Source organism: Shigella sonnei, from assembly GCF_002950395.1.
In the GTDB taxonomy this organism is placed as follows: Bacteria; Pseudomonadota; Gammaproteobacteria; order Enterobacterales; family Enterobacteriaceae; genus ECMA0423.
In genome coordinates, this window is record NZ_CP026802.1 from 4667172 (window position 1) to 4897857 (window position 230686).

The 230686-nt window shown below is 51.1% G+C and carries 194 protein-coding genes, 4 tRNA genes, 1 other RNA gene and 24 pseudogenes (2 of these 223 only partly in view); 130 read left to right on the forward strand and 93 right to left on the reverse strand.

The genetic code is table 11. The annotated features are described in order from the left end of the window. Both C1P89_RS24095 and srsR read left to right on the forward strand, forming a co-directional pair. Positions 1-212 (forward strand): IS1-like element IS1A family transposase gene (locus C1P89_RS24095; protein WP_094096600.1); it begins 486 nt to the left of the window's first position. Within the gene, positions 1-212 belong to an annotated coding region that runs on past the window's edge; the region does not span the whole gene. Between the two features lie 16 nt (positions 213-228). After that, positions 229-846, forward strand: a pseudogene (gene srsR / locus C1P89_RS24100) (LysR family transcriptional regulator SrsR); the annotation flags it as partial. Here srsR and scpC read toward each other — a convergent pair. The 5 genes from scpC to argP all read right to left on the reverse strand — a co-directional run bounded on the left by scpC (position 843) and on the right by argP (position 7369). Next, entirely contained in the window at positions 843-2321 is a 1479-nt protein-coding gene (scpC, locus tag C1P89_RS24105; protein ID WP_000449941.1) for a propionyl-CoA:succinate CoA transferase, read from the reverse strand. The pseudogene srsR and the gene scpC overlap by 4 nt on opposite strands. Positions 2322-2344: 23 nt before the next feature. Then, the gene (gene scpB, locus C1P89_RS24110; RefSeq protein ID WP_000122060.1) at positions 2345-3130 is read right to left on the reverse strand and encodes a methylmalonyl-CoA decarboxylase; all 786 of its coding nucleotides are present in this window, start codon (positions 3128-3130) and stop codon (positions 2345-2347) included. A 10-nt stretch (positions 3131-3140) separates the two neighbouring features. Continuing rightward, a complete protein-coding gene (gene meaB, locus C1P89_RS24115) occupies positions 3141-4136 on the reverse strand; it encodes a methylmalonyl Co-A mutase-associated GTPase MeaB (RefSeq protein WP_000606508.1) in 996 nt (331 codons plus the stop codon). Further along, positions 4129-6273, reverse strand: coding sequence for a methylmalonyl-CoA mutase (gene scpA, locus C1P89_RS24120; protein WP_000064255.1), 2145 nt, complete (start codon positions 6271-6273; stop codon positions 4129-4131). The genes meaB and scpA overlap by 8 nt, the downstream gene beginning before the upstream one ends. Before the next feature lie 202 nt (positions 6274-6475). Next, positions 6476-7369, reverse strand: a complete 894-nt coding sequence (argP, locus tag C1P89_RS24125; protein ID WP_000828351.1) for a DNA-binding transcriptional regulator ArgP — start codon at positions 7367-7369, stop codon at positions 6476-6478. A 141-nt stretch (positions 7370-7510) separates the two neighbouring features. On the opposite strand from argP, the pseudogene C1P89_RS26535 reads away from it, so the two are divergent. The 5 genes and pseudogenes from C1P89_RS26535 (at position 7511) to C1P89_RS24150 (ending at position 10625) form a co-directional block, all read left to right on the forward strand. Then, positions 7511-7743: pseudogene (locus C1P89_RS26535) on the forward strand (LysR substrate-binding domain-containing protein). A 55-nt stretch (positions 7744-7798) separates the two neighbouring features. Continuing rightward, entirely contained in the window at positions 7799-8458 is a 660-nt protein-coding gene (rpiA, locus tag C1P89_RS24135) for a ribose-5-phosphate isomerase RpiA (RefSeq protein ID WP_000189743.1), read from the forward strand. A gap of 255 nt (positions 8459-8713) precedes the next feature. Continuing rightward, the gene (gene serA / locus C1P89_RS24140) at positions 8714-9946 is read left to right on the forward strand and encodes a phosphoglycerate dehydrogenase (protein ID WP_001151604.1); all 1233 of its coding nucleotides are present in this window, start codon (positions 8714-8716) and stop codon (positions 9944-9946) included. A gap of 228 nt (positions 9947-10174) precedes the next feature. Then, positions 10175-10234 carry a type I toxin-antitoxin system toxin IbsC gene (gene ibsC / locus C1P89_RS24145; protein ID WP_071524576.1) on the forward strand — a complete coding sequence of 20 codons (60 nt, stop codon included), beginning with the start codon at positions 10175-10177 and terminating at the stop codon, positions 10232-10234. 331 nt (positions 10235-10565) lie between these two features. Beyond that, a complete protein-coding gene (locus C1P89_RS24150; RefSeq protein WP_001387035.1) occupies positions 10566-10625 on the forward strand; it encodes a type I toxin-antitoxin system Ibs family toxin in 60 nt (19 codons plus the stop codon). Between the two features lie 100 nt (positions 10626-10725). Here the strand turns inward: C1P89_RS24150 and C1P89_RS24155 are convergent, their stop codons facing one another. From C1P89_RS24155 to zapA, 3 genes are all read right to left on the reverse strand, one after another. Then, entirely contained in the window at positions 10726-11328 is a 603-nt protein-coding gene (locus C1P89_RS24155; protein ID WP_000192748.1) for a 5-formyltetrahydrofolate cyclo-ligase, read from the reverse strand. 20 nt (positions 11329-11348) lie between these two features. Beyond that, positions 11349-11532, reverse strand: a non-coding RNA gene (gene ssrS / locus C1P89_RS24160) — 6S RNA. Positions 11533-11573: 41 nt separating this feature from the next. Then, positions 11574-11903, reverse strand: a complete 330-nt coding sequence (zapA, locus tag C1P89_RS24165) for a cell division protein ZapA (RefSeq protein WP_001276008.1) — start codon at positions 11901-11903, stop codon at positions 11574-11576. Positions 11904-12070: 167 nt separating this feature from the next. Between zapA and ygfB the strand changes: the two genes are divergently transcribed. The 4 genes from ygfB to ubiI are packed head-to-tail and all read left to right on the forward strand — an operon-like array spanning position 12071 to position 16400. Continuing rightward, positions 12071-12649: a UPF0149 family protein YgfB gene (ygfB, locus tag C1P89_RS24170; protein WP_001295378.1), complete on the forward strand. Its 579-nt coding sequence runs from the start codon at positions 12071-12073 to the stop codon at positions 12647-12649. Positions 12650-12674: 25 nt separating this feature from the next. Then, a complete protein-coding gene (gene pepP / locus C1P89_RS24175; RefSeq protein ID WP_001290150.1) occupies positions 12675-14000 on the forward strand; it encodes a Xaa-Pro aminopeptidase in 1326 nt (441 codons plus the stop codon). After that, a complete protein-coding gene (ubiH, locus tag C1P89_RS24180) occupies positions 13997-15175 on the forward strand; it encodes a 2-octaprenyl-6-methoxyphenyl hydroxylase (protein WP_000111225.1) in 1179 nt (392 codons plus the stop codon). Before pepP ends, ubiH begins: the two co-directional genes overlap by 4 nt. A gap of 22 nt (positions 15176-15197) precedes the next feature. Beyond that, positions 15198-16400, forward strand: coding sequence for an FAD-dependent 2-octaprenylphenol hydroxylase (gene ubiI / locus C1P89_RS24185; RefSeq protein ID WP_001192185.1), 1203 nt, complete (start codon positions 15198-15200; stop codon positions 16398-16400). 73 nt (positions 16401-16473) lie between these two features. On the opposite strand, the gene C1P89_RS24190 is transcribed toward ubiI, so the two are convergent. After that, positions 16474-16557, reverse strand: coding sequence for a hypothetical protein (locus tag C1P89_RS24190; RefSeq protein ID WP_122056850.1), 84 nt, complete (start codon positions 16555-16557; stop codon positions 16474-16476). Positions 16558-16846: 289 nt separating this feature from the next. On the opposite strand from C1P89_RS24190, the gene gcvT reads away from it, so the two are divergent. The 4 genes and pseudogenes from gcvT to C1P89_RS24210 all read left to right on the forward strand — a co-directional run bounded on the left by gcvT (position 16847) and on the right by C1P89_RS24210 (position 22354). After that, a complete protein-coding gene (gcvT, locus tag C1P89_RS24195) occupies positions 16847-17941 on the forward strand; it encodes a glycine cleavage system aminomethyltransferase GcvT (protein ID WP_005155176.1) in 1095 nt (364 codons plus the stop codon). A 23-nt stretch (positions 17942-17964) separates the two neighbouring features. Continuing rightward, positions 17965-18354, forward strand: coding sequence for a glycine cleavage system protein GcvH (gene gcvH, locus C1P89_RS24200; RefSeq protein WP_001295377.1), 390 nt, complete (start codon positions 17965-17967; stop codon positions 18352-18354). Between the two features lie 118 nt (positions 18355-18472). After that, positions 18473-21345 (forward strand): annotated as a pseudogene (gcvP, locus tag C1P89_RS24205) (aminomethyl-transferring glycine dehydrogenase). Between the two features lie 265 nt (positions 21346-21610). After that, entirely contained in the window at positions 21611-22354 is a 744-nt protein-coding gene (locus C1P89_RS24210; RefSeq protein WP_000951938.1) for an SDR family oxidoreductase, read from the forward strand. Positions 22355-22410: 56 nt separating this feature from the next. Here the strand turns inward: C1P89_RS24210 and bglA are convergent, their stop codons facing one another. After that, positions 22411-23844 (reverse strand): 6-phospho-beta-glucosidase BglA, encoded by a 1434-nt coding sequence (gene bglA / locus C1P89_RS24215; protein WP_005137189.1) that lies wholly within the window; start codon positions 23842-23844, stop codon positions 22411-22413. A 44-nt stretch (positions 23845-23888) separates the two neighbouring features. Between bglA and yqfB the strand changes: the two genes are divergently transcribed. Both yqfB and trhA read left to right on the forward strand, forming a co-directional pair. Beyond that, positions 23889-24200, forward strand: a complete 312-nt coding sequence (gene yqfB / locus C1P89_RS24220; protein WP_001182954.1) for a N(4)-acetylcytidine aminohydrolase — start codon at positions 23889-23891, stop codon at positions 24198-24200. Between the two features lie 163 nt (positions 24201-24363). Further along, the gene (gene trhA, locus C1P89_RS24225; protein WP_000250274.1) at positions 24364-25023 is read left to right on the forward strand and encodes a PAQR family membrane homeostasis protein TrhA; all 660 of its coding nucleotides are present in this window, start codon (positions 24364-24366) and stop codon (positions 25021-25023) included. A 195-nt stretch (positions 25024-25218) separates the two neighbouring features. Here the strand turns inward: trhA and ygfZ are convergent, their stop codons facing one another. Beyond that, positions 25219-26199 carry a tRNA-modifying protein YgfZ gene (ygfZ, locus tag C1P89_RS24230; protein WP_000886060.1) on the reverse strand — a complete coding sequence of 327 codons (981 nt, stop codon included), beginning with the start codon at positions 26197-26199 and terminating at the stop codon, positions 25219-25221. 242 nt (positions 26200-26441) lie between these two features. On the opposite strand from ygfZ, the gene sdhE reads away from it, so the two are divergent. Together sdhE and C1P89_RS24240 are read left to right on the forward strand one after the other, a co-directional pair. Further along, positions 26442-26708, forward strand: a complete 267-nt coding sequence (gene sdhE / locus C1P89_RS24235; RefSeq protein WP_000354046.1) for an FAD assembly factor SdhE — start codon at positions 26442-26444, stop codon at positions 26706-26708. Further along, positions 26689-27096 carry a protein YgfX gene (locus C1P89_RS24240; protein WP_000244777.1) on the forward strand — a complete coding sequence of 136 codons (408 nt, stop codon included), beginning with the start codon at positions 26689-26691 and terminating at the stop codon, positions 27094-27096. The genes sdhE and C1P89_RS24240 overlap by 20 nt, the downstream gene beginning before the upstream one ends. Before the next feature lie 39 nt (positions 27097-27135). On the opposite strand, the gene fldB is transcribed toward C1P89_RS24240, so the two are convergent. Next, positions 27136-27657, reverse strand: a complete 522-nt coding sequence (fldB, locus tag C1P89_RS24245) for a flavodoxin FldB (protein WP_001055874.1) — start codon at positions 27655-27657, stop codon at positions 27136-27138. A 111-nt stretch (positions 27658-27768) separates the two neighbouring features. On the opposite strand from fldB, the gene xerD reads away from it, so the two are divergent. The 5 genes from xerD to lysS all read left to right on the forward strand — a co-directional run bounded on the left by xerD (position 27769) and on the right by lysS (position 33855). Continuing rightward, complete coding sequence (gene xerD, locus C1P89_RS24250) at positions 27769-28665, forward strand: site-specific tyrosine recombinase XerD (RefSeq protein ID WP_000806638.1); 897 nt, start codon at positions 27769-27771, stop codon at positions 28663-28665. Positions 28666-28689: 24 nt separating this feature from the next. After that, positions 28690-29400 carry a bifunctional protein-disulfide isomerase/oxidoreductase DsbC gene (gene dsbC, locus C1P89_RS24255; protein WP_000715206.1) on the forward strand — a complete coding sequence of 237 codons (711 nt, stop codon included), beginning with the start codon at positions 28690-28692 and terminating at the stop codon, positions 29398-29400. A 5-nt stretch (positions 29401-29405) separates the two neighbouring features. Continuing rightward, complete coding sequence (gene recJ, locus C1P89_RS24260) at positions 29406-31139, forward strand: single-stranded-DNA-specific exonuclease RecJ (RefSeq protein ID WP_000813167.1); 1734 nt, start codon at positions 29406-29408, stop codon at positions 31137-31139. Positions 31140-31229: 90 nt separating this feature from the next. Beyond that, a protein-coding gene (prfB, locus tag C1P89_RS24265; RefSeq protein WP_001701073.1) for a peptide chain release factor 2 occupies positions 31230-32328 on the forward strand; the annotation gives its coding sequence in 2 pieces (ribosomal slippage) (positions 31230-31304 and positions 31306-32328; 1098 coding nt in all). A 9-nt stretch (positions 32329-32337) separates the two neighbouring features. Beyond that, positions 32338-33855 carry a lysine--tRNA ligase gene (lysS, locus tag C1P89_RS24270; protein WP_000003068.1) on the forward strand — a complete coding sequence of 506 codons (1518 nt, stop codon included), beginning with the start codon at positions 32338-32340 and terminating at the stop codon, positions 33853-33855. Between the two features lie 42 nt (positions 33856-33897). Here the strand turns inward: lysS and idi are convergent, their stop codons facing one another. After that, positions 33898-34446, reverse strand: coding sequence for an isopentenyl-diphosphate Delta-isomerase (idi, locus tag C1P89_RS24275; RefSeq protein ID WP_001192814.1), 549 nt, complete (start codon positions 34444-34446; stop codon positions 33898-33900). Between the two features lie 54 nt (positions 34447-34500). On the opposite strand from idi, the gene C1P89_RS24280 reads away from it, so the two are divergent. After that, complete coding sequence (locus tag C1P89_RS24280; RefSeq protein ID WP_120795390.1) at positions 34501-34572, forward strand: protein YqfH; 72 nt, start codon at positions 34501-34503, stop codon at positions 34570-34572. On the opposite strand, the gene yqfG is transcribed toward C1P89_RS24280, so the two are convergent. Both yqfG and C1P89_RS24290 read right to left on the reverse strand, forming a co-directional pair. Continuing rightward, entirely contained in the window at positions 34569-34694 is a 126-nt protein-coding gene (yqfG, locus tag C1P89_RS24285) for a protein YqfG (RefSeq protein ID WP_001010157.1), read from the reverse strand. The genes C1P89_RS24280 and yqfG overlap by 4 nt on opposite strands. Before the next feature lies 1 nt (position 34695). Further along, positions 34696-35774, reverse strand: a pseudogene (locus C1P89_RS24290) (solute carrier family 23 protein). Positions 35775-36209: 435 nt separating this feature from the next. Between C1P89_RS24290 and ygfT the strand changes: the two are divergent. After that, complete coding sequence (gene ygfT / locus C1P89_RS24295) at positions 36210-38129, forward strand: formate-dependent uric acid utilization protein YgfT (RefSeq protein ID WP_005143509.1); 1920 nt, start codon at positions 36210-36212, stop codon at positions 38127-38129. Further along, positions 38129-38617, forward strand: a complete 489-nt coding sequence (locus C1P89_RS24300) for a 4Fe-4S dicluster domain-containing protein (protein WP_000838428.1) — start codon at positions 38129-38131, stop codon at positions 38615-38617. Before ygfT ends, C1P89_RS24300 begins: the two co-directional genes overlap by 1 nt. Before the next feature lie 47 nt (positions 38618-38664). Here the strand turns inward: C1P89_RS24300 and C1P89_RS24305 are convergent. The 7 genes and pseudogenes from C1P89_RS24305 to mocA all read right to left on the reverse strand — a co-directional run. After that, a pseudogene (locus tag C1P89_RS24305) lies at positions 38665-39036 on the reverse strand (solute carrier family 23 protein); the annotation flags it as partial. A gap of 35 nt (positions 39037-39071) precedes the next feature. Further along, complete coding sequence (locus C1P89_RS24310; protein WP_000942197.1) at positions 39072-39386, reverse strand: amidohydrolase family protein; 315 nt, start codon at positions 39384-39386, stop codon at positions 39072-39074. Further along, positions 39319-42258, reverse strand: a complete 2940-nt coding sequence (locus tag C1P89_RS24315; protein WP_000583599.1) for a molybdopterin-dependent oxidoreductase Mo/Fe-S-binding subunit — start codon at positions 42256-42258, stop codon at positions 39319-39321. Before C1P89_RS24315 ends, C1P89_RS24310 begins: the two co-directional genes overlap by 68 nt. Further along, a pseudogene (gene ygfM / locus C1P89_RS24320) lies at positions 42255-43033 on the reverse strand (molybdopterin-dependent oxidoreductase FAD-binding subunit). Before ygfM ends, C1P89_RS24315 begins: the two are co-directional and overlap by 4 nt. A gap of 50 nt (positions 43034-43083) precedes the next feature. Then, positions 43084-44412 carry a putative aminohydrolase SsnA gene (ssnA, locus tag C1P89_RS24325; RefSeq protein ID WP_000906260.1) on the reverse strand — a complete coding sequence of 443 codons (1329 nt, stop codon included), beginning with the start codon at positions 44410-44412 and terminating at the stop codon, positions 43084-43086. A gap of 2 nt (positions 44413-44414) precedes the next feature. Continuing rightward, complete coding sequence (gene ygfK / locus C1P89_RS24330; protein WP_000502450.1) at positions 44415-47513, reverse strand: putative selenate reductase subunit YgfK; 3099 nt, start codon at positions 47511-47513, stop codon at positions 44415-44417. A 321-nt stretch (positions 47514-47834) separates the two neighbouring features. After that, positions 47835-48413, reverse strand: a complete 579-nt coding sequence (gene mocA, locus C1P89_RS24335; RefSeq protein ID WP_001272825.1) for a molybdenum cofactor cytidylyltransferase — start codon at positions 48411-48413, stop codon at positions 47835-47837. A 102-nt stretch (positions 48414-48515) separates the two neighbouring features. Here mocA and yqeC point away from each other — a divergent pair, with 102 nt between their 5' ends. Both yqeC and yqeB read left to right on the forward strand, forming a co-directional pair. After that, a complete protein-coding gene (yqeC, locus tag C1P89_RS24340; RefSeq protein ID WP_001298920.1) occupies positions 48516-49286 on the forward strand; it encodes a selenium cofactor biosynthesis protein YqeC in 771 nt (256 codons plus the stop codon). Positions 49287-49333: 47 nt separating this feature from the next. Next, positions 49334-50959 (forward strand): selenium-dependent molybdenum cofactor biosynthesis protein YqeB, encoded by a 1626-nt coding sequence (gene yqeB, locus C1P89_RS24345; RefSeq protein WP_001020409.1) that lies wholly within the window; start codon positions 49334-49336, stop codon positions 50957-50959. A 40-nt stretch (positions 50960-50999) separates the two neighbouring features. On the opposite strand, the gene arcC is transcribed toward yqeB, so the two are convergent. The 5 genes from arcC to ygeW are packed head-to-tail and all read right to left on the reverse strand — an operon-like array spanning position 51000 to position 57128. Then, positions 51000-51932 (reverse strand): carbamate kinase, encoded by a 933-nt coding sequence (gene arcC / locus C1P89_RS24350; protein ID WP_000037988.1) that lies wholly within the window; start codon positions 51930-51932, stop codon positions 51000-51002. A 47-nt stretch (positions 51933-51979) separates the two neighbouring features. Next, complete coding sequence (gene hyuA / locus C1P89_RS24355; RefSeq protein WP_001264452.1) at positions 51980-53365, reverse strand: D-phenylhydantoinase; 1386 nt, start codon at positions 53363-53365, stop codon at positions 51980-51982. Positions 53366-53417: 52 nt separating this feature from the next. Beyond that, on the reverse strand, positions 53418-54629 hold the full coding sequence (locus C1P89_RS24360) for a YgeY family selenium metabolism-linked hydrolase (protein ID WP_001107117.1): 1212 nt from the start codon (positions 54627-54629) through the stop codon (positions 53418-53420). Positions 54630-54686: 57 nt separating this feature from the next. Next, positions 54687-55883 carry a diaminopropionate ammonia-lyase gene (dpaL, locus tag C1P89_RS24365; RefSeq protein ID WP_000110491.1) on the reverse strand — a complete coding sequence of 399 codons (1197 nt, stop codon included), beginning with the start codon at positions 55881-55883 and terminating at the stop codon, positions 54687-54689. A 57-nt stretch (positions 55884-55940) separates the two neighbouring features. Continuing rightward, on the reverse strand, positions 55941-57128 hold the full coding sequence (ygeW, locus tag C1P89_RS24370; protein WP_000859787.1) for a knotted carbamoyltransferase YgeW: 1188 nt from the start codon (positions 57126-57128) through the stop codon (positions 55941-55943). Between the two features lie 478 nt (positions 57129-57606). On the opposite strand from ygeW, the gene C1P89_RS24375 reads away from it, so the two are divergent. Continuing rightward, complete coding sequence (locus C1P89_RS24375) at positions 57607-59385, forward strand: sigma-54 interaction domain-containing protein (protein WP_000417769.1); 1779 nt, start codon at positions 57607-57609, stop codon at positions 59383-59385. 39 nt (positions 59386-59424) lie between these two features. Here C1P89_RS24375 and xdhC read toward each other — a convergent pair whose 3' ends face one another. From xdhC to xdhA, 3 genes are read right to left on the reverse strand one after another with little or no spacing between them, the layout of a single operon-like run. Continuing rightward, on the reverse strand, positions 59425-59904 hold the full coding sequence (gene xdhC, locus C1P89_RS24380; protein WP_001016605.1) for a xanthine dehydrogenase iron sulfur-binding subunit XdhC: 480 nt from the start codon (positions 59902-59904) through the stop codon (positions 59425-59427). Beyond that, positions 59901-60779, reverse strand: a complete 879-nt coding sequence (xdhB, locus tag C1P89_RS24385; protein ID WP_000459161.1) for a xanthine dehydrogenase FAD-binding subunit XdhB — start codon at positions 60777-60779, stop codon at positions 59901-59903. Before xdhB ends, xdhC begins: the two co-directional genes overlap by 4 nt. 10 nt (positions 60780-60789) lie before the next feature. Next, positions 60790-63087, reverse strand: coding sequence for a xanthine dehydrogenase molybdenum-binding subunit XdhA (gene xdhA / locus C1P89_RS24390; protein ID WP_000388157.1), 2298 nt, complete (start codon positions 63085-63087; stop codon positions 60790-60792). A 414-nt stretch (positions 63088-63501) separates the two neighbouring features. Here xdhA and actS point away from each other — a divergent pair, with 414 nt between their 5' ends. The 3 genes and pseudogenes from actS to C1P89_RS24405 all read left to right on the forward strand — a co-directional run. Continuing rightward, on the forward strand, positions 63502-64257 hold the full coding sequence (actS, locus tag C1P89_RS24395; protein WP_001272558.1) for an amidase activator ActS: 756 nt from the start codon (positions 63502-63504) through the stop codon (positions 64255-64257). A 78-nt stretch (positions 64258-64335) separates the two neighbouring features. Continuing rightward, positions 64336-64405: transfer RNA gene (locus C1P89_RS24400), tRNA-Gly, on the forward strand. A 204-nt stretch (positions 64406-64609) separates the two neighbouring features. Further along, positions 64610-65885: pseudogene (locus C1P89_RS24405) on the forward strand (glycoside hydrolase family 15 protein); the annotation flags it as partial. Positions 65886-65888: 3 nt separating this feature from the next. Here the strand turns inward: C1P89_RS24405 and C1P89_RS24410 are convergent. From C1P89_RS24410 to C1P89_RS24425, 4 genes and pseudogenes are all read right to left on the reverse strand, one after another. After that, a protein-coding gene (locus C1P89_RS24410; protein WP_094096715.1) for an IS3-like element IS2 family transposase occupies positions 65889-67117 on the reverse strand; the annotation gives its coding sequence in 2 pieces (ribosomal slippage) (positions 65889-66802 and positions 66802-67117; 1230 coding nt in all). Between the two features lie 91 nt (positions 67118-67208). Next, positions 67209-67664, reverse strand: a pseudogene (gene ygeH, locus C1P89_RS24415) (HilA family transcriptional regulator YgeH); the annotation flags it as partial. Between the two features lie 334 nt (positions 67665-67998). Next, positions 67999-68490 carry a tetratricopeptide repeat protein gene (locus C1P89_RS24420; protein WP_000102786.1) on the reverse strand — a complete coding sequence of 164 codons (492 nt, stop codon included), beginning with the start codon at positions 68488-68490 and terminating at the stop codon, positions 67999-68001. Positions 68491-68714: 224 nt separating this feature from the next. Next, a pseudogene (locus C1P89_RS24425) lies at positions 68715-69205 on the reverse strand (hypothetical protein). A 429-nt stretch (positions 69206-69634) separates the two neighbouring features. Between C1P89_RS24425 and yqeK the strand changes: the two are divergent. Then, positions 69635-70059, forward strand: a pseudogene (gene yqeK, locus C1P89_RS24435) (protein YqeK). 35 nt (positions 70060-70094) lie between these two features. Further along, on the forward strand, positions 70095-70175 hold the full coding sequence (locus C1P89_RS24440) for a hypothetical protein (RefSeq protein ID WP_000655821.1): 81 nt from the start codon (positions 70095-70097) through the stop codon (positions 70173-70175). A gap of 33 nt (positions 70176-70208) precedes the next feature. Here C1P89_RS24440 and C1P89_RS24445 read toward each other — a convergent pair whose 3' ends face one another. Together C1P89_RS24445 and C1P89_RS24450 are read right to left on the reverse strand one after the other, a co-directional pair. After that, complete coding sequence (locus C1P89_RS24445) at positions 70209-70691, reverse strand: YqeJ family protein (protein ID WP_000568339.1); 483 nt, start codon at positions 70689-70691, stop codon at positions 70209-70211. Continuing rightward, a pseudogene (locus C1P89_RS24450) lies at positions 70684-71193 on the reverse strand (hypothetical protein); the annotation flags it as partial. The pseudogene C1P89_RS24450 and the gene C1P89_RS24445, both read right to left, overlap by 8 nt. Positions 71194-71248: 55 nt before the next feature. On the opposite strand from C1P89_RS24450, the gene C1P89_RS24455 reads away from it, so the two are divergent. Then, positions 71249-71946, forward strand: a protein-coding gene (locus C1P89_RS24455; RefSeq protein ID WP_094096600.1) for an IS1-like element IS1A family transposase whose coding sequence is annotated in 2 segments (ribosomal slippage) — positions 71249-71498 and positions 71498-71946 — 699 coding nt in all. Because the reading frame shifts where the segments join, the coding sequence is not laid out codon by codon here. Here C1P89_RS24455 and C1P89_RS24460 read toward each other — a convergent pair. From C1P89_RS24460 to C1P89_RS24475, 3 genes and pseudogenes are all read right to left on the reverse strand, one after another. Continuing rightward, a pseudogene (locus C1P89_RS24460) lies at positions 71944-72269 on the reverse strand (winged helix-turn-helix domain-containing protein); the annotation flags it as partial. The gene C1P89_RS24455 and the pseudogene C1P89_RS24460 sit on opposite strands and share 3 nt — an antisense overlap. Before the next feature lie 333 nt (positions 72270-72602). Beyond that, a complete protein-coding gene (locus tag C1P89_RS24470; RefSeq protein ID WP_001446126.1) occupies positions 72603-73235 on the reverse strand; it encodes a helix-turn-helix transcriptional regulator in 633 nt (210 codons plus the stop codon). 459 nt (positions 73236-73694) lie between these two features. Beyond that, positions 73695-74924, reverse strand: a complete 1230-nt coding sequence (locus C1P89_RS24475; RefSeq protein WP_000065938.1) for an amino acid permease — start codon at positions 74922-74924, stop codon at positions 73695-73697. A gap of 254 nt (positions 74925-75178) precedes the next feature. On the opposite strand from C1P89_RS24475, the gene C1P89_RS24480 reads away from it, so the two are divergent. From C1P89_RS24480 to ygeA, 5 genes are all read left to right on the forward strand, one after another. Then, positions 75179-76360, forward strand: coding sequence for an acetyl-CoA C-acetyltransferase (locus C1P89_RS24480; protein WP_000656022.1), 1182 nt, complete (start codon positions 75179-75181; stop codon positions 76358-76360). 286 nt (positions 76361-76646) lie between these two features. Further along, positions 76647-77483: a 5-dehydro-4-deoxy-D-glucuronate isomerase gene (gene kduI / locus C1P89_RS24485; protein ID WP_000383210.1), complete on the forward strand. Its 837-nt coding sequence runs from the start codon at positions 76647-76649 to the stop codon at positions 77481-77483. A gap of 64 nt (positions 77484-77547) precedes the next feature. After that, positions 77548-78309, forward strand: coding sequence for a 2-dehydro-3-deoxy-D-gluconate 5-dehydrogenase KduD (gene kduD / locus C1P89_RS24490; protein WP_000603523.1), 762 nt, complete (start codon positions 77548-77550; stop codon positions 78307-78309). Positions 78310-78623: 314 nt separating this feature from the next. After that, positions 78624-80042, forward strand: a complete 1419-nt coding sequence (araE, locus tag C1P89_RS24495; protein WP_000256438.1) for an arabinose-proton symporter AraE — start codon at positions 78624-78626, stop codon at positions 80040-80042. Positions 80043-80172: 130 nt separating this feature from the next. After that, positions 80173-80865 carry an amino acid racemase gene (gene ygeA, locus C1P89_RS24500; RefSeq protein WP_000848664.1) on the forward strand — a complete coding sequence of 231 codons (693 nt, stop codon included), beginning with the start codon at positions 80173-80175 and terminating at the stop codon, positions 80863-80865. Here ygeA and lysR read toward each other — a convergent pair. Continuing rightward, on the reverse strand, positions 80852-81787 hold the full coding sequence (gene lysR, locus C1P89_RS24505; protein WP_000741827.1) for a DNA-binding transcriptional regulator LysR: 936 nt from the start codon (positions 81785-81787) through the stop codon (positions 80852-80854). The two genes, ygeA and lysR, sit on opposite strands and share 14 nt — an antisense overlap. Before the next feature lie 121 nt (positions 81788-81908). On the opposite strand from lysR, the gene lysA reads away from it, so the two are divergent. Next, on the forward strand, positions 81909-83171 hold the full coding sequence (lysA, locus tag C1P89_RS24510) for a diaminopimelate decarboxylase (protein WP_001120706.1): 1263 nt from the start codon (positions 81909-81911) through the stop codon (positions 83169-83171). Positions 83172-83177: 6 nt separating this feature from the next. Here the strand turns inward: lysA and galR are convergent, their stop codons facing one another. Further along, positions 83178-84209, reverse strand: a complete 1032-nt coding sequence (gene galR / locus C1P89_RS24515) for an HTH-type transcriptional regulator GalR (RefSeq protein ID WP_000201063.1) — start codon at positions 84207-84209, stop codon at positions 83178-83180. A 585-nt stretch (positions 84210-84794) separates the two neighbouring features. Between galR and aas the strand changes: the two genes are divergently transcribed. Both aas and lplT read left to right on the forward strand, forming a co-directional pair. Next, complete coding sequence (gene aas, locus C1P89_RS24525) at positions 84795-86954, forward strand: bifunctional acyl-ACP--phospholipid O-acyltransferase/long-chain-fatty-acid--ACP ligase (RefSeq protein WP_000899069.1); 2160 nt, start codon at positions 84795-84797, stop codon at positions 86952-86954. Continuing rightward, entirely contained in the window at positions 86947-88140 is a 1194-nt protein-coding gene (gene lplT / locus C1P89_RS24530) for a lysophospholipid transporter LplT (RefSeq protein WP_000004618.1), read from the forward strand. Before aas ends, lplT begins: the two co-directional genes overlap by 8 nt. Before the next feature lie 31 nt (positions 88141-88171). Here the strand turns inward: lplT and C1P89_RS24535 are convergent, their stop codons facing one another. Then, positions 88172-89212, reverse strand: a complete 1041-nt coding sequence (locus C1P89_RS24535) for an NADP(H)-dependent aldo-keto reductase (RefSeq protein WP_001199284.1) — start codon at positions 89210-89212, stop codon at positions 88172-88174. 110 nt (positions 89213-89322) lie between these two features. Next, positions 89323-90669, reverse strand: a complete 1347-nt coding sequence (locus C1P89_RS24540) for an IS4-like element IS4 family transposase (protein ID WP_000483769.1) — start codon at positions 90667-90669, stop codon at positions 89323-89325. Positions 90670-90776: 107 nt separating this feature from the next. On the opposite strand from C1P89_RS24540, the gene C1P89_RS24545 reads away from it, so the two are divergent. Beyond that, positions 90777-91933 (forward strand): IS3-like element IS600 family transposase gene (locus C1P89_RS24545; protein ID WP_094096635.1). Its coding sequence is split into 2 segments (ribosomal slippage): positions 90777-91026 and positions 91026-91933, totalling 1158 coding nucleotides; the frame shifts between segments, so codons are not numbered across the junction. Between the two features lie 92 nt (positions 91934-92025). Here the strand turns inward: C1P89_RS24545 and ygdR are convergent. The 3 genes from ygdR to mutH form a co-directional block, all read right to left on the reverse strand. Further along, entirely contained in the window at positions 92026-92244 is a 219-nt protein-coding gene (gene ygdR, locus C1P89_RS24550; RefSeq protein WP_000758655.1) for a lipoprotein YgdR, read from the reverse strand. 137 nt (positions 92245-92381) lie between these two features. Further along, positions 92382-93095, reverse strand: coding sequence for a TerC family protein (locus tag C1P89_RS24555; RefSeq protein ID WP_000895624.1), 714 nt, complete (start codon positions 93093-93095; stop codon positions 92382-92384). Positions 93096-93163: 68 nt separating this feature from the next. Further along, positions 93164-93853 (reverse strand): DNA mismatch repair endonuclease MutH, encoded by a 690-nt coding sequence (gene mutH / locus C1P89_RS24560; RefSeq protein WP_000082188.1) that lies wholly within the window; start codon positions 93851-93853, stop codon positions 93164-93166. A 185-nt stretch (positions 93854-94038) separates the two neighbouring features. Here mutH and ygdT point away from each other — a divergent pair, with 185 nt between their 5' ends. The 13 genes and pseudogenes from ygdT (at position 94039) to recD (ending at position 112880) form a co-directional block, all read left to right on the forward strand. Then, on the forward strand, positions 94039-94185 hold the full coding sequence (gene ygdT / locus C1P89_RS26320; RefSeq protein ID WP_000953278.1) for a protein YgdT: 147 nt from the start codon (positions 94039-94041) through the stop codon (positions 94183-94185). A 352-nt stretch (positions 94186-94537) separates the two neighbouring features. Then, on the forward strand, positions 94538-95068 hold the full coding sequence (gene rppH, locus C1P89_RS24570) for an RNA pyrophosphohydrolase (RefSeq protein ID WP_000564490.1): 531 nt from the start codon (positions 94538-94540) through the stop codon (positions 95066-95068). Positions 95069-95080: 12 nt separating this feature from the next. Continuing rightward, the gene (ptsP, locus tag C1P89_RS24575; protein WP_000957914.1) at positions 95081-97327 is read left to right on the forward strand and encodes a phosphoenolpyruvate--protein phosphotransferase; all 2247 of its coding nucleotides are present in this window, start codon (positions 95081-95083) and stop codon (positions 97325-97327) included. A gap of 150 nt (positions 97328-97477) precedes the next feature. Further along, positions 97478-98353 carry a prolipoprotein diacylglyceryl transferase gene (lgt, locus tag C1P89_RS24580; RefSeq protein ID WP_000204658.1) on the forward strand — a complete coding sequence of 292 codons (876 nt, stop codon included), beginning with the start codon at positions 97478-97480 and terminating at the stop codon, positions 98351-98353. A 6-nt stretch (positions 98354-98359) separates the two neighbouring features. Continuing rightward, positions 98360-99154: a thymidylate synthase gene (gene thyA, locus C1P89_RS24585; RefSeq protein ID WP_000816232.1), complete on the forward strand. Its 795-nt coding sequence runs from the start codon at positions 98360-98362 to the stop codon at positions 99152-99154. 184 nt (positions 99155-99338) lie between these two features. Beyond that, positions 99339-99809: pseudogene (locus C1P89_RS24590) on the forward strand (prepilin peptidase-dependent protein). After that, positions 99800-100363, forward strand: coding sequence for a prepilin peptidase-dependent protein (locus C1P89_RS24595; protein ID WP_001144322.1), 564 nt, complete (start codon positions 99800-99802; stop codon positions 100361-100363). The pseudogene C1P89_RS24590 and the gene C1P89_RS24595 overlap by 10 nt, the downstream one beginning before the upstream one ends. Then, entirely contained in the window at positions 100360-100767 is a 408-nt protein-coding gene (locus tag C1P89_RS24600; RefSeq protein ID WP_001078375.1) for a DUF2509 family protein, read from the forward strand. Before C1P89_RS24595 ends, C1P89_RS24600 begins: the two co-directional genes overlap by 4 nt. Continuing rightward, positions 100752-101075, forward strand: coding sequence for a prepilin-type N-terminal cleavage/methylation domain-containing protein (locus C1P89_RS24605; protein WP_001276478.1), 324 nt, complete (start codon positions 100752-100754; stop codon positions 101073-101075). Before C1P89_RS24600 ends, C1P89_RS24605 begins: the two co-directional genes overlap by 16 nt. A gap of 12 nt (positions 101076-101087) precedes the next feature. Next, entirely contained in the window at positions 101088-104456 is a 3369-nt protein-coding gene (gene recC, locus C1P89_RS24610) for an exodeoxyribonuclease V subunit gamma (RefSeq protein ID WP_000946950.1), read from the forward strand. Positions 104457-104631: 175 nt separating this feature from the next. Beyond that, positions 104632-107519: pseudogene (gene ptrA / locus C1P89_RS24615) on the forward strand (pitrilysin). Next, a complete protein-coding gene (recB, locus tag C1P89_RS24620) occupies positions 107512-111054 on the forward strand; it encodes an exodeoxyribonuclease V subunit beta (protein WP_005143473.1) in 3543 nt (1180 codons plus the stop codon). The pseudogene ptrA and the gene recB overlap by 8 nt, the downstream one beginning before the upstream one ends. Beyond that, positions 111054-112880, forward strand: coding sequence for an exodeoxyribonuclease V subunit alpha (gene recD, locus C1P89_RS24625; RefSeq protein WP_000775947.1), 1827 nt, complete (start codon positions 111054-111056; stop codon positions 112878-112880). The genes recB and recD overlap by 1 nt, the downstream gene beginning before the upstream one ends. Positions 112881-112941: 61 nt before the next feature. Here recD and argA read toward each other — a convergent pair whose 3' ends face one another. Next, the gene (gene argA / locus C1P89_RS24630) at positions 112942-114273 is read right to left on the reverse strand and encodes an amino-acid N-acetyltransferase (protein WP_000237958.1); all 1332 of its coding nucleotides are present in this window, start codon (positions 114271-114273) and stop codon (positions 112942-112944) included. A 231-nt stretch (positions 114274-114504) separates the two neighbouring features. Here argA and amiC point away from each other — a divergent pair, with 231 nt between their 5' ends. Further along, positions 114505-115758 carry an N-acetylmuramoyl-L-alanine amidase AmiC gene (gene amiC, locus C1P89_RS24635; RefSeq protein ID WP_000016907.1) on the forward strand — a complete coding sequence of 418 codons (1254 nt, stop codon included), beginning with the start codon at positions 114505-114507 and terminating at the stop codon, positions 115756-115758. Positions 115759-115832: 74 nt separating this feature from the next. On the opposite strand, the gene C1P89_RS24640 is transcribed toward amiC, so the two are convergent. The 3 genes from C1P89_RS24640 to C1P89_RS24650 all read right to left on the reverse strand — a co-directional run bounded on the left by C1P89_RS24640 (position 115833) and on the right by C1P89_RS24650 (position 116129). Then, positions 115833-115909 (reverse strand) — tRNA-Met (locus tag C1P89_RS24640). A 33-nt stretch (positions 115910-115942) separates the two neighbouring features. Next, positions 115943-116019 (reverse strand) — tRNA-Met (locus C1P89_RS24645). 33 nt (positions 116020-116052) lie between these two features. After that, positions 116053-116129 (reverse strand) — tRNA-Met (locus C1P89_RS24650). A 208-nt stretch (positions 116130-116337) separates the two neighbouring features. Between C1P89_RS24650 and mltA the strand changes: the two genes are divergently transcribed. Together mltA and tcdA are read left to right on the forward strand one after the other, a co-directional pair. Then, positions 116338-117435 carry a murein transglycosylase A gene (mltA, locus tag C1P89_RS24655; RefSeq protein WP_000678646.1) on the forward strand — a complete coding sequence of 366 codons (1098 nt, stop codon included), beginning with the start codon at positions 116338-116340 and terminating at the stop codon, positions 117433-117435. 76 nt (positions 117436-117511) lie between these two features. After that, entirely contained in the window at positions 117512-118318 is an 807-nt protein-coding gene (gene tcdA, locus C1P89_RS24660) for a tRNA cyclic N6-threonylcarbamoyladenosine(37) synthase TcdA (protein ID WP_000117728.1), read from the forward strand. Between the two features lie 50 nt (positions 118319-118368). Here tcdA and csdE read toward each other — a convergent pair whose 3' ends face one another. Together csdE and csdA are read right to left on the reverse strand one after the other, a co-directional pair. Then, on the reverse strand, positions 118369-118812 hold the full coding sequence (gene csdE, locus C1P89_RS24665) for a cysteine desulfurase sulfur acceptor subunit CsdE (RefSeq protein ID WP_000184252.1): 444 nt from the start codon (positions 118810-118812) through the stop codon (positions 118369-118371). After that, on the reverse strand, positions 118812-120017 hold the full coding sequence (csdA, locus tag C1P89_RS24670; protein WP_001299106.1) for a cysteine desulfurase CsdA: 1206 nt from the start codon (positions 120015-120017) through the stop codon (positions 118812-118814). Before csdA ends, csdE begins: the two co-directional genes overlap by 1 nt. Positions 120018-120208: 191 nt before the next feature. Between csdA and C1P89_RS24675 the strand changes: the two genes are divergently transcribed. The 4 genes from C1P89_RS24675 (at position 120209) to rlmM (ending at position 123211) form a co-directional block, all read left to right on the forward strand. Next, positions 120209-120436 carry a YgdI/YgdR family lipoprotein gene (locus C1P89_RS24675; protein WP_000750398.1) on the forward strand — a complete coding sequence of 76 codons (228 nt, stop codon included), beginning with the start codon at positions 120209-120211 and terminating at the stop codon, positions 120434-120436. A gap of 350 nt (positions 120437-120786) precedes the next feature. Continuing rightward, positions 120787-121704 (forward strand): glycine cleavage system transcriptional regulator GcvA, encoded by a 918-nt coding sequence (gcvA, locus tag C1P89_RS24680; RefSeq protein WP_000044401.1) that lies wholly within the window; start codon positions 120787-120789, stop codon positions 121702-121704. An 18-nt stretch (positions 121705-121722) separates the two neighbouring features. After that, on the forward strand, positions 121723-122118 hold the full coding sequence (locus tag C1P89_RS24685) for a DUF423 domain-containing protein (RefSeq protein ID WP_000203902.1): 396 nt from the start codon (positions 121723-121725) through the stop codon (positions 122116-122118). After that, positions 122111-123211 (forward strand): 23S rRNA (cytidine(2498)-2'-O)-methyltransferase RlmM, encoded by a 1101-nt coding sequence (rlmM, locus tag C1P89_RS24690; protein ID WP_001045510.1) that lies wholly within the window; start codon positions 122111-122113, stop codon positions 123209-123211. The genes C1P89_RS24685 and rlmM overlap by 8 nt, the downstream gene beginning before the upstream one ends. A gap of 43 nt (positions 123212-123254) precedes the next feature. Here the strand turns inward: rlmM and fucR are convergent, their stop codons facing one another. From fucR to fucP, 5 genes are all read right to left on the reverse strand, one after another. After that, positions 123255-123986: an L-fucose operon activator gene (fucR, locus tag C1P89_RS24695; protein WP_000642344.1), complete on the reverse strand. Its 732-nt coding sequence runs from the start codon at positions 123984-123986 to the stop codon at positions 123255-123257. 57 nt (positions 123987-124043) lie between these two features. Further along, a complete protein-coding gene (gene fucU / locus C1P89_RS24700; protein ID WP_000920840.1) occupies positions 124044-124466 on the reverse strand; it encodes an L-fucose mutarotase in 423 nt (140 codons plus the stop codon). 1 nt (position 124467) lies between these two features. Further along, positions 124468-125886 carry an L-fuculokinase gene (gene fucK / locus C1P89_RS24705; RefSeq protein WP_000808372.1) on the reverse strand — a complete coding sequence of 473 codons (1419 nt, stop codon included), beginning with the start codon at positions 125884-125886 and terminating at the stop codon, positions 124468-124470. A gap of 108 nt (positions 125887-125994) precedes the next feature. Beyond that, the gene (gene fucI / locus C1P89_RS24710; protein ID WP_000724174.1) at positions 125995-127770 is read right to left on the reverse strand and encodes an L-fucose isomerase; all 1776 of its coding nucleotides are present in this window, start codon (positions 127768-127770) and stop codon (positions 125995-125997) included. Positions 127771-127802: 32 nt separating this feature from the next. Continuing rightward, a complete protein-coding gene (fucP, locus tag C1P89_RS24715; protein ID WP_000528599.1) occupies positions 127803-129119 on the reverse strand; it encodes an L-fucose:H+ symporter permease in 1317 nt (438 codons plus the stop codon). 546 nt (positions 129120-129665) lie between these two features. Between fucP and fucA the strand changes: the two genes are divergently transcribed. Together fucA and fucO are read left to right on the forward strand one after the other, a co-directional pair. After that, entirely contained in the window at positions 129666-130313 is a 648-nt protein-coding gene (fucA, locus tag C1P89_RS24720; RefSeq protein WP_000440777.1) for an L-fuculose-phosphate aldolase, read from the forward strand. Between the two features lie 27 nt (positions 130314-130340). After that, on the forward strand, positions 130341-131489 hold the full coding sequence (gene fucO, locus C1P89_RS24725) for a lactaldehyde reductase (RefSeq protein WP_000013588.1): 1149 nt from the start codon (positions 130341-130343) through the stop codon (positions 131487-131489). A gap of 104 nt (positions 131490-131593) precedes the next feature. Here fucO and xni read toward each other — a convergent pair whose 3' ends face one another. The 5 genes from xni to queF form a co-directional block, all read right to left on the reverse strand. Continuing rightward, positions 131594-132349: a flap endonuclease Xni gene (gene xni / locus C1P89_RS24730; protein WP_000268232.1), complete on the reverse strand. Its 756-nt coding sequence runs from the start codon at positions 132347-132349 to the stop codon at positions 131594-131596. A gap of 111 nt (positions 132350-132460) precedes the next feature. Beyond that, positions 132461-133828, reverse strand: a complete 1368-nt coding sequence (gene sdaB / locus C1P89_RS24735; RefSeq protein ID WP_000626410.1) for an L-serine ammonia-lyase II — start codon at positions 133826-133828, stop codon at positions 132461-132463. Between the two features lie 57 nt (positions 133829-133885). After that, a complete protein-coding gene (gene sdaC, locus C1P89_RS24740; RefSeq protein ID WP_000450476.1) occupies positions 133886-135175 on the reverse strand; it encodes an HAAAP family serine/threonine permease SdaC in 1290 nt (429 codons plus the stop codon). Between the two features lie 555 nt (positions 135176-135730). Further along, positions 135731-137095 carry a nucleotide 5'-monophosphate nucleosidase PpnN gene (gene ppnN / locus C1P89_RS24745; protein ID WP_000627987.1) on the reverse strand — a complete coding sequence of 455 codons (1365 nt, stop codon included), beginning with the start codon at positions 137093-137095 and terminating at the stop codon, positions 135731-135733. 111 nt (positions 137096-137206) lie between these two features. Further along, positions 137207-138055, reverse strand: coding sequence for an NADPH-dependent 7-cyano-7-deazaguanine reductase QueF (gene queF, locus C1P89_RS24750; RefSeq protein ID WP_000100420.1), 849 nt, complete (start codon positions 138053-138055; stop codon positions 137207-137209). Between the two features lie 67 nt (positions 138056-138122). Here queF and syd point away from each other — a divergent pair, with 67 nt between their 5' ends. The 4 genes from syd to C1P89_RS24770 all read left to right on the forward strand — a co-directional run bounded on the left by syd (position 138123) and on the right by C1P89_RS24770 (position 140868). Continuing rightward, a complete protein-coding gene (gene syd, locus C1P89_RS24755; protein WP_000342431.1) occupies positions 138123-138668 on the forward strand; it encodes a SecY-interacting protein in 546 nt (181 codons plus the stop codon). A 621-nt stretch (positions 138669-139289) separates the two neighbouring features. After that, a complete protein-coding gene (locus C1P89_RS24760) occupies positions 139290-139619 on the forward strand; it encodes a YqcC family protein (protein WP_000206976.1) in 330 nt (109 codons plus the stop codon). Beyond that, positions 139619-140401, forward strand: a complete 783-nt coding sequence (truC, locus tag C1P89_RS24765) for a tRNA pseudouridine(65) synthase TruC (protein WP_000890001.1) — start codon at positions 139619-139621, stop codon at positions 140399-140401. The genes C1P89_RS24760 and truC overlap by 1 nt, the downstream gene beginning before the upstream one ends. Positions 140402-140418: 17 nt before the next feature. Then, positions 140419-140868, forward strand: coding sequence for a flavodoxin (locus C1P89_RS24770; protein ID WP_000807753.1), 450 nt, complete (start codon positions 140419-140421; stop codon positions 140866-140868). A 92-nt stretch (positions 140869-140960) separates the two neighbouring features. Here the strand turns inward: C1P89_RS24770 and C1P89_RS26325 are convergent, their stop codons facing one another. Then, entirely contained in the window at positions 140961-141089 is a 129-nt protein-coding gene (locus C1P89_RS26325; protein WP_001296328.1) for a hypothetical protein, read from the reverse strand. Between the two features lie 213 nt (positions 141090-141302). Here C1P89_RS26325 and gudP point away from each other — a divergent pair, with 213 nt between their 5' ends. Genes gudP through gudD form a run of 3 tightly spaced genes read left to right on the forward strand, consistent with a single transcriptional unit; the run spans position 141303 to position 145358 of the window. After that, positions 141303-142655: a galactarate/glucarate/glycerate transporter GudP gene (gene gudP, locus C1P89_RS24775; protein ID WP_000097082.1), complete on the forward strand. Its 1353-nt coding sequence runs from the start codon at positions 141303-141305 to the stop codon at positions 142653-142655. 1 nt (position 142656) lies between these two features. After that, positions 142657-143997 carry an enolase C-terminal domain-like protein gene (locus C1P89_RS24780; RefSeq protein WP_000211757.1) on the forward strand — a complete coding sequence of 447 codons (1341 nt, stop codon included), beginning with the start codon at positions 142657-142659 and terminating at the stop codon, positions 143995-143997. Between the two features lie 20 nt (positions 143998-144017). Beyond that, positions 144018-145358 carry a glucarate dehydratase gene (gene gudD / locus C1P89_RS24785; RefSeq protein WP_000098276.1) on the forward strand — a complete coding sequence of 447 codons (1341 nt, stop codon included), beginning with the start codon at positions 144018-144020 and terminating at the stop codon, positions 145356-145358. Positions 145359-145589: 231 nt separating this feature from the next. On the opposite strand, the gene barA is transcribed toward gudD, so the two are convergent. Next, positions 145590-148352 carry a two-component sensor histidine kinase BarA gene (gene barA, locus C1P89_RS24790; protein ID WP_000186449.1) on the reverse strand — a complete coding sequence of 921 codons (2763 nt, stop codon included), beginning with the start codon at positions 148350-148352 and terminating at the stop codon, positions 145590-145592. 56 nt (positions 148353-148408) lie between these two features. Here barA and rlmD point away from each other — a divergent pair, with 56 nt between their 5' ends. From rlmD to eno, 7 genes are all read left to right on the forward strand, one after another. Beyond that, entirely contained in the window at positions 148409-149710 is a 1302-nt protein-coding gene (gene rlmD / locus C1P89_RS24795; protein ID WP_000046832.1) for a 23S rRNA (uracil(1939)-C(5))-methyltransferase RlmD, read from the forward strand. A 47-nt stretch (positions 149711-149757) separates the two neighbouring features. Beyond that, a complete protein-coding gene (relA, locus tag C1P89_RS24800; protein ID WP_000226815.1) occupies positions 149758-151992 on the forward strand; it encodes a GTP diphosphokinase in 2235 nt (744 codons plus the stop codon). Positions 151993-152069: 77 nt separating this feature from the next. After that, on the forward strand, positions 152070-152318 hold the full coding sequence (mazE, locus tag C1P89_RS24805) for a type II toxin-antitoxin system antitoxin MazE (protein WP_000581937.1): 249 nt from the start codon (positions 152070-152072) through the stop codon (positions 152316-152318). Beyond that, complete coding sequence (gene mazF / locus C1P89_RS24810; protein WP_000254738.1) at positions 152318-152653, forward strand: endoribonuclease MazF; 336 nt, start codon at positions 152318-152320, stop codon at positions 152651-152653. The genes mazE and mazF overlap by 1 nt, the downstream gene beginning before the upstream one ends. Before the next feature lie 70 nt (positions 152654-152723). Then, positions 152724-153515, forward strand: a complete 792-nt coding sequence (gene mazG / locus C1P89_RS24815) for a nucleoside triphosphate pyrophosphohydrolase (protein ID WP_001071648.1) — start codon at positions 152724-152726, stop codon at positions 153513-153515. Positions 153516-153742: 227 nt separating this feature from the next. Then, positions 153743-155380: a glutamine hydrolyzing CTP synthase gene (gene pyrG / locus C1P89_RS24820; protein WP_000210878.1), complete on the forward strand. Its 1638-nt coding sequence runs from the start codon at positions 153743-153745 to the stop codon at positions 155378-155380. A gap of 87 nt (positions 155381-155467) precedes the next feature. Continuing rightward, positions 155468-156766, forward strand: coding sequence for a phosphopyruvate hydratase (gene eno, locus C1P89_RS24825; RefSeq protein WP_000036723.1), 1299 nt, complete (start codon positions 155468-155470; stop codon positions 156764-156766). Between the two features lie 54 nt (positions 156767-156820). Here the strand turns inward: eno and C1P89_RS24830 are convergent, their stop codons facing one another. After that, on the reverse strand, positions 156821-158167 hold the full coding sequence (locus C1P89_RS24830; RefSeq protein ID WP_000483769.1) for an IS4-like element IS4 family transposase: 1347 nt from the start codon (positions 158165-158167) through the stop codon (positions 156821-156823). Between the two features lie 290 nt (positions 158168-158457). Here C1P89_RS24830 and C1P89_RS24835 point away from each other — a divergent pair. Beyond that, a protein-coding gene (locus C1P89_RS24835) for an IS1-like element IS1A family transposase (protein ID WP_094096600.1) occupies positions 158458-159155 on the forward strand; the annotation gives its coding sequence in 2 pieces (ribosomal slippage) (positions 158458-158707 and positions 158707-159155; 699 coding nt in all). A 10-nt stretch (positions 159156-159165) separates the two neighbouring features. On the opposite strand, the gene C1P89_RS24840 is transcribed toward C1P89_RS24835, so the two are convergent. The 4 genes from C1P89_RS24840 to C1P89_RS24855 form a co-directional block, all read right to left on the reverse strand. Next, the gene (locus tag C1P89_RS24840; protein WP_001268455.1) at positions 159166-159915 is read right to left on the reverse strand and encodes a TPM domain-containing protein; all 750 of its coding nucleotides are present in this window, start codon (positions 159913-159915) and stop codon (positions 159166-159168) included. Between the two features lie 109 nt (positions 159916-160024). Further along, positions 160025-161181, reverse strand: a protein-coding gene (locus C1P89_RS24845) for an IS3-like element IS600 family transposase (protein WP_094096641.1) whose coding sequence is annotated in 2 segments (ribosomal slippage) — positions 160025-160935 and positions 160935-161181 — 1158 coding nt in all. Because the reading frame shifts where the segments join, the coding sequence is not laid out codon by codon here. 82 nt (positions 161182-161263) lie between these two features. Beyond that, positions 161264-162420, reverse strand: a protein-coding gene (locus tag C1P89_RS24850; protein WP_085948186.1) for an IS3-like element IS600 family transposase whose coding sequence is annotated in 2 segments (ribosomal slippage) — positions 161264-162171 and positions 162171-162420 — 1158 coding nt in all. Because the reading frame shifts where the segments join, the coding sequence is not laid out codon by codon here. 51 nt (positions 162421-162471) lie between these two features. After that, positions 162472-162582 (reverse strand): hypothetical protein, encoded by a 111-nt coding sequence (locus tag C1P89_RS24855; protein ID WP_001288226.1) that lies wholly within the window; start codon positions 162580-162582, stop codon positions 162472-162474. A gap of 138 nt (positions 162583-162720) precedes the next feature. On the opposite strand from C1P89_RS24855, the gene queE reads away from it, so the two are divergent. Then, positions 162721-163392 (forward strand): 7-carboxy-7-deazaguanine synthase QueE, encoded by a 672-nt coding sequence (gene queE / locus C1P89_RS24860; protein WP_001199978.1) that lies wholly within the window; start codon positions 162721-162723, stop codon positions 163390-163392. 843 nt (positions 163393-164235) lie between these two features. Next, a protein-coding gene (locus tag C1P89_RS24865; RefSeq protein WP_094096600.1) for an IS1-like element IS1A family transposase occupies positions 164236-164933 on the forward strand; the annotation gives its coding sequence in 2 pieces (ribosomal slippage) (positions 164236-164485 and positions 164485-164933; 699 coding nt in all). Positions 164934-165132: 199 nt separating this feature from the next. On the opposite strand, the pseudogene C1P89_RS24870 reads toward C1P89_RS24865, so the two are convergent. Together C1P89_RS24870 and C1P89_RS24875 are read right to left on the reverse strand one after the other, a co-directional pair. Continuing rightward, positions 165133-166619, reverse strand: a pseudogene (locus tag C1P89_RS24870) (FGGY-family carbohydrate kinase). A gap of 26 nt (positions 166620-166645) precedes the next feature. Then, positions 166646-167923, reverse strand: coding sequence for an MFS transporter (locus C1P89_RS24875; protein WP_001164565.1), 1278 nt, complete (start codon positions 167921-167923; stop codon positions 166646-166648). A gap of 317 nt (positions 167924-168240) precedes the next feature. Here C1P89_RS24875 and C1P89_RS24880 point away from each other — a divergent pair. The 5 genes and pseudogenes from C1P89_RS24880 (at position 168241) to C1P89_RS24900 (ending at position 173111) form a co-directional block, all read left to right on the forward strand. Continuing rightward, positions 168241-169057, forward strand: a pseudogene (locus tag C1P89_RS24880) (SDR family oxidoreductase). A 69-nt stretch (positions 169058-169126) separates the two neighbouring features. Beyond that, positions 169127-170560: an FAD-binding oxidoreductase gene (locus C1P89_RS24885; protein WP_000059289.1), complete on the forward strand. Its 1434-nt coding sequence runs from the start codon at positions 169127-169129 to the stop codon at positions 170558-170560. Further along, positions 170547-171497, forward strand: a pseudogene (locus C1P89_RS24890) (MFS transporter); the annotation flags it as partial. The gene C1P89_RS24885 and the pseudogene C1P89_RS24890, both read left to right, overlap by 14 nt. After that, positions 171475-172254 (forward strand): adenine nucleotide alpha hydrolase family protein, encoded by a 780-nt coding sequence (locus C1P89_RS24895; protein WP_001299652.1) that lies wholly within the window; start codon positions 171475-171477, stop codon positions 172252-172254. The pseudogene C1P89_RS24890 and the gene C1P89_RS24895, both read left to right, overlap by 23 nt. Continuing rightward, the gene (locus C1P89_RS24900; protein WP_001299097.1) at positions 172251-173111 is read left to right on the forward strand and encodes an electron transfer flavoprotein subunit alpha/FixB family protein; all 861 of its coding nucleotides are present in this window, start codon (positions 172251-172253) and stop codon (positions 173109-173111) included. The genes C1P89_RS24895 and C1P89_RS24900 overlap by 4 nt, the downstream gene beginning before the upstream one ends. Positions 173112-173258: 147 nt before the next feature. Here the strand turns inward: C1P89_RS24900 and C1P89_RS24905 are convergent, their stop codons facing one another. The 4 genes from C1P89_RS24905 to queD all read right to left on the reverse strand — a co-directional run bounded on the left by C1P89_RS24905 (position 173259) and on the right by queD (position 175813). Next, the gene (locus tag C1P89_RS24905; RefSeq protein WP_001130266.1) at positions 173259-173834 is read right to left on the reverse strand and encodes a glycerol-3-phosphate responsive antiterminator; all 576 of its coding nucleotides are present in this window, start codon (positions 173832-173834) and stop codon (positions 173259-173261) included. A 16-nt stretch (positions 173835-173850) separates the two neighbouring features. After that, positions 173851-174111: a ferredoxin family protein gene (locus C1P89_RS24910; protein ID WP_000109367.1), complete on the reverse strand. Its 261-nt coding sequence runs from the start codon at positions 174109-174111 to the stop codon at positions 173851-173853. Then, entirely contained in the window at positions 174102-175373 is a 1272-nt protein-coding gene (locus C1P89_RS24915; protein WP_005137813.1) for an FAD-dependent oxidoreductase, read from the reverse strand. Before C1P89_RS24915 ends, C1P89_RS24910 begins: the two co-directional genes overlap by 10 nt. 77 nt (positions 175374-175450) lie before the next feature. Then, positions 175451-175813 carry a 6-carboxytetrahydropterin synthase QueD gene (gene queD, locus C1P89_RS24920; RefSeq protein ID WP_000108294.1) on the reverse strand — a complete coding sequence of 121 codons (363 nt, stop codon included), beginning with the start codon at positions 175811-175813 and terminating at the stop codon, positions 175451-175453. Positions 175814-176131: 318 nt separating this feature from the next. Between queD and cysJ the strand changes: the two genes are divergently transcribed. The 10 genes and pseudogenes from cysJ to cas6e (C1P89_RS24975) form a co-directional block, all read left to right on the forward strand. Beyond that, positions 176132-177931: an NADPH-dependent assimilatory sulfite reductase flavoprotein subunit gene (cysJ, locus tag C1P89_RS24925; RefSeq protein ID WP_000211909.1), complete on the forward strand. Its 1800-nt coding sequence runs from the start codon at positions 176132-176134 to the stop codon at positions 177929-177931. After that, positions 177931-179643, forward strand: a complete 1713-nt coding sequence (gene cysI / locus C1P89_RS24930; RefSeq protein ID WP_001290716.1) for an assimilatory sulfite reductase (NADPH) hemoprotein subunit — start codon at positions 177931-177933, stop codon at positions 179641-179643. The genes cysJ and cysI overlap by 1 nt, the downstream gene beginning before the upstream one ends. Before the next feature lie 74 nt (positions 179644-179717). Further along, the gene (cysH, locus tag C1P89_RS24935; protein WP_000039851.1) at positions 179718-180452 is read left to right on the forward strand and encodes a phosphoadenosine phosphosulfate reductase; all 735 of its coding nucleotides are present in this window, start codon (positions 179718-179720) and stop codon (positions 180450-180452) included. A gap of 264 nt (positions 180453-180716) precedes the next feature. Further along, the gene (locus C1P89_RS24945; protein ID WP_000956460.1) at positions 180717-180869 is read left to right on the forward strand and encodes a Hok/Gef family protein; all 153 of its coding nucleotides are present in this window, start codon (positions 180717-180719) and stop codon (positions 180867-180869) included. Positions 180870-181063: 194 nt separating this feature from the next. Then, positions 181064-183763 carry a CRISPR-associated helicase/endonuclease Cas3 gene (locus tag C1P89_RS24950; RefSeq protein ID WP_001233953.1) on the forward strand — a complete coding sequence of 900 codons (2700 nt, stop codon included), beginning with the start codon at positions 181064-181066 and terminating at the stop codon, positions 183761-183763. A 97-nt stretch (positions 183764-183860) separates the two neighbouring features. Continuing rightward, positions 183861-185423 carry a type I-E CRISPR-associated protein Cse1/CasA gene (gene casA, locus C1P89_RS24955; protein WP_001084110.1) on the forward strand — a complete coding sequence of 521 codons (1563 nt, stop codon included), beginning with the start codon at positions 183861-183863 and terminating at the stop codon, positions 185421-185423. After that, positions 185420-185956, forward strand: a complete 537-nt coding sequence (gene casB / locus C1P89_RS24960) for a type I-E CRISPR-associated protein Cse2/CasB (protein WP_000029327.1) — start codon at positions 185420-185422, stop codon at positions 185954-185956. Before casA ends, casB begins: the two co-directional genes overlap by 4 nt. Positions 185957-185967: 11 nt before the next feature. Then, positions 185968-187023, forward strand: a complete 1056-nt coding sequence (cas7e, locus tag C1P89_RS24965; RefSeq protein WP_000206463.1) for a type I-E CRISPR-associated protein Cas7/Cse4/CasC — start codon at positions 185968-185970, stop codon at positions 187021-187023. Positions 187024-187033: 10 nt separating this feature from the next. Beyond that, positions 187034-187780: a type I-E CRISPR-associated protein Cas5/CasD gene (gene cas5e / locus C1P89_RS24970; protein WP_000085068.1), complete on the forward strand. Its 747-nt coding sequence runs from the start codon at positions 187034-187036 to the stop codon at positions 187778-187780. Next, a pseudogene (cas6e, locus tag C1P89_RS24975) lies at positions 187705-187923 on the forward strand (type I-E CRISPR-associated protein Cas6/Cse3/CasE); the annotation flags it as partial. The gene cas5e and the pseudogene cas6e (C1P89_RS24975), both read left to right, overlap by 76 nt. Before the next feature lie 27 nt (positions 187924-187950). Here cas6e (C1P89_RS24975) and C1P89_RS24980 read toward each other — a convergent pair. Next, positions 187951-189147, reverse strand: coding sequence for an IS110-like element ISEc20 family transposase (locus C1P89_RS24980; RefSeq protein ID WP_005143385.1), 1197 nt, complete (start codon positions 189145-189147; stop codon positions 187951-187953). Between the two features lie 232 nt (positions 189148-189379). On the opposite strand from C1P89_RS24980, the pseudogene cas6e (C1P89_RS24985) reads away from it, so the two are divergent. From cas6e (C1P89_RS24985) to cas2e, 3 genes and pseudogenes are all read left to right on the forward strand, one after another. Then, a pseudogene (cas6e, locus tag C1P89_RS24985) lies at positions 189380-189862 on the forward strand (type I-E CRISPR-associated protein Cas6/Cse3/CasE); the annotation flags it as partial. Next, positions 189859-190782: pseudogene (gene cas1e / locus C1P89_RS24990) on the forward strand (type I-E CRISPR-associated endonuclease Cas1e). The pseudogenes cas6e (C1P89_RS24985) and cas1e, both read left to right, overlap by 4 nt. Further along, a complete protein-coding gene (gene cas2e, locus C1P89_RS24995) occupies positions 190779-191072 on the forward strand; it encodes a type I-E CRISPR-associated endoribonuclease Cas2e (RefSeq protein WP_000063173.1) in 294 nt (97 codons plus the stop codon). Before cas1e ends, cas2e begins: the two are co-directional and overlap by 4 nt. A gap of 389 nt (positions 191073-191461) precedes the next feature. On the opposite strand, the gene iap is transcribed toward cas2e, so the two are convergent. Further along, the gene (iap, locus tag C1P89_RS25000; RefSeq protein ID WP_000490426.1) at positions 191462-192499 is read right to left on the reverse strand and encodes an alkaline phosphatase isozyme conversion aminopeptidase; all 1038 of its coding nucleotides are present in this window, start codon (positions 192497-192499) and stop codon (positions 191462-191464) included. A gap of 251 nt (positions 192500-192750) precedes the next feature. On the opposite strand from iap, the gene cysD reads away from it, so the two are divergent. The 12 genes and pseudogenes from cysD to rpoS all read left to right on the forward strand — a co-directional run bounded on the left by cysD (position 192751) and on the right by rpoS (position 202520). Beyond that, positions 192751-193659: a sulfate adenylyltransferase subunit CysD gene (cysD, locus tag C1P89_RS25005; RefSeq protein ID WP_000372108.1), complete on the forward strand. Its 909-nt coding sequence runs from the start codon at positions 192751-192753 to the stop codon at positions 193657-193659. A 1-nt stretch (position 193660) separates the two neighbouring features. After that, a complete protein-coding gene (cysN, locus tag C1P89_RS25010; protein ID WP_001090361.1) occupies positions 193661-195088 on the forward strand; it encodes a sulfate adenylyltransferase subunit CysN in 1428 nt (475 codons plus the stop codon). Further along, entirely contained in the window at positions 195088-195693 is a 606-nt protein-coding gene (cysC, locus tag C1P89_RS25015; protein WP_001173673.1) for an adenylyl-sulfate kinase, read from the forward strand. The genes cysN and cysC overlap by 1 nt, the downstream gene beginning before the upstream one ends. A gap of 49 nt (positions 195694-195742) precedes the next feature. Beyond that, positions 195743-196066: a DUF3561 family protein gene (locus C1P89_RS25020; protein ID WP_001246104.1), complete on the forward strand. Its 324-nt coding sequence runs from the start codon at positions 195743-195745 to the stop codon at positions 196064-196066. A 193-nt stretch (positions 196067-196259) separates the two neighbouring features. After that, positions 196260-196571, forward strand: a complete 312-nt coding sequence (gene ftsB, locus C1P89_RS25025) for a cell division protein FtsB (protein ID WP_000517476.1) — start codon at positions 196260-196262, stop codon at positions 196569-196571. A gap of 18 nt (positions 196572-196589) precedes the next feature. Continuing rightward, entirely contained in the window at positions 196590-197300 is a 711-nt protein-coding gene (gene ispD, locus C1P89_RS25030) for a 2-C-methyl-D-erythritol 4-phosphate cytidylyltransferase (protein ID WP_000246138.1), read from the forward strand. Next, a complete protein-coding gene (gene ispF / locus C1P89_RS25035) occupies positions 197300-197779 on the forward strand; it encodes a 2-C-methyl-D-erythritol 2,4-cyclodiphosphate synthase (RefSeq protein WP_001219242.1) in 480 nt (159 codons plus the stop codon). The genes ispD and ispF overlap by 1 nt, the downstream gene beginning before the upstream one ends. Continuing rightward, entirely contained in the window at positions 197776-198825 is a 1050-nt protein-coding gene (gene truD / locus C1P89_RS25040) for a tRNA pseudouridine(13) synthase TruD (RefSeq protein WP_000568942.1), read from the forward strand. Before ispF ends, truD begins: the two co-directional genes overlap by 4 nt. Then, positions 198806-199567 (forward strand): 5'/3'-nucleotidase SurE, encoded by a 762-nt coding sequence (gene surE / locus C1P89_RS25045; protein ID WP_001295182.1) that lies wholly within the window; start codon positions 198806-198808, stop codon positions 199565-199567. Before truD ends, surE begins: the two co-directional genes overlap by 20 nt. Beyond that, positions 199561-200187, forward strand: coding sequence for a protein-L-isoaspartate O-methyltransferase (pcm, locus tag C1P89_RS25050; RefSeq protein ID WP_000254708.1), 627 nt, complete (start codon positions 199561-199563; stop codon positions 200185-200187). The genes surE and pcm overlap by 7 nt, the downstream gene beginning before the upstream one ends. 184 nt (positions 200188-200371) lie before the next feature. After that, positions 200372-201465, forward strand: a pseudogene (nlpD, locus tag C1P89_RS25055) (murein hydrolase activator NlpD). 62 nt (positions 201466-201527) lie between these two features. Further along, positions 201528-202520 carry an RNA polymerase sigma factor RpoS gene (gene rpoS, locus C1P89_RS25060; RefSeq protein ID WP_000081550.1) on the forward strand — a complete coding sequence of 331 codons (993 nt, stop codon included), beginning with the start codon at positions 201528-201530 and terminating at the stop codon, positions 202518-202520. A 93-nt stretch (positions 202521-202613) separates the two neighbouring features. Here rpoS and C1P89_RS25065 read toward each other — a convergent pair whose 3' ends face one another. From C1P89_RS25065 to ltnD, 5 genes are all read right to left on the reverse strand, one after another. Further along, a complete protein-coding gene (locus tag C1P89_RS25065; protein ID WP_000104429.1) occupies positions 202614-203978 on the reverse strand; it encodes a GntP family transporter in 1365 nt (454 codons plus the stop codon). Positions 203979-204066: 88 nt separating this feature from the next. After that, positions 204067-204843 carry an HPr family phosphocarrier protein gene (locus tag C1P89_RS25070; RefSeq protein ID WP_001136918.1) on the reverse strand — a complete coding sequence of 259 codons (777 nt, stop codon included), beginning with the start codon at positions 204841-204843 and terminating at the stop codon, positions 204067-204069. Between the two features lie 4 nt (positions 204844-204847). After that, positions 204848-205486: a 3-oxo-tetronate 4-phosphate decarboxylase gene (otnC, locus tag C1P89_RS25075; protein WP_001278994.1), complete on the reverse strand. Its 639-nt coding sequence runs from the start codon at positions 205484-205486 to the stop codon at positions 204848-204850. Further along, positions 205483-206745 carry a 3-oxo-tetronate kinase gene (gene otnK, locus C1P89_RS25080; protein ID WP_000590425.1) on the reverse strand — a complete coding sequence of 421 codons (1263 nt, stop codon included), beginning with the start codon at positions 206743-206745 and terminating at the stop codon, positions 205483-205485. The genes otnC and otnK overlap by 4 nt, the downstream gene beginning before the upstream one ends. Further along, the gene (gene ltnD, locus C1P89_RS25085; RefSeq protein WP_000847963.1) at positions 206742-207650 is read right to left on the reverse strand and encodes an L-threonate dehydrogenase; all 909 of its coding nucleotides are present in this window, start codon (positions 207648-207650) and stop codon (positions 206742-206744) included. The genes otnK and ltnD overlap by 4 nt, the downstream gene beginning before the upstream one ends. 195 nt (positions 207651-207845) lie before the next feature. Here ltnD and ygbI point away from each other — a divergent pair, with 195 nt between their 5' ends. Beyond that, positions 207846-208613: a DNA-binding transcriptional repressor YgbI gene (gene ygbI, locus C1P89_RS25090; RefSeq protein ID WP_001297141.1), complete on the forward strand. Its 768-nt coding sequence runs from the start codon at positions 207846-207848 to the stop codon at positions 208611-208613. A gap of 50 nt (positions 208614-208663) precedes the next feature. Here ygbI and C1P89_RS25095 read toward each other — a convergent pair. Then, positions 208664-208915: pseudogene (locus tag C1P89_RS25095) on the reverse strand (metallophosphoesterase family protein); the annotation flags it as partial. Between the two features lie 51 nt (positions 208916-208966). Between C1P89_RS25095 and C1P89_RS25100 the strand changes: the two are divergent. After that, a protein-coding gene (locus tag C1P89_RS25100; protein ID WP_094096600.1) for an IS1-like element IS1A family transposase occupies positions 208967-209664 on the forward strand; the annotation gives its coding sequence in 2 pieces (ribosomal slippage) (positions 208967-209216 and positions 209216-209664; 699 coding nt in all). Between the two features lie 16 nt (positions 209665-209680). Here C1P89_RS25100 and C1P89_RS25105 read toward each other — a convergent pair. Continuing rightward, positions 209681-210097, reverse strand: a pseudogene (locus tag C1P89_RS25105) (metallophosphoesterase); the annotation flags it as partial. 105 nt (positions 210098-210202) lie between these two features. Beyond that, positions 210203-212764 carry a DNA mismatch repair protein MutS gene (mutS, locus tag C1P89_RS25110; protein WP_001272924.1) on the reverse strand — a complete coding sequence of 854 codons (2562 nt, stop codon included), beginning with the start codon at positions 212762-212764 and terminating at the stop codon, positions 210203-210205. A gap of 75 nt (positions 212765-212839) precedes the next feature. On the opposite strand from mutS, the gene C1P89_RS26200 reads away from it, so the two are divergent. Together C1P89_RS26200 and C1P89_RS25115 are read left to right on the forward strand one after the other, a co-directional pair. Next, positions 212840-212974 (forward strand): hypothetical protein, encoded by a 135-nt coding sequence (locus C1P89_RS26200; protein ID WP_000611926.1) that lies wholly within the window; start codon positions 212840-212842, stop codon positions 212972-212974. A 76-nt stretch (positions 212975-213050) separates the two neighbouring features. After that, on the forward strand, positions 213051-213404 hold the full coding sequence (locus C1P89_RS25115; RefSeq protein WP_000015498.1) for a nitrous oxide-stimulated promoter family protein: 354 nt from the start codon (positions 213051-213053) through the stop codon (positions 213402-213404). A gap of 36 nt (positions 213405-213440) precedes the next feature. Here C1P89_RS25115 and flhA read toward each other — a convergent pair. From flhA to hypA, 6 genes and pseudogenes are all read right to left on the reverse strand, one after another. Continuing rightward, a pseudogene (gene flhA / locus C1P89_RS25120) lies at positions 213441-215518 on the reverse strand (formate hydrogenlyase transcriptional activator FlhA). 73 nt (positions 215519-215591) lie between these two features. Then, entirely contained in the window at positions 215592-216602 is a 1011-nt protein-coding gene (gene hypE / locus C1P89_RS25125) for a hydrogenase maturation carbamoyl dehydratase HypE (protein WP_001059914.1), read from the reverse strand. Next, positions 216599-217720: a hydrogenase formation protein HypD gene (hypD, locus tag C1P89_RS25130; RefSeq protein ID WP_001212981.1), complete on the reverse strand. Its 1122-nt coding sequence runs from the start codon at positions 217718-217720 to the stop codon at positions 216599-216601. Before hypD ends, hypE begins: the two co-directional genes overlap by 4 nt. Continuing rightward, complete coding sequence (gene hypC, locus C1P89_RS25135; RefSeq protein ID WP_000334881.1) at positions 217720-217992, reverse strand: hydrogenase 3 maturation protein HypC; 273 nt, start codon at positions 217990-217992, stop codon at positions 217720-217722. Before hypC ends, hypD begins: the two co-directional genes overlap by 1 nt. Continuing rightward, the gene (gene hypB, locus C1P89_RS25140; RefSeq protein WP_000337665.1) at positions 217983-218855 is read right to left on the reverse strand and encodes a hydrogenase nickel incorporation protein HypB; all 873 of its coding nucleotides are present in this window, start codon (positions 218853-218855) and stop codon (positions 217983-217985) included. Before hypB ends, hypC begins: the two co-directional genes overlap by 10 nt. A 3-nt stretch (positions 218856-218858) precedes the next feature. Continuing rightward, positions 218859-219209 carry a hydrogenase maturation nickel metallochaperone HypA gene (gene hypA, locus C1P89_RS25145; RefSeq protein ID WP_001299100.1) on the reverse strand — a complete coding sequence of 117 codons (351 nt, stop codon included), beginning with the start codon at positions 219207-219209 and terminating at the stop codon, positions 218859-218861. A 211-nt stretch (positions 219210-219420) separates the two neighbouring features. On the opposite strand from hypA, the gene hycA reads away from it, so the two are divergent. From hycA to C1P89_RS25210, 12 genes are all read left to right on the forward strand, one after another. Further along, a complete protein-coding gene (hycA, locus tag C1P89_RS25155) occupies positions 219421-219882 on the forward strand; it encodes a formate hydrogenlyase regulator HycA (protein WP_000158056.1) in 462 nt (153 codons plus the stop codon). Positions 219883-220006: 124 nt separating this feature from the next. Beyond that, positions 220007-220618 (forward strand): formate hydrogenlyase subunit HycB, encoded by a 612-nt coding sequence (gene hycB, locus C1P89_RS25160; protein WP_001079199.1) that lies wholly within the window; start codon positions 220007-220009, stop codon positions 220616-220618. Next, entirely contained in the window at positions 220615-222441 is a 1827-nt protein-coding gene (hycC, locus tag C1P89_RS25165; protein ID WP_001274415.1) for a formate hydrogenlyase subunit 3, read from the forward strand. Before hycB ends, hycC begins: the two co-directional genes overlap by 4 nt. Positions 222442-222443: 2 nt before the next feature. Continuing rightward, entirely contained in the window at positions 222444-223367 is a 924-nt protein-coding gene (hycD, locus tag C1P89_RS25170; RefSeq protein ID WP_000115200.1) for a formate hydrogenlyase subunit HycD, read from the forward strand. A gap of 17 nt (positions 223368-223384) precedes the next feature. Then, positions 223385-225082 (forward strand): formate hydrogenlyase subunit HycE, encoded by a 1698-nt coding sequence (gene hycE / locus C1P89_RS25175; protein ID WP_001288143.1) that lies wholly within the window; start codon positions 223385-223387, stop codon positions 225080-225082. A 9-nt stretch (positions 225083-225091) separates the two neighbouring features. Beyond that, positions 225092-225634, forward strand: a complete 543-nt coding sequence (gene hycF, locus C1P89_RS25180) for a formate hydrogenlyase subunit HycF (protein ID WP_000493785.1) — start codon at positions 225092-225094, stop codon at positions 225632-225634. Further along, positions 225634-226401 carry a formate hydrogenlyase subunit HycG gene (hycG, locus tag C1P89_RS25185; RefSeq protein ID WP_000067403.1) on the forward strand — a complete coding sequence of 256 codons (768 nt, stop codon included), beginning with the start codon at positions 225634-225636 and terminating at the stop codon, positions 226399-226401. The genes hycF and hycG overlap by 1 nt, the downstream gene beginning before the upstream one ends. Beyond that, positions 226398-226808, forward strand: a complete 411-nt coding sequence (gene hycH / locus C1P89_RS25190) for a formate hydrogenlyase assembly protein HycH (protein ID WP_001291918.1) — start codon at positions 226398-226400, stop codon at positions 226806-226808. Before hycG ends, hycH begins: the two co-directional genes overlap by 4 nt. Then, on the forward strand, positions 226801-227271 hold the full coding sequence (gene hycI, locus C1P89_RS25195) for a hydrogenase maturation peptidase HycI (RefSeq protein WP_000132961.1): 471 nt from the start codon (positions 226801-226803) through the stop codon (positions 227269-227271). The genes hycH and hycI overlap by 8 nt, the downstream gene beginning before the upstream one ends. A 24-nt stretch (positions 227272-227295) precedes the next feature. Then, a complete protein-coding gene (locus tag C1P89_RS25200) occupies positions 227296-228069 on the forward strand; it encodes a hypothetical protein (protein WP_001026444.1) in 774 nt (257 codons plus the stop codon). A gap of 161 nt (positions 228070-228230) precedes the next feature. Then, on the forward strand, positions 228231-228542 hold the full coding sequence (locus C1P89_RS25205; RefSeq protein WP_000547563.1) for a type II toxin-antitoxin system HigB family toxin: 312 nt from the start codon (positions 228231-228233) through the stop codon (positions 228540-228542). Continuing rightward, complete coding sequence (locus C1P89_RS25210) at positions 228539-228958, forward strand: helix-turn-helix domain-containing protein (RefSeq protein ID WP_000126296.1); 420 nt, start codon at positions 228539-228541, stop codon at positions 228956-228958. Before C1P89_RS25205 ends, C1P89_RS25210 begins: the two co-directional genes overlap by 4 nt. A 113-nt stretch (positions 228959-229071) precedes the next feature. Here C1P89_RS25210 and ascB read toward each other — a convergent pair whose 3' ends face one another. Further along, a complete protein-coding gene (gene ascB, locus C1P89_RS25215; protein ID WP_000110319.1) occupies positions 229072-230496 on the reverse strand; it encodes a 6-phospho-beta-glucosidase AscB in 1425 nt (474 codons plus the stop codon). An 8-nt stretch (positions 230497-230504) separates the two neighbouring features. Then, a protein-coding gene (gene ascF, locus C1P89_RS25220; protein ID WP_001107890.1) for a PTS cellobiose/arbutin/salicin transporter subunit IIBC crosses the window boundary here: on the reverse strand, positions 230505-230686 show its end. It continues 1276 nt past the right edge of the window; the window shows 182 of its 1458 coding nt (coding positions 1277-1458); its start codon lies off the right edge, out of view — the gene reads right to left on this strand; its stop codon occupies positions 230505-230507.

The window sequence follows — 230686 nt, forward strand, 5'->3', positions numbered from 1 at the left end:
GGATGACGGATGGCTGGCCGCTGTATGAATCCCGCCTGAAGGGAAAGCTGCACGTAATCAGCAAGCGATATACGCAGCGAATTGAGCGGCATAACCTGAATCTGAGGCAGCACCTGGCACGGCTGGGACGGAAGTCGCTGTCGTTCTCAAAATCGGTGGAGCTGCATGACAAAGTCATCGGGCATTATCTGAACATAAAACACTATCAATAAGTTGGAGTCATTACCAGAAATTGTGATTGGCATAGATAATACTTATCCGACAATTATTTTCGATCAGTTGATTAGTCTCGGAGATAAGTATGAAGGCGTGACCGCCCAGCCAGTTGAGTTCAGCGAAAACGGCGTTATCGATAATCTTTTTGACCGTCAGTTAGATTTTATTATCTCCCCACAGCATGTATCTGCACGAGTTCAGGAACTGGAAAACCTGACTATCAGTGAATTACCACCGCTGCGATTGGGCTTTCTCGTTTCTCGCCGTTATGAAGAGCGTCAAGAGCAAGAGCTGCTTCAGGAGCTGCCCTGGCTACAAATGCGCTTTCAAAACCGGGCTAACTTCGAAGCAATGATTGATGCGAATATGCGACCTTGTGGGATCAATCCCACCATTATTTATCGTCCCTACAGTTTTATGGCCAAAATCAGCGCCGTGGAGCGCGGACATTTTCTGACGGTGATCCCGCATTTTGCCTGGCGACTGGTGAATCCGGCAACGCTGAAATATTTTGATGCGCCGCACAGGCCGATGTATATGCAGGAATATCTTTATTCAATCAGAAATCATCGTTATACCGCCACGATGCTTCAGCATATTGCTGAAGATCGTGACGGGACAAACCATTAACCCAGCATCGAGCCGGTTGCAATTAAATTACGGTGTAAGTCGAAGACGTGGCTAAGATCGTGGTGAATATGTCCGCCGGGCGCATTTTCCAGATAGCGATGCAGATAATCCCGATACATAGGATGTGCACAATTATCAATGATAGTGCGGGCGCGTTGAAGCGGGGAAAGACCGCGTAGATCGGCGATCCCTTGTTCGGTGATGATCACTTTGACGCTGTGTTCGCTGTGATCAACATGGCTGCACATTGGCACGACGGTTGAGATCTTGCCTTCTTTAGCAATCGACGGAGCCATAAAGATCGACAGATACGCGTTGCGTTCAAAATCACCGCTGCCGCCGATGCCGTTCATCAGATCGACCCCGGCTACGTGCGTTGAATTTGCATGCCCGTAAATATCAAACTCCAGGCCGACGTTCAGAGCGATGACGCCCAGACGACGGATGATTTCCGGGTTATTGGAAATCTCCTGCGGACGCAACACAATGCGGCTGGCAAAGTAATCCATATTGTCGTAAATCTTGCGCAGGGAATCGGCCGAGATTGTCAGGCTGGAGGCGCTGGCCCCGCTGATTTTGCCGGTTTCCAGTAAATGCACCACCGATTCCTGTAGCACTTCCGAATACATCATGAACGGAGGAATTTCCGGGTTTTCCCCCAGACGCGCCATTACCGCATTATTGATATTGCCCACGCCACTTTGCAGCGGCAGAAATTCCGGCGGAATACGCCCATGCGCCATTTCCTGCAATAAGAACGTGACCACGTTATCGGCAATCTGCTGGCACATGGGATTTTGCTTATCCAGCATATTACCGGCGTCGGGCAAGTTGGTTTCCACGACGGCGACAATCTTTTTCGGATCGATTTGCACATAGCGGGTACCGACGCGATCCATTGCATGGAAGATCGACACGCTATTGCGCCGCGGTGGTGCGCCAGGAATCACAATATCCGCCAGTTCTGCAACGCGCGGATCGTGATAGTGATTAAGTTCAATGATCACTTTCTTCGCCCGCAGCAGCCATGTCGGCGCATTACCGATCCCGCTGGTTAACCAGACTCGACCATCCGGTGCCAGTGCCGATGCTTCGATGACGGCAACATCAATGTCGCCGAAGAAACCGTAATTGACCATTTGCGCCACTTCGCTCAAATGCAGGTCAACGAAACTCACCGCGCCCTGATTGATCTTTTTACGTAAACCGGACGATGTTTGATATGGCGCACGCCAGGAAACAGCATCGGCGTCAGAAAGTACATCGTCAGCGGCGGCGCTGATTGACGCCCCCGTCAGCAGGCGAATTTGATACGGCTTTTTGGCCTCATGCTGTTCGTTAGCTCTGCGGGCAATCGCGGTCGGTAAGGCTTTCGGCGAACCCGCTGGGGTAAAGCCGCTAAATGCCACCATGTCGTTATGCTGGATAATTTCTGCCGCTTCATCGGCGGTCATCCTTGTCCACTGAGTTTCCATTTTTACTCCTTCGTTCGCAGGGATTAATGACCAACGAAATTAGGTTTACGTTTTTCGAGGAAAGCGTTCATCCCTTCCTGGTAATCTTCGCTGTCATAAACCGCGCGGCGCATCCCCTGAATACGTTCAAATTCATCGGAGTTCATGGTGTGCGCTTCGCCCAGTACACGCAGCTCTTCTTTGATAACAGCAATGGCTAACGGCGCTTTCTCAGAGATGTGGTGCGCCATTTGTAAGGTGAAATCTTCCAGTTCTTCCACTTCCACAACATGGTTGAGGATGCCGACAGCCAACGCGCGCTGGGCGGTGATTGGCGAAGCGGTAAAAATCAGCTCTTTGACAATGTGGAAGCCCGCGTCGCGGGTCAGGTTGTGAATGCCGACCAGGTTATACGGGACGCCGAGGTTTACAGGCATCATTGAGAAGGTTGAGGTACTGGCGGCGATGATCAGATCGGAACTCATGATCATTTCAAATGCGCCACCCCAAACACTACCTTCCACCATCGAAATGATCGGTTTCGGGAATTTTTGGATCATGCGGGTGATTTGACGCAATGGATCATCATAGGAGAGCGGATCGCGACCGCCAGACGGCAGTTCGTGAATATCGTGACCTGCGGAGAAGACTTTGGATCCACTTGGCGCCCGCAAAATGATACAGCGAATTTCCGGCCGGTTGAGATCGCTTAACGCCTGCATAAGATCATCAATAAAGACTTTACTTAAGGCATTAAGTTTTCGTCCATAGTTAAACTCAATGACCGCCACTTTGTTGATAGTGGCAACGTTCACATACTGATAAGACATAAAAATTCCTTTAATCAAAATATTGCGTCTGGATAAATTCACTGAGCTGCCGCAGGCCGGTGCGCGGTGAGAGCGTATTGTTTTTGACCGCTAAAAGCGTCTGGCGGTAATAGCGATCGAAATCTTCATTCGCGAACAGGTGATTCAGTACTTCTTCTTCGGTCTGCTTACGCAGCCATTCCACCGATTGTTGTTGCCGCACTTGTTGTAAACGACCACTGGCAGTTAGCGCGGTTTTGAAGTCGATGATGGCGTGCCAGATCTCATCGATTCCACGTTTTTCCAGTGCGCTACAAGTCAGAACCCGTGGCTGCCATTCGTCGTATTTACGTCGCAGAATATGCAGGGCACTCTCGTACATATGCCGGGCAATGGCGACATTGGTATGGTTATCGCCATCGTCTTTGTTGATAACGAGCAGATCAGCCACTTCCATCAGCCCTTTTTTAATGCCCTGCAGATCATCGCCGCCACCGGCAATTTGCAACGAGATAAAACAGTCCACCATGCGGGCGACTTCCGTTTCCGACTGCCCGACGCCAACCGTTTCGACAATCACTACGTCATAACCCGCCGCTTCGCATAACAGCATTAATTCCCGTGCTCGCTGACTGGCACCGCCCAGATGACCGGAGGAGGGTACCGGGCGAATAAACGCCGCCTCGGCACGCGCCAGGTCATTCATGCGGGTTTTATCCCCGAGAATGCTACCGCCAGTGACCGGGCTGCTGGGATCGACCGCAATAACAGCAACCTTTAATCCCTCACGAATCAACAACATGCCAAAGGCTTCAAGAAAGGTACTTTTCCCCGCGCCGGGTGTGCCGGTAACGCCCAGTCGCAGGGCGTTACCACAGAACGGCATAATGGCGTCAAGCAGCTGTGTACTTAGCGCCTGATGACGTGGGTGACGGCTTTCCACCAGCGTCATGGCCTGGGCGAGCGTGGCACGCTCACCCTGACGTAAGCGGCGAATACTTTCTGCCAGCGTGGCTTCATTAATCATGATGCTGGCTTATCAGATTCAGTACGTCGCGCACACTGTCGAGCATAGGTGTACCTGGACCATAAATCGCCGCCACGCCGCGCTCTTGCAGGAAGGCGTAATCCTGCGGCGGAATGACGCCACCCGCGACCACGCAGATATCTTCGCGTCCCCATTTTTTCAGCGCTTCGACCAGTTCCGGGATCAGCGTTTTATGATCGGCAGCCAGTGAGGATGCGCCCACTACGTGAACGTCGTTTTCTACGGCCAGGCGGGCGATCTCTTCAGGTGTAGAGAACATCGGGCTTAAATCTACGTCGAAACCGAGATCGGAATAGGCGCTGGCGATCACTTTCGCGCCGCGATCGTGTCCATCCTGGCCCATCTTAGCGATCAGAATGCGCGGGCGACGACCATTGTCGGCAAGGAACTGCTCCGTTTGCGCAACAATGGCATCGAACTCGGAGGCCGATTTCTCAGACTGATGATAGCTTTGCGCAATCACGCCGGTAACACACTGGCTTGGCACCAGATAACGGTCGAAAGCGACTTCCAGCGCATCGGAAATTTCACCCAGGGTGGCGCGAACGCGAGCGGCATTAACAGCGGCAGCCAGCAGGTTTTCGTTATGCTGTGCGGCGTGAGTCAGGGCGTTCAACGCGGCGGTTACGGCGGCATCATCACGGGTGGCGCGAATGCGTTCCAGCGAAGCAATTTGCTCGTTACGCACCATCACGTTGTCGATCTCAAGTACATCGGTTTCGTCTTCGTGATCCAGTTTGTACTTGTTGACACCAACGATGACACGCTTGCCTTGGTCGATCAGCGACTGTTCGCGCGCTGAGGCCTCTTCGATCATTCGTTTTGGCAGACCTGCTTCGATCGCTTTCGCCATGCCACCGGCTTCGTCGATCTGTTGGATAATAGCTCTGGCTTGTTTGACGATTTGATCGGTCAGCGACTCAATGTAATAGGATCCGGCCAGTGGATCGACGGTGCGGCAGAGTTCTGATTCTTCCTGGATGATGATCTGGGTGTTGCGGGCAATGCGTGCTGAGAAATCGGTAGGCAAACCAAGCGCTTCGTCAAAGGCGTTGGTATGCAGTGACTGAGTACCGCCCAGCGTCGCAGCCAGTGCTTCAATGGTGGTGCGGATAACGTTGTTATACGGATCCTGTTCAGTCAGGCTCCAGCCTGAGGTCTGGCAGTGGGTACGCAGCGCCAGTGATTTCGGATCCTGTGCGCCAAATCCACTGACCGCTTCGCTCCATAAATAACGTGCCGCACGCAACATGGCGACGTTCATAAACAGATCCATGCCGATACCGAAGAAGAACGACAGGCGAGGAGCGAAGTCATCAATTTTCAGTCCGGCAGAGATTGCTGCTTTGATGTACTCAATCCCATCGGCGAGCGTAAATGCTACCTGCTGCACGCAGTTGGCACCCGCTTCCCCCATGTGGTAACCGCTGATACTGATGGTATTAAATCGCGGCATGTTGCCGGAACACCAGGCGATGATGTCGGCGATAATGCGCATTGACGGTTTTGGTGGGTAAATATAGGTGTTGCGGCAGAGGTACTCTTTGAGAATATCGTTTTGAATGGTGCCGGTCAGTTTATCAGGTGTAACACCTTGCTCTTCTGCGGCGACGATATAAAACGCCAGTACTGGTAGCACTGCGCCATTCATGGTCATCGAAACCGACATTTTATCCAGCGGGATCTGGTCGAACAGGACTTTCATATCTTCCACGGTGTCGATAGCGACGCCCGCTTTGCCGACGTCACCCGCCACGCGTGGGTTATCGGAGTCGTAGCCACGGTGGGTGGCAAGGTCAAACGCAACGGAAAGACCTTTTTGCCCGGCGGCCAGGTTACGGCGATAAAAAGCGTTGGACTCTTTTGCTGTTGAAAAACCAGCATACTGACGGATGGTCCACGGTTGGGCGGTATACATAGTGGCACGCGGGCCACGAACGTAGGGCGGCAAACCAGGAAGGGTACCTGTCACCTCCAGATTATCGAGATCGGCTTCGGTATACAGCTGCTTGATGGCGATCCCTTCCGCGGTTTGCTGAACCAGCGAGTCGACAGTTTTCTCCCGACGGCTCAATTCCTTGTTGGCAAGCTGTTGCCACTCCTGCTCGTTAGACATTATTTGCTCCGTAAAACGCAATCAAAATGAGGGTATTTGCGCTTACGGTGAGCTTTTTACGTGGGTTTGTCGCCAGCAAAAAAATGCATTCAGACGTCGTTTTTTGCCGCCTGAGATTTGTCTATTTTGTGATGTGATTCAAGGAATACAAAAAGAAGTGAGGATAACGCCTGATATGTGCTATCAGGCATTATTTGATGGATTAATCCTGACGAAGGACTTTGTGACCATAATCGAGCAACGCATCAGTGACTTTACGCATCATGCGGCTTTCAGGAGCAAAGCGGTGCCAGTAGAGCATCCGGCGTTGAAATAGCCCTGGCGTTAAGTCAATCAGTTCACCGCTGGCTAGTTCTTTCTCGATTTGCAGGTGCGGGATCATACAGCAGGTGGTGCCCTGGCGAGCAAGTTGCACGAACGCTTCTGAAGAATTAACGATATGGCAGGGCACGCTGCCTGGAGGCAGATCGAAGTTTTGCTGCAAAAAGGCCTGGTGCATATCGTCAAGATGGTCAAAGGCGACCACAGGTGCTTTCAGTAATGCCGAACGCGTTACGCCGTTAGGGAAATATTTTTCGGCAAAGGGTTTTGAGCTGACGAACAGATAGTCGAGCGCACCAAGTTTATCGACAAGACAACTCGGCAGCGCCTGATGTTGAATACTCACCGCGCCGACCACTTCGCCGCGGCGCAGACGTTCCTGAGTACGGGTTTCATCTTCTACCTGCAAGTTGAGGCGGATAGGCGAATCAGCCAACACAGGAGCCAGTGCCGGAAGCAACCACGTCGCCAGACTGTCGGCGTTGACCGCCAGTGAAAGCAGCAGCGGAGTCGAACCGGTTTGTTCATCGCCCAGCCACTCTTCTTCCAGCAACTCCACCTGGCGCAGCAGTGCCAGCAGTTTTTGCCCTTGTTCCGTCGGGCGCGGCGGTACGGTACGCACCAACAGCGGCTGCCCGAACATATTTTCCAGTTGCTTAATGCGCTGTGAGACGGCTGATTGTGTAATGCACAGCTTTTGTGCCGCGCGCTCAAATCCTCGTTCACGTATCACCGCATCCAGTGCCTGTAATGTTCTGTAGTCCGGGCGTTTCATTGCTGTTGTCTGCTCCTGGTAAATGCTTTTTCCTGCACTATGACACAATTTTGTGTCAGGTTGCATATACCGAAGCCGTCGGCGGGTAACATTTGTATCCGTGGTTAAACGCGCAGCTTAAAAGATCAGGGATTTGCGCTAATGCATTTCGCTCAGCGAGTTCGTGCCCTGGTTGTGTTGAATGGGGTGGCGTTATTGCCTCAATTTGCCTGTAAACAGGGGCTTGCGAACGGGGGGAACTGGTGCGCCTGTTCGCACCGTGGAGCGGCATACCCAGACCGTTGTATGCTTTATTTGCGGGGCGAAAGGGGATGCCCGCCATTGCGCGATATTTTATGGATGAGTTAACCACGCGGCTTGCCAACGGGGTCTGAATCGCTTTTTTTGTATATAATGCGTGTGAAATTTCATACCACAGGCGAAACGATCATGACGCAGGATGAATTGAAAAAAGCAGTAGGATGGGCGGCACTTCAGTATGTTCAGCCCGGCACCATTGTTGGTGTAGGTACAGGTTCCACCGCCGCACACTTTATTGACGCGCTCGGTACAATGAAAGGCCAGATTGAAGGGGCCGTTTCCAGTTCAGATGCTTCCACTGAAAAACTGAAAAGCCTCGGCATTCACGTTTTTGATCTCAACGAAGTCGACAGCCTTGGCATCTACGTTGATGGCGCAGATGAAATCAACGGCCACATGCAAATGATCAAAGGCGGCGGCGCGGCGCTGACCCGTGAAAAAATCATTGCTTCGGTTGCGGAAAAATTTATCTGTATTGCTGACGCTTCCAAGCAGGTTGATATTCTGGGCAAATTCCCGCTGCCAGTAGAAGTTATCCCGATGGCACGTAGTGCAGTGGCGCGCCAGCTGGTGAAACTGGGCGGTCGTCCGGAATACCGTCAGGGCGTGGTGACCGATAACGGCAACGTGATCCTCGACGTCCACGGCATGGAAATCCTTGACCCGATAGCGATGGAAAACGCCATAAATGCGATTCCTGGCGTGGTGACTGTTGGCTTGTTTGCTAACCGTGGCGCGGACGTTGCGCTGATTGGCACACCTGACGGTGTCAAAACCATTGTGAAATGATCTGACGGGGGAACCTCCCCCGTTAAAAAAATTCTCTTCATTAAATTTGGTGACATGTGTCACGTTTTTACTTGGCTATTGTCGATTGCTCTAAATAAATCCTCTAAACCAGCATATTCAACCAAGAAATACCTTTGCGTGATATTTCCTCAACATCGCGACGCAAACGTTCATATTGCCGCAATATTATTTTTTGATATGTTGAAAGGCGGATGCAAATCCGCACACAACATTTCAAAAGACAGGATTGGGTAAATGGCAAAGGTATCGCTGGAGAAAGACAAGATTAAGTTTCTGCTGGTAGAAGGCGTGCACCAAAAGGCGCTGGAAAGCCTTCGTGCAGCTGGTTACACCAACATCGAATTTCACAAAGGCGCGCTGGATGATGAACAATTAAAAGAATCCATCCGCGATGCCCACTTCATCGGCCTGCGATCCCGTACCCATCTGACTGAAGACGTGATCAACGCCGCAGAAAAACTGGTCGCTATTGGCTGTTTCTGTATCGGAACAAACCAGGTTGATCTGGATGCGGCGGCAAAGCGCGGGATCCCGGTATTTAACGCACCGTTCTCAAATACGCGCTCTGTTGCGGAGCTGGTGATTGGCGAACTGCTGCTGCTATTGCGCGGCGTGCCGGAAGCCAATGCTAAAGCGCACCGTGGCGTGTGGAACAAACTGGCGGCGGGTTCTTTTGAAGCGCGCGGCAAAAAGCTGGGTATCATCGGCTACGGTCATATTGGTACGCAATTGGGCATTCTGGCTGAATCGCTGGGAATGTATGTTTACTTTTATGATATTGAAAACAAACTGCCGCTGGGCAACGCCACTCAGGTACAGCATCTTTCTGACCTGCTGAATATGAGCGATGTGGTGAGTCTGCATGTACCAGAGAATCCGTCCACCAAAAATATGATGGGCGCGAAAGAGATTTCGCTAATGAAGCCCGGCTCGCTGCTGATTAATGCCTCGCGCGGTACTGTGGTGGATATTCCGGCGCTGTGTGATGCGCTGGCGAGCAAACATCTGGCGGGGGCGGCAATCGACGTATTCCCGACGGAACCGGCGACCAATAGCGATCCATTTACCTCTCCACTGTGTGAATTCGACAACGTCCTTCTGACGCCACACATTGGCGGTTCGACTCAGGAAGCGCAGGAGAATATCGGCCTGGAAGTTGCGGGTAAATTGATCAAGTATTCTGACAATGGCTCAACGCTCTCTGCGGTGAACTTCCCGGAAGTCTCGCTGCCACTGCATGGTGGTCGTCGTCTGATGCACATCCACGAAAACCGTCCGGGCGTGCTAACTGCGCTGAACAAAATCTTCGCCGAGCAGGGCGTCAACATCGCCGCGCAATATCTACAAACTTCCGCCCAGATGGGTTATGTAGTTATTGATATTGAAGCTGACGAAGACGTTGCCGAAAAAGCGCTGCAGGCAATGAAAGCTATTCCGGGTACCATTCGCGCCCGTCTGCTGTACTAATTCCCCTTCTCTGAAAATTAACGGGCAGGTCACTGACTTGCCCGTTTTTTTATCCCTTCTCCACACCGTTGCCGCGTTGCGCATTCTACTTTGCGAGTCTGCTCCAGAAAATAAATCAAACTCAGATCAATGCGTTGTGTTTATTTAATGGGGATTTACGATGGCGGGACAGCATGGGGCTGTAACGGTAAAGCCCTCACCGAAGCGAGGGCTTAAAGGAGAAGGGTTATGATGCGACTTGTCATCATACTGATTGTACTGTTACTGATAAGTTTCGGAGCTTATTAACAGTCAGTCTCAGGGGAGGAGTCATCCTCTCTTACCCTTACTCACTAAATTAGGTCAAAGAATCAACGATGTCAATCAGGGCGATGCGGGGTGCATCGCCCTGAACCGAACTTTTTGATAGCCACTTCATCGCCCACGTTTACTGCCGTAATAGATCCTTTTTCCCAAAAATTATCTCTGTTTTGCATGGGTTTTTCGAGCACGCTCGAAGAAAAGATTTAAAGGTAGATCAATGCGTTGTGGTTATTTAAAGAGAGCTTACGATAGCTGGGCAGCATGGGGCTGTAACGGTAAAGCCCTCACCGAAGCGAGGGCTTGAAGGAGAAGGGTTATGATGCGACTTGCCATCATACTGATTGTACTGTTACTCATAAGTTTCCCAGCTTATTAACAGTCAGTCACAGGGGAGGAGCAATCCTCCCTTACCCTTACTCACTAAATTAGGTTAAAGAATCAACGATGTCAATCAGGGCGATGCAGGTGTATCGCCCTTACCACTCCCAGACTTTCGACGGTGTAACCACCGCAGGAAGAGGGATATCCCACTCTTCAACGGGGAGTTTTTCCACCAACTGACAATCATGCGCATAACCCACCGGTTGCGTTTTATAGTGCTGCCAGTTTTGTAAGGTCCGATCATAAAAACCACCGCCCATTCCCAGGCGCTGACCGTACTCATCAAAGGCGACCAGCGGTGTGATCAGCACGTCTAATCGGGAAAGGGGTAGCACGTCACGCACATCCAGTTTTGGCTCATGGATCTTCAACCTGTTCATCACCAGTTCGCTTTGCGGATGGTAATTCAGGAACAGCAAATTACCGGCACTAAAGGGATGCAAAACTGGAAGATATACGCGCTTACCGGCGCGCCAGAGTTGTTCTATTAGCGGCTGGGTGTCGAGTTCACCATCAAAAGAGAGGAATACAGCGACCGTATGCGCCATCACCACCGGGGGATAAGTCATCATCCGGGTAGCGGCTTGTTGACCCATTTCCTGCTGTTGTTCCGGCGTTAACGCACGACGACGTTGCCGAATCATTTTGCGGATTTCTTGTCGGGATAATGTCAGTGGGAGTTCTGGTAGTTGCGTCATGGCTGGTGCCAGATAAGAAGGGAATCTCCGAGATGCCGCCGCAGGCTGTAACCCTTGAACCCTTGGTTCAAGGTGAATGTGTCGTCGCAGTTTTAAGGCTTCTCGGACGGACCGAGCATGCTCACCAACCGCGGAGCGCCACATTCTTGTGGTATGAAATATCGGCTCAGGGGACTGGCCCGCTTGCGAACATCTCAGAGAAATTTTGTCTTCACGGTTACTCTACCACAGTAAACCGAAAAGTGTCATTCAAAGTTTTGGTTAGTTTTTTCGGTGATGCGACCTTGTTCAAGTAACGCTTGTTCTATGGTCTGCTGCAGCATCCGAATACGCTGTTCCATACTTGCCGCGTAGTCACGAGTCTTCGCTTTTTCTTGCGCTAACTCATAGCTGATATTCAATGCGGCAATGAAGACCAACTGTTCAGTATTTGTGACTCTAGTGCGTTCTTTCAGATCTTGCAACCGTTGGTTCAGATCGTCCGCTGCCTGATTCAACGCATCCCTTTGGTCAGGCGGGCAGTTCACACGCAGTGAACGGCCAAAAATTTGGATATCGACGGGTTGTGCAGACATGCCACCTTCCTGCTGATTGACTGCGCTGCCTTCGTCTTTAGACCCATGGTCTGCGAAGGGGCGACACTATAGCTACCCTGATGAGAAGAGACAAGCCCTTTTCTGGTCCACCAGGGCCCAAAGTGGTAGCATATCATGAATATTCCTCCCTTTGACGACGAATGCTTATGTCTATACAGAACGAAATGCCTGGTTACAACGAAATGAACCAGTATCTGAACCAACAAGGGACGGGGCTGACCCCTGCCGAGATGCATGGTTTAATCAGTGGGATGATATGTGGCGGTAACGATGACAGCTCATGGCTGCCGCTACTTCACGACCTGACGAACGAAGGCATGGCTTTCGGTCATGAGCTGGCACAGGCACTGCGTAAAATGCACTCTGCCACCAGCGATGCCCTGCAGGATGACGGCTTCCTTTTTCAGCTTTATCTGCCTGATGGCGATGATGTCAGCGTTTTCGATCGGGCTGATGCATTGGCAGGTTGGGTCAATCACTTCCTGCTTGGTCTTGGCGTTACGCAACCGAAGCTGGATAAAGTGACCGGCGAAACCGGTGAAGCTATCGACGATCTGCGTAACATTGCGCAACTGGGTTACGACGAAGACGAAGATCAGGAAGAGCTTGAAATGTCGCTTGAAGAGATCATCGAATACGTTCGTGTTGCCGCGCTGTTATGCCACGACACCTTTACTCATCCGCAACCGACCGCGCCAGAAGTACAAAAACCGACTCTACACTAAAAACAAAAAACGTAAGGAGAGTGTTATGAGTGAGATATCCCGGCAAGAGTTTCAGCGTCGCCGTCAGGCCCTGGTGGAGCAAATGCAACCCGGCAGCGCCGCGCTGATTTTTGCTGCACCAGAAGTAACACGTAGCGCCGACAGCGAATACCCCTATCGTCAGAACAGTGACTTCTGGTACTTCACCGGCTTTAACGAATCGGAAGCGGTGCTGGTGCTGATTAAAAGCGATGACACTCATAACCACAGCGTTCTGTTTAACCGCGTTCGCGACCTGACGGCGGAGATCTGGTTTGGCCGTCGCTTAGGCCAGGATGCCGCGCCAGAGAAACTGGGCGTTGACCGCGCACTGGCATTCAGCGAAATCAATCAGCAACTTTATCAACTACTTAACGGCCTGGATGTGGTTTACCATGCCCAGGGCGAATATGCATATGCTGATGAAATCATGAACAGTGCGCTGGAAAAACTGCGTAAAGGTTCGCGGCAAAATCTCACCGCACCGGCAACGATGATCGACTGGCGTCCTGTTGTTCATGAAATGCGCCTGTTCAAATCGCCAGAAGAGATTGCCGTACTCCGCCGCGCGGGAGAAATCACCGCCATGGCACATACACGGGCGATGGAAAAATGCCGTCCGGGAATGTTCGAGTACCATCTGGAAGGCGAAATTCACCACGAATTTAACCGCCACGGTGCGCGCTATCCGTCCTATAACACCATTGTCGGCAGCGGTGAAAACGGCTGCATTCTGCACTACACCGAAAACGAGAGTGAACTGCGCGACGGTGACCTGGTGTTGATTGACGCGGGTTGTGAATACAAAGGTTACGCGGGCGATATTACCCGCACCTTCCCGGTCAACGGCAAATTCACCCAGGCCCAGCGTGAAATCTACGACATTGTGCTGGAGTCTCTCGAAACCAGCCTGCGCCTGTATCGTCCGGGAACTTCCATTCTGGAAGTCACTGGTGAAGTGGTGCGCATCATGGTTAGCGGCCTGGTAAAACTCGGCATCCTGAAAGGTGATGTTGATGAACTGATCGCTCAGAACGCCCATCGTCCTTTCTTTATGCATGGCCTTAGCCACTGGTTAGGACTGGATGTCCATGACGTTGGCGTTTATGGTCAGGATCGCTCGCGCATTCTGGAACCGGGGATGGTACTGACCGTAGAGCCTGGTCTGTATATCGCGCCGGATGCGGATGTGCCAGAACAATATCGCGGTATCGGCATTCGTATTGAAGACGACATTGTGATTACCGAAACCGGCAACGAAAACCTCACCGCCAGCGTGGTGAAAAAGCCGGAAGAAATCGAAGCGTTGATGGCAGCTGCGAGAAAGCAATGAGCGTAATCATCGTCGGTGGCGGCATGGCGGGCGCGACGCTGGCGCTGGCTATTTCCCGGTTAAGTCACGGGGCGCTGCCGGTACATTTGATTGAAGCGACCGCGCCAGAGTCACATGCTCATCCGGGCTTTGATGGACGAGCTATTGCGCTGGCTGCGGGGACCTGTCAGCAACTGGCGCGCATCGGCGTCTGGCAATCTCTGGCGGATTACGCAACCGCCATCACTACCGTGCATGTCAGCGATCGTGGTCACGCTGGATTTGTCACCCTCGCCGCAGAAGATTACCAACTGGCGGCGCTGGGACAGGTTGTCGAATTGCACAATGTCGGGCAACGGCTGTTTGCATTGCTGCGTAAAGCACCTGGCGTAACGCTGCATTGCCCTGATCGCGTGGCTAACGTTGCCCGTACTCAGAGTCACGTTGAAGTGACGCTGGAGAGTGGCGAGACGCTGACGGGCCGCGTGCTGGTAGCAGCTGATGGCACCCATTCAGCGTTAGCCACCGCGTGCGGCGTTGACTGGCAGCAGGAGCCTTACGAACAACTGGCCGTGATTGCCAACGTTGCGACTTCCGTTGCGCACGAAGGCCGCGCTTTTGAACGCTTCACGCAACATGGCCCGCTGGCGATGTTGCCGATGTCTGACGGACGCTGTTCGCTGGTCTGGTGTCATCCACTGGAACGGCGCGAAGAGGTGCTGTCGTGGAGCGACGAGAAGTTTTGCCGTGAACTCCAGTCGGCCTTTGGCTGGCGACTTGGAAAAATTACCCACGCCGGTAAACGCAGTGCTTATCCGCTGGCGTTAACCCGCGCCGCCAGAGCTATTACCCATCGTACCGTGCTGGTGGGCAATGCGGCGCAAACTCTGCACCCGATTGCCGGGCAAGGGTTTAACCTCGGTATGCGAGATGTCATGAGCCTTGCGGAAACCCTGACTCAGGCGCATGAGCGCGGAGAAGACATCGGTGATTACGGCATATTGTGCCGCTATCAGCAGCGTCGACAGAGCGATCGCGAAGCAACCATCGGCGTCACGGACAGCCTGGTACATCTTTTTGCCAACCGTTGGGCACCGCTGGTTGTCGGGCGCAACATCGGACTGATGACGATGGAATTATTCACCCCGGCACGCGATGTGCTGGCGCAGCGCACCCTCGGTTGGGTGGCGCGTTGAAGGCGGTTTTAAGGAATAAACAATGCAAAGTGTTGATGTAGCCATTGTTGGTGGCGGCATGGTGGGGCTGGCGGTTGCCTGCGGCTTACAGGGGAGCGGCTTACGCGTTGCCGTACTGGAGCAGCGCGTACCGGAACCTCTGGCGGCGGATGCACCACCACAACTGCGCGTTTCGGCTATCAATGCCGCCAGCGAAAAATTACTCACCCGTCTTGGCGTCTGGCAGGACATTCTCTCTCGTAGGGCCAGTTGTTATCACGGTATGGAAGTGTGGGACAAAGACAGTTTTGGTCACATTTCGTTTGACGATCAAAGCATGGGCTATAGCCATCTTGGGCATATCGTTGAAAACTCAGTGATTCACTACGCGCTGTGGAACAAAGCGCAGCAGTCGTCAGATATCACTCTGTTGGCCCCCGCAGAATTACAGCAGGTCGCCTGGGGAGAAAATGAAACTTTCCTGACGCTGAAAGATGGCAGCATGTTAACGGCGCGTCTGGTGATTGGCGCGGACGGTGCTAATTCCTGGTTGCGCAACAAAGCAGATATTCCGCTGACTTTCTGGGATTATCAGCATCACGCGCTGGTAGCGACCATTCGCACGGAAGAACCGCATGATGCGGTGGCGCGGCAGGTTTTCCATGGCGAAGGCATTCTGGCCTTTTTACCGCTTAGCGATCCGCATCTTTGCTCAATTGTCTGGTCACTGTCGCCAGAGGAAGCGCAGCGGATGCAGCAGGCAAGTGAAGATGAATTTAATCGCGCGTTAAATATCGCTTTTGATAATCGCCTGGGCTTATGCAAGGTTGAGAGCGCGCGTCAGGTGTTCCCACTGACGGGGCGTTATGCGCGCCAGTTTGCCGCGCACCGTCTGGTGCTGGTGGGCGACGCCGCGCATACCATTCACCCGCTGGCGGGGCAGGGAGTAAATCTTGGCTTTATGGATGCTGCAGAGCTGATTGCTGAACTGAAACGGTTGCATCGTCAGGGGAAAGACATCGGGCAGTACATTTACCTGCGCCGGTATGAGCGTAGCCGCAAGCACAGTGCGGCGCTGATGCTGGCTGGTATGCAGGGATTCCGCGATCTGTTTTCCGGTACCAATCCGGCGAAAAAACTGCTGCGTGATATTGGTTTGAAACTGGCCGACACGCTTCCTGGCGTTAAACCACAACTTATCCGCCAGGCAATGGGATTAAACGATTTGCCTGAATGGCTGCGTTAAAAATTTCTCTTCTGCTGTTTATTTGATACCCATCACACTTTCATCTCCCGGTTTTTTCGCCGGGAGATTTTCCTCATTTGAAATAAACTAATTTCACCTCCGTTTTCGCATTATATTTTCTAATGTCATTATTTTTTGATTTAGTGTTTTTTGACATTTTTTTAGCTCTTAATATTGCCTTATTCAAATTAGCTTTCTAATGGCATCATCTTTATATAGAAACTGGTGTGTTTTTTGGTTTTTTATTCTGTCGCGATTTTGGCGTTTTTTAACCATAAGCTAATGTGATGATCAATTTTACCTTATGGTTAACAGTCTGTTTCGGTGGTAAGTTCAGGCAAAAGAGAACGATTGCGTTGGGGACCGGGAGTGGCTCCGATGCTGGGTTTCGTGGTGATAATTTCACCATGAAAAGTTGTCAGCCCCGCTTATTCAATGAGGACAAGATGGCACAACAGACTCCTTTGTACGAACAACACACGCTTTGCGGCGCTCGCATGGTGGATTTCCACGGCTGGATGATGCCGCTGCATTACGGTTCGCAAATCGACGAACATCATGCGGTACGTACCGATGCCGGAATGTTTGATGTGTCACATATGACCATCGTCGATCTCCGCGGCAGCCGCACCCGGGAGTTTCTGCGTTATCTGCTGGCGAACGATGTGGCGAAGCTCACCAAAAGCGGCAAAGCCCTTTACTCGGGGATGTTGAATGCCTCTGGCGGTGTGATAGATGACCTCATCGTCTACTACTTTACTGAAGATTTCTTCCGCCTCGTTGTTAACTCCGCCACCCGCGAAAAAGACCTCTCCTGGATTACCCAACACGCTGAACCTTTCGGCATCGAAATTACCGTTCGTGATGACCTTTCCATGATTGCCGTGCAAGGGCCGAATGCGCAGGCAAAAGCTGCCACACTGTTTAATGACGCCCAGCGTCAGGCGGTGGAAGGGATGAAACCGTTCTTTGGCGTGCAGGCGGGCGATCTGTTTATTGCCACCACTGGTTATACCGGTGAAGCGGGCTATGAAATTGCGCTGCCCAATGAAAAAGCGGCCGATTTCTGGCGTGCGCTGGTGGAAGCGGGTGTTAAGCCATGTGGCTTGGGCGCGCGTGACACGCTGCGTCTGGAAGCGGGCATGAATCTTTATGGTCAGGAGATGGACGAAACTATTTCTCCTTTAGCCGCCAACATGGGCTGGACTATCGCCTGGGAACCGGCAGATCGTGACTTTATCGGTCGTGAAGCCCTGGAAGTGCAGCGTGAGCATGGTACAGAAAAACTGGTTGGTCTGGTGATGACCGAAAAAGGCGTGCTGCGTAATGAACTGCCGGTACGCTTTACCGATGCGCAGGGCAACCAGCATGAAGGCATTATCACCAGCGGTACTTTCTCCCCGACGCTGGGTTACAGCATTGCGCTGGCGCGCGTGCTGGAAGGTATTGGCGAAACGGCGATTGTGCAAATTCGCAACCGTGAAATGTCGGTTAAAGTGACAAAACCTGTTTTTGTGCGTAACGGCAAAGCCGTCGCGTGATTTACTTTTTTGGAGATTGATTGATGAGCAACGTACCAGCAGAACTGAAATACAGCAAAGAACACGAATGGCTGCGTAAAGAAGCCGACGGCACTTACACCGTTGGTATTACCGAACATGCTCAGGAGCTGTTAGGCGATATGGTGTTTGTTGACCTGCCGGAAGTGGGCGCAACGGTTAGCGCGGGCGATGACTGCGCGGTTGCCGAATCAGTAAAAGCGGCGTCAGACATTTATGCGCCAGTAAGCGGTGAAATCGTGGCGGTAAACGACGCACTGAGCGATTCCCCGGAACTGGTGAACAGCGAACCGTATGCAGGTGGCTGGATCTTTAAAATCAAAGCCAGCGATGAAAGCGAACTGGAATCACTGCTGGATGCGACCGCATACGAAGCATTGTTAGAAGACGAGTAACGGCTTTATTCCTCTTCTGCGGGAGAGGATCAGGGTGAGGAAAATTTATGCCTCACCCTCACTCTCTTCGTAAGGAGAGAGGTTCACAATTCACTGCACGTTTCAGGAACCATCGCTCATGACACAGACGTTAAGCCAGCTTGAAAACAGCGGCGCTTTTATTGAACGCCATATCGGACCGGACGCCGCGCAACAGCAAGAAATGCTGAATGCCGTTGGCGCACAATCGTTAAACGCGCTGACCGGCCAGATTGTACCGAAAGATATTCAGCTTGCGACCCCGCCGCAGGTTGGCGCACCGGCGACCGAATACGCCGCACTGGCAGAACTCAAGGCTATTGCCAGTCGCAATAAACGCTTCACGTCTTACATCGGCATGGGTTACACCGCCGTGCAGCTACCGCCGGTTATCCTGCGTAACATGCTGGAAAATCCGGGCTGGTATACCGCGTACACTCCGTATCAACCTGAAGTCTCCCAGGGCCGCCTTGAAGCACTGCTCAACTTCCAGCAGGTAACGCTGGATTTGACTGGACTGGATATGGCCTCTGCTTCTCTTCTGGACGAGGCCACCGCTGCCGCCGAAGCAATGGCGATGGCGAAACGCGTCAGCAAACTGAAAAATGCCAACCGCTTCTTCGTGGCTTCCGATGTGCATCCGCAAACGCTGGATGTGGTCCGTACTCGTGCCGAAACCTTTGGTTTTGAAGTGATTGTCGATGACGCGCAAAAAGTGCTCGACCATCAGGACGTCTTCGGCGTGCTGTTACAGCAGGTAGGCACTACCGGTGAAATTCACGACTACACTGCGCTTATTAGCGAACTGAAATCACGCAAAATTGTGGTCAGCGTTGCCGCCGATATTATGGCGCTGGTGCTGTTAACTGCGCCGGGTAAACAGGGCGCGGATATTGTTTTTGGTTCGGCGCAACGCTTCGGCGTGCCGATGGGCTACGGTGGCCCACACGCGGCATTCTTTGCGGCGAAAGATGAATACAAACGCTCAATGCCGGGCCGTATTATCGGTGTATCGAAAGATGCAGCTGGCAATACCGCGCTGCGCATGGCGATGCAGACTCGCGAGCAACATATTCGTCGTGAGAAAGCGAACTCCAACATTTGTACTTCCCAGGTACTGCTGGCAAACATCGCCAGCCTGTATGCCGTTTATCACGGCCCGGTTGGCCTGAAACGTATCGCTAACCGCATTCACCGTCTGACCGATATTCTGGCGGCGGGCCTGCAACAAAAAGGTCTGAAACTGCGCCATGCGCACTATTTCGACACCTTGTGTGTGGAAGTGGCCGACAAAGCGGGCGTACTGACGCGTGCCGAAGCGGCTGAAATCAACCTGCGTAGCGATATCCTGAACGCCGTGGGGATCACCCTTGATGAAACCACCACGCGTGAAAACGTAATGCAGCTTTTCAGCGTGCTGCTGGGCGATAACCACGGGCTGGAGATCGACACGCTGGACAAAGACGTGGCTCACGACAGCCGCTCTATCCAGCCTGCGATGCTGCGCGACGACGAAATCCTCACCCATCCGGTGTTTAATCGCTACCACAGCGAAACCGAAATGATGCGCTATATGCACTCGCTGGAGCGTAAAGATCTGGCGCTGAATCAGGCGATGATCCCGCTGGGTTCCTGCACCATGAAACTGAACGCCGCCGCCGAGATGATCCCAATCACCTGGCCGGAATTTGCCGAACTGCACCCGTTTTGCCCGCCGGAACAGGCTGAAGGTTATCAGCAGATGATTGCGCAGCTGGCTGACTGGCTGGTGAAACTGACCGGTTACGACGCCGTTTGTATGCAGCCGAACTCCGGCGCACAGGGCGAATACGCGGGCCTGCTGGCGATTCGTCATTATCATGAAAGCCGCAACGAAGGGCATCGCGATATCTGCCTGATCCCGGCTTCTGCGCACGGAACTAACCCCGCTTCTGCACATATGGCAGGAATGCAGGTGGTGGTTGTGGCGTGTGATAAAAACGGCAACATCGATCTGACTGATCTGCGCGCGAAAGCGGAACAGGCGGGCGATAACCTCTCCTGTATCATGGTGACTTATCCTTCTACCCACGGCGTGTATGAAGAAACGATCCGTGAAGTGTGTGAAGTCGTGCATCAGTTCGGCGGTCAGGTTTACCTTGATGGCGCGAACATGAACGCCCAGGTTGGCATCACCTCGCCGGGCTTTATTGGCGCGGACGTTTCGCACCTCAACCTGCATAAAACTTTCTGCATTCCGCACGGCGGTGGTGGTCCGGGTATGGGACCGATCGGTGTGAAAGCGCATCTGGCACCGTTTGTACCGGGTCATAGCGTGGTGCAAATCGAAGGCATGTTAACCCGTCAGGGCGCAGTTTCTGCGGCACCGTTCGGTAGCGCCTCTATCCTGCCAATCAGCTGGATGTACATCCGCATGATGGGCGCAGAAGGGCTGAAAAAAGCAAGCCAGGTGGCAATCCTCAACGCCAACTATATTGCCAGCCGCCTGCAGGATGCCTTCCCGGTGCTGTATACCGGTCGCGACGGTCGCGTGGCGCACGAATGTATTCTCGATATTCGCCCGCTGAAAGAAGAAACCGGCATCAGCGAGCTGGATATTGCCAAGCGCCTGATCGACTACGGTTTCCACGCGCCGACGATGTCGTTCCGGTGGCGGGTACGCTGATGGTTGAACCGACTGAATCTGAAAGCAAAGTGGAACTGGATCGCTTTATCGACGCGATGCTGGCTATCCGCGCAGAAATTGACCAGGTGAAAGCCGCTGTCTGGCCGCTGGAAGATAACCCGCTGGTGAACGCGCCGCACATTCAGAGCGAACTGGTCGCCGAGTGGGCGCATCCGTACAGCCGTGAAGTTGCGGTATTCCCGGCAGGCGTGGCAGACAAATACTGGCCGACGGTGAAACGTCTGGATGATGTTTACGGCGACCGTAACCTGTTCTGCTCCTGCGTACCGATTAGCGAATACCAGTAATTCACTGATTCGACTATTTTCTAAAGGCGCTTCGGCGCCTTTTTAGTCAGATGACAAAGTACAAAAGTGCTCAGACAGTCCCCTCGCCCCTTTGGGGAGAGGGTTAGGGTGAGGGGAACAGGCCGGCACTGGCGCGAATATTTACCCTCACCCCGGCCCTCTCCCTGAAAGGGCGAGGGGAAAAGCGTGCCAACATTGAAGATTGAGCCAGTTTGTTAGCAATCTCAAAGATACGTCAACGAATTAATTTTTCTCGGAAAAACAAATGGCTATAGCACTTGTGACCGATGGCAGTCGCGGCATCGGGCGGGCAACTGCATTACTGTTGGCGAAAGAAGAGTATACGGTGGCGGTTAATTATCAACAAAATCTCCATGCGGCGCAGGAAGTGGTGAACTTAATCACGCAAGCCGGTGGCAAGGCATTCGTGCTCCAGGCGGATATCAGCGACGAAAATCAGGTCATCGCAATGTTTACAGCAATCGATCAGCACGATGAACCGCTAGCAGCGCTGGTCAATAACGCCGGGATCTTGTTTACCCAGTGCACCGTTGAAAACCTTACCGCAGAGCGAATCAACCGAGTACTTTCCACCAACATGACGGGATATTTTCTCTGCTGCCGCGAGGCGGTAAAACGCATGGCGCTTAAAAATGGTGGCAGTGGCGGCGCTATCGTCAATGTCTCTTCGGTGGCCTCACGGTTGGGTTCGCCAGGGGAATATGTTGATTACGCGGCATCGAAAGGGGCGATTGATACGTTAACCACCGGACTATCGCTGGAAGTCGCCGCGCAGGGGGTCCGCGTTAACTGCGTGCGGCCAGGGTTTATTTTTACCGAAATGCACGCCAGCGGCGGCGAGCCTGGACGCGTCGATCGCGTTAAGTCGAACATCCCCATGCAGCGTGGTGGACAGGCAGAAGAGGTCGCGCAGGCCATTGTCTGGCTACTAAGTGATAAAGCCTCTTACGTCACGGGAAGTTTTATCGATTTGGCGGGCGGGAAATAAAACAGGGAAGTTGTCTGACCGGATGCAACAAGTATTGCATCCGGTACTTCATCGACTTAAAGCTTCTCGCCGTTGCTGGTAATCACCTCTTTGTACCAGTTAAAGCTCTTCTTACGTGAACGCGACATATCGCCAGTACCGTCGTCATGTTTATTCACATAGATAAAGCCGTAGCGTTTGCTGTACTGCCCGGTGGTGAACGATACGCAGTCGATGCAGCCCCACGGTGTGTAGCCCATCAGATCCACGCCATCGTAAGTCACCGCTTTTTTCATCTCTTCGATATGGGCGCGCAGGTAGTCAATGCGGTAGTCGTCGTTGATGCTGCCATCTTCTTCCACTTTGTCGTAAGCGCCAAAACCGTTTTCGACAATAAACAGCGGCCTCTGATAACGCTCATACAGTTCGCAAAGGGCATAGCGCAGACCTACTGGATCAATCTGCCAGCCCCAGTCAGACGCTTTAACATACGGGTTCGGTACGCTGCCTTCGAAACCAGAGATCGCATCGCCGGTGCCGCCTTCGGCCTTCACTGCGTTGGTCATGTAATAGCTGAAACCAAGATAATCGCAGGTGCCTTCGCGCAGTACATCGAGATCGCCGTCTTCCATTTTGATGTTAAATCCGCGACGCTCCCACTCGTTCAACACATAGGACGGGTAATAGCCGCGTAGCTGCACATCGGTAAAGACGTAGCGTTCGCGCATCGACTCCTGAGCGAACATCACATCGTCCGGGTTACAGCAGTAGGGATAGAGCGGCACCATCGCCAGCATACAGCCGACTTTCATCTCCGGGTTAATGCGACGCGCAGCTTTCACCGCCAGGGCGCTGGCGACAAACTGGTGATGCAGCACCTGATACATCGTCTCTTCCGGGTTCTCATGCTCGGTATAAACCACGCCGGAGCAGCAGTAACCGAACAGCGGTGCACGCCAGTTACGCTGGTTGTTAATTTCGTTGAAGGTCATCCAGTATTTGACTTTATGCTTATAGCGTTCAAACACCACTTCCGCGAAACGGACAAAGAAATCAACCACTTTACGGTTGGTCCAGCTACCGTATTGCTGCACCAGATGCAGCGGCATTTCAAAGTGGGAGAGGGTGATCACCGGTTCGATGTTGTATTTCAGCAGTTCATCGAACATATCATCGTAGAACTTCAGCCCTTCTTCGTTTGGCTGAGCTTCATCGCCTTTTGGAAAAATGCGCGTCCAGGCTATGGAAGTCCGAAAACATTTGAAGCCCATTTCGGCAAATAGCTTGATGTCTTCCTTGTAGTGACCATAAAAATCAACGGCTTCATGGTTTGGATAGTATTTGCCTGGCAAGACTTCTTTGGTGATTTCGCGCGGCACGCCGTGTGCGCCACCGGTCAGAACGTCACAAATGCTCGGCCCTTTGCCGCCTTTGTTCCAGCCGCCTTCGACCTGATGAGCGGCAACTGCGCCGCCCCATAAGAAATCTTTCTGTAAGGTGAGTTTTTTCACTATCATAGGCTCCAGATGAGTCAATTCTTACAGGAAATAGTACCATGCAGCCAAACGACATCACTTTTTTTCAACGTTTCCAGGATGACATTCTGGCTGGGCGTAAAACCATCACCATCCGCGACGAGTCTGAATCGCACTTCAAAACGGGTGATGTGCTTCGTGTCGGGCGTTTTGAAGATGACGGTTATTTTTGCACGATTGAAGTCACCGCAACCTCAACCGTAACGCTGGATACGCTGACGGAAAAACATGCAGAGCAGGAAAATATGACCCTGACTGAACTGATAAAGGTCATTGCCGACATCTATCCCGGTCAGACACAGTTTTATGTGATTGAATTTAAATGTCTTTAAATTGAACTCACGCCTGTTAGTTGAAATTTCGCATTTAATTTCATGATTTTTAGGAGATTAGTCTCAAATCAGAATTTATTTTAGCTAACAGGTGTTCACTGGAACTATTCTCAGTTACGCTGGAGAGGTATACATGTGCGTGTACGTTTCTCCGGAGTAAGTTATGGTTCAGAAGCCCCTCATTAAGCAGGGATATTCGCTGGCAGAGGAAATTGCCAACAGCGTCAGTCACGGCATTGGGTTGGTGTTTGGTATCGTTGGGCTGGTGTTGCTACTGGTTCAGGCGGTGGATCTCAATGCCAGCGCCACAGCGATAACCAGTTACAGCCTCTATGGCGGCAGTATGATCCTGCTGTTCCTCGCTTCGACGCTCTATCACGCCATTCCTCATCAACGGGCAAAAATGTGGCTGAAGAAATTTGACCATTGCGCTATTTACCTGTTGATTGCCGGAACCTACACGCCGTTTTTGCTGGTGGGGCTGGATTCTCCGTTAGCGCGCGGGTTGATGATTGTTATCTGGAGCCTGGCATTGCTGGGTATTCTGTTTAAACTGACCATCGCGCACCGATTCAAAATTTTATCTCTGGTGACCTATCTGGCGATGGGCTGGCTGTCGCTGGTGGTAATTTATGAAATGGCAGTTAAGCTCGCGGCGGGCAGCGTTACCTTATTGGCGGTAGGCGGCGTGGTTTATTCGCTCGGAGTGATTTTCTATGTCTGCAAACGCATTCCCTACAATCATGCCATCTGGCACGGCTTCGTGCTCGGCGGCAGTGTGTGCCACTTTCTGGCGATCTATTTGTATATTGGGCAGGCGTAATGGGTATGCCTTTGTAGGCCTGAAAAGACGCGTCAGCGTCGCATCAGGCATCGGAGCACAACTGCCGGATTCGGCGTGAACGCCTTATCCGATCTACGGGCCTCGTCCCTGTTGTGATAAAGGCATCAAATCCCAGACATGATAAGACGCGTCAGCGTCGCATCAGGCGATAAATGCCTGATGCGATAAAGAGATTTACTCTTCGAGCGAATACGGCAGCGGCTCAATATGCAATGTATTCGCATCGTCGCGTACGCGGAAGATGCTATCCGGTTCCATATCGTTATTCATGACGACCTGTACCACGACCTGACCATCTTCCAGTTTTACCGCAGCCAGCACCGTACCGGTACGACGCCAGTTCTCGCCCATTTTCAGCTCTAAGTCTTCACCAGCTTCCGGCAGTCGGCTGGCGCTACCTGCCAGCAACCAGAGCGCACGTTTATTGGCACCACGGAATTTTGCTCGCGCCACCATCTCTTGTCCGGTATAACAGCCTTTCTTAAAGCTGATACCGCCCAGCGCCTGGAGATTGGTCGCCTGTGGGATAAACTGCCCGCTGTTGGCGGCATCAATCACCGGGAAACCCGCTTCAATGTTTAATGCCAGCCACTGTTGGCTATTGTTCAGTTCCGCTTCACCGCGCAGTTTATCGGTCAGCATATTAGCAGTAGCTTCATCGGTTACGATCAGGAAACGTTCTGCCGGGTATTCAAACCATAGCAAAGTGGTCGCGCCTTCTTTAACTACCTGTTTTTCTTTCGAAGGCAGTTCACTAAAGATATTTGCCAGCGCGGCGCGCGCCTGAAAACCGGCAACACCAAGCAGCACATGCTCGTCGTCTGGCGCGATGGTCACTTTAGAGAACACCGCATATTTTTTCAGTTCAGTCAGCTGCGGTTCACGCACGCTGCGCCGTTCAATCCACGCAAAGCCATCGCCGTCGCGGAACAGACGTAAATTGCTCCACATTTTGCCTTTGGCGTCGCAATGGGCGGCGAGCAGGTGCTGATCTTCTGCCATCTGGCTGACATCTGCTGTCACCTGACCCTGCATATATTTTTCGCTGTCCGCGCCAGTAATGGTGGCAAGCGCCCAGTCATCAAGCGTCATCAGCGTCAGCGGTAAACGGGCAGAAGCCGTAGGCTGACGGGGAGGAAAAGGTGTAAAAGCCATAATAGAGTCCTGAGTTGCTTAACGGCGTATTAATGACTAATGGTAAAAGAGCTATGAGGCAATGCAAGTGCTTTCACTACGCGATCTGTGCCTTCTGCGAGGCGACTTCCAAAAAAATGAAGCCATTGAATTGTTGTGAATTAATTTCGTGATCGCGATGGTGTTTACTGATATTCCCGTAAAAGAAGGCGAAAAACACGTTACAATAGCGGGGTACTGGATTTTCGTGAGACAGGAAGAAGATGGACATTAACAACAAAGCCCGCATTCATTGGGCATGCCGCCGTGGTATGCGCGAACTCGATATTTCAATCATGCCGTTTTTCGAACATGAGTACGACAGCTTAAGCGATGACGAAAAACGCATCTTTATTCGTCTGCTGGAATGTGACGATCCGGACCTGTTTAACTGGCTGATGAATCACGGTAAACCGGCCGATGCAGAACTGGAAATGATGGTCCGACTCATCCAGACACGGAACCGGGAACGTGGTCCTGTGGCAATCTGATTTGCGCGTCTCCTGGCGCGCACAGTGGCTTTCCTTGCTGATTCATGGGCTGGTTGCCGCTGTTATTTTACTCATGCCCTGGCCACTCAGTTACACCCCGTTATGGATGGTGTTACTTTCGCTGGTGGTGTTTGATTGCGTTCGCAGCCAGCGGCGTATTAATGCTCGCCAGGGGGAAATTCGCTTGTTGATGGACGGGCGTTTGCGTTGGCAAGGGCAGGAGTGGAGCATCGTCAAAGCACCGTGGATGATTAAGAGCGGCATGATGCTGCGTTTACGTTCTGATGGCGGTAAACGGCAACATTTATGGCTGGCAGCCGACAGCATGGACGAAGCCGAATGGCGGGATTTACGGCGGATTTTGTTGCAACAAGAGACGCAAAGATAAAGATGACGGCAAAGCATATGCGCTAAGCCGTCAGTGAGATCAGGCGTAATGCTCTGCCATTTCGTTGAGGATTTGCTCGCACCAGCTCTGAATACGCTCGTCGCTAAGGTCATACTGGTTAGTTTCATCCAGCGCCAGACCCACGAACAGTTGCCCGTCAGCAATCACCGGTTTCGGGCTGGTAAATTCATATCCTTCCGTTGGCCAGTAGCCGACGAACTTCACGCCTTTGGTCGAGAGTTTGTCATGCAGCATACCGAGCGCATCGAGGAACCACTCGCCGTATCCCAGTTGATCGCCAAGCCCATACAGCGCAACAATTTTACCTTCAAGGTTCAGGTCGTCGAGCTGATCCCAGACGGCTTCCCAGTCTTCCTGGATTTCACCAAAATCCCAGGTCGGGATACCCAGAATGAGCACATCGTACTGCTCCATTAATTTCGGGGAGTCGTCCTTGAGGTTATGTAAGGTCACCAGTTCTGGGCCGATAATATCGCGGATTTTTTCTGCCGCCATTTCGGTGTAACAGGTGCTGGAACCGTAAAAAAGACCCATATTCATAACGTAAGCTTCTCGATTCTGCTGTGGCTTTTGCAGCTAGTGTATCAGAATCGCTTTAGTCACGGCACAATAAGGCATAATGGATCAAATGAGTGACCATAAGGGGCGCAAGTGAAACAGGATCTGGCACGCATCGAGCAGTTTCTTGATGCTCTGTGGCTGGAAAAAAATCTGGCTGAAAATACGTTGAACGCTTACCGTCGCGATCTGTCAATGATGGTGGAGTGGTTGCATCACCGCGGGTTGACGCTGGCGACGGCGCAAAGTGACGATTTGCAGGCATTACTGGCAGAACGGCTGGAGGGCGGGTATAAAGCCACCAGCTCAGCGCGTTTGCTGAGTGCAGTGCGCCGATTGTTCCAGTATCTTTATCGCGAAAAGTTTCGTGAAGACGATCCCAGTGCGCATCTCGCTTCACCGAAATTGCCCCAGCGTTTGCCAAAAGATTTAAGCGAAGCGCAGGTCGAACGTTTATTACAGGCGCCATTAATTGATCAGCCACTGGAGCTACGCGATAAAGCCATGCTTGAAGTGTTGTATGCTACCGGGCTGCGTGTCTCTGAACTGGTCGGGCTGACAATGAGTGATATCAGCCTGCGTCAGGGCGTAGTGCGGGTCATTGGTAAAGGCAACAAAGAGCGCCTGGTACCGTTAGGTGAAGAGGCGGTTTACTGGCTGGAAACCTATCTGGAACATGGGCGTCCGTGGCTGCTGAATGGTGTGTCAATTGACGTGTTGTTTCCCAGCCAGCGTGCGCAGCAGATGACGCGACAGACCTTCTGGCACCGCATTAAACATTATGCCGTGCTGGCGGGTATCGACAGCGAAAAGCTGTCACCGCATGTGTTGCGTCACGCTTTTGCCACTCATTTATTAAATCATGGTGCGGATTTACGCGTGGTGCAGATGCTACTGGGCCACAGCGATCTTTCCACCACGCAAATTTATACGCATGTCGCTACCGAGCGTCTGCGGCAACTTCATCAACAGCATCACCCGCGGGCGTGATGTCTGAAAAGAACGGGAAGATTTATGAAGAAAGGTTTTATGTTGTTTACTTTGTTAGCGGCGTTTTCAGGTTTTGCTCAGGCTGATGACGCGGCAATTCAACAAACGTTAGCCAAAATGGGCATCAAAAGCAGCGATATTCAGCCCGCGCCCGTAGCTGGCATGAAGACAGTTCTGACTAACAGCGGCGTGTTGTACATCACCGATGATGGTAAACATATCATTCAGGGGCCAATGTATGACGTTAGCGGCACGGCTCCGGTCAATGTCACCAATAAGATGCTGTTAAAGCAGTTGAATGCGCTTGAAAAAGAGATGATCGTTTATAAAGCGCTGCAGGAAAAACACGTCATCACCGTGTTTACTGATATTACCTGTGGTTACTGCCACAAACTGCATGAGCAAATGGCAGACTATAACGCGCTGGGGATCACCGTGCGTTATCTTGCTTTCCCGCGCCAGGGGCTGGACAGCGATGCAGAGAAAGAAATGAAAGCTATCTGGTGTGCGAAAGATAAAAACAAAGCGTTTGATGATGTGATGGCAGGTAAAAGCGTCGCACCAGCCAGCTGCGACGTGGATATTGCCGACCATTACGCACTTGGCGTCCAGCTTGGCGTTAGCGGTACTCCGGCAGTTGTGCTGAGCAATGGCACACTTGTTCCGGGTTACCAGCCGCCGAAAGAGATGAAAGAATTCCTCGACGAACACCAAAAAATGACCAGCGGTAAATAATTCGCGTGAAACAACAGATACAACTTCGTCGCCGTGCAGTCGATGAAACGGCAGACTTGCCCGCTGAATTGCCTCCCTTGCTGCGCCGTTTATACGCCAGCCGGGGCGTGCGCAGTGCGCAAGAACTGGAACGCAGTGTTAAAGGGATGCTGCCCTGGCAGCAACTGAGCGGCGTCGAAAAGGCCGTTGAGATCCTTTACAACGCCTTTCGCGAAGGAACGCGGATTATTGTGGTCGGTGATTTCGACGCCGACGGTGCCACCAGCACGGCTCTAAGCGTGCTGGCGATGCGCTCGCTTGGTTGCAGCAATATCGACTACCTGGTTCCAAACCGTTTCGAAGACGGTTACGGCTTAAGCCCGGAAGTGGTCGATCAGGCCCATGCCCGTGGTGCGCAGTTAATTGTCACGGTGGATAACGGTATTTCCTCCCATGCGGGGGTTGAACACGCTCGCTCGTTGGGCATTCCGGTTATTGTTACCGATCACCATTTGCCGGGCGAAACATTACCCGCGGCGGAAGCGATCATTAACCCTAACTTGCGCGACTGTAATTTCCCGTCGAAATCACTGGCAGGCGTGGGTGTGGCGTTTTATCTGATGCTGGCGCTGCGCACCTTTTTGCGCGATCAGGGCTGGTTTGATGAGCGCGGCATCGCAATTCCTAACCTGGCAGAACTGCTGGATCTGGTAGCGCTGGGGACAGTGGCGGACGTCGTACCGCTGGACGCTAATAATCGCATTCTGACCTGGCAGGGGATGAGTCGCATCCGTGCCGGAAAGTGCCGTCCGGGGATTAAAGCGCTGCTTGAAGTGGCAAACCGTGATGCACAAAAACTCGCCGCCAGCGATTTAGGTTTTGCGCTGGGGCCACGTCTCAATGCTGCCGGACGACTGGACGATATGTCCGTCGGTGTGGCGCTCTTGCTGTGCGACAACATCGGCGAAGCGCGCGTGCTGGCAAATGAACTCGATGCGCTAAACCAGACGCGAAAAGAGATCGAACAAGGAATGCAGGTTGAAGCCCTGACCCTGTGCGAGAAACTGGAGCGCAGCCGTGACACGCTACCCGGCGGGCTGGCAATGTATCACCCCGAATGGCATCAGGGGGTTGTCGGTATTCTGGCTTCCCGTATTAAAGAGCGTTTTCACCGTCCGGTTATCGCCTTTGCGCCCGCGGGTGATGGTACGCTGAAAGGTTCTGGTCGCTCCATTCAGGGGCTGCATATGCGTGATGCGCTGGAGCGATTAGACACACTCTACCCTGGCATGATGCTGAAGTTTGGCGGTCATGCGATGGCGGCGGGTTTGTCGCTGGAAGCGGATAAATTCGAACTCTTTCAACAACGGTTTGGCGAACTGGTTACTGAGTGGCTGGACCCTTCGCTATTGCAAGGCGAAGTGGTGTCAGACGGTCCGTTAAGCCCGGCCGAAATGACCATGGAAGTGGCGCAGCTGCTGCGCGATGCTGGCCCGTGGGGGCAGATGTTCCCGGAGCCGCTGTTTGACGGTCATTTCCGGCTGCTGCAACAGCGGCTGGTGGGCGAACGTCATTTGAAAGTCATGGTCGAACCGGTCGGCGGCGGTCCGCTGCTGGATGGTATTGCTTTTAATGTCGATACCGCCCTCTGGCCGGATAACGGCGTGCGCGAAGTGCAACTGGCTTACAAGCTCGATATCAACGAGTTTCGCGGCAACCGCAGCCTGCAAATTATCATCGACAATATCTGGCCAATTTAGCGTCATCTTCTCTATAAAAAAGAGCGTGGATTGGGTACAATCCCGCTCTTATCACCGCATTTTGACTAGCTCAATAAAAGAAATCAGACCATGTTTGAAATTAATCCGGTAAATAATCGCATTCAGGACCTCACGGAACGCTCCGACGTTCTTAGGGGGTATCTTTGACTACGACGCCAAGAAAGAGCGTCTGGAAGAAGTAAACGCCGAGCTGGAACAGCCGGATGTCTGGAATGAACCCGAACGCGCACAGGCGCTGGGTAAAGAGCGTTCCTCCCTCGAAGCCGTTGTCGACACCCTCGACCAAATGAAACAGGGGCTGGAAGATGTTTCTGGTCTGCTGGAACTGGCTGTAGAAGCTGACGACGAAGAAACCTTTAACGAAGCCGTTGCTGAACTCGACGCCCTGGAAGAAAAACTGGCGCAGCTTGAGTTCCGCCGTATGTTCTCTGGCGAATATGACAGCGCCGACTGCTACCTCGATATTCAGGCGGGGTCTGGCGGTACGGAAGCACAGGACTGGGCGAGCATGCTTGAGCGTATGTATCTGCGCTGGGCAGAATCGCGTGGTTTCAAAACTGAAATCATCGAAGAGTCGGAAGGTGAAGTGGCGGGTATTAAATCCGTGACGATCAAAATCTCCGGCGATTACGCTTACGGCTGGCTGCGTACAGAAACTGGCGTTCACCGCCTGGTGCGTAAGAGCCCGTTTGACTCCGGCGGTCGTCGCCACACGTCGTTCAGCTCTGCGTTTGTTTATCCGGAAGTTGATGATGATATTGATATCGAAATCAACCCGGCGGATCTGCGCATTGACGTTTATCGCGCGTCCGGCGCGGGCGGTCAGCACGTTAACCGTACCGAATCTGCGGTGCGTATTACCCACATCCCGACCGGGATCGTGACCCAGTGCCAGAACGACCGTTCCCAGCACAAGAACAAAGATCAGGCCATGAAGCAGATGAAAGCGAAGCTTTATGAACTGGAGATGCAGAAGAAAAATGCCGAGAAACAGGCGATGGAAGATAACAAATCTGACATCGGCTGGGGCAGCCAGATTCGTTCTTATGTCCTTGATGACTCCCGCATTAAAGATCTGCGTACCGGGGTAGAAACTCGCAACACGCAGGCCGTGCTGGACGGCAGCCTGGATCAATTTATCGAAGCAAGTTTGAAAGCAGGGTTATGAGGAACCAACATGTCTGAACAACACGCACAGGGCGCTGACGCGGTAGTCGATCTTAACAATGAACTGAAAACGCGTCGTGAGAAGCTGGCGAACCTGCGCGAGCAGGGGATTGCCTTCCCGAACGATTTCCGTCGCGATCATACCTCTGACCAATTGCACGCAGAATTCGACGGTAAAGAGAACGAAGAACTGGAAGCGCTGAACATCGAAGTCGCCGTTGCTGGCCGCATGATGACCCGCCGTATTATGGGTAAAGCGTCTTTCGTTACCCTGCAGGATGTGGGTGGCCGCATTCAGCTGTACGTTGCCCGTGACGATCTGCCGGAAGGCGTTTACAACGAGCAGTTCAAAAAATGGGACCTCGGCGACATCCTCGGCGCGAAAGGTAAACTGTTCAAAACCAAAACCGGCGAACTGTCTATCCACTGTACCGAGCTGCGTCTGCTGACCAAAGCACTGCGTCCGCTGCCGGATAAATTCCACGGCTTGCAGGATCAGGAAGCGCGCTATCGTCAGCGTTATCTGGATCTCATCTCTAACGATGAATCCCGTAACACCTTTAAAGTACGCTCGCAGATCCTCTCTGGTATTCGCCAGTTCATGGTGAACCGCGGCTTTATGGAAGTTGAAACGCCGATGATGCAGGTGATCCCAGGCGGTGCCGCTGCGCGTCCGTTTATCACCCACCATAACGCGCTGGATCTCGACATGTACCTGCGTATCGCGCCGGAACTGTACCTCAAGCGTCTGGTGGTCGGTGGCTTCGAGCGTGTATTCGAAATCAACCGTAACTTCCGTAACGAAGGTATTTCCGTACGTCATAACCCAGAGTTCACCATGATGGAACTCTACATGGCTTACGCAGATTACAAAGATCTGATCGAGCTGACCGAATCGCTGTTCCGTACTCTGGCACAGGATATTCTCGGTAAGACGGAAGTGACCTACGGCGACGTGACGCTGGACTTCGGTAAACCGTTCGAAAAACTGACCATGCGTGAAGCGATCAAGAAATATCGCCCGGAAACCGACATGGCGGATCTGGATAACTTCGACTCTGCGAAAGCGATTGCTGAATCTATCGGTATCCACGTTGAGAAGAGCTGGGGTCTGGGCCGTATCGTTACCGAGATCTTCGAAGAAGTGGCAGAAGCACATCTGATTCAGCCGACCTTCATTACTGAATATCCGGCAGAAGTTTCTCCGCTGGCGCGTCGTAACGACATTAACCCGGAAATCACAGACCGCTTTGAGTTCTTCATCGGTGGTCGTGAAATCGGTAACGGCTTTAGCGAGCTGAATGACGCGGAAGATCAGGCGCAACGCTTCCTGGATCAGGTTGCCGCGAAAGACGCAGGTGACGACGAAGCGATGTTCTACGATGAAGATTACGTTACCGCACTGGAACATGGCTTACCGCCGACAGCAGGTCTGGGGATTGGCATCGACCGTATGGTAATGCTGTTCACCAACAGCCATACCATCCGCGACGTTATTCTGTTCCCGGCGATGCGTCCGGTAAAATAAGCATTACGTTATGCTCACAACCCCGGCAAATGTCGGGGTTTTTTAATTGTGCTGCGCGAAAGCAGACAACAATTTTCTTGCTTCACTATTGGCTGCCTGCATCACCATCCACGGACTGAACGCCCACGGTGTGGCATCAATACCGTGTAATACATCTGCTAAATCACACCATTGATAATCCATCACTTCATCATCGTTGATCTGTAACGCACTGGTGGTGCGTGCGGCAAATACCGGACACACTTCATTTTCCACAATGCCATTCGGATCGGTGGCGCGATAGCGAAAGTCAGGATAGATAGATTCAGGAGGCGTAATTTCCACGCCAAGCTCATAACGGCAACGGCGGATCACCGCGTCTTCGTTGCTTTCTCCCAGTTGTGGGTGCCCACAAACCGAGTTAGTCCACACGCCAGGCCACGCTTTTTTGCTCAGTGCGCGGCGGGTAACTAATAATTGTCCTTTGGCATTAAACAGCCAACTGGAGAACGCGAGATGTAAGCGGGTGTCTGCCGTGTGTGCGGCATACTTTTCCAGCGTACCCGTGGGAACTCCCTGTGCATTCAATAAAATGACGTGTTCCGTTTGCATAATTTCTCACATGTAATTCTGATCACTCATCATTATAGATAATTGAAGAGTGAAATGATTAACCAAGTGAGCGTTTATCGACAACCGCCCGTTTTGAGCGGATGCCGACAGGTAAAAACCATTTAAAAAAGTAGCATCATATATTTGAAGCGACTTTCAATGGCCATTGCAACACAGTCAGAAATGACAGGAATAGAGAGAGTAAAAAGCAACAGCAGACTGAATATAACGCGCATTAAAAAATTCATATTATTCTCCATGCTCATTTTTCTTCAGCTTGCGCATCAGAAGCCACATACGTACTGTCCTGACTTTTAAATCTTTATCAGAGACGGATTCCTTCACCAGGTCAGCATGATGCTGGTAGCCATTAAAGAAGACATTCAGCACAACGGCGCTAAGGGTTGCGAGCATAATGCCGCTATGCAGCAACGGTTGCAGTACGGCCGGTAACTTAGAAAAGAAATCGTGAGAGAGCGTCGGAGTCATGCCAACGCCGAGACTGATCGCCACAATATAGAGGTTGTAACGGTTGGTGGTGTAGTTACAGCGCGACAGAATTCGAATCCCTGTCGCCAGTACCATGCCGAACATCACCAGCCCAGCACCGCCCAGCACAAATTGCGGAATGGAGGCGACCAGCACCGCCATTTTTGGCACCATGCCAAACAGGATTAATATAATTCCCGAAGAAATACACACCCAGCGGCTATAAATCCTTTCGCATAGCGAGTAATGAGCAAGATAAAAATTAAGACAGCAAAGGAGATACCTAAATAAACGGGATTACCATATTGCGGATTCCCTTTACCTCCGGCGGCCCAGTCAATACCCACCTGAATGATGCTAAGCCCAATAGAAGTAATAACCACACCGGTAACCAGTGGCGGGAATAAAGGCATCAAGCGACCAATAAATGGCGCTAATAATGTGGTGATAAAACCCGCGGCGATAGTGGCACCAAATATCCCCAGCAGGCCGATATCCGGGTTCATCCCAATGGCTATCATTGGTGTTACAGCAGCAAAGGTCACCGACATAATCACCGGCAGGCGGATCCCCATAAAGCGGCCGATACCGATACATTGCAATAATGTGACGATCCCGCAGCAAAAGAGATCCGAGCTAATGAGCATCGCAATAGCATCTTTTGAGAGGCCCAGTCGGTCACCAATCATAAGAGGAACAGCGACTGCACCTGCGTACATGACAAGGACGTGTTGCAGACCGAGTATGATCAGCTTTCCTGGTGATAATATGCGGTCAACCTCATCAGTTGGGCGGTCTTGCCCAGAAGATGAGGGAAGTTGGGAATCTATGGCGCTCATCAGTGTTTCTCCTTTCGCCCGCCAGAGTAAAAAGCAACCGTTTACGTTAATGAAACTGTCTAAACACATGCTCGTGGAGTGCCAGTTTTTGCGAGGAAGGGGAGTTAGAGACAGGAATTGCGGAGGCAATCACATAATCGTGCTTAAACCACGAAAATGACAAGAGAACCTGACAATGGAATTATCTGTAATTTTCTCATATTGATATTTCATTAATCATTCTGGCATGTCGCACTCTAGCATTTAATCGTTTTTATCTGGATAGCGCTCTTTTGATCGGCAATGTTGAAATAATGAAAGCGGCATAGATTGAGGGGCAATAATTTGAACTCAGTCGCAAAATTATAATTAAAACGGTCATGCTACCTAATATATGCCCGTTTATTGCATCGCGAAATTTGAGAAGACATAACTCATTAAATGAAAGGGATGCAAATGAATAAGTTTATCGCTGCTGAAGCTGCGGAATGTATAGGCTGTCATGCTTGTGAAATTGCCTGTGCGGTGGCACACAATCAAGAAAACTGGCCGCTGAGTCACAGTGACTTTCGACCGCGTATCCACGTTGTAGGGAAAGGCCAGGCTGCGAATCCGGTGGCCTGCCATCACTGCAACAATGCCCCTTGTGTTACGGCTTGTCCGGTTAATGCTCTGACTTTCCAGTCCGATAGCGTACAACTGGACGAGCAAAAATGTATTGGCTGTAAAAGATGCGCAATCGCTTGCCCCTTTGGCGTCGTTGAGATGGTCGATACGATTGCGCAGAAATGCGACCTTTGTAACCAGCGCAGTTCCGGCACGCAAGCCTGTATTGAAGTCTGCCCAACACAGGCGTTACGACTGATGGACGATAAAGGGTTACAGTGGATAAAGGTGGCTCGCCAGCGCAAAACGGCAGCAGGAAAAGCGTCATCAGACGCTCAGCCATCTCGCAGTGCAGCGTTGCTCCCCGTTAACTCGCGTAAAGGCGCAGATAAAATTTCAGCGAGTGAACGGAAAACCCACTTTGGCGAAATCTATTGCGGGCTGGATCCACTGCAAGCGACTTATGAGAGTGACCGCTGTGTTTATTGTGCCGAAAAAGCTAACTGCAACTGGCATTGCCCGCTGCATAACGCTATTCCGGATTACATCCGTCTGGTACAGGAAGGAAAGATTATTGAAGCGGCAGAACTTTGCCACCAGACCAGTTCCTTACCAGAAATCTGCGGCAGGGTATGCCCACAGGACCGTCTTTGTGAAGGCGCATGTACTTTGAAAGATCACTCTGGCGCAGTCTCTATCGGTAATCTGGAACGCTACATCACCGATACCGCGCTGGCGATGGGCTGGCGTCCCGATGTCAGCAAAGTTGTTCCCCGTATCGAAAAAGTGGCGGTGATTGGCGCTGGGCCAGCAGGGTTAGGGTGTGCTGATATTCTGGCGCGCGCGGGAGTTCAGGTTGATGTCTTTGATCGCCATCCAGAAATTGGCGGTATGCTGACTTTTGGCATTCCTCCTTTCAAACTCGATAAAACGGTATTAAGCCAGCGGCGAGAGATATTCACCGCAATGGGAATCGACTTTCATCTTAACTGTGAAATTGGCCGCGATATTACCTTTAGCGATTTAACTTCTGAATATGATGCAGTTTTCATCGGCGTGGGGACTTACGGGATGATGCGAGCAGATCTGCCGCATGAAGATGCGCCCGGTGTCATTCAGGCTCTACCGTTCCTGACTGCCCATACCCGCCAGCTCATGGGATTGCCGGAGTCTGAAGAGTATCCGCTGACGGACGTGGAAGGTAAGCGAGTCGTGGTATTGGGCGGTGGCGATACGACAATGGATTGTTTGCGGACTTCCATTCGCCTCAATGCTGCCAGCGTGACCTGCGCGTATCGTCGTGATGAAGTCAGTATGCCGGGCTCGCGCAAAGAGGTGGTTAATGCGCGCGAGGAAGGTGTCGAGTTTCAGTTCAATGTTCAACCGCAATATATCGCTTGTGACGAAGATGGGCGTTTAACTGCGGTGGGCCTGATTCGTACCGCCATGGGTGAGCCGGGGCCGGATGGTCGCCGTCGTCCTCGTCCGGTAGCGGGTTCAGAGTTTGAATTGCCCGCCGATGTTCTGATTATGGCCTTTGGTTTCCAGGCGCATGCCATGCCGTGGTTGCAGGGCAGCGGAATTAAACTCGATAAATGGGGCCTGATTCAAACCGGTGACGTCGGGTATTTACCTACCCAGACGCATCTGAAAAAAGTCTTTGCTGGTGGTGATGCAGTTCATGGCGCGGATCTGGTTGTCACTGCAATGGCCGCAGGAAGGCAGGCGGCGCGCGATATGTTAACTCTGTTTGATACGAAGGCATCGTGATGAAATCGTTAATTATCGTTAATCCGGCTGACTGTATTGGCTGCCGTACTTGTGAAGTAGCCTGTGTGGTCGCTCACCCTTCAGAACAGGAGTTGAATGCCGATGTCTTTTTACCCCGGCTGAAGGTACAGCGACTGGACAGCATCAGTGCGCCGGTGATGTGCCATCAGTGTGAAAACGCCCCTTGTGTTGGCGCTTGCCCCGTGGGGGCGCTGACGATGGGCGAGCAGGTGGTGCAGACCAATTCTGCCCGTTGTATTGGCTGTCAGAGTTGCGTCAGTGCGTGCCCGTTTGGAATGATCACCATTCAGTCGTTGCCGGGGGATACCCGACAACAAATTGTGAAATGCGATCTCTGTGAACAGCGGGAAGAGGGGCCAGCCTGTGTTGAATCTTGCCCGACACAGGCGCTGCAGTTGCTTACTGAAAGAGAACTCAGGCGAGTCCGCCAGCAGCGTATTGTTGCCAGCGGTGAGAATCCTCTGTGAAAGAAATCTCCGCGCTGAAAGGCGCGGAGAATCTATTAGATTGCCCAACCACCCGCGTAAAATGCGACCAGTGCGACAGGAACGCTAATTTGTTGCCCGAGTACCAGACTGAATGCGGTAAATGCCGTCAAGGAAATCGCACAACCAATCGCCATTGGCAAATTGGCCTACAACCCCATCAGCAACGAGCCGAAGCCCGCGACCAGACAGGTGGCAACAAACACAGCTGCGGGAGGAAAACCTGCTTTGCCCAGCATTCCCGGAACGACGATAACGGAATAAACCATGGCCAGAAAGGTCGTTAAGCCAGCCAGTACTTCCTGACGAACGGTACTGCCACGAGCGGTAATTTTAAAATAATTATCCAGCGCGCCCTGTGGCTTTGGTGCGTCCGGTGTTTGTAGGATGTCTCCAGACATAATGATGTCCTCACGAGGATGTTAAAGTTTTATTATTAGTTGCGTTCGTACACCAGACGACCATCAACGTAGGTGCGGTAGATCGAACGGTCATCGCCCAACGTCATCATCACGAACAATTTGTCGACTAAAGAAACAGAGTTGTCATAGCGCAGCTGCTGTAGCGGAGTGGCGGTGGGTTCCATCACCACGAAATCAGCCTCTTTGCCAGGTAAAAAGTTGCCAATCAAATCGTCAAGGCCCAGAGATTTCGCTCCGCCGAGCGTGGCCAGGTAAAACGCTTCATATGCCGAGAGGCGATAGCCTTGTAATTGCAACACTTTGTAGGCTTCGTTCAGCGTTTGCAGCATGTTGAAAGTTGTTCCGGCACCGATATCCGTTCCCATGCCCACTTTGACTTTCTTCTGCCCAGATGCCGCATGCATCGTGAATTGCGGTAGCAATCGCCGGAGCTGCGCCATTTACACCGATTTCCGAGATCGATTTCGCCCCGAACGGGCCGACTTTATCGTCGCTCGGCACCAGCACAGCGCGGAAATCACGCGGAATGTCACCAATTTTCGGTGCGCCGTAACTGCGTAAATCACGCGTTAACGGGTGACCTTCGGCGTCATAAATGATCTCTTCGCTCATACTGTGGCCGATAGCTCGCAGGGTAGCACCGTAGATTTGTCCCAATGCTAATTCCGGGTTGACCGGTGTACCGCAGTCCAGCAAGGCGTAGAATTTATCCAGGCGGATTTCACCCGTACGCGTGTTGACGGCAACTTCAGCGAAGTTTGCGCCATACGGGAAGGCGAAATCAGGCGTGATATAACTGCCAGTTCCCACCAGTGAACCAAAGCCGATGCCGGTTTCGCCTTTATGGGCAATATCCCCGAAACTAACTTCGCCTTTCTTGCCGCGCACGACGCCCGGCGTTGCCAGTTGAACATCTGCCACTGCCTCACCTAACATTTGCGCGCCGTGGAACAGAATTTTCTCCCGTAGATTTTCCGCTGCCAAACGCGCCGCGTTACCCGAGAAGCAAGTACCGGACGAGGCATATGCGCCTTTATCAAACAACGCATGATCGGTATCACCGGAGATAACATGCACGTCCTGCGGTGGGCAGTGCAGCACTTCTGCTGCCAGTTTCGTCACTACAGTATCCAGACCAGTACCAATATCCGCACCGCCAGAATGAACGATAAAGGTGCCGTCCGATTCCAGTTTGATCATGCAGTTAGCCTGATCGATATCCGGGATACCCGATTTCTGCATGATAATGGCGACGCCGCGACCGATGTGCCAGTCACCATTTTGCGGTTTCGGTGACGACCATTGGATCATCTCGCGACCCTGACGCAGGATCTCTTCCAGTGCACAGCTGGCGGCGGAAGGAACGGAGGTCGGCGCTTTACCTTCACCGATTGCACCGAGAATTTTCAGCTCTTGCCCTTCGTGTACCCGGTTACGTTCGATAATTTCCAGTTGGTCGATCTGTAACTGTTCAGCCAGTTCCGCTAATGCCATGGTGATAGCGAAGTTACCTTTCGGTGCGCCATAACCCTGATAAGCACCATTTGGGCAAATGTTGCTGTAGTAGGTGGTGACCTGGAAATCGACGTTATCGCACGGATATAACGGCAGCGACAGCGCCGGTCCGTTACACGGTACGGTGAGTGAGTGGTTGCCGTAAGGGCCAGTGTTGGCGCGGAAATCCATCTTCACTGCCGTCAGGCGACCATCTTTTTTCGCTCCCAGTTTGACGGTGACTTTCGCGACGTGACGAGAGGTGTTAGCAATAAACTCTTCTTCACGGGTGTAGCGGAATAGTACCGGACGCCCGGTCACGCAGGTTGCCCAGGCGCACACTTCTTCCAGCAGGATGTCCTGTTTGGAACCAAAACCGCCGCCAACTCGCTCTTTAATGACATGAACTTTATGCTGTTTCATGCCCACGAGGCGCGCGACCTGGCGGCGTAAGTGCCATGGTACCTGGGTGGAGGCGTGGATAACCAGACGATCGCCGTCCATCCGGGTAAAGCAGATATGTGTTTCAGTCGGGCACTGCTGTGCCTGCGTTGAGTTATAGGTTCGCTCAATGATCACATCGGCATCGGCAAAGCCTTTGTCCATATCGCCAATATGACCATGAATACTGGCGGCGATATTTTTGCGAGGGCGAGAACCGATCGGGAAGTTGATGATCATATGCTCGCCGCGCTGGGCTGCATGGCTGTTATCGTCTTCCAGAGTATCTGGCGCACCAGCAACATACACCACCGGTTCATCGTGCACGACAGGCGCATCTTCCGCCATTGCTTCGTCGATCGACATTACCGGCTTAAGCACTTCATATTCAACGTCGATGAGCTTCAGTGCTTCGAGCGCAATTTCTTCACTTTCTGCGACGACCGCAGCAACACGATCGCCGACGTGACGCATTTTCTTGCCGAACATACGGCGGTCAAGCGGTGACGGTTCCGGTGCGCTCTGACCCCCCGGGGTATAGTAGATATCAGGGCAATTCAGGTGAGTAATAACGTGAACGACGCCCGGTAAGGCTTCAGCTTTGCTGACATCCAGATGAGTAATCAGTGCGTGAGCGTGTGGGCTACGTAACATTTTAATGACGCAGGCGTCAGCCGTTACGCAGTCTTCAACATAGCAGGGTTTCGCCTGCACCATTTTCGCGGCATCAGTTTTAGGATAATGCTTGCCAATGACGTCAAGGTCGTCACGGAAAGTCGGAGCGATATCAATGGTGGCCTGCGGATTATTTTTACGTGCAACCGCCAGTTCAATGACCTGATAGTATTGTTGCCAGCCTGCATCGCGGCTGAACAAACCAGAAAGCGCGTCGTCGATCTCTTCGCGGGTAGGTGCGGCGATGCGATCGAGAAGATCGGTGATAATCAGAGCTGCAGCTGGATCGTTATAACCAGACTGCACCACGCCAACATCAACCATTGCCTGTTGAACCAGACTTAACTCGTTCCATTTACCCAGAGATTCTGCGGTACGAATATCTGCCTTCTCTAACTGTGCGGCAATAAGCAAGGACGCGTTAACGATATTACCGTTAAAGATTATTGCGTCAGAACCGGCAAACCCGAAGCCATCATCACTGTTGCGTACAGAGTGCATTCCCATGTTAAACAACAGCTTTTGCACGTTTTCGCCTGGATTAACGGTTAGCTCCTGAGGCGCGCCATTTAAAGTAAAGTGGATGATCATACGGCTTCCTCCCCAGCCTGTTGGCAGTCGGCATACAGGTCGGCTACCAGAACTCCCGTGATATAGCGTTTATAGGCCACGCTGCCCGCAAATCTTCCTGCGGGAAAATGGCGTTGGCGACAGCCTGTTCAAGTGCATTGCCTTCCAGATTTTGTTTTTCGACATCGTGCAGACGCAGTGCTTTACTGGCGACGCCATCCAGCGCAATTCGCATACCGTCGTGGTCTGTCATTGCAACGGCTGCCGTCACGACGGTTAAACCTGCCTGAGAACGGCTAATTTTGCGGGTCGCACAGGTGCGATACGGATCTTTAATGATAATTTCGGTTAGCAGGCGATCGCATGGGCAGGCCAGGTAGTCCTCGATTGACAGCGTTTCGCCGTTGCCAAAAACCAGTTCAGCATCCAGTGCTAGCAGGACGGGAAGCAGCACTGACTCTTCCTGCCGGGCGGCGATTTCACCACCAATGGTCGACTGATTACGAACATGGCGTGAGTAAACAAAACCGAGGGCTTCACGCAGTGCTGCAGGAATAAAGCGCGCATCACGCAGTGGCTGCAAGCGAGACATTGCACCAATCCGCAGTGCACCGTTATCCCAGTCAACCCAGTCCAGTTCCAGATCCTGTAAGGAAATGGCAATCTTTTTATCGGTACGGGTTGGTGTAGCATTGAGTTTGCTGCCCCCGGCGAACCAGACGGCTTCATCCTGGTAGCGGCGCTTCAGTTCCAGCGCCTGTTCGACAGAGTCGGGCCTGAAAAATTGTTCAATCATCTTCTTTCCTTATTTAACCCTCTTCCCTGCGGGAAGAGGGCATCTGTCATTTATGCCAGCGCATCCATCCGACGCCACATACTGGCAGCGGCTTTTCTGGCTTGTGCATAAATGGAATCGCAATCGAAGTTAAACTGACGGTCTTCATAGACCATCACACCATTGACCATCACGCTGTGAACGCTGCCTGAGCCCATACCGAAAGCGATATGCCCGGCGATATTGTCTGCCAGCAGCGGCGTCGGCGAGTTGTAATCGCAAATGGTCAAATCAGCTTTGTAACCGGCTTCCAGAAGCCCAAATTTCGCGCCAAAGTTGCGGCTCATCAGTTCGTTACCGTTAGTCAGGGCTTTGGCAAAACTGTCAGGCCACAGCGGACCACCCGCATCGCGATGTTTAAAGAAGGCAAATTTCATCTCTTCAAACATGTCCGAACCAATGCCGTCCGTTCCCAATGCCAGGTTGCGGATGTCGCTAAGGTGATGGTTGTAGCCGACATGGTTGTTCATGTTTGAACGGGCGTTATGCACCAGGAACGCATCGCGCTGATTGAGTAGGGCGATGTCATCTTTCGACAAGTACAGCCCATGAGCGACCAGCGTTTTGCTGTCGATGAGGTCGAATTGCGCCAGTCGTGCCAGCAGGTCTTTGCCGTACCAGTGGTGACTGTAGGAAACGTCGTAAAGGTCTTCCGCAGCGTGAATATGCAAACCACGGCCTGTGGCTTTCACGGCTTCACGCAGCATCTCCAGACCGGCATCCGGCACGGTAAACGGCGCGTGAGCACCGATATGTGCTTCCACCAGATACGGCTCGCTTGTCGCTTTCTTCGCCTCATCAATCAAACGGGCGAAACGGATGTTTTCTTCTACACCTTCCTGCAACTCTTTGATGCCGTTGTTACGGTCAGTAGTTTCAAAACAGGTCATCGCGCGCAGGCCAACTTTTAAAAATGCGTCGCGCAATGTGGAGAGCGACCCGCCGATATACGCCGGCGAGGCATGGTGATCGATAACCGATGTACATCCGCTCTTAATCGCTTCCAGGGAACAAATCAGTCCGCTGTAATAGAGCGACTCTTCATCAAGGGCGCGATCGAGCCGCCACCAGAGATTTTTCAGCGTTGAGATGAAATCCGGGCAAGGGGCGATGTTTGCCATAATTCCGCGGGAAAGCTCCGAGTAAAAATGGTTGTGCGAGCAGACAATTCCCGGCATCACAATCCGACCATGCATCTCTTTGTAGCTGGCATCGGGGTAGCGTTGCGTCAGGGCATCGCCGATAGCGACAATCACGTCATTTTCGATAGCGATATCAACGCCTTCCTGCACTTTCGCCGGGTGTAACTGCACTGCGGTGACATTCTTCAGAATCAACATGATTACACCTCCACGCGGCCCAGCAGATAATGATGATGCTGGTGGACATGGCTGATGATGCGGCACATATCGTTCAGCTCCGGTGGTACGTTGTTAAACTGACCTTCGCTGTCGATGTTTAACACCCAGCTTTGGTTATTCAGACGTACTCGTACCCGGCAATCTTCCACAAGGAAGCCTGGGGTGCTGCTGTTATCAAAGTCTTGCGCCAGGCTGAAGACGGTGATTTTGTCTTCGTATGGTTTACCGTTCCACGGACAGAACTGAGCGCAGTTGCCGCATTCGTTACAGTAAGCGTCGAGGTGCAGCGTCTGGAATCTATTCTGGAAGCCAGGGACTGCAATGGAGACGTTGGCGCGGTTCGGGCAGACATCCACACACTTGTTGCAAACGTAGTTACATTCGAGGCAGCGAGCGGCTTCCTGGGCGACAAACGCGTCACGATCGTCACTGTTCACCAGCGTGATAGAGATATCGCCTTTACGTTGATAGATTTCCGCTGGATTGACGTTGTTCCAGTATTTATCGTTCTGGTGGGAACGGATATTTTCCCGACTAAGGATGGCATCGGTCGCCCGACGCGCGGTTCCGACAGCAGCGACAATGGAGGATGGTCCGCGCTGTACGTCGCCGATCATAAAGACGTCAGTCAGACGAGTTTCGCCATTATGGTCGACGTCTGGCCAGCCGTTTTTGTCCAGCGGCACGCCCATCGCATTCAGGGCTTCAGTATCCTGCTGTTCACCAATGGCGGTGATCAGGCTGTCTACATGCAGTGTTACTGTTTCGTTGGTTTCAACCGGACGGCGACGACCTTTCTCATCCGGTTCGCCAAGCGACATAACGCGCAAGGTTAAGGTGCCATCAGCATCGAAACGTTCCGGATTATTCAGGAAACGGAACTCTACGCCGTCGTGCAACGCTTCTTCATACTCTTCGCGCCATGCGGGCATCTCTTGTAGTGAACGACGGTAAACGATCGTTGCTTTTTCTACGCCTGGAACGCGTAACGCCGCACGAGCGCAGTCCATTGCGGTGTTACCCGCCCCGACAACGACCACATGTTTGCCCAGCTTGAGCGCTGTACCCTTGTTGTATTCACGCAGGAAGGGGAGTGATTTCCAGACATTTTGGTTGTCGCCCGCCAGTTTCACACCGCTATTTTTATCAGTGCCGGTGGCAATCAGAACATAGTGGAAGCCCTGATTTTTTAACTGTTCAACGGTTAAATCGGGTGAGCAGCCATACTCAAATTTCACGCCGTGAGCGGCAACAAAATCGATATCGTGCTGAATTAACTCTGCAGGAATACGGAACTGAGGAATGATATTTTTCACCACGCCGCCAGCATTGGCTTCGCGTTCAAACAGCGTAACCGGATGGCCCGCTCTGGCAAGGAAGTAACCTGCTGCCAGACCCGCCGGACCTGCACCAATCACGGCAACCGGATGGCGTGAACCAGAACCGGCGGGTTTGTGCCAGCGTTGCTTATATTCATCCCAACCTTTTTCCAGCGCGACTTTTTTCAGTTCGCGGATATTCAGCGCACTGTCGTAATCCAGGCGGGTACAGTTGTATTGGCACTGGTGATCGCAAATATGACCGGTAATGGCAGGTAGGGCGTTGCGTTGGTAGATGAGTTCCAGCGCGTCGGCATAGCGGTGTTCGCCAAGCAGACGGATGTATTCCGGAATATCTTGCTTGATAGCGCAGGCAGTAACACAGGGGGCAACGTAGCAATCGGTCAGCGGCAGGTCTTCTGCCACTTCAATACGCTCTTCTGGCTTCCAGTGTTTCTGGGTGTATTCCATGGTTAACGCGTCTGCTGCCAGTCTGTTCAGTCGTTCGACGTCAACATGGTCAAGTCCCCAGGCGTCGGAGCCTTCCAGCTCGCGCATGCAGGCACTTAAGCGCAGATAGCCGCCAGGTTTCAGCAGGTCGGTTGCCATAGTAATAGGGCGAATACCTGTATCAAAAATATCGCGGATAGTCAGCTGACTGGCACCACCGGAATAAGAAATGGGCAGTTTGCCGTCAAAGGCGCGAGAGAGAACTGCTGCAACATTGATGGAGAGCGGGAACAGCGCACGGCCTGACATATACATCTCTTCACCAGGCAGTGCGCCTTTATTGTTGATGGTGCCGAGAGTGTTAGTCAGTTTTACGCCAAAGCCGAGTGATTTTTCTTTTGCCAGTACCATCAGGCGCTCCAGCATTTCCAGTGCTTGCGTCAGCTTGAGGTCGTGATCAAATGACTCTTCTTTTAAGCCTATGTAACCGAAACCGCAGACATCGAGGATCTCACGAACACGCGCGTACCCCAGTAAGGTCGGGTTAAGTTTGACAAAGGTGTTGAGCCCTTTTTCTTCCAGCATGTAGCGGCAAATGGCTTCGATTTCATGCGGAGGACAGCCGTGCATGGTGGAGAGGGTGACGCCCTGCACCATACTGGTGGGGATGCGAGCGGGTAAGGCTTGCAAGTTTTCGCGTTTTTCCTGCAATCCGTGGCGGGCTAAAAATGCGTCATCCTGGAGTAATTTATTCAGCGTATCGCGATATTGAGCGAATTTCGGATGGTCAGATGCGTCCATCATATTGTCGATGAACTGTTGCATCGGCGGTTGCTTAATACCTTCGAGGTTGTAACCGACGCTCATATTAAAGATGAACGATTTACCGGAATCAGAAGGCTGTAACATCGCTTCGAGAAGGTGCAGGGCAAACCAGGCTTTGAGGTATTCATCCCAGGCTTTAAGCAAGGTAAATTCGGTAGACCATTCGGTGTTAAAGCATTCGTCTTCGGCATCAATACAGGGCTTTTCCAGCTCCAGGCGGTCAAGAATTTGGACGGTTTTTAGTTCGATGAAGCGTCCGCCAGTCAGCCAGGAAGTGACAATATTTTGCGCGAGCTGCGTGTGCGGGCCAGCGGCAGGGCCGACGGGAGTGGCACAGGTTTCACCGAAGACGCTAACAGTTTTACCTTTTACAGGTGAGTAAAACTGTTGCTCGGGAATACCAAAGATTGAGCGTTGTTGTTGGTATTCATCAAATATGCGCGTCAAAAGTTCCTCAAACGGAATGGGACGCATAATATCCCCCATAACCCTCTCCTTAGCTTATACAGATATCATTGAGTGACCGGTGTTGAGAAATCCGGTGGTTTAGGGGGATAGAGCAACAATCGCACCACTCTTGCCAGGTTTGGCGGGAAATATAAAAAAATGTGAGGTGGCTCGAAACTTAAAGGCTTTTTGTGAATGAACTCACAGGTGCCAAATGAGAATTAAAATCACTCCTGAAAATTATTATTGTCAGCCCATTTATCACTTTTTCTCTTTTCTCAAAATCAGTGATTCCTTATCATTATGATAAAGAGTGCTGGAGAGATTAAATATTTGAACGCAATCGTTTAACTACATTTTCTAAATTTTAGTATACCTTTTTTGCGCTGTAATAAAGTCGTCCGGAGTATCAATATCTAAAATTATTTCTGCATTTTCTATTTCGACGGAATAATGATCTCCCATAAGGAGTGCCTGACGCATATTGGTGACATTGGGTCGCTGGATTGCCTGCATCAGGCATGGTTTTGACACTAAAATCGGATGGCCGGGGATGCCATTATGGAGTGGCAGTATTGCGCCATCATTTCGTAACGACCAGATTTTTCTAAAAATATCGATGGTGAGGGTTGGCATGTCACCGTGGGTGAGAAAACAATGTTCTGTTTGCACTGCGGGTACTGCGGCCTTGACGGATGTTAGTAAACCCTGCGCATAATCTGGGTTGTGAATAATAGTGATATTGCTCTGGTTCGCATAACGTTCGTGCAGTTCATTACCACGATAGCCGGTGACTAAAATAATTCGGCTACAAAACTGCAACGCATTTTTGATACTTGTATCAAGAATTGTTCCCTGTTCCCAGGGGAACATCATTTTCCATTGCCCCATTCTTGATGATAATCCGGCAGCGGTAATTATACAGTCGATGGCTGACATAGTGGTTCCATTATTTATAGGGGCTAATAACGCCTGATAATTGCGTTACTTCCTGATGGATTAAGTTGGGGATAATTTATCCCAGAGAGGTCATAAAGACTCGTGAAAAGTATAGTTGACCCATCGGCATTAGTCATTGATTTAGGTGCGCAGAAACGTCCCACTGTGATTTCTGTTGTTGGTGCTGGGGGGAAAACCAGCTTGCTTTTTTGGCTGGCAGAACTGCTCCAGGCTAGCGGCAGGCGTGTGTTAATCACGACGACGACACATATGTTTATGCCAACGTCTCACTGGCCCGTGGTTTTCTGTCGTGATCCCGCCATGCTTCCTCATGCGTCTCTTACATCCCCCATTTCATTTTGTTTTCACAGCTGGAAAGCGAACCAGGGAAAAGTGCAGGGATTTACGCCAGAAGCGATTGATGCACTGGTGCAACGACCAGAGTGTGACGTAATTCTCATTGAAGCAGATGGCTCGCGTGGAATGCCGTTAAAAGCGCCTGATGAGCACGAACCTTGCATACCCAAAAGCAGTTGCTGCGTGATTGCTGTGATGGGAGGACATACTTTGGGCGCGAAAGTGAGCACAGAAAATGTCCATCGCTGGTCGCAGTTTGCTGATATTACCGGGTTAACACCTGATGCAACCTTGCAACTGAGCGATCTCGTTGCGCTGGTTCGCCACCCTCAGGGGGCGTTTAAAAACGTACCGCAAGGTTGTCGGCGAGTCTGGTTCATTAACCGTTTTTCTCAATGTGAGAATGCGATTGCACAAAGCGAGCTCCTTCAACCGCTGCAACAACACGACGTAGAGGCAATCTGGCTGGGCGATATACAAGAACATCCTGCAATCGCGCGCAGATTTGTGAATTAGCGGCCCGGGTATTCCGGGTTACTGAAAGGATATCCATTGAGGTTGGTATGAATATTTTCACAGAGGCTGCAAAACTCGAAGAGCAAAATTGTCCGTTTGCGATGGCGCAAATTGTTGATAGCCGAGGCTCGACTCCCCGCCATTCTGCACAAATGTTAGTGCGCGCCGATGGTTCTATCGTCGGTACAATTGGTGGCGGAATGGTTGAGTGGAAGGTGATTGAAGAGTCACTTCAGGCATTGCAGGAACGTAAGCCGCGATTATTCCATGGACGTATGGCTCGTAACGGTGCGGATGCTGTCGGGTCAGATTGTGGAGGTGCAATGTCAGTATTTATCAGCGTCCATGGTATGCGTCCACGTCTGGTGTTGATTGGCGCGGGGCATGTCAACCGGGCGATAGCCCAGAGTGCGGCGCTATTAGGATTTGATATTGCCGTTGCCGATATTTATCGCGAAAGCCTCAATCCTGAACTATTCCCACCATCAACCACGCTTCTCCATGCTGAGTCGTTTGGTGCGGCAGTGGAAGAACTGGATATTCGCCCTGATAATTTTGTCCTGATTGCCACGAATAATCAGGATCGTGAAGCCCTCGACAAACTCATTGAACAGCCCATTGCATGGTTGGGGTTGCTGGCAAGTCGCCGCAAGGTTCAGCTTTTCCTGCGTCAATTGCGTGAGAAAGGCGTGGCTGAAGAACATATTGCCCGTTTACATGCGCCCGTTGGTTACAACATAGGTGCGGAAACGCCGCAGGAGATCGCCATCAGCGTGCTGGCAGAAATATTACGGGTGAAAAATAACGCGCCGGGTGGGCTGATGATGAAACCTTCTCATCCTTCCGGACACCAGCTGGTGGTGATTCGCGGTGCGGGAGATATCGCCAGTGGTGTGGCGCTACGTCTGTATCATGCGGGTTTTAAAGTGATCATGCTGGAAGTGGAAAAACCGACAGTGATTCGTTGTACCGTGGCGTTTGCCCAGGCCGTGTTCGATGGCGAAATGACGGTCGAAGGCGTCACTGCTCGCCTGGCAACCAGCTCTGCGGAAGCGATGAAACTTACCGAACGCGGATTCATCCCTGTGATGGTAGATCCCGCCTGTTCATTGCTTGATGAACTGAAACCGCTTTGCGTGGTGGACGCTATTCTGGCGAAACAGAATTTGGGAACGCGGGCAGATATGGCACCAGTAACAATCGCGCTTGGGCCGGGCTTTACTGCAGGGAAGGATTGTCATGCGGTAATTGAAACAAATCGCGGGCACTGGCTCGGTCAGGTGATTTACTCTGGTTGTGCGCAGGAGAATACCGATGTTCCTGGCAATATTATGGGGCATACCACCCGACGGGTGATCCGTGCTCCTGCTGCAGGCATTATGCGATCCAACGTGAAATTAGGCGATCTGGTGAAAGAGGGCGATGTGATTGCCTGGATTGGTGAGCATGAAATTAAAGCACCGTTGACGGGGATGGTGCGTGGCTTGTTGAACGACGGCCTGGCAGTGGTTGGTGGTTTTAAAATTGGTGATATCGATCCTCGTGGTGAAACCGCTGATTTCACCAGCGTTTCTGATAAAGCCCGGGCGATTGGCGGCGGCGTACTTGAGGCGTTAATGATGTTGATGCATCAGGGCGTGAAAGCGACAAAAGAAGTGCTGGAAGTGGCTTAAATGAAAATGGCCGGATGGTATTACCCACCCGGCCTTAAAATTACTGACAAATCACCGTTCCGGTTTTGCCTTCAATCCCTTCTTTCGCTTTGCTCAATACGGTAATCAGTGCTTCACGACCTGCGCGAGAGCGAGCAAACGAGGCGGCAGCTTCCACTTTAGGCAGCATAGAACCTTTCGCAAAATGACCTTCTTCGATAAAGCGTTCAGCATCACTTAATGACAGGCGATCGAGCCACTGTTCATTCTCTTTACCGAAGTTAATGGCCACTTTTTCTACCGCAGTCAGAATGATCAGCATATCGGCATCAATCATTTCTGCTAAACGGGCGCTGGCCCAGTCTTTATCGATAACCGCGCTGGCACCACGCAGATGGTTACCTTCACGAATAACAGGGATACCACCACCGCCAACGGCGATCACCACCTGGCCTGCATCTACCAGAGCTTTAACCGTTTCTTTTTCAATGATATCAACCGGTTTTGGCGAGGCAACAACACGGCGATAGCCGCGACCAGCATCTTCTTTCAGAGTGTAACCCTGTTTTGTCAGTTGCTCTGCTTCTTGCTCGGTAAAGAACGAACCGATCGGCTTGGTCGGGTTGAGGAATGCCGGATCGTTAGCGTCGACTTCGACCTGAGTAACCAGCGTTGCTACAGGTTTATTAATGCCCCGAGAAAGCAGTTCTTCTCTTAACGCGTTTTGTAGATCGTAACCAATATAACCCTGGCTTAAGGCAACACAGACAGACATCGGCAGCATTGGCGAGTGTGCTTCAGTTTTTGCGGCAGCTTCAAAGGCTTGGTTAATCATGCCCACCTGCGGCCCGTTACCATGAGTGACGATAACTTCATGTCCTTGGGCAATTAAATCAACAATTGCCTGAGAAGTAATTTTTACCGCTTTCATTTGTCCGGCCAGGTCATCGCCCAGCGCATTCCCGCCCAGGGCGAGAACAATTTTCTTACTCATTTTTCCTCACTCATCATTCTTGATTGTGTATAGATCCCTGACAGTGGTTAGAGCACGGGAGGGACAAACGGTTTGCGTCGCAGGAAACGACCTCGCCCGGCTTTGCCTGTAAAGGTGCCGTCACAGAAAATCGTTTCACCACGGGATAAGGTTCTGACAATCGCGCCCTGACAGGTAAAACCCTCCCATGGCGAGTAGTCGGCGTTGTCGTGGAGATGGCGATGCTGAATTTGTTGGCTCTGACGTGGGTCGATAATCACCACGTCGCCATCGGAACCGGGCGCTAATAATCCTTTTTGCGGCCACAGGCCAAACAGCCTGGCGGGCATTGCGCTGGTTAATTCAACAAAGCGTTCCGGTGTTATACGTCCCGTCATCACGCCACTGGAAAACAGTAACTGCATGCGGTTTTCCACACCGGGTAAGCCATTTGGGCAGCGACTGAAATCGCCTTTAGAAATTTGCAGGCGTTGAGCCATCGAGAAGGTGCAGTGATCGGTCGCCACCACGTCAATCGCACCATCGCTGATGCCACACCACAGTTTGTCCTGCTCGCGTACGTTACGCAGCGGTGGGCTAAGAATGAACTTCATGCCATCTTCTGTATCGTAACTGCGTTCGTCCAACAGGAGATATTGTGGGCAGGTTTCAACCCAGACTGGCTGGTGATTCGCACGGGCAAGACGCAGATAATCCAGACCTAAGCCGTTAGACAGGTGCACGATATAGAGCGGGGCGTTACCGGCAATTTGTGCCAGGTTAATCATGCGGGCGATGGCTTCCGCTTCGCATTCCAGAGGGCGACTCAAGGCATGATAGCGCGGCGCGGTTAACCCTGCGGCGATAAATTCCGCCCGCTTGCTGGCGATAGCCGCATCATTTTCCGGGTGCACGGTGGTCAGCGCGCCGGATTCATGCAAGCGGCGTAATGCCTGCAAAACCTCGTCATCGTTGAGTTTGTATTGATAGGTTAAATAGAGTTTAAAACTGCTCAGTCCTTCCTCGACCATCATCGGGATTTCGTCGAGGATTGCGTGATTAATGTGCTGGATCACACCGTGAAAGCTGTAATCGATGACCGCTTTATGGGCGGCATAACCACGATAAACCTCCAGTTGATGGCGTAACCGACAGCCGTTTGGGCCAAATCCCATATGGTCAATAATGGTTGTTGTACCGCCACACGCAGCTGCGCGGGTACCGGTAAAAAAATCATCACAACTGCGCGCGATGCCGACATCAATATTGAAATGCGTATGGACATCCACGCCGCCAGGGAAAACGTAACAGCCAGTGGCATCAATTTCTTCATACGGGAGCTGCGGCGAAATATTGTTGCCCAACTGGCGAACAATCCCGCTTTCAATCAGCAAATCCTGTTTGGCTTGTCCATCTGCGTTAACGACAGTGCCGTTTTTGATCAATACGCGCATAGCAAACTCCAAAAACCCTCCGGCGAACCGGAGGGGAATAAGTGAAGAGTAATTACTCTGTTGCCAGCCAGCTTAACGGGATTGCAGCGTACATCGCGGCACAGGTCACCAGGTGAGATTTCCAGGTTTTTTCGTTAGGTGCATGCGCTTCAGGTTCTTTACCCGGGCCAAAGCCGATCACCGGAATGCCGTGACGGCCCATGATAGATACGCCGTTAGTTGAGAAGGTCCACTTATCAACAACCGGCGCTTTGCCAAACAGCCCTTCGTAGGCATTCACCAGTGCTTTAACGGTGAAGTGATCTTCTTCCACTTTCCAGGTCGGGAAGTAGCATTCGGTTGGGTAAACCAGGCCAGTCCAGGACGGACGGTCGTAGTTGTACATAGAAACAACCGCGTTAGCTTTCTGTACTGCAGGCAGGGCGCGGATTTCGTCCAGCGCGCCTTCCCAGGTTTCGCCCCAGGTCAGACGGCGGTCAATAGAGACGGCGCAGCTATCTGCTACAGCGCAACGGCTTGGGGATGTGAAGAAGATTTCAGAAACGGTGAGGGTGCCTTTGCCGAGGAATTCGTCATAACCCAGACGTTGGGAGAGTTCTTGTAATTCGCCAAGAATCGGACCCATTTTGAAAATGGCGTTGTCACCGCGTTCTGGCGCAGAACCGTGGCAGCTAACACCCTGAACATCAATACGAATTTCCATACGACCGCGCTGACCACGGTATATCTGGCAGTCGGTTGGTTCGGTACTGACCACAAATTCCGGGCGAATGCCGGATTGTTCAATAATGTACTGCCAGCACAGACCGTCGCAGTCTTCTTCCTGCACAGTACCGGTAACCAGCAGGGTATATTCATCTTCCAGACCGAGGTCTTTAATGATTTTACCGGCATAAACCATAGATGCCATGCCGCCTTCCTGGTCGGAAGTACCGCGACCACCGATTAGCTCATCAGTTTCCATGCCTTCGTACGGATCGAAGTCCCAGTTTTTGATGTTGCCAATGCCGACGGTATCGATATGAGCGTCCATTGCCACCAGACGCGGGCCGTGGCCGATATAACCGAGAACGTTGCCCATCGGGTCGATTTCAACTTTATCGAAGCCGACTTTTTCCATCTCTTCTTTAATACGATGTACTACGCGTTTTTCGTCGCAGCTTTCACTGGGAATAGCAACCATGTCGCGCAGGAAGCGAGTCATGTCCGCCTGGTAATCTTTTGCTTTTTCAAGAATCAGTTTGAATGGAATATTCTTAGCCATTATTTTTCTCCAGATTTTTTACTCCCCGTTTTGCAGGGAGTAGTTCCAATAGGGTGATTAAGGTGCTACAGCGTGTTTGCCTTCCCAGACAACTTCGCGGTAGTGCTTCACGTCGGTGTCGCCTTCAGTGCTGATAACCAGCACTACGGCATCTTTGTCCAGCGCCAGTTTTTCCATCAGGCTTTGATGTTGCGGGTGATAATGAACCGCTGCGAGAACGCCCAAACCGACAGCGCCGGATTCACCGGAGATGATGCGCGGGTCGTTGCCGTACGGATTACCCAGCACGCGCATACCTAATGCGGCAACGCTGTCCTGGCAGGAGATGAATTGGGTGGCGCAGTTACGTAGGATTTCCCAGCCCAGCGGGTTAGGTTCGCCACAGGCCAGGCCCGCCATGATGGTGGCCATATCACCGCCAACGTTGACGATGTCGCCTTTGACGCCGGAGCGATAAATACAGTCAGCTTTGTCAGGTTCAACAATAATGCTGTGCAGATTTTGCGGGCTGTAGACGTCGACCAGATAACCCAGCACACCACCGGCCATTGCTCCGACACCGGCTTGCAGCAGAACGTGCGTCGGGGTTACGCCCATTTCACGCATTTGCTCGACGGCTTCATCTGCCAGGGTTGCGTAGCCTTGCATGATCCAGGTTGGGATTTTGGTGTAACCTTCCCATGCCGTGTCCTGTACCACTTCCCAGCCGTGCTGCTGCGCGTGTTGCATGGTCAGGCGAACGGTATCGTCATAGTTCATATCCGTGACGATGCACTCGGCACCGAGGTTCAGAATGGCGTCAACGCGTTCCTGAGCAGAACCTTTCGGCATGTAAATCACCGCATTCTGTCCGAGTTGCTGTGCTGCCCACGCCACACCGCGCCCGTGGTTGCCGTCGGTGGTGGTCGCGAAAGTCATTTTTTCGCCGATGGCATTTTTCAGGTGCTCAAATGACAGCGTTTCGATATCAAGATGATATTTTTCACACAATAATTGAGCGATGGCGTACGCACCGCCAAGCATTTTGAAGGCGTTCAGACCGAATCGTTTTGATTCGTCTTTGACGAGAATTTTCTTCACACCAAAAAGGTTTGCGAGATCGTCCAGCGCACAAAGCGGTGTTGGGCGATAACCAGCTATTTTCTGGTGGAACTGGCGCGCCAGTTTGGCCTGGCTTTGCGAAAAGAGCGGTGATGTTTCGCCGTTGAAAAATTTGTTATCGGCGATATCAATCTTCAATGAGAAAACGGACATATCCTATCCTTTTGGCCTCTGGAAATAGAGGGCCGACCAGCAGATCGGCCCGAGGGGTTATTTCACGCGTTCTTGCGCTTCTTTCAGCAGTTGCTCGAGCAGTGCACCTGGTTTGGCGTATTTACGGGACAGGATCATCGCGGCGATGATATAAGGCTTCCAGCTGGCTTCTTTGTAGGTAGCGATACGGTATTTTTCGAATACGCCTTCAGTCACTTCACCTTCTTTGCAGGATACGCCGCTGATATCAGCTGGCAGGCAGTGCATGTACAGGGCTTCGCCATCACGGGTCAGTTCCATCATCTCTTCAGTACAATGCCAGTCTTTGTGTTGCGCGTTCTGTGCCAGACACTGTTTTTCCAGTGCTTTTAAGCCTTCGTGGTCGTTCGCACGCAGCAATTCAGTACGCTCTTCCATCACTTTGTAAGGTGCCCATGACTTCGGATAAACGATGTCTGCGTCTTTGAAGGCTTCTTCCATGCTGGTGACCTGACGGAAGCTACCACCGGAGGCTTTAGCATTGTTTTTCGCCACTTCAACCACATCCGGGATCAGGTCGTAGCCTTCCGGATGGGCCAAGGTGACATCCATACCGAAGCGAGTCATCAGACCGATGATGCCTTGTGGTACAGAGAGCGGTTTGCCATAGCTTGGAGAGTAGGCCCAGGTCATGGCGATTTTTTTACCTTTCAGGTTTTCCAGTGAACCAAAGTGTTCACGTAACCACGCGAGGTCAGCCATTGACTGAGTCGGGTGGTCAATATCGCATTGCAGGTTCACTAAAGCCGGACGCTGTGGCAGTACACCCTGCTTGTAACCGTCATCAAGTGCAGCGCCAACTTCACGCATATAGGCGTTGCCTGCGCCCAGATACATATCGTCGCGAATACCAATAGCGTCGGCGCAGAAGGAGATCATATTGGCGGTTTCACGCACGGTTTCGCCGTGAGCGATTTGTGATTTGCCTTCGTCGAGATCTTGTTGTGCAAGGCCGAGCAGGTTAAGCGCGGAAGCATAAGAGAAGCGGGTACGGGTGGAGTTGTCGCGGAATACGGAAATACCTAATCCACTATTAAAGACTTTGGTTGAGATGTTTTCAGCACGCAGTGCTTTTAATGCTGCGGCAACGTCCAGTACTTGTTTCAGTTCATCTGGCGTCTGTTCCCACGTTAACAAAAAATCTTTCTCGTGAAGGTGAGAGGTCAGCGAATTGATATCCTTAATCAGCTCATTAACAGTTTTCATCATACAGTCCCGGTAGTGGAATGACAGGCAAAGTGGTTTATTTCACTGTGACTTGCCAAAGTGATTGGTGTTTTCATAGCTATACCTGGGACTAACAATAAGTGTGCCAGAATTATCCGCGCGGCTGCAAAAGACTAATTTGACGGATAATGTGTGGGGTTGTTCACAAATTGATGCCAGCTTCTGGTTGTTTGTAAAATACGAAAACGTTTGGCTTTTTTTATCGCGTTATTTATTTGCTGCTAAGTATCAGAAATAAGATAAAGGGGCAGGCTATCTCTCTTCAGTTTGATAAACTCACCGCCGTAATTCTCATATTGATATAGAAATGTGATATCTCTTCCATAATTGCATTAGAAAATGATAAAAATCTTATGTTTTTATCAAAGCCAATTTCGCCTGAGTTAATATCATCATGATCTGTGAACCATCAACGTCTTCAATGATCGACTTTTAAGTAAGTCTGGAAGGTAAAGCTATGGAGCTTGCTACTACGCAGTCAGTATTGATGCAAATTCAACCGACAATTCAGCGTTTTGCCAGAATGCTTGCCAGCGTTTTGCAGTTTGAGGTTGAGATCGTTGATGAAAACTTGTGTCGCGTCGCCGGAACGGGCGCGTATGGGAAGTTTCTTGGTCGCCAGTTGAGCGGCAACTCACGCCTGCTCCGCCACGTCCTGGAAACGAAAACTGAAAAAGTTGTGACACAGTCTCGCTTCGATCCCCTTTGCGAAGGTTGCGATAGTAAAGAAAATTGCCGCGAAAAAGCATTTCTGGGTACGCCTGTCATTTTACAGGATCGTTGTGTTGGGGTGATAAGTTTGATTGCCGTTACCCACGAGCAACAAGAGCATATCAGTGATAATTTACGCGAATTTTCTGATTATGTTCGCCATATATCCACCATTTTTGTTTCGAAACTTCTGGAGGATCAGGGGCCAGGAGATAACATCAGTAAAATATTCGCGACCATGATCGATAATATGGATCAGGGCGTATTAGTTGTTGATGATGAAAGTCGGGTTCAGTTTGTTAATCAGACTGCCTTAAAAACACTTGGTGTTGTACAAAATAATATTATTGGGAAACCTATCCGTTTCAGACCATTAACATTTGAGAGTAATTTTACTCATGGACATATGCAGCATATTGTTTCGTGGGACGATAAAAGTGAATTAATCATTGGTCAATTGCATAACATTCAGGGCCGACAATTATTTTTAATGGCATTTCACCAATCGCATACCAGTTTTTCTGTAGCAAATGCACCTGATGAACCACATATTGAACAATTGGTTGGCGAGTGCCGTGTTATGCGGCAATTAAAACGACTCATTAGCCGTATTGCACCCAGCCCATCCAGCGTTATGGTGGTTGGTGAAAGCGGCACGGGTAAAGAAGTCGTCGCCCGAGCAATCCATAAGTTGAGCGGAAGACGGAATAAACCCTTTATTGCTATCAACTGTGCCGCGATTCCGGAGCAGCTTCTGGAAAGCGAACTGTTCGGTTATGTTAAAGGCGCATTTACTAGTGCTTCTGCCAACGGTAAAACAGGGTTGATTCAGGCGGCGAATACGGGCACGCTGTTTCTCGATGAAATAGGTGATATGCCATTAATGTTGCAGGCTAAATTACTGCGCGCTATTGAGGCGCGTGAAATTCTGCCGATTGGTGCCAGTAGCCCAATACAAGTCGACATTCGCATCATTTCTGCAACTAATCAGAATTTGGCCCAGTTCATTGCCGAAGGTAAATTCCGCGAAGATCTCTTCTACCGACTTAATGTTATCCCGATAACTCTGCCACCGCTGCGTGAACGTCAGGAAGATATTGAACTATTGGTGCATTACTTTTTACATCTGCATACCCGTCGTCTGGGATCGGTTTATCCTGGCATTGCTCCCGATGTCGTCGAAATATTGCGTAAGCATCGTTGGCCCGGAAACCTGCGCGAGTTAAGCAATTTGATGGAATATCTGGTTAACGTGGTTCCTTCAGGTGAAGTTATCGACAGCACGCTATTGCCGCCAAATCTGCTGAATAATGGCACAACGGAGCAAAGTGATGTAACAGAGGTCAGTGAGGCGCACCTGTCACTCGATGATGCGGGCGGCACGGCGCTGGAGGAGATGGAAAAGCAAATGATCCGCGAGGCGCTTTCACGTCATAACAGCAAGAAGCAAGTTGCTGATGAACTGGGCATCGGCATTGCTACGCTCTATCGCAAGATTAAGAAATATGAGTTGTTAAACACATAACCTCAGTGAATCCGGCCTGAATTCAGGCCGGATATCCTTTTACTTCGTTTTCTCGCAATCCAGAACTGTATTTACAATCATCTGATACCCCGTGCAGCGACAAAGATTTCCCGCCAGTCCGCGACGAATTTCCGTAATGGTTAATGGCTTCTCGCGTGGTTTCGCCAGCATTGCCGTGGTAGCCATAATCAGGCCAGGCGTACAAAACCCGCACTGCACTGCGCCGGATTTCGCATAAGCCTGCTGAACATGAGAAAGTTTTCCGCCTTTCGCTTCACCTTCCAGCGTGCGGATCTCCTTTCCTTCAGCCCAGGCGGCAAGGTATAAGCAACTGTCTATTGCTGTGCCGTCGACCAACACCGTACAGGCACCACATTCACCCACGCAGCACCCTTGTTTGACACTTAGCAGTCCTTGTTCGCGGAGTAATTCCGAGAGCGGCGTGCCTGGTGCGGCGTGAAGCTGAAAAGGCATCCCGTTAATGGTGCATTCGATGGTAATTGTTTCGCTGTGATTCATTGCAATTTTCCCCCCGCCGCGGCGACGGCTTCGCTAATCACTTTTTTGGTCATCGTCTGGATGAGATGCAGACGAAACTCTTTACTGGCCCGCCATGAAGAACGCGGGGCGACATCTTGCAGGACAGATTCGCTGATAGCTTCCAGCGTTTGCAGGTTTAATGGCGCATTTTGTGCAGTCTGTTCGGCATGTTGGCAGCGAATCGGCGTTGGCGCGGCAACACCAAATGCCAGGCGTAATTCGCTGAAATTGCCGTTATCCAGTCGGCAATGTGCGGCGCAGCCAATCGTTGAAATATCCATTGCGTCGCGCATGGCATATTTAAAATGCGCGCTGCCCGCGTGTTCTTTCGGCTGTGGCGGAAAATGAAAGGCGACGAGGATTTCGTCATGCTCAAGAGACACTTTGCCCGGCCCGGTGTGAAAGCCATTAATCGGGACGAAACGAACACCGCGCGGGGAGTGGATCTCCAGTTTCGCGTCATAAATTAGCGTTGGCGTGGCAGAATCTGCGCTGGTGGCACCGTTGCAAATATTTCCACCGTAGGTAGCGACGTTACGGATCTGCGGTCCAGCAATGGACGTGGCCGCAGCACATAACGCCGGGAGATGACGTTGAGTTATAGGAGCTTCTATTAGCTGGGTAAATGTCGTTGCAGAGCCGATACGTAGCGAGCCATCTTCCGCCAGCGTAATTCCCCGCAGCTCCGCCAGATTATGAATATCAACAATATGGCGATAACGGTCATTGTGATGGTGGAGCTGAATCAGTACGTCAGTGCCATCGGCGAGCAGTTTGGCCTGCGGGTTGTCAGCCAGCAGGTTGATGGCATCGGCAAGGGTTGCTGCGCGATGGTAAGAAGCAAAATCAAACATGATGTTATCCTCAAATCAATCCTGCCAGATGGAACTCTTCATATAACCGTTTTGGCGTCAGCGGCAGTGTATTGATTGCAACACCGGTAGCCATCTTCACCGCGTTACGAATAGCAGCGGCAACAGGAATTATTGGTGGCTCACCCAGTGACTTATGTCCGTATGCGGATTGCGGCTCATTGATTTCGACGAACGCGCTTTCCAGTTGTGGCAGATCCGGCATGGTCGGCATTTTGTAATCCAGCAGATTGGGGTTACGGACCACGCCGCTTTTAGCATCGATGATCATCTCTTCAAATAGCGCCCAGCCAATGCCCATTCCCATTCCGCCGTGTACCTGACCTTCTGCCAGCAGTGGATTAAGAATATGCCCTGAATCATGAACGTTGAGGATGCGGTTGATGGTGACTTTGCACAGCGCAATATCGACCGTCAGATCAACAAAGGTACAGCCAAACGCCGATGGGTTAGTGGTGGTTTTGATGGAGCTTTCAGCAGAGAGCTGCCCGCCGCGTTCAGGGTGGTAGAAAGCGTCCATCGCCAAATCTTTTAACGACATTAACGGCTCTTCCGGTCGTTCAACCAGCACGATATGGCCTTTTATCAGGGTCAGATTCATCGCTGACTGATGTAGCATGACTGCGGCGTGAGCGATGATTTTCTCTTTTAATAATAGTGCCGCACTGCGCAGCGCAGGCGCGGCAACATAGCTCTGGCGTGAGGCAAATGCGCCGGGAGCGAACGGCGTAACGTCGGTATCTTGAGTTGAAATAACGCGAACGTCGCTGACCGGAACCCCCACGGTTTCTGCCACCATTTGCGAGAAGACGGTGTCGGCACCCTGACCGATTTCCGTCGCGCCGCTTTGCACGTTGATGGTTCCATCCTGATTCATCAGAAGGCGCGCGCCTGCTATTTCTACGCCGACAGGCCAGGTGTTAGAGGTATAGCTAAAACAGGCGACGCCAACGCCGCGGCGCAAATTGCCTTGCTGGTTCTGGCATTCTGCACGGCGTTTTTCCCATTCAAAGATTTTCCGGCCTTTTTCAAGACACTCCGGCAACCCTGCGCTGTAAATACGTTTGCCCGTGAGCGGATTAGCATCTCCTTCGCGGGCGGCGTTGCGTAAACGAATTTCAACAGGATCAATACCTAACGCTGTCGCGGCGTCATCAAGCATAGACTCAACGGCAAATACGACTTGTGGCGCGCCATAACCACGCATCGCACCAGCCGAGGGGAGGTTGGTATAGCAGGTCTTTGAACTGTAAGCGTAGGCACAACGAGGATAAAGGTAAGCGACTTTATTCCTCCCCGCAGAAGCGATGGAGTGCCCGTGAGATGCATAAGCGCCGGTGTTAGACAGAACATCCAGACTATAACCTTTCAATGTTCCGTCGCGGTTCACGCCCATTTGCCCGTCAATGGTAAAAGCGTGGCGGGTACGGGTTGCGAGGAAACACTCTTCACGGCTAAGGGAAACTTTCACCGGAATGCCGCCAAGCTTGCTGGTCAGGAATGCTGCCATTGGCTCTTCCAGTACATCCTGTTTATTACCAAAACCGCCACCGACAAACGGTTTGATGACTCGTACGCATGACCAGGGAATATCCAGCGCCTGACCAACCACGCGGCGAACAATGTGCGGGATCTGGGTGCTGGAAACGATGGTAATTCGCGAGTCATCCTCCATCCACGCCAGCGATGTTACGCTTTCCATGTGACAATGTTGAATAACGGGGGTCTGATAGTGCCCCTGTACCTGGTAGTCGGCGGCATCGATTGTTTGTTGGACATTACCCGTCGACATCGTGCTTTGTTTCAGTAAATTGCCACCGTTATGGATTGGTGCAGCGTCTTCTGCCAGCGCCGCTTCTGGCGTGGTGATAACGGGTAATTCTTGCCACTCAATGCTGACCAATTGCGCCGCTTTTTCTGCCGTGAGTTCATCGCGGGCCACGACGATGGCAACGGCGTCACCATGATGACGAACATGGCGAGTTAGCAGTGCGCGATCGGCGGTATCGCGCTTGTTTTCGTCAAGTGTCCAGGCATGCCCAGCTGTAGCGAATGGAATATCAGGCACATCTTCCCAGGTAAAAATCGCCAGTACGCCCGGCAAACTTCTGGCTTGTTCATCATTAATACTTACGGCATAACCATGTGCGATAGGGCTACGTACATATTTCGCATAACACATGCCCGCCATAACATAATCGTCAGTATATCGTGCCCGCCCGGTGACCTTAGCAATGGCATCGACGCGCATGCATGATTCACCCGTAGCGGTTGCTTCCCGCGCTTCCATAGAAATCCCCTCGATTTGAACATTTGGTTCTTATGGCAAAGATTTAGTCTAAGCAGGCAAGATTTACGCCAGAAACGACGATAAGCGTTAGGGGAGGTAGGAAGTGTGATGACGTTAAAAAAACACAGATATGATACGAAACAGGACTCTGAATAGGGGCAGTGATACGTATCAATATGAGTGGCGATAAAATCAATGTGATAAATTGGGATTATTACGCATCAGGATGGGAAATAGGGTAAAAAGTCAGGAAGTTCGATACCTCTACAGCGAATATTTTGCTGATGATACTTCCCTTTGCCAAATGAAATTAACCTCTTTCTCTATTACCACGTTTTTCCAGAAGCAAGAGATTGGGTATCAAGAGGCTGGCTGCTATGATAAGGCGTCTTGTTTTTTAAGCGAGGAAAGATTTTGAGTGCGGGACGCCTGAATAAAAAATCTCTGGGTATCGTGATGTTGTTATCGGTTGGACTGCTTTTGGCGGGCTGTTCGGGTAGCAAATCATCCGATACAGGAACGTATTCCGGCTCCGTTTACACCGTGAAACGGGGGGATACGCTATATCGTATTTCGCGCACCACGGGAACCAGCGTAAAAGAACTGGCGCGACTGAACGGCATTTCCCCCCCTTACACCATTGAAGTTGGTCAGAAACTAAAACTGGGTGGGGCGAAAAGTAGCAGTAGTACACGTAAATCAACCGCCAAATCAACGACCAAAACCGCATCGGTTACACCGTCATCAGCGGTACCGAAATCATCCTGGCCGCCAGTAGGGCAACGTTGTTGGTTATGGCCAACGACAGGGAAAGTTATCATGCCGTATTCGACAGCAGATGGCGGCAATAAAGGGATTGATATCTCAGCTCCACGGGGTACACCTATTTACGCCGCGGGTGCAGGAAAGGTGGTGTATGTGGGCAACCAGCTGCGTGGCTACGGTAATCTCATCATGATTAAACACAGTGAAGATTACATTACGGCTTACGCCCATAATGACACGATGCTGGTAAATAATGGGCAAAGCGTGAAGGCTGGGCAAAAAATCGCCACTATGGGGAGCACGGATGCGGCATCTGTTCGCCTGCATTTCCAGATTCGTTACCGTGCAACGGCAATTGATCCGCTACGTTACTTGCCGCCGCAGGGCAGCAAGCCAAAATGCTGATGGCGAATTAATCAGCAGTCAGCAGCGCGGCACTTGCTAAGGAGAGCGTAAGGTTTATAATGCCTTACGCATCTCGAAGCGGGCGTAGTTCAATGGTAGAACGAGAGCTTCCCAAGCTCTATACGAGGGTTCGATTCCCTTCGCCGCTTTTGCTGTATCTGATTTTCTATATTATCTTAATTCAATCGCTTCAGACTTTTCGCAATCGCCGTAATATTTCCCCATTTTGTTGTAAATAAAAAGCGTTTACGCAATGCAATCCTTTTGTAACAACCCAGGTAAAACACCTTATTTTCAAGTTGTTAAATAAGTGGTTATTTACGCTTTTAACAAACGATTGATGGAATATTTTATGAAAGGGAAATCTGCATTAACTCTTCTGCTCGCTGGTATATTTTCGTGCGGCACATGCCAGGCGACAGGGGCAGAAGTGACGAGTGAATCTGTATTTAACATTCTTAATTCCACGGGGGCAGCAACAGATAAAAGTTATTTATCGTTAAATCCAGATAAGTACCCTAATTATCGTCTTCTGATTCACTCAGCCAAATTAAAAAATGAAATAAAGAGCCACTATACCAAAGACGAAATTCAAGGGTTGTTAACATTAACAGAAAACACACGAAAGTTAACGTTGACGGAGAAACCCTGGGGAACATTTATTCTTGCTTCTACTTTCGAAGATGACAAAACAGCGGCAGAAACCCACTATGATGCTGTCTGGCTGAGGGATAGTTTATGGGGCTATATGGCATTAGTATCAGATCAGGGAAATAGTGTAGCCGCAAAAAAGGTTCTGCTCACCCTGTGGGATTATATGTCTACGCTCGACCAGATTAAGCGGATGCAGGACGTCATTAGCAACCCCAAACGACTGGATGGAGTTCCCGGGCAAATGAATGCTGTGCATATCCGATTTGACAGCAACTCCCCCGTGATGGCAGATGTGCAGGAAGAAGGCAAGCCGCAGCTGTGGAACCATAAACAAAATGATGCGTTAGGTCTTTATCTTGATCTCCTTATACAAGCAATCGACACTGGTACAATTAACGCTGAAGATTGGCAAAAAGGTGACCGATTAAAATCGGTTGCGCTGCTGATTGCTTATCTGGATAAAGCCAATTTCTATGTTATGGAAGATTCCGGAGCATGGGAAGAAGATGCCCGATTAAACACATCTTCCGTTGCACTGGTGACCTCTGGACTGGAACGTTTGTCGAACTTACTCTCGAAGAAAGACTCTGTTTTTGTCTCTGATTTACTACGCGAAGCTAAAGCCAATGAACTGGATGAACCTCTTTCAACAACGAGGTTGAACCACCTCATAGATAAAGGTTATGAAAGAATAACGTTACAGCTTGATTTAGGGGGAGAATCCCCAGGTTATCTGGAAAAAGATAAACATTACAGAGAAGCCGATGCGGCTTTACTTAATGTTATTTATCCTGCAAATCTTGCAAAGATAAACACCAGAAGAAAAGAGCAGGTTCTAAAAATAGTTAAAAAACTAGCAGGTCCGTATGGTATAAAAAGATACGAGAAGGATAATTATCAGTCGGCAAATTTTTGGTTCAATGATATTAAAACCGATACCGATCAAAATTCACATGCGAAAAGAGATGGATTTGCCCCTATATTTCCAGACATCTGTTATCACTTAACCCATTACAAGCCCGCTGCCGCAGATATTCCCGTGGCGAGCGATAACCCAGCGCACTATGCGGATGCCATTCGTTATAATGCTCGAACGCCTCTGCAAGGTTCTTTGCTGCCGTTAACCCGTCTGGTTTGGGCATGATACTGATGTAGTCACGCTTTATCGTTTTCACGAAGCTCTCTGCTATTCCGTTACTCTCCGGACTCCGCACCGCCGTGTTCTTCGGTTCAAGTCCCAACATCCGGGCGAACTGGTGTGTTTCATTAGCCCGGTAGCATGAACCATTATCCGTCAGCCACTCCACTGGAGACGACGGAAGATCGTTGCCGAAGCGGCGTTCCACCGCTCCCAGCATGACGTCCTGTACTGTTTCACTGTTGAAGCCGCCGGTAGTCACCGCCCAGTGCAGTGCCTCACGATCACAGCAGTCCAGCGCGAACGTGACACGCAGTCTCTCTCCGTTATCACAGCAGAACTCGAACCCGTCAGAGCACCATCGCTGATTGCTTTCTTTCACGGCCACTCTGCCTGTATGTGCCCGTTTCGATGGCGGTACAGCAGGTTTTCGCTCAAGCAACAGCGCATTCTGGCGCATGATCCGGTAAACACGTTTGGCATTGATCGCAGGCATACCATCAAGTTCTGCCTGTCTGCGAAGCAGCGCCCATACCCGACGATAACCATACGTGGGCAGCTCTCCGATAACATGGTGTATACGGAGAAGCACATCCGTATCATCAGTGTGACGACTGTGGCGGCCATCCATCCAGTCATCGGTTCGTCTGAGAATGACGTGCAACTGCGCACGCGACACCCGGAGACAACGGCTGACTAAGCTTACTCCCCATCCCCGGGCAATAAGGGCGCGTGCGCTATCCACTTTTTTGCCCGTCCATATTCAACGGCTTCTTTGAGGAGTTCATTTTCCATCGTTTTCTTGCCGAGCAGGCGCTGGAGTTCTTTAATCTGCTTCATGGCGGCAGCAAGTTCAGAGGCAGGAACAACCTGTTCTCCGGCGGCGACAGCAGTAAGACTTCCTTCCTGGTATTGCTTACGCCAGAGAAATAACTGGCTGGCTGCTACACCATGTTGCCGGGCAACGAGGGAGACCGTCATCCCCGGTTCAAAGCTCTGCTGAACAATTGCGATCTTTTCCTGTGTGGTACGCCGTCTGCGTTTCTCCGGTCCTAAGACATCAATCATCTGCTCTCCAATGACTAGTCTAAAAACTAGTATTAAGACTATCACTTATTTAAGTGATACTGGTTGTCTGGAGATTCAGGGGGCCAGTCTAACCATCGATTTTTTTATTTGAAATGATTTGCACTAATTCCTGATTAAGTATTAATGGATCCAGTGTATTCAATGAAGTAGTGAAAGGGAATATAGCTATGGAATAGTCTGAAGTATTATCTTCATTAATTTTAGTTTTGAAAACCTGCCCGCTGAAACGATAACCTTTCCGGTAGATTGTTTCTATGCAACGATCATAGCCAATTTTTTCAAAAATGCAGCGCAAAGAATAGATACATCTTGTCAGGGACTCGTCACTAACAATAATATTTTTCCATACTGATTCGATGATCATATCTTTCAGTACAACATGACCAGCGGATTCAAGTAATACTATTAATACACCTAACTCTTTCTGTGGAATATAAACTTGCTCATTTCCTTGAGTAAGAATTCCATCTTCCGTGAGCGTTAATCCCTCAAGAAAATGATATGAGAATTTATTTTCTAAGTCCATTAGTTAACCTCTATGAAAAAATTGGTTTCTTGCATCCTGCTTAAGCAATAGAAATTATGGCTATTCATATTTATGTGTCATTAATGCTACAGGAAAATACATTCGACATATCTATGGTTGTGTTCACTAATTTATCTTAGGAATTCAGTGATGTAATCTGAAATAGCCTTATTCAATTTTTATAAAGTAGATTGTTCTCTAACGCATTGAAAAATAATGATTTATAGTATGCTCTTAACTGTTTTAAGATGCTGATTTAAGAAAACATAAGAGGTGCTGGTTATAGTAGTTAACTGCACTATAACCAGCAAATTTAACCAAATGATTGTAATGCTTAGCCATTATCTTCTGAATTATCGTTTAAGAGTTCAATATATGCCTGCGCTTTACTCTTAACACTATCATCCTCACAATTGTTAATAATGTGATAGAAACATTGCATTGCGTTATCGATATTTTTAGCCCCAATCTGACATTGACCCATACGATAAATAACTGAATAGTCATCATACGGGGAGTAATTGTAACTTAGTTTGTAAAGGTCATATGCTTGTTGATATTTCTTTTTTGGCTGACATACTGATGCAAAATCTTTTAGATACTCATGATTTTCGAACGCATAAATGCACAAAAATTTATAATAAATTTCTGCGTCCGTTATATTACCCTTTTCATGGTAGTCGAATGCATATGCATATATTCTATCAAGGATATCAGGAGTTAAACCATGTAGTAATGCCAGATTTTCTCCTTTCGATAATGCGTGTTTTAGTTGATTTGCCCATTCATCACTATTATTGAATATTTCAATTGTTTCTGTGCTCATAATATTCCTCTGTGATGTGTCTCGTGATGCTAAATTATTATTGATTGACTCATTAATATTTTTACATTTATCTTTTTTAAATTATTAGTTTTAAGCTTGCATTGCTTATGGTATATTTTTCATTATTGGTAAAAGTACTGTTCACTACAAACTAATAACATCATTAGTTGTTTTACTAATATTCACCTTATTAGTTATCTTAATTACGACATTACATAAATGCCTTAATGTGTATGACCTGGATTCATAGTATCAATTGCCATTTTTTCAATGAAAATTAAAAAGGGGATTTTTGAGAAGGGTAGAATGTCGTTTGTTTTTTTTCTTTATTATGTCTGGTGACGAGGGGGGATAGAACGTCTGTGCATATAGTAGTGAATTTATTCAGGTCTACATTATTCTCTATTTTGGTCAGTTTTATGAGTTCATTTACAGCCATACTCATTAAATCATCTGTTATCGAAAATTTATATATGCTCATAGCAGATAATATTGCTTGCTGAATTATCTCTTCAGAAATATCCGCTATCTTTATTGACAAATCATGTGTTAGATATTTTCCTCCAAGAGATTCTTGTTCAATATAATTTAAACCAGACCCCATTGTGATTTTAACTGGATTAACGGATTTCTCTTCATTTTTCTTATTTTTGTTCTCCTGATCAGGAACTAATGGTTGCAGTGGTAGGCTATTATTAATATTTCGTGGCTTCATTTTACATTTCTCTCATTTGATTAGAGCAAAATCCGAATTCGCAGCTTCTGATAATGTCAAATATCACCTTTTCTCATGCTTTATTCTATCAAAAATCGCTCATTTTTACTTTTTTTACCATAATGTTACTCAGTAGCATCGGCAATTTACATAACTTACACGTTGTTTTTTATATCTCGAAAAAACAGATAGATAGTGTGCGCACTCGAAATGATATTGGTAACATAAATAGCTTTATTCGTGATAAACATCTCAAAAGATTTCCTTTATTATATTCGAAATTCATTTGATCAAGGTTATCACCTTATGGAGACGTTACGTAGAATGACTATATTTGTTATCGGCACATTAGGGGTATTAATTTTAGTATTGATGGAAGGTGATTATTGAACAGTAACATCGAGTCACGGTAAAAATGTGAGGTATACAATGGACATTGAGTTTTCGCAGATTCATGAAATGGTCTATATGCATGATATTGTAAATTCGGACTCGAAAAAGAAACCAAGGATTCCGTTAAAAAAATTCCTTAATGCTGAGAATGTTCTCACGCAAACAACATCATGGACATTAAATTCAAGATATGTGAATGTTAATTCTGTCAATAAAGTCAACGTAAAGAGTAAAGTTAAAAACAGTTATATCTCACGATCTGTCAATGATGAGTTTAGTTTAACAGATGATGAAATCAATTCTTTTAAAGAAACGTTAGTCCTTTCCTCTATTGATTCCTGAGTAAACTGGTTCTTAATAATCCTCTTTCTGTATTGTTTACATCGACTGTACGAAGGAATAATAATCGAGCTAAGATGAATGTCGAGTTCGACTCATGGATTTGCACCAGATGTTGTTGATACATGATATTTTACATTGCAAGGAGATGTCTAAAATGAAAGATGTTGATCAAAACTTTGATGCTTTAGACTGCCATATACTGCGAGAATATTTAATTTTATTGTTTTATGATTAACGAGGTTCCATCTTTTTTGTTATCTATTTTAGTTTACCTTGCACAATGCATTATTGCTCTGTTACCAATGCTCAAAATAAAAGCATGCTTACCTTGCTTTAGTATATTATAGCTTACACTTTTTTCTGGAAAGACATAAAAATCAGGAATAAGTTGTGCAAGTCTATCATCATCAACTTGATCCATAATCTCAAACTTATTAACTTTCTTTGATGTTAAATGGGCTGTGTCATAGTTTTCAATCCATGTGTATTCAATATTTCGCCGTATTGATTTACTTTCTCTGTTACCTTGTTGCCAGGTTCCACTCAACGCAACAGTTCCTGTTTTATTTTTTTTGTTATACATAAAGTCGATGGTAAGATTTGCTCGTCCCTGGTCATTAAAAATTACCCAATTTGCAGTGCATGTTTCGTTATATATCATTTTTTCTGCAGTGTAAGAATAGACAGTGAAGAGAATAAACCCACTGATAAAAACTAAAATAAATAATAAGTTTTTTTTATAATCAATCACGATTAACCTCACGGTAAGACAGGGTTAAACAGTCTGCCACTTCATGTTGGTTATAGTTTTTATTGCATGCCATAACAATCATCCCCGGTGAGGATTTTGCAAGAGGGAAGTATAACCACGGATATTTTTTACAGTTAATCCCCGAATCCAGTATCCGTGTTTTATATTTATCGAACTCTTTCAACCCATCAATTGTATCTTCTGTTACATTAAAATGGCAGCCATTAATTTCCGCAACAGTCTTGTAATCCTTGAAAAATGGCTTCGGTTGATTATTATTCCATAGCCAATATGCAGAATATGCGCCTATGACAAATGCGCTCAACATAATTAGATGACTTTTTATATGTTTGAGGATTTTGTTATTGAAATTCTTTGCGCCACCAATGCTCTCTTTGTATCCCGCATTAACTTTTATGGCAGGTGGGGCATTGTGTGTATGTGCGTCTGTTGACGAGTTTATTACATGATTTTGTATGTTAATGTCATTATGGATCTTGAAGGTGATGCTGCCAACTTACTGATTTAGTGTATGATGGTGTTTTTGAGGTGCTCCAGTGGCTTCTGTTTCTATCAGCTGTCCCTCCTGTTCAGCTACTGACGGGGTGGTGCGTAACGGCAAAAGCACTGCCGGACATCAGCGCTATCTCTGCTCTCACTGCCGTAAAACATGGCAACTGCAGTTCACTTACACCGCTTCTCAACCCGGTACGCACCAGAAAATCATTGATATGGCCATGAATGGCGTTGGATGCCGGGCAACTGCACGCATTATGGGCGTTGGCCTCAACACGATTTTACGTCACTTAAAAAACTCAGGCCGCAGTCGGTAACCTCGCGCATACAGCCGGGCAGTGACGTCATCGTCTGCGCGGAAATGGACGAACAGTGGGGCTATGTCGGGGCTAAATCGCGCCAGCGCTGGCTGTTTTACGCGTATGACAGTCTCCGGAAGACGGTTGTTGCGCACGTATTCGGTGAACGCACTATGGCGACGCTGGGGCGTCTTATGAGCCTGCTGTCACCCTTTGACGTGGTGATATGGATGACGGATGGCTGGCCGCTGTATGAATCCCGCCTGAAGGGAAAGCTGCACGTAATCAGCAAGCGATATACGCAGCGAATTGAGCGGCATAACCTGAATCTGAGGCAGCACCTGGCACGGCTGGGACGGAAGTCGCTGTCGTTCTCAAAATCGGTGGAGCTGCATGACAAAGTCATCGGGCATTATCTGAACATAAAACACTATCAATAAGTTGGAGTCATTACCGATCTTGAATCCTCTCTCGGCACGGTTGCAATTAGCGAGTGGGTAGTATCACCAACAGCGCGAAATCCGCGTCTGATAATGGATATGTTCTGATATAACGTGTTAGTAGGCACACGCATACCTTCTTCTTCCCAGACTCTGGTGAAAAAATCTTGTTGTGTAACCACATCAGGAAAAGCTTCAAGTAGAAGTGATAAACATCGACTGGCTGGCGTTGTCAGAACGACGTTAAGATCGGCGTTATGTACCGATATTAATTTTCGGTGCTCAGGCCAGAACTCGATATTATCGTTAATAATCCAGTACATACGTCAATAAACACTAAATCAATCGAAATGGAGATCACATAGTTTGCTAAGTATATTGGTATTTACGGCATAAATATATATTAATTTTATATTTATCATGATGATTGAAATGAGGCTTTAATGTTGCAACGTAAAACTTTACGTAAATTAACATGGTTAACATTTATGCCACTATTGTTTGTAAATTCATATTTCGTAATGCTTCTGAATTTTTCGTGTGATGGTTTTAAATACTATGTTGTTTACTCTTGGGGTTACTGCTTATTTATAAAATACGGGCATTTCAATAGATGCCCGTATGAACAGAGTATGATTCTGGCTGGTCGTTGAGTATCAATGTTGGACCGAATGTGAACGAATAAATAATTCGTTTATTTTACCACCCATTCTCTTTTCGATTCGTTGCTTGTACGCGTAGATGCTACGGATATCCATATCCAGCACTTCAGCAATCTGATATGGATTATAACCAGAAACCATATACCCCATTATGGTGAATTCCATCTGAGTTAATGTGTTACCTCTGGTAAATGATAAATAACGACCAATAAATAGTTGTCTGATCTTTTCATTGGCAACATCAAGACCATCATCATTATATATGACAGCAGATATTGCGGTGTTGTGTTTTCGCCAGTAGTTAGCTAACGATTGCATATTGCGGTCGCTGACTAAAACTATCCCCATGTCAGTACTTGCAAGATAGTCAATCCAGTCTTTTTCAAGGAATAGACGTAAAAAACTTACTGAAAAATCCACAAAAATATATCCGCTTAATCTCGCATTGTGGTTTTTTGTTAAGATACCTTCCACCACACCACGATTAAAATATGAACTTTCTTCGGGCCACATACAAAAACACGAGTTTGCGCAATACTGCAAACGCGGTGACTCTTCTGGCATTATTTGGCAATGCATTGAGCAACTATTGCATGTAAGACTTTTATAACGACTACAAAGCCCCATGTTAAGAACCTCCCTATCCGTATATAATTGCATAATTTCATTGGTGATTGATGATGTCAATACATCTTGATTTTGTAATTTTGCTGGGAAAAATTGCGATTAATCTGTATTTGCTATAATTCTGATTAAGACATTTAAAAATGCATTTCTCGTTATTAAATATGATTATGTTTCACTGATTTAATCTTGCATGGTCGAACGTGGTCCAGATAACTATCTCATGGTATGAGAATATCTATATCGCAAATTGTTTTTGAATGACCAGAAGATATCTTGCGAATCTAAGTTATGCATCTTAAATAGTCTTATTTAAGATGTTCAGATCTCTTTGTGTGTTTAACTAACTGATAATTCTAGGATATGACGAGAGAAGTGATAGGGCGGAATAATAACAAATGAATATTATGAAAAATGGAATGGTTCAAAATTGTAGCAATTTTGAACCATCCACAACGGATATTAGCTAAAGAACATTACCGATACGCACAGGATACCCACGATCAGCGTAATCAGATTTCCGATGGAGCGCCAGGGTTTAAGCGCCGGGATCAGATACGTTGACAACGTAGGCATGATGAAAAGTATCATGGCAATGAGCGGGCCGCTGATCGCATAAATCATCGAAATCGCGTTCGGGTTAATGCAACAAACAATGAAGGTAATCAGCGATACCAACATAATTGATAGTGCGCGGTTAAATGCACGACTTTTCTTTACACCAACCTGCTGTAGTGTTGTTTTGACGACCTCCGTGGCACCTTCAATAACGCCAAAGTACGTACCCAGGAATGATTTCGACATCGCAACTACTGCGACAATAATCCCGGAAATTGACAACCATGCTGGGGCGTTCGGCAGCATAGAAAGCGCCGATAAAATGGTGACCCCTTCTTCTTTAGCCGCTTCAATATACGAAGGTGGAATAGAAAGCAGGCAGCTAAAGACAAAGAACAGTACACTTATGCAGATGATGAGATAAGCGACTTTCATAATTTTTTTGCATTTATCCATAGCGTGTTCGCCATATTTTTCACGTCTGTCTATGGCAAACGTAGAAATAATGGGCGTATGGCTAAAGGCGAAAACCATCACGGGAATCGATATCCATATCTGGTGAAGGGTATTCTGATTGAACTCTACCTGGGTCGTTAATAGATCAGGTTGCCAACTACCGACAAGGTAAATGGAAAGAAATAAGAAATAGGCAATCAATGGGAATACCAAAAATCCCATTACCCGAATAGTGGCATGACGTCCCATCAGAAAAATGAGATTCAGAATTAATACAACACCCAGACTCACCAACATACGGATGCGAAGATCAATAACCATATGCTTTGCCAGCTGTTCCGTAAGTGAGTTGGTAATTGCCACTGCATATATCAACACGACGACAAAAAAGGCGATGAAGTACAGCGTGGTAATCAGATTACCAATCTTCTTGCCATAGTAGTGTGTTACCGCGCCCGTTATCCCTTCACATGCTGATGTTTTTGATGAGAGGATGAACTGGCATAAGGCTTTATGTGGCCAATATGTTAAAGGCCAGGCGACCAGAGCAGTAATAAACAGGACCACAGCCCCTGCCGAACCTAACTGAATAGGAAGGAAGAGCGTGCCTGCACCAACGGCTGTGCCGTAGAGCGCGAAACTCCACAGAGTTTCTTCTTTAGACCAAATATTAGACATTATCTGAACGTATCATCTACAAATTAAACAAAATGGAGGGCAATTTACCATAAACCAGGTTAAGTATGGGAGATTAACGCCTTATCTACCCATCTATTGGTGGGTTAGTGGTTGCAAACCTTACGTGCCAGTTATGACTCTGACTACTGCTCAGGCATATTTCCTTTGTGATAAAAATCACTTTTTTTAAACAATTAAGATAACTGTAATTAACAATCATTTACTATTGCACTGTTAATTGGTGCGAGGTTGTGATGAAAGACGTTGTGATTGTCGGGGCGTTACGGACACCTATCGGCTGCTTTCGTGGTGCGTTAGCGGGTCATTCCGCCGTGGAACTTGGTAGTCTGGTCGTGAAAGCGTTAATAGAACGTACCGGCGTTCCTGCATATGCGGTGGATGAAGTAATTCTTGGTCAGGTGTTGACTGCAGGGGCAGGGCAGAATCCGGCAAGGCAATCGGCTATTAAAGGTGGTCTTCCTAATAGCGTTTCTGCAATCACGATTAATGACGTTTGCGGTTCCGGACTTAAAGCACTGCATCTGGCTACTCAGGCGATACAGTGTGGCGAGGCTGATATTGTCATCGCCGGTGGCCAGGAAAACATGAGCCGCGCACCACATGTTCTGACTGATAGCCGCACCGGTGCACAGCTTGGCAATAGCCAGTTGGTTGACAGTCTGGTGCATGATGGGTTGTGGGATGCCTTCAATGATTATCATATTGGTGTCACCGCCGAAAATCTGGCTCGCGAATATGGCATCAGCCGTCAGTTGCAGGATGCTTACGCACTTAGCTCGCAACAAAAAGCGCGAGCGGCGATTGACGCCGGACGATTTAAAGATGAGATCGTCCCGGTAATGATCCAAAGTAACGGTCAGACGTTGGTTGTTGATACCGATGAACAGCCACGCACTGACGCCAGTGCAGAAGGTTTAGCCCGTTTAAATCCTTCATTTGATAGTCTCGGTTCTGTGACCGCGGGGAATGCATCATCCATAAACGATGGCGCAGCTGCGGTAATGATGATGAGCGAAGCCAAAGCACGAGCGTTGAATTTACCCGTGCTGGCCCGCATCCGCGCATTTGCCAGCGTTGGTGTAGATCCGGCATTGATGGGAATTGCGCCGGTGTATGCGACCCGCCGTTGCCTGGAGCGTGTAGGCTGGCAGTTGGCTGATGTCGATCTTATCGAGGCTAATGAAGCGTTTGCTGCACAGGCGCTTTCGGTTGGCAAGATGCTTGAGTGGGATGAGCGTCGGGTCAATGTCAATGGTGGCGCGATCGCACTCGGTCACCCGATAGGCGCTTCCGGTTGCCGAATCCTGGTTTCTCTGGTTCATGAAATGGTGAAACGTAATGCCCGCAAAGGGCTGGCAACGCTTTGTATCGGCGGGGGCCAGGGCGTGGCATTGACCATTGAACGTGACGAGTAGCTCTGCATTTCCTCCTTACCGATAAATATCTGCCGTCATTAATCTGTTGAATAATGATGGCTGGCAAGTCGACATACATTTTCTGGGCTCCCTCATTTTTCCATTCTCATGACATATTCGTGATCGACACTGCACTTTTTTTAATCCTTAACTTAAAAATGAAACATTGTTTTATTTTTAATTGAAAACCCTAGCCCATGGGCATATCATCCCTTTATAGAGAAAACGAAACAGTGTTTCACTATCGTTTTCTATTTTCACGCTTCACTGATTATCGGAGGTTGATGTGGACGTAAGACAGGGCATCCACAGTGCGCACGCAAAAACGCTGGATACCCAAGGGCTGCGCAATGAATTTTTGGTTGAAAAGGTATTTGTCGCCGATGAGTACACCATGGTTTACAGCCACATTGACCGAATTATTGTTGGCGGCATTATGCCGATAACTAAAACGGTTTCCGTTGGCGGGGAAGTTGGTAAACAACTCGGCGTAAGCTATTTCCTTGAACGTCGCGAGTTAGGTGTTATCAATATTGGCGGTGCCGGTACGATTACTGTCGATGGCCAATGCTATGAAATCGGTCACCGCGACGCCCTGTATGTTGGTAAAGGTGCAAAAGAAGTTGTCTTTGCCAGTATTGATACCGCCACTCCGGCAAAGTTTTATTACAATTGCGCACCCGCGCATACGACGTATCCCACCAAAAAAGTCACACCGGACGAAGTATCTCCAGTCACGTTAGGCGATAACCTCACCAGTAACCGTCGCACAATTAACAAATATTTTGTCCCGGATGTGCTGGAAACCTGCCAATTGAGTATGGGGCTGACGGAGCTGGCTCCTGGTAACTTGTGGAACACCATGCCGTGTCACACTCACGAGCGCCGGATGGAAGTTTATTTCTATTTCAATATGGATGATGACGCCTGCGTTTTCCACATGATGGGGCAGCCGCAAGAAACGCGTCACATTGTGATGCATAACGAGCAGGCGGTGATCTCCCCCAGCTGGTCGATCCATTCCGGCGTCGGAACCAAAGCTTATACCTTTATCTGGGGCATGGTTGGTGAAAACCAGGTCTTTGATGATATGGACCATGTGGCCGTTAAAGATTTGCGCTAGTTGTCGGCATAGTGGCCGTTAAAGATTTGCGCTAGTTGTCGGCATAAACGAATAAGGTATTGTTATGATTTTAAGTGCATTTTCTCTCGAAGGTAAAGTTGCGGTCGTCACTGGTTGTGATACTGGACTGGGCCAGGGGATGGCGTTGGGGCTGGCGCAAGCGGGCTGTGACATTGTTGGCATTAACATCGTTGAACCGACTGAAACCATCAAGCAGGTCACGGCGCTGGGGCGTCGTTTTTTAAGCCTGACCGCCGATCTGCGAAAGATTGATGGCATTCCAGCACTGCTGGATCGCGCGGTAGCTGAGTTTGGTCATATTGATATCCTGGTGAATAACGCCGGATTGATTCGCCGCGAAGATGCTCTCGAGTTCAGCGAAAAAGACTGGGACGATGTCATGAACCTGAATATCAAGAGCGTATTCTTCATGTCTCAGGCAGCGGCGAAACACTTTATCGCGCAACGCAATGGCGGCAAGATTATCAATATCACGTCAATGCTCTCCTTCCAGGGCGGGATCCGTGTGCCTTCTTATACCGCATCAAAAAGCGGCGTGATGGGCGTGACGCGATTGATGGCGAACGAATGGGCTAAACACAACATTAATGTTAATGCGATAGCTCCGGGTTACATGGCGACCAACAATACTCAACAACTACGGGCAGATGAACAACGTAGCGCGGAAATTCTCGACCGCATTCCAGCTGGTCGTTGGGGACTGCCGAGTGACCTGATGGGGCCGATAGTGTTCCTTGCCTCCAGCGCTTCAGATTATGTGAATGGTTATACCATTGCCGTAGATGGCGGTTGGCTGGCTCGTTAATTCATTCCTCTTACTTTTATGACCCTGCCTCATGGCAGGGTTTTTTATACCTGTAGGTCATCATAATTCATATCATGGTTATGAAATAATCCATATCAATTATCAATTAATGAACTTTATGAATTTTATCTGCTGTAAAATTAGGTGGTTAATAATAATCTCAATAATTCAACTTAATTTGAAAATTGGAATATCCATCACATAACGACATGTCGCAGCAATTTAATCCATATTTATGCTGTTTCCGACCTGACACCTGTGTGAGTTGTTCACGTATTTTTTCACTATGTCTTACTCTCTGCTGGCAGGAAAAAATGGTTACTATCAATACGGAATCTGCTTTAACGCCACGTTCTTTGCGGGATACGCGGCGTATGAATATGTTTGTTTCGGTAGCTGCTGCGGTCGCAGGATTGTTATTTGGTCTTGATATCGGCGTAATCGCCGGAGCGTTGCCGTTCATTACCGATCACTTTGTGCTGACCAGTCGTTTGCAGGAATGGGTGGTTAGTAGCATGATGCTCGGCGCAGCAATTGGTGCGCTGTTTAATGGTTGGCTGTCGTTCCGCCTGGGGCGTAAATACAGCCTGATGGCGGGGGCCATCCTGTTTGTACTCGGTTCTATAGGGTCCGCTTTTGCGACCAGCGTAGAGATGTTAATCGCCGCTCGGGTGGTGCTGGGCATTGCTGTCGGGATCGCGTCTTACACCGCTCCTCTGTATCTTTCTGAAATGGCAAGTGAAAACGTTCGCGGTAAGATGATCAGTATGTACCAGTTGATGGTCACACTCGGCATCGTGCTGGCGTTTTTATCCGATACAGCGTTCAGTTATAGCGGTAACTGGCGCGCAATGTTGGGGGTTCTTGCTTTACCAGCAGTCCTGCTGATTATTCTGGTGGTCTTCCTGCCAAATAGCCCGCGCTGGCTGGCGGAAAAGGGGCGTCATATTGAGGCGGAAGAAGTGTTGCGTATGCTGCGCGATACGTCGGAAAAAGCGCGAGAAGAACTCAACGAAATTCGTGAAAGCCTGAAGTTAAAACAGGGCGGTTGGGCACTGTTTAAGATCAACCGTAACGTCCGTCGTGCTGTGTTTCTCGGTATGTTGTTGCAGGCGATGCAGCAGTTTACCGGTATGAACATCATCATGTACTACGCGCCGCGTATCTTCAAAATGGCGGGCTTTACGACCACAGAACAACAGATGATTGCGACTCTGGTCGTAGGGCTGACCTTTATGTTCGCCACCTTTATTGCGGTGTTTACGGTAGATAAAGCAGGGCGTAAACCGGCTCTGAAAATTGGTTTCAGCGTGATGGCGTTAGGCACTCTGGTGCTGGGCTATTGCCTGATGCAGTTTGATAACGGTACGGCTTCCAGTGGCTTGTCCTGGCTCTCTGTTGGCATGACGATGATGTGTATTGCCGGTTATGCGATGAGCGCCGCGCCAGTGGTGTGGATCCTGTGCTCTGAAATTCAGCCGCTGAAATGCCGCGATTTCGGTATTACCTGTTCGACCACCACGAACTGGGTGTCGAATATGATTATCGGCGCGACCTTCCTGACGCTGCTCGACAGCATTGGTGCTGCCGGTACGTTCTGGCTCTACACTGCGCTGAACATTGCGTTTGTGGGCATCACTTTCTGGCTCATTCCGGAAACCAAAAATGTCACGCTGGAACATATCGAACGCAAACTGATGGCAGGCGAGAAGTTGAGAAATATCGGCGTCTGATTTCACGGGCCGGATGTGCTGTACATCCGGCCCTTTTTTCGTTAATAGAGATTGGGCACCTGGCCGTTGAGGCGTTTGTCTCGTTCCTTATTCAGCCTTGTTGCGGTAACACACATCAGGAGAGAGAGGAATGAAAACAATTGGTTTGCTGGGAGGAATGAGCTGGGAATCCACCATTCCTTACTATCGTCTGATAAATGAAGGCATTAAACAGCGGCTTGGTGGGCTTCACTCTGCGCAAGTGCTGCTACATAGCGTCGATTTTCATGAAATAGAAGAGTGCCAGCGTCGCGGGGAATGGGATAAAACCGGGGACATTCTGGCTGAGGCGGCGCTTGGCTTACAGCGGGCGGGCGCAGAAGGTATTGTGTTATGTACCAATACGATGCATAAAGTGGCGGATGCCATTGAGTCACGTTGCACTCTGCCTTTCTTACACATTGCGGATGCCACCGGACGTGCAATTACCGGGGCCGGAATGACTCGTGTGGCGCTGCTGGGTACGCGTTACACCATGGAACAGGATTTTTATCGCGGGCGGCTGACGGAACAATTTTCCATCAATTGTCTTATTCCGGAAGCGGATGAACGGGCGAAGATTAATCAGATTATTTTTGAAGAACTGTGTCTGGGGCAATTTACCGAAGCGTCACGCGCTTATTATGCGCAAGTGATTGCTCGCCTTGCAGAACAGGGGGCGCAGGGTGTCATTTTTGGCTGCACAGAAATTGGTTTATTGGTTCCAGAAGAGCGCAGTGTTTTGCCTGTGTTTGATACTGCGGCGATCCATGCCGAGGATGCTGTCGCTTTTATGCTGTCGTAGCTGACGACAAAATCGCGTCAAGAGAAGTGACCAGTTTCGGTAACCCCGCTTGTAAATGCTCACTAAACGCCTGAACCAGCGCTGATGACGGGCGGTGCAGGGGGCGGATCAGGCTGACGGTGAACGGAACCGCAATACTGAACCGCCGTACCACTAAACCGCTTGCCGCATAATCCAGTGCGGTGAGTGGGTTAACCACCGAAACACCTACCCCCGCCCGTACCATTGCGCAGACTGACGCGGCGCTGTGGGTTTCTACGATCATGCGTCGTTTAACCTGATGTTCAGTAAATAGCTGATCCAGCAACTGGCGATAGCTGTCAGTACGGGAAAGGCTGATGTAGTTCTCACCCTGAAAATCATCCGGCGTTAATACCTTTTTTACCGCCAGCGGATGACCCGGAGGTAACACACACACTTCATCTAAAGAGAGTAATTCGGTACGTTCTGTTCCCGCAGGCGTATGGAGTGTCTCAGTGAGTCCTAAATCATGACGCTGGGCCGAGAGCCACTCTTCAAGTAGCGGTGATTCCTGGGGCACGATATTTAAGCTGACATCGGGATAACGTGCCAGAAAGGGTTGCAGGAGCTGCGGTAAAAAAGATTGCGAAAAGACCGGCAGGCAGGCAATAGACAGTTCTCCCTGGCGAAACTCGCGCAGACTTTCTGCGGCGCTGACAATGCGATCCAGTCCGTACCAGGATCGTTGCACTTCTTCAAACAGACGCAGTCCTTGCACGGTAGGATGTAATCGTCCACGTACGCGCTCAAACAATTTTAGCCCGATCACCTTCTCAAAGCGCGCCAGTTCGCGGCTGACGGTTGGCTGTGAGGTGTGTAGCAGGTGTGCTGCCTCAGTCAGGCTTCCGGCGGTCATTACCGCATGAAAAATTTCAATATGACGTAAGTTAACGGCGGCCATTAGCGCTCTCTCGCAATCCGGTAATCTATATCATTTTTGCATAGACTCGACATAAATCGATATTTTTTATTCTTTTTATGATGTGGCGTAATCATAAAAAAGCACTCATCTGGAGTTTGTTATGCCACATTCACTGTTCAGCACCGATACCGATCTCACCGCCGAAAATCTGCTGCGTTTGCCCGCTGAATTTGGCTGCCCGGTGTGGGTCTACGATGCGCAAATTATTCGTCGGCAGATTGCAGCGCTGAAACAGTTTGATGTGGTGCGCTTTGCACAGAAAGCCTGTTCCAATATTCATATTTTGCGATTAATGCGTGAGCAGGGCGTGAAAGTGGATTCCGTCTCGTTAGGCGAAATAGAGCGTGCGTTGGCGGCGGGTTACAATCCGCAAACGCACCCCGATGATATTGTTTTTACGGCAGATGTTATCGATCAGGCGACGCTTGAACGCGTCAGTGAATTGCAAATTCCGGTGAATGCGGGTTCTGTTGATATGCTCGACCAACTGGGCCAGGTTTCGCCAGGGCATCGGGTATGGCTGCGCGTTAACCCGGGGTTTGGTCACGGACATAGCCAAAAAACCAATACCGGTGGCGAAAACAGCAAGCACGGTATCTGGTACACCGATCTGCCCGCCGCACTGGACGTGATACAACGTCATCATCTGCAGCTGGTCGGCATTCACATGCACATTGGTTCTGGCGTTGATTATGCCCATCTGGAACAGGTGTGTGGTGCTATGGTACGTCAGGTCATCGAATTCGGTCAGGATTTACAGGCTATTTCTGCGGGCGGTGGGCTTTCTATTCCTTATCAACAGGGTGAAGAGGCGGTTGATACCGAACATTATTATGGTCTGTGGAATGCCGCGCGTGAGCAAATCGCTCGCCATTTGGGCCACCCTGTGAAACTGGAAATTGAACCGGGTCGCTTTCTGGTAGCGCAGTCTGGCGTGTTAATTACTCAGGTGCGGAGCGTCAAACAAATGGGTAGCCGCCACTTTGTGCTGGTTGATGCCGGGTTCAACGATCTGATGCGCCCGGCAATGTACGGTAGTTACCACCATATCAGTGCCCTGGCAGCTGATGGTCGTTCTCTGGAACACGCGCCAACGGTGGAAACCGTCGTCGCCGGGCCATTATGTGAATCGGGCGATGTCTTTACCCAGCAGGAAGGGGGAAATGTTGAAACCCGCGCCTTGCCGGAAGTGAAGGCGGGTGATTATCTGGTACTGCATGATACAGGGGCATATGGCGCATCAATGTCATCCAACTACAACAGCCGTCCGCTGTTACCAGAAGTTCTGTTTGATAATGGTCAGGCGCGGTTGATTCGCCGTCGCCAGACCATCGAAGAATTACTGGCGCTGGAATTGCTTTAACTGCGGTTAGTCGCTGGTTGCATGATGACTTGCCTCCAGCGACGGAGTTGACACTGAATGACGACGTACCAGCGTCGGACTAAAGACATTAGTGATTTCCGGGAGAGGGCGATTATCCGCCAGCGCCAAAGCCAGTTCGGCAGCCTGGGTCGCCATTGTCACGATTGGGTAACGCACGGTGGTCAGGCGCGGACGCACATAGCGTGACACCAGCACATCATCAAAGCCAATTAACGAAATCTCACCCGGTACATCAATACCATTATCATTGAGAACGCCCATCGCACCCGCCGCCATTGAATCGTTATAACAGGCTACCGCAGTGAAATTTCTTCCTCGTCCCAAAAGCTCGGTCATTGCCTGTTCGCCGCCGCTTTCGTCTGGTTCACCAAATGTCACCAGCCGGTCATTGGCCGCAATACCACTTTCAGCAAGGGCATCGTAATACCCTTGCAGACGATCTTCGGCGTCAGAAATAGAGTGGTTAGAGCACAGATAACCAATGCGGGTATGACCTTGTTGAATTAAATGACGCGTAGCCAGCCAGGCACCGTAACGATCGTCCAGAGCAATACAACGGTTTTCGAAGCCAGGCAGGATACGGTTGATCAGCACCATACCGGGCATTTGTTTCATTAATGAGGCTAAATCGGCATCCGGGATCATTTTGGCATGGACGACCAACGCAGCACAGCGATGGCGGATCAGTTGCTCAATGGCCTGACGCTCTTTTTGTTCGTTGTGGTAACCATTGCCAATCAATAAAAAATTACCGGTGTGATAAGCCACCTGTTCGACCGCTTTCACCATTGCACCGAAAAACGGATCGGAAACATCACCAACGACCAGACCGACCGTTTCAGTGGTCTGCTGCGCCAGCGCACGGGCGTTGGCGTTCGGGTGATAGCTAAGAGACTCCATTGCACTATGCACAGCCAGCCGGGACGCTTCGCTGGCTTTGGGTGAATTATTAATGACGCGGGAAACGGTGGCGACTGAAACGCCTGCCAGTCGGGCTACATCCTTTATGGTCGCCATGAAAATACCTTAGTGGGTAAACGCTTACATTGTTTCAGTGTTACGGAAAACGCCCGTTGGTTCAAGGGGCGGCGTGTTTTCATCGTGGGAATGTGAGCCAAACGCAAATAAGTAAGACAAAAAAAGAGATTGCAAACCTTTGGTTACACTTTGCGAAATGCTGTTGCGATTGACTGCTGGTGGCGTTTGGCTTCAGGTTGCTAAAGTGGTGATCCCAGAGGTATTGATAGGTGAAGTCAACTTCGGGTTGAGCACATGAATTACACCAGCCTGCGCAGATGCGCAGGTTTTTTTTTGCCGGTCATCAATCTGTAACAGTAACCGACAATTTACACACCTCGTTGCATTTCCCTTCATTCCTTTGCGTTTTCTCGCTGGCGAAGAGTCGTCGTGCAGACCACAATCAAGATCCCAGAGGTATTGATTGGTGAGATTATTCGGTACGCTCTTCGTACCCTGTCTCTTGCACCAACCTGCGCGGATGCGCAGGTTTTTTTTCGCACCTAATTTACTGTCGCTCGCGTTCTTTATCTCGTGTAATCTCCCTCCATTCGCTTTTACTGAATCAGAGCAAAGGGAGTTGGAATGCTTTTTAGCTTTTTTCGAAATTTGTGCCGTGTTTTGTATCGCGTTCGCGTTACGGGTGACACCCAGGCACTGAAGGGCGAGCGCGTTCTAATTACGCCTAATCACGTCTCTTTTATTGATGGCATTTTGCTTGGACTGTTTTTACCTGTGCGTCCAGTGTTTGCCGTTTACACCTCAATAAGCCAACAGTGGTATATGCGTTGGCTGAAATCATTTATCGACTTTGTTCCTCTCGACCCGACGCAACCTATGGCGATTAAACATCTGGTACGTCTGGTGGAACAGGGCCGACCAGTGGTGATTTTCCCTGAAGGACGCATCACCACCACAGGCTCGCTGATGAAAATCTACGATGGCGCGGGTTTTGTCGCGGCGAAGTCTGGTGCAACGGTTATTCCTGTGCGTATTGAAGGGGCGGAACTTACGCACTTCAGCCGCCTGAAAGGTCTGGTTAAACGTCGCTTGTTCCCGCAAATTACTCTGCATATTTTGCCACCAACGCAGGTGGAGATGCCGGATGCGCCGCGTGCCCGTGACCGTCGCAAAATCGCTGGCGAAATGCTGCATCAAATAATGATGGAAGCGCGAATGGCGGTGCGCCCGCGTGAAACGCTGTACGAATCTTTACTGAGTGCAATGTACCGCTTCGGAGCCGGGAAGAAATGTGTCGAAGACGTCAACTTTACCCCAGACTCCTATCGCAAATTGCTTACGAAAACGCTGTTTGTTGGACGCATCCTTGAAAAATACAGTGTTGAAGGCGAACGCATCGGCTTAATGCTGCCCAATGCAGGCATCAGTGCGGCAGTGATTTTTGGGGCCATCGCCCGTCGCCGCATTCCCGCAATGATGAACTACACTGCCGGGGTAAAAGGGCTGACCAGTGCTATTACGGCGGCTGAAATCAAAACCATCTTCACTTCCCGCCAGTTTCTCGATAAAGGCAAACTCTGGCATCTGCCGGAGCAACTTACTCAGGTGCGCTGGGTCTATCTGGAAGATTTAAAAGCAGATGTCACCACTGCCGACAAAGTATGGATCTTCGCGCATCTGCTGATGCCACGTCTGGCACAGGTAAAACAGCAGCCGGAAGAAGAGGCGCTGATCCTCTTTACCTCCGGTTCTGAAGGCCATCCGAAAGGCGTCGTCCATAGCCATAAAAGCATTCTGGCGAACGTCGAGCAGATTAAAACGATTGCCGACTTCACCACCAACGATCGCTTTATGTCGGCGTTACCGCTGTTTCACTCCTTTGGGCTGACGGTAGGCCTGTTTACGCCACTGCTCACAGGTGCAGAAGTGTTTCTTTATCCAAGCCCGCTGCATTACCGTATTGTGCCGGAGTTGGTGTATGACCGCAGTTGCACCGTGTTGTTCGGCACCTCGACTTTCCTCGGTCACTACGCGCGTTTCGCCAACCCGTATGACTTCTATCGTCTACGCTATGTGGTGGCAGGCGCAGAAAAATTACAAGAAAGTACCAAACAGCTTTGGCAGGATAAATTTGGCCTGCGCATCCTTGAAGGCTACGGCGTGACCGAATGCGCGCCTGTCGTTTCTATCAACGTACCGATGGCGGCGAAACCCGGTACGGTAGGGCGTATTCTACCAGGAATGGATGCGCGCCTGTTGTCGGTCCCTGGTATCGAAGAGGGCGGACGCCTGCAACTGAAAGGGCCGAACATAATGAACGGCTATCTGCGGGTGGAGAAGCCAGGTGTACTGGAAGTGCCCACCGCCGAGAATGTTCGCGGCGAAATGGAGCGCGGCTGGTATGACACTGGCGATATTGTGCGTTTTGACGAGCAGGGCTTTGTGCAGATTCAGGGCCGCGCAAAACGCTTTGCCAAAATTGCAGGCGAAATGGTGTCGCTGGAAATGGTGGAACAACTGGCACTTGGTGTTTCGCCAGATAAAGTCCATGCCACTGCGATTAAGAGCGATGCCAGCAAAGGCGAGGCACTGGTGCTTTTCACCACAGATAACGAACTGACGCGCGATAAGTTGCAACAGTATGCCCGCGAGCACGGCGTGCCGGAGCTTGCTGTACCGCGCGATATTCGCTATCTGAAACAGATGCCATTACTTGGCAGCGGCAAACCTGACTTTGTCACGTTGAAAAGCTGGGTAGACGAAGCGGAACAACACGATGAGTGAGTCAGTGCACACTAACACTTCGTTGTGGTCGAAGGGGATGAAAGCGGTTATCGTGGCGCAGTTTCTCTCTGCGTTTGGCGATAATGCCCTACTGTTTGCCACTCTGGCGTTACTGAAAGCGCAGTTCTATCCGGAGTGGAGCCAGCCCATCCTGCAAATGGTGTTTGTAGGTGCTTACATTCTTTTTGCGCCGTTTGTCGGGCAGGTGGCGGATAGCTTCGCCAAAGGCCGGGTGATGATGTTTGCCAACGGCCTGAAGCTGCTGGGCGCAGCCAGTATCTGCTTTGGTATCAATCCGTTTCTCGGCTATACGCTGGTGGGTGTTGGTGCTGCAGCCTATTCACCGGCGAAATACGGTATTCTCGGCGAATTAACCACGGGTAGTAAGTTAGTGAAAGCTAACGGTTTAATGGAAGCTTCTACCATAGCGGCGATTTTGCTCGGTTCCGTAGCCGGTGGTGTGCTGGCTGACTGGCATGTCCTCGTCGCCCTGGCCGCATGCGCACTGGCCTACGGTGGTGCGGTCGTTGCCAATATCTACATTCCCAAACTGGCGGCGGCGCGTCCGGGGCAGTCCTGGAATCTCATCAACATGACCCGCAGTTTCCTGAATGCCTGCACCTCGCTATGGCGCAATGGTGAAACGCGTTTTTCGCTGGTGGGCACCAGTTTATTCTGGGGAGCGGGTGTCACGCTGCGTTTCCTGTTGGTGCTGTGGGTACCGGTGGCGCTGGGCATTACCGATAACGCTACGCCCACCTATCTCAACGCGATGGTAGCGATTGGTATCGTGGTTGGCGCAGGTGCGGCAGCGAAGTTAGTTACGCTGGAAACCGTGTCACGCTGTATGCCAGCCGGGATTTTGATTGGCGTGGTGGTACTGATTTTTTCCCTGCAACACGAGCTGCTGCCAGCCTATGCCTTGTTGATGCTGATTGGCGTGATGGGGGGCTTTTTTGTCGTTCCGCTCAATGCGTTGCTACAGGAGCGGGGTAAAAAAAGCGTCGGGGCGGGGAATGCGATTGCAGTACAAAACCTTGGCGAAAACAGCGCCATGTTGTTGATGCTGGGCATTTACTCGCTGGCGGTAATGGTAGGCATCCCGGTCGTGCCCATTGGCATTGGCTTCGGTGCGCTGTTTGCGCTGGCAATAACGGCGCTGTGGATCTGGCAGCGCCGTCATTAATATTTAACGCCGGTTTTAACCGGCGTTAATCTTATGGTGCCGGATAAGTATAAACCTGATGCACCGCTTCAATTTCAGCTAATACGTCTTCGCTTAACTCCAGATGCAAACTTTCGATGTTAGTTTTCAGCTGATCCATCGTGGTTGCGCCCAGCAGAGTGCTGGCAACAAACGGTTGACGGCGTACAAACGCGAGCGCCATCTGAGCAGGGTCTAGGCCATGACGTCTGGCGATATCAACATACGCCGCGACGGCTTTTTGCGTTTGCTCACCGCTATAGCGGGTGAACCGACTAAAGAGCGTATTACGTGCGCCAGCGGGTTTTGCACCATTGAGATATTTCCCGGTCAGCGTGCCGAAACCCAGGCACGAATAGGCCAGCAGTTCGACCCCTTCATACTGGCTTACTTCTGCCAGACCTACTTCAAAACTGCGGTTTAACAGACTGTAAGGGTTCTGAATGGTGACAATACGCGGCAGATCGTGTTTGTCCGCCAGATGCAGGTAGCGCATTACGCCAAATGCAGTTTCGTTCGACACGCCGATATAACGAATTTTTCCCGCGCGTTGGTACTCTGCCAGTGCGTCCAGCGTATCCAGCAGCGAAACCGCAGGCGCAGAATCCGTCCAGCTATAACCGAGTTTGCCGAAGCAGTTGGTCGGGCGCTGCGGCCAGTGCACCTGATAAAGATCGAGGTAATCAGTGTGTAGGCGCTTGAGGCTGTCATGCAGCGCTTCGCGGATATTCTTCCGATCCAGCGCCTGATCCGGGCGGATGCCCTTGTCATTATTGCGCGACGGTCCGCTCACTTTGGAGGCGATAATTAACTTTTCGCGGCTGCCATGTTTCGCCAGCCAGTTGCCGACGTAGGTTTCGGTTAACCCTTGCGTTTCGGGGCGCGGAGGTACTGGGTACATTTCGGCAACGTCGATAAGGTTAATGCCCTGAGCGACGGCATAGTCGAGTTGTGCGTGGGCGTCGGCTTCGCTGTTCTGTTCACCAAACGTCATCGTGCCAAGCCCCAGCGTGCTGACTTCCAGCGAACTGTGGGGTATACGGTGATATTGCATAGCCGTTTCCTTTTTATAATCACGACATAAGGAATATAAAAATGGCAGAGGGAAGGGAAAAGGGAAAGAGAAAAATCTTAAGGCCAGCCGGATGCTGTAATGCCAGTCAGTTAAGCAACTGACTGGCTCTTTTTCGGGGCTGTGGGGTATTTCCAGGGCCTCTCCTTTACCACTCTCGGGAAGGCCCTTTCCCTTCTCGTCGGTAATTTCACAAGTTGTCCCATACTTGCAAGATCGCGCATCAGCTCCGGTATACGTCCCGGTGAAGCGCCCTGCAATGTCATCAGCATTCTCATCACCATTCCGCATGATTCTGAGAAACTCAGTTGATTCGGCCAGTAACCTTTCAGATGTTCCGCCATTTTAATCATCTGATATCTCACCAGATTATAAGCCAGTAAGACACCCCACAGCTCTTGCTCCACAAGCTCCGGCTTTTTACTTCTCAGCGTCAGCCTGCTCAGTTGCATCGTCTGTTTTATCTCCCTGTATCCCAGTTCGATTTCCCAGCGATGACTGTACAGATCCGCCATTTCTCCTCCGGGGAAGCGCATGGCGTCCGTCATCGACGTCAGCAGATGGCAGACTTTTCCTTTGCGCGTCACGGTCAGCAGGCGGGCTGTCACTTCATTTCCCAGTCCCGGCCACTTTTTTCGTGCCTGCGGGCTGGTTTTCAGCTTCACCAGATGATCGCCTTTACCCAGTTTTCTGAGCTCTTCATATTGCGCTCCCTTTCTGAGAGGTATCATCCAGTGGCGGTGTTCTCCCGCCAGGCTCCAGGCATTTAACAGTCCCAGTGAGTAATAACCTTTATCCATTAACGTCAGAGTGTTATCGCCGGTTTGTTCTATAAGTTGCTCAGCAAGCTCATTTTCGCTGTTCTTCATCGTGCCGAAGGCTGCAGCCGTCAGCAGATGGCTGGTCAGTTCCATCTGGCAGACCATTTTGACCTGCGGGTAGAGCGCCGGGTTCCCGGCATGTGTCTGGCGGGGGAAGGCTGCATCGTTCTCTGGTGTATCCGGTGTGCGCCAGAACACACCATCGATGGCCAGCAGGGTCAGGCCGCACCAGTGCGGATGCGGCGTGGCGTTATGCCAGAGCTGCGCTGTTTTCGTGAACACGCGGCGGACAGCCTCACTTCCCAGGCGCTGGCGGGCCTGAATAACGGCACTGGGGGCAACGAAGGGGCGATTGCCCGGCAGCATGATGTCCAGGCGATTCACAATCTGGTGAAGAGGTTCTTTACGCTCAAGCGCCATGCCAACAATACACCAGACCATCATTTCGAGGGGAAGACGGCGCTTGCGTAGCGTTACAGTACCTGATTCGGCAAGGCAACGAGAGATGAGTTCGGGGTCGAGGTAATCCCCCAGAGAAGTCAGTGGGTTACGCAGAGAATCGTAACGGGATACCAGATCAAGAGCCTGTCCAATGTGCATAAAAAAATCCGGAAACAAGTGAGCGTTTCCGGATTCTTACACAGCCACTGGATCGGTCAACTGAGGTAGCCTGAGTTTAACGGACACTCCTTCCTGAAATAGAATGGCATCAGAAGGAGCTAATAATGAGCAGAAAAACCCAACGTTACTCTAAAGAGTTCAAAGCCGAAGCTGTCAGAACGGTTCTTGAAAATCAACTTTCGATCAGTGAAGGCGCTTCCCGATTATCTCTTCCTGAAGGCACTTTAGGACAATGGGTTACCGCCGCCAGAAAAGGGCTCGGTACTCCTGGTTCCCGCACGGTGGCTGAACTGGAATCTGAAATTCTGCAACTGCGTAAGGCGTTAAATGAAGCTCGCCTTGAGCGAGATATATTAAAAAAAGCAACAGCGTATTTTGCACAGGAGTCGCTGAAAAATACGCGTTAATCGAACAATGGCGACAACAATTTCCCATTGAAGCGATGTGTCAGGTATTTGGTGTATCCAGGAGCGGTTATTACAACTGGGTACAGCATGAACCCTCAGACAGAAAACAAAGTGATGAGCGGCTAAAACTGGAGATTAAGGTGGCACATATCCGCACTCGCGAAACATATGGAACCCGGCGGCTCCAGACGGAGCTGGCAGAGAATGGCATCATCGTTGGTCGTGACCGACTGGCACGTCTTCGTAAGGAGCTAAGGCTACGCTGTAAGCAGAAACGCAAGTTCAGAGCGACTACGAACTCGAACCACAATCTGCCAGTTGCGCCAAATCTGCTGAACCAGACGTTCGCTCCTACAGCACCAAATCAGGTCTGGGTGGCGGACCTGACGTATGTTGCCACACAGGAGGGATGGTTGTACCTCGCTGGCATCAAAGATGTTTATACGTGCGAAATTGTCGGCTACGCCATGGGAGAGCGCATGACAAAAGAGCTGACAGGTAAAGCCCTGTTTATGGCGCTCAGGAGCCAGCGCCCACCTGCCGGGCTAATCCACCACTCTGATCGAGGTTCACAGTACTGCGCATACGATTACCGGGTCATACAGGAGCAGTCTGGTCTGAAAACATCAATGTCGCGTAAAGGTAACTGTTACGACAACGCTCCGATGGAAAGCTTCTGGGGAACGCTGAAAAATGAGAGCCTGAGCCACTATCGTTTTAATAAGCGGGATGAAGCCATCTCAGTAATACGGGAATACATTGAGATTTTCTACAATCGTCAGCGTCGTCACTCTCGTCTGGGGAATATCTCCCCGGCAGCCTTCAGGGAAAAATATCATCAGATGGCTGCTTAAAAAAAGAACAAATGGTAGTGTCCGCTATTGCCAGTACACCTCAAACTGATCCTTAACTGATCGGCATTACAGCCGGATGCTGACCTTATTTGTTAACGTTCAATAATTTGCGAAACATCATCACGGTTAATTTGCATCGCGTTACCTTGCTGATCGTGATAACTCACCAGCCCGGTATCATCATCAATTTCAGGTTTTCCATCGGTCAAAATCATACGGCCATCTTTGGTCGCCATGACGTAATCACTGGAACACCCGGAAACAGCAAACGCCAGTCCGACTGCAGAAATTATTACTGCCCATTTTTTCATCCGGTTATCCTCATTTGGCCCACCTATGATAATAGTCTGTTTATAAACCGACGTTATATATCTTGAAAGCAGGAAAATCTTAAACTGTGAGGGTAACAGGAGTGAGTACGCCCTCCCGCAGGAGAGCGTACGGAGTATCAGAGCGGGTTCTTTTTGTTGCGAATCAGGTTGAGGCTTTCAACCGCAATAGAGAAGAACATCGCGAAGTAGATGTAACCTTTCGGTACGTGGATGTCGAAACTTTCCAGAATCAGGGTAAAGCCGACCAGAATCAGGAAAGAGAGCGCCAGCATTTTTACCGAAGGATGGCGTTCGACAAAATCACCAATCGAGCGCGCGGCGAACATCATCACGCCTACGGCAATCACCACGGCGGCCATCATAATAAACAGGTGATCTGACAGACCCACAGCGGTAATCACCGAGTCGAGGCTGAAGATAATATCCAGCAGCATAATCTGCACGATAGCGCCAAGGAATGATGAAACGCGTGTTTTCAGCCCTTCTTCTTCACCTTCAATGGATTCGTGGATTTCCTTGCTGGCTTTCCAGATAAGGAACAAGCCACCCAGAAGCAGAATCAAATCACGGGCGGAAATTTCCTGACTGAATATTGTAAAAAGCGGATTTGTCAGGCGCGTAACCCAGGCGATTGATGCCAGCAGCGCCAGACGCATAACCATGGCTCCCGCCAACCCCAGACGGCGCGCATGAGCACGTTGTGCTGTGGGGAGCTTTGCCACCACCAGAGAAAGGAAAATAATATTGTCGATCCCAAGAACGATCTCCAGCAGCGTCAGCGTACCGAGCGCAAGCCAGGCGTTAGGATCGGTTATCCATGCAAATAACATCTAAAAAGCCCTGCCAAAAAAATGAAGCGGTAATTATATGCCCGGAAAGCGGCAGGTCAAAGCGATGGCTACTGGATCAGAAAATGACGGGCCAGTAGTGCACTGGTGAAATTCTTCTTCAAATAAAAGCCGCGTGGCAGCGTCAGAATCCGTTCGCCCCGGGCACCAATGGCTTCGGTAAGCGCTTTCGCATTCGCTGCTTTCGGTCGTATCTGTAAATACTCCCCGTGACGAGCGGTGATCCGCTCAACCTGACCGAGAACAATCATATCCATTAATTCTTCCCAGTCTTCGCGTAGCTGTCGGTCTTCCTCTTCATTCGGGCTCCACAGCAACGGTGATCCTACGCGACGCTGCGCCAGCGGGATGCTGCGCTCACCTTCAACCGGTATCCACAGTACGCGTTTGAGCTTGTGGCGCACATGGCTGGTTTCCCAGGTCACCCCGCTATTACCCGTTAACGGGGCAACACAAACGAATGTTGTTTCCAGCGGACGACCAAGACTATCCACAGGGATAGTTTTAAGTTCCACGCCCAGAGCAGCAAAATCTTGCTCAGGTTTACTCCCTGCGCTGGCACCTAGCCAGATCTCCAGTAACACGCCAATCCAGCCCTTATCGCGTTTTAAATTCTCTGGCGTAACCAGCCCGGCAAGTGCCGCCAGTTCTCCCAATGTATAACCAGAAAGTTGCTGTGCTTGCGCTAACAACTGTTCTTCAGTTTCGGGAGGAGAGAGGAGTGGGCGAGGTTGGGACATGTCATGATACCTTGGTTAAAAAACAAACAGCAATTATGTGCCGAATATTCGCAGTGTAACTTTTTCCACATGTGTTGTTCAATTCTCTGATTTATATTGCTTTTTAGGCTGCCGGTAATCGAGTTGCGCAACACTGCAATAGGTTTTCCAAATCTGGTCACTGAAAATAAACAGGATCTTACACCATGTTATCCACAGAAAGCTGGGATAACTGTGAAAAACCTCCACTACTGTTTCCATTTACAGCCTTGACGTGCGACGAAACTCCAGTTTTTAGTGGTTCAGTGCTTAACTTAGTGGCACATTCTGTGGATAAATACGGCATTGGTTGATCTTTCGCCAACCCGTAAATGAGAGGTGTGACCTGGGTCACGAATTACTCTTTTTCATTACTCAAATTACATGTAATGCATTGACTAATAATGAATATTTTAAAATGTCTATATCGGGCTTATTCAGAATGCTCCGGGTTTTCCCGTAGTAATTCCGTAGTTCTTCACAACTCTATCCACAGAAAAGGTGAATAAAAACGGCTATCCACCCCTTCCTCTGTTTATAACTCTGCACATAACTGTGAGTTATTCAATTGTTATTAGTGTGTAATGCCCTGCAGAGAGTGGTTTACCGTCTTCTTGGAGTATGAAACAATCATTCGTATATAAAGCTTTATTTTGAGGTAGTCCGGTGATTGATGACGATGGCTACCGCCCAAACGTAGGTATCGTGATTTGTAATCGCCAGGGGCAGGTAATGTGGGCCCGGCGATTTGGTCAGCACTCCTGGCAATTTCCGCAAGGCGGAATCAACCCCGGAGAATCCGCAGAGCAGGCGATGTACCGTGAATTGTTTGAAGAAGTAGGATTAAGCCGCAAAGACGTTCGAATCCTTGCTTCAACGCGTAACTGGTTGCGCTACAAATTACCGAAACGTTTGGTGCGTTGGGACACGAAGCCGGTTTGTATCGGCCAAAAACAAAAATGGTTTCTCTTGCAGCTGGTGAGCGGCGATGCAGAAATCAATATGCAAACCAGCAGTACACCAGAGTTTGACGGCTGGCGATGGGTAAGTTACTGGTATCCGGTCAGACAGGTGGTGTCATTTAAACGTGATGTCTACCGTAGGGTAATGAAAGAGTTCGCGAGTGTGGTGATGTCACTGCAGGAAAATACGCCAAAACCACAAAACACATCTGCTTATCGACGTAAAAGAGGTTAAGTCACGCCAATTATGCTCACTCGCCTGCGCGAAATAGTCGAAAAGGTAGCCAGCGCACCACGCCTGAATGAGGCGTTAAATATTCTGGTTACCGACATCTGTCTTGCGATGGATACCGAGGTCTGTTCGGTCTACCTGGCCGATCATGATCGACGTTGTTACTACCTGATGGCGACCCGGGGGCTGAAAAAACCACGCGGTCGCACTGTAACGCTCGCGTTTGATGAAGGGATCGTCGGCCTGGTTGGCAGGCTGGCGGAACCGATAAACCTTGCAGATGCGCAAAAGCACCCCAGCTTCAAATACATCCCCTCCGTAAAAGAAGAACGTTTCCGCGCGTTTTTAGGCGTACCAATTATTCAACGTCGCCAGTTGCTTGGTGTACTGGTGGTACAGCAACGAGAGTTGCGCCAGTATGACGAAAGTGAAGAATCCTTCCTGGTGACGCTTGCCACCCAGATGGCAGCTATTCTTTCTCAGTCGCAGTTGACTGCCTTGTTTGGGCAATATCGCCAGACGCGAATCCGCGCATTACCGGCAGCACCTGGTGTGGCGATTGCCGAAGGCTGGCAGGATGCCACGTTACCTTTAATGGAACAGGTGTATCAGGCATCAACGCTGGATCCGGCTCTGGAACGCGAACGACTGACCGGGGCGCTGGAAGAAGCGGCAAACGAGTTTCGCCGCTACAGCAAACGCTTTGCCGCCGGAGCACAAAAAGAAACGGCGGCTATTTTCGATCTTTACTCGCACCTACTTTCGGACACCCGGCTGCGTCGCGAATTGTTTGCCGAGGTTGATAAAGGCTCGGTGGCAGAGTGGGCGGTAAAAACGGTCATTGAAAAATTTGCCGAACAGTTTGCCGCGCTAAGCGATAACTATCTCAAAGAGCGGGCTGGCGATTTACGTGCGCTGGGTCAGCGATTGCTGTTTCATCTTGATGACGCTAATCAAGGGCCGAACGCCTGGCCGGAACGTTTCATTCTGGTGGCAGATGAACTGTCAGCGACAACTCTTGCTGAGCTGCCCCAGGATCGCTTAGTCGGTGTTGTCGTGCGAGATGGCGCAGCCAACTCCCATGCTGCGATCATGGTACGTGCGCTGGGGATCCCTACCGTGATGGGCGCGGATATTCAGCCTTCGGTGCTGCATCGTAGGACGCTGATCGTTGATGGCTATCGCGGTGAATTGCTGGTCGATCCGGAGCCGGTACTGCTGCAAGAATATCAGCGGCTAATTAGTGAAGAGATTGAGCTTAGCCGTCTGGCGGAAGATGACGTCAATTTACCCGCGCAGTTAAAAAGCGGTGAGCGTATAAAAGTCATGCTCAATGCTGGTTTAAGCCCGGAACATGAAGAAAAACTGGGCAGCCGTATTGATGGCATCGGTCTTTATCGCACTGAAATCCCATTCATGCTGCAAAGTGGTTTCCCGTCGGAAGAAGAACAGGTGGCGCAGTATCAGGGGATGCTGCAAATGTTCAATGATAAACCCGTCACCTTGCGTACGCTGGATGTCGGAGCAGATAAGCAGCTGCCTTACATGCCGATCAGCGAAGAGAATCCATGCCTGGGTTGGCGTGGGATTCGCATTACGCTCGATCAGCCGGAGATCTTCTTGATCCAGGTGCGGGCGATGCTGCGTGCTAATGCCGCTACGGGCAACCTGAATATTCTGTTGCCGATGGTCACAAGCCTCGATGAAGTTGATGAAGCACGCCGCCTGATTGAACGTGCCGGACGTGAAGTCGAGGAGATGATCGGTTACGAAATTCCCAAACCACGTATCGGCATCATGCTGGAAGTGCCGTCAATGGTATTTATGCTGCCGCATCTGGCAAAGCGGGTCGATTTCATCTCTGTTGGCACCAACGATCTGACTCAATACATTCTGGCCGTTGATCGCAACAATACCCGGGTGGCGAACATTTATGACAGTCTTCATCCTGCAATGTTACGAGCTCTGGCGATGATCGCCCGGGAAGCGGAAATACATGGAATCGATCTCCGTTTGTGCGGTGAAATGGCGGGCGATCCCATGTGCGTGGCAATCCTCATTGGGCTTGGGTATCGCCATCTGTCTATGAACGGACGTTCTGTAGCGCGGGTAAAATACCTGCTGCGGCGCATTGATTATGCCGAAGCAGAAAATCTTGCGCAGCGTAGTCTGGAAGCGCAACTGGCGACCGAAGTTCGCCATCAGGTTGCAGCCTTTATGGAGCGTCGCGGCATGGGCGGGCTGATTCGCGGAGGGTTATAGCGCGGATCATATACATATCTTTTAACGGTATCCGGCAACCAGCCAGGTCCCCTTGTGCTATTATTCGCACCTTTGGAGCGCCTGAAACCTGCGGCGCGCATTTCAATCGCTGTTCTCTTTCAGCGAAATAACAAGAACTTGTGGTGACAGATGACCAGTAGCTATCTGCATTTTCCGGAGTTTGATCCGGTCATTTTCTCAATAGGACCCGTGGCGCTTCACTGGTACGGCCTGATGTATCTGGTGGGTTTCATTTTTGCAATGTGGCTGGCAACACGACGGGCGAATCGTCCGGGCAGCGGCTGGACCAAAAATGAAGTTGAAAACTTACTCTATGCGGGCTTCCTCGGCGTCTTCCTCGGGGGACGTATTGGTTATGTTCTGTTCTACAATTTCCCGCAGTTTATGGCCGATCCGCTGTATCTGTTCCGTGTCTGGGACGGCGGCATGTCTTTCCACGGCGGCCTGATTGGCGTTATCGTGGTGATGATTATCTTTGCCCGCCGTACTAAACGTTCCTTCTTCCAGGTTTCTGATTTTATCGCACCACTCATTCCGTTTGGTCTTGGTGCCGGGCGTCTGGGCAACTTTATTAACGGTGAATTGTGGGGCCGCGTTGACCCGAACTTCCCGTTTGCCATGCTGTTCCCAGGCTCCCGTACAGAAGATATTTTGCTGCTGCAAACCAACCCGCAGTGGCAATCCATTTTCGACACTTACGGTGTGCTGCCGCGCCACCCATCACAGCTTTACGAGCTGCTGCTGGAAGGTGTGGTGCTGTTTATTATCCTCAACCTGTATATTCGTAAACCGCGCCCAATGGGAGCTGTCTCTGGCTTGTTCCTGATTGGCTACGGCGCGTTTCGCATCATTGTTGAGTTTTTCCGCCAGCCCGACGCGCAGTTTACCGGTGCCTGGGTGCAGTACATCAGCATGGGGCAAATTCTTTCCATCCCGATGATTGTCGCGGGTGTGATCATGATGGTCTGGGCATATCGTCGCAGCCCACAGCAACACGTTTCCTGAGGAACCATGAAACAGTATTTAGAACTGATGCAAAAAGTGCTCGACGAAGGCACACAGAAAAACGACCGTACCGGAACCGGAACGCTTTCCATTTTTGGTCATCAGATGCGTTTTAACCTGCAGGATGGATTCCCGCTGGTGACAACTAAACGTTGCCACCTGCGTTCCATCATCCACGAACTGCTGTGGTTTCTGCAGGGCGACACTAACATTGCTTATCTACACGAAAACAATGTCACCATCTGGGACGAATGGGCCGATGAAAACGGCGACCTCGGACCAGTGTATGGTAAACAGTGGCGCGCCTGGCCAACGCCAGATGGTCGTCATATTGACCAGATCACTACGGTACTGAACCAGCTGAAAAACGACCCGGATTCCCGCCGCATTATTGTTTCAGCGTGGAACGTAGGCGAACTGGATAAAATGGCGCTGGCACCGTGCCATGCATTCTTCCAGTTCTATGTGGCAGACGGCAAACTCTCTTGCCAGCTTTATCAGCGCTCCTGTGACGTCTTCCTCGGCCTGCCGTTCAACATTGCCAGCTACGCGTTACTGGTGCATATGATGGCGCAGCAGTGCGATCTGGAAGTGGGTGATTTTGTCTGGACCGGTGGCGATACGCACCTGTACAGCAATCATATGGATCAAACTCATCTGCAATTAAGCCGCGAACCGCGTCCGCTGCCGAAGTTGATTATCAAACGTAAACCCGAATCCATCTTCGACTACCGTTTCGAAGACTTTGAGATTGAAGGCTACGATCCACATCCGGGCATTAAAGCGCCGGTGGCTATCTAATTACGAAACATCCTGCCAGAGCCGACGCCAGTGTGCGTCGGTTTTTTTTACCCTCCGTTAAATTCTTCGAGACGCCTTCCCGAAATTTTGCAACGTCCTGCAACGGCGTAAATAGTCCGGAAGATGCGCCGAAGAAATAGAAACTGGCCCTCGTCTTTTTTTCTCCTCGCTCCATACTGCCGGCATGAAAACACAACGTGGTTATACGCTGATTGAAACGCTGGTCGCGATGCTGATTTTGGTCATGCTAAGCGCAAGTGGACTCTATGGCTGGCAATACTGGCAGCAGTCGCAACGGCTATGGCAAACCGCCAGCCAGGCGCGGGACTATTTGCTCTATTTACGTGAAGATGCCAACTGGCATAACCGCGACCACAGTATCAGCGTTATCAGGGAGGGGACGTTATGGTGCCTTGTGAGTTCCGCTGCTGGGGCCAATACCTGTCATGGCAGTTCACCATTGGTCTTTGTGCCACGCTGGCCCGAAGTCTAAATGAGCGACCTGACACCTTCGCTTGCTTTCTTTGGCCTGCGCAATACCGCATGGGCCGGGCATATTCGCTTCAAAAACTCAACGGGCGAGTGGTGGCTGGTGGTTTCGCCGTGGGGAAGACTCCGGCTTTGTCAGCAAGGAGAAACAGAAGGATGCCTGTAAAAGAGCAAGGTTTTTCTCTGCTGGAAGTGTTGATTGCTATGGCGATCAGTAGCGTATTGTTGCTGGGGGCTGCACGCTTTCTGCCTGCGTTACAGCGTGAAAGTTTAACGAGCACCCGTAAGCTGGCGCTGGAAGATGAAATCTGGCTGCGGGTATTTACCGTCGCGAAGCATCTCCAGAGGGCGGGTTATTGTCATGGCAGCTGTACCGGCGAAGGGCTGGAAATTGTCGGACAGGGTGACTGTATCATTGTGCAGTGGGATGCGAACAGTAACGGTATCTGGGATCGCGAACCGGTAAAAGAGTCTGACCAGATTGGATTTCGTCTGAAGGAGCATGTGCTGGAAACGCTACGCGGTGCGACATCCTGTGAAGGTAAGGGCTGGGATAAAGTCACTAATCCGGATGCCATCATTATCGACACTTTTCAGGTCGTACGTCAGGATGTCAGCGGCTTCTCGCCGGTGTTGACGGTTAATATGCGTGCTGCCAGTAAGTCTGAACCGCAAACCGTGGTGGATGCCAGCTATAGCGTGACAGGATTCAACCTGTGAACCGCGAAAAAGGTGTTTCGTCACTGGCTCTGGTCCTGATGCTGCTGGTTTTGGGTAGCTTGCTATTGCAAGGAATGAGTCAGCAGGATCGCAGTTTTGCCTCTCGCGTGAGCATAGAAAGTCAGTCATTGCGCCGCCAGGCCATCGTTCAGTCGGCGCTGGCGTGGGGGAAAATGCACTCCTGGCAGACGCAGCCCGCAGTTCAGTGCTCGCAGTACGCTGGAACCGATGCCCGGGTTTGTTTGCGTTTACTGGCAGATAATGAAGCCTTATTGGTTGCCGGTTATGAAGGCGTTTCGTTGTGGCGAACAGGCGAAGTCATTGATGGAAACATTGTTTTTTCGCCACGCGGCTGGAGCGATTTTTGTCCGCTGAAAGAGAGGGCGTTATGTCAGCTTCCCTGAAGAATCAACAAGGCTTTAGCCTGCCGGAGGTAATGGTTGCGATGGTGCTGATGGTGATGATTGTCACTGCGTTATCGGGTATCCAGCGAACATTAATGAACAGTCTCGCCAGCAGAAACCAGTACCAACAGCTCTGGCGGCATGGTTGGCAGCAAACGCAACTGCGCGCGATTTCGCCACCTGCCAACTGGCAGGTCAACCGAATGCAGACATCGCAGGCGGGATGTGTCAGCATCAGCGTTACGCTAGTTTCACCCGGGGGCAGAGAAGGCGAGATGACCCGCCTGCATTGCCCGAATCGTCAGTAGTCAGGAGCCGCTATGTTAAGGGTCTACCATTCCAATCGTCTGGACGTGCTGGAAGCGTTGATGGAGTTTATTGTCGAACGCGAACGGCTGGACGATCCTTTCGAACCAGAGATGATTCTGGTGCAAAGTACCGGTATGGCGCAGTGGCTGCAAATGACCCTGTCGCAAAAGTTTAGTATTGCGGCAAACATTGATTTTCCGCTGCCAGCGAGCTTTATCTGGGATATGTTCGTCCGGGTGTTACCGGAAATCCCCAAAGAGAGCGCCTTTAACAAACAGAGCATGAGCTGGAAACTGATGACTCTGCTGCCGCAATTGCTGGAGCGCGAAGACTTTACCCTGTTGCGGCATTATCTGACTGACGATAGCGACAAGCGAAAACTGTTCCAGCTTTCCTCAAAAGCGGCGGACCTGTTTGACCAGTATCTGGTCTATCGTCCGGACTGGCTGGCACAGTGGGAAACAGGACATTTGGTTGAAGGGCTGGGAGAAGCACAGGCCTGGCAAGCCCCGTTGTGGAAGGCGCTGGTGGAATATACCCATCAACTCGGGCAACCGCGCTGGCACCGCGCCAATCTCTATCAGCGCTTTATCGAAACGCTGGAGTCCGCGACGACCTGCCCGCCGGGGTTACCTTCGCGCGTCTTTATATGCGGTATTTCCGCGTTACCGCCTGTTTATCTCCAGGCGCTACAGGCGCTGGGTAAACATATTGAAATCCATCTCCTGTTTACCAACCCCTGCCGTTATTACTGGGGCGATATTAAAGATCCTGCTTATCTGGCGAAACTGCTGACCCGTCAGCGTCGACACAGTTTTGAAGATCGCGAATTGCCGCTATTTCGTGATAGCGAAAATGCCGGGCAGCTCTTTAACAGCGATGGTGAACAGGATGTCGGCAACCCGCTGCTGGCTTCATGGGGTAAGCTTGGGCGCGACTACATTTATCTCCTTTCTGACCTGGAGAGCAGCCAGGAGCTGGACGCCTTTGTCGATGTCACGCCAGATAACCTGCTGCATAACATTCAGTCTGACATTCTGGAACTGGAAAACCGTGCCGTTGCTGGTGTGAACATCGAAGAGTTTTCCCGTAGCGATAACAAACGCCCGCTTGATCCACTGGATAGCAGTATCACCTTCCACGTTTGCCATAGCCCGCAGCGTGAAGTTGAAGTTTTGCACGATCGCCTGCTGGCGATGCTGGAAGAAGACCCGACACTTACTCCGCGCGACATCATCGTGATGGTGGCTGATATCGACAGCTACAGTCCGTTTATTCGGGCTGTGTTTGGTAGCGCACCTGCGGATCGTTACCTGCCTTACGCCATTTCCGACCGTCGGGCGCGGCAGTCGCATCCGGTACTGGAAGCGTTTATCAGCCTGTTATCGTTGCCAGACAGCCGCTTTGTGTCGGAAGACGTGCTGGCATTACTGGATGTGCCGGTGCTGGCGGCGCGGTTTGACATCACCGAAGAAGGGCTGCGTTATTTACGCCAGTGGGTCAACGAATCCGGCATTCGTTGGGGGATAGATGACGACAACGTTCGCGAGCTGGAACTCCCCGCCACCGGACAACACACCTGGCGATTTGGCCTGACGCGTATGTTGCTGGGCTACGCGATGGAGAGCGCGCAGGGCGAGTGGCAATCGGTTCTACCTTATGATGAATCGAGCGGCTTAATTGCAGAACTGGTGGGGCATCTGGCTTCACTGCTAATGCAGCTAAACATCTGGCGTCGCGGGCTGGCACAGGAGCGTCCGCTAGAAGAGTGGTTGCCGGTTTGTCGCGATATGCTCAGCGCCTTCTTCCTGCCGGATGCGGAAACCGAAGCGGCGATGACGCTGATCGAACAACAATGGCAGGCGATTATCGCCGAAGGTTTAGGTGCGCAGTATGGCGACGCGGTGCCGCTGTCACTATTGCGTGATGAACTGGCACAGCGTCTGGATCAAGAACGTATCAGCCAGCGTTTTCTCGCCGGACCGGTTAACATTTGTACTCTGATGCCAATGCGTTCAATTCCGTTCAAAGTGGTTTGCCTGCTGGGAATGAACGACGGCGTTTATCCACGTCAGCTTGCGCCATTGGGCTTTGACCTGATGAGCCAGAAACCGAAGCGTGGCGACCGTAGCCGTCGCGATGACGACCGCTATCTGTTCCTGGAAGCGTTAATTTCCGCGCAGCAAAAACTCTATATCAGCTATATCGGGCGTTCCATTCAGGATAACAGTGAACGTTTCCCGTCGGTACTGGTGCAGGAACTGATCGACTACATCGGGCAAAGTCATTATCTACCGGGCGATGAAGCGCTCAACTGTGATGAAAGCGAGGCAAGGGTAAAAGCGCATCTTACTTGCCTCCATACCCGAATGCCGTTTGATCCACAAAACTATCAGCCAGGCGAACGACAAAGCTATGCTCGTGAATGGCTACCTGCGGCCAGCCAGGCTGGTAAAGCACATTCTGAATTTGTTCAGCCGCTGCCGTTTACCTTACCGGAAACCGTGCCGCTGGAAACGCTACAACGATTCTGGGCACATCCGGTGCGGGCGTTCTTCCAGATGCGTTTGCAGGTGAACTTCCGTACTGAAGACAGCGAAATCCCCGACACCGAGCCATTTATTCTGGAAGGGCTTAGCCGTTATCAAATCAATCAGCAGTTATTGAATGCACTGGTTGAGCAGGATGATGCCGAACGCTTGTTCCGTCGCTTCCGGGCGGCAGGGGATTTACCGTATGGCGCTTTTGGTGAAATTTTCTGGGAAACTCAGTGCCAGGAGATGCAGCAGCTTGCCGACAGAGTCATTGCCTGTCGCCAGCCGGGGCAGAGTATGGAAATTGATCTCGCCTGCAACGGTGTGCAGATAACTGGCTGGTTGCCGCAGGTGCAGCCGGATGGCCTGTTGCGCTGGCGTCCCTCTTTATTAAGTGTGGCGCAGGGAATGCAACTTTGGCTGGAACACCTTGTCTACTGTGCCAGCGGTGGTAATGGTGAAAGTCGCCTTTTTCTACGCAAAGACGGCGAGTGGCGTTTTCCGCCGCTTGCAGCCGAACAGGCTTTGCATTACCTCTCACAACTGATTGAGGGGTATCGTGAAGGGATGTCCGCGCCATTGCTGGTGTTACCTGAAAGTGGCGGCGCGTGGCTAAAAACCTGTTATGACGCGCAAAACGATGCCATGCTGGATGACGATTCCACGTTGCAAAAAGCCCGTACGAAATTCCTTCAGGCTTACGAAGGCAACATGATGGTGCGTGGCGAAGGTGATGATATCTGGTATCAAAGGCTCTGGCGGCAATTAACACCAGAGACAATGGAGGCCATCGTTGAACAGTCGCAACGTTTCCTGTTACCGCTGTTTCGCTTTAATCAGTCATGAGTGCTGTATAAAAATTGCGCAATCTATCCGCTTACTTTATGATGCGCACCAGTCACGGACTGATGGTTATATAAACATAGGCTGACTCGTGCAGCACAAGATTAAATTCTGGCAGATGATTTGCGTTAACGTGTTGAATCTGGACAGAAAATTAAGTTGATTATGAGGTCCGAGAATGCCCCGCAGCACCTGGTTCAAAGCATTATTGTTGTTAGTTGCCCTTTGGGCACCCTTAAGTCAGGCAGAAACGGGATGGCAGCCGATTCAGGAAACCATCCGTAAAAGTGATAAAGATAACCGCCAGTATCAGGCTATACGTCTGGATAACGGTATGGTGGTCTTGCTGGTTTCTGATCCGCAGGCAGTTAAATCGCTCTCGGCGCTGGTGGTGCCCGTTGGGTCGCTGGAAGATCCCGAGGCGTACCAGGGGCTGGCACATTACCTTGAACATATGAGTCTGATGGGGTCGAAAAAGTACCCGCAGGCTGACAGTCTGGCCGAATATCTCAAAATGCACGGCGGTAGTCACAATGCCAGCACTGCGCCGTATCGCACGGCTTTCTATCTGGAAGTTGAGAACGACGCCTTGCCTGGTGCGGTAGACCGCCTGGCCGATGCTATTGCTGAACCTTTGCTCGACAAGAAATATGCCGAACGTGAGCGTAATGCGGTGAACGCTGAATTAACCATGGCGCGTACGCGTGACGGGATGCGCATGGCACAGGTCAGCGCAGAAACCATTAACCCGGCACACCCCGGTTCAAAGTTTTCTGGTGGTAACCTCGAAACTTTAAGCGATAAACCTGGTAATCCGGTGCAGCAGGCGCTGAAAGATTTCCACGAGAAGTACTATTCCGCCAATCTGATGAAGGCGGTTATTTACAGCAATAAACCGCTGCCGGAGTTGGCAAAAATGGCGGCGGACACCTTTGGTCGCGTGCCGAACAAAGAGAGCAAAAAACCGGAAATCACCGTGCCGGTAGTCACCGACGCGCAAAAGGGCATTATCATTCATTACGTCCCGGCAATGCCGCGTAAAGTTCTGCGCGTTGAGTTTCGCATCGATAACAACTCAGCGAAGTTCCGTAGTAAAACGGATGAATTGATTACCTATCTGATTGGTAATCGCAGCCCAGGTACACTTTCCGACTGGCTGCAAAAGCAGGGATTAGTTGAGGGCATTAGCGCCAACTCCGATCCTATCGTCAACGGCAACAGCGGCGTATTAGCGATCTCTGCGTCTTTAACCGATAAAGGCCTGGCTAATCGCGATCAGGTTGTGGCGGCAATTTTTAGCTATCTCAATCTGTTACGTGAAAAAGGCATTGATAAACAATACTTCGATGAACTGGCGAATGTGCTGGATATCGACTTCCGTTATCCGTCGATCACCCGTGATATGGATTACGTCGAATGGCTGGCAGATACCATGATTCGCGTTCCGGTTGAGCATACGCTGGATGCAGTCAATATTGCCGATCGGTACGATGCTAAAGCAGTAAAAGAACGTCTGGCGATGATGACGCCGCAGAATGCGCGTATCTGGTATATCAGCCCGAAAGAGCCGCACAATAAAACGGCTTATTTTGTCGATGCGCCGTATCAGGTCGATAAAATCAGCGAACAAACTTTCGCTGACTGGCAGCAAAAAGCTGCCAATATTGCGCTCTCCTTACCGGAGCTTAACCCCTATATTCCTGACGATTTCTCGCTGATTAAGTCAGAGAAGAAATATGACCATCCAGAGCTGATTGTTGATGAGTCGAATCTGCGCGTGGTGTATGCGCCAAGCCGTTATTTTTCCAGCGAACCCAAAGCTGATGTCAGCCTGATTTTGCGTAATCCGAAAGCCATGGACAGCGCCCGCAATCAGGTGATGTTTGCGCTCAATGATTATCTCGCAGGGCTGGCGCTTGATCAGTTAAGCAACCAGGCGTCGGTTGGTGGCATAAGTTTTTCCACCAACGCTAACAACGGCCTTATGGTTAATGCTAATGGTTACCCCCAGCGTCTGCCGCAGCTGTTCCAGGCATTGCTCGAGGGTACTTTAGCTATACCGCTACGGAAGATCAGCTTGAGCAGGCGAAGTCCTGGTATAACCAGATGATGGATTCCGCAGAAAAGGGTAAAGCGTTTGAGCAGGCGATTATGCCCGCGCAGATGCTCTCGCAAGTGCCGTACTTCTCGCGAGATGAACGGCGTAAAATTTTGCCCTCCATTACGTTGAAAGAGGTGCTGGCTTATCGCGACGCCTTAAAATCAGGGGCTCGACCAGAGTTTATGGTTATCGGCAACATGACCGAGGCCCAGGCAACAACGCTGGCACGCGATGTGCAAAAACAGTTGGGCGCTGATGGTTCAGAGTGGTGTCGAAACAAAGATGTAGTGGTCGATAAAAAACAATCCGTCATCTTTGAAAAAGCCGGTAACAGCACCGACTCCGCACTGGCAGCGGTATTTGTACCGACTGGCTACGATGAATACACCAGCTCAGCCTATAGCTCTCTGTTGGGGCAGATCGTACAGCCGTGGTTCTACAATCAGTTGCGTACCGAAGAACAATTGGGCTATGCCGTGTTTGCGTTTCCAATGAGCGTGGGGCGTCAGTGGGGCATGGGCTTCCTTTTGCAAAGCAATGATAAACAGCCTTCATTCTTGTGGGAGCGTTACAAGGCGTTTTTCCCAACCGCAGAGGCAAAATTGCGAGCGATGAAGCCAGATGAGTTTGCGCAAATCCAGCAGGCGGTAATTACCCAGATGCTGCAGGCACCGCAAACGCTCGGCGAAGAAGCATCGAAGTTAAGTAAAGATTTCGATCGCGGCAATATGCGCTTCGATTCGCGTGATAAAATCGTGGCCCAGATTAAACTGCTGACGCCGCAAAAACTGGCCGATTTCTTCCATCAGGCGGTAGTCGAGCCGCAAGGCATGGCTATCCTGTCGCAGATTTCCGGCAGCCAAAACGGGAAAGCCGAATATGTGCATCCTGAAGGCTGGAAAGTGTGGGAGAACGTCAGCGCGTTGCAGCAAACAATGCCCCTGATGAGTGAAAAGAATGAGTGATGTCGCCGAGACACTAGATCCTTTGCGCTTGCCCTTACAGGGCGAGCGCCTGATTGAAGCCTCTGCCGGCACAGGCAAAACCTTTACGATTGCGGCGCTTTATTTGCGCCTGTTACTTGGACTAGGCGGTTCCGCCGCCTTTCCCCGCCCGCTGACCGTTGAAGAACTGCTGGTGGTCACCTTTACCGAGGCTGCCACGGCAGAATTGCGCGGTCGTATCCGTAGCAATATCCACGAGTTGCGCATCGCCTGTCTGCGTGAAACCACCGACAATCCATTGTACGAACACCTGCTGGAAGAGATCGACGATAAAGCGCAAGCCGCGCAGTGGTTGTTGTTAGCCGAACGGCAGATGGATGAAGCGGCAGTCTTTACTATTCACGGCTTTTGCCAGCGCATGCTCAACCTGAATGCCTTTGAATCCGGCATGCTGTTTGAGCAGCAGCTGATTGAAGATGAGTCTCTGCTACGCTACCAGGCCTGCGCCGATTTCTGGCGTCGCCACTGCTACCCGCTGCCGCGTGAAATAGCCCAGGTCGTCTTTGAAACCTGGAAAGGGCCGCAGGCGTTGCTGCGCGATATTAATCGTTATCTGCAAGGCGAAGCGCCGGTTATCAAAGCACCGCCGCCCGATGATGAAACGCTAGCTTCCCGTCACGCGCAAATTGTGGCGCGTATTGATACGGTAAAACAGCAGTGGCGCGACGCAGTGGGTGAACTGGATGCGCTGATCGAATCTTCTGGTATTGATCGACGCAAGTTTAACCGTAGCAATCAGGCTAAATGGATCGACAAGATCAGCGCCTGGGCAGAAGAAGAGACAAACAGTTATCAGTTGCCGGAGTCGCTGGAAAAATTCTCCCAGCGTTTCTTAGAAGATCGCACGAAAGCCGGGGGGGAAACCCCGCGACATCCACTGTTTGAGGCGATCGATCAACTGCTTGCAGAACCATTGTCGATCCGTGATCTGGTGATCACCCGCGCATTGGCTGAGATCCGCGAAACAGTAGCGCGTGAAAAACGCCGCCGTGGCGAATTGGGTTTTGATGACATGTTAAGTCGGCTCGATTCCGCGCTGCGTAGCGAAAGCGGCGAGGTGTTGGCAGCGGCGATCCGTACGCGATTCCCGGTGGCAATGATCGATGAATTTCAGGATACCGACCCCCAGCAGTACCGAATTTTTCGCCGTATCTGGCACCATCAGCCAGAAACCGCATTGTTGCTGATTGGCGACCCGAAGCAGGCCATATATGCATTCCGGGGTGCGGATATCTTCACTTATATGAAGGCGCGTAGTGAAGTTCACGCCCACTACACTTTAGACACCAACTGGCGCTCCGCACCTGGAATGGTGAACAGTGTGAACAAGCTTTTCAGCCAGACTGATGACGCGTTCATGTTTCGCGAAATACCGTTTATTCCAGTGAAATCAGCCGGGAAAAATCAGGCGTTACGTTTTGTCTTTAAAGGTGAAACGCAGCCTGCGATGAAAATGTGGCTGATGGAAGGCGAAAGCTGCGGCGTTGGCGACTATCAAAGTACCATGGCGCAGGTATGTGCTGCGCAAATCCGCGACTGGCTACAAGCCGGACAGCGGGGCGAAGCGTTGCTGATGAACGGCGACGACGCGCGTCCGGTGCGTGCTTCGGACATCAGCGTGCTGGTGCGCAGCCGCCAGGAGGCCGCCCAGGTGCGCGATGCCTTAACGTTGCTGGAAATCCCTTCCGTTTACCTTTCGAACCGCGATAGTGTTTTTGAAACTCTGGAAGCGCAGGAAATGCTTTGGCTGTTGCAGGCGGTGATGACGCCCGAACGTGAGAACACCCTGCGCAGTGCGCTGGCAACGTCAATGATGGGGCTGAATGCGCTGGATATTGAAACGCTGAATAATGACGAACATGCGTGGGATGCGGTAGTCGAAGAGTTCGATGGTTATCGGCAAATCTGGCGCAAACGTGGCGTTATGCCGATGCTGCGGGCGCTGATGTCGGCGCGTAACATTGCAGAAAACTTGCTGGCAACGGCAGGCGGTGAGCGGCGTCTTACCGATATCTTGCATATCAGCGAACTGCTTCAAGAAGCCGGAACGCAGCTGGAAAGTGAACATGCGCTGGTACGCTGGTTATCGCAACATATCCTCGAGCCAGACAGTAATGCCTCCAGCCAACAAATGCGCCTCGAAAGTGATAAACATCTGGTGCAGATTGTCACGATCCATAAATCGAAAGGGCTGGAATATCCGCTGGTCTGGTTGCCATTTATTACCAATTTCCGCGTCCAGGATCAGGCGTTTTATCACGATCGCCACTCGTTTGAGGCAGTTTTGGATCTTAATGCTGCGCCAGAAAGCGTCGACCTCGCGGAGGTCGAACGTCTGGCGGAAGATCTGCGTTTGCTTTACGTGGCGCTGACGCGTTCGGTTTGGCATTGCAGTCTCGGCGTTGCACCGCTGGTGCGCCGTCGTGGCGATAAAAAAGGTGACACCGACGTCCACCAAAGTGCGCTCGGGCGTTTGCTGCAAAAAGGGGAACCGCAAGATGCGGCAGGGCTTCGCACCTGTATTGAAGCGTTATGCGATGATGATATTGCCTGGCAAACGGCACAAACTGGTGATAACCAGCCCTGGCAGGTTAATGATGCTTTAACTGCAGAACTGAATGCGAGGACACTACAACGATTGCCCGGCGATAACTGGCGTGTCACCAGCTACTCCGGCTTGCAGCAGCGTGGTCACGGTATCGCTCAGGATCTGATGCCACGGCTGGATGTTGATGCCGCAGGCGTGGTCAGCGTCGTTGAAGAACCGACGTTAACACCGCATCAGTTCCCGCGCGGTGCGTCACCGGGGACATTCTTGCACAGTTTGTTTGAAGACCTCGATTTTACCCAGCCGGTTGACCCGAACTGGGTACAGGAAAAACTGGAACTCGGCGGCTTTGAATCGCAGTGGGAACCGGTGTTGACCGAGTGGATCACGGCTGTCCTCCAGGCACCTCTCAATGAAACGGGTGTTAGCCTGAGTCAGCTTTCCGACCGCGATAAACAGGTGGAGATGGAGTTTTACCTGCCGATTAGCGAACCGCTCATCGCCAGCCAGCTTGATGCACTAATTCGCCAGTTTGACCCGCTATCCGCTGGCTGCCCGCCGCTGGAGTTCATGCAGGTACGCGGCATGTTAAAAGGCTTTATCGACCTGGTATTCCGCCACGAAGGGCGTTATTACCTGCTCGACTATAAATCCAACTGGCTGGGTGAAGACAGTTCGGCTTACACCCAACAGGCTATGGCAGCAGCGATGCAGGCACACCGCTATGATCTGCAATATCAGCTTTATACCCTGGCGCTGCATCGTTATCTGCGCCATCGCATTGCTGATTACGACTATGATCGTCACTTTGGCGGCGTTATCTATCTGTTCCTGCGTGGCGTTGATAAAGAACATCCGCAACAAGGGATTTACACAACCCGACCCAACGCCGGGTTGATTGCCCTGATGGATGAGATGTTTGCCGGTATGACCCTGGAGGAGGCGTAATGAAATTGCAAAAGCAATTACTGGAAGCTGTGGAGCACAAACAGCTACGCCCGCTGGATGTGCAATTTGCCCTGACCGTGGCGGGAGATGAACATCCTGCCGTCACCCTCGCGGCGGCACTGTTAAGTCATGATGCCGGAGAGGGACACGTCTGTTTGCCGCTTTCACGACTGGAAAATAACGAGGCGTCGCATCCGCTGTTGGCGACCTGTGTCAGTGAAATCGGTGAGCTACAAAATTGGGAAGAATGCTTGCTGGCTTCTCAAGCGGTCAGCAGGGGAGATGAACCCACGCCGATGATCCTCTGTGGCGATCGTCTTTATTTGAATCGCATGTGGTGTAACGAGCGGACGGTAGCGCGCTTCTTCAATGAGGTGAATCATGCCATTGAGGTTGATGAAGCTCTACTGGCGCAAACCCTGGACAAACTTTTTCCAGTAAGCGATGAAATTAACTGGCAAAAAGTGGCGGCAGCAGTGGCGCTGACGCGGCGGATCTCGGTGATTTCCGGCGGCCCAGGCACCGGTAAAACGACCACCGTGGCGAAGTTGCTGGCAGCGTTAATTCAAATGGCCGACGGCGAACGCTGCCGTATCCGTCTGGCTGCACCAACGGGTAAAGCTGCCGCGCGCTTAACCGAATCTCTCGGCAAGGCTTTGCGACAGTTACCGCTGACCGATGAACAAAAGAAACGCATTCCGGAAGATGCCAGCACTTTGCACCGATTGCTGGGCGCGCAGCCGGGTAGCCAGCGTTTACGTCATCATGCCGGTAACCCGCTGCATCTTGATGTGCTGGTGGTAGATGAAGCGTCAATGATCGATCTGCCTATGATGTCGAGACTGATCGACGCCTTGCCCGATCATGCGCGAGTGATCTTTCTCGGCGATCGTGATCAACTGGCCTCGGTTGAGGCTGGGGCTGTGCTGGGCGATATCTGCGCTTATGCCAATGCCGGCTTTACCGCCGAGCGTGCCGGGCAGCTAAGCCGCCTGACGGGAACTCACGTTCCGGCAGGAACCGGCACAGAAGCGGCATCTTTGCGCGACAGTCTCTGCCTGCTGCAAAAAAGCTATCGTTTCGGCAGCGATTCTGGCATTGGTCAGTTAGCTGCGGCGATCAACCGTGGTGATAAAACGGCAGTGAAAACCGTTTTTCAGCAGGATTTTACTGATATTGAAAAACGGCTTTTACAGAGCGGCGAAGATTATATTGCGATGCTTGAGGAAGCTCTTGCGGGTTATGGACGTTATCTGGATCTGCTGCAAGCGCGTGCCGAGCCGGATTTAATCATTCAGGCGTTCAATGAGTACCAACTTTTGTGCGCCCTGCGGGAAGGGCCATTTGGCGTGGCTGGACTGAATGAGCGAATTGAGCAGTTTATGCAACAGAAGCGCAAAATTCATCGTCATTCGCACTCTCGTTGGTACGAAGGTCGACCGGTGATGATTGCCCGTAATGACAGTGCGCTTGGGTTGTTTAATGGCGATATCGGTATTGCGCTGGATCGCGGGCAGGGGACGCGCGTCTGGTTTGCGATGCCGGACGGCAATATTAAGTCTGTGCAACCGAGTCGCTTGCCAGAGCACGAAACTACGTGGGCGATGACGGTACATAAATCGCAGGGATCGGAGTTCGACCATGCGGCGTTGATTTTACCGAGCCAACGCACGCCGATAGTAACGCGAGAGCTGGTATACACCGCGGTGACCCGCGCGCGTCGCCGTCTGTCGCTGTATGCCGATGAGCGTATATTAAGTGCGGCAATCGCCACTCGTACTGAGCGGCGCAGTGGTCTGGCGGCGTTGTTTAGTTCGCGGGGATAAACGTAATTGCCGGATGCGACGCACGAGTGTTACGCCTGCCGCATCCGGCGATTTTCATCGCTTACCCTAAATCCGCCATCAACACTTTGGATTTACGCTGGTAGTTGTACAACTGCTTTTTGCTCTCGGGCAGTAAATCAATATCCACCGGGGTAAATCCACGTTCCTGGAACCAGTGAATACTGCGCGTGGTCAGCACAAACAATTTGCTTAAGCCGCTCTGCTTCGCCTGAGCGGCAATGCGTTCCAGCAGAACCTCGCCCCGTGATGAACTGCGGTAATCCGGGTGAACTGCCACACAGGCCATTTCCCCAATCTTCTCTTCCGGGAACGGATAGAGCGCGGCGCAGGCAATAGTCGTGTTATCGAGCTGAATAATGGTGAATTTGTCGATTTCCATCTCCAGCTGCTCGCGAGAACGGCGCACCAGAATACCTTGCTGCTCCAGCGGGCGAATCAACTCCAGAATACCGCCAATATCGTTGATTGTTGCGCGACGAATCTGCTCGGCGCTTTCCATCACAATCTGCGTACCGATACCGTCGCGTGAGAACAACTCTTGCAACAGCGCGCCATCTTCCTGATAACTGATTAAATGACAGCGACGCACGCCGCTGCGGCAGGCTTTCACTGCGCCACGCAAAAAGCGCACCGTACCGGAGTTGTAATCGCCTTTCTCTTCCTGGGCTTCTACCCGCGCTTGCGCTTCGTTAGGGAAAAGTTCTGAGACAATATCACCGTCGTCATTAGTGACGCCCTGTGAAGAGCAAAAACCAATCATCTTCTCAGCTTTCAGTTTGATGGCCAGTTGAGTGGCAATCTCTTCCGAGGTCAGATTAAAGCTCTCGCCAGTGACTGAAACAGCGACCGGCCCCATTAGCACTATTGCACCGCTGTCCAGTTGACGACGGATCGCGTCTTCATCAATCCGCCGGATACGCCCGCTATGGCAGTAATCCACGCCGTCATCGACGCCCAGCGGCTGGGCAATAATAAAATTGCCACTGACGACGTTGATATGCGCGCCCTGCAGCGGCGTGTTATTGAGACTCATCGACAGGCGAGCAGTAATATCCAGTTGCAATGTTCCCGCAGCCTGCTTCACCAGTTCCAGTGTTTTGGCGTCGGTCACACGTATATTCTTGTGATACAGCGGTTCGTGGTGATGCGCAGCCAGATTTGCGTCGATCTGCGGACGTGCGCCATAGACCACCACCAGACGGATGCCGAGGCTGTGCAACAACCCGATATCATTAACGATACTGGAGAAATTCTCATGCTCAATGGCTTCACCGCCGAGCATGATGACAAACGTTTTTCCCCGGTGGGTATTGATATAGGGAACCGAATGGCGGAATCCCTCGACCAGCTCGGTTTTACGTTCCTTTACCACGGCACACCCCTTTGCATGATTATTCGAAATTATTGTATTTTTATTCTGTTTTTTCGCAGGGTGCAAGTGTAAATTTTATGCGAGAGCGACTTTTTTATCAGTAATGCCGTGAATATAAAAAGAATGTTTACCGTTTATTAGATGACAGATTATGCGTCTTTCGCTAAAGTTTCCGGTCAAATTAGTCGTTTACTTGTTACACAGCTTAGATTTCTTTTGCTCGGGAGAGGCATGTCAGGATCCAACACTGCAATCAGCCGTCGTCGTTTACTGCAAGGCGCGGGCGCTATGTGGCTATTGAGCGTAAGTCAGGTCAGCCTGGCTGCGGTTAGCCAGGTCGTGGCGGTGCGCGTCTGGCCTGCGTCCAGCTACACCCGCGTGACGGTAGAATCAAATCGTCAGCTGAAATATAAGCAGTTCGCGTTGAGTAACCCTGAACGCGTGGTGGTGGATATCGAAGATGTAAACCTGAACTCGGTACTCAAGGGGATGGCGGCACAAATTCGTGCAGACGACCCGTTCATCAAGTCGGCGCGCGTCGGGCAATTTGACCCGCAAACCGTACGGATGGTTTTTGAATTAAAGCAAAACGTAAAACCGCAGCTGTTTGCCCTTGCGCCGGTCGCCGGGTTTAAAGAGCGTCTGGTGATGGACCTCTATCCGGCCAATGCACAGGATATGCAGGACCCGCTGCTGGCGCTGCTGGAGGATTACAACAAAGGCGACCTCGAAAAGCAGGTGCCGCCAGCGCAAAGTGGTCCACAACCAGGTAAAGCAGGGCGCGATCGTCCGATTGTCATTATGCTTGACCCTGGCCACGGTGGCGAAGACTCCGGTGCGGTGGGGAAATACAAAACGCGCGAAAAAGATGTGGTATTGCAAATAGCTCGCCGTTTGCGCTCTCTGATCGAGAAAGAGGGCAATATGAAGGTGTACATGACGCGCAATGAAGACATCTTCATTCCGTTGCAAGTGCGCGTAGCAAAAGCCCAGAAACAGCGTGCTGACCTGTTTGTCTCTATCCATGCCGACGCCTTTACCAGTCGCCAGCCGAGCGGTTCCTCGGTGTTTGCGCTCTCAACCAAAGGTGCAACCAGTACTGCGGCAAAATATCTGGCACAAACCCAGAACGCCTCGGACTTGATTGGTGGCGTGAGCAAAAGCGGTGACCGCTATGTCGACCACACCATGTTCGATATGGTGCAGTCGCTGACCATTGCTGACAGCCTTAAGTTTGGTAAAGCAGTGCTGAATAAGCTCGGTAAAATCAACAAGCTGCATAAAAATCAAGTTGAACAGGCCGGGTTTGCCGTACTAAAGGCACCAGATATTCCCTCCATTCTGGTCGAAACGGCGTTTATCAGTAACGTTGAGGAAGAGCGTAAACTGAAAACGGCGACTTTCCAGCAGGAAGTTGCGGAGTCTATTCTTGCGGGGATTAAAGCGTATTTTGCCGATGGGGCAACGCTGGCGAGAAGGGGATGATAAAAAGGCGCTGAATGGCGCTTTTTTTATGGGAGAGTAGAAACAAAAAAACACCCGTTAGGGTGTTCAATAATTGGTTGCGGGGGCCGGATTTGAACCGACGACCTTCGGGTTATGAGCCCGACGAGCTACCAGGCTGCTCCACCCCGCGTCACCGTATTGCTTTTACTTCATCAAATTTGATTGGTTGCGGGGGCCGGATTTGAACCGACGACCTTCGGGTTATGAGCCCGACGAGCTACCAGGCTGCTCCACCCCGCGTCACCGTACTGCTTTACTTCATCAAATTTTAATTGGTTGCGGGGGCCGGATTTGAACCGACGACCTTCGGGTTATGAGCCCGACGAGCTACCAGGCTGCTCCACCCCGCCTCCGTGGATGCGCACTATACTCCGCTCGCGTTTTCATGCAACCTTTTTTTTACCCCGATCACGGATCTGGCATGATTTTGAACAAAAACAAATCACTAAAGCCTATTTTTTGTGCAAAATTTGCGTCAGGGAGAGGCTGCTCATTTCATTAAACGCGGCGGTTTGTTATCTTCGTTGCGCCTTATTTTTTAACCTGAAGAAGAGAACAATGAAAGGACGTTGGGTAAAGTACCTTCTTATGGGCACGGTTGTGGCAATGCTTGCCGCCTGCTCTTCCAAACCAACCGATCGCGGACAGCAATATAAAGACGGGAAATTTACCCAGCCTTTCTCTCTGGTGAACCAGCCAGATGCCGTTGGCGCGCCGATTAACGCCGGTGATTTTGCCGAGCAAATTAACCATATCCGTAATTCGTCACCGCGTCTGTATGGCAACCAGAGTAATGTTTATAACGCGGTGCAAGAGTGGCTGCGCGCAGGCGGTGATACCCGCAATATGCGCCAGTTCGGCATTGATGCCTGGCAGATGGAAGGTGCCGACAACTATGGTAACGTGCAGTTTACAGGCTATTACACGCCGGTAATTCAGGCGCGCCATACCCGCCAGGGCGAGTTCCAGTATCCTATTTACCGTATGCCGCCAAAACGTGGTCGTCTGCCGTCTCGTGCGGAGATCTACGCGGGGGCATTGAGTGATAAATATATTCTCGCTTACAGTAACTCCCTGATGGATAACTTCATTATGGATGTGCAGGGTAGTGGGTATATCGACTTTGGTGATGGCAGTCCGCTTAACTTTTTCAGCTATGCAGGGAAAAACGGTCATGCCTATCGCAGCATTGGTAAGGTGCTGATCGACCGTGGCGAAGTGAAAAAAGAAGATATGTCGATGCAGGCGATTCGTCACTGGGGCGAAACACACAGTGAAGCCGAGGTTCGCGAGCTGCTGGAACAGAACCCGTCTTTCGTCTTCTTTAAACCGCAATCTTTTGCACCGGTGAAAGGGGCAAGTGCGGTGCCGCTGGTTGGTCGCGCGTCAGTTGCCTCTGATCGTTCCATTATTCCGCCAGGTACTACCTTGCTGGCAGAAGTGCCGTTGCTGGATAATAACGGCAAATTTAATGGTCAGTACGAACTGCGTCTGATGGTGGCGCTGGATGTCGGTGGTGCAATCAAAGGCCAACACTTCGATATCTATCAAGGGATCGGGCCGGAAGCCGGACACCGCGCAGGTTGGTACAACCACTATGGACGTGTCTGGGTGCTGAAAACCGCCCCGGGCGCAGGTAACGTCTTTAGCGGCTGATGTGTTATTCTGTATACCGTTTTTACGGATACGACAGGGTGAGGGATAACCTCACCCTTTTTAATTCTGAGGTGCTATGTCTGTGGTAATTAGTGATGCATGGCGTCAGCGTTTTGGTGGCACAGCGCGTCTGTATGGTGAAAAAGCGTTGCAACTGTTTGCTGACGCGCATATTTGTGTGGTTGGTATCGGTGGTGTCGGTTCCTGGGCGGCGGAAGCGCTGGCGCGCACGGGGATTGGCGCAATCACGCTTATCGATATGGATGATGTGTGCGTCACCAATACCAATCGGCAAATTCACGCTCTGCGCGATAACGTCGGGCTGGCAAAAGCGGAAGTCATGGCGGAGCGTATTCGCCAGATTAACCCGGAGTGCCGTGTAACGGTGGTGGATGATTTCGTGACGCCGGATAACGTAGCGCAGTATATGAGCGTGGGTTATTCGTACGTGATTGATGCCATTGATAGTGTACGGCCCAAAGCGGCGCTGATTGCTTATTGTCGGCGCAATAAAATCCCGCTGGTCACGACCGGTGGCGCGGGTGGGCAGATTGACCCGACGCAGATTCAGGTTACCGATCTGGCGAAAACGATTCAGGATCCGCTGGCGGCGAAGTTGCGCGAGCGCCTGAAAAGCGATTTTGGCGTAGTGAAAAACAGTAAAGGTAAGCTCGGCGTCGATTGCGTGTTTTCTACTGAAGCGCTGGTGTACCCGCAGTCAGACGGTACTGTGTGTGCGATGAAAGCCACGGCAGAAGGGCCGAAGCGGATGGATTGTGCATCTGGATTTGGCGCGGCAACGATGGTGACCGCCACCTTTGGGTTTGTTGCGGTTTCTCATGCGCTGAAGAAGATGATGGCGAAAGCGGCGCGTCAGGGTTAAACAATCAGGTCGGATGAGACGCGAACGTCTTATCCGACCCGGTTCTATGCTTAAACCTGCTTCGTCGCAGCGATAATCGCCTCGCTTAACGCATTTAACCCCTGGCTGCGTGAGGCGCTAAGTTGCGCACGCAATCCCAGCTCATCAAACAATGCCAGCGGCGACTGTGCCTGCAATTCGGCGGCGGTTTTCCCCTCAACGGCAGTCAACAGCACCGCCAGCAGGCCGCGCACAATGCGCCCTTCGCTATCGCCAAAGAAGTGCATTTTACCGTTTTCAGTCACGGTATATCCCAGCCAGACGCGGTTTTCGCATCCGGCAATCTCTTTAGCCTGCGCTTTTAACTCGTCTGGCAAAGCCGGAAGCTGTTTCCCCAGCATGATCAACTGGCGATATTTATCTTCCCATTGCGACAACGGTGCGAAGGTATTGCGTAACGTTTCTGCGGTTACGGTTGTGCCGAACGGATGTCCGGCGAATTGCGGGTTCGTCATTAATCCACCAATAATTCCAGCGCGCGGTCAACGGCATTCACCAGCGCATCCACATCACTCTTTGTATTATATGGCGCAAAAGAGGCGCGCAGTGTGCCGGTTACGCCTAATTCTGCCAGTAGCGGCTGAGCGCAATGTTGCCCGGCCCGCAGGGCAATACCGTACTCCGCCAGCAGCGTCACCATATCGCTGTGATGAACGCCAGCAAAATCAAAGGCCAGCAGGCTGGAATCCTGGCAGCGGAATGAGCGGAAGCCAGGACGTTTTGCCAGCGCATCTTCCGCCAGCGTCGCCAGGCTGCGACTCCAACTTTCTGCCTGGTTGATATCGTAATCTGCCAGCCATTCCAGCGCCGCGCTTAATCCTATGACACCAGCCACATTTGGCGTTCCTGCTTCCAGTTTCCACGGCGCAGATTGAGTCGTGAAGCCGTCAAAACTCACTTCGTGAATCATTTTGCCGCCACCCAGCCAGGGCGACATCGCTTCCAGCAGTTCTGATTTGCCATACAGCACGCCGATACCCGTCGGGCCATACAGTTTGTGACCAGAGAAAGCATAGAAATCGATATCTAGTTGCTGAACATCTGCGGGGAAATGCACCGCCCCCTGAGCACCATCAACCATCACCACCATCCCGGCTGAATGAGCAAAGGTAATCGCTCGCGCCAGATCCGGGCAACCGCCAGTAACGTTCGACATCTGACCCAACGCCAGAATCCGACTACGGGGAGTAATCAGTTCTGGCAACAAATCGACATCCGGCAGTCGCTGCGCATTAAGCGGCAATTTCACCACTTTGGCTCCAGTTTGTTGGGCGACCATCAGCCAGGGGACGAGGTTAGCGTGGTGTTCTGCCACGCTGACAATAATCTCATCGCCCGGTTGCAGACGCGGACGCGCATAGCATTGTGCCACCATGTTGATGGATTCAGTGGTGCCGCGCGTCCAGACGATAGTTTTATCATCCGGTGCATTCAGTAATTGCGCCACTTTCTCTCGTGCAGCTTCATAACGCGCGGTCAGGCGTTGGGCTTCGGCAAACTGGCTGCGATGGACGTTTCCGGCGCTCAGGCTGTAAAACTGTCGAGTGGCTTCAACCACGGCTTCAGGTTTAAGCGCGGTCGCGGCGCTATCGAGATAGACGCCCGCATCCTGTAGTGCGGGAAACTGGGCGCGAAACTGCGCGGGATTAAAAACGTTCATGGTACTCCTCGGCTTGATGCACCGATCGTGACGCAAAATTCACTTTGATACAAGGAGAGTGCTAACCATCAGAATTATCTGGATATCCTGGCGAAGCCGCGTAAGTAACATATGCTGAATAGTGTTAGGCGTTAATTTTAGCCTGTTAATCAATACTATTAAGATTTATTAATCGCTTTAAGGAGAAGATGATGAAAAAGACTGCCGCAATTATTTCTGCCTGTATGCTGACTTTTGCCCTGAGCGCCTGTTCCGGTTCGAACTATGTGATGCACACCAATGACGGACGTACCATCGTCTCTGACGGCAAACCACAGACTGATAACGATACCGGTATGATTTCGTATAAAGACGCTAATGGCAACAAACAGCAGATCAACCGTACTGACGTGAAAGAGATGGTCGAACTGGATCAGTAATTCGCGATCGCAAGGTAAAAAAAAGCACCGCAATTAGGCGGTGCTACATTAATCACTATGGACAGACAGGGTAAATGTACAGGAAGTGAAAAAAGGTAGCTTTGCTACCATGGTCTGAATCGCAGACCAATTGCAAACACAACAACACAACATCACAACCGTAAGCCAAAAGTTCACCAGAACACGCATTCCGATAAAACTTTTCGTTCCGGCTCAGGAAGTGCCGCCACTATAGGTATTTGCTGGTAGAAGCTCAACGGACAATTTATAATGGCTCAGATTAAAAAAACTAATAGGTTACACAGTGTGATCTAATTGTTAAATTAATTTAACATCAAAGTTTAAAAGCCATGTCTAAACGATTACCACCGCTAAATGCCTTACGAGTTTTTGATGCCGCAGCACGCCATTTAAGTTTCACTCGCGCAGCAGAAGAGCTTTTCGTGACCCAGGCCGCAGTAAGTCATCAAATCAAGTCTCTTGAGGATTTTTTGGGGCTAAAACTGTTCCGCCGCCGTAATCGTTCACTCCTGCTGACCGAGGAAGGGCAAAGCTATTTCCTCGATATCAAAGAGATATTTTCGCAATTAACCGAAGCGACGCGTAAACTCCAGGCCCGTAGCGCCAAGGGGGCGTTGACGGTCAGTTTACTCCCCAGTTTCGCCATTCATTGGTTGGTTCCGCGACTTTCCAGCTTTAATTCAGCTTATCCGGGAATTGACGTTCGAATCCAGGCGGTTGATCGTCAGGAAGATAAGCTGGCGGATGATGTTGATGTGGCGATATTTTATGGTCGGGGCAACTGGCCGGGGCTACGGGTGGAAAAACTGTACGCCGAATATTTATTGCCGGTGTGTTCGCCGCTACTGCTGACAGGCGAAAAACCCTTGAAGACCCCGGAAGATCTGGCTAAACATACGTTATTACATGATGCGTCACGCCGTGACTGGCAGACATATACCCGACAGTTGGGGTTAAATCATATCAACGTTCAGCAAGGGCCAATTTTTAGTCATAGCGCCATGGTGCTGCAAGCGGCTATTCACGGGCAGGGAGTGGCGCTGGCAAATAACGTGATGGCGCAATCTGAAATCGAGGCCGGACGTCTTGTTTGCCCGTTTAATGATGTTCTGGTCAGTAAAAACGCTTTTTATCTGGTTTGTCATGACAGCCAGGCAGAACTGGGTAAAATAGCCGCCTTTCGCCAATGGATCCTGGCGAAAGCCGCTGCTGAACAAGAAAAATTCCGCTTTCGTTATGAACAATAATTTACGTAGGGTACGACCATGACCAGCCGTTTTATGCTGATTTTCGCCGCCATTAGCGGCTTCATTTTTGTGGCTCTGGGCGCTTTTGGCGCGCATGTGTTAAGTAAAACCATGGGGGCCGTTGAGATGGGCTGGATCCAGACCGGCCTCGAATACCAGGCGTTTCATACGCTGGCGATCTTAGGTCTGGCGGTGGCAATGCAGCGTCGCATCAGTATCTGGTTTTACTGGAGTAGCGTTTTCCTCGCGTTAGGCACGGTGTTGTTCAGCGGCAGCCTTTATTGCCTGGCGCTGTCCCATCTGCGTTTGTGGGCATTTGTCACACCGGTTGGCGGCGTGAGCTTCCTCGCGGGCTGGGCGTTAATGTTAGTTGGTGCTATCCGTTTAAAGTGCAAGGGCGTAAGTCATGAATAAGGTTGTATTGCTGTGCCGTCCGGGCTTTGAAAAAGAGTGCGCCGCAGAAATTACCGATAAAGCCGGCCAGCGGGAAATTTTCGGTTTTGCCCGCGTGAAAGAGAATGCGGGTTATGTCATTTATGAATGTTATCAACCTGATGATGGCGATAAGTTAATCCGTGAGCTGCCGTTCAGTTCATTAATTTTTGCCCGCCAGTGGTTTGTGGTGGGGGAACTCTTGCAGCATTTGCCGCCAGAAGATCGTATTACCCCCATTGTCGACATGTTGCAGGGCGTAGTAGAGAAGGGCGGTGAACTGCGTGTTGAAGTTGCCGATACCAACGAAAGCAAAGAGTTGCTGAAATTCTGCCGTAAATTCACCGTGCCGCTACGCGCTGCCTTGCGCGATGCCGGGGTGCTGGCGAACTATGAAACGCCGAAGCGTCCGGTTGTGCATGTATTCTTTATTGCACCAGGCTGCTGCTATACCGGTTACTCATACAGCAACAATAATTCGCCGTTCTATATGGGCATTCCGCGCCTGAAATTTCCGGCAGAGGCGCCGAGTCGTTCCACGCTCAAACTGGAAGAGGCATTTCATGTGTTTATTCCTGCGGATGAGTGGGATGAACGCCTGGCGAACGGGATGTGGGCGGTGGATTTAGGCGCTTGCCCTGGCGGCTGGACCTACCAACTGGTGAAGCGCAACATGTGGGTTTATTCCGTCGACAACGGCCCGATGGCGCAAAGTCTGATGGATACCGGGCAGGTGACGTGGCTGCGGGAAGACGGTTTCAAATTCCGTCCGACACGCAGCAATATCTCCTGGATGGTATGCGATATGGTTGAAAAACCGGCTAAAGTTGCGGCATTGATGGCGCAGTGGCTGGTTAATGGCTGGTGCCGTGAAACCATTTTCAATCTCAAACTGCCGATGAAAAAACGCTACGAAGAAGTATCACACAATCTGGCGTATATTCAGGCACAGCTTGATGAACATGGCATAAATGCTCAGATTCAGGCGCGGCAGTTGTATCACGATCGCGAAGAAGTGACGGTGCACGTCCGCCGCATCTGGGCTGCGGTGGGTGGTCGTCGCGACGAGCGATAACAGGCAAGGCCGGGGCGTCGTCTTCGGCCTGCTACCCTTTCCGTCAGGCTGTTACCAAAGAAGTTGCAACCTGGCGCTCATCAGAAATAATGTGCGTTACCTCATCCAGATGCCCGATGCGGGCTTCCCCTGAACGATTAAATTTACTTTTATCAATCAATAACAACGATTGCGCGGCACGTTTTAATAGCATCGATTTGTAATCAGCGTTGATCGCATTGGAGTCCCACAGTGCGCCGCTGCTATCGATCCCTTCACAAGAAAAAATAAACAGATCGATTTCCAGCGATTTAAGTTGGGAAATCAGCGAGGGATTGACGTAACAGCCATATTTGCGCTCAAGTGTGCCGCCGGAACTGATCAGTTGAATGCGTTCGCGTTTACCGAGTTCATGGCAAATCGGATGGCTATTGGTGAAGACCTGAATGTTGATGTCAGGCAACTGGCGTGCCAGATACCAGCAAGTTGAACTGGCGTCTAAGGCTATCACCATCCCTTCTTCAATCCACGCGAGCGCCTCGCGCGCGATATCTGCTTTATGCGCATAATGGCTTTTCAGCCTGATGTGAAAGGGATCGCCACTGTCTTGATTTTGACGGTGGATATATTTAGCGCGTCCATGATTGCGCAGAATTTTACCCTGCGTCTGTAATTCATTGAGATCGCGACGAATGGTTTCTTTACTGACCTTTAGCTGTTCAGAGAGAGCTTCCGTGGTCAGGCTGGTATGGTTCAGCAGCAGGTCGACTATCGCTTGCTGGCGTGCCGCTTTCATATTTTTCACCCCATCATTCGATAACCGCCCGCGTCATGCGGGCGTACCGATATGAGATTACGGTGTTACCCCTTTTTTTAAAAGAATATTCCCGTACTTCGCTCGTTCGCCTGTGATAACGATCGCAAAGGCTTTTTGCGCCCGTTCATAAAACGCAAAACGATTGATGCGGATGATGTCAGGACACGGGGCTTGTAGTGAAAGCGCATTACGGTAACGTCGTTCTACTTCAGGATCGAGAGTGTCACCTTCTACCGCTGCCATCATCACCAGCGGCGGGGCATAACTGTCCAGCTCAAATAATGGGATAATCGCTTGGAGCAAGTCGCTCACCAACAGGCCATCAGCGCGGATCACCTGCGGTCCCATCGAATGGGCGGGAAAGTGAGCATCGGAAAAAATAATTTCATCTCCATGTCCCATCTCTGCCAGCACTTTCAATAGTTCGGGAGAAATTAACGGCGAAATTGTTTTCAGCATTTCACACTTCCTCTATAAATTCAGGTTCAGTTTGCGGGTAGAAATAACGGTACTGATAATGAATCTGTGCACGGGCTTCTTCCGGGCTGTTAAATTCCCCTACGCCATACCAACCGAACAGCGCAGCTCCTGCGACGGTCGTTTCGGCATCGTCGAGAACTTTTACCGGAATATCAAGCATATTGGCTTTAATCTGATTCCACAATGTGTTGCGACTTCCTCCACCGACTAACAATAATTCAGAGGCTTTAAAGTGCCCGATTTTTTCCAGCATCTGTAGATTGCGCTGTAATTGCGCAGTTAACCCTTCCAGCGCCGCGCGATAGAAATGCCCCCGCGTGGTATTAAGCGTCACTCCTTGCCAGCCAGCGTTCTGACACGACAATAAATCACACTGCATTTTCACACCATCCGCGCCAGGTGCGATCAGACGAGCTTCTTCAATCAACATTTGCCAGGGTGTTTCAGCCGTCCAGAACAGTTTTCTCACCCATTCCAGCACGCCGGATGCCAGCCATTGCATACCTGGGTTATACAACCCTGCCTGGCTATCCAGTTCGCAGGTAGAATCGGCGTACTGACTTAACAGCGAAGTATCAACCTGGGCGCTACGGACCATTAAAATTTCCCATGTACCGGAAGAGAGCACGGGTTCATTTTGGTCGGCACCAGCGCCAAAAAGGGCGAACTGGGTATCGTGACCTGCGGAAATCACCGGTATGCCAACGGGTAAGCCGAGCATTGCTGCGGCGCTGTTCTGTAGCGTACCAATCTGTTCACCCGCTTCCACCAGACGAGGGAAGAGTCGGCGTGGAATACCGGTGGCTTGTAAAATTTGCGGACTGAAATCGCGTTGCTGGATATCCAGCATCTGGCTGGTTCCGGCCATCGTGATATCAGTAGTGAATTCGCCGGTTAAACGGTGGTTAATCAGCGACGAAATAAAGAGCCAGGCGTGCGCGCGTTCCAGCAGTTGTGGATGATTTTCTTTCAACCACACCAACTTATATAACGTATTGAAACTAAAGGCTCCGACGCCAGAAATAGCCTGCAACCGCTGTGCGGAGATCAACTGTTCAATATTGTCCATAACCGCTGCTGTTCGCGGACATTTCCAGCTAATGATCGGATAGAGCAGATTGCCTTGCTTATCTACCAGAGCGCCATCCACACCAAAGGTGGTGACGGCGATACCGCGGATGTGGCATTCAGTCAGTTCACTATTGATTTGCCGACAGCAATCAGCAAAGCGTTGCAAAATGGCGTCTAAAGACCACTGGTGCCAGGTGTTGTTTTCCATCGCGATATCGCTGGCATTAGGCGTTGAGGCGCGGGCAACAATTTTTCCCTGCCGATTAACCGCGATGGCCCTGACATTGGTCGCGCCACAGTCGAGTACCAGGATAACTTCTTGTTTCATAATCGCTCCTGCAATATAGCCGGATAACATTGCTTATCCGGCTAACCACTCTTGCTTGTTCAGGCCCGGTAGCCGGAGCGACCGGGCATCACATCAGGGAGTAATGTATTAACGCTTGTACAACGGACCGTAGTTCTGGCAAGCGCGGTAATCCTGGCCTTCAATATCCATGCCGTGCGCAGCCCAGGCAGAAGGACGATACACTTTGGTCTCTTCAACGTTGTGCATACATACCGGGATACGCAGCATGGAGGCGAGAGTGATAAAGTCTGCGCCAACGTGGCCGATGGTCAGAACCCCATGGTTAGCGCCCCAGTTCGCCATTACCGAGTACACATCCGTAAACGGCCCTTTACCGGTGAGGCGCGGTGCAAACCAGGTGGTTGGCCAGGTTGAGTTGGTGCGTTTGTTGAGGATGTCATGCACATCCTTCGGCAATTCCACGCTCCAGCCTTCCGCGATTTGCAGTACCGATCCCAGGCCTTTGATGATGTTGACACGAGTCATGGTGAACGGGACGCCGCCTTCGGTAAGGAAGCGGGAAGAGTAACCGCCGCCACGGAAGTATTCGTGGATCGCCGGGCACCATTCGGTAGCGGCGAGGCAAGCGTCAGCCTCTTGCTGAGAGATTTCCCAGTGTGGCTTCATCGTCGGGTTACCTTCGCTGTCGCGTTGTTTACAGGAACCGTCCAGCGCAGCAGAACCTGAGTTGATCAAATGGATGATGCCGTGTTCTGCCAGTCCATCGAGTTTATGCCCCGTTACACGCTCAATTGCTTCTGGTGACCAGTAGGTACGCACATCGGCAAATACCTGAGCGGTGCCGGTGAGCTGGTGACCCATTAGCATTGCCACGCCGTTAAGACTGTCGTTTTCGGTCGCCACGACAAAGGGTTCGCGCACGCCATTCCAGTCAAATGAACTGTTGAGGATCGCTTCGGCGGTGTCACCATTGGGATATTGATCGGTCCAGTGACGTTGCCCCTGGAAGCCCGCAGCGATGGCGTTGTAGCCAAGTGATTCTTCCACGCGACCAATATCGGCCAGTTTGCTGTTGCCTTGCATCATGTCGCGGATACACATCGCCATCAGTAAACTTTCGCGCAGAACTGCGCGGCTTTGCTCGGCATTGCGTTGATACTGTTTGTTATTTTCATCTTCGCCATAGCGGAAGTTTTTATCAGCCCAGGTCAGTGCCATTTCCAGTTCGGCTTCGTCGTAAATCTTCTGATCGATACGGCGACGCAGTTCGGTCATATCCACCGCCTGGACTTTCATTCCCAGCCAGGATTCAAAGAAGTTGTGATCAACAATAGAACCGGCGATACCCATCGAAACGCCGCCCAGCGACAGATAGCTTTTACCTTTCATGCTGGCGACGGCCAAACCGGCGCGGGCAAAGCGCAGCAGTTTTTCTTCAACATCGGCAGGAATCGATGTGTCATCGGCATCCTGAACGTCATGACCGTAAATGGAGAATGCCGGGATGCCTTTCTGGCTGTGAGCTGCCAGAGCCGCTGCCAGGTAAACAGCGCCGGGACGTTCAGTGCCGTTAAAGCCCCAAATGGCTTTCGGGCGGGTTGGATCCATGTCGATGGTTTCACTGCCATAGCACCAGCAAGGCGTTACCGTAATGGTGAGGCCTACATTCTGGCTGCTGAATTTTTCTTCGCAAGCAGCGGCTTCAGCCATACCCGCGATACAGGTATCGGAAATGACACACTCGACGGCAGCTCCGCAGGCATGGCGCAGTTTCTCGGTCAGCAGTGCGGCCGTAGCTTTCGCCATATTCATTGTTTGTTCTTCAAGCGACTCACGAACACCCATGCGACGACCGTCAATAACCGGGCGGATACCAATTTTCGGTAAGCTGATTTTTTTCATTACAGATTCCTCACTTTATTCGGAAAATATGTTCAGTTAGTTGCCGTTTGAGAGCGGAAACGGGCAAAGATAAAGATGACCGCGAAGCAGAGTGTGGGGATCAGTTCAGCAGTGGGGATGTTGCCCGCCGCGTCACTGACAAAACCCATGACCGGAGTGACAATACCGCCGCCAATAATGGTCATAACGATGAAGGACGAACCGTATTTGGTGTCCTGGCCGAGATTCTTAATGCCCAGCGAGAAGATTGTTGGGTACTGAATCGACATAAAGGCGCTGCATAAAGTCAGGGCTATTAAGCCCACATGACCGCCAGCGAAGGCTGAGATCAGGCACAGTGCCATAGCGATTAATGCGTAGGCGGCCAGGACTTTGTGTGGTGCGAAGCGACTGATGAGCCAGGTACCGGTGAAACGACCAATAAAGAAGCACACCATGGTTCCGGTTAAATAGTTAGCGGCAAAGCCTGCAGTCATACCTAGAATTTCTTCTACAGCGTAGCGAATCAAATAGCTCCAGCAGGCCGTTTGTGCGCCAACGTAGCAGAATTGCGCTAATACTGCCCAGCGCCAGTGGCGAATACGCGCTAGGCGAGAAAGCGATGCGGAGAACGATCCTTGTTTGGCGTCACTGTGATTATCACTCTGCAATGCCGGGAATTTCGTCAGCATGATCAGCAGGGCGACCAGTAACACGATAGCCACGATGATCATATAAGGTGTCTGTACCGATAATACCAGGCTGTGTTTATACGCACTCAATTGCTCTGGAGACATTTTATCGAGAACGTCTTGCGATTGATGTGGCACGTTAGACAAAATAAGACTTTGCCCAAAGACAACCGCGATAATTGCGCCAAACGAGTTAAATGTTTGCGCAAGATTTAAGCGGAAGTGACCACTGCTTTCCGGCCCTAATACCGTAACAAAAGGGTTTGCGGCAGTTTCCAGACAACCTAATCCGGCTGCAATAATAAATAGGCCAACTAAAAATAAGGTGTAGTTCATTATTTCTGCAGCGGGCCAGAATAATGCAGCGCCCAGGGCATATAAAAATAACCCAGTAATAATTCCTGCTTTATAACTGAGTTTTTTCATCAATATCCCAGCAGGAATTGGGATAATGAAATAACCAAAGTAAAAGGCCGATTGGATCAGGCCAGCCTGGAAATTTGTCAGCGTAAAAGCCTGCTGGAATTGAGGTAATAAAATGTCGTTAAGGTTATTGGCTACCGCCCAAAGAAAAAACAGTGAGCACAGCAGCGCGAATGGAATAATGTAACTTCTGCTTTGCCCTGCATCTTTATCTACCGCACGGTAACTCTGCGTTTGTATTGATGTGTTTCCCATAGCATCCTCTTAGGTTCAGAAGCTTAAGCACGTAATCGGTTATGTTTTCAAAAGTGCAAAACCAGCGAGTTCGGGCTTCATATCAGTGAATATTTGCCTGTCTGAAATGAACTCATGGATTCATTTTCAAATAAAAAACGCTCTGTAATATGACGGCGGTCACACTTATTAGCTGGAAGGTGACTTTATGTGACTACCATCACTTTAATAATCGAAATTTCATGCCCGTTTCAGAAAATAAATCATAAAAAACACAAACCAGATGACTGTATTAATTGTTTATGCCGAAAACGGGCATTCCTGGCTTGGGTGAATAGAAAAATGACCGTTTTGATAAATATTTTTAAGAGCGGTCATTTTTAATGGGGTTATAAAAAGAGAACTTGCAGTTATTTACTGTGATTAGTTGAGCTAGGTCACAAAATATAAGCTTGTGAATTTCTTTCTTGTTAATCAGGAAGAAGATGGTGGGTAATTAAACGGCTAATTCAATAGTGTGAAAGGAACAACATTATTGCCCTGTTTTGAATCAGAGAGAGGTAGCTAATGGAACGAAATAAACTTGCTCGTCAGATTATTGACACTTGCCTGGAAATGACCCGCCTGGGACTGAACCAGGGGACAGCGGGGAACGTCAGTGTACGTTATCAGGATGGGATGCTGATTACGCCTACAGGCATTCCATATGAAAAACTGACGGAGTCGCATATTGTCTTTATTGATGGCAACGGTAAACATGAGGAAGGAAAGCTCCCCTCAAGCGAATGGCGTTTCCATATGGCGGCCTATCAAAGCAGACCGGATGCCAACGCGGTTGTTCACAATCATGCCGTTCATTGCACAGCAGTTTCCATTCTTAACCGACCGATCCCCGCTATTCACTACATGATTGCGGCGGCAGGTGGTAATTCTATTCCTTGCGCGCCTTATGCGACCTTTGGAACACGCGAACTTTCTGAACATGTTGCGCTGGCTCTCAAAAATCGTAAGGCAACTTTGTTACAACATCATGGGCTTATCGCTTGTGAGGTGAATCTGGAAAAAGCGTTATGGCTGGCGCATGAAGTTGAAGTGCTGGCGCAACTTTACGTGACGACCCTGGCGATTACGGACCCGGTGCCAGTGCTGAGCGATGAAGAGATTGCCGTAGTGCTGGAGAAATTCAAAACCTATGGGTTACGGATTGAAGAGTAATTTCGTAAAGCAACAAGGAGAAGGATGATGGCTAACAGAATGATTCTGAACGAAACGGCATGGTTTGGTCGGGGTGCTGTTGGGGCTTTAACCGATGAGGTGAAACGCCGTGGTTATCAGAAGGCGCTGATCGTCACCGATAAAACGCTGGTGCAATGCGGCGTGGTGGCGAAAGTGACCGATAAGATGGATGCTGCAGGGCTGGCATGGGCGATTTACGACGGCGTAGTGCCCAACCCAACAATTACTGTCGTCAAAGAAGGGCTCGGTGTATTCCAGAATAGCGGCGCGGATTACCTGATCGCTATTGGTGGTGGTTCTCCACAGGATACTTGTAAAGCGATTGGCATTATCAGCAACAACCCGGAGTTTGCCGATGTGCGTAGCCTGGAAGGGCTTTCCCCGACCAATAAACCCAGTGTACCGATTCTGGCAATTCCTACCACAGCAGGTACTGCGGCAGAAGTGACCATTAACTACGTGATCACTGACGAAGAGAAACGGCGCAAGTTTGTTTGCGTTGATCCGCATGATATCCCGCAGGTGGCGTTTATTGACGCTGACATGATGGATGGTATGCCTCCAGCGCTGAAAGCTGCGACGGGTGTCGATGCGCTCACTCATGCTATTGAGGGGTATATTACCCGTGGCGCGTGGGCGCTAACCGATGCACTGCACATTAAAGCGATTGAAATCATTGCTGGGGCGCTGCGAGGATCGGTTGCTGGTGATAAGGATGCCGGAGAAGAAATGGCGCTCGGGCAGTATGTTGCGGGTATGGGCTTCTCGAATGTTGGGTTAGGGTTGGTGCATGGTATGGCGCATCCACTGGGCGCGTTTTACAACACTCCACACGGTGTTGCGAACGCCATCCTGTTACCGCATGTCATGCGCTATAACGCTGACTTTACCGGTGAGAAGTACCGCGATATCGCGCGCGTTATGGGCGTGAAAGTGGAAGGTATGAGCCTGGAAGAGGCGCGTAATGCCGCTGTTGAAGCGGTGTTTGCTCTCAACCGTGATGTCGGTATTCCGCCACATTTGCGTGATGTTGGTGTACGCAAGGAAGACATTCCGGCACTGGCGCAGGCGGCACTGGATGATGTTTGTACCGGTGGCAACCCGCGTGAAGCAACGCTTGAGGATATTGTAGAGCTTTACCATACCGCCTGGTAAATGCGCTGATGTGATAATGCCGGATACGACGCTAGCCGCGTCTTATCCGGTATATAAGTGCATTAAATTCAATGTGTTGATAATCGTTTGCATCCGGCTCGCCGTTACCGTACCAACCGCAATTGCTGTAAATTGCCGTCGATATGCAAATCGGTTTGTAAGCGGGCAATATCGCGGCACAGAAACGCCATCTCTTTATGGGTTTCTAATTTTTTGCGCCACTTTTCGGCAACCGCATCCAGATTCTCATATATCCCTTCCAGACTCTGAAACTCGACCAGCAGCTGCGTGGCGCTTTTTGGTCCGATTCCCGCAACACCCGGTACCTTTGAACTGCTGATCCCCGCAAGTCCCCAGTAATCGGGCAACTGCTGCGGTTGAACGCCAAATTCTTTATCGATAAATGGCGCATCCAGCCAACGTTTCTGGAAGTAATCACGAATACGTAATGTCGGTGAAAGTAACTGACAGTAGCCTTTATCTGTCGAAACAATCGTTGCCTGATGCCCGGCCTGTGTCACTTTGACCGCCAGCGTGGCGGCTAAGTCATCGGCTTCGTTGCCGCTGGTTGACCAGCACGGGACGCCGCGTTGCTCAAAGGCGGCGCGTAATGCAGGCATCTCGTCGTGCAACTCTTCCGGCATTGGCGGTCGACCCGCTTTGTAATCTGGTAAACGCTGATGACGCCAGCCGCTACTGCGGTTTTCATCATCAAAAACGGCGACCGCGTGGGTTGGCTGGCTGTGCATAATGAGCTGATCGAGCGCATGCTGGCAGGTTTCGACACAGGGCGATCCCTGAACGGCATGAATGCGACGAATAAGATTCAGTGCATCGACAATAAGCAAATGAACAGCCACGATAACCCCCTTAAAGATCAGGCGATAAGGGTAACATTCGATGCCGGAACAGGCTACGGCTGGATGAGAAATCGGGAAGAGGCCTCGCAAAACGAGGCCTCTGGAGAGCGATTAATCGCAGGCAACGATCTTCATTGCCAGGCCGCCGCGAGAGGTTTCGCGGTACTTGGCGTTCATATCTTTACCTGTTTCGTACATGGTTTCGATAACTTTATCGAGGCAGACGCGCGGCTCGCTGGTACGGCGTAGCGCCATACGTGCGGCGTTCACCGCTTTTACTGCCGCAATGGCGTTACGCTCGATGCATGGCACCTGGACCTGTCCGGCGACCGGGTCACACGTCAGACCGAGGTTGTGCTCCATGGCGATTTCCGCCGCGATGCACACCTGCGCCGGGCTTGCACCTAACAGTTCTGCCAGACCAGCCGCCGCCATTGAGCACGCCACACCAACTTCACCCTGGCAGCCGACTTCAGCACCAGAAATTGACGCGTTCATCTTATAAAGAGAACCAATGGCACTGGCTACCAGCAGGTAACGAGCCAGTGAGTTAGCGTTCACTTCGCGGATGAACTTGTCGTAGTACGCCAGCACTGCCGGGATAATCCCGCACGCACCGTTAGTCGGCGCAGTCACCACGCGTCCGCCAGCAGCGTTCTCTTCGTTCACTGCCAGTGCAAACATGTTGATCCAGTCAACAACCGCCATCGGGTCAGTGGTGGTTTTATCCTGGCTGACCAGCATCCGGCGTAGTGCCGCAGCACGGCGTGGAACGCGCAGTTTGCCAGGCAACACGCCTTCGGTGGAAATACCGCGCTCAATACCGCCACGCATGACTTCCCATACGTTCGCCAGGTGCTGTTCCAGCTCTTCTTTGCTGTGCAGCGCCAGCTCATTTTTCATCATCAGGCCAGAGAGTGACAGCCCGGTTTCCTGACAATGTTTTTGCAGATCGGCTGCTGAACTGTACGGATAAGGAACTTCAACCGGTGCGCTATTCTGCTGGCCAAAATGCTCTTCATCAACGATAAAGCCACCGCCAATAGAGTAGTAAGTCTGGCTGTAAACGACTTTATCGCCCGCCAGCGCGGTAATGCGCATACCGTTTTCATGCAGAGAAAGGTTGTCTGCATGGAAGTTCATGCACTGATCAACCGGGAACTCCACTTCATGCTGACCGTTTGCCAGCATCAGGCGACCATGAGTATTCACATCCTGAATAAAACCAGGGATGGAATCGATATCCACGGTATCCGGCAGGTTACCCGCCAGGCCCATAATAATGGCGATATCAGTGTGGTGGCCTTTACCGGTCAGAGAGAGCGAGCCGTACACGTCAACCACCACGCGGGTCACGTCTTTAAGCAGATTACGGGCAATCAGATCGTCGGTAAATTGTTTACCCGCTTTCATTGGTCCAACGGTATGAGAACTGGAAGGGCCAATGCCGATTTTGAAAATATCGAATACGCTAATCATAGGAAATACATCGCGTTAAAACGGAGGAAGCGCCGCCCGAAAGCGGCGCGAAAGGACTTAGCTGAACAGAGAGTAGAAGATTGCGGAGATTGCAATCAGACCCATCACGACAACGAATACGTTGCTGATGTGACCGCTGTACTTACGCATTGCCGGTACTTTCTGAATTGCGTACATCGGCATCAGGAACAGGATCATCGCGATGATTGGGCCGCCCAGGGTTTCAATCATACCCAGGATGCTCGGGTTCAGGGTGGCAACAATCCAGGTCGTTACCAGCATGAACAGCGCAGTGATACGGTTCAGCTTGTTGATTTCGATAGACTTACCTTTACCACGCAGAGATTTAATCACCATACCGTTGAAGCCTTCACGTGCGCCCAGGTAGTGGCCGAGGAAGGATTTGGTGATAGCGATAATCGCGATAATCGGAGCCATCCACGCGATAACCGGTGCGTTAAAGTGGTTAGCCAGGTAAGACAGAATCGAGATGTTCTGCTCTTTAGCCGCAGCCAGGTCTGCCGGAGTCAGGCTCAGTACACAGCTGAAGACGAAGAACATTACGGTCAGCACCATCATGATGTGTGCGAATGCCAGGATCTTCGAGCATTTCTGTTCTGCCATATCGCCGTACTCTTCACGCTTCGCAACGGCGAAAGAAGAGATGATCGGAGAGTGGTTGAAAGAGAACACCATAACCGGAATTGCCAGCCACAGGGTCATCCACAGACCGTTTCCGGTTGCAGATGCAGTGTCCAGAGACAGCGTTTCCAGTGCTGCGCCGTTCCACTGCGGGATCAGGTACAGAGCCAGCAGCATCAGTACGCCAACAAACGGGAATACCAGAATACTCATTGCTTTAACGATCATCTGCTCACCGAAGCGAACGATGGTCATCATACCCACGATCAGGATCAGCGACAGAATCGCACGCGGCGGTGGTGTCATACCCAGCTGGTGAGACATGAAGCTTTCAACTGTATTGGTGATTGCCACGCTATAAACCAGCAGGATCGGGTAGATAGCGAAGAAGTAGAGCAGGGTAATCAGTTTACCTGCGCCAATACCAAAGTGTTCTTCTACAACCTCGGTGATGTCTTCGCCTGGGTTTTTACCAGACAGTACGAAGCGAGTCAGGCCGCGGTGAGCAAAAAATGTCATCGGGAACGCAAGGATAGCCATGATGATCAGCGGGATCATACCGCCAACACCGGCGTTGATTGGCAGGAACAGCACGCCCGCGCCGATTGCCGTGCCGTAAAGGCCCAGCATCCACATGGTGTCTGTCTTGCGCCAGGCACTACGAGAGTCTTTCGACGCAATCGTGCTGGTTTGAGTCGTTTCCATCTATTTCTCCTGGAGGAATGCAAATAATTCAGCTTTTAGCCAGTTCAGCTCGGGAAGGTGCCTGACCGTAAAAATGAAATCTGTCTATCGGCGATGGCTTAATCATTTACCGCCGTAATAATTTGAGGGCGGAAAGATACACACAAGTTATGTATCTATCAGTGATCTTGATCCCAAATACAATAATCTACTTGGAAGATAGATTATCCCAACGCTTTACTCTGTAAATCAAAAGTAAAAGAGAATTTAAGGGCAATATTTGCCCATTAAACGACATTTGACTTCTTCCGGGGCGCGCAATATATGTAGGTTGAACTGAAAAAATCAATACTTTTAGTTAATCATGGCGATAATTTCTTTTTCATAGCGATAAAATGTGGTTTATGAAAATAGGGAAACGTTTGCGTTACAACATAAATTGTATGACATATTAACTGCAATGATATTTATCGCGTGAGGGTGGTAAGAAACATTCATATAACAAATGAAATAAATTGATGGGTATGTGACCAAAAACGAGAAAACCCGGCAACAAACGTCACCGGGGGAGGGAGATTACGTGCAGATTTCGTAGCAAGGGATGTAGGCTGAGCCTGGCAACTTCATACGATGCTGGGCAACAAAACCCTGTAGCAGGTCGTCCATACGACGCATAATCTCTTTATCGCCGTTGATTTTGTAAGGACCAAACTCTTCAATGGCGCGAATACCGACTTCTTTTACGTTACCCGCCACAATACCGGAGAACGCACGGCGCAGATCGGCAGCCAGCACTTCAACAGGTTGATCCGGGTAAAGCTTCAGATTAGCCATATTCTCGTGAGACGGCTCAAACGGCATTTGCAAATCTGGCGCAATGCGCATTGACCAGTTAAAGCTGTAGGCATCGCCTGTGTCGCGGCGATTTTCTTTCACCAGCGGCATCGATTTTTTCATCTGACGAGCGACTTCAGCGGCGTCATCAATGATGATGCGGTAATGGCGGCGCGCGTTTTCACCCAACGTATGCACGACAAACTCGTCCAGTACGCGGAAGTAGTCGGCGCTCTCTTTCGGGCCGGTGAGGAACAATGGTAAAACCTGATCTTTGTTGGCCGGGTTCATTAAAATTCCCAGCAAATACAGCAACTCTTCTGCCGTACCCACACCGCCAGGGAAGATAATGATGCCGTGAGCGATACGGACAAACGCTTCCAGACGTTTTTCGATATCTGGCATGATGATCAATTCGTTGACCAGCGGGTTAGGCGGTTCAGCGGCGATAATCGACGGCTCTGTCATACCAATAAAACGACTGTCTTTGTAACGCTGCTGTGCGTGTCCGACCGCAGCACCTTTCATCGGCGCTTCCATCGCTCCCGGACCACAGCCGGTGCAGATATTCAGCTCACGCAGGCCCAGCTGATTCCCGACGCGACGGGCATACAAATACTCGTTTTCGTTAATTGAGTGTCCGCCCCAGCAGACCACCATATTTGGCGCTTCACCGACATGCAGTGCGCGAGCGTTACGCAAGATGGAAAAGACCAGGTTAGTGATGTGGACGGAGTTGTCGAGATTCAGGTTGGGAAAACGAACGGTGTTATGGATTTGCCCGTAAACGAAGAGAATGTCACGCAGAACCGCGAACAAGTTGGCCTGCAACGCGCGAATAATTCGCCCATCGACAAAAGCCTCTTCCGGGGGATTAATCAGTTCCAGCTTTACGCCGCGTTCACGGCGCAGGACGTTAATATCGAAATTTTCAAAACGAGACAGCAATTCTTTGCTGTTATCGGTCAAACTACCGGAGTTCAGTACGGCAAGTGAACAGTTGCGAAACAGTTGATAGAGGTCGCTGCTGGCGGTGCGTTTAAGCATATCCACTTCCAGCTGCGACAACATATCCATGGAGCCAAGCGGGCTAATATGTGTAATCAAGAAAAACTCCTTATGGGACGAATATCGTCATTCCCTTTGATTACAATAGCCCTGCCTGATGTCCTTTCACAACCTTCTGCGTGAATCCAGCACGCAAAATTGAGAAAAAATTTATTGCCGAACCAGTCTTGTGGTCGATGGGACAAAATCGCTATTACTGCGCCACGGGTTAATGTCCAGACCGCCACGACGGGTATAACGTGCGTAAACGCTCAATTTTTCTGGCTGGCAGAAGCGTAACAGGTCATTAAAGATGCGTTCCACGCACTGTTCGTGGAACTCGTTGTGATGACGGAATGAGACCAGGTAACGCAGCAGTTTTTCTCTGTCAATTTGGCGTCCACGATACTGAATTTGGATCGAACCCCAATCTGGTTGATGGGTGATCAGGCAGTTTGATTTCAGCAGGTGGCTGACAAGCGTCTCTTCCACTACTTTTTCACCACAGGTGGCATTCTCCAGATAGTCAGTAGTGAATTCATAGTTATCGATAGTGATATCCTGGTCATCAATGCAAGTGCCATTAAAATGACCTATCGGCTGGCCTTCCAGTTCATCAAGACGATATAACGCCACGCTAATCTTACCCTGAGCGCAAGTGCTTAAGTCGCGCTCCAGCGTCTGGCGCACCTCATCCCAGTTATTAAAACGCGTCTGGTTAAAACTGTTGAGATAGAGCTTAAAACTCTTCGACTCAATCAGATTTACGCTGGTGTAATCAAGTTCAACATGACCGACAGCGACCTGCGGCAAACCTTTCGCATTCAGCCAGGAAAGTTCATACAGCGTCCAGATATCCGTACCGTGAAAAGGCAGGTTATCCGCTTTCAGACCCAGCGGGTCGCGATTCAGGCTGCGTGGAACGCCTTGCAGTAGGCTGGCGTCATAGGTATCCCGGTAATCGGTTGATTTTCCAAGAGTCAGGCCCGCAAGTGCCTGATGGTTTGCATAAGAAGACATGTTTCACCGTCATAAACCAGATAAACTAAACGACAAGTGTATCTGGTTTAAGTGAAGAGAGAAATTAGTGGACGATTTGACCGCACAAGCCCTGAAAGATTTTACTGCACGCTACTGCGATGCGTGGCATGAAGAGCATAAAAGCTGGCCGTTAAGTGAGGAACTGTACGGTGTTCCTTCACCGTGCATTATTTCAACTACCGAAGATGCCGTATACTGGCAACCCCAGCCGTTTACCGGGGAACAAAATGTAAACGCGGTTGAACGCGCTTTTGATATTGTGATACAACCCACAATTCATACCTTTTATACGACTCAGTTTGCCGGGGATATGCACGCGCAGTTTGGCGATATCAAACTGACATTGCTGCAAACCTGGAGTGAAGACGACTTCCGTCGGGTGCAGGAAAATCTGATTGGTCATCTGGTGACTCAGAAAAGGCTAAAACTGCCGCCCACGCTATTTATCGCGACGCTGGAAGAAGAGTTAGAGGTCATCTCGGTGTGTAATCTCTCCGGTGAAGTGTGCAAAGAGACGCTGGGAACACGTAAACGGACGCATTTAGCCTCAAATCTTGCGGAATTCCTTAATCAACTTAAGCCTCTTCTGTAATCCAAATACCCCATCTGGTTGTGAGAGATCTCTTACAGACCCTGTAGGAGATCGCCAGGAAATAAGCGAATACTTAAAAAGATAAGAATCGTTATTTTCATTTAAAATCAAAATGTTGATTGTTAATTCTTAACTTTCATATGAAATTTTCCTTAAGGCATTGTCTGTAAGCGCCTTGTAAGACTTCGCGAAAAAGACGATTCTATCTTCGTCGACAGGGAGTCAGACAACGAAGTGAACATCAGGATGATGACACTTCTGCAGGACACACCAGGATGGTGTTTCAGGGAAAGGCTTCTGGATGAAGCGAAGAGGATGACGCAGGACGCGTTAAAGGACACCTCCAGGATGGAGAATGAGAACCGGTCAGGATGATTCGGTGGGTCAGGAAGGCCAGGGACACTTCAGGATGAAGTATCACATCGGGGTGGTGTGAGCAGGAAGCAATAGTTCAGGATGAACGATTGGCCGCAAGGCCAGAGGAAAAGTTGTCAAGGATGAGCAGGGAGCAACAAAAGTAGCTGGAATGCTGCGAAACGAACCGGGAGCACTGTGAATACAGTGCTCCCTTTTTTTATTCCTGCTATCCTTCGCGGCAGTTTTTCTTATTGAAGTTGCTTTATGACCACTCATGACCGCGTTCGTTTCCAGTTGCAGACGCTTGAAGCGTTACTGCGTGAACATCAGCACTGGCGAAACGATGAACCCCAGCCGCATCAATTTAATAGTACCCAACCGTTCTTTATGGACACCATGGAACCACTGGAGTGGTTGCAGTGGGTGCTGATCCCGCGAATGCACGATTTGTTAAATAACAACCAGCCGTTACCGGGCGCTTTTGCTGTTGCACCCTATTATGAAATGGCGCTGGCGACGGACCATCCGCAACGCGCGCTTATTCTGGCTGAGTTGGAAAAACTGGATGCTCTTTTTGCGGATGATGCGAGCTAATGCTGGAAATACTCTATCAGGATGAATGGCTGGTTGCGGTAAATAAACCCTCCGGCTGGCTGGTTCACCGTAGCTGGCTGGATCGCGACGAGAAAGTAGTGGTCATGCAAACCGTGCGTGACCAGATAGGACAGCATGTTTTTACTGCTCATCGTCTGGACCGACCCACTTCTGGTGTGTTGTTGATGGGATTATCCAGCGAGGCCGGACGGCTGCTGGCACAACAGTTTGAACAGCACCAAATCCAGAAACGTTACCATGCGATTGTGCGCGGCTGGTTGATGGAAGAAGCGGTGCTGGATTATCCACTGGTGGAAGAACTGGACAAAATCGCTGATAAATTTGCCCGCGAAGATAAAGGCCCGCAGCCAGCAGTGACGCATTATCGCGGTCTGGCGACCGTAGAAATGCCGGTAGCGACCGGACGTTACCCGACCACGCGCTACGGCCTGGTGGAACTGGAGCCGAAAACCGGACGCAAACATCAGCTTCGCCGACATCTTGCCCATTTGCGTCATCCGATTATTGGCGATAGCAAACATGGCGATTTACGCCAGAATCGCAGCGGTGCTGAGCATTTTGGCCTCCAGCGGTTAATGCTACATGCCAGTCAGTTGTCATTGACGCATCCTTTTACTGGCGAGCCGCTGACTATTCACGCGGGCCTGGACGACACCTGGATGCAGGCGTTATCACAATTTGGCTGGCGCGGTCTGCTTCCTGAAAATGAAAGGGTTGAGTTCAGTGCGCCATCGGGTCAGGATGGAGAGATAAGTTCCTAATCCAGGGAGAAAACGGTATGGCGGAAATTGGTATTTTTGTCGGCACCATGTACGGAAATTCGCTGTTAGTGGCGGAAGAAGCAGAAGCAATTCTGACCGCACAGGGCCACAAAGCAACGGTATTTGAAGATCCTGAATTAAGCGACTGGCTGCCTTATCAGGATAAGTATGTTCTGGTGGTTACGTCCACGACCGGGCAGGGCGACCTTCCTGATAGCATTGTGCCGCTCTTTCAGGGAATCAAAGATAGTCTGGGCTTCCAGCCGAATCTGCGTTATGGCGTGATTGCGCTCGGCGACAGCAGTTATGTAAATTTCTGCAATGGCGGCAAACAGTTCGATGCCTTGTTGCAGGAACAGAGCGCTCAGCGGGTTGGCGAAATGCTGTTGATTGACGCCAGTGAGAACCCGGAACCGGAAACGGAATCAAATCCGTGGGTCGAACAGTGGGGCACGCTGTTGTCCTGATATGTTCAGCGAGCGGTAAATGTCGTTTTAGCGGTGCTGAATCGAATCTTTTCAGGCAAATGCCAGTAAAAACTGCTTCATAGCGCGGATTTTTACTGGCGTTTGCCTGGAGTCAAGCGATCCATTTCATACTCTTCTTTATTTCTTCGTTTTAACCCTTCCTTTCTTGTTCTTGTTTTCATTTCCGTGAAGTGGATTCCACCGTCCAGGGCTAATGCCAAAATCGGGCCTCATTGAACGCATTAATGTTGTGTTGTTGCACGGTGAGCCGCTATGGCGCGCTTTTTATACTGCTATTGCCAGATATAAACACGCGCCGTATTCGGCGAACGACCTATAAAAACGGCAAAAAACACCCTACGTCACCTCTGATTTCCTGGCTATGTCGCAGTCCAGAGTGAGCGTGGCTAACGCGAATTTTCAGGAGTGCAACAATGAGTTCTTTAAGTCAGGCTGCGAGCAGTGTGGAAAAACGCACGAATGCTCGTTACTGGATAGTGGTGATGTTGTTTATCGTCACATCCTTCAACTACGGCGACCGCGCTACGCTTTCTATTGCCGGTTCGGAAATGGCCAAAGATATCGGCCTTGATCCCGTGGGAATGGGCTATGTGTTCTCTGCCTTCTCATGGGCTTATGTTATCGGGCAGATCCCTGGTGGTTGGTTGCTGGATCGTTTTGGTTCAAAACGCGTCTACTTCTGGTCGATCTTTATCTGGTCGATGTTTACCTTGCTGCAAGGCTTCGTCGATATCTTTAGTGGATTCGGCATTATCGTTGCCCTGTTTACTCTGCGCTTCCTGGTCGGGCTTGCTGAAGCGCCATCTTTCCCCGGCAACAGTCGCATTGTTGCGGCCTGGTTTCCGGCGCAGGAAAGGGGAACGGCGGTGTCGATTTTTAACTCCGCTCAATACTTCGCAACGGTGATCTTCGCGCCGATTATGGGCTGGCTGACGCATGAAGTGGGCTGGTCACACGTCTTCTTCTTTATGGGCGGTCTGGGGATTGTCATCAGCTTTATCTGGTTGAAAGTCATCCACGAGCCAAATCAACATCCGGGGGTAAATCAGAAAGAGCTGGAGTACATCGCCGCGGGTGGCGCGCTGATCAATATGGATCAGCAAAACACCAAAGTTAAAGTGCCGTTCAGCGTGAAGTGGGGGCAGATCAAACAACTGCTCGGGTCACGGATGATGATCGGCGTTTATATCGGTCAGTACTGTATCAACGCCCTGACTTACTTTTTCATTACCTGGTTTCCGGTTTATCTGGTGCAGGCGCGTGGGATGTCGATTCTGAAAGCGGGCTTTGTGGCTTCCGTTCCGGCGGTTTGCGGTTTTATCGGCGGTGTGCTGGGTGGGATTATTTCCGACTGGCTGATGCGTCGCACGGGATCGCTGAACATTGCGCGTAAAACACCGATCGTAATGGGCATGTTGCTGTCGATGGTGATGGTGTTCTGCAACTACGTCAACGTTGAGTGGATGATCATCGGCTTTATGGCGCTGGCCTTCTTCGGTAAGGGCATCGGGGCGCTGGGTTGGGCAGTAATGGCAGATACCGCGCCAAAAGAGATCAGCGGTCTTTCCGGTGGCCTGTTCAACATGTTCGGTAACATTTCTGGCATCGTCACGCCAATCGCAATTGGTTATATCGTTGGCACGACTGGCTCCTTTAATGGGGCGCTGATTTATGTTGGTGTTCATGCCTTAATCGCGGTACTGAGCTACCTGGTGCTGGTGGGCGATATCAAGCGTATCGAGCTGAAACCTGTCGCGGGGCAATAAGATGACGACACAATCCAGTCCTGTTATTACTGATATGAAAGTCATTCCGGTCGCCGGGCACGATAGCATGTTGCTTAATATTGGTGGGGCACATAACGCATATTTCACCCGCAATATTGTGGTACTCACCGATAACGCCGGGCATACCGGCATTGGTGAAGCGCCGGGCGGAGAGGTGATTTATCAAACACTGGTCGATGCTATTCCGATGGTTCTGGGCCAGGAAGTTGCGCGCCTGAATAAAGTGGTTCAGCAGGTGCATAAAGGTAATCAGGCAGCCGATTTTGATACCTTCGGCAAAGGTGCCTGGACTTTTGAATTGCGCGTTAATGCCGTGGCGGCGCTGGAAGCCGCCTTGCTTGACCTGCTAGGTAAGGCGCTGAATGTTCCGGTCTGCGAACTGTTGGGGCCAGGCAAGCAACGCGAGACTATTACCGTCCTCGGTTATCTGTTTTATATCGGTGATCGGACCAAAACCGATCTTCCTTATCTGGAAAATACGCCGGGCAACCATGAGTGGTATCAGTTGCGCCATCAGAAAGCGATGAACAGCGAAGCCGTTGTGCGTCTGGCGGAAGCCTCACAGGATCGCTATGGCTTTAAAGATTTCAAACTTAAGGGCGGGGTGTTACCTGGCGAGCAAGAAATCGACACTGTTCGTGCATTGAAGAAACGCTTCCCTGATGCGCGGATTACCGTTGATCCCAACGGTGCCTGGCTACTTGATGAAGCCATTTCTCTATGCAAAGGGCTGAATGATGTTCTTACCTATGCCGAAGATCCATGCGGCGCAGAACAGGGTTTCTCCGGTCGTGAAGTTATGGCGGAGTTTCGGCGGGCGACCGGCTTGCCCGTCGCGACTAACATGATCGCCACCAACTGGCGCGAAATGGGTCATGCGGTGATGCTCAATGCGGTAGATATTCCACTTGCCGATCCGCACTTCTGGACGCTTTCCGGTGCAGTCCGTGTGGCGCAGCTTTGCGACGACTGGGGGCTGACCTGGGGCTGCCATTCTAATAACCATTTCGATATCTCTCTGGCGATGTTTACCCATGTGGGCGCGGCGGCACCGGGTAATCCTACCGCTATCGATACCCACTGGATTTGGCAGGAGGGCGATTGTCGCCTGACCAAAAATCCGCTGGAGATTAAAAACGGAAAAATTGCCGTTCCTGATGCGCCCGGTCTGGGCGTGGAACTGGACTGGGAACAGGTACAAAAGGCACATGAGGCCTATAAACGTCTGCCTGGCGGTGCGCGTAACGACGCAGGTCCGATGCAGTACCTGATCCCCGGCTGGACCTTTGACCGTAAACGTCCCGTTTTCGGCCGTCATTGATTCTGAAAAAGGACATAAATATGAGTTCTCAATTTACGACGTCTGTTGTTACTGAAATGCAGGTCATCCCGGTGGCGGGTCATGACAGTATGCTGATGAATCTGAGTGGGGCACACGCACCGTTCTTTACGCGTAATATTGTGATTATCAAAGATAATTCCGGTCACACTGGCGTAGGGGAAATTCCCGGCGGCGAGAAAATCCGTAAAACGCTGGAAGATGCGATTCCGCTGGTGGTAGGTAAAACGCTGGGTGAATACAAAAACGTTCTGACGCTGGTGCGTAATACTTTTGCCGATCGTGATGCTGGTGGGCGCGGTTTGCAGACATTTGATTTGCGTACCACTATTCATGTAGTTACCGGGATAGAAGCGGCAATGCTGGATCTGCTGGGGCAGCATCTGGGGGTAAACGTGGCATCGCTGCTGGGCGATGGTCAACAGCGTAGCGAAGTCGAAATGCTCGGTTATCTGTTCTTCGTCGGTAATCGCAAAGCCACACCTCTGCCGTATCAAAGCCAGCCGGATGACTCATGCGACTGGTATCGCCTGCGTCATGAAGAAGCGATGACGCCGGATGCGGTGGTGCGCCTAGCGGAAGCGGCGTATGAAAAATATGGCTTCAACGATTTCAAACTGAAAGGCGGTGTACTGGCCGGGGAAGAAGAAGCCGAGTCTATTGTGGCACTGGCGCAACGCTTCCCGCAGGCGCGTATTACGCTCGATCCTAACGGTGCCTGGTCGCTGAACGAAGCAATTAAAATTGGTAAATACCTGAAAGGTTCGCTGGCTTATGCAGAAGATCCGTATGGTGCGGAGCAAGGTTTCTCCGGGCGTGAAGTGATGGCAGAGTTCCGTCGCGCGACTGGCCTGCCGACTGCAACCAATATGATCGCCACCGACTGGCGGCAGATGGGCCATACGCTCTCGTTACAATCCGTTGATATCCCGCTGGCGGATCCGCATTTCTGGACTATGCAAGGTTCGGTACGTGTGGCGCAAATGTGCCATGAATTTGGCCTGACCTGGGGTTCACACTCAAACAACCACTTCGATATTTCCCTGGCGATGTTTACCCATGTTGCCGCCGCTGCACCGGGTAAAATCACCGCGATTGATACGCACTGGATTTGGCAGGAAGGCAATCAGCGCTTGACCAAAGAACCGTTTGAGATCAAAGGCGGTCTGGTTCAGGTGCCGGAAAAACCGGGGCTGGGTGTAGAAATCGATATGGATCAAGTGATGAAAGCCCATGAGCTGTATCAGAAACACGGGCTTGGCGCGCGTGACGATGCGATGGGAATGCAGTATCTGATTCCTGGCTGGACGTTCGATAACAAGCGCCCGTGCATGGTGCGTTAAGACAGAAAACCAAAACCGGCTCTATCTGGAGCCGGCTTGAGACTGATGCTAAACGCAAAATAGCCTGTTGTGCTATGTATCAGGTCTACATCATTTTTTAATTCATTGAATTTAATTGGTTTTGTAGGCCGGATAAGGCGTTAACGCCGCATCCGGCATAAACACAGGCACTTTGTCACCAATCTGAAACCAGCGTCATAAAAAGCCGATTGCTACTCGACAAGACGTCCGTTACCCGAGAATTTTGCTGGCTTCGCGCGCGACATTATCCATCTCGTCCAACAGTTCCAGCAGCTCCGGCTCCAAATCCAAATCTTCTTCTTTAGTACCGCTACGTAGCTGTTGTTCGATCAGTTGGCAGAGATTCTTCATACGCGGCACACCGCTATAGCCGCAACTGCCATGCAGTTTATGAATCAAATCAACCAGGCCTTCCGGGTTTTCTCCAACCAGCTGCTCCTCAACTTTGTTGCGAACTTCAGGCAGGAAATCGAGTAACATTTGCAGCATATCGCGCGCTAGATCGGTTTTTCCTGCTGCCTGGCGTAGTGCCAGTTGCCAGTCGAGGGTCGCATTCGGGTTCACCACAATTTCGTTGACTTCGGGCGTCACGACGCGAGAGGAAATACCGCTGCCAGGCTTGTAGCGCAACAACAAATTATGCAATCGCTCTTCTTCAATCGGTTTCGCCAGATAATCGCTCATCCCTGCGCCAAGCAGCTTCTCTTTTTGCCCGGCCATTGCATGCGCCGTTACCGCGATAACCGGCGTTTGTTGCTGATGGGGGAGCTGGTGGATGAGCTCGCAGGCCCGAATGCCATCCATGTCAGGCATTTGAATATCCATTAAGATCAAATCGAACGGCATCTGTTTCGCCCGTTCAACCGCCTGATGCCCGCTATCGCAAAGTTCCACATGTTGCACCATATCTTCCAGCAATGCGCCGATAAGTTTCAGGTTAGCGGGGTTGTCATCAACTGCCATGACTGTCATTGCCAGCTTGCTTTCATCGGTTACAGGCAAAAGCGTGTTTTGTTTGTGATGACAAAATTCCGTCAGGGCAGGCAACAGGCGCGTAGGTGTTAATGGTTTCAGCAGACACGCGCCGATACCATCTTGCTTGAGTTTTTCTGCATTGACTTGTGCATGGCAAGGAAGTGCCAGCATCAGGAAATCGGTCATCGATACCGCTTTCGCTAATCGCTCATGTTGCATTGTTAGCGGCTCGCGGAAGGTCACCGCGATGCCTAACAACATCATGTCGTAATGCGCGGGAGGCAGCGCGGAGAACGTTGGGCTATAAACCACTTCCAGCGGCGTTTCACTTAAAATATCCAGCGTGCATTGCGCTGCTGCGGAGTTTGGTTCGACATAGGCCAGGCGCTTACCGGCGAGGCACTGGGTGGATGGCCCTTCGATAATAATGTTCGGGTTCAGATCGAGATTAATGTGGAACCAGAAAGTTGAACCGCGATTCGGCTGGCTATGGAACGAAATATCGCCGCCCATTTCATTAACCAGTTTTTGTGTAATCACCAGCCCCAGACCGGTGCCACCATGACGGCGGGAAATACTGGCATCAGCCTGTCGGAAGGCCTGGAATAAGCGCGATTGATCGCGTTCAGGAATACCAATGCCGGTATCCCGAATCTGCACTTCAATCTGCACTTTGGTATTACTCAGCGCACGTTTTTCTACCAGAATATCAATGTTGCCATTCTCGGTGAATTTAATTGCATTCCCCACCAGGTTAGTGATGATTTGCTGTAATCGCAGTGGGTCGCCGATCACGTTATCAGGCACGTCGCTTTTAATATTGAGCGTCAGTTCCAACCCTTTATCGTGAGAAGAATGTGCCAGCAGAGTAACGACTTCATCCAGCGTGCTGCGTAGTGGGAATGGAATACTTTCCAGAATCAGCTTACCTGCTTCCAGTTTCGAGAAGTCGAGAACATCATTAATAATTGCCAGCAAATTATTTGCCGAACGTTCAATCGTATTCAGGTGATCGCGCTGCGTTGGTGTTAATTCTGTTTTCAGCGTCAGGCGGGTAAAGCCAATAACACCATTCAGTGGTGTACGCAGCTCGTGTGACATATTTGCCAGAAACTCGGATTTAATACGCGCCGCTTCCTGGGCGCGCTTTTTCGCCAGATCTAACTCAACGTTCTGAATTTCCATCTGCTCCAGCGTTTCACGCAGATCGGACGTCGCCTGGTCGATATTGTGCTGCATCTCTTCGTGATAAGCAGCCAGCGACATTGCCATCGAGTTGATACCGTTTTTCAGCATATCCAGCTCGCCGAGCATAAATCCTTCCACCCGGCTGTCGAGTTGCCCGCGACGGATGCGGTCGACGGTATTCACCATGTTGCGAATCGGACCGGTTACATCGCGCATTAAGCGCCAGCCAAAAATAAGCGCAATACCGATACAAAACAGCATCATCACGCTGGAAATAAAGATCTCTTTATATTGCTGCAAGCGAACCGATTTAAGATCCAGCTCCAGCGCAATATATCCCAACATATTTTGACTATTTTTGGCATCGCTACTGGGCGATTCGTCGGGGGAGTAACTCTCAGAAATAATCGGCGTGCGGAGGATCATAATATCGCCGTCACGAGTGACAGTGAGCTGGCGAGGAAACGGCACGTTGCTGCCGAGCTGCATTGATGAGGGATCAAGATGAAAATTGGAGGTGACAAAGAGTCGGTTATTTTCATCATAAACCGAAATCGCGCGAACAATATCGGAATGGCGACGATGCAGTACGCTTATTAACTGACCGATAGATTCGCGATTTTGCAGGCTCATGCCATATTCAGTAGAAACTGCAAGCGGCTCAATAATGCTGGCTCCGGCATCTTCCAGTTGACGCTGCAAGTCGTTATAGCGATGCACAACGAAAAAGATACTCAGCAATAAACCAATAAGGACGGTCGGTGCCAGGATCAGAATCATCATGCGTGCGCGCAGGCTGTAGTTGGTCATGGAGTTCCGTTATGGGACAATTAAGGTCACACTGTTAAATTGAGAAAGTCTCGCCAATGGCGCAATTCTACTCTGCAAAACGACGCACGACGACGCGTCAGATCATAACCGTTTCAGTCAACGACCTCGACTCTTTTGGTCAGGGCGTGGCGCGACATAACGGCAAAACGCTATTTATCCCCGGATTATTGCCGCAGGAAAACGCGGAAGTTACTGTTACTGAAGATAAAAAACAGTATGCCCGCGCTAAAGTCGTACGCCGGTTAAGCGATAGCCCGGGACGCGAAACGCCACGCTGTCCTCATTTTGGCGTATGCGGCGGCTGTCAGCAACAACACGCCAGCGTGGATTTACAGCAGCGAAGCAAAAGTGCGGCACTCGCCCGATTAATGAAACACGAAGTCTCTGAAGTGATCGCCGATGTTCCCTGGGGCTATCGCCGTCGCGCGCGTTTAAGTCTGAACTACTTACCGAAAACACAGCAACTTCAGATGGGGTTTCGCAAAGCGGGCTCCAGTGACATTGTCGACGTTAAACAATGCCCCATTTTAGTGCCCCAACTTGAAGCATTGCTGCCCAAAGTCATGGCATGCCTGGGCAGCTTACAAGTTATGCGCCATCTTGGTCATGTTGAACTGGTACAGGCAACCAGCGGCACGCTGATGATTTTGCGCCATACCGCACCGCTAAGTTCGGCAGATCGCGAAAAACTGGAACGCTTTTCGCATTCTGAAGGCCTGGATCTGTATCTCGCCCCCGATAGTGAGATACTCGAAACCGTCTCTGGTGAGATGCCCTGGTATGACTCAAATGGGTTGCGCTTAACTTTTAGCCCGCGCGATTTTATTCAGGTCAATGCGGGTGTGAACCAAAAAATGGTAGCGCGTGCGTTGGAATGGCTGGATGTGCAACCTGAAGATCGCGTACTGGATTTGTTCTGCGGTATGGGCAACTTTACACTGCCATTGGCGACACAAGCTGCCAGTGTGGTGGGTGTAGAAGGCGTTCCGGCGCTGGTGGAAAAAGGCCAGCAGAATGCGCGTCTTAATGGCTTACAGAATGTGACGTTTTATCACGAAAATCTTGAAGAAGATGTCACAAAGCAGCCGTGGGCGAAAAACGGCTTCGATAAAGTGTTGCTGGACCCGGCGCGAGCAGGTGCCGCAGGTGTTATGCAGCAAATTATAAAACTGGAACCTATTCGTATAGTTTATGTATCCTGTAACCCTGCAACGCTGGCTCGGGATAGCGAAGCGTTATTAAAAGCAGGATATACCATTGCGCGACTGGCGATGCTGGATATGTTCCCACACACGGGACATCTGGAATCGATGGTACTTTTCTCGCGCGTTAAATAGTTGCGATTTGCCGATTTCGGCAGGTCTGGTCCCTAAAGGAGAGGACGATGGTTGCGGTAAGAAGTGCACATATCAATAAGGCTGGTGAATTTGATCCGGAAAAATGGATCGCAAGTCTGGGTATTACCAGCCAGAAGTCGTGTGAGTGCTTAGCCGAAACTTGGGCGTATTGTCTGCAACAGACGCAGGGGCATCCGGATGCCAGTCTGTTATTGTGGCGTGGTGTTGAGATGGTGGAGATCCTCTCGACATTAAGTATGGACATTGACACGCTGCGGGCGGCGCTGCTGTTCCCTCTGGCTGATGCCAACGTAGTCAGCGAAGATGTGCTGCGTGAGAGCGTCGGTAAGTCGGTTGTTAACCTTATTCACGGCGTGCGTGATATGGCGGCGATCCGCCAGCTGAAAGCGACGCACACTGATTCTGTTTCCTCCGAACAGGTCGATAACGTTCGCCGGATGTTATTGGCGATGGTCGATGATTTTCGCTGCGTAGTCATCAAACTGGCGGAGCGTATTGCTCATCTGCGCGAAGTAAAAGATGCGCCGGAAGATGAACGTGTACTGGCGGCAAAAGAGTGTACCAACATCTACGCACCGCTGGCTAACCGTCTCGGAATCGGACAACTGAAATGGGAACTGGAAGATTACTGCTTCCGTTACCTCCATCCAACCGAATACAAACGAATTGCCAAACTGCTGCATGAACGGCGTCTCGACCGCGAACACTACATCGAAGAGTTCGTTGGTCATCTGCGCGCTGAGATGAAAGCTGAAGGCGTTAAAGCGGAAGTGTATGGTCGTCCGAAACACATCTACAGCATCTGGCGTAAAATGCAGAAAAAGAACCTCGCCTTTGATGAGCTGTTTGATGTGCGTGCGGTACGTATTGTCGCCGAGCGTTTACAGGATTGCTATGCCGCACTGGGGATAGTGCACACTCACTATCGCCACCTGCCGGATGAGTTTGACGATTATGTCGCTAACCCGAAACCAAACGGTTATCAGTCTATTCATACCGTGGTTCTGGGGCCAGGTGGCAAAACCGTTGAGATCCAAATCCGCACCAAACAGATGCATGAAGATGCAGAGTTGGGTGTTGCTGCGCACTGGAAATATAAAGAGGGCGCGGCAGCTGGCGGCGCACGTTCGGGACATGAAGACCGGATTGCCTGGCTGCGTAAACTGATTGCGTGGCAGGAAGAGATGGCTGATTCCGGCGAAATGCTCGACGAAGTACGCAGCCAGGTCTTTGACGACCGGGTGTATGTCTTTACGCCGAAAGGTGATGTCGTTGATTTGCCTGCGGGATCAACGCCGCTGGACTTCGCTTACCACATCCACAGTGATGTCGGACACCGCTGCATCGGGGCAAAAATTGGCGGGCGCATTGTGCCGTTCACCTACCAGCTGCAGATGGGCGACCAGATTGAAATTATCACCCAGAAACAGCCGAACCCCAGCCGTGACTGGTTAAACCCAAACCTCGGTTACGTCACAACCAGCCGTGGGCGTTCGAAAATTCACGCTTGGTTCCGTAAACAGGACCGTGACAAAAACATTCTGGCTGGGCGGCAAATCCTTGACGACGAGCTGGAACATCTGGGGATCAGCCTGAAAGAAGCAGAAAAACATCTGCTGCCGCGTTACAACTTTAATGATGTCGACGAGTTGCTGGCGGCGATTGGTGGCGGGGATATCCGTCTCAATCAGATGGTGAACTTCCTGCAATCGCAATTTAATAAGCCGAGTGCCGAAGAGCAGGACGCCGCCGCGCTGAAGCAACTTCAGCAAAAAAGCTACACGCCGCAAAACCGCAGTAAAGATAACGGTCGCGTGGTAGTCGAAGGTGTTGGCAACCTGATGCACCACATCGCGCGCTGCTGCCAGCCGATTCCTGGAGATGAGATTGTCGGCTTCATTACCCAGGGGCGCGGTATTTCAGTACACCGCGCCGATTGCGAACAACTGGCGGAACTGCGCTCTCATGCGCCAGAACGCATTGTTGACGCGGTATGGGGTGAGAGCTACTCCGCCGGATATTCGCTGGTGGTCCGCGTGGTGGCTAATGATCGTAGTGGGTTGTTACGTGATATCACGACCATTCTCGCCAACGAGAAGGTGAACGTGCTTGGCGTTGCCAGCCGTAGCGACACAAAACAGCAACTGGCAACCATCGACATGACCATTGAGATTTACAACCTGCAGGTGCTGGGCCGCGTGCTGGGTAAACTCAACCAGGTGCCGGATGTTATCGACGCGCGTCGGTTGCACGGGAGTTAGGCAGAAATTTGCTCGTATCTACAATGTAGATTGATATATACTGTATCTACATATGATAGCGGTTTGAGGAAAGGGTTATGATCCACAGTAGCGTAAAGCGTTGGGGAAATTCACCGGCGGTGCGGATCCCGGCTACGTTAATGCAGGCGCTCAATCTGAATATTGATGATGAAGTGAAGATTGACCTGGTGGATGGCAAATTAATTATTGAGCCAGTGCGTAAAGAGCCCGTATTTACGCTTGCTGAACTGGTCAACGACATCACGCCGGAAAACCTCCACGAGAATATCGACTGGGGAGAGCCGAAAGATAAGGAAGTCTGGTAATGGTAAGCCGATACGTACCCGATATGGGCGATCTGATTTGGGTTGATTTTGACCCGACAAAAGGTAGCGAGCAAGCTGGACATCGTCCAGCTGTTGTCCTGAGTCCTTTCATGTACAACAACAAAACAGGTATGTGTCTGTGTGTTCCTTGTACAACGCAATCAAAAGGATATCCGTTCGAAGTTGTTTTATCCGGTCAGGAACGTGATGGCGTAGCGTTAGCTGATCAGGTAAAAAGTATCGCCTGGCGGGCAAGAGGAGCAACGAAGAAAGGAACAGTTGCCCCAGAGGAATTACAACTCATTAAAGCCAAAATTAACGTACTGATTGGGTAGTGTTACTAACTCACTTCTATTCTGGTCACAGGTTTCCACCTGACAGACCCGCAATTTTCAGGACAATTCAATGAATCAAATCGACCGTTTGCTCACTATTATGCAGCGCCTGCGCGATCCGGAAAACGGCTGCCCGTGGGATAAAGAGCAGACATTTGCCACCATTGCGCCTTACACCCTTGAAGAAACCTACGAAGTGCTGGACGCCATCGCCCGTGAAGATTTTGACGATCTTCGCGGTGAACTGGGCGATCTGCTATTCCAGGTGGTGTTTTACGCGCAAATGGCTCAGGAAGAAGGGCGCTTTGACTTTAATGATATTTGCGCTGCTATTAGCGATAAATTAGAGCGTCGCCATCCGCATGTTTTTGCTGATAGTTCTGCCGAAAACAGTAGTGAAGTGCTTGCCCGTTGGGAGCAAATCAAAACCGAAGAGCGCGCGCAGAAAGCGCAGCATTCGGCGCTGGACGATATTCCTCGTAGTTTACCGGCTTTAATGCGGGCGCAAAAAATCCAGAAACGTTGCGCCAACGTTGGCTTCGACTGGACGACGCTTGGCCCGGTGGTTGATAAAGTCTACGAAGAGATCGACGAGGTGATGTACGAGGCGCGGCAGGCTGTTGTCGACCAGGCTAAACTGGAGGAGGAAATGGGGGACCTGCTGTTTGCCACGGTTAATCTGGCTCGCCATTTAGGGACGAAAGCAGAAATCGCATTGCAAAAAGCGAACGAAAAATTCGAGCGTCGTTTTCGCGAAGTGGAGCGTATTGTTGCCGCGCGTGGACTGGAAATGACAGGTGTTGACCTCGAAACAATGGAAGAAGTCTGGCAACAGGTAAAACGGCAGGAAATTGATCTCTAAGGGAATTACGCGGTCAAGCGCCATTTGTGTCATTTTTTAAATGACAAGCGCTTGATTTGCGTCAAAAACATTTACCCCAAAGGGGCTATTTTCTCACTCCTGATTTCAATAGTGCGCTGGCGAAGAGGAGGGATAATGAAAGTTTGTGGCACAGGTCATGTTCGGGTATACTGCTTTCCCGTCCTGGTTATTCCATCGTCTTTTCAACCTAACTTCTCAGGTTCAGCATGACAACGAACTATATTTTTGTGACCGGCGGGGTCGTATCCTCTCTGGGTAAAGGCATTGCCGCAGCCTCCCTCGCAGCCATTCTTGAAGCCCGTGGCCTCAATGTGACCATCATGAAACTGGATCCGTACATCAACGTCGATCCAGGTACTATGAGCCCAATCCAACACGGGGAAGTGTTCGTTACTGAAGACGGCGCTGAAACCGACCTGGACCTGGGGCACTACGAGCGTTTCATTCGTACCAAAATGAGCCGCCGCAACAACTTCACCACGGGTCGTATCTACTCTGACGTTCTGCGTAAAGAACGCCGCGGTGACTACCTCGGCGCAACCGTGCAGGTTATTCCGCACATCACTAACGCAATCAAAGAGCGCGTGCTGGAAGGTGGCGAAGGTCATGACGTAGTACTGGTAGAAATCGGCGGTACAGTAGGTGATATCGAATCCTTGCCGTTCCTCGAAGCGATTCGCCAGATGGCTGTTGAAATTGGCCGTGAGCACACTCTGTTTATGCACCTGACGCTGGTGCCGTACATGGCAGCGTCTGGTGAAGTCAAAACCAAACCGACTCAGCACTCTGTAAAAGAGCTGCTTTCCATCGGTATCCAGCCTGACATCCTGATTTGTCGTTCAGATCGCGCTGTTCCGGCGAACGAACGTGCGAAGATTGCATTGTTCTGTAATGTTCCGGAAAAAGCGGTTATTTCTCTGAAAGACGTCGATTCCATCTATAAAATTCCGGGCCTGTTGAAATCTCAGGGGCTGGACGATTATATTTGTAAACGATTCAGCTTAAACTGCCCGGAAGCAAATCTGTCCGAATGGGAACAGGTTATCTTCGAAGAAGCGAATCCGGTAAGTGAAGTCACCATCGGTATGGTCGGCAAGTACATTGAACTGCCGGATGCTTATAAATCAGTGATCGAAGCACTGAAACACGGTGGGCTGAAGAATCGTGTCAGCGTCAACATCAAACTGATCGATTCACAAGATGTTGAAACGCGCGGCGTTGAAATCCTTAAAGGTCTGGACGCAATCCTCGTACCTGGCGGTTTCGGCTATCGTGGCGTAGAAGGCATGATTACGACCGCGCGTTTTGCGCGTGAGAACAATATTCCTTATCTGGGCATTTGCCTGGGTATGCAGGTGGCGTTAATTGATTACGCTCGCCATGTTGCCAACATGGAGAACGCCAACTCTACGGAATTTGTGCCAGACTGTAAGTACCCGGTTGTGGCGCTGATTACCGAGTGGCGCGATGAAAACGGCAACGTTGAAGTTCGTAGCGAGAAGAGCGATCTCGGCGGTACCATGCGTCTCGGCGCACAGCAGTGCCAGTTGGTTGACGATAGCCTGGTTCGCCAGCTGTACAATGCGCCGACAATTGTTGAGCGTCATCGTCACCGTTACGAAGTCAACAACATGCTGTTGAAACAGATTGAAGATGCAGGTCTGCGCGTTGCGGGCCGTTCCGGGGATGATCAGTTGGTCGAGATCATCGAAGTTCCGAATCACCCGTGGTTCGTGGCTTGCCAGTTCCATCCGGAGTTTACTTCTACTCCACGTGATGGTCACCCGCTGTTTGCAGGCTTTGTGAAAGCTGCCAGCGAGTTCCAGAAACGTCAGGCGAAGTAAGTAAAAAAGTTAGAACGGCAACGCGTACCTTGGGTACGCGTTGTTTGTCTGGAGTTTCAGTTTAACTAGTGACTTGAGGAAAACCTAATGTCCAAAATCGTAAAAATCATCGGTCGTGAAATCATCGACTCCCGTGGTAACCCGACTGTTGAAGCCGAAGTACATCTGGAGGGTGGTTTCGTCGGTATGGCAGCTGCTCCGTCAGGTGCTTCTACTGGTTCCCGTGAAGCTCTGGAACTGCGCGATGGCGACAAATCCCGTTTCCTGGGTAAAGGCGTAACCAAAGCTGTTGCTGCGGTAAACGGCCCGATCGCTCAGGCACTGATTGGCAAAGACGCTAAAGATCAGGCTGGCATTGACAAGATCATGATCGACCTGGACGGCACCGAAAACAAATCCAAATTCGGCGCGAACGCAATCCTGGCTGTATCTCTGGCTAACGCCAAAGCTGCTGCTGCCGCTAAAGGGATGCCGCTGTACGAGCACATCGCTGAACTGAACGGCACTCCGGGCAAATACTCCATGCCGGTTCCGATGATGAACATCATCAACGGTGGTGAGCACGCTGACAACAACGTTGATATCCAGGAATTCATGATTCAGCCGGTTGGCGCGAAAACTGTGAAAGAAGCCATCCGCATGGGTTCTGAAGTTTTCCATCACCTGGCAAAAGTTCTGAAAGCGAAAGGCATGAACACTGCAGTTGGTGACGAAGGTGGCTATGCGCCGAACCTGGGTTCCAACGCTGAAGCTCTGGCTGTTATCGCTGAAGCTGTTAAAGCTGCTGGTTATGAACTGGGCAAAGACATCACTCTGGCGATGGACTGCGCAGCTTCTGAATTCTACAAAGACGGTAAATACGTTCTGGCTGGCGAAGGCAACAAAGCTTTCACCTCTGAAGAATTCACTCACTTCCTGGAAGAACTGACCAAACAGTATCCGATCGTATCTATCGAAGACGGTCTGGACGAATCTGACTGGGACGGTTTCGCATACCAGACCAAAGTTCTGGGCGACAAAATCCAGCTGGTTGGTGACGACCTGTTCGTAACCAACACCAAGATCCTGAAAGAAGGTATCGAAAAAGGTATCGCTAACTCCATCCTGATCAAATTCAACCAGATCGGTTCTCTGACCGAAACTCTGGCTGCAATCAAGATGGCGAAAGATGCTGGCTACACTGCAGTTATCTCTCACCGTTCTGGCGAAACTGAAGACGCTACCATCGCTGACCTGGCTGTTGGTACTGCTGCAGGCCAGATCAAAACTGGTTCTATGAGCCGTTCTGACCGTGTTGCTAAATACAACCAGCTGATTCGTATCGAAGAAGCTCTGGGCGAAAAAGCACCGTACAACGGTCGTAAAGAGATCAAAGGCCAGGCATAAGACTGACTTTATCTGATTTAAAAATGCCAGCCTCCGGGCTGTAATGCCAGTCAGTTAAGCAACTGACTGGCTCTTTTTCGGGGCTGTGGGGTATTTCCAGGGCCTCTCCTTTACCACTCTCGGGAAGGCCCTTTCCCTTCTCGTCGGTAATTTCACAAGTTGTCCCATACTTGCAAGATCGCGCATCAGCTCCGGTATACGTCCCGGTGAAGCGCCCTGCAATGTCATCAGCATTCTCATCACCATTCCGCATGATTCTGAGAAACTCAGTTGATTCGGCCAGTAACCTTTCAGATGTTCCGCCATTTTAATCATCTGATATCTCACCAGATTATAAGCCAGTAAGACACCCCACAGCTCTTGCTCCACAAGCTCCGGCTTTTTACTTCTCAGCGTCAGCCTGCTCAGTTGCATCGTCTGTTTTATCTCCCTGTATCCCAGTTCGATTTCCCAGCGATGACTGTACAGATCCGCCATTTCTCCTCCGGGGAAGCGCATGGCGTCCGTCATCGACGTCAGCAGATGGCAGACTTTTCCTTTGCGCGTCACGGTCAGCAGGCGGGCTGTCACTTCATTTCCCAGTCCCGGCCACTTTTTTCGTGCCTGCGGGCTGGTTTTCAGCTTCACCAGATGATCGCCTTTACCCAGTTTTCTGAGCTCTTCATATTGCGCTCCCTTTCTGAGAGGTATCATCCAGTGGCGGTGTTCTCCCGCCAGGCTCCAGGCATTTAACAGTCCCAGTGAGTAATAACCTTTATCCATTAACGTCAGAGTGTTATCGCCGGTTTGTTCTATAAGTTGCTCAGCAAGCTCATTTTCGCTGTTCTTCATCGTGCCGAAGGCTGCAGCCGTCAGCAGATGGCTGGTCAGTTCCATCTGGCAGACCATTTTGACCTGCGGGTAGAGCGCCGGGTTCCCGGCATGTGTCTGGCGGGGGAAGGCTGCATCGTTCTCTGGTGTATCCGGTGTGCGCCAGAACACACCATCGATGGCCAGCAGGGTCAGGCCGCACCAGTGCGGATGCGGCGTGGCGTTATGCCAGAGCTGCGCTGTTTTCGTGAACACGCGGCGGACAGCCTCACTTCCCAGGCGCTGGCGGGCCTGAATAACGGCACTGGGGGCAACGAAGGGGCGATTGCCCGGCAGCATGATGTCCAGGCGATTCACAATCTGGTGAAGAGGTTCTTTACGCTCAAGCGCCATGCCAACAATACACCAGACCATCATTTCGAGGGGAAGACGGCGCTTGCGTAGCGTTACAGTACCTGATTCGGCAAGGCAACGAGAGATGAGTTCGGGGTCGAGGTAATCCCCCAGAGAAGTCAGTGGGTTACGCAGAGAATCGTAACGGGATACCAGATCAAGAGCCTGTCCAATGTGCATAAAAAAATCCGGAAACAAGTGAGCGTTTCCGGATTCTTACACAGCCACTGGATCGGTCAACTGATCCTTAACTGATCGGCATTACAGCCTCCGGGCTGGCATTTTTTATGGTTGAGTTACCAGCGGCCGGATGCGCCGCCACCTCCAGAAGAACCGCCCCCGCCGCTAAATCCGCCGCCACTTGAGCCTCCACCGGAACCGCTGTTGTCTGAATGATAACTTTTACCTGATGCTCTTTTCTGAAGTACACATAGGTGATGCTGCCAACTTACTGATTTAGTGTATGATGGTGTTTTTGAGGTGCTCCAGTGGCTTCTGTTTCTATCAGCTGTCCCTCCTGTTCAGCTACTGACGGGGTGGTGCGTAACGGCAAAAGCACTGCCGGACATCAGCGCTATCTCTGCTCTCACTGCCGTAAAACATGGCAACTGCAGTTCACTTACACCGCTTCTCAACCCGGTACGCACCAGAAAATCATTGATATGGCCATGAATGGCGTTGGATGCCGGGCAACTGCACGCATTATGGGCGTTGGCCTCAACACGATTTTACGTCACTTAAAAAACTCAGGCCGCAGTCGGTAACCTCGCGCATACAGCCGGGCAGTGACGTCATCGTCTGCGCGGAAATGGACGAACAGTGGGGCTATGTCGGGGCTAAATCGCGCCAGCGCTGGCTGTTTTACGCGTATGACAGTCTCCGGAAGACGGTTGTTGCGCACGTATTCGGTGAACGCACTATGGCGACGCTGGGGCGTCTTATGAGCCTGCTGTCACCCTTTGACGTGGTGATATGGATGACGGATGGCTGGCCGCTGTATGAATCCCGCCTGAAGGGAAAGCTGCACGTAATCAGCAAGCGATATACGCAGCGAATTGAGCGGCATAACCTGAATCTGAGGCAGCACCTGGCACGGCTGGGACGGAAGTCGCTGTCGTTCTCAAAATCGGTGGAGCTGCATGACAAAGTCATCGGGCATTATCTGAACATAAAACACTATCAATAAGTTGGAGTCATTACCGTACACATAAACAGGTAAAGACCATAAATATGGTGAAAGTAAAAAAGAAGGAAAATACAGCAATGGAAAAAATTTTATCGGAGAACAGGAATAAATCTAAAAGATAGATTGCTGAAATACAGACTCCACTTTTACATGCGCGACAAAAATTACTGCCTTGATGAAAAAACCAGAAAGGGAAGAACATCACTGCAAATACCCAAAAAATAGCAAAGTAATAATGATCACTGGAAGACGCTGATTCACTTTCTGAAGGATTAGTCGGATATTGGTGTTGTGAAGTGAGTTGGTTATTCAAAGCGTTTATAGCTAGCTCTAATCCCTGAGCTAATTTTTGTTGTTTAAATGCGGGTATCATGTTGCTACGGATGATATCTCCAGCCAGAGCATCGGTTACCTTTTCTTCCAGCCCATAACCTACCTGGATGCGGACAGTACGATCTGACCAGGCAACAATGATCAGTATCCCATCATTACGTTTGGCATCTCCTAAACGCCAATTGTCAAAAACTCTTGTAGCATATTGTTCAATTGTCTCGTCTTTGGTTGTGGGAACAATTAATACAGCAATTTGCACTTGGGTATTATTGAAAATAGATTCTAACTTGTGCGTCAGTTCTTTCTTTTCTTGTGAGTTTAAGCTACTCGTAAGATCCGTAACTTGTTGCTGTAATTGTGGGACAATAGTTGGTTGGGCTGCAACAAAGGAACACACGAAAGTGAACATTAGTATGAAATAGCGCATTATAAATTTCTCATTAAATCTGGATAAATAAATTGACGGCGGCATCGGTAATTTTAGATTGAGGTATGAGGTGTACTGGCAATAGCGGACACTACCATTTGTTCTTTTTTTAAGCAGCCATCTGATGATATTTTTCCCTGAAGGCTGCCGGGGAGATATTCCCCAGACGAGAGTGACGACGCTGACGATTGTAGAAAATCTCAATGTATTCCCGTATTACTGAGATGGCTTCATCCCGGTTATTAAAACGATAGTGGCTCAGGCTCTCATTTTTCAGCGTTCCCCAGAAGCTTTCCATCGGAGCGTTGTCGTAACAGTTACCTTTACGCGACATTGATGTTTTCAGACCAAACTGCTCCTGTATGACCCGGTAATCGTATGCGCAGTACTGTGAACCTCGATCAGAGTGGTGGATTAGCCCGGCAGGTGGGCGCTGGCTCCTGAGCGCCATAAACAGGGCTTTACCTGTCAGCTCTTTTGTCATGCGCTCTCCCATGGCGTAGCCGACAATTTCGCACGTATAAACATCTTTGATGCCAGCGAGGTACAACCATCCCTCCTGTGTGGCAACATACGTCAGGTCCGCCACCCAGACCTGATTTGGTGCTGTAGGAGCGAACGTCTGGTTCAGCAGATTTGGCGCAACTGGCAGATTGTGGTTCGAGTTCGTAGTCGCTCTGAACTTGCGTTTCTGCTTACAGCGTAGCCTTAGCTCCTTACGAAGACGTGCCAGTCGGTCACGACCAACGATGATGCCATTCTCTGCCAGCTCCGTCTGGAGCCGCCGGGTTCCATATGTTTCGCGAGTGCGGATATGTGCCACCTTAATCTCCAGTTTTAGCCGCTCATCACTTTGTTTTCTGTCTGAGGGTTCATGCTGTACCCAGTTGTAATAACCGCTCCTGGATACACCAAATACCTGACACATCGCTTCAATGGGAAATTGTTGTCGCCATTGTTCGATTAACGCGTATTTTTCAGCGACTCCTGTGCAAAATACGCTGTTGCTTTTTTTAATGTATCTCGCTCAAGGCGAGCTTCATTTAACGCCTTACGCAGTTGCAGAATTTCAGATTCCAGTTCAGCCACCGTGCGGGAACCAGGAGTACCGAGCCCTTTTCTGGCGGCGGTAACCCATTGTCCTAAAGTGCCTTCAGGAAGAGATAATCGGGAAGCGCCTTCACTGATCGAAAGTTGATTTTCAAGAACCGTTCTGACAGCTTCGGCTTTGAACTCTTTAGAGTAACGTTGGGTTTTTCTGCTCATTATTAGCTCCTTCTGATGCCATTCTATTTCAGGAAGGAGTGTCCGTTAAACTCAGGCTACCTCACTACCATTTGTTCTTTTTTTAAGCAGCCATCTGATGATATTTTTCCCTGAAGGCTGCCGGGGAGATATTCCCCAGACGAGAGTGACGACGCTGACGATTGTAGAAAATCTCAATGTATTCCCGTATTACTGAGATGGCTTCATCCCGGTTATTAAAACGATAGTGGCTCAGGCTCTCATTTTTCAGCGTTCCCCAGAAGCTTTCCATCGGAGCGTTGTCGTAACAGTTACCTTTACGCGACATTGATGTTTTCAGACCAAACTGCTCCTGTATGACCCGGTAATCGTATGCGCAGTACTGTGAACCTCGATCAGAGTGGTGGATTAGCCCGGCAGGTGGGCGCTGGCTCCTGAGCGCCATAAACAGGGCTTTACCTGTCAGCTCTTTTGTCATGCGCTCTCCCATGGCGTAGCCGACAATTTCGCACGTATAAACATCTTTGATGCCAGCGAGGTACAACCATCCCTCCTGTGTGGCAACATACGTCAGGTCCGCCACCCAGACCTGATTTGGTGCTGTAGGAGCGAACGTCTGGTTCAGCAGATTTGGCGCAACTGGCAGATTGTGGTTCGAGTTCGTAGTCGCTCTGAACTTGCGTTTCTGCTTACAGCGTAGCCTTAGCTCCTTACGAAGACGTGCCAGTCGGTCACGACCAACGATGATGCCATTCTCTGCCAGCTCCGTCTGGAGCCGCCGGGTTCCATATGTTTCGCGAGTGCGGATATGTGCCACCTTAATCTCCAGTTTTAGCCGCTCATCACTTTGTTTTCTGTCTGAGGGTTCATGCTGTACCCAGTTGTAATAACCGCTCCTGGATACACCAAATACCTGACACATCGCTTCAATGGGAAATTGTTGTCGCCATTGTTCGATTAACGCGTATTTTTCAGCGACTCCTGTGCAAAATACGCTGTTGCTTTTTTTAATATATCTCGCTCAAGGCGAGCTTCATTTAACGCCTTACGCAGTTGCAGAATTTCAGATTCCAGTTCAGCCACCGTGCGGGAACCAGGAGTACCGAGCCCTTTTCTGGCGGCGGTAACCCATTGTCCTAAAGTGCCTTCAGGAAGAGATAATCGGGAAGCGCCTTCACTGATCGAAAGTTGATTTTCAAGAACCGTTCTGACAGCTTCGGCTTTGAACTCTTTAGAGTAACGTTGGGTTTTTCTGCTCATTATTAGCTCCTTCTGATGCCATTCTATTTCAGGAAGGAGTGTCCGTTAAACTCAGGCTACCTCAGATTCGTTATCATTAAAAACTAATACAGAAAAAATAAATATAATTTTGGTGAATGTTTTGACATGATTAAATCCATTTTCTTTATTTTCTTCTGACATAATACGTTACTCCCTTTAATTATTAACGATATGTTTCGCATTTTTCTTTAAATCTGCCTGTAACAGAATGTTAATAAGACATGATTGTTGTGGCAGGATCTGCAATAATTAACAATTATCCACTTCACAGAGAATGCTATGCAGTACCCGATTAACGAGATGTTCCAGACCCTGCAAGGTGAGGGTTACTTTACCGGCGTCCCCGCCATTTTTATTCGTTTACAGGGATGCCCGGTTGGCTGTGCCTGGTGCGACACCAAACACACCTGGGAAAAGCTTGAGGATCGGGAAGTCTCCCTTTTCAGCATTCTGGCGAAGACCAAAGAGAGTGATAAGTGGGGGGCGGCGAGCAGTGAAGACTTGTTGGCTGTCATTAGTCGCCAGGGATACACCGCGCGGCATGTGGTGATTACGGGTGGTGAGCCTTGCATTCATGATTTGCTACCACTGACTGATCTGCTCGAAAAGAACGGTTTTAGCTGCCAGATCGAAACCAGTGGTACTCATGAGGTACGCTGCACACCGAATACCTGGGTTACCGTATCGCCAAAGCTGAACATGCGCGGCGGCTATGACGTGTTGTCACAGGCACTGGAGCGAGCCAACGAAATCAAGCATCCAGTGGGGCGCGTACGCGATATTGAAGCACTGGATGAACTATTGGCAACGCTGACCGATGATAAACCGCGAGTCATTGCACTGCAGCCGATTAGCCAAAAGGATGATGCCACACGTTTGTGCATTGAAACCTGCATTGCGCGTAATTGGCGTTTGTCGATGCAAACACATAAATATCTAAATATTGCCTGATTAAACATTTATAAGCGTTATAAATGGGTGGAACCTGTAAAGACTTCTACTCATTTATATTGTTTGTCGCCTCTGAAAACTCCTCCATTTTACCCATCCAGGGCTAATCATTAGCATTCTCTACAAATTCTGTGGCATTAATTTTTCGCTGGAGTGAAAATTATTGCGGTAAAGTTTGGTAGATTTTAATTTGTATAGAGTTATTTTAAATATTTACCTTTTTAATCAATGAATTAAGTACTCTTTAACATAATGGATGTGTTGTTTGTGTGATACTGTAAAGTTGGTAGATTGTGACTGGCTTAAAAAATCATTAATTAATAATAGGTTATGTTTAGAGTGTTCCCCGCGCCAGCGGGGATAAACCACCATATAACCCGTTATCTCTTTCTCAAGTTTTTATATTAGCAGTACTTGTAATAAGCAAAATATCCACGTAACACCTCATGTTCAAAATAGTTCTCCATGCCAGAGAGGTTCACAATTATCGATACAAAAAATTAAATTTAATCAAAGTGTTATTTGTATGATTCTTAAATCGTTAAGAAATTTTAATCTATTATTTTTTTAATATTGAATTAATGTCTGTTAATTTTTTCTTTAGGTTAATAGTTTGTTTTTTAAGCTTGTTATTCATTGATTAAGTAATAAATCTGGAAATTTGTCTTTGTTTTGAGGCTAACGAGTGGTTTTACATAACCGCCTCTATACGCTGTTGATGAATAGTTCTTATGAATAAAGATATCCAGTTCATACTTTAAGTGAAAATTGATAGAGTGCGATTCGTAGGTGATGCTGCCAACTTACTGATTTAGTGTATGATGGTGTTTTTGAGGTGCTCCAGTGGCTTCTGTTTCTATCAGCTGTCCCTCCTGTTCAGCTACTGACGGGGTGGTGCGTAACGGCAAAAGCACTGCCGGACATCAGCGCTATCTCTGCTCTCACTGCCGTAAAACATGGCAACTGCAGTTCACTTACACCGCTTCTCAACCCGGTACGCACCAGAAAATCATTGATATGGCCATGAATGGCGTTGGATGCCGGGCAACTGCACGCATTATGGGCGTTGGCCTCAACACGATTTTACGTCACTTAAAAAACTCAGGCCGCAGTCGGTAACCTCGCGCATACAGCCGGGCAGTGACGTCATCGTCTGCGCGGAAATGGACGAACAGTGGGGCTATGTCGGGGCTAAATCGCGCCAGCGCTGGCTGTTTTACGCGTATGACAGTCTCCGGAAGACGGTTGTTGCGCACGTATTCGGTGAACGCACTATGGCGACGCTGGGGCGTCTTATGAGCCTGCTGTCACCCTTTGACGTGGTGATATGGATGACGGATGGCTGGCCGCTGTATGAATCCCGCCTGAAGGGAAAGCTGCACGTAATCAGCAAGCGATATACGCAGCGAATTGAGCGGCATAACCTGAATCTGAGGCAGCACCTGGCACGGCTGGGACGGAAGTCGCTGTCGTTCTCAAAATCGGTGGAGCTGCATGACAAAGTCATCGGGCATTATCTGAACATAAAACACTATCAATAAGTTGGAGTCATTACCATATTCCTTGTAAAAACAGGGATAAACCGAACTAGTTAAAGTTTTTATTATGTTCCCTGCATCAGCGGGGATAAACCGGACTTGTTATCATTTTTTAAGTTGTCGAACTTATGTTCCCCGCGCCAGCGGGGATAACCATTCAGGTATGTTCAGGCCGGGCAGTTTTCCGCCCGGCCTACCTTATTCACGCATTCGACCAGCTCTGGATCGAATCCGCATTCCCCAATTCCCCAATTCCCCATGCATCACTTCATACGATTTTTTCAGGATCACATCAGTATGTTTGGTTAGGTCTTTGAAAATGCCTTTATTCATCGCGTCGTAGCGTTTGGCATTGCTCTCAATCGGTATAAAGATATCTTTCACGCGAACCATTTTATCGACAGCCGTTGCGTAATCCGGGTATAGCCCCAGACCTACCCCTGTATTAATCGCTGCCCCCAGGCTTGCACAACCGTTAATGGCGTTACGGCGTGCCGGAAGGTTGAACACGTCGGCAAAAATCTGCATAAACAGATCGCTGTTCGAACCGCCGCCAGTAATGATTACATGTTTCGCAAAGTGATTCATTTCATTACACATATTGTCGTAATTGTTCTTCAGCGTCAGCGCCACGCTTTCCAATATCGAACGATATATCCATGCGTAATCCATGCTGGAATCAAAGCCGATCATAATCCCGCGTTTGTACGGTTCCCACGGATTGGTCAGCCAGTCCAGCACCGTCATCAGCCCATTACAGCCAGGTGGCACACTAGAGGCTTTCTTGTTGAGTAAATCTTCCGGTGAAAGATCCTGCGCCCTGGCATCCTGAATTAACGACTCGCCTAACATGTCGCGCAGCCAGCTCACCGTCCACATGCCTTTGCGAATACCGTAACCTTCATACAGCAATGTTTGCGGAATAGAAGACATAATCGGCCAGTACGCCACCGGATCTTTCGGCAAGGCTTTGCCGTTCATCATCAATGCGATGTAAGTGCCAAGAGAAATTACCGCAGTTTCATCATCCAGTAATCCGGCTCCCAGAGCTTCTACCGGTTTATCACTGGTGGTACAAACAACCGGCAGTCCTGCCGGGAAATGCGTCGCCAGCGCGGCTTGAGGTGTGATATGCCCAAGAACAGTGCCTGGCATTTGCACATCAAACAGCATATGACGGGGGATATTAAACTTCTCCATGACTGCGGCATCTTCGCTCCATGCCCAGGTCTTATAATCCACCGGCCACTGACCAAAATAGTTGGCGATATTATCTTTAAATTCGCCGGTTAAGCGATGCGTCAGATAACCCGAAAAAGAGGTTACATACGCCACGTCAGGATTCGTATGTTCGTAAGGGCGTGTAACGCGTGCATCCTGCCAGCTAATCAACGGCGCAGCTGGCGTGCCGTCGGCTTTCAATAACGCACGGCAGCAACGGATGGAGCCCAGGCCGATGCCAACAATATCTTCTTTATTCCCGGCAAACTGGCTCATCAAATCGTGACCTGCAAAACATAATGATGCCCATAAATCGTCGTCAGGATGTTCTGCAGTATCGGCATCAGGCGTGTGCATCGGCTGTAATAAGCCTTTACCTTCGCAAACCACATTACCTTCCAGATCGTACATCACCACTTTTGTGCTCTGACTTCCGCCATCAATCCCTATGATGTATTTTTTCGACATGATTTTTCTCCTGTAATTTTCCTGGCTTACTTGCTGCTAGCCATTGCGGGGGCGCTATCAGCAGTACGAATTTTTTGGAACAGCAAAAAGGTAAAGACAATCACCATGCCGAGCGCCGCCATGCCCATCAGCCACATATTGCGGTAGGCTTCTGCAGCGGGCAGGGTGTCTTGCCAGTGGCCGATAATCGGGTAAACGAAGACATCCGGCAGGAATCCAATCACCGAACAAATACCTACCGTGGTGCCCATAATGTAAGACGGTGTTCTCGCTTCGCCGGGGCAGGCCCAGTACAGCCCGCGTGAGGCGTAACAGGTGAATCCCAGCAGTAAAATCAGGCCAATCCCCATCGCGACCGATTGGGGGTTAGAGTTCGTGACGAGCAGGGCTGTCAACGCCAGCAAACCGATGATGGAAAGGATTTGAATCACGCGGGTAGGGGATTTCACTTTACTGTAGGTGGTGATAATGCCTCCAAGTGGGCCGCACAGCGCGCGGAAGATTTTGTTGATCACAATCCCCATGTAGCTCGCTGCCACCAGCGACATGCCGTACATTTCGGTCAGATAGTTGGTGGAGTAACTCAGAATGGCGTAGATTGTGAAGACACCAAAAATCACCATGCTGCAATACCAGGTGGTGCTGATACGCAAAACGGCAAGGATGTCGCTAAGCTGGAATGACTGTTTTTCTTCGTTATTGGCACTGCGCAGGTTGTTGTTATCGCTAACAAAAAACCAGCACAGAATCCCCAACAAGATGTAAACCACACTGTAGATGATAATGACTGTTTTCAGGCTGGCGCTGTCATCCGGTGCAAAGCGAGAAAAGACCCACATGGTAAACACCGCCAGCGACATTACACCGACGCCGCGCAGCCCTTCCATCCAGCCCATAATTTTCCCTTGCTCACTATGATCGCCCAGCAACGAGGCGGCTTTAATCGACACCGACCACAGCATTAAAATCGTCGTTATCGCAAAGGCGACCTGAATACAGAGCATTACCCACAGCGGTGGATACGTTGCCATTAACAGACCCAGTAATCCGGTAATGATCATCGCGGAAGTAATCATTTTGCGGTGTGAAAATTTATCGGCAATAACGCCGCTGGGGGCATAAAGAATAATAGCCGCAATACCAAAGGTACTCATTATTAAACCTATCTCGGTATTGCTGAATCCCATAAATTTCGCCATGGGAATTTGATAAATATAACGTAAATAAGCCAGGTCAAAACTAACGCCGCCGCTAAAACTAATTATCGCGAGGGTTATCCAACGGCGATATGAGTTGTGTTGCATATCGTATTCCCATTTGTAATAGACAAAAAAAAGAGAAAAGTAAGCCGCCCTTTCAGGTGGATTACTTTTCTCAGGTCTCTAGTAATTGCAATAAGAAATAACATGGAAAGCAGAGGTGTTGTGTGAGAGTAATCACGCTTCTGCTTTTTAAAACTATTTGACAATACGAATATCACACTGTGATTACGATCACATTAGCAGTTATGCCGTTATGCTAAAAATTATCTCCAGTTACCAGAGATAATGAGAAAGGTAACTTCCCTCTCGCGGGGGAAGTTACCTTTCTTTTTTTTGCCTTACGGAAATTGGAGCTAACTATGTCAATCGAATCTCTCAATGCGTTCTCAATGGATTTTTTCTCACTGAAAGGTAAAACCGCAATTGTTACCGGTGGGAATAGCGGTTTAGGCCAGGCATTTGCCATGGCGTTGGCCAAAGCTGGCGCAAATATCTTTATTCCTAGTTTCGTCAAAGATAACGGCGAAACAAAGGAAATGATTGAAAGATAACGGCGAAACAAAGGAAATGTTTGAAAAACAGGGTGTTGAGGTGGACTTCATGCAGGTGGATATCACCGCAGAAGGCGCGCCGCAGAAGATTATCGCTGCTTGCTGTGAGCGTTTCGGTACAGTTGATATTCTGGTAAACAATGCCGGTATTTGTAAGCTGAATAAGGTGCTGGACTTCGGTCGTGCCGACTGGGATCCGATGATTGATGTGAACCTGACCGCCGCATTCGAGTTAAGCTATGAAGCTGCAAAAATTATGATCCCGCAGAAAAGCGGCAAAATTATTAATATCTGTTCATTGTTCTCTTACTTAGGTGGACAATGGTCACCTGCATATTCTGCCACTAAACATGCTCTTGCCGGATTCACCAAAGCTTATTGTGATGAACTAGGTCAATATAATATTCAGGTAAATGGTATTGCTCCTGGCTATTATGCAACAGATATTACGCTGGCGACACGCAGTAATCCAGAAACCAATCAGCGCGTTCTTGATCATATTCCGGCAAACCGTTGGGGCGATACTCAGGATTTAATGGGCGCAGCTGTATTCCTCGCAAGTCCGGCTTCAAATTATGTCAATGGGCATTTATTAGTGGTCAATGGTGGTTATTTAGTGCGCTAATCCATAACGGTGGTTTCTGTTTTCTCTTATTAATGATTATTCCATTTTTATTATCAGGAAGGAATTACTATGTCTTTATCTCGCGCAGCGATTGTCGACCAACTAAAGGAAATTGTTGGTGCAGATCGCGTAATTACCGATGAAACAGTATTAAAGAAGAACAGTATTGACCGTTTTCGTAAATTTCCGGATATTCATGGCATTTATACTTTGCCGATTCCGGCAGCGGTCGTAAAACTCGGTTCCACAGAGCAAGTATCCCGTGTGCTGAATTTTATGAATGCGCACAAAATTAACGGTGTGCCGCGTACCGGCGCTTCCGCCACTGAAGGTGGGCTGGAAACCGTTGTGGAAAACTCGGTGGTGCTTGACGGCTCCGCCATGAATCAAATCATTAATATTGATATTGAGAATATGCAGGCGACGGCGCAATGTGGCGTTCCGCTGGAGGTGCTGGAAAATGCGTTGCGTGAAAAAGGTTACACCACGGGGCATTCTCCGCAGTCAAAGCCGCTGGCGCAGATGGGCGGCTTGGTAGCAACCCGCAGTATCGGGCAGTTCTCCACACTCTACGGCGCAATCGAAGATATGGTCGTTGGTCTGGAAGCAGTATTGGCTGATGGCACCGTCACACGCATTAAAAACGTGCCACGCCGCGCGGCTGGCCCGGACATTCGCCACATCATCATCGGTAACGAAGGTGCACTTTGCTATATCACTGAAGTAACAGTGAAAATCTTTAAATTCACCCCGGAAAACAACCTCTTCTACGGCTATATCCTGGAAGACATGAAAACCGACTTCAACATCCTGCGTGAAGTCATGGTGGAAGGGTATCGTCCGTCGATCGCTCGTTTGTATGACGCTGAAGATGGCACCCAACACTTCACCCATTTTGCAGACGGAAAATGCGTGCTGATCTTTATGGCTGAAGGTAACCCTCGCATTGCGAAGGCGACGGGCGAAGGGATTGCGGAAATCGTTGCCCGCTACCCGCAATGCCAGCGCGTGGACAGCAAGCTGATCGAAACCTGGTTTAACAACCTGAACTGGGGACCGGATAAAGTGGCTGCCGAACGTGTGCAGATCCTCAAAACCGGCAACATGGGCTTTACCACTGAAGTGTCCGGCTGCTGGAGCTGCATCCACGAAATCTACGAAAGCGTTATTAACCGTATTCGTACTGAGTTCCCGCACGCCGACGACATCACCATGCTGGGCGGTCATTCCTCTCATAGCTATCAGAACGGCACCAACATGTACTTCGTCTACGATTACAACGTCGTTGACTGTAAGCCGGAAGAGGAAATCGACAAGTACCACAATCCGCTCAACAAGATCATCTGTGAAGAAACCATTCGCCTCGGCGGTTCGATGGTGCACCACCACGGTATCGGTAAACATCGCGTTCACTGGAGCAAACTGGAACACGGCAGCGCGTGGGCGTTGCTGGAAGGGCTGAAAAAGCAGTTCGATCCTAATGGCATTAACCTTGCTGGCTGAATTTTCCCCGCGCCGCCATCGCGGTATTTTGCTGGGCGCATTCAGCGTGGTGTGGACCGTAGGCTATGTGCTGGCAAGTATTGCCGGACATCACTTTATTTCCGAAAACCCGGAGGCCTGGCGCTGGCTACTGGCATCGGCAGCTCTGCCCGCGTTGTTGATTACGTTATTACGCTGGGGAACGCCAGAATCACCACGCTGGCTACTGCGCCAGGGGCGTTTTGCAGAAGCTCACGCTATCGTGCATCGCTATTTTGGTCCCCATGTTTTACTGGGCGATGAAGTGGTAACGGCGACCCATAAACACATCAAAACCTTGTTCTCTTCGCGTTACTGGCGGCGCACGGCGTTTAACAGCGTCTTCTTTGTCTGCCTCGTAATCCCATGGTTTGTGATTTATACCTGGCTGCCAACTATCGCCCAGACTATTGGTCTGGAAGATGCGCTGACTGCCAGCCTGATGCTTAATGCGTTGTTAATTGTGGGCGCGCTGCTGGGATTAGTTCTGACGCACCTGCTGGCACATCGCAAATTTTTGCTGGGAAGTTTTTTGCTGCTGGCGGCAACGCTGGTAGTGATGGCCTGTTTGCCTTCCGGCAGTTCATTAACGCTGCTGCTTTTTGTTCTCTTCAGCACCACCATTTCGGCAGTCAGTAATCTGGTGGGCATTTTGCCTGCGGAAAGTTTTCCTACTGACATTCGCTCGCTGGGCGTCGGTTTTGCCACCGCCATGAGTCGACTTGGCGCGGCGGTAAGTACTGGCCTGCTGCCGTGGGTGCTGGCGCAGTGGGGAATGCAAGTCACCTTATTGCTCCTGGCGACAGTGTTGTTGGTTGATTTTGTTGTGACCTGGCTATGGGCACCAGAAACTAAAGCCCTCCCGCTGGTGGCGGCGGGAAATGTAGGAGGTGCGAATGAACATTCTGTTAGCGTTTAAAGCCGAACCGGATGCCGGAATGCTGGCGGAAAAAGAGTGGCAGGCGGCGGCTCAGGGTAAAAGCGGACCGGATATTTCGCTACTGCGAAGTTTACTCGGTGCTGATGAACAGGCCGCTGCCGCGCTGCTGTTGGCGCAGAGAAAAAACGGTACGCCGATGTCTTTAACCGCGTTGAGCATGGGGGATGAACGGGCATTGCACTGGCTGCGCTATCTCATGGCTCTTGGGTTTGAGGAAGCTGTATTGCTGGAGACGGCGGCAGATCTGCGCTTTGCGCCGGAATTTGTCGCTCGCCATATTGCCGAATGGCAGCATCAGAATCCGCTGGATCTGATAATTACCGGCTGCCAAAGCAGCGAAGGGCAGAATGGGCAAACGCCATTTTTGCTGGCGGAAATGCTGGGCTGGCCCTGCTTCACCCAGGTGGAGCGTTTCACTCTCGACGCGCTGTTTATCACCCTCGAACAGCGTACTGAACATGGGTTGCGTTGTTGCCGGGTTCGCTTGCCTGCGGTGATTGCCGTGCGTCAGTGCGGTGAAGTGGCCTTGCCAGTACCGGGAATGCGCCAGCGAATGGCTGCGGGGAAAGCAGAAATTATCCGTAAAACTGTTGCTGCCGAAATGCCAGCGATGCAGTGTCTGCAACTGGCAAGAGCAGAGCAACGACGCGGAGCGACGCTGATTGATGGGCAAACGGTAGCAGAAAAAGCTCAAAAGCTATGGCAGGACTATTTACGCCAAAGGATGCAGCCATGAATATCGCAATTGTGACAATAAATCAGGAGAATGCCGCAATAGCAAGCTGGCTGGCGGCGCAGGATTTCAGCGGTTGTACCCTGGCGCACTGGCAGATTGAACCTCAGCCTGTAGTGGCGGAACAGGTGCTGGATGCGTTGGTGGAACAGTGGCAGCGAACGCCTGCGGACGTTGTTCTCTTTCCGCCGGGAACGTTTGGCGATGAACTGTCGACCCGGCTGGCCTGGCGTTTACATGGTGCAAGCATCTGCCAGGTGACTTCGTTAGATATTCCAACCGTAAGCGTGCGCAAATCCCACTGGGGAAATGCGCTAACGGCGACGCTGCAAACAGAAAAACGCCCGCTATGCCTTTCCCTGGCGCGTCAGGCGGGAGCAGCGAAAAACGCCACGTTGCCCTCTGGAATGCAACAACTGAACATTGTCCCGGGTGCGCTTCCGGACTGGCTGGTTAGCACAGAGGATCTGAAAAATGTTACTCGCGACCCATTAGCTGAGGCCAGACGGGTGCTGGTGGTGGGGCAGGGCGGAGAGGCAGATAACCAGGAAATCGCTATGCTGGCAGAAAAGCTGGGAGCCGAAGTGGGCTACAGTCGGGCGCGAGTGATGAACGGTGGCGTTGATGCTGAAAAAGTGATTGGTATTTCCGGACATCTGCTGGCACCTGAGGTGTGTATTGTTGTTGGCGCTTCTGGCGCAGCAGCGTTAATGGCGGGCGTACGCAATAGCAAGTTTGTGGTGGCGATTAATCATGACGCCAGCGCTGCGGTATTTTCACAGGCAGATGTTGGCGTGGTTGATGACTGGAAAGTGGTGCTGGAGGCACTGGTGACAAACATTCACGCAGATTGCCAATAACGTGTTGCCGGATGATCCTGCCTACGGTTCTGGCCTGGGGACTTGTAGGCCTGATAAGACGCGTCAAGCGTCGCATCAGGCGCTGAATGTCGGATGTGGCGTGCGGCCTACAAATCAAACCAAATTCAATTGGTTACGATTATCCCGTCAAAGTAATTTTTTCGCTAACGTCCAGACCCCGGTATTCGTGGTGGAAAGCGCCACGACACCCGCGTTAATCGCATTACGCGCATCTTCTTCATCGCACACCAGCCCACCGGCAATCAGCGGTTGGCGGATTTTCTCTGTCACCCAGCCCAGCACTTTGGGCATACAGCCTGGCAGGATCTCAATACAATCCGGATTCGATTGCGCAACTTGCTTATCAATGTTGTGAAACGAAATTGAATCAACAATAAACAGGCGATGAATACAGAAAAAACCTTCCGCTCTTGCCGCTTTCAACATTGAGGCTTTGGTACTGATAATGCCGTCCGCCTCGGTCACCAGTTTCAAAAACTGAATAACGACTTCTTTATTTGACGCGCCTTCCAGCAAATCAACATGAATAAAAGCATATTTCCCGGCGTTCTTAATCTTTTTAACGATATTACTGATGGTGCAGATATTGCCGTACAACACGGAAATAAACTGGCATTCAGAATCGATAGCCAGTTGCAGGCTGGCATTATCTTTAACGGCAGCAATCACCGGATTCTGGCGGAGTAGGTGTAAGAGGGGCATAAATTATCCTTATTATTTATCCAAAGCGGTAGGTGATGCCGAATCCGGAAGGCGGATAGCGCCACTGTTGTAGTGTGGATTCGTCGCACAGCAAACGGCAGGTGCCACACTCCAGGCAGCCGTGATAATCAACGCGTAAGTCACCTTCCGGTGTGAGCGAAAAAAGACCTGCCGGACAGGCGTTAATCAACCGTTGTACCATCTGACGCTCAACGGAGTCAGCCGGAACAATGTGCGGCGCATCAGCAACGCGCCAGAGATTATGGGCTACAGACATCGCAGACTCCTGATAACATCGCCCGCCAGATGCCACAGGCCATGACGACGTAAATGACGCCAGAATAACTGGCGCAGCGGTGGAACAGGTTTATCACCCTGATCCCATAAATCGCGGGAAATATCCTGCATTAACGCAGGCCACGCCCGATACCAGCCAGGGCGTTGCAAAAGCGCCGGAACATGCTGATAACGTTGTAGAACATCCCATAGCAGGCTGCGCTCTACGTTGTGATGATAAAGCGCAAACAGATTTTGCGGCTCGCGGTGCTGGCAGGCGCTTATTAGCGTTTGTGCCGCCGCCTGTGCGCCAGTCAGCGCCATATCCATGCCGCGCACGGAAATTCCGGTATTGACGCAACTGCGCAACGCATCGCCCACCAGCAGCCAGCCGTTACCGGCGTATTGCACCGGCATACTGTGCAAGCCACCTTCTGGCTCCAGATGCGCACCATACTCCAGTGATTCCGTGTTTTTGATAAGCGGGCGCACTGCCGGATGCGCTTTAAAGCGAGTCAGCAGCTCGCTTGCCGGAACACGACTTTGCGTAAGGGAAGAGAGCGGGCAAACAATCCCTAACGAGAGCGTTTGTTGATTAGTATAAAGAAATGCGCCGCCGGGTAAGTCATCACAGATTCCGCCGCTGAACAGCAACGCTGCGCCTTCGTTATTCTCCAGATGAAAACGTTCTTCAATAGCGGATGTTTCCAGCGACAGCACTTCTTTGATCCCCAACGCCATCGCTTCGCCAGCAGGACGAGTCACTAACCCGTGACGTTCAGCCAGGACGCTGTTGGCACCTTCTGCCAGCACCACATAACGGGCGCGGAGAATATCGTCACCACAAATAACGCCACAGACTCTGCCGTTTTCTTCATACAGTGCATCCACCGTCGCTCCGGGGATGCATTCGACACCTTCTTTTTCGGCTTCGGCAACCAGCCACGGATCGAACCGTGCACGTAATACACTCCAGGATTCACCGCCGGGCTGTAAGCTGGAAAACGTCGTTACGCCATCGGGCGTTAACAGGGAAAGGCTTTCGTGAGTGATGCGTCGTTCAAGAGGCGCGGTCAGATGAAATTGCGGGAGGAGTTCCGCGAGTGCATGGGTATATAACCGCCCGCCGGAAAGATTTTTGCTGCCGGGGATTTCAGCGCGTTCCAGTAACAAAACGGATAAACCCGCTCGCGCGCAGCGTAACGCGCAAGCGGTGCCTGCAATACCGGCACCAATAATAATAATGTCGCAGTCGTCTTCCATGTCATGCCCCAGATATCCAGAACACAACACCCTAACATAGCGTTACTTAAGGGAAATTGACCGCCGACACACTCTTATCATTCGCCGCGATAGATACACCCTGCGGTGCAGGTTTCTTTTACCATCACCGCACTTAACAGCGGCACAACGGGTTTAACCTGATCCCAAATCCATTTTGCTAAAACTTCGCTGGTTGGGTTTTCCAGACCTGGAATATCATTGAGATAATGGTGATCGAGGCGCTCATAAGTTGGCTTAAACGCCGCTTTCAGTTCAGCGAAATCGATAATCCAGCCCGTATGCGGATCGACTTCCCCGGTAATTTCCAGTCGCACCATAAAGGAATGCCCGTGCAGGCGACCACATTTATGCCCTTCCGGGACGTGTGGTAAGCGGTGAGCGGCTTCGAAGGTGAAATCTTTAAATAACGTGGTGGACATCATAATTTCTCTACAGGACGATAAAACCGCCGTAGAGTACCGGAAAGGCTGTTTTTTCGCATTATCTAAAACGACTTTGTTGCGCAAAATCGCTGATTTATCTTAATGATTGGCTAAATTCATTTGTTTTTCATTGGGTTGGTTAATCTATTTTGTTGTTAAAGACTATTGCTAAAACAGGTTAGTCGATTTGGTTATTAGTTATCGCTATCCCGTCTTTAATCCACACCGTTCACCCCGTTAACCTTATCTTCTCTTCTGTTTTATGGGCGCTGACAGGGCGCAGAAACAGCTTTGCTTACTGGAACATAACGACGCATGACGACACAGGTCCCACCTTCCGCGTTGCTTCCGTTGAACCCGGAGCAACTGGCACGCCTTCAGGCGGCCACGACCGATTTAACGCCTACCCAGCTTGCCTGGGTTTCTGGCTATTTCTGGGGCGTACTCAATCAGCAGCCTGCTGCGCTTGCAGCGACGCCAGCGCCAGCCGCAGAAATGCCGGGTATAACTATTATCTCCGCCTCGCAAACCGGCAATGCGCGCCGGGTTGCTGAAGCATTACGCGATGATTTATTAGCAGCAAAACTGAACGTTAAGCTGGTGAACGCGGGCGACTATAAATTCAAACAAATCGCCAGCGAAAAACTGCTCATCGTAGTGACGTCAACGCAAGGGGAAGGGGAACCGCCGGAAGAAGCCGTCGCGCTGCATAAGTTCCTGTTCTCCAAAAAAGCGCCAAAGCTGGAAAACACCGCGTTTGCCGTGTTTAGCCTCGGCGATAGCTCTTATGAATTTTTCTGCCAGTCCGGGAAAGATTTCGACAGCAAGCTGGCGGAACTGGGTGGTGAACGCCTGCTCGACCGTGTCGATGCCGATGTTGAATACCAGGCTGCTGCCAGCGAGTGGCGCGCCCGCGTGGTTGATGCGCTTAAATCGCGTGCGCCTGTCGCGGCACCTTCGCAATCCGTCGCTACTGGCGCGGTAAATGAAATCCACACCAGCCCGTACAGCAAAGACGCGCCGCTGGTGGCGAGCCTTTCGGTTAACCAGAAAATTACCGGGCGTAACTCTGAAAAAGACGTTCGTCATATCGAAATTGACTTAGGCGATTCAGGCCTGCGTTACCAGCCGGGTGACGCGCTGGGTGTCTGGTATCAGAACGACCCGGCACTGGTGAAAGAACTTGTCGAACTGCTGTGGCTGAAAGGCGATGAACCTGTCACCGTCGAGGGCAAAACGTTGCCTCTGAACGAAGCGCTACAGTGGCACTTCGAACTGACCGTCAACACCGCCAACATTGTTGAGAACTATGCCACGCTTACCCGCAGCGAAACGCTGCTGCCGCTGGTGGGCGATAAAGCGAAGTTACAGCATTACGCCGCGACCACGCCGATTGTCGACATGGTGCGTTTCTCTCCGGCGCAACTGGATGCCGAAGCGCTGATTAACCTGCTGCGCCCGCTGACCCCGCGCCTGTATTCCATCGCCTCCTCGCAGGCGGAAGTCGAGAACGAAGTACACGTCACCGTTGGTGTGGTGCGTTACGACGTGGAAGGCCGCGCCCGTGCCGGTGGTGCCTCCAGCTTCCTCGCGGATCGCGTGGAAGAAGAGGGCGAAGTCCGCGTATTTATCGAACATAACGACAATTTCCGCCTGCCCGCTAACCCGCAAACGCCAGTGATTATGATTGGCCCCGGTACCGGCATCGCGCCGTTCCGTGCCTTTATGCAGCAACGCGCCGCCGACGAAGCGCCGGGTAAAAACTGGCTGTTCTTTGGCAACCCGCACTTTACGGAAGATTTCCTCTACCAGGTGGAGTGGCAGCGCTACGTCAAAGAGGGCGTGCTGACGCGTATCGATCTTGCCTGGTCGCGCGACCAAAAAGAAAAAGTTTATGTACAAGACAAACTGCGCGAACAGGGCGCGGAGCTGTGGCGCTGGATCAATGACGGTGCCCACATTTATGTCTGCGGCGACGCTAATCGCATGGCGAAAGACGTTGAGCAGGCACTTCTGGAAGTGATTGCCGAATTTGGTGGCATGGACACCGAAGCGGCGGATGAATTTTTAAGTGAGCTGCGCGTAGAGCGCCGTTATCAGCGAGATGTCTACTAATGAGCGAAAAACATCCAGGGCCTTTAGTGGTCGAAGGAAAACTGACAGACGCCGAGCGCATGAAGCTTGAAAGCAACTACCTGCGCGGCACCATTGCGGAAGATTTAAACGACGGTCTGACCGGCGGCTTTAAGGGCGACAACTTCCTGCTGATCCGCTTCCACGGCATGTATCAGCAGGATGACCGCGACATCCGTGCCGAACGTGCTGAACAGAAGCTGGAGCCGCGCCACGCGATGCTGCTTCGCTGTCGTCTGCCGGGTGGGGTGATTACCACTAAACAGTGGCAGGCGATCGACAAATTTGCCGGTGAAAACACCATCTATGGCAGCATTCGCCTGACCAACCGCCAGACGTTTCAGTTCCACGGCATTCTGAAAAAGAACGTCAAACCGGTGCACCAGATGCTGCACTCGGTCGGTCTTGATGCGCTGGCGACAGCTAACGACATGAACCGTAACGTACTCTGCACCTCGAACCCTTACGAGTCGCAGCTGCACGCGGAAGCGTACGAGTGGGCGAAGAAGATTTCTGAGCATCTGTTGCCTCGTACCCGCGCGTATGCGGAGATCTGGCTCGACCAGGAAAAAGTCGCCACTACTGATGAAGAACCGATCCTTGGTCAGACCTACCTGCCGCGTAAGTTCAAAACCACGGTAGTGATCCCGCCGCAGAACGATATCGATCTGCATGCCAACGACATGAACTTCGTGGCAATCGCCGAAAACGGCAAGCTGGTAGGCTTCAACCTGCTGGTGGGCGGTGGGCTTTCTATCGAACACGGCAACAAGAAAACCTACGCCCGCACGGCGAGCGAGTTTGGCTATCTGCCGCTGGAGCATACGCTGGCGGTGGCCGAAGCCGTCGTGACAACTCAGCGTGACTGGGGTAACCGAACCGATCGTAAAAATGCCAAAACCAAATACACGCTGGAGCGCGTGGGGGTTGAGACGTTTAAAGCGGAAGTGGAGCGTCGCGCGGGGATCAAATTTGAACCGATCCGTCCATATGAGTTCACCGGACGAGGCGATCGTATTGGCTGGGTTAAGGGCATTGATGATAACTGGCACCTGACGCTGTTTATCGAAAATGGTCGCATCCTTGATTATCCGGGGCGTCCGCTGAAAACCGGCCTGCTGGAGATCGCGAAGATCCACAAAGGCGATTTCCGCATTACGGCGAACCAGAATCTGATCATCACCGGTGTACCGGAAAGCGAGAAAGCGAAGATCGAGAAGATCGCCAAAGAGAGCGGGTTAATGAATGCCGTCACGCCGCAGCGTGAAAACTCGATGGCCTGCGTGTCATTCCCGACTTGCCCGCTGGCGATGGCGGAAGCAGAGCGTTTCCTGCCGTCTTTTATCGACAACATCGATAATTTAATGGCGAAACATGGTGTCAGCGATGAGCATATCGTGATGCGTGTAACAGGCTGCCCGAACGGTTGTGGTCGCGCGATGCTGGCGGAAGTGGGCCTGGTGGGTAAAGCGCCGGGTCGCTACAACCTGCATCTTGGCGGCAACCGCATTGGGACACGTATCCCACGGATGTATAAAGAAAACATCACCGAGCCGGAAATCCTGGCGTCGCTTGATGAACTGATAGGGCGCTGGGCGAAAGAGCGCGAAGCGGGTGAAGGCTTCGGCGACTTTACGGTGCGTGCGGGCATCATTCGCCCGGTGCTCGATCCGGCGCGCGATTTGTGGGATTAACCATCAGCCCGGTCTTGTAGGCCTGATAAGAACGCGTGAGCGTCGCATCAGGCAAGGCAAACAGTGAGGAATCTATGTCCAAACTCGATCTAAACGCCCTGAACGAACTGCCGAAGGTAGATCGTATTCTGGCGCTGGCGGAAACTAACGCCGAACTGGAAAAACTGGACGCTGAAGGCCGCGTAGCCTGGGCGCTGGATAATCTGCCCGGTGAATATGTACTTTCTTCCAGCTTTGGCATTCAGGCGGCGGTGAGCCTGCATCTGGTGAATCAAATTCGCCCGGATATTCCGGTGATCCTCACCGATACGGGTTACTTGTTCCCGGAAACCTACCGCTTTATTGACGAGTTAACGGACAAACTCAAGCTCAACCTGAAAGTGTACCGTGCTACCGAAAGCGCAGCCTGGCAGGAAGCACGCTACGGAAAACTGTGGGAGCAGGGCGTTGAAGGCATTGAAAAGTACAATGACATCAACAAAGTCGAACCGATGAACCGGGCTCTGAAAGAACTTAACGCGCAAACCTGGTTTGCTGGCCTGCGCCGTGAACAATCCGGCAGTCGCGCCAATTTACCGGTGCTGGCAATTCAGCGTGGCGTATTTAAAGTGCTGCCGATTATCGACTGGGATAACCGAACTATTTATCAGTACCTGCAAAAACATGGCCTGAAATATCACCCATTATGGGATGAAGGATATTTATCGGTCGGTGATACCCATACAACCCGTAAATGGGAACCTGGCATGTCGGAAGAAGAAACACGTTTCTTTGGCTTAAAAAGGGAATGTGGATTGCACGAAGGGTAAATATTGCCGGATAAATTAAACGCCTCTGTCAGAAATGATGGGGGCGTTTTTATTTTGCGAGCAGTATTCCTGATTTTAAACGTGAACGCCGCTGGAAGAATTATCAGGTATAGAATGGCGTCGGGTGCTTGAGGCTGTCTGGCGTTAAGCATTCGCGAGGTTCCAGATGGACAAAAGCCCCAGGCGATATTTCTATCAACCTGAGGCCAGCGTTCGAACCCAAACAATTCGAATGTTAGTCTCTTCTTTGCAGGGAGGCAAGACATGCTGACAAAATATGCCCTTGTGGCAATCATAGTGCTGTGTTTTACAGTACTGGGATTCACGCTGATGGTAGGCGACTCGTTGTGTGAGTTGAGTATCAGAGAACGTGGTATGGAGTTTAAGGCAGTTCTCGCTTACGAATCGAAGAAGTAGCCACCACGCGGGGGTAAAACCCCGCGTACTGAATTGTGATGGTTTGGTCTCCTGCACCCTTTTTTAATTTATATTATTTATGTGAATATTATGCCTATGTTTATTATTCATATATATTACGGATGAAAATTATTTGATTATTCATAATGTAAATATTTTATTGAATGATATATATCACAGATAATTTTTAATATATGCGTAAATATCCTTTAAGTTTACTGAAGGATAAAAATATTGTGACTTTTTTTGATTTCTGGGGAAAAACCCGACGCGGCGAGAAAGACGGGGGCGACGACTATCACCTTCTTTGCTGGCATTCGCTGGATGTAGCCGCGATGGGCTATTTAATGGTTAAAAGAAATTGCTTCGGGCTGGCTGATTATTTTCGTCAATTAGGGATTTCTGACAAGGAACAGGCGGCTCAATTTTTCGCCTGGTTGCTGTGCTGGCACGATATTGGAAAATTTGCCCGCTCTTTTCAACAACTTTACCTGCCCCCTGAACTCAAGATTCAGGAAGGTGCCAGAAAAAATTACGAAAAAATCTCTCATTCAACGCTGGGCTACTGGTTGTGGAATCATTATTTAAGTGAATGTCAGGAGTTACTTCCTTCATCTTCGCTCTCTCCGCGCAAACTTAGGCGAGTGATAGAAATGTGGATGCCCGTGACGACAGGGCATCATGGTCGGCCCCCTGATCGTATGGATGAATTGGATAATTTTCTGCCTGAAGACAAAGCTGCAGCACGAGATTTTCTCCTTGAAATCAAACCACTGTTTCCGCTCATAGAGATCCCCGCATTCTGGGATGATGATGAGGGCATTGAACTTATAAAACACCTTTCCTGGTATATCTCTGCAACCGTCGTGCTCGCAGACTGGACGGGTTCGTCAACGCGATTTTTTCCACGCGTCGCACACCCAATGGATATTAAAGGTTACTGGCAGAAAACTTTAGTTCAGGCTCAAAACGCCTTAACCGTCTTTCCTCTAAAAGCAAAAGTCGCGCCTTTCAACGGAATTAATACGCTGTTTCCTTTTATTGAGAATCCGACACCGTTACAGCAAAAGGTGCTGGATCTGGATATCAGCCAGCAAGGACCGCAGTTATTTATTCTGGAAGATGTGACTGGCGCAGGTAAAACAGAAGCGGCGCTTATCCTGGCGCACAGGTTGATAGCTGCGGGGAAGGCTCAGGGGCTGTTTTTTGGTCTGCCAACAATGGCAACGGCCAATGCCATGTACGATCGGCTGGTCAAAACCTGGCTTGCTTTCTATTCGCCAGAATCCCGCCCCAGCCTGGTGCTGGCACATAGTGCCCGCACATTAATGGACCGCTTTAATGAATCACTCTGGTCTGGTGATTTAGTCGGGTCAGAAGAACCGGATGAACAAACGTTCAGTCAGGGATGTGCGGCCTGGTTTGCCGACAGTAACAAGAAGGCGTTGCTGGCTGAAATTGGCGTCGGCACGCTGGATCAGGCGATGATGGCGGTGATGCCGTTCAAACATAATAATCTGCGGCTTCTGGGGCTGAGTAACAAAATCCTGCTGGCTGATGAGATCCACGCCTGTGACGCTTACATGTCGTGCATTCTTGAAGGGTTGATCGAGCGGCAGGCGCGTGGCGGAAACAGCGTTATTTTGCTTTCTGCCACGTTATCTCAACAGCAGCGCGACAAACTCGTCGCTGCCTTTGCGCGGGGTACAGAGGGCCTGCAAGAAGCTCCGTTCCTGGAAAAGGATGATTACCCCTGGCTGACGCATGTCACGAAATCCGATGTGAACTCACACCGGGTAGCGACGCGCAAAGACGTTGAGCGTAGCGTCAGCGTGGGTTGGCTTCATAGTGAACAAGAGTGTATTGCGCGTATCGAATCGGCGGTAAGTCAGGGGAAATGCATCGCCTGGATCCGGAATTCTGTCGATGACGCTATTAAGGTTCATCGTCAGCTGCTTGCCCGCGGCGTCATTCCTGCTTCCAGCCTTTCACTTTTTCATAGCCGCTTTGCTTTTAGCGATCGCCAGCGAATTGAAACGGAGACACTGGCACGCTTTGGTAAAGAAGATAGCTCACAGCGTGCCGGAAAAGTCCTTATTTGTACTCAGGTATTAGAGCAGAGTGTCGATTGTGACCTGGACGAAATGATCTCCGACCTGGCCCCTGTTGATTTGCTGATTCAGCGAGCAGGACGATTACAGCGGCATATCCGCGATATTAATGGTCAGTTAAAGCGTGACGGAAAGGACGAGCGTTCCCCCCCTGAATTGCTGATTCTGGCTCCCGTCTGGGACGACTCTCCTGGCGACGAATGGTTTGGCAGTGCCATGCGTAACAGTGCATTTGTCTATCCCGATCATGGGCGAATCTGGCTGACGCAGCGTGTGCTGCGTGAGCAAGGTGCTATTCAGATGCCACACGCAGCCCGGCTTCTTATTGAATCCGTCTACGGTGAGGACGTGGTAATGCCGGAAGGATTTGCCCGCAGCGAGCAGGAGCAAGTGGGCAAATATTACTGTGATCGCGCAATGGCTAAAAAGTTTGTGCTGAACTTCAGGCCCGGCTATGCCGCCAATATCAACGATTACCTCCCAGAAAAACTGTCGACACGTCTGGCTGAGGAGTCTGTTTCCCTGTGGCTGGCTACCTGTATTGACGGTGTGGTGAAGCCTTATGCCACCGGTGCTCACGCATGGGAAATGAGCGTTGTCAGAGTGCGCCGAAGCTGGTGGAAAAAACATCGGGATGAGTTTTCTTTACTGGAGGGAGAGGCGTTCAGGCTGTGGTGCATTGAACAGCGACAAGATCCGGAGATGGCAAACGTTATTTTAGTCAACGATGACGAAAGTTGCGGGTATTCGGCTACGGAAGGATTGATTGGCAAGGTTGGTTGAGATGTCTGCGACAGGACTCTCTGAATAGTTGATACACCGAAAAGGATGGAAAGATGGACAACCGACCTGGGATGGTCTTTTTTACGAGAGGATGCGTATGAACTCGTTTTCACTTCTGACAACCCCGTGGTTGCCCGTTCGTTTTAAAGACGGAACGACAGGCAAACTGGCGCCAGTCGATCTGGCGGATGAAAATGTTGTCGATATTTCTGCGCCGCGGGCAGATCTCCAGGGTGCGGTATGGCAGTTTTTGCTGGGGCTACTACAAACCAGCTTCGCGCCAAAAGATCATCGTCGTTGGGATGATATCTGGGAAGACGGACTGGAAGCTGAAAAGCTACGGGAAGCATTGCTGTCATTAGAACATGCTTTCCAGTTTGGGCCAGATTCCCCTTCATTTATACAGGATTTCGAGGCGCTCACCGGAGATAAAGTTCCGGTCGCTTCGCTACTGCCTGAGATTCCCGGCGCTCAAACAACGAAGTTTAATAAAGACCACTTTATCAAGCGTGGTGTAACGGAATACCTGTGCCCACATTGCTCTGCGTTAGCTCTGTTCTCCCTACAGTTGAATGCGCCGTCAGGTGGCAAAGGCTACCGCACCGGTTTACGCGGCGGTGGGCCGATGACCACTCTGATTGAATTACAGGAATATCAGGGTAATCAACAAACTCCCTTGTGGCGCAAACTGTGGATCAATGTCATGCCGCAGGATGAAGCCGATTTACCGCTACCCAAAAAATTTGACGATCTGGTTTTCCCCTGGCTTGGCCCGACGCGCATCAGCGAACTGGCCGGTGCGGTGGTAACCGATGAGCAGGTCAATAAACTCCAGGCGTACTGGGGAATGCCTCGCCGTATTCGTATTGATTTTAATACCACCACAGTCGGCAACTGCGATATTTGCGGTGAGCAGAGCGACGCGCTTCTGAGCCTGATGACGACCAAAAATTACGGCGCTAACTATGCCATGTGGCAGCATCCCTTAACGCCTTACCGTGTACTACTTAAAGAGGGCGGCGAGTTTTACTCGGTCAAACCACAACCGGGCGGTTTAATCTGGCGCGACTGGTTAGGCCTTATCGAAACGGGTAAGTCAGAAAACAATACGGAACTTCCCGCGCTGGTGGTGAAACTCTTTAATGCCAGCAGTCTCAAGCAGGCAAAAGTGGGCCTGTGGGGATTTGGCTATGATTTCGACAACATGAAAGCGCGCTGTTGGTACGAACATCATTTCCCGCTGCTGCTCAATAAAAAAGAAGGCCAGATACCGAAACTGCGGCTGGCTGCGCAAACGGCTTCACGGATTCTAAGTCTGTTACGGAGTGCATTGAAAGAAGCATGGTTCTCCGATCCAAAAGGTGCAAGGGGTGATTTTAGTTTTGTGGATATCGACTTCTGGAACAAAACTCAGCATCGCTTCCTGAGGTTAGTGCGCCAAATTGAAGAAGGTCAGGATGCGGATGAATTACTCAGCAAATGGAATAAGGAAATTTGGTTATTCGCGCGTCAGGATTTTGACGAGCGTGTATTCACCAATCCTTATGAGCCCGTTGATTTGGAACGCATCATGACCGCGCGCAAGAAATATTTTACAACATCGGCGGAGAAGCAAAGTGCTAAAGCCGCCAGGGAGAAAAAGCAGGAGGCTGCTGAATGAGTATTGTAAAAGAGGAGCACAAAGCCACGCTGCGCAAATGGCACGAGGAATTGCAGGAGAAACGCGGCGAACGTGCCAGTCTGCGGCGTAGTACGACGGTTAATGATGTTTGTCTGACGGATGGATTTCGCCTGTTTCTGAAGAACAGACAAATAAAGTGGCAGGATGAACCTGAGTGGCGTATCACCGCACTGGCGCTGATAGCCGCAGTTAGCGCCAATGTTAAAGCCATTGATGAACGGCAGCCTTTTGCCGCGCAACTGGCGGCGGTAATGTCAAAGGGGCGTTTTACTCGCCTGTCAGCAGTAAAAACACCGGATGAATTACTGCGCCAGTTACGCCGCGCCGTCAGATTATTAAACGGTTCCGTCAATCTTGACTCCCTGGCAGATGGCATTTTCCGCTGGTGCCAGGAGAGCGACGACCTGCTCAATCATCACCGCCGCCAGCAGCGGCCAACCGAATTTATCCGTATCCGCTGGGCGCTGGAATATTACCAGGCTGGCGACGCCGATAACGAACAAAATCAATAAAGGACTATCTCATGACAACATTTATTCAGCTTCATGTGTTAACCGCTTACCCTGCTGCCAACCTTAACCGTGATGACACCGGTGCGCCAAAAACTGTGGTGCTGGGTGGAGCAACGCGTCTGCGCGTTTCCTCGCAAAGTCTGAAACGTGCGTGGCGCACTTCTGCACTTTTTGAACAGGCACTGGCGGGCCATATTGGTATTCGCAGTGGGCGTATTGCGCGTGAGGCGGCAACTATCCTGATTGAGAAAGGGATTGAAGATAAAAAAGCCATCGAATGGGCGGCAAAAATTGCTGATTATCTTGGGAAAGCTAAAAATGACAAAAAACCAAAAGATCCGCTCACTAACGCCGAAACTGAACAATTAGTTCATATCAGCCCGGCAGAATTTGACGCCGTAAAAGCGCTTGCTCATCAACTGGCAGAAGAAAAGCGCGCGCCAAAAGAGGAAGATCTCGCGTTGTTACGTAAAGACCGTATAGCGGTAGATATCGCTATGTTTGGTCGTATGCTGGCGAATAAACCTGAGTTTAATGTTGAAGCCGCCTGCCAGGTCGCGCATGCGTTTGGTGTCAGTGAAACGATTGTCGAAGATGATTTTTTCACCGCCGTTGATGATTTGCGCCAGGCCTCTGAAGATGCCGGTGCCGGGCATCTCGGAGAAACCGGATTCGGTTCAGCACTTTTCTACACCTATATCTGCATTGATAAAGATCTGCTGGTAGAAAACCTCGGCGGTGACGAAGCGTTAGCTAATCAGACCATACGCGCTTTTACGGAAGCCGCGCTTAAAGTTTCCCCAACCGGTAAACAAAATAGCTTTGCCAGCCGTGCCTATGCTTCCTGGGCGCTGGCAGAAAAAGGCACCGATCAACCACGCTCTCTGGCGGCGGCTTTCTATGAACCCATTAATGGCACACGTCAGTTAGATGTGGCGGTGCAGCGTATTACAACGCTTCGCGAAAACATGAATACGGTCTACGAACAGAAGACCGAATGCGCAAGTTTTGACGTGATGAACAAACAGGGAAGCATGAAGGACGTGCTGGACTTTATCTGCGCGTAAGGGGCGGCTTATGAGCCAATATCTGATTTTTCAGCTTCATGGGCCGATGGCGTCCTGGGGTGTCGATGCTCCAGGTGAAGTTCGTCATACCCATGAACTTCCTTCGCGCTCAGCATTGCTGGGGCTACTGGCTGCCGGGGTAGGGATTCGGCGTGATGATACCGAACGCTTAAACGCGTTTAATCGCCACTATTCACTGGTGGTTTGCGCCAGCCGTAACCCGCGCTGGGCACGGGATTATCACACGGTCCAGATGCCAAAAGAGGTGCGTAAAGCACGTTATTTCAGCCGTCGTGAAGAGTTGAGCGACCCTGAGCTTTTGAGCGCGATTATCTCCCGGCGCGACTACTACACCGATGCCTGGTGGATGGTGGCGGTGGCAACAACAGCCGATGCGCCTTACAGCCTCGAACAGTTGCAGGACGGTTTACGCCATCCAGTTTTTCCGCTTTATCTGGGGCGAAAAAGTCATCCGCTGGCATTACCTCTTGCGCCGTTACTGCTCGAAGGCAACGCGTGTGATGCCTTATGTAATGCATACCAACAGTATCAGGATCATTTCCATAAACTGAAAGTCTCACTCCCGAAACTTCAGGATGAATGCTGGTGGGAAGGGAAACACGACGGCCTGGTCGCGAGCAAAATATTACGCCGCCGGGATGTTCCTTTAAATCGTCAGCAGTGGCTGTTTGGGGAACGCACCGTCAATCAGGGGCCGTGGCTCAGCAAGGAGGAACCATGTACCTCTCAAGAATAACCTTACATACCGGCCAGCTTTCGCCTGCGCAGTTGCTGCATCTGGTGGATCGCGGTGAATATGTGATGCATCAGTGGCTGTGGGATCTTTTCCCTGGCGGCAAAGAAAGGCAATTTCTTTATCGTCGGGAAGAACTCCAGGGGGGTGCCCCTATTAAGTTGTCAAGCATGTTATGACCCCTGCGGGGTATAAAAAGTCCCGTCGCGCATCATGGCGAACAGAACGTCGCAGCGTCGTCTCGCCAGGGCGATAAGCGCCTGATTGTGTCGTTTTCCCTGACTCATTTTGCGGGTGTAGTAAGCCCTGGAGAGCGGATCCCTGAGCGCGGCGAAGGCCGACAGGAACAACGCCCGTTTGAGAGCTTTATTACCCCGTCGCGAGGGATGCTCACCGCGTATTGACGAGCCGGATCGCCGAGTTACCGGCGCAAGGCCAGCATAAGCAGCGAGATGTGCGGCAGAGGCGAAGGCGCGGCAGGCGACCTCGGTGAGGAGTCTGGCTGCGGTCCTGACACCGACTCCGGGCATACTGGTCAGGACCGGGTAAAGAGGGTGAGCAAGAACTCGCTGTTCTACCTCAAGCGCCACCTCGTCTTTTTGCTTACGCAGCGTGATGAGCTGGAGTGCCAGACGTGGCAGTACTACGGCAGCGGCATTCGTGCCGGGAACGACGACGGTTTGTTCGGCCAGTGCCTGAGCTATGTCTGCTGCAAGGCGTTTACCCAGACGAGGCGCAAGTTTGCAGAGCTGGGCTGCCAGCTTCTTCTCACCCAGCGAAGCGAGTTTTTCTGGTGAGGGATATCGCTGGAGAAGATCGAGTACCGCCGGGTGCTCAAGTCTCGGACCGAGAACGCGCTCCAGTGCCGGATGTATCTGGGTCAGAAGGCCGCGGATACGGTTGCTGGCCTGCGTTGTCTGTGCGGCAAGATCATCATCGAAGCCGCAGAGCATGGAGAGTTCGGCGATTTGCTCGTCAGCCAGTTTCAGCGTGCGTAGCGCGTGAGGCAGGGTACGGGCAGCTTCGGCAATGATGGCAGCGTCACGAGCATCAGTTTTAGCTTCACCGGCGTGTAAGTCGGCTATGCGGCGCATGGCCAGTCCAGGGAGGTATCCGACAAGGACTCCTTCTGAGCGGGCAACGGCGACAGGTAACGCACCGATGGTAGCTGGCTGATCAACAACCAGCAGTATCTGACCATGTTGTTTTAGGTCAGATATTAGCGACCTGAGTTTGTTTTCGTCGTTGGGTAATGCTTTATCGAACAGGCGTTTACCTGAACGATTAATGGCAACAGCGTGATGCGTATCTTTACCGACATCAACGCCGATAAAGACCTGGACGGATTCGTAATCGCTGGATTCGGTCATTCTGTCTCCCTTGTATATGGGTTAACCAGATAACCACGGGGAGCAGGTACCGGCATCCACGTTACAGACGGTCCCGGCAAAAGTGCCTGACCTGACCCCTATTAGCGGTTACCAGCGCCCCACCAGACCCGGTGACATCACCCCCCGGATCATGGACGACTGGGGGCAGTAATCATGCCGGGTCTGGCTGGCTAACACCCCATTATAAGGGGTACGAATAAAGTAACGGGGGCGCTTTTTTGTCCTGTCGCAGGAACGCCCGGCGGAAAGTGATATTTTCACCATCGAATGCCGACCATTTGCGCCAGAGTTGCGTACCGGACAATCCCTTTGTTTCAACCTGCGGGCGAATCCAACAATTTGTAAAGCGGGCAAACGCCACGACTTGCTGATGGAGGCGAAACGGCAGGTGAGGGGGCAGGTGGAAGGAAGTGATGTCTGGTTGCATCAACAACAGGCTGCGCTGGACTGGCTGGCAGCGCAGGGGGAGAGAAGCGGTTTTACACTGCTGGATACTTCGGTTGATGCCTACCGACAACAGCAACTGCGGCGGGAAAACTCCCGGCAACTGATCCAGTTCAGTAGCGTGGATTATACGGGGATGCTTACGGTCACCGCTCCTGGGTTATTTCTGCAACGTCTCAGTCAGGGGTATGGCAAAAGCCGGGCGTTCGGTTGTGGTCTGATGCTGATCAAACCCGGAGCAGAGGCGTGACGTTTGTACCGCTGAGCCCGATCCCATTAAAAGATCGCACTTCCATGATCTTCCTCCAGTACGGTCAAATCGACGTACTGGACGGCGCTTTCGTGCTGATCGACAAAACCGGGATCCGCACGCATATTCCAGTGGGATCGGTCGCCTGCATTATGCTCGAACCGGGAACAAGAGTTTCCCACGCGGCAGTCCATCTGGCCGCCACGGTGGGAACACTGCTGGTCTGGGTCGGTGAAGCGGGCGTTCGCGTTTACTCCTCCGGACAACCCGGAGGGGCGCGGGCAGATAAATTACTCTACTAGGCAAAGCTGGCTTTAACGGAAGATCTACGGTTGAAGGTGGTGCGCAAAATGTATGAATTACGTTTTCGTGAACCACCGCCAGCTCGCCGTTCAGTGGAGCAGTTACGTGGAATTGAGGGATCTCGCGTTCGCCAGACGTATGCATTACTGGCGAAACAATATGGTGTGAAATGGAATGGTCGCAAATACGATCCTAAAGACTGGGAAAAAGGCGATGTTGTGAATCGCTGCATCAGTGCTGCTACATCATGTCTGTACGGTATATCTGAAGCGGCAGTATTAGCCGCGGGATATGCGCCCGCTATTGGGTTTATCCATAGTGGCAAACCGCTTTCATTTGTTTATGACATAGCCGATATCATTAAATTTGATTCGGTTGTGCCAAAGGCATTTGAAATAGCAGCGAGGCAACCCGCAGAACCTGATAAAGAAGTCAGATTAGCCTGTCGCGATATTTTCCGTAGCACTAAGTTAACGGGCAAATTAATACCGTTAATTGAGGAAGTCCTTGCTGCAGGTGAAATTGAACCACCACAACCCGCGCCGGATATGTTACCGCCTGCCATCCCTGAACCTGAAACGCTGGGTGATAGTGGTCACCGGGGGCGCGGCGGATGAGCATGGTCGTGGTTGTTACAGAAAATGTCCCTCCGCGCTTACGTGGACGGCTCGCAATCTGGCTACTGGAAGTGCGTGCCGGTGTGTATGTTGGTGATACATCAAAACGTATTCGGGAGATGATCTGGCAGCAAATTACCCAACTGGCTGGTTGCGGAAATGTGGTGATGGCCTGGGCGACCAATATCGAGTCGGGTTTTGAATTTCAGACCTGGGGAGAAAACAGACGTATTCCGGTGGATTTGGATGGGTTACGTTTGGTTTCTTTTCTTCCTGTTGATAATCAATAAGTTATCCGTTCTTTAAAAATAAGGAAATGTTTTAATTTAGTTGGTAGATTGTTGATGCGGAATAAATTTGTTTAAAAACAGTTATGTATGCTTAGTGTGTTCCCCGCGCCAGCGGGGATAAACCGCCGTTCTCCGGCACTGGCAGCCACACGCACCCGTGTTCCCCGCGCCAGCGGGGATAAACCGGCCAGAGCAGATAAATACTGCGGCGCGTCAGGGTGTTCCCCGCGCCAGCGGGGATAAACCGTTCAGGGTGTGATTCCGCATACCAAGCAGTAAGAGTTCCCCGCGCCAGCGGGGATAAACCGGGCGCACTGGATGCGATGATGGATATCACTTAGAATTCCCCGCCCCTGCGGTAGAACACCCAGCTCCCATTTTCAAACCCATCAAGACGCCTTCGCCAACTCCTTCACCAGAGGTAGCATTATCCGCATAACGTCACGGCAGCGACGTTCTATTCTTCCAGGAAGTGCCTTATCAATATGCTGTTGATTATCCAGTCTTACGTCATGCCAGCTATTTCCCGCAGGGAATGCGGCTGTTTTTGCGCGTTGCTGATAACCATCCTTATTCCCAAGATTCCAGTTAGTCGCTTCCACCGAAAGTACAGCAATGCCCGCTTTGTCGAATATTTCTGCGTCATTACAACACCCAGTGCCTTTCGGATAATTTTTATTCAAACCCGGATTGGTCGTTGCGGCTATTCCGTGACTGCGCGCAATTGCCAGCGCCCTGTCGCGCGTTAATTTCCTTACTGCTTCAGGGGTTTTTACACCGCTGTTGAAATACAATTTATCGCCAACAATTAAGTTATCGAGATTAATCACCAGCAGCGTATTTTTCTTTTCGGTGTCACTCATCCGCTTGAGTAAATTCTCAGCGCCTAATTTTCCTTCCTCTTCGCCGCTGGTCGCCACAAATCGAATACCATACTCGGTAGGCGTATTTTTCAGGCGTTCTGCCAGTTCCAGCATGACACCTAAACCTGCGGCGTTATCATCCATTCCTTGTAACGTCAGCCCGCCGAGATTGGCATCGGCGTCAGCATCGCTCAGCGGGGCGTAAGTATCCAGATGCGCCATAATGATGATCTGCTGCGGCGCTTTGCCTTCATGAGCGGCAATCACCGTACTTCCCGTCACGTTATGCCAGCTCTTACGATTATCGCGGGCAGTATAAATATACCGACTATTAAATGTCCGAATATCACTGCGATAACCCATTTGCTGAAACTGTTGGCGAATATAATCGGCAGATAACATTTCTGCAGGAGTTCCGGTCATGCGTCCCGGAAAGAAAGTAGCAATATGTCGTGCCTGAGTATTAGCAAAATCGCCAGGTTTAGGTGACGAGGCGTGTACGGGGAGAATAAAGCATACGCCGAGCGCCAGGGCAGCGGTACGGTGGCGCAATGCGGAAAACATAGTGAGTCCTTAAATACCATGCAAATTTTTTTACCGCCATAGTATGAAACTGCCGCTGCGCTAAAACAATTTCAAATCTTCCTAAACGCCAGAAATCCGGTGCCTTAAGCACTTTTTGATATTAGCTTTGCCAAATCGTTATTCCGTTAAGGAACTACTCATTCTAATTGGTAATTTCATTCGTTCTCTTACGCTCCCTATAGTCGAAACATCTGATGGCAAGAAAATAGCGGTATTGCAAAGGAACGGTTATGGATCAAATACGACTTACTCACCTGCGGCAACTGGAGGCGGAAAGCATCCACATTATTCGCGAGGTGGCGGCAGAATTCTCAAATCCGGTGATGCTCTACTCTATCGGTAAAGATTCCAGCGTCATGCTGCATTTGGCGCGCAAGGCGTTTTATCCAGGTACGCTGCCTTTCCCGTTGCTGCATGTCGATACCGGCTGGAAATTCCGCGAGATGTATGAGTTCCGCGATCGTACGGCGAAAGCCTACGGCTGCGAGCTGCTGGTGCATAAAAACCCGGAAGGCGTGGCGATGGGGATTAATCCATTCGTGCACGGCAGCGCGAAACATACCGATATTATGAAAACTGAAGGCCTGAAACAGGCGCTGAACAAATACGGTTTTGATGCCGCCTTCGGTGGTGCGCGCCGTGACGAAGAGAAATCCCGCGCTAAAGAGCGAATCTACTCTTTCCGTGACCGCTTCCATCGCTGGGATCCGAAAAATCAGCGCCCGGAGCTGTGGCACAACTACAACGGGCAAATTAACAAAGGCGAAAGCATCCGCGTCTTCCCACTCTCTAACTGGACCGAGCAGGATATCTGGCAATACATCTGGCTGGAAAATATCGACATTGTGCCGCTGTATCTCGCTGCGGAACGTCCGGTTCTGGAACGCGACGGTATGTTGATGATGATTGATGACAACCGTATCGACCTGCAACCGGGCGAAGTGATTAAAAAACGGATGGTGCGTTTCCGTACGCTGGGCTGCTGGCCGCTGACCGGTGCGGTGGAGTCAAATGCACAAACACTGCCGGAAATCATCGAAGAGATGCTGGTTTCCACCACCAGTGAACGTCAGGGCCGCGTGATTGACCGCGACCAGGCGGGATCTATGGAGCTGAAAAAACGTCAGGGGTATTTTTAAGATGAACACCGCACTTGCACAACAAATCGCCAATGAAGGCGGCGTCGAAGCCTGGATGATTGCGCAACAACATAAAAGCCTGCTGCGTTTTCTGACCTGTGGCAGCGTCGATGACGGCAAAAGCACTCTGATTGGTCGCCTGCTGCACGATACTCGCCAAATCTATGAAGATCAGCTCTCATCGCTGCATAACGACAGTAAGCGTCACGGTACCCAGGGCGAAAAGCTGGATCTGGCTCTGCTGGTGGACGGCCTGCAAGCTGAGCGCGAACAGGGCATCACTATTGATGTGGCCTACCGCTATTTCTCTACCGAGAAGCGTAAATTTATTATCGCCGACACCCCAGGGCACGAGCAGTACACTCGCAATATGGCGACTGGCGCATCGACATGTGAACTGGCGATCTTACTGATCGATGCCCGTAAAGGCGTGCTCGATCAAACCCGTCGTCACAGTTTTATCTCCACACTGTTGGGGATCAAACATCTGGTCGTGGCGATCAACAAAATGGATCTGGTGGATTACAGTGAAGAGACGTTCACCCGTATTCGTGAAGATTATCTGACCTTTGCCGGGCAGCTGCCGGGTAATCTGGATATCCGCTTTGTGCCGCTCTCTGCACTGGAAGGCGACAACGTGGCATCGCAAAGTGAAAGTATGCCGTGGTACAGCGGTCCGACACTGCTCGAAGTGCTGGAAACCGTGGAGATCCAGCGAGTGGTGGATGCTCAGCCAATGCGCTTCCCGGTGCAGTACGTTAATCGCCCGAATCTCGATTTTCGTGGCTACGCCGGAACGCTGGCATCCGGTCGCGTGGAAGTCGGGCAACGTGTAAAAGTGCTGCCCTCTGGTGTGGAATCAAACGTCGCGCGGATCGTGACTTTTGATGGTGATCGCGAAGAAGCCTTTGCCGGAGAAGCGATCACCCTGGTGCTGACGGATGAGATCGACATCAGCCGTGGCGATCTGCTGCTGGCGGCAGACGAAGCGTTACCGGCGGTGCAGAGCGCGTCGGTGGATGTGGTATGGATGGCGGAACAGCCGCTTTCTCCAGGGCAGAGTTACGACATCAAAATTGCCGGTAAGAAGACGCGCGCGCGTGTTGATGGCATTCGCTATCAGGTTGATATTAATAACCTTACCCAGCGTGAAGTTGAAAACCTGCCACTGAATGGGATCGGCCTCGTGGATCTCACTTTTGACGAGCCGCTGGTGTTAGATCGTTATCAACAAAATCCGGTGACGGGTGGGCTGATTTTTATCGATCGCCTGAGCAATGTGACCGTGGGTGCCGGTATGGTGCACGAGCCAGTTAGCCAGGCAACTGCTGCGCCATCTGAATTCAGTGCATTCGAACTGGAATTGAATGCTCTGGTTCGTCGCCACTTTCCGCACTGGGGCGCGCGCGATTTGCTGGGGGATAAATAATGGCGCTGCATGACGAAAACGTCGTCTGGCATAGCCATCCGGTCACTGTGCAACAACGCGAGCTACACCACGGTCATCGTGGTGTAGTGCTGTGGTTTACCGGCCTCTCCGGGTCCGGTAAATCAACGGTCGCCGGGGCGCTGGAGGAGGCGTTACATAAACTCGGCGTCAGTACGTATCTGCTGGATGGCGATAATGTTCGCCACGGATTATGCAGCGATCTCGGTTTTAGCGATGCCGATCGTAAAGAGAATATCCGTCGCGTCGGTGAAGTGGCGAATTTGATGGTTGAAGCCGGACTGGTGGTGCTGACCGCATTTATCTCGCCACACCGCGCCGAACGCCAGATGGTTCGTGAACGCGTAGGAGAAGGGCGCTTTATCGAAGTGTTTGTCGATACGCCGCTGGCGATTTGCGAAGCCCGCGATCCAAAAGGCTTATATAAGAAAGCGCGTGCCGGTGAACTGCGCAACTTTACGGGAATAGATTCCGTTTACGAAGCGCCTGAATCGGCAGAAATTCATCTCAATGGTGAACAATTAGTAACAAATTTGGTACAGCAATTATTAGATCTGTTGAGACAGAACGATATTATCAGATCCTGAGACACCACCGGGTTTCCATGCCCGGTTCGTCAAAGTAACAGGATCAAATATGCGTAATAGCCATAACATTACACTAACAAATAACGACAGCCTTACTGAGGATGAAGAAACCACATGGTCACTGCCTGGTGCCGTGGTCGGTTTTATCTCCTGGTTATTTGCGCTGGCGATGCCGATGTTGATTTATGGCTCTAACACGCTGTTCTTCTTTATCTACACCTGGCCTTTCTTTCTGGCGCTGATGCCCGTCGCGGTAGTGGTGGGGATTGCGCTGCATTCATTGATGGACGGAAAGCTACGCTACAGTATTGTTTTCACCCTGGTGACAGTAGGCATTATGTTTGGCGCACTGTTTATGTGGCTACTGGGCTAATTTGTACTTTCTTGTCTCCTCTGTTCATAATTCAAACCGTAACTAATAATGAGATTATGTTCTGCACGCCCTGGGTATACGTAACAATGGACAAATGTGGTACATTTGCCCGCGTTGTCGCGGTATCCCCAACAGAGGATGTAGAGTCGTCTTCGGATGCATGGGATGATGATGCCGTTTTTCAGGGGGCAGGATGGGTAAACTAACGCTGCTGTTGCTGGCTATTCTGGTCTGGCTACAGTATTCGCTGTGGTTCGGTAAGAACGGTATACATGACTATACCCGCGTCAATGATGATGTGGCGGCACAGCAAGCTACAAACGCGAAACTTAAAGCGCGAAACGATCAACTTTTTGCCGAAATTGACGATCTCAATGGCGGCCAGGAGGCGCTCGAAGAGCGTGCGCGTAATGAACTCAGCATGACCAGGCCGGGCGAAACTTTTTATCGTCTGGTGCCTGACGCGTCGAAGCGCGCACAGTCTGCGGGGCAAAACAATCGATAAATCAGCCCGGGAATTAACATGGCAACCACTCATTTGGATGTTTGCGCCGTGGTTCCGGCGGCCGGATTTGGCCGTCGAATGCAAACGGAATGTCCTAAGCAATATCTCTCAATCGGTAATCAAACCATTCTTGAACACTCGGTGCATGCGCTGCTGGCGCATCCCCGGGTGAAACGTGTCGTCATTGCCATAAGTCCTGGCGATAGCCGTTTTGCACAACTTCCTCTGGCGAATCATCCGCAAATCACCGTTGTAGATGGCGGTGATGAGCGTGCCGATTCCGTGCTGGCAGGTTTGAAAGCCGCTGGCGACGCGCAGTGGGTATTGGTGCATGACGCCGCTCGTCCTTGTCTGCATCAGGATGACCTCGCGCGATTGTTGGCGTTGAGCGAAACCAGCCGCACGGGAGGGATCCTAGCCGCACCAGTGCGCGATACGATGAAACGTGCCGAACCGGGCAAAAATGCCATTGCTCATACCGTTGATCGCAACGGCTTATGGCACGCGCTGACGCCGCAATTTTTCCCTCGTGAGCTGTTACATGACTGTCTGACGCGCGCTCTAAATGAAGGCGCGACTATTACCGACGAAGCCTCGGCGCTGGAATATTGCGGATTCCATCCTCAGTTGGTCGAAGGCCGTGCGGATAACATTAAAGTCACGCGCCCGGAAGATTTGGCACTGGCCGAGTTTTACCTCACCCGAACCATCCATCAGGAGAATACATAATGCGAATTGGACACGGTTTTGACGTACATGCCTTTGGCGGTGAAGGCCCAATTATCATTGGTGGCGTACGCATTCCTTACGAAAAAGGATTGCTGGCGCATTCTGATGGCGACGTGGCGCTCCATGCGTTGACCGATGCATTGCTTGGCGCGGCGGCGCTGGGGGATATCGGCAAGCTGTTCCCGGATACCGATCCGGCATTTAAAGGTGCCGACAGCCGCGAGCTGCTACGCGAAGCCTGGCGTCGTATTCAGGCGAAGGGTTATACCCTGGGCAACGTCGATGTCACTATTATCGCTCAGGCACCGAAGATGTTGCCGCACATTCCACAAATGCGCGTGTTTATTGCCGAAGATCTCGGCTGCCATATGGATGATGTTAACGTGAAAGCCACTACTACGGAAAAACTTGGATTTACCGGACGTGGGGAAGGGATTGCCTGTGAAGCGGTGGCGCTACTCATTAAGGCAACAAAATGATTGAGTTTGATAATCTCACTTACCTCCACGGTAAACCGCAAGGCACCGGGCTGCTGAAAGCCAATCCGGAAGACTTTGTGGTGGTGGAAGATTTGGGCTTTGAGCCTGATGGTGAAGGTGAGCATATTCTGGTTAGAATCCTCAAAAACGGCTGCAATACCCGTTTTGTGGCGGATGCACTGGCGAAATTCCTGAAAATTCATGCCCGTGAAGTCAGCTTCGCTGGGCAAAAAGACAAACATGCTGTTACGGAACAGTGGTTATGCGCTCGCGTGCCAGGCAAGGAAATGCCCGATCTGAGCGCCTTTCAACTGGAAGGCTGCCAGGTGCTGGAGTATGCGCGGCACAAGCGCAAGCTGCGTTTAGGCGCGCTGAAAGGTAACGCCTTTACCCTGGTTCTGCGCGAAGTGAGCAATCGCGATGACGTTGAACAACGTCTGATCGATATTTGCGTAAAAGGTGTACCGAACTACTTCGGTGCCCAACGTTTTGGGATTGGCGGTAGCAACTTGCAGGGGGCGCAGCGCTGGGCGCAAACCAATACTCCGGTGCGCGATCGCAATAAACGGAGTTTTTGGTTGTCGGCAGCCCGCAGTGCGTTGTTTAATCAGATTGTTGCTGAGCGCCTCAAAAAAGCAGACGTTAATCAAGTTGTTGACGGCGATGCGCTACAATTAGCCGGACGTGGTAGCTGGTTTGTCGCAACCACCGAAGAACTGGCGGAATTACAGCGTCGCGTCAACGATAAAGAGCTGATGATAACCGCCGCATTGCCGGGTAGTGGCGAATGGGGAACTCAGCGTGAAGCGCTGGCATTCGAAAAGGCAGCTGTCGCCGCAGAAACTGAATTACAAGCTTTACTGGTGCGCGAAAAAGTTGAAGCCGCGCGCAGAGCGATGTTGCTGTATCCGCAACAATTAAGCTGGAATTGGTGGGATGACGTCACCGTAGAGATCCGTTTCTGGCTTCCGGCGGGTAGTTTTGCAACCAGCGTTGTCAGGGAACTTATCAACACAACAGGTGATTATGCGCATATTGCTGAGTAATGATGACGGGGTACATGCACCCGGTATACAAACGCTGGCGAAAGCCTTGCGTGAGTTTGCTGACGTTCAGGTGGTCGCCCCCGATCGTAACCGCAGCGGCGCTTCAAATTCTCTGACACTGGAATCCTCCCTGCGCACGTTTACCTTTGAAAATGGTGATATTGCTGTGCAAATGGGAACCCCGACCGATTGCGTCTATCTTGGCGTGAATGCTCTGATGCGTCCGCGCCCGGACATTGTTGTGTCCGGCATTAACGCCGGGCCGAATCTGGGGGATGACGTTATTTATTCCGGTACGGTAGCCGCCGCGATGGAAGGCCGTCATTTAGGTTTTCCGGCGCTGGCCGTCTCGCTTGACGGGCATAAACATTACGACACTGCCGCGGCGGTAACCTGTTCAATTTTGCGCGCACTGTGTAAAGAGCCGCTGCGCACCGGACGTATTCTTAATATTAACGTTCCGGATTTACCCTTGGATCAAATCAAAGGTATTCGCGTGACGCGCTGCGGTACACGACATCCGGCAGATCAGGTGATCCCGCAGCAAGATCCGCGCGGCAATACGCTGTACTGGATTGGCCCGCCGGGCGGTAAATGTGATGCCGGTCCGGGGACCGATTTTGCTGCGGTAGATGAGGGCTATGTCTCCATCACGCCGCTGCATGTGGATTTAACTGCGCATAGCGCGCAAGATGTGGTTTCAGACTGGTTAAACAGCGTGGGAGTTGGCACGCAATGGTAAGCAGACGCGTACAAGCACTTCTGGATCAATTACGTGCGCAAGGTATTCAGGATGAGCAGGTGCTGAATGCACTTGCCGCCGTGCCGCGTGAAAAATTCGTTGATGAAGCGTTTGAACAAAAAGCCTGGGACAATATCGCCTTGCCGATAGGTCAGGGGCAGACAATTTCGCAGCCGTATATGGTGGCGCGAATGACCGAATTACTCGAGCTGACGCCGCAGTCGCGGGTGCTGGAAATTGGCACTGGTTCGGGATATCAAACGGCAATCCTAGCGCATCTTGTCCAGCATGTTTGCTCGGTTGAACGGATTAAAGGCTTGCAGTGGCAGGCACGTCGCCGCCTGAAAAATCTTGATTTACATAATGTTTCAACCCGTCATGGCGATGGATGGCAAGGTTGGCAGGCACGTGCGCCGTTTGACGCTATCATTGTTACGGCGGCACCGCCGGAAATTCCAACTGCGCTAATGACGCAGCTGGACGAAGGCGGGATTCTCGTCTTACCCGTAGGGGAGGAGCACCAGTATTTGAAACGGGTGCGTCGTCGGGGAGGCGAATTTATTATCGATACCGTGGAGGCCGTGCGCTTTGTCCCTTTAGTGAAGGGTGAGCTGGCTTAAAACGTGAGGAAATACCTGGATTTTTCCTGGTTATTTTGCCGCAGGTCAGCGTATCGTGAACATCTTTTCCAGTGTTCAGTAGGGTGCCTTGCACGGTAATTATGTCACTGGTTATTAACCAATTTTTCCTGGGGGATAAATGAGCGCGGGAAGCCCAAAATTCACCGTTCGCCGCATTGCTGCTTTGTCACTGGTTTCGCTATGGCTGGCAGGCTGTTCTGACACTTCAAATCCACCGGCACCGGTCAGCTCCGTTAATGGCAATGCGCCTGCAAATACTAATTCTGGTATGTTGATTACGCCGCCGCCGAAAATGGGGACGACGTCTACAGCCCAGCAACCGCAAATTCAGCCGGTACAGCAGCCACAAATTCAGGCTACTCAACAACCGCAAATCCAGCCAGTGCAGCCAGTAGCTCAGCAGCCGGTACAGATGGAAAACGGACGCATCGTCTATAACCGTCAGTATGGGAACATTCCGAAAGGCAGTTATAGCGGCAGTACCTATACCGTGAAAAAAGGCGACACACTTTTCTATATCGCCTGGATTACTGGCAACGATTTCCGTGACCTTGCTCAGCGCAACAATATTCAGGCACCATACGCGCTGAACGTTGGTCAGACCTTGCAGGTGGGTAATGCTTCCGGTACGCCAATCACTGGCGGAAATGCCATTACCCAGGCCGACGCAGCAGAGCAAGGAGTTGTGATCAAGCCTGCACAAAATTCCACCGTTGCTGTTGCGTCGCAACCGACAATTACGTATTCTGAGTCTTCGGGTGAACAGAGTGCTAACAAAATGTTGCCGAACAACAAGCCAACTGCGACCACAGTCACAGCGCCTGTAACGGTACCAACAGCAAGCACAACCGAGCCGACTGTCAGCAGTACATCAACCAGTACGCCTATCTCCACCTGGCGCTGGCCGACTGAGGGCAAAGTGATCGAAACCTTTGGCGCTTCTGAGGGGGCAACAAGGGGATTGATATCGCAGGCAGCAAAGGACAGGCAATTATCGCGACCGCAGATGGCCGCGTTGTTTATGCCGGTAACGCGCTGCGCGGCTACGGTAATCTGATTATCATCAAACATAATGATGATTACCTGAGTGCCTACGCCCATAACGACACAATGCTGGTCCGGGAACAACAAGAAGTGAAGGCGGGGCAAAAAATAGCAACCATGGGTAGCACCGGAACCAGTTCAACACGCTTGCATTTTGAAATTCGTTACAAGGGGAAATCCGTAAACCCGCTGCGTTATTTGCCGCAGCGATAAATCGGCGGAACCAGGCTTTTGCTTGAATGTTCCGTCAAGGGATCACGGGTAGGAGCCACCTTATGAGTCAGAATACGCTGAAAGTTCATGATTTAAATGAAGATGCGGAATTTGATGAGAACGGAGTTGAGGTTTTTGACGAAAAGGCCTTAGTAGAAGAGGAACCCAGTGATAACGATTTGGCCGAAGAGGAACTGTTATCGCAGGGAGCCACACAGCGTGTGTTGGACGCGACTCAGCTTTACCTTGGTGAGATTGGTTATTCACCACTGTTAACGGCCGAAGAAGAAGTTTATTTTGCGCGTCGCGCACTGCGTGGAGATGTCGCCTCTCGCCGCCGGATGATCGAGAGTAACTTGCGTCTGGTGGTAAAAATTGCCCGCCGTTATGGCAATCGTGGTCTGGCGTTGCTGGACCTTATCGAAGAGGGCAACCTGGGGCTGATCCGCGCGGTAGAGAAGTTTGACCCGGAACGTGGTTTCCGCTTCTCAACATACGCAACCTGGTGGATTCGCCAGACGATTGAACGGGCGATTATGAACCAAACCCGTACTATTCGTTTGCCGATTCACATCGTAAAGGAGCTGAACGTTTACCTGCGAACCGCACGTGAGTTGTCCCATAAGCTGGACCATGAACCAAGTGCGGAAGAGATCGCAGAGCAACTGGATAAGCCAGTTGATGACGTCAGCCGTATGCTTCGTCTTAACGAGCGCATTACCTCGGTAGACACCCCGCTGGGTGGTGATTCCGAAAAAGCGTTGCTGGACATCCTGGCCGATGAAAAAGAGAACGGTCCGGAAGATACCACGCAAGATGACGATATGAAGCAGAGCATCGTCAAATGGCTGTTCGAGCTGAACGCCAAACAGCGTGAAGTACTGGCACGTCGATTCGGTTTGCTGGGGTACGAAGCGGCAACACTGGAAGATGTAGGTCGTGAAATTGGCCTCACCCGTGAACGTGTTCGCCAGATTCAGGTTGAAGGCCTGCGCCGTTTGCGTGAAATCCTGCAAACGCAGGGGCTGAATATCGAAGCGCTGTTCCGCGAGTAAGTAAGCATCTGTCAGAAAGGCCAGTCTCAAGCGAGGCTGGCCTTTTCTGTGCACAATAAAAGGTCCGATGCCCATCGGACCTTTTTATTAAGGTCAAATTACCGCCCATACGCACCAGGTAATTAAGAATCCGGTAAAACCGAGAATGGTCGTTAACACTGTCCAGGTTTTCAGACCGTCTGCTACCGACAACCCCAGATATTTGGTCACAATCCAGAACCCTGAGTCATTAATATGTGACGCCCCAAGCCCACCAAAGCAGGCTGCCAGCGTCACCAATACGCACTGAATCGGATTCAATCCCATCACCGCTTCTGAGAGTAACCCGCCGGTTGTCAGGATTGCTACGGTTGCTGACCCCTGCGATGCACGCAGCGCCAGTGAAATAATAAATGCGGCTGGTAACAGAGGCAGGTCAATCATTTGTAGCATGTTGGCAAGGGCTTTGCCGACGCCCGATTCCACCAGCACTTTGCCAAATACCCCTCCAGCACCAGTAACCAAAATCACTACCGCCGCAGTGGGAAGGGCTGAGCCCATAATGTCGCTGGTGTGTTGTAAGCTCCAGCCGCGACGTAAAGCCAATAACCAGAATGCCAGCACCAGCGCAATCATTAGAGCTACCATTGGTGAGCCGATCAGCTGTAGCGTACCAAGCAGGGGATGCGAAGGCGGCATCAGTGTTGCGGAAACCGTACCCGCCATGATAATCGCGATAGGAATAACAATTAGCGAGGTGACCAGCGCGACGCCCGGTGGATTTATTTTATCGCTTAATTTTGTCGCGCCTTCCTCACTGGCCGGAGCCAGTTGCATCTGTTCCAGTACTTCCACCGACATCGCATATTGGTGCTTATTGATTATTTTCGCTGCAAAGTAGCCAACAATCCCTACGGGAATAGAAATCGCAATACCGATGATGGTTAGCCAGCCGATGTCTGCGTGGAGTAACCCCGCTGCGGCGACAGGGCCTGGATGCGGCGGTACCGCCACATGTACAGTTAGCATGATCCCAGCGACAGGCAGGCCAAATTTGAGTGGCGATATTTTGGCAACCTTGGCAAAACCGTAAATGATTGGCGCAAGAATAATAAAGCCGACATCAAAGAAGACGGGAATACCGAGGAAGAACGCTGCCAGAGTCAGCGCAGCGATAGTTCGTTTGTCACCTAACTTGCGACTGAAATAATTAGCCAGTGACTCTGCACCACCAGAGTGTTCGATCATACGCCCCAGCATAGCGCCCAGACCAATAATAATAGTGACGGAACCAAGCACACCGCCCATCCCGGCGATCATCACTTTACCCACTTCGCCCGCCGGTATACCCGCCGCAAGTGCGACTAACAGGCTGACGAGGAGCAGAGCAACGAATGGTTGTACCTTTGCCTTGATGACCAGCAGCAACAGCATGATTACGCCAGCTAACGCAATGCATAACAATGTAATTGTGGACATGGGAAACCCTGTCTGAAAGTTATAGTTAACCTACCCCATCCGTAGATGGGGGGATGTATGGGTACGTTGTAATTAGGGATTTAACGAATTAGCGCCAGGCGTCAAACCAGCCAAGCCCTTCTTCGGTGAGGCCACGAGGTTTATATTCACAACCGATCCAGCCCTGATATCCCACCTCATCGAACAGGCGGAACAGCCACGGATAGTTGATTTCTCCATCGTCCGGTTCATGTCGATCAGGTAGTCCGGCAATTTGTACGTGCGCATATTTCCCAGCGTAGTCGCGGATTAAATGCGTCAGGTTGCCATCTACTTTTTGCGCATGAAAAGTATCTAGTTGAATAAACACGTTATCTCGCGCAACCTCTTCAACAATAGCCAGTGCCTGATACTGGCTGGAGAAGAGATAATGAGGCTTAACGTCGGGGCTGAGTGCTTCAACTAATATTCGCTTGCCGTGTAGCGCAAAGCGGTCGGCAGCGTAGCGGAGATTATCGATAAATACTGCCCGGTACCGTTCAGCGTCTTCGCCAGCGGGCACGACGCCTGCCATCACATGGACTTGTTCACAATTGAGCGCCAATGCATATTCCAGTGCCAGGTCGATGTCTGCGTGTGCTTCGTGCTCACGTCCGGGAAGGGCGGATAATCCCCATTCCCCCGCATTAATATCTCCGGGAGCGGTATTGAACAGCGCCAGTGTCAGATGGTTTTGCTCCAGTTGCTTTTGGATTTGCAGGGTGGAGTAGTCATAGGGAAACAGAAATTCCACAGCATCGAACCCGGCTTTTCGCGCTGCGGCGAAGCGTTCAATAAAAGGCACTTCGGTGAACATCATGGATAAATTAGCTGCAAAACGAGGCATTGCATTAACTCCTTAATTCCGCAATTTCACCTGCGGTCAGATAACGGATCGGGCGGTCACCGAGAATAAAAATCAGCTTTGCCGTTTCCTCCAGCTCTTCCATATTGTTGGCGGCTTCTTGCAGGCTTTCACCGCAAACCACTGGGCCATGATTTGCCAGTAAAAAAGCCTGATTGTCTGCTGCCAGTTCCGCCAGATCCTGTGCGATGCGTTTATCGCCCGGTCGGTAATAAGGCACCAGCGGGACATTTCCCATCCGCATCACCACGTATGGTGTGAACGGACGAATAACGTTGCTGCTGTCCAGCCCTTGCAGGCAGGAAAGCGCCGTCGACCATGTGCTGTGCAAATGCACCACCGCTTTACAGCGCGGATTGTTGCGATACAGCGCCAGATGAAAGAGCACCTCTTTCGAGGGTTTGTCACCACTTAACCATTCGCCATCCGCGGCGACTTTGGAAAGCCGCTGCGGATCGAGATTGCCCAGGCATGAACCTGTCGGTGTCGCCAGTAAATTCCCGTCAGGTAAAAGCAGCGACAGATTGCCAGCCGAACCGGTTGCATAGCCGCGCTGAAAGAATGAACTGGCAATCCGCGTCATCTCCTCTCGCAAAGACTGCTCTACTTTTGCGAAATCGCTCATGATAAAAACTCTCTTTGGGCTCGTGAAAAAAAGGCTTCATCACCGAAGTTGCCAGATTTAAGGGCGAGTGAGACAGGCTTATCCAGTGCGTTTACCCACGGCACGCCGGGGGAAATGGTTGGGCCAATATGAAACCCTTTTATGCCCAGGCTCTGTGTGACTACGCCGGAGGTCTCACCGCCTGCGACAATAAAGCGTGTCACGCCTTCCGCTGCTAACCGCGCCGCTAGTTGAGAAAACAGAGTTTCTACTGCCTGACTGGCTTTTTGTGCACCGTATTGCTGTTGAATTGCTGCCAATGCGTCAGTGCTGGCGGTGGCAAAAACCAGTGGAGCAAGTACACTTTCCTGGCCCAGAACCCACTCTGCCAGTTCGTGTGCATAAGCGGCCAGAGTTTCGGTTGAGAGGCAGCGTGCCACATCAACTTCACGGGCTGGTGCAATTTGACGGTAATGTGCCACCTGGCGGTTGGTCATTTGAGAGCATGAACCGGAGAGCACTACGCCGCGCCCAGCGAGCGGACGCCCTGCTTCGCGAGCCTGGTTACCGTTTTCTTGCGCCCACTGCCGGGCCAGGCCAATCGCCAGACCAGAACCGCCCGTTACCAGTGGGGCATCGCGCAAGGCTTCTCCCTGAATTTCCAGATGGTGTTCGGTCAGCGCATCAAGCACCGCGTAGCGGTAGCCCTCTTGCTGTAAGCGAGCCAGCTCTTGACGAACGGCATCCACGCCTTGTTCGAAAACATGTGCCGAAACGACGCCGCAGCGCCCTGTGGATTGCGCTTCAACCAGACGGGGAAGATAGCTGTCGGTCATGGGATTTACCGGGTGATGGCGCATCCCGGATTCGGCCAGCAGTTGATTCATTACGAACAAATACCCCTGATAAACCGTACGTCCGTTGACCGACAGGGCCGGAGAGAAGACCGTAAACGGCGTGTCGAGATCATCCATTAAGGCATCGGTAACCGGGCCAATATTACCTTTCGCCGTACTGTCGAAAGTAGAGCAGTATTTGAAATAGATCTGTTTGCAACCTTGCTGTTGCAACCAGCTCAGAGCCGCCAGCGATTGCTGTGTGGCTTCAACCACCGGACAGGAGCGCGTTTTCAGGCTGATCACCAGTGCGTCGATTGCTTCCGGCATTTTACCTGTTGGAACACCGTTAATTTGTACCGTTGGTAGACCGTTTTCCACCAGAAAACTGGCGATATCCGTCGCGCCGGTAAAATCATCGGCGATAACGCCAATCTTGATCATGATTTCGCTCCCGGTAGAGTGATGCCAGAGAAAATCTTGATAACTGCGCTATCGTCTTCTTTCCCGTAACCCGCGTTACTGGCGCTGGTGAACATATTCAATGCTGTTGAGGCCAATGGCAGCGGGAAGTGCAGGGCTTTGGCTGTATCGGCAACCAGACCAAGATCCTTAACAAAAATATCGACGGCTGAATGCGGGGTGTAATCGCCATCCACCACATGACGCATCCGGTTTTCGAACATCCAGGAATTTCCGGCGGCATTGGTCACGACGTCATACATCACATCCAGCGGGATCCCCGCACGGGCTGCAAGTGCCATCGCTTCGGCTCCGGCAGCAATATGTACGCCCGCTAACAACTGGTGAATAATTTTTACGGTCGAACCTAGTCCCGGTTCTGCACCTATGCGATAAACTTTTCCGGCAACGGCTTCCAGCACGGGGGCCAGTCGTTCAAAGGCAATATCGCTACCGGAGGCCATGACAGTCATTTCACCGTTAGCGGCTTTTACTGCACCACCAGAAACTGGCGCATCCAGCATTTCCAGATCGAATCCAGCCAGAGCGGTAGCAATTTCTTGCGCATCAGCACTAGCGATAGTGGAAGAAACCATTACTGCCGTACCGGGTTTCAGATGTTGTGCAACGCCTGTTTCACCAAACAGCACCTGTTTAACCTGGGCCGCATTGGCCACCAGCACCAGCAGAGCGTCCAGTTTTTCGGCAAACGTCGCGGCGTTATCAGAAACCCCGCAAGCACCTGCCTCTTTCAACGTAGCGCAGGCATTGTTGTTCAGGTCTGCGCCCCAGGTAGAAAGACCTGCGCGGACACATGACAGTGCTGCTCCCATTCCCATTGACCCTAAGCCAACGATACCGACATGAAACTCAGATCCCGTTTTCATCTGCTCTCATTGTTAATTTAAGTGATATTTTGTTTGATATTGTGAATATAAGCGCTGGAAGATAACGATATGGTGAGCTGATTCACATAAATTAACATTGTGTGTTATTTTATGTGAACTAAGCGTTAGTTGCGCCGCGCACGTTTCGCAGGCAAATAGCGTAGAATGTCAGCAGGACAAAGGAAGGAGCAAAAGTTGATACCCGTAGAGCGTCGCCAAATCATCCTTGAGATGGTAGCTGAAAAAGGCATTGTCAGTATTGCTGAACTAACGGACAGAATGAATGTGTCACATATGACCATTCGTCGGGATTTACAAAAACTGGAGCAGCAGGGAGCCGTTGTGCTGGTGTCCGGAGGCGTCCAGTCTCCGGGACGCGTGGCGCATGAACCTTCTCATCAGGTAAAAACTGCGCTGGCAATGACGCAAAAAGCGGCTATTGGCAAGCTGGCGGCAAGTCTTGTTCAGCCGGGAAGTTGTATCTATCTGGATGCGGGAACGACCACGTTAGCGATAGCACAGCATCTGATTCACATGGAGTCACTGACTGTGGTCACAAACGATTTCGTTATTGCGAACTACTTGCTCGACAACAGTAATTGCACAATTATTCACACTGGCGGTGCAGTGTGTCGGGAAAACCGTTCCTGTGTCGGGGAAGCCGCTGCGACCATGCTGCGCAGCCTGATGATTGATCAGGCTTTTATTTCTGCATCGTCATGGAGTGTGCGGGGGATTTCTACGCCAGCGGAAGATAAAGTCACGGTGAAACGGGCGATTGCCAGTGCCAGCCGCCAGCGAGTTTTGGTCTGTGATGCGACGAAATATGGTCAGGTGGCGACATGGCTGGCGTTACCATTAAGCGAGTTTGATCAGATTATCACAGACGACGGTTTGCCGGAGAGTGCCAGTCGCGCGCTGGCGAAGCAGGATCTCTCTTTGCTGGTAGCGAAAAATGAATAATGGCCTGCAATAACATTTGGTTACTCATGCTTCACAGAAGAAGCATGAGACTACTTTATTTTATAAAATGACAGCCGCCCGCTTTTCGGCGTGCCGGTATCAATATAAATCTGGTTAGCGAACGTCTGAATGTTATCAAACATCATATGTCCAAATATAAAATAATCAGCGCCGTTTATTTGTTGTAACTCGCCATTAAGCGATTTCTGCACACGATCAACAGGCCAGAGTAATTCGCTTTCTGCTATTTCTTTACCAAACTGATATTCATCACCCGGATAATCTGCATGTGCGATGGGGTGATGCTGCCAACTTACTGATTTAGTGTATGATGGTGTTTTTGAGGTGCTCCAGTGGCTTCTGTTTCTATCAGCTGTCCCTCCTGTTCAGCTACTGACGGGGTGGTGCGTAACGGCAAAAGCACTGCCGGACATCAGCGCTATCTCTGCTCTCACTGCCGTAAAACATGGCAACTGCAGTTCACTTACACCGCTTCTCAACCCGGTACGCACCAGAAAATCATTGATATGGCCATGAATGGCGTTGGATGCCGGGCAACTGCACGCATTATGGGCGTTGGCCTCAACACGATTTTACGTCACTTAAAAAACTCAGGCCGCAGTCGGTAACCTCGCGCATACAGCCGGGCAGTGACGTCATCGTCTGCGCGGAAATGGACGAACAGTGGGGCTATGTCGGGGCTAAATCGCGCCAGCGCTGGCTGTTTTACGCGTATGACAGTCTCCGGAAGACGGTTGTTGCGCACGTATTCGGTGAACGCACTATGGCGACGCTGGGGCGTCTTATGAGCCTGCTGTCACCCTTTGACGTGGTGATATGGATGACGGATGGCTGGCCGCTGTATGAATCCCGCCTGAAGGGAAAGCTGCACGTAATCAGCAAGCGATATACGCAGCGAATTGAGCGGCATAACCTGAATCTGAGGCAGCACCTGGCACGGCTGGGACGGAAGTCGCTGTCGTTCTCAAAATCGGTGGAGCTGCATGACAAAGTCATCGGGCATTATCTGAACATAAAACACTATCAATAAGTTGGAGTCATTACCGTGCGATGGCATATTTTATGTTGTCATTAATGATTTCAATAATATGTGGAAGGTGATGGAATTTCAGCAACAGATCTATTGCCTCTTGTTGCTCTGAATCATTTAAATCGAAAAACCAGTCACCACCGCTGGCAAGCCACATATTTCCATCGCCAGTTTCGAATGCATCCAACGCCATCGCTTCGTGGTTGCCTTTAACCGACGTAAACCAGGGTTGGTTTAGCAGGCGCAGCACGTTAAGACTCTTCGGCCCACGATCAATATTATCGCCTGTGGAAATAAGTAAGTCGGTTTCAGGGTAAAAAGAGAGTTGATGTTAACGGGATTGTAATAACTGATATTCACCATGAATATCACCAACGACCCATATATGGCGATAGTGATGGGCATTGATTTTTTGATAGCGTGTAGATGGCATGGTTTTACCCTGTAAAATAAGCTTTCCTATTATACAGGGTATTTTTATTTGATTCGTCAGTTGTCGTTAATATTCCCGATAGCAAAAGACTATCGGGAATTGTTATTACACCAGACTCTTCAAGCGATAAATCCACTCCAGCGCCTGACGCGGAGTCAGTGAATCCGGGTCGAGATTTTCCAGTGCTTCGACCGCAGGCGAAGTTTCTTCTGGCACTGACAGCAAAGACATCTGCGTACCATCCACTTGCGTCGCGGCGGCGTTCGGCGAAATGCTTTCCAGCTCACGCAGTTTTTGCCGTGCGCGCTTAATAACCTCTTTCGGTACGCCCGCCAGAGCAGCAACCGCCAGACCGTAGCTTTTGCTCGCCGCGCCGTCCTGCACGCTGTGCATAAAGGCGATAGTGTCGCCGTGCTCCAGCGCATCGAGATGTACGTTGGCGACGCCTTCCATTTTCTCCGGTAGCTGGGTCAGCTCGAAATAGTGGGTGGCAAACAGCGTCAATGCCTTAATCTTATTCGCCAGATTTTCTGCGCACGCCCACGCCAGCGACAGACCATCGTAGGTGGACGTTCCACGCCCGATCTCATCCATTAACACCAGACTGTATTCGGTGGCGTTATGTAAAATATTGGCGGTTTCAGTCATCTCCACCATAAAGGTTGAGCGCCCGGAAGCCAGGTCATCTGCCGCGCCTACGCGGGTAAAGATGCGATCGATAGGTCCAATCTCGACTTTTTGTGCCGGTACATAGCTGCCGATGTAGGCCATCAGCGCAATCAGTGCGGTCTGGCGCATATAGGTACTTTTACCGCCCATGTTCGGACCGGTGATGATCAACATACGGCGCTGCGGCGACAGATTCAGCGGGTTAGCGATAAATGGCTCATTCAGTACTTGTTCAACTACCGGATGGCGACCTTCGGTAATGCGAATGCCCGGTTTATCAATGAAGGTCGGGCAGGTGTAGTTCAGGGTATAGGCCCGTTCCGCCAGGTTCACCAGCACGTCGAGTTCCGCCAGCGCGCTCGCGCTCTGTTGCAACGCTTCCAGATGCGGCAACAGCAGGTCGAACAACTCTTCATAAAGCTGTTTTTCCAGTGCCAGTGCTTTGCCTTTTGAGGTGAGAACTTTATCTTCGTACTCTTTTAGCTCTGGAATGATGTAGCGCTCGGCGTTTTTCAGCGTCTGGCGACGCATGTAGTTGATGGGTGCCAGATGGCTTTGCCCACGGCTGATTTGAATGTAGTAGCCGTGCACCGCATTAAAGCCAACTTTCAGCGTGTCCAGGCCGGTACGTTCACGCTCGCGGACTTCCAGACGCTCCAGATAATCGGTCGCGCCGTCAGCCAGCGCGCGCCACTCATCCAGCTCTTCGTTATAGCCCGATGCGATAACACCACCGTCGCGTACCAGCACCGGCGGTGTGTCGATGATTGCTCGCTCCAGCAGATCGCGCAGCTCGGCAAACTCGCCCATCTTCTCACGTAGCGCCTGTACCGGTGCACTATCGACAGTTTCTAACTGCGCACGCAGCTCCGGCAGTTGCTGGAAAGCGTGGCGCATACGGGCCAGATCGCGTGGGCGAGCAGTTCGTAAAGCCAGACGTGCCAGAATACGTTCCAGGTCGCCGACCTGACGCAGTACCGGCTGCAACTCGGCGGTGAAATCCTGCAATGCGCCAATAGTTTGCTGGCGCTCAAGCAACACGCGGGTATCGCGCACTGGCATATGCAGCCAGCGTTTCAGCATACGACTACCCATCGGCGTGACGGTGCAGTCGAGCACAGAAGCCAGCGTATTTTCCGCACCGCCCGCCAGGTTCTGAGTAATTTCCAGGTTACGACGTGTCGCGGCATCCATAATGATGCTGTCCTGCTCACGTTCCATGGTGATAGAACGAATATGCGGCAGGGTCGTGCGTTGGGTATCTTTCGCATACTGCAACAGACAACCGGCAGCACAAAGTCCGCGCGGCGCGTTCTCGACGCCAAAACCGACCAGATCGCGGGTGCCAAATTGCAGATTCAACTGCTGGCGCGCGGTGTCGATTTCAAACTCCCACAGCGGGCGACGGCGCAGGCCGCGACGGCCTTCAATCAGCGACATCTCGGCGAAATCTTCTGCATACAGCAGTTCCGCCGGATTAGTGCGTTGCAGCTCTGCCGCCATCGTTTCGCGGTCGGCCGGTTCGCTCAGGCGAAAACGCCCGGAGCTGATATCCAGCGTCGCGTAGCCGAAACCTTTGCTGTCCTGCCAGATAGCCGCCAGCAGGTTGTCCTGACGCTCCTGTAACAGGGCTTCATCGCTGATGGTGCCTGGCGTAACGATACGCACAACTTTGCGCTCAACCGGACCTTTGCTGGTCGCCGGATCGCCAATTTGTTCGCAGATGGCAACGGACTCTCCCTGATTCACCAGTTTGGCGAGATAGTTTTCCACCGCATGGTAGGGAATCCCCGCCATCGGGATCGGCTCTCCCGCCGAAGCACCGCGTTTGGTCAGTGAAATATCCAGCAGTTGCGACGCGCGTTTTGCGTCGTCATAAAACAGTTCATAAAAATCACCCATCCGGTAAAACAGCAGGATCTCGGGATGCTGGGCTTTCAGCCTGAGATACTGCTGCATCATGGGCGTATGGGCGTCGAAATTTTCTATTGCACTCATGGGGTTATGTCCGGTTCCCTGATATTAAATGGGGTGTGATGGTTTTTATTTTCGTTGTAATCACATAAGGCGCACATGATACCGGAGTTAATCATTTCAGGGGAAGAAGCGAACGGCGAGTTCTTGATGCTGGTTCCGGGAAAGATGCTGTTTTGCAGCTTTTGCGTGATGCTTATGAAGCAAGTACGCAAAATTGCGTCGGTTGAATAAACCTCCTCCTTCAGAGCCATAGTCCCCTTTCAAATTAAGTTGTAATATAAATACACCTTAAGAGTATGGAGGCAGCATGTCCGGCAAGCGTATCTCTCGTGAAAAACTGACGATTAAAAAAATGATCGATCTTTATCAAGCGAAATGCCCGCAGGCGTCAGCGGAGCCGGAGCATTACGAGGCGTTGTTTGTTTACGCGCAAAAGCGGCTGGATAAATGTGTGTTCGGCGAAGAGAAACCAGCCTGTAAGCAGTGTCCGGTGCACTGTTACCAGCCTGCAAAGCGTGAAGAGATGAAACAGATTATGCGTTGGGCCGGGCCGAGAATGCTGTGGCGTCATCCGATCTTAACCGTGCGTCATCTCATCGATGACAAGCGTCCGGTACCAGAACTGCCGGAAAAATATCGTCCGAAAAAACCTCGTGAATAGTATGCCGGACAGGCAGATCTGTCCGGCAATTTGCAGTTAAATCAATGCCGATTTATCAATTCCCAGCCGCTTCATCCGTGACAGCAGGGTCGTGCGTTTCAGCCCCAGACGTTGCGCAGCGCCTTTAGGCCCGGCAACCACGCCGTTGGTTTCTTTCAGCACGCGCACAATCAACTGATATTCATCTTCGCCCTCCTGGGCGACAACCGTTGCGGCAGGCGGCGTTTCAGGTTCCGGTAAAACAATATCTGGCAATGACAGCTGCAGCACGTTACCGCGTGTTAGCAATACCGCGCGCTCAATGACGTTTTCCAGTTCGCGTACGTTACCCGGCCACTCCATGTTGCTCAAGGTGCGCAGCGTCTCGGCAGGAATGCTGTCGATATTGCGCCCCAGACGACGGGCAATTTTGAAGGTAAAGGCTTTCGCCAGCAGCGGAATATCTTCCGGACGCTCGCGTAGTGGCGGCAGGTGAATCGGGAATACGTTCAGGCGGTAATAGAGATCGCTATGGAACTCTCGGTCGGCGACCATTTTTTTCAGATCGCGGTTAGTCGCGGCAATTAAACGTACGTCCGTCTGAATGATTTTGTTGCTGCCGAGACGTTCAAACTCCTGTTCCTGCAATACACGCAGCAACTTCGGCTGTAACTCCAGTGGCATATCGCCCACTTCGTCGAGGAACAGAGAGCTTTTATCCGCCAGTTCAAAACGACCAATGCGCTGGGCGCTGGCACCGGTAAAAGCCCCACGCTCATGACCAAACAGATCGCTTTCCAGCAATCCGGCAGGCATCGCCGCGCAGTTCATTTTGACCATGCGGCGATTATTACGCCCACTGAGATTATGGATCGCGCGGGCAATCAGCTCTTTACCCGTGCCAGTTTCACCGAGGATCAGCACGGTACTGTCACTTTGCGCCACCATTTCAACTTGTTTAAGCACGCTGTACATGGCTTCGCTGCGGCCAATAATCTCGCCAAATTCACTATCAACATTGTTGAGCTGCTCGGTCAGGGCGAGGTTTTCATCAACCAGCCGTTCTTTCAGACGATGGATTTCCTGATAGGCGAGGGCGTTATCGACAGCGATTGCCACACGTTCGGCAATCTGGCGCAGCAAATTCAGATTGGTAGTGGTAAACACTTTCTCTTCGCATTGCGCCAGTTTCAGCACGCCCAGCATGGTGTCGCCAGACATCAGCGGTAACAGGCACAAGGTTTGAATCTGGTTGCCCTAGGTGTCGAACAACATGCGTTCATAGGGGGCTAAATCGTCCCGCTCGTGGAGATTGATCAGCAGCATCTCTTTACTTTTGAACACGCGTTCGGTGAGGGTTCCGGCTTCATCGACTTCGCTCTGTTCGTGGGCGGGATGTTGTTTATCAAGATAGTGAGTGGAGTAGATGTTGAGTTTGTTTTTACGGTGGCTGCGTAAGACGATACTGATATCGTCAATGTCGAAATAGTAATGGATTTCTTTGGCGACTTCGCTGACCAGTTCGTCCATATCCAGGCGGGAAAGCACCGCGTTGGTAATGGCAACCAGGATGCGGAAGTTATCGCGCTCCCGGCATAACAACTCATAGTCGACATTGTTGACGACGCGGCTCTGGATTTGTTCGGTGACGACAGAAACGATCTGCGTAAATGTTTGCAGACGATTGAACTCTTTTTCGCTCCAGGGACGATCGTCATAACGAATAAATTCACAGCCACCAAAAATATGCCCTTCCGCCGCCAGTGGCATCAGGCAATAGTGACCAAATTTGGGGTATAGCCCACCTGCGACCAGCTGCGGCCAGGTTTCACAAAATTCTTCGTAACTGCAATGCAGCGTATCAGGGCGCGACAAAATGCGGCGTACCGGACCGTGTGCCAGAACAGTTTCGTCTTCATATTTAATGGGGTGTCTTTTTCACGCGATGCGTAATAAGACGCACGTTGAGTCTGCGCTTGCCACAACACAATAGCCGCGTTGTCGGCGAGCGCAGAACGCTTTACCAGTTGCGAAAGAGCCTCACACAGCGAGGCCAGATCGGGCTGCTGCAATAGTGTCCGAGTGATGTCGAACAACCCTTGCTGTCCGAGATCACTCATCGGTGTATATGACATTTTGTTCTTCCAGGAAAGCACCGCAAAGCGGTGCAAAAGGTCATTGACTAACTATAGGAGATTTAGAATTTTATTAGCATATACGCGGAAGAGGTTCGGCGTGTGGTAAATCGAGGGTTCGTTTCACACCATACAGACCGGCAAGACGAACACCTTTACGTTCCACCACTTCACCAATTAGCGCCGCGTCTTTCCCCAGTGGATGGGAATGTAACGCTGCCAGCACTTGCTCTGCCGCGTTGCGTTCAACGGCGATCACCAGTTTGCCTTCGTTGGCAAAGTTAAGGGCGTCCAGTCCCAGCAGTTCGCAAACGCCGCGCACGGCAGGTTTAACCGGCAGTGCCACTTCTGAAATTTCAATACCACAACCGCAGGCTGCCGCGAACTCATGAACTACCGCGTTCACACCACCACGGGTGGCATCACGCAGCGCTTTCACGCCGGGAATGTCACGCAGCGTCTGAATAAGCGGCGTCAGTACCGCGCAGTCGCTGACCAGTTCGCCATCCAGCCCCAGCTGCTCACGCAGGTTAAGGATAGTCGCCCCGTGGTCCCCGAGCGTGCCGCTAACCAGTAATACATCGCCTGCGGTTAGCGTCTGTGCGCCCCAGTGAATATTCGCCGGAATTGCGCCCATGCCAGCGGTGTTGATAAACAGTTTATCTGCCGCGCCGCGCTGCACCACTTTAGTATCGCCAGTAACGATGGCAATGCCTGCCGCGCGCGCGGTTTCTGCCATGCTGGTCACTACGGCTTTCAGTGTCTCCATCGGCAATCCTTCTTCGAGGATAAAGCCACAGGAGAGATAGCGCGGAATAGCGCCACTGACCGCAACGTCATTGGCTGTGCCGCAAATCGCCAGCTTGCCGATATTACCGCCAGGAAAGAACAGCGGGTCAATGACGTAACTGTCGGTGGAGAACGCCAGACGGTCGCCTTCTGCTACCAGCTGCGCCAGATCAAGACGTGCCTGGTCTTCCTGCTCTGCCAGCCACGGGTTGGCAAAGGCTTCCATAAACAGGCTGTTGATTAATTGCTGCATCGCCTGGCCGCCGCTGCCGTGGGCGAGTTGGATATTATTCACGCTTCATTCTCCTGCTGACGATACTGATACCACGCGGCGCACGCTCCTTCGGAGGAGACCATCAGTGCACCAAATGCGGTTTGAGGATTACAGGTGTTACCAAACAGCGGGCATTGATGCGGCTTACATTTGCCCGTTAATACCTCACCACAACGCGCGCGCGGGTCATCGCAGACCTGCTGCGGTGCTGGGCGGAAATGTGCTTCGGCATCGAATCGTTGATAATCCGGCGTCAGGTGCACGCCAGAAGATTCAATCACGCCTAAGCCGCGCCATTCGCTGTCGCCGTTGACACAGAACACATCAGCAATTGCCTGTTGCGCCAGCAGGTTACCGGCATCCGGTACCACCCGACGATACTGATTCTCTACCTTGCTGTGGGCCGCTATTTTCTGCTCCACCAGCATGACCACGCCTTGCAGTAGATCAAGGGGTTCGAAACCAGCGACCACCAGCGGACGATGAAAATCGCTGGCGATAAAATTATAGGCATCAGTGCCGATAACCATACTAACGTGGCCCGGCGCGAGGAACGCGTCGATACCGTTATCCGGCTGTTCCAGCAAACTGCGCAGCGTCGGGATAAGCGTAATATGCTGGCAGAAGAAGTAAAAATTCTGCACATCGCGGGCTTTCGCCTGTTGCAGGGTGATGGCGGTGGTCGGCATGGTGGTTTCAAAACCTAAGCCGAAGAATACGACTTTACGGGTTGGATTCTCCTGCGCCAGTTTCAACGCATCCATCGGCGAGTAAACGATGCGCACATCGGCACCGCGTGCTTTTGCCTGCAACAGCGATCCCTGTTTCCCCGGCACGCGCATGGCGTCGCCAAAGGTACAGAAGATGACTTCCGGATGGCTGGCAATCTCCACGCAGGTGTCGATTCTACCCATCGGCAGTACGCACACCGGGCAACCCGGACCGTGGATAAACTCAACGTTTTCAGGCAGTAACTGGTCGAGGCCGAATTTAAAAATGGCGTGGGTATGACCACCGCACACTTCCATAATCCGCAGAGGGCGTTCGGCGGTGTAAGAGAGATGTGAAGCACGTTCGCGCAGATGCTCAATTAACTGCATCACCTGTTCCGGCGCGCGATATTCATCAACAAAACGCATTATTTTTCCTCGCCATACAACAGCGCGCCGACATCCGGCTCAACGTCAAACATGTTTTGTAAGGCGTCGAGAGTGTCGCGTGCTTCGGCTTCATTAATTACGCTCATGGCAAAGCCAACGTGTACCAGTACCCACTGGCCCACGCGCGGCTGACCGTTTTCATCGCAGCTGCCGACTAACGTTAAATCGACATCGCGCTGAATGCCGCAGACGTCGACTTTTGCCTGGTTGCCGTCAATGGTGCGGATCTGGCCGGGAACGCCTATGCACATCGCTGTGTCTCCAGCCAGTTCAGCCACTGGTCCATCCCTTCGCCGCTGGTGGCGGAAATAAGGATGATTTCAATTTCTGGATTGACTTCGCGGGCGCAGGCGATGCACTTCTCAACGTCAAAGTTGAGATACGGCAACAGGTCAACTTTGTTGAGCAGCATCAGCGAGGCGGCGGCAAACATATGCGGATATTTCAGCGGTTTGTCTTCACCTTCGGTAACGGAAAGCACCGCCACTTTGTGTTTTTCACCGAGATCGAAGCTGGCCGGGCATACGAGGTTGCCAACGTTTTCGATAAACAGAATACCGTTATCGTCCAGTGGCAGACGCGGTGCGGCGTCGGCAATCATCTGTGCGTCAAGATGGCAGCCTTTACCGGTGTTCACCTGAATCGCTGGTGTGCCGGTAGCGCGAATGCGTGCGGCATCGTTCACGGTTTGCTGGTCACCTTCAATAACCGCGCACGGAACGCTGTCTTTCAGGCGCATTAGGGTTTCCGTCAGCAGGGTGGTTTTACCGGAACCAGGGCTGGAAACCAGGTTGAGCACCAGTTGCTTGCGGGCAGCAAAGCGCGCGCGGTTGCGTTCAGCCAGACGGTTATTTTTGTCCAGCACGTCAATTTCGACTTCCAGCATCCGACGCTGGCTCATGCCCGGCGCGTGAGTGCCCGCTTCGCCATGACCGTAATGCAGGTCGCCTTCTTCAGTCTGGCTGGGGGTAAATTCAGGCGCTTTAATGCCGGTGATTTTCATCTTCGGGCGTGCCGCCGGGGCAAATGGCGCGCTACGAAACGCGGAATGAGGGTTATGTTCATCACCCTCGATATACAGGTTGCCTTCACCGCAACCGCATGTTGTACACATCGCTCACTCCTGGTCTATTTCTATCCGCCGAATCTGTAAACCGTCGTCTGCCACAATCTGTAGCATGTCACCATGACACTGTGGACAGCGGCGGACGCGCTGGGTCAGTAGCGTCACATACTGTTGGCATGTTTCACACCAGCATTCGGCCTCTTGTTCTTCGAGGTGCAGTTTACAACCTTCCGCCACGCTGCCGCGGCAAACCAGATCAAAACAAAAGGCAAGAGAGCTGGTTTCGACACAAGAAAATGCGCCAATTTTGAGCCAGACCCCAGTTACGCGTTTTGCGCCGTGTTTTGCGGCCTGCTGTTCGATCAATTCCAGTGCCCGTTGGCAGAGGGTTATTTCGTGCATATCGCCTCCCATTAACTATTGCCAGCTACAAGCAATAATTGTGCCAGTGTTGATTATCCCTGCGGTGAATAATGTCGATGATGTCGAAATGACACGTCGACACGGCGACGAAATTCATCTTTAGCTTAAAAATCTATTTAATAACAATAAATTAAAAGTTGGCATAGAAAATGCTTAAAGCTGGCATCTCTGTTAAACGGGTAACCTGACAATGACTATTTGGGAAATAAGCGAGAAAGCCGATTACATCGCACAGCGGCATCGTCGCCTACAGGACCAGTGGCACATCTACTGCAATTCGCTGGTTCAGGGGATCACGTTATCGAAAGCGCGCCTGCATCACGCCATGAGCTGCGCGCCGGACAAAGAACTCTGTTTCGTCCTTTTTGAACATTTTCGTATTTACGTCACCCTGGCGGATGGCTTTAACAGCCACACCATCGAGTATTACGTCGAAACAAAAGATGGCGAAGACAAACAGCGGATTGCGCAGGCGCAACTGAGCATTGACGGCATGATTGATGGCAAGGTCAACATCCGCGATCGCGAACAGGTTCTGGAACACTATCTCGAAAAAATCGCTGGCGTTTACGACAGCTTATACACCGCTATTGAAAACAATGTGCCGGTGAATTTAAGCCAACTGGTAAAGGGACAAAGCCCGGCAGCATGAGCTGAGGCTTTGCCCGTTTTGCAGGCGTTACGCCTGTTTGGGGATGGGCGTGTCGATGAGTGTCGAAAATGACATTTCATCGGCATGTTTTCGTCAAAAATGACAATCACCTGAGGAATGCCTGGTGAATCGTTTTGTAATTGTTGACTCCACGCTCTGTATCGGCTGCCACACTTGTGAGGCCGCCTGTTCAGAGACGCATCGCCAGCACGGCCTGCAATCAATGCCGCGCCTGAGAGTGATGCTGAATGAAAAAGAATCTGCGCCGCAGCTCTGTCACCACTGTGAAGATGCACCCTGTGCGGTGGTTTGCCCGGTTAACGCCATCACCCGCATTGATGGGGCCGTGCAGTTGAATGAAAGTCTGTGCGTAAGCTGCAAACTGTGCGGCATCGCCTGCCCGTTTGGCGCAATTGAATTTTCCGGCAGCCGTCCGCTGGATATTCCGGCAAACGCCAATACCCCGAAAGCGCCACCGGCACCGCCTGCTCCGGCGCGTATCAGTACGCTGCTTGACTGGGTGCCGGGTATTCGCGCGATCGCCGTCAAATGTGACCTTTGCAGTTTTGATGAACAAGGTCCGGCCTGCGTGCGGATGTGCCCGACTAAAGCCCTGCATCTGGTGGATAACACCGATATCGCCCGCGTCAGCAAACGTAAGCGTGAGCTGACCTTTAACACGGACTTTGGCGATCTCACCTTGTTTCAGCAGGCTCAAAGTGGAGAGGCTAAATGAGCGCAATTTCCCTGATCAATAGCGGCGTGGCATGGTTTGTCGCCGCCGCTGTTCTGGCATTTCTCTTTTCTTTTCAAAAAGCGTTAAGTGGCTGGATAGCTGGAATTGGCGGCGCGGTTGGTAGTCTGTATACGGCAGCCGCGGGCTTCACTGTACTGACTGGCGCGGTTGGCGTGAGCGGTGCGCTGTCGCTGGTAAGCTACGATGTGCAAATCTCTCCGCTTAACGCGATTTGGCTGATTACGCTCGGTCTGTGCGGTCTGTTTGTCAGCCTCTACAACATTGACTGGCATCGCCACGCGCAGGTGAAGTGCAACGGCTTGCAGATCAATATGTTGATGGCTGCCGCCGTCTGCGCCGTCATCGCCAGCAACCTCGGCATGTTCGTGGTAATGGCCGAAGTCATGGCCTTGTGTGCGGTGTTCCTCACCAGCAACAGCAAAGAGGGCAAACTGTGGTTTGCGCTGGGGCGTCTTGGCACTCTGCTGCTGGTGATTGCTTGCTGGCTGCTGTGGCAGCGTTATGGCACGCTGGATCTGTGCCTACTGGATATGCGTATGCAACAGCTGCCGCTCGGTTCCGATATCTGGCTGCTCGGTGTGATTGGCTTTGGCCTGCTGGCCGGGATTATTCCGCTGCACGGCTGGGTGCCGCAGGCACATGCTAACGCCTCTGCGCCAGCTGCCGCGTTGTTTTCTACGGTAGTCATGAAAATTGGCCTGCTGGGCATGTTAACCCTGTCACTGCTGGGCGGTAATGCACCGCTGTGGTGGGGGATCGCGCTGCTGGTGCTCGGCATGATCACCGCGTTCGTCGGTGGTCTGTATGCGTTGATGGAACACAACATCCAGCGCCTGCTGGCTTACCACACCCTGGAAAATATCGGCATTATCCTGCTGGGGCTGGGCGCTGGCGTAACGGGTATCGCGCTCGAACAACCGGCGCTGATTGCTCTTGGCCTGGTCGGTGGTCTGTACCATCTGCTTAACCATAGCCTGTTCAAAAGCGTACTGTTCCTCGGGGCGGGGAGCGTCTGGTTCCGTACCGGTCATCGCGATATCGAAAAACTCGGTGGTATTGGCAAGAAAATGCCGGTTATCTCCATCGCCATGTTAGTCGGGTTGATGGCAATGGCTGCGCTGCCGCCACTGAACGGGTTTGCCGGGGAATGGGTTATCTATCAATCCTTCTTCAAACTGAGCAATAGCGGCGCGTTTGTTGCCCGTCTGCTGGGGCCGCTGCTCGCTGTGGGTCTGGCAATTACCGGTGCGCTGGCGGTGATGTGTATGGCGAAAGTCTATGGCGTCACGTTCCTCGGCGCGCCGCGTACCAAAGAAGCCGAAAACGCCACCTGTGCGCCGCTCCTGATGAGCGTAAGCGTAGTGGCACTGGCGATTTGCTGCGTAATTGGCGGTGTTGCTGCGCCGTGGCTGCTGCCGATGCTCTCTGCTGCTGTACCTCTGCCTCTGGAGCCTGCTAACACCACCGTTTCTCAACCAATGATCACATTGCTGCTGATTGCCTGCCCGCTGCTGCCATTCATCATTATGGCGATTTGCAAAGGCGACCGCCTGCCGTCACGTTCCCGCGGTGCGGCCTGGGTGTGCGGCTACGACCATGAAAAATCAATGGTGATTACCGCTCACGGTTTTGCCATGCCGGTTAAACAGGCGTTTGCGCCAGTGCTGAAACTGCGCAAATGGCTGAATCCGGTGTCGCTGGTGCCGGGCTGGCAGTGCGAAGGTAGTGCGTTGCTGTTCCGCCGGATGGCGCTGGTTGAACTGGCGGTACTGGTGGTGATTATTGTTTCACGAGGAGCCTGAGAATGAGTGTTTTATATCCGTTAATTCAGGCGCTGGTGTTATTTGCCGTTGCGCCGCTGCTCTCCGGTATTACCCGCGTGGCGCGCGCCCGTCTGCATAACCGTCGTGGGCCGGGTGTGTTGCAGGAGTATCGTGACATTTTCAAACTGCTGGGCCGCCAGAGCGTTGGCCCGGATGCCTCCGGCTGGGTGTTCCGCCTGACGCCGTATGTGATGGTGGGCGTCATGCTGACTATCGCTACTGCGCTGCCGGTGGTGACCGTCGGTTCTCCGCTGCCGCAACTGGGTGATTTAATCACCTTACTGTATCTCTTTGCCATCGCGCGTTTCTTCTTTGCCATTTCTGGTCTGGATACCGGTAGCCCGTTTACCGCTATCGGCGCGAGCCGTGAAGCGATGCTTGGCGTGCTGGTCGAACCGATGCTGCTGCTTGGTCTGTGGGTTGCCGCACAGGTTGCCGGTTCCACCAACATCAGCAACATCACCGACACCGTTTATCACTGGCCGCTGAGCCAGAGCATCCCGCTGGTACTGGCGCTTTGTGCCTGTGCGTTCGCCACCTTTATCGAAATGGGCAAACTGCCGTTCGACCTGGCGGAAGCCGAGCAGGAGCTGCAGGAAGGCCCGCTCTCTGAATACAGCGGCAGCGGCTTTGGCGTCATGAAATGGGGTATCAGCCTGAAACAGCTGGTGGTGCTGCAGATGTTCGTCGGCGTATTTATCCCGTGGGGACAGATGGAAACCTTCACCGCCGGTGGGCTGCTGCTGGCGCTGGTGATTGCCATCGTCAAACTGGTCGTCGGCGTCCTGGTTATCGCGCTGTTCGAAAACAGCATGGCCCGTCTGCGTCTTGATATTACTCCGCGCATTACCTGGACTGGGTTTGGCTTTGCATTTTTAGCGTTCGTCTCCTTGCTGGCGGCGTGATTAAAGAGAGTTTGAGCATGTCTGAAGAAAAATTAGGTCAACATTATCTCGCCGCGCTGAATGAGGCATTTCCGGGCGTCGTGCTGGACCACGCCTGGCAGACCAAAGATCAGCTGACTGTCACCGTAAAGGTGAACTATCTGCCGGAAGTGGTGGAGTTTCTCTACTACAAGCAGGGGGGCTGGTTGTCGGTGCTTTTTGGTAACGACGAACGCAAACTGAATGGTCATTACGCCGTTTATTACGTGCTGTCGATGGAGAAGGGGACTAAGTGCTGGGTAACGGTTCGCGTCGAAGTTGATGCCAACAAACCGGAGTATCCGTCCGTGACGCCGCGCGTTCCGGCGGCGGTGTGGGGCGAGCGCGAAGTGCGCGATATGTACGGTTTGATTCCGGTTGGTCTGCCGGATGAACGCCGTCTGGTGCTGCCGGATGAACTTTATCCGCTGCGTAAAGACAGCATGGATTATCGTCAGCGTCCGGCACCGACCACCGATGCTGAAACCTACGAGTTCATCAACGAACTGGGCGACAAGAAAAACAACGTCGTGCCGATTGGTCCGCTGCACGTCACTTCTGACGAACCGGGCCACTTCCGTCTGTTCGTCGATGGCGAAAACATTATCGACGCCGACTACCGTCTGTTCTACGTTCATCGCGGCATGGAAAAACTGGCGGAAACCCGTATGGGTTACAACGAAGTGACCTTCCTCTCTGACCGTGTGTGCGGGATCTGCGGCTTTGCCCACAGCACCGCCTACACCACGTCGGTAGAAAACGCGATGGGTATTCAGGTGCCAGAACGTGCGCAGATGATCCGCGCCATTCTGCTGGAGGTGGAACGCCTGCACTCGCATCTGCTCAACCTCGGTCTCGCCTGCCACTTTACCGGCTTTGACTCCGGCTTTATGCAGTTCTTCCGCGTGCGTGAAACCTCCATGAAAATGGCAGAGATCCTCACCGGTGCGCGTAAAACCTACGGCCTGAACCTGATCGGCGGGATTCGTCGCGATCTGTTGAAAGATGACATGATCCAGACCCGCCAGCTGGCGCAACAGATGCGTCGTGAAGTGCAGGAGCTGGTGGATGTGCTGCTGAGTACGCCGAACATGGAACAGCGCACCGTCGGCATTGGTCGTCTGGACCCGGAAATGGCCCGCGATTTCAGTAACGTTGGCCCGATGGTTCGCGCCAGCGGTCACGCCCGCGATACTCGCGCCGATCACCCGTTTGTCGGTTATGGCCTGCTGCCAATGGAAGTCCACAGCGAGCAGGGCTGCGACGTTATTTCCCGTCTGAAAGTGCGTATCAACGAAGTTTATACCGCGCTGAACATGATCGACTACGGTCTGGATAACCTGCCGGGCGGTCCGCTGATGGTGGAAGGCTTTACCTACATTCCGCACCGTTTCGCGCTGGGCTTTGCCGAAGCGCCGCGCGGCGACGATATCCACTGGAGCATGACCGGCGACAACCAGAAGCTGTACCGCTGGCGCTGCCGTGCCGCGACCTACGCGAACTGGCCGACCCTGCGCTACATGCTGCGCGGTAACACCGTTTCCGATGCGCCGCTGATTATCGGTAGCTTGGACCCTTGCTACTCCTGTACCGACCGCATGACCGTGGTCGATGTGCGTAAGAAAAAGAGCAAAGTGGTGCCGTACAAAGAACTCGAGCGTTACAGCATTGAGCGTAAAAACTCGCCGCTGAAATAAGGAATCGCCATGTTTACCTTTATCAAAAAAGTCATCAAAACCGGCACGGCGACCTCGTCTTATCCGCTGGAGCCGATTGCGGTTGATAAAAACTTCCGTGGTAAGCCGGAGCAGAACCCGCAGCAGTGCATCGGCTGTGCGGCCTGCGTCAATGCCTGCCCGTCAAACGCCTTAACGGTTGAAACTGACCTCGCCACCGGTGAGCTGGCGTGGGAGTTTAATCTCGGGCGCTGCATCTTCTGTGGACGCTGCGAAGAAGTTTGCCCGACGGCGGCGATCAAACTGTCGCAAGAGTACGAACTGGCAGTGTGGAAGAAAGAAGACTTCCTGCAACAGTCCCGCTTCGCGCTGTGCAACTGCCGCGTCTGCAATCGTCCTTTCGCCGTCCAGAAAGAGATCGACTACGCCATTGCGCTGCTTAAGCACAACGGCGACAGCCGCGCGGAAAACCACCGCGAAAGCTTTGAGACTTGCCCGGAATGTAAGCGCCAGAAATGCCTGGTGCCGTCCGACCGTATTGAACTGACTCGCCATATGAAAGAGGCCATCTGATGAGCAATTTATTAGGCCCCCGTGACGCCAACGGCATTCCGGTCCCGATGACGGTGGATGAATCCATCGCCAGCATGAAGGCGTCGTTACTGAAAAAAATCAAACGTTCTGCCTACGTTTATCGCGTGGACTGCGGCGGCTGCAACGGCTGCGAAATCGAAATTTTCGCCACGCTTTCGCCGCTGTTTGATGCAGAACGCTTCGGCATTAAAGTCGTTCCTTCACCGCGTCATGCGGATATTTTACTGTTTACCGGCGCGGTCACCCGTGCAATGCGATCCCCTGCGCTGCGTGCGTGGCAGTCCGCGCCGGACCCGAAAATTTGTATCTCCTACGGTGCCTGCGGTAACAGCGGTGGTATTTTCCACGATCTCTACTGCGTGTGGGGCGGTACGGATAAAATCGTCCCGGTAGATGTCTACATTCCTGGTTGCCCGCCAACGCCTGCCGCCACGCTGTACGGCTTTGCAATGGCGCTCGGCCTGCTGGAGCAGAAAATTCACGCCCGTGGCCCGGGTGAGCAGGATGAACAACAGGCGGAAATCCTGCATGGCGATATGGTGCAGCCGCTGCGTGTGAAAGTGGATCGCGAAGCACGCCGCCTGGCGGGTTATCGTTACGGTCGTCAGATTGCCGATGACTTCCTGACACAGTTAGGGCAGGGCGAAGAACAGGTTGCACGCTGGCTGGAAGCGGAAAACGATCCGCGTCTGAACGAGATTGTCAGCCATCTGAATCATGTTGTTGAAGAGGCGCGTATCCGATGAGTGAAAAGGTGGTGTTCAGTCAACTGAGCCGTAAATTTATTGATGAGAACGATGCCACGCCCGCCGAGGCGCAGCAGGTGGTCTATTACAGCCTGGCGATTGGTCACCACCTTGGGGTTATCGATTGCCTGGAAGCGGCGCTCACCTGCCCGTGGGATGAATATCTGGCATGGATTGCCACTCTGGAGGCGGGCAGTGAAGCCCGCCGCAAAATGGAAGGCGTGCCGAAATATGGTGAGATCGTCATCGACATTAACCATGTGCCGATGCTGGCCAACGCATTCGATAAAGCCCGGGCAGCGCAAACTTCGCAGCAGAAGGAATGGAGTACAATGCTGTTAAGTATGCTGCATGATATTCATCAGGAAAACGCCATCTATTTGATGGTGAGGAGACTGCGTGACTGACGTTTTACTCTGTGTTGGCAATAGCATGATGGGCGATGATGGCGCTGGCCCGCTGCTGGCGGAAAAGTGCGCCGCCGCGCCGAAAGGTAACTGGGTGGTGATTGATGGCGGTAGTGCACCGGAAAACGACATCGTCGCCATCCGTGAACTGCGCCCTACGCGGTTACTGATTGTTGACGCTACTGATATGGGGCTAAACCCCGGCGAAATCCGCATCATCGACCCGGATGATATCGCCGAGATGTTTATGATGACTACCCATAACATGCCGCTGAACTATCTTATCGACCAGTTGAAAGAAGACATTGGCGAAGTGATTTTCCTCGGCATCCAGCCGGATATCGTCGGCTTTTACTACCCGATGACTCAGCCGATTAAAGATGCGGTAGAAACCGTTTATCAACGACTGGAAGGCTGGGAAGGGAATGGCGGCTTCGCGCAGTTAGCGGTGGAAGAAGAATAATTCTCCATCAGGGAATTCAGCGAAATGAATATCAGAACAGGGATGTGCGCTTTTTTATTGAGCTTAGTGCTGCCTGCACAGGCCACCAGCTTTACCGAATATCTGCCAATGAGTGACAGCGAATACGCGCAAAAGCGGGCGCTGAAACCTCTCCTGACCATGCCTTATGATGCCGAGCAAACCTGGCATTTTAGAAAAGTGGGCGTTGCTGGCGTGACGCTTGAAAAGATGCCAAATGATGATAGTGAATGGCAATTGAACGGTAAAGATCGCGCCGGTAAATCCTGGTCTGTGCCTGTGGGTATGCTGGCAAACATAGCGGGCAAAGGGCAACTCTATCGCGCCGATCTTGATCGTAACGGCATTCAGGATCTGGTTATCTGGTTACCAAGTACCGGTAATGGTCTGGCTCCTTATGCACATTTAATTCTTATGACGTTCACGCGCGAAGGCCGTCCCTGTGTCTTTGAACCCAGGGGATTCTACACCGCAAGCAAAACTGGCGTAGATGATTTGCTGGATTTGCAAGGCAATGGTCACACGCAATTGCTGGATATGCAGTTTGATTCCGGTTACTGGATAACCAGTCTGTATCAGGTAAAAGACGCCAAATGGCAGCGTGTTCACGGCTGGTTTGGCAAGTTAAGCTATCCCGCGCTCACGCGTTTTACTTATACCCCCAACCGTAAACTCGTCCTCAAACCCATCGCCGGGCGCGACCCGCAAACGGAAGATCTGGCGCAGACGCAGCGTTGCTTGATAAAGGGGGATGTTCTTGATGGGGTGAACCAGAACTGACTTTTTGCAGAGTGGCTATGAGGATTTTGGGGGTAATTATATCGCGCTCAAGTGTTTACATATTGTGAACTTGGATTTGATGAGCTATAGTTTCCGAACACATAAGGATAGAACTCGCAGATGTGGCTGTTTACTTACTATAAGGAAGTTAAAACTTAAAAATGCACATCATTTCTAAAGCGCCATTTGAAGAGTCTGCGCGTAAATATCCTAACGACGCTCTGGCTCTTCAGGCATTGTATCGGGTTATTAAGGAAACGGATTTTTCTACGCCAGAAGAGATGCGAACGGCGTTTCCCAACCTCGACAATTTTAAATATCGCAACAAATGGTACGTTCTGGATGTAGGTGGGAACAACCTAAGGGTGATTGCCTACATAAACTTTGTTAATAAGCGGTTCTTTGTGAAGCACATAACTAATCACGCCGAGTATGACAAACTGACACGTTACTACAGAGAGAACAAAGAATGACTGCTAATGCTGCACGCGCTGTTAAAGCAACAAGAGAACTGGTCAATGCAGTCCCCTTTCTGGGAGGTAGTGACTCAGAAGATGATTATCGTGAAGCACTGGAACTGGTCGAATATTTGATTGAAGAAGATGACACCAATCCACTTATCGACTTTCTGGCGAGCCGCATTGCAGAATATGAAAACAACAACCAAGAGTTTGCAGAGTTCGACAAAGCCGTTGCGGCAATGCCTGTTGGCGTGGCGTTACTTCGCACGCTGATTGATCAACATAATCTGACCTATGCGGATTTGAAGAACGAAATCGGCTCTAAATCCCTGGTCAGTCAGATTTTGTCTGGACAACGATCCCTGACGATATCCCACATTAAGGCACTTTCAGCCCGATTTGGCGTTAAGCCGGAATGGTTTCTTTGATTTTGACTGATGCCAAACCCCAGATTGCCCGATGCGCTGCGCTTATCGGGCCTTCCTGGTTCGTGCGACATGTAGGCCGGATAAGGCGTTCACGCCGCATCCGGCACTGTTACCTACTCTAAATCTTCCCCATTACTGGCAATCACTTTTTTATACCACCAGAACGATTTCTTACGTGTGCGCGTCAGCGTGCCGTTGCCTGCGTCGTCACGGTCTACGTAGACAAAACCGTAGCGTTTGCTCATTTCACCCGTAGAGGCGGAGACTAAATCAATACAGCCCCAGGTGGTGTAGCCCATCAGCGGAATGCCATCTGCAATCGCTTCGCCCATTGCGCGGATATGTTCGCGTAAATAGCTGATGCGATAGTCATCGTTAATCTCGCCATTGGCAGCAAGTTCATCTTTTGCGCCGAGGCCGTTTTCCACCAGAAACAGCGGCTTCTGATAACGGTCGTACATCATGTTCATGGTGATACGCAGACCGAGTGGATCAATACCCCAGCCCCAGTCGCTCACTTGCAGATACGGGTTACGCAGCGATTTCACTACGTTCGCCGCACTGCTATTGTTGGCGTTCATCTCCGCCGAGGCGCAGCGCGAGGCGTAATAGCTGAAAGAGACAAAATCGACGGTGTTTTTCAGGATTTCATCATCGCCCGGTGCTTTGTCGATGGTTACCCCTTTTTCGCGGAATACGCGGGCAGAGTAAGCCGGATACGTGCCCCGCGCCTGCACATCGATAAAAAACAGGTTTTCCCGGTCTTTCTCCAGCGCCGCCCAGACATCTTCCGGCTTGCAACTGTAAGGGTAGAAGTTACCGCCCGCCAGCATACAGCCCACCTGATTTTGCGGGTTAACCTCATGGGCGATTTTGGTGGCTAGCGCACTGGCAACCAGCTGGTGATGCGCGGCCTGATATTTCACCTGATCCTGATTTTCACCTTCTTCAAACACCAGACCCGCGCCGGAGAACGGGCTATGCAACATAATGTTGATTTCATTGAAGGTAAGCCAGTATTTCACCAGACCATCAAATGCTTCAAAGCAGGTCCGGGCGTAGCGGCTGAAAAACTCCACCAGCTTGCGGTTACGCCAGGAGCCATATTCGGTGACCAGATGCATCGGCACATCGAAGTGGCACAACGTGACCAGCGGTTCGATACCGTACTTTTTACACTCTTCAAAGACAGAACGATAAAAAGCAATGCCCTGCTGATTGGGCGTGATTTCATCGCCCTGCGGAAAGAGACGGCTCCAGGCAATTGAGGTACGGAAAACCTTGAATCCCATCTCTGCCATCAGGGCGATATCTTCTTTATAACGATGATAAAAATCCGTCGCCTCATGGCTGGGATAAAACTCGTCATCGCGCAACTGAAAACGTTTTTCCAGCCCCAGTTTCACCGCCATTCGATGCTCGCCGTGTGGGATCATATCGACAGTGGTCAGCCCTTTGCCACCTTCACGGAACGCACCTTCAGACTGGTTGGCGGCAAGCGCGCCGCCCCATAAAAAACCTTCTGGAAATACTGACATTTTCATCCTCAATTAAGACTTACTTCTTTGGCGACGGTCGGTTGTACGCTCTGATGCTTTCGCGCCTCGGCAGCCGCTTCCTCAACAGGAATATCCTCAAAGCCGAGCAACAGTGTGAGGATAAACGACAGCACCACCGCCAGCGCCATGACCGCGAACACCCAGACGATGCTCATTGGATTCGCCGGAT

Bases quoted from the DNA above. Each gene is read 5' to 3' on its own strand.
- scpC (WP_000449941.1), bottom strand. From the start codon at position 2,321: ATGGAAACTCAGTGGACAAGGATGACCGCCGATGAAGCGGCAGAAATT.
- scpB (WP_000122060.1), bottom strand. From the start codon at position 3,130: ATGTCTTATCAGTATGTGAACGTTGCCACTATCAACAAAGTGGCGGTC.
- meaB (WP_000606508.1), bottom strand. From the start codon at position 4,136: ATGATTAATGAAGCCACGCTGGCAGAAAGTATTCGCCGCTTACGTCAG.
- scpA (WP_000064255.1), bottom strand. From the start codon at position 6,273: ATGTCTAACGAGCAGGAGTGGCAACAGCTTGCCAACAAGGAATTGAGC.
- argP (WP_000828351.1), bottom strand. From the start codon at position 7,369: ATGAAACGCCCGGACTACAGAACATTACAGGCACTGGATGCGGTGATA.
- rpiA (WP_000189743.1), top strand. From the start codon at position 7,799: ATGACGCAGGATGAATTGAAAAAAGCAGTAGGATGGGCGGCACTTCAG.
- serA (WP_001151604.1), top strand. From the start codon at position 8,714: ATGGCAAAGGTATCGCTGGAGAAAGACAAGATTAAGTTTCTGCTGGTA.
- C1P89_RS24155 (WP_000192748.1), bottom strand. From the start codon at position 11,328: ATGACGCAACTACCAGAACTCCCACTGACATTATCCCGACAAGAAATC.
- zapA (WP_001276008.1), bottom strand. From the start codon at position 11,903: ATGTCTGCACAACCCGTCGATATCCAAATTTTTGGCCGTTCACTGCGT.
- ygfB (WP_001295378.1), top strand. From the start codon at position 12,071: ATGTCTATACAGAACGAAATGCCTGGTTACAACGAAATGAACCAGTAT.
- pepP (WP_001290150.1), top strand. From the start codon at position 12,675: ATGAGTGAGATATCCCGGCAAGAGTTTCAGCGTCGCCGTCAGGCCCTG.
- ubiH (WP_000111225.1), top strand. From the start codon at position 13,997: ATGAGCGTAATCATCGTCGGTGGCGGCATGGCGGGCGCGACGCTGGCG.
- ubiI (WP_001192185.1), top strand. From the start codon at position 15,198: ATGCAAAGTGTTGATGTAGCCATTGTTGGTGGCGGCATGGTGGGGCTG.
- C1P89_RS24190 (WP_122056850.1), bottom strand. From the start codon at position 16,557: ATGTCAAAAAACACTAAATCAAAAAATAATGACATTAGAAAATATAAT.
- gcvT (WP_005155176.1), top strand. From the start codon at position 16,847: ATGGCACAACAGACTCCTTTGTACGAACAACACACGCTTTGCGGCGCT.
- gcvH (WP_001295377.1), top strand. From the start codon at position 17,965: ATGAGCAACGTACCAGCAGAACTGAAATACAGCAAAGAACACGAATGG.
- C1P89_RS24210 (WP_000951938.1), top strand. From the start codon at position 21,611: ATGGCTATAGCACTTGTGACCGATGGCAGTCGCGGCATCGGGCGGGCA.
- yqfB (WP_001182954.1), top strand. From the start codon at position 23,889: ATGCAGCCAAACGACATCACTTTTTTTCAACGTTTCCAGGATGACATT.
- trhA (WP_000250274.1), top strand. From the start codon at position 24,364: ATGGTTCAGAAGCCCCTCATTAAGCAGGGATATTCGCTGGCAGAGGAA.
- ygfZ (WP_000886060.1), bottom strand. From the start codon at position 26,199: ATGGCTTTTACACCTTTTCCTCCCCGTCAGCCTACGGCTTCTGCCCGT.
- sdhE (WP_000354046.1), top strand. From the start codon at position 26,442: ATGGACATTAACAACAAAGCCCGCATTCATTGGGCATGCCGCCGTGGT.
- fldB (WP_001055874.1), bottom strand. From the start codon at position 27,657: ATGAATATGGGTCTTTTTTACGGTTCCAGCACCTGTTACACCGAAATG.
- dsbC (WP_000715206.1), top strand. From the start codon at position 28,690: ATGAAGAAAGGTTTTATGTTGTTTACTTTGTTAGCGGCGTTTTCAGGT.
- lysS (WP_000003068.1), top strand. From the start codon at position 32,338: ATGTCTGAACAACACGCACAGGGCGCTGACGCGGTAGTCGATCTTAAC.
- idi (WP_001192814.1), bottom strand. From the start codon at position 34,446: ATGCAAACGGAACACGTCATTTTATTGAATGCACAGGGAGTTCCCACG.
- yqfG (WP_001010157.1), bottom strand. From the start codon at position 34,694: ATGAATTTTTTAATGCGCGTTATATTCAGTCTGCTGTTGCTTTTTACT.
- ygfT (WP_005143509.1), top strand. From the start codon at position 36,210: ATGAATAAGTTTATCGCTGCTGAAGCTGCGGAATGTATAGGCTGTCAT.
- C1P89_RS24300 (WP_000838428.1), top strand. From the start codon at position 38,129: ATGAAATCGTTAATTATCGTTAATCCGGCTGACTGTATTGGCTGCCGT.
- C1P89_RS24310 (WP_000942197.1), bottom strand. From the start codon at position 39,386: ATGCTGCAAACGCTGAACGAAGCCTACAAAGTGTTGCAATTACAAGGC.
- C1P89_RS24315 (WP_000583599.1), bottom strand. From the start codon at position 42,258: ATGATCATCCACTTTACTTTAAATGGCGCGCCTCAGGAGCTAACCGTT.
- ssnA (WP_000906260.1), bottom strand. From the start codon at position 44,412: ATGTTGATTCTGAAGAATGTCACCGCAGTGCAGTTACACCCGGCGAAA.
- ygfK (WP_000502450.1), bottom strand. From the start codon at position 47,513: ATGGGGGATATTATGCGTCCCATTCCGTTTGAGGAACTTTTGACGCGC.
- mocA (WP_001272825.1), bottom strand. From the start codon at position 48,413: ATGTCAGCCATCGACTGTATAATTACCGCTGCCGGATTATCATCAAGA.
- yqeB (WP_001020409.1), top strand. From the start codon at position 49,334: ATGAATATTTTCACAGAGGCTGCAAAACTCGAAGAGCAAAATTGTCCG.
- arcC (WP_000037988.1), bottom strand. From the start codon at position 51,932: ATGAGTAAGAAAATTGTTCTCGCCCTGGGCGGGAATGCGCTGGGCGAT.
- hyuA (WP_001264452.1), bottom strand. From the start codon at position 53,365: ATGCGCGTATTGATCAAAAACGGCACTGTCGTTAACGCAGATGGACAA.
- C1P89_RS24360 (WP_001107117.1), bottom strand. From the start codon at position 54,629: ATGGCTAAGAATATTCCATTCAAACTGATTCTTGAAAAAGCAAAAGAT.
- dpaL (WP_000110491.1), bottom strand. From the start codon at position 55,883: ATGTCCGTTTTCTCATTGAAGATTGATATCGCCGATAACAAATTTTTC.
- ygeW (WP_000859787.1), bottom strand. From the start codon at position 57,128: ATGAAAACTGTTAATGAGCTGATTAAGGATATCAATTCGCTGACCTCT.
- C1P89_RS24375 (WP_000417769.1), top strand. From the start codon at position 57,607: ATGGAGCTTGCTACTACGCAGTCAGTATTGATGCAAATTCAACCGACA.
- xdhC (WP_001016605.1), bottom strand. From the start codon at position 59,904: ATGAATCACAGCGAAACAATTACCATCGAATGCACCATTAACGGGATG.
- xdhB (WP_000459161.1), bottom strand. From the start codon at position 60,779: ATGTTTGATTTTGCTTCTTACCATCGCGCAGCAACCCTTGCCGATGCC.
- xdhA (WP_000388157.1), bottom strand. From the start codon at position 63,087: ATGGAAGCGCGGGAAGCAACCGCTACGGGTGAATCATGCATGCGCGTC.
- C1P89_RS24420 (WP_000102786.1), bottom strand. From the start codon at position 68,490: ATGAGCACAGAAACAATTGAAATATTCAATAATAGTGATGAATGGGCA.
- C1P89_RS24440 (WP_000655821.1), top strand. From the start codon at position 70,095: ATGAAAGATGTTGATCAAAACTTTGATGCTTTAGACTGCCATATACTG.
- C1P89_RS24470 (WP_001446126.1), bottom strand. From the start codon at position 73,235: ATGGGGCTTTGTAGTCGTTATAAAAGTCTTACATGCAATAGTTGCTCA.
- C1P89_RS24475 (WP_000065938.1), bottom strand. From the start codon at position 74,924: ATGTCTAATATTTGGTCTAAAGAAGAAACTCTGTGGAGTTTCGCGCTC.
- C1P89_RS24480 (WP_000656022.1), top strand. From the start codon at position 75,179: ATGAAAGACGTTGTGATTGTCGGGGCGTTACGGACACCTATCGGCTGC.
- kduD (WP_000603523.1), top strand. From the start codon at position 77,548: ATGATTTTAAGTGCATTTTCTCTCGAAGGTAAAGTTGCGGTCGTCACT.
- araE (WP_000256438.1), top strand. From the start codon at position 78,624: ATGGTTACTATCAATACGGAATCTGCTTTAACGCCACGTTCTTTGCGG.
- ygeA (WP_000848664.1), top strand. From the start codon at position 80,173: ATGAAAACAATTGGTTTGCTGGGAGGAATGAGCTGGGAATCCACCATT.
- lysR (WP_000741827.1), bottom strand. From the start codon at position 81,787: ATGGCCGCCGTTAACTTACGTCATATTGAAATTTTTCATGCGGTAATG.
- lysA (WP_001120706.1), top strand. From the start codon at position 81,909: ATGCCACATTCACTGTTCAGCACCGATACCGATCTCACCGCCGAAAAT.
- galR (WP_000201063.1), bottom strand. From the start codon at position 84,209: ATGGCGACCATAAAGGATGTAGCCCGACTGGCAGGCGTTTCAGTCGCC.
- aas (WP_000899069.1), top strand. From the start codon at position 84,795: ATGCTTTTTAGCTTTTTTCGAAATTTGTGCCGTGTTTTGTATCGCGTT.
- lplT (WP_000004618.1), top strand. From the start codon at position 86,947: ATGAGTGAGTCAGTGCACACTAACACTTCGTTGTGGTCGAAGGGGATG.
- C1P89_RS24535 (WP_001199284.1), bottom strand. From the start codon at position 89,212: ATGCAATATCACCGTATACCCCACAGTTCGCTGGAAGTCAGCACGCTG.
- ygdR (WP_000758655.1), bottom strand. From the start codon at position 92,244: ATGAAAAAATGGGCAGTAATAATTTCTGCAGTCGGACTGGCGTTTGCT.
- C1P89_RS24555 (WP_000895624.1), bottom strand. From the start codon at position 93,095: ATGTTATTTGCATGGATAACCGATCCTAACGCCTGGCTTGCGCTCGGT.
- mutH (WP_000082188.1), bottom strand. From the start codon at position 93,853: ATGTCCCAACCTCGCCCACTCCTCTCTCCTCCCGAAACTGAAGAACAG.
- ygdT (WP_000953278.1), top strand. From the start codon at position 94,039: ATGTTATCCACAGAAAGCTGGGATAACTGTGAAAAACCTCCACTACTG.
- ptsP (WP_000957914.1), top strand. From the start codon at position 95,081: ATGCTCACTCGCCTGCGCGAAATAGTCGAAAAGGTAGCCAGCGCACCA.
- lgt (WP_000204658.1), top strand. From the start codon at position 97,478: ATGACCAGTAGCTATCTGCATTTTCCGGAGTTTGATCCGGTCATTTTC.
- thyA (WP_000816232.1), top strand. From the start codon at position 98,360: ATGAAACAGTATTTAGAACTGATGCAAAAAGTGCTCGACGAAGGCACA.
- C1P89_RS24595 (WP_001144322.1), top strand. From the start codon at position 99,800: ATGCCTGTAAAAGAGCAAGGTTTTTCTCTGCTGGAAGTGTTGATTGCT.
- C1P89_RS24605 (WP_001276478.1), top strand. From the start codon at position 100,752: ATGTCAGCTTCCCTGAAGAATCAACAAGGCTTTAGCCTGCCGGAGGTA.
- recC (WP_000946950.1), top strand. From the start codon at position 101,088: ATGTTAAGGGTCTACCATTCCAATCGTCTGGACGTGCTGGAAGCGTTG.
- recB (WP_005143473.1), top strand. From the start codon at position 107,512: ATGAGTGATGTCGCCGAGACACTAGATCCTTTGCGCTTGCCCTTACAG.
- recD (WP_000775947.1), top strand. From the start codon at position 111,054: ATGAAATTGCAAAAGCAATTACTGGAAGCTGTGGAGCACAAACAGCTA.
- amiC (WP_000016907.1), top strand. From the start codon at position 114,505: ATGTCAGGATCCAACACTGCAATCAGCCGTCGTCGTTTACTGCAAGGC.
- mltA (WP_000678646.1), top strand. From the start codon at position 116,338: ATGAAAGGACGTTGGGTAAAGTACCTTCTTATGGGCACGGTTGTGGCA.
- tcdA (WP_000117728.1), top strand. From the start codon at position 117,512: ATGTCTGTGGTAATTAGTGATGCATGGCGTCAGCGTTTTGGTGGCACA.
- csdE (WP_000184252.1), bottom strand. From the start codon at position 118,812: ATGACGAACCCGCAATTCGCCGGACATCCGTTCGGCACAACCGTAACC.
- csdA (WP_001299106.1), bottom strand. From the start codon at position 120,017: ATGAACGTTTTTAATCCCGCGCAGTTTCGCGCCCAGTTTCCCGCACTA.
- C1P89_RS24675 (WP_000750398.1), top strand. From the start codon at position 120,209: ATGAAAAAGACTGCCGCAATTATTTCTGCCTGTATGCTGACTTTTGCC.
- gcvA (WP_000044401.1), top strand. From the start codon at position 120,787: ATGTCTAAACGATTACCACCGCTAAATGCCTTACGAGTTTTTGATGCC.
- C1P89_RS24685 (WP_000203902.1), top strand. From the start codon at position 121,723: ATGACCAGCCGTTTTATGCTGATTTTCGCCGCCATTAGCGGCTTCATT.
- rlmM (WP_001045510.1), top strand. From the start codon at position 122,111: ATGAATAAGGTTGTATTGCTGTGCCGTCCGGGCTTTGAAAAAGAGTGC.
- fucR (WP_000642344.1), bottom strand. From the start codon at position 123,986: ATGAAAGCGGCACGCCAGCAAGCGATAGTCGACCTGCTGCTGAACCAT.
- fucU (WP_000920840.1), bottom strand. From the start codon at position 124,466: ATGCTGAAAACAATTTCGCCGTTAATTTCTCCCGAACTATTGAAAGTG.
- fucK (WP_000808372.1), bottom strand. From the start codon at position 125,886: ATGAAACAAGAAGTTATCCTGGTACTCGACTGTGGCGCGACCAATGTC.
- fucI (WP_000724174.1), bottom strand. From the start codon at position 127,770: ATGAAAAAAATCAGCTTACCGAAAATTGGTATCCGCCCGGTTATTGAC.
- fucP (WP_000528599.1), bottom strand. From the start codon at position 129,119: ATGGGAAACACATCAATACAAACGCAGAGTTACCGTGCGGTAGATAAA.
- fucA (WP_000440777.1), top strand. From the start codon at position 129,666: ATGGAACGAAATAAACTTGCTCGTCAGATTATTGACACTTGCCTGGAA.
- fucO (WP_000013588.1), top strand. From the start codon at position 130,341: ATGGCTAACAGAATGATTCTGAACGAAACGGCATGGTTTGGTCGGGGT.
- sdaB (WP_000626410.1), bottom strand. From the start codon at position 133,828: ATGATTAGCGTATTCGATATTTTCAAAATCGGCATTGGCCCTTCCAGT.
- sdaC (WP_000450476.1), bottom strand. From the start codon at position 135,175: ATGGAAACGACTCAAACCAGCACGATTGCGTCGAAAGACTCTCGTAGT.
- queF (WP_000100420.1), bottom strand. From the start codon at position 138,055: ATGTCTTCTTATGCAAACCATCAGGCACTTGCGGGCCTGACTCTTGGA.
- C1P89_RS24760 (WP_000206976.1), top strand. From the start codon at position 139,290: ATGACCACTCATGACCGCGTTCGTTTCCAGTTGCAGACGCTTGAAGCG.
- truC (WP_000890001.1), top strand. From the start codon at position 139,619: ATGCTGGAAATACTCTATCAGGATGAATGGCTGGTTGCGGTAAATAAA.
- C1P89_RS24770 (WP_000807753.1), top strand. From the start codon at position 140,419: ATGGCGGAAATTGGTATTTTTGTCGGCACCATGTACGGAAATTCGCTG.
- gudP (WP_000097082.1), top strand. From the start codon at position 141,303: ATGAGTTCTTTAAGTCAGGCTGCGAGCAGTGTGGAAAAACGCACGAAT.
- C1P89_RS24780 (WP_000211757.1), top strand. From the start codon at position 142,657: ATGACGACACAATCCAGTCCTGTTATTACTGATATGAAAGTCATTCCG.
- gudD (WP_000098276.1), top strand. From the start codon at position 144,018: ATGAGTTCTCAATTTACGACGTCTGTTGTTACTGAAATGCAGGTCATC.
- barA (WP_000186449.1), bottom strand. From the start codon at position 148,352: ATGACCAACTACAGCCTGCGCGCACGCATGATGATTCTGATCCTGGCA.
- rlmD (WP_000046832.1), top strand. From the start codon at position 148,409: ATGGCGCAATTCTACTCTGCAAAACGACGCACGACGACGCGTCAGATC.
- relA (WP_000226815.1), top strand. From the start codon at position 149,758: ATGGTTGCGGTAAGAAGTGCACATATCAATAAGGCTGGTGAATTTGAT.
- mazE (WP_000581937.1), top strand. From the start codon at position 152,070: ATGATCCACAGTAGCGTAAAGCGTTGGGGAAATTCACCGGCGGTGCGG.
- mazF (WP_000254738.1), top strand. From the start codon at position 152,318: ATGGTAAGCCGATACGTACCCGATATGGGCGATCTGATTTGGGTTGAT.
- mazG (WP_001071648.1), top strand. From the start codon at position 152,724: ATGAATCAAATCGACCGTTTGCTCACTATTATGCAGCGCCTGCGCGAT.
- pyrG (WP_000210878.1), top strand. From the start codon at position 153,743: ATGACAACGAACTATATTTTTGTGACCGGCGGGGTCGTATCCTCTCTG.
- eno (WP_000036723.1), top strand. From the start codon at position 155,468: ATGTCCAAAATCGTAAAAATCATCGGTCGTGAAATCATCGACTCCCGT.
- C1P89_RS24840 (WP_001268455.1), bottom strand. From the start codon at position 159,915: ATGCGCTATTTCATACTAATGTTCACTTTCGTGTGTTCCTTTGTTGCA.
- C1P89_RS24855 (WP_001288226.1), bottom strand. From the start codon at position 162,582: ATGTCAGAAGAAAATAAAGAAAATGGATTTAATCATGTCAAAACATTC.
- queE (WP_001199978.1), top strand. From the start codon at position 162,721: ATGCAGTACCCGATTAACGAGATGTTCCAGACCCTGCAAGGTGAGGGT.
- C1P89_RS24875 (WP_001164565.1), bottom strand. From the start codon at position 167,923: ATGCAACACAACTCATATCGCCGTTGGATAACCCTCGCGATAATTAGT.
- C1P89_RS24885 (WP_000059289.1), top strand. From the start codon at position 169,127: ATGTCTTTATCTCGCGCAGCGATTGTCGACCAACTAAAGGAAATTGTT.
- C1P89_RS24895 (WP_001299652.1), top strand. From the start codon at position 171,475: ATGAACATTCTGTTAGCGTTTAAAGCCGAACCGGATGCCGGAATGCTG.
- C1P89_RS24900 (WP_001299097.1), top strand. From the start codon at position 172,251: ATGAATATCGCAATTGTGACAATAAATCAGGAGAATGCCGCAATAGCA.
- C1P89_RS24905 (WP_001130266.1), bottom strand. From the start codon at position 173,834: ATGCCCCTCTTACACCTACTCCGCCAGAATCCGGTGATTGCTGCCGTT.
- C1P89_RS24910 (WP_000109367.1), bottom strand. From the start codon at position 174,111: ATGTCTGTAGCCCATAATCTCTGGCGCGTTGCTGATGCGCCGCACATT.
- C1P89_RS24915 (WP_005137813.1), bottom strand. From the start codon at position 175,373: ATGGAAGACGACTGCGACATTATTATTATTGGTGCCGGTATTGCAGGC.
- queD (WP_000108294.1), bottom strand. From the start codon at position 175,813: ATGTCCACCACGTTATTTAAAGATTTCACCTTCGAAGCCGCTCACCGC.
- cysJ (WP_000211909.1), top strand. From the start codon at position 176,132: ATGACGACACAGGTCCCACCTTCCGCGTTGCTTCCGTTGAACCCGGAG.
- cysI (WP_001290716.1), top strand. From the start codon at position 177,931: ATGAGCGAAAAACATCCAGGGCCTTTAGTGGTCGAAGGAAAACTGACA.
- cysH (WP_000039851.1), top strand. From the start codon at position 179,718: ATGTCCAAACTCGATCTAAACGCCCTGAACGAACTGCCGAAGGTAGAT.
- C1P89_RS24945 (WP_000956460.1), top strand. From the start codon at position 180,717: ATGCTGACAAAATATGCCCTTGTGGCAATCATAGTGCTGTGTTTTACA.
- C1P89_RS24950 (WP_001233953.1), top strand. From the start codon at position 181,064: ATGCGTAAATATCCTTTAAGTTTACTGAAGGATAAAAATATTGTGACT.
- casA (WP_001084110.1), top strand. From the start codon at position 183,861: ATGAACTCGTTTTCACTTCTGACAACCCCGTGGTTGCCCGTTCGTTTT.
- casB (WP_000029327.1), top strand. From the start codon at position 185,420: ATGAGTATTGTAAAAGAGGAGCACAAAGCCACGCTGCGCAAATGGCAC.
- cas7e (WP_000206463.1), top strand. From the start codon at position 185,968: ATGACAACATTTATTCAGCTTCATGTGTTAACCGCTTACCCTGCTGCC.
- cas5e (WP_000085068.1), top strand. From the start codon at position 187,034: ATGAGCCAATATCTGATTTTTCAGCTTCATGGGCCGATGGCGTCCTGG.
- C1P89_RS24980 (WP_005143385.1), bottom strand. From the start codon at position 189,147: ATGACCGAATCCAGCGATTACGAATCCGTCCAGGTCTTTATCGGCGTT.
- cas2e (WP_000063173.1), top strand. From the start codon at position 190,779: ATGAGCATGGTCGTGGTTGTTACAGAAAATGTCCCTCCGCGCTTACGT.
- iap (WP_000490426.1), bottom strand. From the start codon at position 192,499: ATGTTTTCCGCATTGCGCCACCGTACCGCTGCCCTGGCGCTCGGCGTA.
- cysD (WP_000372108.1), top strand. From the start codon at position 192,751: ATGGATCAAATACGACTTACTCACCTGCGGCAACTGGAGGCGGAAAGC.
- cysN (WP_001090361.1), top strand. From the start codon at position 193,661: ATGAACACCGCACTTGCACAACAAATCGCCAATGAAGGCGGCGTCGAA.
- cysC (WP_001173673.1), top strand. From the start codon at position 195,088: ATGGCGCTGCATGACGAAAACGTCGTCTGGCATAGCCATCCGGTCACT.
- C1P89_RS25020 (WP_001246104.1), top strand. From the start codon at position 195,743: ATGCGTAATAGCCATAACATTACACTAACAAATAACGACAGCCTTACT.
- ftsB (WP_000517476.1), top strand. From the start codon at position 196,260: ATGGGTAAACTAACGCTGCTGTTGCTGGCTATTCTGGTCTGGCTACAG.
- ispD (WP_000246138.1), top strand. From the start codon at position 196,590: ATGGCAACCACTCATTTGGATGTTTGCGCCGTGGTTCCGGCGGCCGGA.
- ispF (WP_001219242.1), top strand. From the start codon at position 197,300: ATGCGAATTGGACACGGTTTTGACGTACATGCCTTTGGCGGTGAAGGC.
- truD (WP_000568942.1), top strand. From the start codon at position 197,776: ATGATTGAGTTTGATAATCTCACTTACCTCCACGGTAAACCGCAAGGC.
- surE (WP_001295182.1), top strand. From the start codon at position 198,806: ATGCGCATATTGCTGAGTAATGATGACGGGGTACATGCACCCGGTATA.
- pcm (WP_000254708.1), top strand. From the start codon at position 199,561: ATGGTAAGCAGACGCGTACAAGCACTTCTGGATCAATTACGTGCGCAA.
- rpoS (WP_000081550.1), top strand. From the start codon at position 201,528: ATGAGTCAGAATACGCTGAAAGTTCATGATTTAAATGAAGATGCGGAA.
- C1P89_RS25065 (WP_000104429.1), bottom strand. From the start codon at position 203,978: ATGTCCACAATTACATTGTTATGCATTGCGTTAGCTGGCGTAATCATG.
- C1P89_RS25070 (WP_001136918.1), bottom strand. From the start codon at position 204,843: ATGCCTCGTTTTGCAGCTAATTTATCCATGATGTTCACCGAAGTGCCT.
- otnC (WP_001278994.1), bottom strand. From the start codon at position 205,486: ATGAGCGATTTCGCAAAAGTAGAGCAGTCTTTGCGAGAGGAGATGACG.
- otnK (WP_000590425.1), bottom strand. From the start codon at position 206,745: ATGATCAAGATTGGCGTTATCGCCGATGATTTTACCGGCGCGACGGAT.
- ltnD (WP_000847963.1), bottom strand. From the start codon at position 207,650: ATGAAAACGGGATCTGAGTTTCATGTCGGTATCGTTGGCTTAGGGTCA.
- mutS (WP_001272924.1), bottom strand. From the start codon at position 212,764: ATGAGTGCAATAGAAAATTTCGACGCCCATACGCCCATGATGCAGCAG.
- C1P89_RS26200 (WP_000611926.1), top strand. From the start codon at position 212,840: ATGATACCGGAGTTAATCATTTCAGGGGAAGAAGCGAACGGCGAGTTC.
- C1P89_RS25115 (WP_000015498.1), top strand. From the start codon at position 213,051: ATGTCCGGCAAGCGTATCTCTCGTGAAAAACTGACGATTAAAAAAATG.
- hypD (WP_001212981.1), bottom strand. From the start codon at position 217,720: ATGCGTTTTGTTGATGAATATCGCGCGCCGGAACAGGTGATGCAGTTA.
- hypC (WP_000334881.1), bottom strand. From the start codon at position 217,992: ATGTGCATAGGCGTTCCCGGCCAGATCCGCACCATTGACGGCAACCAG.
- hypB (WP_000337665.1), bottom strand. From the start codon at position 218,855: ATGTGTACAACATGCGGTTGCGGTGAAGGCAACCTGTATATCGAGGGT.
- hypA (WP_001299100.1), bottom strand. From the start codon at position 219,209: ATGCACGAAATAACCCTCTGCCAACGGGCACTGGAATTGATCGAACAG.
- hycA (WP_000158056.1), top strand. From the start codon at position 219,421: ATGACTATTTGGGAAATAAGCGAGAAAGCCGATTACATCGCACAGCGG.
- hycC (WP_001274415.1), top strand. From the start codon at position 220,615: ATGAGCGCAATTTCCCTGATCAATAGCGGCGTGGCATGGTTTGTCGCC.
- hycD (WP_000115200.1), top strand. From the start codon at position 222,444: ATGAGTGTTTTATATCCGTTAATTCAGGCGCTGGTGTTATTTGCCGTT.
- hycE (WP_001288143.1), top strand. From the start codon at position 223,385: ATGTCTGAAGAAAAATTAGGTCAACATTATCTCGCCGCGCTGAATGAG.
- hycF (WP_000493785.1), top strand. From the start codon at position 225,092: ATGTTTACCTTTATCAAAAAAGTCATCAAAACCGGCACGGCGACCTCG.
- hycG (WP_000067403.1), top strand. From the start codon at position 225,634: ATGAGCAATTTATTAGGCCCCCGTGACGCCAACGGCATTCCGGTCCCG.
- hycH (WP_001291918.1), top strand. From the start codon at position 226,398: ATGAGTGAAAAGGTGGTGTTCAGTCAACTGAGCCGTAAATTTATTGAT.
- C1P89_RS25200 (WP_001026444.1), top strand. From the start codon at position 227,296: ATGAATATCAGAACAGGGATGTGCGCTTTTTTATTGAGCTTAGTGCTG.
- C1P89_RS25205 (WP_000547563.1), top strand. From the start codon at position 228,231: ATGCACATCATTTCTAAAGCGCCATTTGAAGAGTCTGCGCGTAAATAT.
- C1P89_RS25210 (WP_000126296.1), top strand. From the start codon at position 228,539: ATGACTGCTAATGCTGCACGCGCTGTTAAAGCAACAAGAGAACTGGTC.
- ascB (WP_000110319.1), bottom strand. From the start codon at position 230,496: ATGTCAGTATTTCCAGAAGGTTTTTTATGGGGCGGCGCGCTTGCCGCC.